Here is a 167,545-nt window from a genome sequence, read left to right on the forward strand (position 1 = left end):
CGGCGGTGCGCTGTTTCTGATCGACAAGCTGATCGGCGACCGCGTGGCGCGGTTCGCCAGCGTCAAGTACACGGTCAAGGGGCCGTGGAAAGAGCCGAAAATCACCTTCGACAAGCCCTTTTGAACAGCCAGGCCCGGCACCGATGGAGTAGCATGGCCGCAAACCTCTTGCGGAGTGCGCCATGTCTTTAGCGGTGATTCAAATGGTCAGCCAGAGCGATGTGCCGGCCAACCTGCGCGATGCCCGGCGCCTGCTTGAGCAGGCGGCCGAAGCGGGCGCGAAGCTGGCGGTGCTGCCGGAGAACTTCGCCGCCATGGGCCGTCGCGACATCGCCGACATCGGCCGTGCCGAAGCGCTGGGCGAGGGGCCGATCCTGCCGTGGTTGAAACAGACCGCGCGCGACCTCAGGTTATGGATCGTGGCCGGCACGTTGCCGCTGCCACCGGTGGGCCAGCCTGCGGCGAAGTCCCATGCCTGCTCGCTGTTGGTCGATGACCAGGGCGAAATCGTTGCGCGGTACGACAAGCTGCACCTGTTCGATGTCGATGTGGCGGACAATCGCGGCCGTTACCGCGAATCCGATGACTATGCTTATGGCAGCGGCGTGGTGGTGGCGGACACGCCGGTGGGCCGGCTGGGGCTGACGGTGTGCTACGACCTGCGCTTCCCGGAGCTCTACAGCGAACTGCGGGCCGCCGGCGCCGAGCTGATCACCGCGCCGTCGGCCTTCACGGCGGTGACCGGCGCCGCGCACTGGGATGTGCTGATCCGCGCACGGGCCATCGAGACCCAGTGCTATGTGCTGGCGGCGGCCCAGGGCGGGATGCATCCGGGCCCGCGCGAGACTTTCGGCCACGCAGCCATCATCGACCCGTGGGGCCGCGTGCTGGCGCAACAGGACACCGGCGAGGCCGTGCTGCTGGCCGAGCGCGACAGCAGCGAACAGGCGTCCATCCGGGCGCGGATGCCGGTGGCCACTCACCGGCGGTTTTTCTCGCAGGGCGCGCAGCGGCCTGCCTCAGAACACGAATTTAAGGCGTAGAACCTATGAGCGAGTTGTTGTCCTCAGTCAGTGACCACCTGTTGGCGCCCGGCGGCGTGACCATCGAGAGCCTGCAAGGCGTGCTCGGTGACCTGGCCGGCCCCGGCATCGATGCCGCCGACCTGTACTTCCAGGGGCAGATTTCCGAGTCCTGGTCGCTGGAAGACGGCATCGTCAAGGAAGGCAGCTTCAACCTCGACCAGGGCGTCGGCGTACGGGCGCAGTCCGGCGAGAAGACCGGCTTCGCCTACAGCAACGCCATCACCCTGGAAGCGCTGGGCGCGGCGGCCCGTGCGGCCCGCTCGATCTCCCGCGCCGGTCAGGACGGCAAGGTGCAGGCGTTCACCACCCAGGACGTCGCGCAGCTGTACGCGCCGGACAATCCGCTGGAAGTGCTGAGCCGCGCCGAGAAGGTCGACCTGCTCAAGCGCATCGACGTCGCCACCCGCGCCCTCGACCCGCGCATCCAGCAGGTCAGCGTGAGCATGGCCGGCGTCTGGGAGCGGATCATGGTGGCGTCCACCGACGGCGGGCTGGCGGCGGACGTGCGGCCGCTGGTGCGCTTCAACGTCAGCGTGATCGTCGAGCAGAACGGTCGCCGCGAACGGGGTGGCCATGGCGGCGGCGGGCGTACCGACTACCGCTATTTCCTCGCCGAAGACCGTGCCATGGGCTACGCCCGTGAGGCCCTGCGCCAGGCGCTGGTCAACCTGGAAGCGATTCCGGCGCCGGCCGGCACGTTGCCGGTGGTGTTGGGTTCGGGCTGGTCCGGCGTGCTGCTGCACGAAGCGGTCGGCCATGGCCTGGAAGGCGACTTCAACCGCAAGGGCAGTTCGGCCTACAGCGGCCGGATGGGCGAAATGGTCGCCTCCAAACTCTGCACCATCGTCGATGACGGCACCTTGAGCGGTCGCCGCGGTTCCCTGAGCGTCGACGACGAAGGCACCCCGACCGAGTGCACCACCCTGATCGAGAACGGCGTGCTCAAGGGCTACATGCAGGACAAGCTCAACGCCCGCCTGATGGGCGTGGCCCGTACCGGCAACGGCCGGCGCGAGTCCTACGCGCACCTGCCGATGCCGCGGATGACCAACACCTACATGCTGGGCGGCGAAAGCGATCCGGCGGAAATCATCGCCTCGGTGAAGAAGGGCATCTACTGCGCCAACCTCGGCGGCGGCCAGGTAGACATCACCAGCGGCAAGTTCGTGTTCTCCACCAGCGAGGCGTACCTGATCGAGGACGGCAAGATCACCGCACCGGTCAAGGGCGCCACCCTGATCGGCAACGGCCCGGAGGCCATGAGCCGGGTGTCGATGGTCGGCAACGACCTGGCGCTGGACAGCGGCGTGGGCACCTGCGGCAAGGACGGGCAATCGGTGCCGGTGGGCGTGGGCCAGCCGACGCTGAAGATCGACGCGATCACCGTGGGCGGCACAGGCGCATAAGAAGGGATGGAGCGACGGGTGGCGCCTTGGGCGGCCACCCGGTGACGATGATCAACGCAGGCCGCGTTGGGTCTCGTCGAGCTCTCGGATGTACTTGAAGATTTTACGGCTGGAGGCCGGCGGCTTGTTACGCGCCACCTCGTGCTGGGCCTGACGGATCAGGGAGCGCAGTTGCTGACGGTCGGTCTCCGGGTATTCGGCGACGAACTTCTCCAGCACCGCGTCGTCACCGCCGATCAGGCGGTCGCGCCAGCGTTCGAGGTTGTGGAAACGCTCGTTGTACTGGCGGGTGGAAGCGTCGAGCTGGTCGAGCAGCACCAGGATGGCGTCGGTGTCCTGGTCGCGCATCAGCTTGCCGATGAACTGCAGGTGCCGTTTGCGTGCGATGTGCGCCACGTGCTTGGGCGCATCGGCCAGGGCCCGGCGCAACGGGTCGGTCAACGGCAGCTTGGCCAGCAAGTCGGGCTTGAGGGTCGTGAGGCGCTCGCCGAGGTCAACCAGAGCATGCAGCTCGCGTTTGACCTGGGATTTGCTTTTTTCTCCCGTATCGAGGGAGTCGTCGTAAGAATCAACCATGGTGGCAGTCCGCAAAGAAACGCCGCCATGATAACCAGTCGGGGGCCGCTTGTCCGGCCCGGTCGCTCGATGGCCCCAGCCGAAAGCAGAATTTGAGTGGAGATGAGCATGAGTGCAGTTGAAAGCGTCGGCCCGCAGGCATTGCCGGCCCTGCAGGAACAGGTCGAGCAGATCATCGCCGAAGCCAAGCGCCAAGGGGCCAGCGCCTGCGAAGTGGCGGTGTCGCTTGAGCAGGGGCTGTCGACGTCGGTGCGTCAGCGCGAAGTCGAGACGGTCGAGTTCAACCGCGACCAGGGCTTCGGCATCACCTTGTATGTCGGCCAGCGCAAAGGTTCGGCCAGCACCTCGGCGACCGGGCCTGACGCGATCCGCGAAACCGTCGCCGCCGCGCTGGCCATCGCCAAGCACACCTCCGAGGACGAAGCCTCCGGCCTGGCCGACGCCGCGCTGATGGCCAGGGACGTCCAGGATTTCGACCTGTTCCACGCCTGGGACATCACCCCCGAGCAGGCCATCGAGAAAGCCTTGATCTGCGAGGCGGCGGCGTTCGACGCCGATGCGCGGATCAGGAACGCCGACGGCACGACGCTGAGCACCCATCAGGGCTGCCGCGTCTACGGCAACAGCCACGGCTTCGTCGGCGGCTACGCCTCGACCCGGCACAGCCTCAGCTGTGTGATGATCGCCGAGGCCGACGGCCAGATGCAGCGCGACTACTGGTATGACGTGAACCGTCAGGGCAACTTGCTGGCGGATCCGGTGAGCATCGGCCAGCGGGCCGCGCAGCGGGCGGCGAGCCGTCTGGGCGCACGTCCCGTGCCGACCTGCGAAGTGCCGGTGCTGTTTTCGGCAGAACTGGCTGGCGGCCTGTTCGGCAGTTTCCTGTCGGCGGTGTCCGGCGGCAGCCTGTACCGCAAGGCGTCGTTCCTTGAAGGCACGCTGGGGCAGCAGCTGTTTCCGGAATGGCTGACCATCGATGAGCGCCCGCACCTGATGCGCGCCATGGGCAGCGCGGCCTACGACGGCGACGGTCTGGCGACCTACGCCAAGCCGTTCGTCGAAAAGGGTGAGCTGGTGTCGTACATCCTCGGCACCTATTCCGGCCGCAAGCTCGGCATGCCGAGCACCGCCAACGCCGGCGGCGTGCACAACCTGTTCGTCACCCATGGCGACGAGGATCAGGCGGCGCTGCTGCGGCGCATGGGCCGGGGCCTGCTGGTCACCGAACTGATGGGCCACGGCCTGAACATGGTCACCGGCGACTACTCGCGCGGAGCGGCGGGGTACTGGGTCGAGAACGGCGAAATCCAGTTCGCGGTGCAGGAAGTGACCATCGCCGGCAACCTGCGCGACATGTTCAAGCAGATTGTCGCGGTGGGCAACGATCTGGAACTTCGCAGCAATATCCGCACAGGATCGGTGCTGATCGAGCGGATGACCGTCGCGGGCAGCTAAGCTCGACCGTTGCGCAAAAAGGCGCGTCACCCCAGCGGGTGGCGCGCCTTTTTTGTGTCCTGCAATACCGGGTCTCCGGGGAAGCGCCTGCATTGACGCCATCGCCAGCAGGGCTGGCTCCCACCGTTTTTGCCTGAATCAGCAAAATTTGGGCGCTCTTGTTTTGGTTCTCATTATCAACTAATAATAAATCTCATTATCGGATGAGCCAGGAATCATGAGTTCTGCCTTGCACGAGCAGCCTTACCTCGAAAGCTGGCGCTGGATGAGCCGCCAGATCCGCTGTGCGATGGATCCGGACGAGCCGCGCCTGATCGAACATTACCTCGCCGAGGGCCGCTACCTGGCCTGCTGCACGACGACGTCGCCCTGGACGATCGCCGAAACCGCTTTCCGTCTGCTGATGGACACCGCCAACGACATCGCCTTGCCGTGGCATTGGCGCAGCCTGTGCCTCGACCAGGCCTGGCGCCCCCTGCGTGAGATGGAGCGCCTCTCGCTGTGCAAATGCCGGCTCAAGCGCTGGCAAAGCTTCACCTGGCAACTGGCGACCTGCGAGTTGCTTCCCTCGATTCCCCTCATTGAACTAGTCCAAGGATTCACCGATGACCAAGACACGTATTGAGCGCGACAGCATGGGCGAACTGCAGGTGCCGGCGGACGCGCTCTACGGCGCGCAGACCCAGCGGGCGGTGGATAACTTCCCGATCAGCGGCAAGCCGATGCCCACCCAGTTCGTCCGTGCGCTGATCCTGGCCAAGGCCGCCGCCGCCCGGGCCAACGTCGAACTCAACCAGCTCAGCGCCGCTCAAGGCAAGGCCATCAGCGATGCCGCCCAAGGCTTGCTCGAAGGCGACTTCATGCAGCATTTCCCGGTGGATGTCTTCCAGACCGGCTCCGGCACCAGTTCCAACATGAACGCCAACGAAGTGATCGCAACCCTGGCCAGCCGTCTGCTGGGCGAGCCGGTCAACCCGAACGATCACGTCAATTGCGGCCAGAGCAGCAACGACATCATCCCGACCACCATCCACGTCAGCGCCGCCCTGGCCCTGCACGAGCAACTGCTGCCGGCGCTGCTGCACCTGGTGCAGGTGATCGAGCACAAGGCCGTTCAGGTCCATCACCACGTGAAAACCGGCCGCACGCACCTGATGGATGCCATGCCCGTGCGCATGAGTCAGGTGCTCAACGGCTGGGCGCAGCAGCTCAAGGCCAACGTCGGCCATCTGCAGAACCTGTTGCCGAGCCTGCAGTCCCTGGCCCAGGGCGGCACGGCGGTCGGCACCGGGATCAACGCGCATCCGGAGTTCGCCGGGCGTTTCAGCCGTCACCTGAGCCAGCTCACCCACGTGCAGTTCACGCCGGGCAAGGATCTGTTTGCGCTGATCGGCTCGCAGGACACCGCCGTCGCCGTCTCCGGCCAGTTGAAGGCCACCGCCGTGTCGCTGATGAAAATCGCCAACGACCTGCGTTGGATGAACTCGGGCCCCTTGGCCGGCCTGGGTGAGATCGAGCTGGAAGGCTTGCAGCCGGGCTCGTCGATCATGCCCGGCAAGGTCAACCCGGTGATTCCGGAAGCCACCGCCATGGTCGCCGCGCAAGTGATCGGCAATGACGCGGCCATCACCGTCGCCGGCCAGTCGGGCAATTTCGAGCTGAACGTGATGCTGCCGATCATCGCCCAGAACCTGCTCGGCAGCATCGAACTGCTGGCCAACGCCAGTCGGCTGCTGGGCGACAAAGCCATCGCCAGCTTCAAGGTCAACGAGTCGCGCCTCAAGGAAGCGCTCTCGCGCAACCCGATCCTGGTGACCGCGCTCAACCCGATCATCGGTTACCAGAAGGCCGCCGAAATCGCCAAGCAGGCCTACAAGCAGGGCCGCGCGGTGATCGACGTCGCGCTGGAGCACACCGACCTGTCGCGCAGCGAACTGGAAGCGTTGCTCAACCCCGAAAAACTCACCGCCGGCGGCGTGTAAGCGCCGCACCGCTTTGGAGGTTCACCATGGAGCACTGGAAACGCACGATCGAACGGGCCAATCGCTGCTTCATGCTGGGCGAACTGATCGATGCCCGCGAAGCCTACCTGCAAGCCCTGGCCCTGGCTCAGGTGCTGTTCGAGCGCTGGGCGGACGCCGACGAAGCGGTGGCGGCCTGTGTCATCTCGCACCACAACCTGGCGGATCTGCACCTGCGCCTGAACCAGCCGGAGGAGAGCGCCGAATACCTGTGCGCCATCCATCAGCGGCTGCTGCAGGCCATGCAGGACGAACGCCTGCGCCCGGCCCTGCGCGAAGCGGCGCTGCGCCAGAGCAGCAAGACCTATGTCGAGCTGCTCAATTTCATCAGCGAGCACGGCGAATACCCGCGCACCCAGCGTCTGCTGCATCCGGACGCCGGCAATGCGCGCCGGCCGTCGGTTTCACATCACCATGGAGTCCATTGAAATGGCTTTTACCCTGCCTGCCTTGCCTTACGCCTACGACGCGCTTGAGCCGCACATCGACGCGCAGACCATGGAGATCCACTACACCAAGCATCACCAGACCTACATCAACAACCTCAACGCCGCCGTCGAGGGCACGGAATACGCCGGGTGGCCGGTGGAACGGCTGGTCGCCAGCGTCCGGCAACTGCCGGAAAGCCTGCGGGCGGCGGTGATCAACCAGGGCGGCGGCCACGCCAACCATTCGCTGTTCTGGGAAGTGATGGTGCCCGACGGCGGCGGTGCGCCGGACGGCGCGCTGGCCGAGGCCATCGACGAGCAACTGGGCGGCCTCGACGCGTTCAAGGAAGCATTCACCAAAGCGGCGTTGACCCGTTTCGGCAGCGGCTGGGCCTGGCTCAGCGTCACCCCGGAGAAAAAACTGCTGGTGGAGAGCAGCGGCAACCAGGACAGCCCGTTGATGAACGGCAACACGCCGATCCTCGGCCTCGACGTCTGGGAACACGCCTACTACCTGCGCTACCAGAACCGCCGGCCGGAATACATCAGTGCGTTCTACAACGTGATCAATTGGCCGGAAGTCGCTGCGCGCTATCAGGCGGCGCTGGCTTGAGTCCCCGATAAAAACCATTCAAGGCTGACTATGGGCACTGGAACACTGGCGATCGGCGGCGGGCGGATGTTCCGTTACGCGTTCGGCTCGCTGCTGCTGTTGGCGGGCATGACCTTGCTGGTCGCCCACGGGCTGGAATGGCTGGATCTTGAGCCGAGACTGTCGCGGGCATTGCAGGGCGGTGCGGTCTGCGCCCTCGGCACGGCGCTGGGGGCCGTGCCGGTGCTGGTGATCCGGCGCATGCCGCAGGCGCTTAGCGATTCTTTGCTGGGGTTCGGCGCCGGCGTGATGCTGGCGGCGACGGCGTTTTCGCTGATCGTGCCGGGCATCGCCGCCGCCGAGGGCCTGGGCATGACGCCGTGGGGCGCCAGCGGCCTGATCTGCCTGGGCATCCTGTCCGGTGCGTTCGGGCTGTACCTGGTGGATCGCCGGGTTTCCGGCGCGACCCCGGAAATGCTCGTCGGCACCGTCGAACACCCGGTGATCCCGCCGCGCATCTGGCTGTTCGTGTTCGCCATCATCGCCCACAACATCCCGGAAGGCATGGCCGTGGGCGTGTCGGCCGGCGGCGGCATGCCGGATGCGGACAGCCTGGCCATGGGCATTGCCTTGCAGGATGTGCCGGAAGGGCTGGTGATCGCCTTGGTGCTCGCCGGGGCGGGGATGTCGCGCATGAAAGCGTTCCTGATCGGTGCCGCCTCAGGGCTGGTGGAGCCGGTGTTTGCGCTGCTGTGCGCGTGGCTGGTCAGCCTTGCGCAGGTGCTGTTGCCGTTGGGGCTGGCGTTGGCCGCAGGGGCGATGCTGCTGGTGGTGACCCACGAAGTGATTCCGGAGTCGCGGCGCAACGGCCATGACAAGCTGGCCAGCCTGGGATTGCTGGTGGGCTTCTGTCTGATGATGGTGATGGATACGGCGTTGGGGTGAATCTCAGGAGGGCGCCTTCGCTCCCTCCTGACGAATACGGTCTCAGCCGCCTTCGTCGAAATAGTTGTTGATCAGCGCCACCAGCGCATCCATGGCTTCTTTCTCTTGATGCCCTTCGGTGCTCAGGTGGATCTTGGTGCCCTTGCCGGCGGCCAGCATCATCATGGCCATGATGCTCTTGCCGTCCACCGTGGTTTCCGGCGTGCGGCCGACCCTGATCGTGCAATCCGGGAACTGGCCGGCGACACCGACGAACTTGGCCGATGCCCGGGCATGCAGACCCAGTTTGTTGATGATTTCGATTTCCAGAGCAGGCATCGCGGTGTGGATCCTTTAGGTGAGGTCGCGGTGGCGGACCTGGACGTTCTTCAGGGTTTTCTGCAGCGCCTGGCCCAGGCGCTCGGTCAGGTAGACGGAGCGGTGGTGCCCGCCGGTGCAGCCGATGGCAATGGTGACGTAGGCGCGGTTGCTGGCGGCAAAGCGTGGCAGCCACTTGAGCAGGTAGGCGTAGATGTCCTGGAACATCTCCTCGACCTCCGGCTGCGCCGCGAGGTATTCGGCCACCGGCTCGTCCAGGCCGGACTGTGCGCGCAGTTCGGGCTTCCAGTACGGATTGGGCAGGCAGCGTACATCGAACACCAGGTCGGCATCCACCGGCATGCCGCGTTTGAAACCGAACGACTCCACCAGGAACGCCGTACCGGGCTCCGGCTGGTTCAGCAGGCGCAGCTTGATGGTGTCACGCAGCTGGTACAGGTTCAGGCTGGTGGTGTTGACCTTAAGGTCCGCCAGGTCGGCGATGGGGCCGAGCAAGGCCGTTTCGTCTTCGATGGCTTCGGCCAGCGAACGGTTGGCGCTGCTCAGCGGGTGGCGCCGGCGGGTTTCCGAGAAGCGCTTGAGCAGGGTTTCCTCGTCGGCGTCCAGGTAGAGGACGTCGCACTGGATATGCCGGCTGCGGACTTCTTCGAGCAGTTCGGGAAAACGCGACAGGTGGCTCGGCAGGTTGCGCGCATCGATGGAGACGGCGACCAGCGGCTGCGACAGTTCGGTATGGATCAACGCACGCTCGGCCAGATCCGGCAGCAGGCCGGCCGGCAGGTTGTCGATGCAGTAGTAACCGTTGTCCTCCAGGACATCCAGTGCGGTGCTTTTACCCGAGCCGGAACGGCCGCTGACGATGATCAGACGCATGGTTACTGCCCGTTCTGCTCGTTCAGGACAACCTGATACAAGTCTTTGTTGCTGGCGGCGCGACGCAGTTTTTCGCGTACTTCCTTGCGGTCGAGCATGCTGGCGATCTGGCGCAGCAGCTCCAGGTGCGCATCGGTGGCGGCTTCCGGAACCAGCAGGACGAACAGCAGGTCGACCGGGGCGCCGTCGATGGCGTCGAAATCGATGGGGGCTTCAAGGTGCATCAGCGCGCTGATGGGCGACTCGCAACCCTTGAGGCGGCAGTGCGGAATGGCGATGCCGTTGCCGAAGCCGGTGGAACCGAGCTTCTCACGGGCGACCAGTGCCTCGAAGACATCTTGCATCTCCAGATCCGGCACTTCCCGGGCGATCAGGTTGGCAATTTGTTCGAGGGCTTTCTTTTTGCTGCCGCCCGGCACGTTCACGAGGGAACGGCCGGGGGTCAGGATACTTTCAAGTCGGATCATGGAGTGGGGGGTTATCGACCGGTAGCGCCCTGAAGGACTTTCTGGGTCTTTTCCTTATGCGTTTTGAGTTGGCGATCCAGTTTGTCGGTCAGGAGGTCAATGGCTGCGTACATGTCGTCATGTTCGGCATTGGCCACCACTTCCTTACCCGGCACATGCAGCGTGGCTTCGATTTTCTGTTTGAGCTTCTCGACGGTCATGATCACCTGAACGTTGGTGATCTTGTCGAAATGTCCCTCGATCTTCTTGAGCTTGGACTCGACGTACTCGCGCAGAGGGGCGGTCACTTCCAGTTGGTGTCCACTGATGTTGACTTGCATACAGCTTCTCCTTCGTTGCCAGTGCATAAAGCGGCAGGCGGGATAGCCTGCCACTGGAACGCTGTAACGTGGCTTACATCAACCGCTTGCGTTCGCTCGAAGGCGCGATCCCGAGGGATTCACGGTACTTGGCGACGGTGCGGCGAGCCACCTGAATGCCTTGTGCCTCCAGTAAACCAGCGATCTTGCTGTCGCTCAACGGCTTTTTCTGATTTTCCGCGGCAACCAGTTTCTTGATGATCGCGCGGATCGCCGTGGACGAGCATTCGCCGCCTTCGGAGGTGCTGACGTGGCTGGAGAAAAAGTATTTCAGCTCATAAATGCCCCGGGGGGTATGCATGAACTTTTGCGTGGTCACCCGGGAAATCGTCGACTCGTGCATGCCCACCGCTTCGGCGATGTCGTGCAGCACCAGGGGTTTCATGGCTTCGTCGCCGTACTCCAGGAAGCCGCGCTGATGCTCGACGATCTGGGTCGCCACTTTCATCAGGGTCTCGTTGCGGCTCTGCAGGCTCTTGATGAACCAGCGCGCCTCCTGCAACTGGTTGCGCATGAAAGTGTTGTCGGCGCTGGTGTCGGCGCGGCGCACGAAGCCGGCGTACTGGGCGTTGACCCGCAGGCGCGGCACGGATTCCTGGTTCAGCTCGACCAGCCAGCGTTCGTTGTCCTTGCGCACGATGACGTCCGGCACCACGTACTCGGCCTCGGACGACTCGATCTGCGAGCCCGGACGCGGATTGAGGCTCTGCACCAGCTCGATGACCTGGCGCAGTTCGTCTTCCTTGAGCTTCATGCGCCGCATCAGCTGGCTGTAGTCGCGGCTGCCGAGCAGGTCGATGAAGTCGGTGACCAGGCGCTTGGCCTCTGTCAGCCACGGGGTCTTGGCCGGCAGTTGGCGCAATTGCAGCAGCAGGCATTCGCCGAGGTTGCGGGCACCGATGCCCGCCGGTTCGAACTGCTGGATGCGGTGCAGGACGGCTTCGATCTCGTCGAGCTCGATGTCCAGCTCCGGATCGAACGCGTCGAGGATTTCTTCGAGGGATTCGTCGAGGTAGCCCTGATTGTTGATGCAGTCGATCAGGGTGACGGCGATCAGACGGTCGGTGTCCGACATCGGCGCCAGGTTGAGCTGCCACAGCAGGTGGCTTTGCAGGCTCTCGCCGGCGGAGGTGCGGGTGGTGAAGTCCCACTCGTCGTCATCGTTGCCGGGCAGGCTGCTGGCGCTGGTCTGGTAGACGTCTTCCCAGGCGGTGTCGACCGGCAGTTCGTTGGGGATGCGCTCGCTCCATTCGCCGTCCTCGAGGCTGTCCACCGTCGGCGCCGCCTCTTGGTAGGCCGGTTCCTGGATCTCGGTGTTGGGCTTCTGTTCGGCGTTGTCGGCCATGGGGTCGGAACTGTCGAAGTCGTCGCCGTCTTCCTGGCGTTCGAGCATCGGGTTGGATTCCAGGGCCTCCTGGATCTCCTGCTGCAGGTCCAGGGTCGACAATTGGAGCAGACGGATGGCCTGTTGCAGCTGCGGCGTCATCGTCAGCTGCTGGCCCATTCTCAAGACTAGCGATGGTTTCATGGCAGGGGCTTAACACCTTATTTGCCGGCGCACATGCGCCATCCACTACAGGGCGCCGAAGCGCCAAACTTAAGCAAATTATATGCCTGAAACTGAAGTGTTTGCCTAGAGCGCTGTAACAATTAAAGCGCATAAAACCGCGCTTGAATTGATGCAGCGCAGGGGCGGCAGGGCGGCGACCTCAGCGCTTACAGGCGGAACTCGTGGCCCAGGTACACTTCCTTCACCAGGTCGTTGGCGAGGATGGTGTCCGAGTCGCCTTCGGCGATCAGTTGGCCGTCGTTGACGATGTAGGCCGTTTCGCAGATGTCCAGGGTCTCGCGGACGTTGTGGTCGGTGATCAGCACGCCGATGCCCTTCGCCTTGAGGTGGTGGATGATCTGCTTGATGTCGCCCACCGAGATCGGGTCCACGCCGGCGAACGGTTCGTCGAGGAGGATGAATTTCGGTGCGGTGGCCAGGGCCCGGGCGATCTCCACGCGACGGCGCTCGCCGCCGGACAGGCTCATGCCGAGGTTGTCGCGGATGTGGCTGATGTGGAACTCCTGCAGCAGGCTTTCCAGTTCCTTGCGCCGGCCGGCCTTGTCGAGCTCCTTGCGGGTCTCGAGGATGGCCATGATGTTGTCGGCCACCGACAGTTTGCGGAAGATCGACGCTTCCTGCGGGAGATAGCCGATGCCGGCCTTGGCGCGGCCGTGCATCGGCTGGTGGCTGACGTCCAGGTCGTCGATCAGGACGCGGCCCTGGTCGGCCTGCACCAGGCCGACGATCATGTAGAAGCAGGTGGTCTTGCCGGCGCCGTTGGGGCCGAGCAGGCCCACGATCTGACCGCTGTCGATGGACAGGCTGACGTCGCGCACGACCTGGCGGCTCTTGTAGCTCTTGGCCAGATGCTGGGCTTTCAGGGTTGCCATTACTGGGCCTTCTGTCCGTCGGTTTTCTGTTTCGGCTGGATCACCATGTCGATCCGCGGACGCGACTCGGTCACCTTGTTGCCGGTGGCGCGACCGGCGCTGGCCAGCTTCTTCACCGTGTCGTAGACGATCTTCTCGCCCTGGGTGGTGTTGCCGTCCTTGTCGATGACCTTGGCGCGGTCGATCAGCACGACGCGGTTCTGCTGCGCGTGGTACTGGATGGTCACGCCGTAGCCCTGGACGGGCTTGGTGTCGCCCTGGGTCTGCAGCTGCTCGAAGTAGGCCAGGTTGCCCACCGAGGTCACGACGTCGATGTCGCCGCTGGTGGCGCGGGTGATGGTCACGGTGTTGCCTTTCACGATCATGGAGCCCTGGGTGATGATCACATCGCCCTTGTAGGTCGCCACGCCGTTCTTGTCGTCGATCTGGGCGTCGTCGGCCTGGATGCGGATCGGCTGCTGGCTATCGTTCGGCAGGGCCCAGGCGCTCGCGCTTCCCAGTGCTGCGCCCAGACTGAGCAAAATAGGGAGGGTTTTAACGAGCCTCATACTGTCCTCTTACGTTCGATAGCAGGTGGATCCTGCTGTCTTTCAGGTACGCTTTCATTCCTTTGCCGGTCGATACGCCGCCAGCGCCGTCAATTCTAACGGGTTGCTCGGTCTGCGCATATTGCTGCTGCGGGAACACTGTCATGCGGGTGGTGGTGATCAGGGTGTCGCGGTTCTTCTCGTCGGTACGCTTGATGCGCACCGAATCGATCAGTTCGACTTCGGTGCCGCCGGGGTTCACTTCGCCGCGTTCGCTGGTGACGTGCCACGGGTACTCTGTGCCGCGGAACATGTTCAGGTCGGGCTTGGTGACCAGGGTGATGTCGGTGGCCTTGACGTGCTCGGCCTTCTGCGACGTCATTTCGTACTGCACCTTGCCGTCTTCCAGGTACTGCAGCGTGTGGGTGTTGGTCGCGTACCAGTCGATCGGGCTTTCCTGGGCCGAGACCGCCGGCTTGTCGAGGAAGCGCTCCGGGCTGATGTTCCAGTAGCCGACTGCGCCGAAGATCGCCGCGATGCAGCAGAACAGCAAGATATTGCGAAACTTTTTGCTAAACATGGTCTGGCTCACAGATATGCGGCGTTGGCGGCATCGAGGCGGCCCTGGGCGCGCAGGATCAATTCGCAGAATTCCCGCGCAGCGCCTTCGCCGCCGCGGGCCTGGGTGACGCCATGGGCATGCTCGCGCACGAACGCGGCGGCGTTGGCCACGGCCATGCCGAGCCCGACGCGGCGGATCACCGGCAGGTCGGGCAGGTCGTCGCCCAGGTAGGCGACCTCTTCATAGCTTAGGCCCAGTTGCTCCAGAAGGCCGTCGAGCACCACGAGTTTGTCCTCGCGGCCCTGGAACAGGTGCGGGATGCCCAGGTTCTTGGCCCGGCGCTCGACCACCGGGGTCTTGCGGCCGCTGATGATCGCGGTCTGGACGCCGGCGTTCATCAGCATCTTGATGCCTTGGCCGTCCAGGGTGTTGAAGGTCTTGAATTCGCTGCCGTCTTCGAGGAAGTACAGGCGGCCGTCGGTGAGGACGCCGTCGACGTCGAACACTGCCAGCTTGATCGGTTTGCCGCGTTGCAGCAGGTCGTTGCTCATTTACATGACTCCTGCGCGCAGCAGGTCGGACAGGTTGAAGGCGCCGACCGGGCGATCCTCCGCGTCCACGACCACCAACGCGTTGATTCGGTTGTCTTCCATGATCTTCAGGGCCTCGGCGGCGAGCATCTCGGCGCGGGCGGTCTTACCGTGCACGGTCATCACCTGGTCGATGATGGCGCTGTGCACGTCGATGTTGCGGTCCAGGGTGCGGCGCAGGTCGCCGTCGGTGAAGATCCCGGCCAGCTTGCCGTCGGCCTCGAGGACGGCGGTCATGCCCAGCCCCTTGCGGCTCATTTCCAGCAGGGCATCCTTGAGCAGGGTGCCGCGCTGCACCTGCGGCAGTTCATTGCCGGCGTGCATGACGTTTTCCACCTTCAACAGCAGGCGACGGCCCAGGGCGCCGCCCGGGTGGGAGAACGCGAAGTCTTCGGCGGTGAAGCCGCGGGCCTCCAGCAGCGCCACCGCCAGGGCGTCGCCCATGACCAGCGCGGCGGTGGTCGAGGAGGTCGGCGCCAGGTTCAGCGGGCAGGCTTCGTGCTCCACCTGCACGTTCAGGTTGACTTCGGCGGCCTTGGCCAGCGGCGACTGAGGATTGCCGGTCACGCTGATCAGCTGGATGCCCAGGCGCTTGATCAACGGCAGCAGGGTGACGATCTCGTTGGTCGAGCCGGAGTTGGACAGGGCCAGGATCACGTCTTCGCGGGTGATCATGCCCATGTCGCCGTGGCTGGCTTCGGCCGGATGGACGAAAAAGGCCGGGGTGCCGGTGCTGGCGAGGGTCGCGGCGATCTTGTTGCCGATGTGCCCGGACTTGCCCATGCCGACCACGACCACACGGCCCTTGCTGGCCAGGATCATCTCGCAGGCGCGCACGAAATCGGCGTCGATGTGGGCCATCAGGCCTTGCACGGCCTGCGCTTCGAGGCGGACGGTGCGTTGTGCCGATTGGATCAGGTCGCTGGATTGGCTCATGTCAGAAATCGTATAGCCCGATGAAAAGGCGGCGATTATAGCGGTTCTGTCGAAAAGCCTCACGCAAGTTCGTCGCGCGTTGCCCTTCGCGGCGGCCGAAACCGTGTGGACGGTGAGGGCAGAGCCCTTCGGCGGGCAAAAAGCGGGGTGGTCGAGACCTTGGGCGCTTGCCCATTGCAATGATATAGTTCGCCGCCAGTTCGGCCTGCCCGGGACGCTTGTGCTTTATTCACCAAGCCTGGCGTCCGAGTGAGAGGCTGCATCGCAAGGAGTTTAGATGAGTGCCGATAACGCCTACGCGGTCGAGCTGAAGGGAGTCTCCTTCAAGCGCGGTGCGCGGAGCATTTTCAATAACGTCGATATCCGCATCCCCCGCGGCAAGGTCACCGGCATCATGGGACCTTCCGGGTGCGGCAAGACCACGCTGCTGCGCCTGATGGGCGCCCAGCTGCGCCCGTCCAAGGGCGAGGTGTGGGTCAACGGCCAGAACCTGCCGAAGCTTTCGCGCAGCGATCTGTTCGATGCCCGCAAGCACATGGGCGTGCTGTTCCAGAGCGGCGCGCTGTTCACCGACCTCGACGTGTTCGAGAACGTCGCCTTCCCGCTGCGCGTCCACACCGACCTTCCGGAAGAGATGATCCGCGACATCGTGCTGCTCAAGCTGCAGGCGGTGGGGCTGCGCGGGGCCATCGAGCTGATGCCTGACGAGCTGTCCGGCGGCATGAAGCGCCGGGTCGCCCTGGCGCGCGCAATCGCCCTGGATCCGCAGATCCTGATGTACGACGAGCCTTTCGTCGGCCAGGATCCGATCGCCATGGGCGTGCTGGTGCGCCTGATCCGCCTGCTCAACGACGCGCTCGGCATCACCAGCATCGTGGTTTCCCACGACCTGGCCGAGACCGCGAGCATCGCCGACTACATCTATGTGGTGGGCGACGGGCAGGTGCTGGGGCAGGGCACGCCGAAGGAGCTGATGGGCTCGGACGACCCGCGCATCCGTCAATTCATGACCGGCGAACCCGACGGCCCGGTTCCGTACCACTTTCCAGCGCCGGATTACCGCGCCGATCTTCTGGGGAAGCGACGCTGATGCGCAGAATTACATTGATGGAGCGCGTGCGCCGCTTCGGTCAGGCCGGCATCGACACCGTCGCGGTGTTCGGCCGTTCGACCCTGTTCCTGTTTCATGCCTTGCTGGGCCGCGGCGGCATCGGCAGCGGCTTCGGCCTGCTGGTCAAGCAGCTGCATTCGGTCGGCGTGATGTCGCTGGTGATCATCGTGGTCTCCGGCATCTTCATCGGCATGGTGCTGGCGCTGCAGGGGTTCAACATCCTGTCCAGCTACGGTTCGGAGCAGGCGGTGGGGCAGATGGTGGCCCTGACGCTGCTGCGCGAGCTGGGGCCGGTGGTGACCGCGCTGCTGTTCGCCGGGCGCGCCGGTTCGGCGCTGACGGCGGAGATCGGCAACATGAAGTCCACCGAACAGCTCTCAAGCCTTGAGATGATCGGCGTCGACCCGCTCAAGTACATCATCGCCCCGCGTCTGTGGGCCGGTTTCATTTCCCTGCCGGTGCTGGCGATGATCTTCAGCGTGGTGGGCATCTGGGGCGGCTCGTGGGTGGCGGTCGACTGGCTGGGGGTCTATGAAGGTTCCTACTGGTCGAACATGCAGAACAGCGTCAGCTTCGGCGACGACGTGCTCAACGGCATCATCAAGAGCGCGGTCTTCGCCTTCGTCGTGACCTGGATCGCCGTATTTCAAGGCTATGACTGCGAACCCACTTCCGAGGGGATCAGCCGTGCCACCACCAAGACCGTGGTATATGCCTCGCTGGCAGTGCTCGGCCTGGACTTTATTCTGACCGCTTTGATGTTTGGAGATTTCTGATGCAAAACCGCACCCTGGAAATCGGTGTCGGCCTGTTCCTGCTGGCAGGGATCCTGGCTTTGCTGCTGCTTGCGTTGCGGGTCAGCGGCCTGTCTCCGACCTCGTCCACCGATACCTACAAGCTTTATGCCTACTTCGACAACATCGCCGGCCTGACGGTCCGGGCGAAAGTGACCATGGCCGGCGTGACCATCGGCAAGGTCACTGCGATCGACCTGGACCGCGACAGCTTCACCGGCCGGGTGACCCTGCAGGTGGACAAAAGCGTCGACAACCTGCCGACCGACTCCACAGCATCTATCCTGACGGCTGGACTGCTGGGCGAGAAGTACATCGGCATCAGCGTGGGCGGGGAAGACACCCGGCTCAAGGATGGCGGGACCATTCACGACACCCAGTCGTCGCTGGTGCTGGAGGATCTGATCGGTAAATTCCTGCTCAATACCGTTAGCAAAGACGCCAAATGAGGAGCTTTCGAATGATCTCTACCTTGCGACGTGGCCTGTTGGTGTTGCTCGCAGCGCTGCCTCTGGCGGCCAACGCCGTGGCGGCGCCTTCGGCGCATGACCTGGTCCAGGACACCACCAACCGGATGCTGGCCGACCTTGCCGCCAACAAAGAGAAGTACAAGCAGGATCCGGCCGACTTCTATGCCGCGCTCAACAGCATCGTCGGCCCGGTCGTGGATGCCGAAGGCATCTCCAAGAGCATCATGACGGTCAAGTACTCGCGCAAGGCCACGCCGGCGCAGATGAAGACCTTCGAGGAGAACTTCAAGCGCGGCCTGTTCCAGTTCTACGGCAACGCCTTGCTGGAGTACAACAACCAGGGCATCACCGTCGATCCGGCCAAGGACGAATCGGGCGACCGCACCAGCGTCGGCATGACCGTCAAGGGCAGCAACGGCGCGATCTACCCGGTCTCCTACACGCTTGAGAAAATCAACGGCGAGTGGAAGCTGCGCAACGTGATCATCAACGGCATCAACATCGGCAAGCTGTTCCGCGACCAGTTCGCCGACGCCATGCAACGCAACGGCAACGACCTGGACAAGACCATCAACGGTTGGGCCGGCGAAGTGGCCAAGGCCAAGCAGAACGCCGAACAGCAAGAGAAGCCAGCGCAATGACCGAGTCGGCCGTTCGTCTGGACCAGGCCAGTGAGCTGCAGCTCAGCGGCGTGCTGGACTACCGCACCGGCCCCGCGCTGCGCGAGCAGGGCCGGGCGCTGATCAAGTCCTGCACGGCGCCGGCGCTGGTGATCGACTGCTCCGAAGTGGAGAAGTCCAGCAGCGTCGGCCTTTCGTTGCTGCTGTGCTTCATCCGCGATGCGAAGGCCGCCGGCAAGGCGGTCAGCATCCGGGCGATGCCCGAAGACATGCGCGAAATCGCCCAGGTCAGCGAGCTGACCGAGCTGTTGGCGCAACCCTGAACCCGCATCGACGAGAAAGCCCCCCGTCAGAGTCCTGCGCCGCGGGGTTCGCAGGCGCGGGGCTTTTTTGTATGATGTCCGACCCGCGCGCACAGGGCGCCGATTGAGGTTGAGCATGCAGGCCGTAGAAGTGAAGAGCTTCCTTGAAGGAAAGCTGCCAGGAACGCAGGTGGAAGTCGAAGGCGAAGGCTGCAACTTCCAGTTGAACGTGATTAGCGATGAACTGGCGGCATTGAGTCCGGTCAAGCGTCAGCAGAGCATCTATGCCCATTTGAACCCATGGATCGCCGATGGCAGCATCCACGCGGTCACTATGAAATTTTTCAGCAGCGCGGCCTGGGCCGAGCGCACCTGAGCCTTAGGGCGTCGAGATTCTTATGGATAAATTGATTATTACCGGCGGCGCACGCCTTGACGGCGAGATCCGGATCTCCGGGGCGAAGAACTCCGCCCTGCCGATCCTGGCCGCCACCCTGCTGTGCGACGGCCCGGTCACCGTGGGCAACCTGCCGCACCTGCACGACATCACCACCATGATCGAGCTGTTCGGCCGCATGGGCATCGAGCCTGTGATCGACGAAAAGCTGAGCGTGGAAATCGACCCGCGCACCATCAAGACCCTGATCGCCCCGTACGAGCTGGTCAAGACCATGCGTGCGTCGATCCTGGTGCTGGGCCCGATGGTCGCCCGTTTCGGTGAAGCCGAAGTCGCGCTGCCGGGCGGTTGCGCCATCGGTTCGCGTCCGGTCGACCTGCACATCCGCGGCCTGGAGGCCATGGGCGCGGTCATCGACGTCGAAGGCGGCTACATCAAGGCCAAGGCGCCTGAAGGCGGCCTGCGCGGCGCGCACTTCTTCTTCGACACCGTCAGCGTGACCGGCACCGAGAACATCATGATGGCCGCTGCCCTGGCCAAGGGCCGCAGCGTGCTGCAGAACGCCGCCCGCGAACCAGAAGTGGTGGACCTGGCGAACTTCCTGAACGCCATGGGCGCCAAGGTTTCCGGCGCCGGCACCGACACCATCACCATCGATGGCGTCGAGCGCCTGGCCCCGACCTTCTACAAGGTCATGCCTGACCGCATCGAGACCGGCACCTACCTGGTGGCCGCCGCCGTCACCGGCGGGCGCGTGAAGGTCAAGGACACCGATCCGACCATCCTCGAAGCCGTCCTGGAAAAACTGCGCGAGTCCGGCGCCGAGATCACCAGCGGCGAAGACTGGATCGAGCTGAACATGCACGGCAAGCGGCCGAAGGCGGTCAACGTGCGCACTGCGCCGTACCCGGCGTTCCCGACCGACATGCAGGCGCAGTTCATCTCGCTCAACGCCATCGCCGAAGGCACAGGCGCCGTGATCGAGACGATCTTCGAAAACCGTTTCATGCACGTGTACGAACTGCACCGCATGGGCGCCAAGATCCAGGTCGAAGGCAACACCGCCATCGTGACCGGCACCGAGATCCTCAAGGGCGCACCGGTCATGGCGACCGACCTGCGGGCCTCGGCCAGCCTGGTGATCTCGGCCCTGGTGGCCGACGGCGACACCCTGATCGACCGCATCTACCACATTGACCGTGGCTACGAGTGCATCGAAGAGAAACTGCAGATGCTGGGCGCCAAGATCCGCCGCGTTCCGGGCTAGTCCTGCATCCGGACACAGGGAGGTGTCCACCGAGTTCGTTTTTGGTCGAGGGCTGCCGTTCCGTTCGGGACAAGCCCTCGATGTGTGTCCGGCGCCGATCGCGTCCGGGCATGAGTACCTTGATAAGGACTGACGCTACCCATGTTGACCATCGCACTGTCCAAGGGCCGCATCCTTGACGACACCCTGCCGCTTCTGGCCGAAGCGGGCATCGTGCCGACCGAGAATCCGGACAAGAGCCGCAAGCTGATCATCCCCACGACCCAGGAAGACGTCCGTCTGCTGATCGTGCGCGCCACCGACGTGCCGACCTATGTCGAGCATGGCGCGGCCGACCTCGGTGTGGCCGGCAAGGACGTGCTGATGGAATACAGCGGCCAGGGCCTGTACGAGCCGCTGGACCTGCAGATCGCCCAATGCAAGCTGATGACCGCCGGCAAGGTCGGCGCCGCCGAACCCAAGGGCCGCCTGCGGGTGGCGACCAAGTTCGTCAACGTCGCCAAGCGCTACTACGCCGAGCAGGGCCGTCAGGTCGACATCATCAAGCTGTACGGCTCGATGGAGCTGGCGCCGCTGATCGGTCTGGCGGACAAGATCATCGACGTGGTCGACACCGGCAACACCCTGCGCGCCAACGGCCTGGAGCCCCAGGAACTGATCGCCACGATCAGCTCGCGCCTGGTGGTCAACAAGGCTTCGATGAAGATGCAACACGCCCGGATCCAGGCGTTGATCGATACCCTGCGCAAGGCAGTGGAATCGCGACACCGCGGCTGATGTACCCGCGCGGCCTCCGGCTGCGCCCGTCTATCCGCCTCATAGCCAGAATCTCAGGTGCCCAAGCGGAACGACTGCTAAGTTAGGGCGCCTGAGTTTTCGCCAATCCTATGAGGCTCTCGCTATGACCGCACCGACTGCAATTCGCCGACTCAACGCTGCTGACCCGGATTTCGCGCATCATCTGGATCATCTGCTGAGCTGGGAAAGCGTGTCCGACGACTCGGTCAATCAGCGGGTGCTGGACATCATCAAGGCCGTGCGCGAGCGCGGCGACGAGGCGCTGGTCGAGTTCACCCGCCAGTTCGACGGCGTGGACGCCGCCTCGATGGCGGACCTGATCCTGCCGCGCGAGCGCCTGGAACTGGCCCTGACCCGCATCACCCCGGTCCAGCGCGAGGCGCTGGAAAAAGCCGCGGCACGGGTGCGCAGCTACCACGAACGGCAGAAGCAGGATTCCTGGAGCTACACCGAGGCCGACGGCACCGTGCTCGGCCAGAAGGTCACGCCGTTGGACCGCGCCGGCCTGTACGTGCCGGGCGGCAAGGCGTCGTACCCGTCGTCGGTGCTGATGAACGCGATCCCGGCCAAGGTGGCCGGCGTCGGCGAAGTGGTCATGGTGGTGCCGACCCCGCGCGGCGAGGTCAATGAGTTGGTGCTGGCCGCCGCGTGCATCGCCGGGGTCGACCGGGTGTTCACCATCGGCGGCGCCCAGGCTGTCGCCGCACTGGCCTACGGCACCCAAAGCGTGCCGCAGGTGGACAAGGTGGTCGGCCCCGGCAACATCTACGTGGCCACCGCCAAGCGTCACGTGTTCGGCCAGGTCGGCATCGACATGATCGCCGGCCCTTCGGAAATCCTCGTGGTGTGCGACGGCCAGACCGATCCGGACTGGATCGCCATGGACCTGTTCTCCCAGGCTGAGCACGACGAAGACGCCCAGGCGATCCTGGTCAGCCCCGATGCACAGTTCCTCGACAAGGTGGCCGCCAGCATCGACAAGCTGCTGCCGACCATGGACCGCGCCGCCATCATCGAGACCTCGATCAACGGCCGCGGTGCGCTGATTCAGGTGCGCGACATGGCCCAGGCCATCGAAGTCGCCAACCGCATCGCGCCGGAGCACCTTGAGCTGTCGGTCGCCGACCCGCAGGCCTGGCTGCCGCAGATCCGCCACGCCGGCGCGATCTTCATGGGCCGCCACACCTCCGAAGCGCTGGGCGACTACTGCGCAGGCCCCAACCACGTTCTGCCGACCTCCGGCACGGCGCGGTTCTCCTCGCCGCTGGGCGTGTACGACTTCCAGAAACGCTCGTCGATCATCTTCTGCTCCGAGGCCGGCGCCTCCGAGCTGGGTAAGACCGCATCGGTGCTGGCCCGTGGCGAATCCCTGAGCGCCCACGCGCGCAGCGCCGAATACCGCATCCTCGATGAACAGCAGGGGAACTGAGACATGAGCAAATTCTGGAGCCCGTTCGTCAAGGATCTGGTGCCTTACGTGCCCGGCGAACAACCGAAGCTGGCCAAACTGGTCAAGCTCAACACCAACGAAAACCCGTACGGCCCGTCGCCCAAGGCGCTGGCCGCGATGCAGACCGAACTCAACGACAACCTGCGCCTGTACCCGGACCCCAACAGCGACCTGCTGAAAAACGCCGTGGCCGACTATTACGGCGTGCAAGCCAACCAGGTGTTCCTCGGCAACGGCTCGGACGAGGTGCTGGCGCACGTCTTCCACGGCTTGCTGCAGCACGACAAGCCGCTGCTGTTCCCGGACATCAGTTACAGCTTCTATCCGGTGTACGCCGGGCTGTACGGCATCGGGTTCGAGGCAGTGCCGCTGGACGCGCAGTTCCAGATCGACCCGGCGGACTACGCCAGGCCCAACGGCGGGATCATCTTCCCCAACCCGAACGCCCCGACCGGCTGCCTGCTGGCGCTGGACGCGGTCGAGCGGATCCTCAAGGCCAATCCGGATTCGGTGGTCGTGGTGGACGAGGCCTACATCGACTTCGGCGGCGAAACGGCCATCAGTCTGGTGAACCGTTATCCGAACCTGCTCGTCACCCAGACCCTCTCCAAGTCACGCTCGCTGGCGGGGCTGCGGGTCGGGCTGGCGGTGGGGCATCCGGAGCTGATCGAGGCGCTGGAGCGGATCAAGAACAGCTTCAACTCCTACCCGCTGGACCGGATGGCGAATGTCGGCGCTGCCGCGGCCTTCGAGGACCGCGAGTACTTCGACAAGACCTGCCGCCTGGTGATCGAGAGCCGGGAATGGGTGACCGCGCAGTTGCAGGCCAAGGGCTTTGAAGTGCTGCCGTCGGCGGCCAACTTCATCTTCGCCCGCCATCCGCAGCACGACGCGGCGGGGCTGGCGGCCAAGCTGCGGGAGCAGGGCGTGATCGTGCGCCACTTCAAGCAGGAGCGGATCGCCCAGTTCCTGCGCATCTCCATCGGCACGCCGGAGCAGAACCAGGCGCTGATCGAGGGTCTCGGCGAGCTGTGACAGCCTGCTGAGCCTATAAAAAGGCCGGCACCTCGGTTGAAGGTGCCGGCCTTTTTTCATCATGCCTTGCGGCGCTTCGGCTGACGCCATCGCCAGCAGGCTGGCTCCCACCGTGTTCTGCGGTGAACACAGCGGCTGGGACCTATCCAGATCCCCTGTGGGAGCCAGCCTGCTGGCGATTGGATGGGTCAGTTCTCTTCCTGTTCCTTGACCGGTGCCGGCGGCGGACGCAGGCCGATTTCCGCGGTCAGCTTCAGTTCCTTGCCGTTGCGCATCACCTGGATCGTGACTTTGTCGGTCGGTTTGATCCGCGCCACCTGGTTCATCGATTTGCGGCCGTCACCGGCCGGTTCGCCGTCGATGCTCAGGATCACGTCGCCCAGTTGCAGGCCGGCCTTCTGCGCCGGGCCGTCGCGGAAGATCCCCGCCACCACGATGCCCGGACGGCCGGACAGGCCGAACGACTCCGCCAGTTCCTGGGTCAGCGGCTGCACCTCGATGCCCAGCCAGCCACGGATGACCTGGCCGTGCTCGATGATCGACTTCATGACCTCCATCGCCAGCTTCACCGGGATCGCGAAGCCGATGCCCTGGGAGCCGCCGGACTTGGAGAAGATCGCCGTGTTGATGCCGGTGAGGTTGCCGTTGGCGTCCACCAGGGCGCCGCCGGAGTTGCCGGGGTTGATGGCCGCGTCGGTCTGGATGAAGTCTTCGTAGTTGTTCAGGCCCAGCTGATTGCGCCCGGTGGCGCTGATGATGCCCATGGTCACGGTCTGGCCGACGCCGAACGGGTTGCCGATGGCCAGGGCGACGTCGCCGATGCGGATGTTGTCGGAGCGGCCCACGGTGATCGCCGGCAGGTTCTTCAGGTCGATCTTGAGCACCGCCAGGTCAGTCTCGGGATCGCTGCCGATGACCCGGGCCAGGGTCTCGCGGCCGTCCTTGAGGGCCACGACGATCTGGTCGGCGCCGCTGGTGACGTGGTTGTTGGTCAGGATGAAGCCTTCCGGGCTCATGATCACGCCGGAGCCCAGGCTCGACTCCATGCGCTTCTGCTTGGGCGAGTTGTCGCCGAAGAAGCGGCGGAACTGCGGGTCGTCGAACAGCGGATGGGCCGGTTTGGCGATGACTTTGGTGGTGTACAGGTTGACCACCGACGGCGCGGCGATGGTCACGGCGTCGGCGTAGGTCACCGGCCCCTGCTGGATGCTGGTGGTCTGCGGGGCTTGCTGCAGGTTGACGTCGAGGCTCGGGAGCCCGACCCACTGCGGGTAACGCTGGATGATCAACAGAGCGATAAGCACGCCGGCCAACAGCGGCCAGCCGAAAAAACGCAGCGCCTTGAGCATTAAGCACGTCCTGGAAAAGTTGCAGGCGGGGTCGGACCGCCCATAATGTCGCGCATTATACGAGGCCGCGCGCGCCTCTGAACGGATATTTAGGAGTCTTTCATGGCCGTCGCCCTGAGCACCCTGGTCGAGGAAGCCGACCGTTACCTCGGCAGTTCGAAAATCGCCGATTACTGCCCCAACGGCCTGCAGGTCGAGGGCCGGCCGCAGGTGATGCGCATCGTCAGCGGCGTCACCGCCAGCCAGGCGCTGCTCGACGCCGCCGTCGAAGCCGAGGCGGACCTGGTGCTGGTGCACCACGGCTACTTCTGGAAGGGCGAGAACCCCTGCGTCACCGGCATGAAGCAGCGCCGCCTCAAGACCTTGCTCAAGCACGACATCAGCCTGCTGGCCTACCACCTGCCGCTGGACCTGCATCCGGACGTCGGCAACAACGTGCAGTTGGCCCGTCAGCTGGACATCACCGTCGAAGGGCCGCTGGATCCGGACAACCTGAAGGTCGTCGGCCTGGTCGGCTCGCTCAGCGAACCGGCGACGCCGCGGGATTTCGCCCGGCGGGTGCAGGAGGCCATGGGCCGCGAGCCGCTTTTGGTCGAAGGCAGCGCGATGATCCGGCGGGTCGGCTGGTGCACCGGCGGCGGCCAGGGCTACATCGACCAGGCCATCGCCGCCGGGGTCGACCTGTTCCTCAGCGGCGAAGCCTCGGAACAGACCTTCCACAGCGCCCGGGAGAACGGCATCAGCTTCATCGCCGCCGGCCACCACGCCACCGAACGCTACGGCGTGCAGGCGCTGGGCGAGTACCTGGCCAGGCGGTTCGCCCTGGAGCACATCTTCATCGATTGCCCGAACCCCATCTGAAACCGGCGGGGAGGCTGCGGGAGCGGGCTGCCTGACATGCCGATGCCGGATGTGCCGCCGTCATCGCCAGCAGGCTGGCTCCCACAATGTCATGCACGGCACGGAACATGTGGAACCGGCCTGCTGGCGACAGCGTCGCTGAAGGCGTCGTTCAGGCCGAACCGACGGGCATATTCATATGCCCTTTCGATCTAGTTGGCGCCCTGATTAGAAGCAGGGCGCTGTGCTAGGATTCGGCCCTCGAACACGGCCCGCTGGCCGTTCATAAGAAAGCTTTCGTGAGTAGCCATGGTCGACAAACTGACGCATCTGAAACAGCTGGAGGCGGAAAGCATCCACATCATCCGCGAGGTGGCCGCCGAGTTCGACAATCCGGTGATGCTGTACTCCATCGGCAAAGATTCCGCCGTGATGCTGCACCTGGCACGCAAGGCGTTCTTCCCGGGCAAGCTGCCGTTTCCGGTGATGCACGTCGACACCCAATGGAAGTTCCAGGAGATGTACAGGTTCCGCGACCGCATGGTCGAGGAAATGGGCCTGGACCTGATCACCCACGTCAACCCGGAAGGCGTGGCGCAGGGCATCAACCCGTTCACCCACGGCAGCGCCAAGCACACCGACATCATGAAGACCCAGGGCCTCAAGCAGGCGCTGGACAAGCACGGCTTCGACGCGGCCTTCGGCGGCGCCCGCCGCGATGAAGAGAAATCCCGCGCCAAGGAGCGCGTGTACTCGTTCCGCGACAGCAAGCACCGCTGGGATCCGAAGAACCAGCGTCCGGAGCTGTGGAACGTCTACAACGGCAAGGTCAACAAGGGCGAGTCGATCCGTGTCTTCCCGCTGTCGAACTGGACCGAGCTGGACATCTGGCAGTACATCTACCTCGAAGGCATCCCGATCGTGCCGCTGTATTTCGCCGCCGAGCGCGAAGTGATCGAGAAGAACGGCACGCTGATCATGATCGACGACGACCGTATCCTCGAACACCTGAGCGACGAGGAGAAGGCACGCATCGTCAAGAAGAAAGTGCGTTTCCGTACCCTTGGCTGCTACCCGTTGACGGGCGCGGTGGAGTCCGAGGCCGAAAGCCTGACGGACATCATTCAGGAAATGCTGCTGACGCGGACTTCCGAGCGCCAGGGCCGGGTCATCGACCACGATGGCGCAGGCTCGATGGAAGACAAGAAACGTCAGGGCTATTTCTAATTAGGGTCGAACCATGTCGCACCAATCCGATTTGATCAGCGAGGACATCCTCGCCTACCTGGGCCAGCACGAACGCAAAGAGCTGCTGCGCTTTCTGACCTGCGGCAATGTCGATGACGGCAAGAGCACCCTGATCGGGCGCCTGCTGCACGACTCCAAGATGATCTACGAAGATCACCTGGAAGCGATCACCCGCGACTCGAAGAAGGTCGGCACCACCGGTGACGACATCGACCTGGCGCTGCTGGTCGACGGCCTGCAGGCCGAGCGCGAGCAGGGCATCACCATCGATGTCGCCTACCGCTACTTCTCCACCGCCAAGCGCAAGTTCATCATCGCCGACACCCCGGGCCACGAGCAGTACACCCGCAACATGGCCACCGGCGCGTCCACCTGCGACCTGGCGATCATCCTGGTCGACGCCCGCTACGGCGTGCAGACCCAGACCCGCCGCCACAGCTTCATCGCGAACCTGTTGGGCATCAAGCACATCGTCGTCGCCGTCAACAAGATGGACCTGAAGGACTTCGACCAGGGCGTGTTCGAGTCGATCAAGGCCGACTACCTGCAGTTCGCCGAAGGCCTGAAGATGAAGCCGTCGAGCATGCACTTCGTGCCGATGTCCGCGCTCAAGGGCGACAACGTGGTGAACAAGTCCGAGCGTTCGCCGTGGTACACCGGCCAGTCGCTGATGGAAATCCTCGAGACCGTGGAAGTGGCGGGCGACCGCAACTTCACCGACCTGCGTTTCCCGGTGCAGTACGTCAACCGTCCGAACCTGAACTTCCGCGGTTTCGCCGGCACCCTGGCCAGCGGCATCGTGCACAAGGGCGACGAAGTCGTGGTGCTGCCGTCGGGCAAGAGCAGCCGCGTCAAATCCATCGTCACCTTCGAGGGCGAGCTGGAGCACGCAGGTCCAGGCCAGGCCGTGACCTTGACCATGGAAGACGAGATCGACATCTCCCGCGGCGACCTGCTGGTGCATGCCGACAACGTGCCGCCGGTCACCGACAGCTTCGAGGCGATGCTGGTGTGGATGGCCGAAGAGCCGATGCTGCCGGGCAAGAAGTACGACATCAAGCGCGCCACCAGCTACGTGCCGGGCTCGATCGCCAGCATCGTCCACAAGGTGGACGTGAACACGCTGGAGGAAGGTTCGGCGAGCGCGTTGCAGCTCAATGAGATCGGCAAGGTGAAGATCGCCCTCGATGCGCCGATCGCCCTGGACGGCTACGACAGCAACCGCACCACCGGCGCGTTCATCGTCATCGACCGCTTGACCAACGGCACCGTCGGCGCCGGCATGATCGTCGCCCAGCCGGTGAGCCACGGCACCGCCACGCAGCACGGCAAGTTGGCCCATGTAGCGACCGAGGAGCGCGCCCAGCGCTTCGGCCAGCAGCCGGCCACCGTGTTGTTCAGCGGCCTTTCCGGCGCGGGCAAGAGCACGCTGGCCTATGCGGTCGAGCGCAAGCTGTTCGACATGGGCCGTGCGGTGTTCGTGCTGGACGGCCAGAACCTGCGCCATGACCTGAACAAGGGCTTGCCGCAGGACCGTGCCGGCCGCACCGAGAATTGGCGCCGAGCCGCCCATGTGGCGCGTCAGTTCAACGAAGCCGGCCTGCTGACCCTGGCCGCGTTCGTCGCGCCGAGCGCCGAAGGGCGCGAGCAGGCGAAGGATCTGATCGGCAAGGAGCGTCTGCTGACGGTCTATGTCCAGGCATCGCCGACCGCCTGCGCCGAGCGTGATCCGCAGGGCCTGTACGCGGCGGGTGGCGACAACATTCCGGGCGAGTCCTTCCCGTATGACGTGCCGCTGGATGCCGACCTGGTGGTCGATACCCAGTCCGTGTCGCTGGAAGAGGGCGTCAAGCTCGTGCTGGATCTGCTGCGCAGCCGCGGCGCGATCTGAGCCTTGGCCTGAAACGCAAAGCCCGCCGATGAGCGATCATCGGCGGGCTTTTCGTTTGGGCTGTCCTGATCTCCTGATTCTGCGGGGCTTGGACCGACGTCATCGCCAGCAGGCTGGCTCCCATAGAGGATTCGGCTGAATGCAGAGCCTGCGGCCAACGCAATCCATGTGGGAGCCAGCCTGCTGGCGATGGCGCCGGTCAAGGCGCCGCAGGAACGGGATCCATGCATCGCACGGTCAGCGGCGCCCAGGAAACTCGCGGTTCAACTGCTCCAGCAACGCATCCTTGTCCAGCCACATCTGATTGATCCAGCCCTGGAACTGCAGGCGGTATTCGCCGTCCTGGTCGTAGTTGCGGCCGACGAACTGCGGCGGCACCTTCAGTTCCTCGACATGCACCACCACCTCCTTGACTCGGCCGCACAGCAGGTCGGCGAAGCCGGGGCGCCCGCCCGGGTAGTGGAGGGTCACGTTGACGATCGACTCCAGCTGTTCCCCCATCGCATCGAGCACGAAGGCGATGCCGCCGGCCTTGGGCTTGAGCAGGTGCCTGAACGGCGACTGCTGCTGGGCATGCTTGGCGGCGGTGAAGCGCGTGCCTTCGACGAAGTTGAAGATGCCCACCGGGTTGTCGCGGAACTTCGCGCAGGTCTTGCGGGTGGTCTCCAGATCCTTGCCTTTCTTTTCCGGATGCTTTTCCAGGTAGGCCTTGGAGTAACGCTTCATGAACGGAAAGCCCAGCGTCCACCAGGCCAGACCGATCACCGGCACCCAGATCAGCTCTTGCTTGAGAAAGAACTTCAGCGGCTGGATGCGCCGGTTGAACACGTACTGCAGCGCCAGGATGTCGACCCAGCTCTGATGGTTGCTGGTGATCAGGTACGAGTGCCGGTAGTCCAGGCCCTGCAGGCCGCTGACGTGCCAGCGGGTGCGGCAGACCAGGTTCATCCAGCCTTTATTGAGGCTGATCCAGGCTTCATGGGTGTGGCTCATCAGCCAGCGGGTCAGGCGTTGGGTGAAGGCGAACGGCAGCACCTTGAACAGCGCCACCACAAACAGGAACGAGCACAGCAGGATCGTGTTCAGCGCCAACAGCAGCGCGGCGATGACGCCGCGCAAGGGAGCGGGAAGAAAGGCCAGCATCGAGTCAGATATCCAGGGTTCGGTTGGCGGCTTGGATCGCGGTCAGGGCAATGGTGTAGACGATGTCGTCGACCTGGGCGCCGCGCGGCAGGTCGTTGACCGGCTTGCGCAGGCCCTGCAGCATCGGGCCGAGGCTGACGCAGTCGGCGCTGCGCTGCACGGCCTTGTGGGTGGTGTTGCCGGTGTTCAGGTCAGGGAACACGAACACCGTGGCGCGGCCGGCCACCTGGCTGTTCGGCGCCAGTTGCCGGGCCACGGTCTCGTTGGCGGCGGCGTCGTACTGCAACGGGCCGTCGATCAGCAGCGCGCGTTGCTGCTCGTGGGCGAGCAGGGTGGCTTCGCGCACCTTCTCGACTTCCTCGCCGCTGGCCGATTCGCCGCTGGAGTAGCTGATCATCGCCACCCGCGGCGTGATGCCGAAGGCCGCCGCCGAGTCGGCGCTCTGCAGGGCGATCTCGGCCAGTTCCGCCGCGCTCGGGTGCGGGTTCATCACGCAGTCGCCGTACACCAGCACCTCTTCGGGGAACAGCATGAAGAACACCGACGACACCAGGGTGCAGCCCGGCGCGGTCTTGATCAGTTGCAGGGCCGGGCGGATGGTGTTGGCGGTGGTGTTGATGACACCCGACACCAGGCCGTCCACCTCATCCAGCGCCAGCATCATGGTGCCGATGACCACGGTGTCTTCCAGCTGCTGCTCGGCCATCGGCGCGTTGAGGCTTTTGCTCTTGCGCAGGGCCACCATCGGTTCGACGTAGCGTTCGCGGATCAGGTCCGGGTCAAGGATCTCCAGGCCCGGCGGCAGTTCGATGCCTTGGGCGCGGGCCACGGCCTCGACGTCGGCGGGCTTGGCCAGCAGCACGCAACGGGCGATGCCGCGCTCCTGGCAGATCGCGGCGGCCTGTACGGTGAGCGGTTCGCTGCCTTCGGGCAGGACGATGCGCTTGTTGGCCACCTGGGCCCGCTGGATCAGCTGGTAGCGGAACACCGCCGGCGACAGGCGCATCTCCCGCGGGGTACCGCAGCGCTGGTGCAGCCAGTTGGCGTCGAGGTGGCTGGCGACGAAGTCGGTGATGATCTCGGCGCGCTCGCGGTCGTCGACGGGGATTTCCTTGTTCAGGCCGTTGAGCAGGTTGGCGGTGTCGTAGGAGCCGGTGCTCACTGACAGCACCGGCAGGCCGGCCTGCAAGGCGCCGCGGCACAGCTCCATGATGCGCGGGTCGGGCAGGGTGTCGCTGGTCAGCAGCAGGCCGGCCAGCGGCACGCCGTTGATGGCCGCGAGGCTGACGGCCAGGATGATGTCGTCGCGGTCGCCGGGGGTCACCACCAGCACGCCGGGCTTGAGCAGGTCCACGGTGTTGCGCATGGTGCGCGCGCAGATGATGGTCTTGGTCATGCGCCGGGTTTCGTAGTCGCCGGCGTTGAGCACCTGGGCGCCCATCAGGTCGGCGACGTCGCGGGTGCGCGGGGCGTTGAGCTCGGGCTGGAACGGGATGCAGCCCAGCAGGCGGAAATCGCCGCTGCGCAGCAACGGCGAATGTTCCTTCAGGCGCGCGGCGAAGGCGTCCATGCTCTCGTCGGTCTTGACCTTGTTGAGGATCACGCCGAGGACTTTCGGGTCCTTCGGCCCGCCGAACAGCTGCGCCTGCAGCTCCACCCGGCCGGACAGCTCGGTCAGCACTTCGTTTTCCGGCGCCGAGACCAGGATCACCTCGGCGTCCAGGCTCTTGGCCAGGTGCAGGTTGACCCGTGCGGCGTAGCTGGCGCTGCGGGTCGGCACCATGCCTTCGACGACCAGCACGTCCTTGCCGACGGCGGCCTGCTGATAAAGGGTGATGATCTCTTCCAGCAGCTCGTCGAGCTGACCGTCGCCGAGCATCCGCTCGACATGGGCCAGGCCCAGCGGCTGCGGCGGTTTCAGGCCGTGGGTGCGGGCCACCAGCTCCGTGGAGCGTTCAGGGCCGGTGTCGCCGGGGTGCGGCTGGGCGATCGGCTTGAAGAAGCCGACCTTCAGGCCGGCCCGTTCCAGCGTACGCACCAGCCCGAGGCTGATGGAGGTCAGGCCCACGCCGAAATCGGTGGGCGCGATAAAAAAAGTCTGCATGCGGATTCTCTAAGGGTGCATGGCAATGGCGATCAGCGGCTTTGGGCGATCTGCCTGAATTCAGTCGCCAAGGTTATCGCTAACCGAGCCCTGCGCGCACCAACCGCACGCGAAGGGCCGGCCTATTTTTTCAAGGCGTTGCGCCGGATCCAGCACCCACGCCCGCGACTGCCAGGGCGGCTGGTGGCGCAGGTGCTGGGTATGGCCGCAGGACAGCTCGGCGACCCAGTGGCCGTCCTCGTCCTGGTGGAAGCCGGTGACCGTCGCCGGGGGCGTTTGTTCCCGTCTGTCCGGGTTGTGTTCGCTTTCGGGCAAATCCTTGTTTAGACTTGTCCGTTCTTCATTCTTATGCAAAAGGTCCCGCCTCATGCTGATCGCCGCCAACAAGGCTGTCTCCATCGACTATACCCTGACCAACGACGCTGGTGAGGTCATCGACAGCTCCGCCGGCGGCGCACCGCTGGTTTACCTGCATGGCGCAGGCAACATCATTCCGGGCCTGGAAAAAGCCCTGGAAGGCAAAGGCGCCGGTGACGAACTGAGCGTTTCCGTCGAGCCGGAAGACGCCTACGGCGAATACTCGGCCGAACTGGTCAGCACCCTGAGCGCCAGCATGTTCGAAGGCGTCGACAAGCTGGAAGTCGGCATGCAGTTCCACGCTTCGGCGCCGGACGGTCAGATGCAGATCGTCACCATCCGCGACATCGACGGCGATGACGTCACCGTCGACGGCAACCACCCGCTGGCCGGTCAGCGCCTGAACTTCAAGGTCAAGGTCGTCGCCATCCGTGACGCCAGCCAGGAAGAGATCGCTCATGGCCACGTCCATGGCGAAGGTGGCCATCACCACTGATTTTCTGCGCTAAGCTTTCGAGTACTGGAGAGGCGCCCTGAGGGCGCCTTTTTAGTCTGCGGCTGTCCTTGGCGCGCTGCCAAGCGGCTGTTTCAAGGGGAACACGGGAATCTGGAGTCCGTCATGAGTGCTTTTCACGACCTTAAGTTGACAGCCCTGGATGGCCAGGAGCTACCGCTGGCGCCCTTCAAGGGCCAAGTCGTGCTGGTGGTCAACGTCGCCTCCAAATGCGGGTTGACGCCACAGTACGCGGCATTGGAAAACCTTCATCAGCAGTACAAAGGCAAGGGCTTCAGCGTGTTGGGCCTGCCGTGCAACCAGTTCGCCGGCCAGGAGCCTGGCTCCGAACAGGAGATCCAGGAGTTCTGCAGCCTGAACTACGGGGTCAGTTTCCCGTTGTCGAGCAAGCTTGAGGTCAACGGCCACGAACGGCATCAGCTCTACCGCTTGCTGGCGGGCGAGGGGGCCGAGTTCCCCGGCGACATTACCTGGAACTTCGAGAAGTTCCTGCTGGGCAAGGACGGCCGCGTACTGGCCAGGTTCTCGCCGCGCACGGCGCCGGACGATCCGGCCGTGATCACCGCGATCGAAAAGGCATTGAGCTGAAACACGAAAATCGCAGCCATCGGACTGCGATTTTTTTTGCCTGCCTTTTGACCCTAAATCATTCAGATCAATAATGCTTTCATGTGGGTGGCGTCACGCATATTATCGCCGTCATATGGCCTCGTGCCTGTCGACAACGTTTTCGTGGAGCTTCCCGATGCCCGTCCAAGCCCTGTTCAAACCGTTCCAGTTAGGTGCCCTCGAACTGCCGACCCGCGTGGTCATGGCCCCCATGACCCGCTCGTTCTCGCCGGGCGGCGTGCCGAACAGCAAGGTCATCGAGTACTACCGTCGCCGTGCGGCGGCCGGGGTCGGCCTGATCATCACCGAAGGCACCACCGTGGGCCACCAGGCCTCCAACGGCTATCCGAACGTGCCGCACTTCTATGGCGAGGCGGCGTTGGCCGGCTGGAAAAAGGTCGTGGACGCGGTGCACGCCGAAGGCGGCAAGATCGTTCCGCAGCTGTGGCACGTGGGCAATGTGCGGCGCCTGGGCACCGAGCCGGACGCCAGCGTGCCGGGCTATGGCCCGTCGGAAAAGCTCAAGGACGGCCAGGTCGTGGTGCACGGCATGAGCAAGCAGGACATCCAGGACGTGATCGGCGCCTTCGCCCAGGCCGCCAAGGATGCGCAAAGCATCGGCATGGATGGCGTGGAGATCCACGGCGCCCACGGCTACCTGATCGACCAGTTCTTCTGGGAAGGCAGCAACCAGCGCACCGATGAGTACGGCGGCGACCTGGCCAACCGTTCGCGGTTCGCCATCGAACTGATCCGCGCCGTGCGTGCGGCGGTCGGCGAAGGTTTCCCGATCATCTTCCGTTTCTCCCAGTGGAAGCAGCAGGACTACACCGCGCGCCTGGTGCAGACCCCCGAGGCGCTGGGCGAATTCCTCAAGCCGCTGGCCGACGCCGGCGTGGACATCTTCCACTGCTCGACCCGCCGTTTCTGGGAACCGGAGTTCGAAGGCTCCGAGCTGAACCTGGCCGGCTGGACCCGCCAGCTGACCGGCAAGCCGACCATCACCGTCGGCAGCGTCGGCCTGGACGGCGAGTTCCTGCAGTTCATGGTCAACACCGACAAGGTCGCGCAGCCCGCCAGCCTGGAGAAACTGCTGGAGCGCCTGAACAACGACGAGTTCGATCTGGTGGCGGTGGGGCGTGCGTTGCTGGTGGATCCGGACTGGGCGCAGAAAGTCCGCGAAGGCCGCGAACAAGAGATTCTGCCGTTCAGCCGCGAGGCGTTGATGACGCTGGTGTAGGCGGCGCCTTCACTGGCGCCATCGCCAGCAGGCTGGCTCCCACGAAGGGCTCGGTGGCCACCGGGCACCCGAGAAACCTGTGGGAGCGACCTGGCTTCGGGCGGCGATCCGACGAATAGGGCTGCCCGGATCAGGGCAATGTCTGCGCGTTCGGCATCGCCTGCTCCCCTGAGCACGCCCCGCGCAGATGCCCTTCGAACTGCTCGACGATCGTCGCCCAGCCCTGACGGCTGGCATGCTGGCGCGCATTCAGGCGCACGGAGCGCAGGGTTTCCCGCTCTTCCAGCAACCATGCCGCCGCCTCGCAGAACGCTTCCTCGTCGCCCGGCATCGCCAGCACGCCGTTGTAGCCATGGCGGATGTGCTGCGCCGCCGCAGCCTGGTCGTAGGCCACCACGCCCAGACCTGAGGCCAAGGCTTCGAGCACCACGTTGCCGAAGGTTTCGGTGAGGCTGGGGAACAGAAAGATGTCCCCCGACGCATAGTGCGCCGCCAACGCTTCGCCGCGTTGCGAGCCGCAGAAGATCGCCTCGGGCAGCTGCTTTTCCAGGGCGGTGCGCAGCGGACCGTCGCCGACCACGATCAGCTTCGCGCGGCGTTGTGGATAAGTGCTGCGCAGCCGTTCGAAGCTGCGTCCCAGCAAGCCGAGGTTTTTCTCGGCGGCCAGTCTTCCGACGTAAATCACCGCGATGTCCTGCTCGCTCAGACCCCACTGCGCACGCAAGGCGTCCAGGCGTTTGGCCGGGTGGAACAACTGGCTGTCCACCCCCCGCGACAACAGCGCCAGCCGGTCGAAGTGCCGGCGCTCCAGCTCCAGGCGTTGGCTGACGCTGGGCACCAGCGTCAGCGCCGAGCGGTTGTGGAACCAGCGCAGGTAATGGGTCAGCAACCGCGTCAGCAGGCTGAGCCCGTACTGGTGGGTGTACTGCTGGAAATTGGTGTGGAAGCCGCTCACCACCGCGATCCCCAGGCGCCGTGCCGCTCGCAGCGCCGACAGCCCGAGCGGGCCTTCGGTGGCGATGTACAGCACGTCCGGGCGCTGGCGTTTCCAGCGGCGCAGCAGCTTGTGCATCGACGATTGTCCCCATTGCAGCCCGGGATAACCCGGCAACGGCCAGCCCCGGCACAGCAGCACCCCGTCGTCTGCGCTGCGCTGGGGATCGTCGCCCTGGCGCGGGCGCACCAGTTCCACCCGGTGCCCGCGCGCGCGCAGGCCTTCGCACAGGCGACCCAGGGTATTGGCCACCCCGTTGATTTCGGGAGGGTAGGTTTCGCTGATCAGGGTGATGTGCAGAGCTGTCGTCATGGCCCCAGTGTCGGCTGGGGCCATGTCGCGGTTGTGACATCCGGATGATGGATTTGTGACCGGCCGCCGCCCGGGTCAGGCAGGGGTGGCCAGACGCTCGGCGCCGCGCTCGCGCACCCAGAACAGCGTCGCGCCGGCCACGGCCGCCGGCATCATTAGGATGTTCACCAGCGGGATCATCAGCGCCAGGTAGACGACCCCGCCGAAGCTCATGCTCTGCCAGCGCTTGTGCCGCAGCCAGGCGAGCATTTCGTTCCAGCCCAGCTTGTGGTTGTCCGCCGGGTAGTCGATGTACTGGATCGCCATCATCCACACCCCGAACAGCAGCCACAGGGGCGCTGCGACGATGTTCACCACCGGAATGAACGAAAGGATGAACAGCCCCACCGCCCGGGGCAGGAAGTAGCCGAGCTTGCGCATCTCCCGGGCCAGGGTGCGCGGCACCATGGCGATCAGTTCGCCCCAGCTGAAGGCCGGGAAGTCGTCGGTGCCGCGCACCACCACTTCGACCTTCTCCGCCAGGAAGCCGTTGAACGGCGCCGCGATGACGTTGGCCAGCATCGTGAAGGTGAAGAACACCATCAAGGCCACCAGCACCACGAACAGGGGCCACAGGATATAGCTGAGAAAGCCCAGCCAGTCGGGCAGCGACGGCATCAGGGCGTCGACCCACAGGCTGAACTGATGGCCGGCCAGGTAGATCAATCCGACGAACAGCACCAGGTTGATCGCCAGCGGCAGCAGCACGAACAGGCGCAGGCCGGGGCTGAGAACCAGCTTCAGGCCTTCGCGCAGGTATTGCGGTCCGGACAGGACAGGGGCGGGCATATCGGGCTCCGAGCAAGGGAAAACGCGCCGACCTTACCGGCTTTGCCCGGCAGGCGAAAGCGCGGCGGTGGGATCGACATTCACTGTAACAAAGACGGCCGGCTCGTCAGCGTGTCCGCATAGAGACCACCTATGAGCTGGATTGTTAAACCGTATTTCCTTAATCTTGCCCCCCTCGATACGCTGCACCCAACTTTTTGCAGGACTGTCGAGCCCATGCCTTCCCCAAGGTTATCCACAGTCCTTTTTTATTCCCGCCGGCAGTCCGGCGTCCGCGCCAGTGGTTCTGGCCGGTCAACAGGAGCAGGTTCATGTCTGAAGTCCGTCATTCGCGAGTGATCATCCTCGGTTCCGGCCCTGCCGGTTACAGCGCTGCGGTGTACGCGGCCCGTGCCAACCTCAAGCCGCTGCTGATCACCGGCATGCAGGCCGGCGGTCAGCTGACCACCACCACCGAGGTGGACAACTGGCCGGGCGACGTCCACGGCCTGACCGGTCCCGTGCTGATGGAGCGCATGCGCGAGCACGCCGAACGCTTCGAGACCGAGATCGTGTTCGACCACATCAACGCCGTGGACTTCGCCTCCAAGCCTTACAGCCTGACCGGTGACAGCGGCACCTACACCTGCGACGCCCTGATCATCGCCACCGGCGCCAGCGCCCGCTACCTGGGCCTGCCGTCGGAAGAGACCTTCATGGGCAAAGGCGTTTCCGCCTGCGCGACCTGCGACGGTTTCTTCTACCGCAACAAGCCGGTGGCCGTGGTCGGCGGCGGCAACACCGCTGTCGAAGAGGCGCTGTACCTGGCCAACATCGCCAGCAAGGTCACCCTGATCCACCGCCGCGACACCTTCCGCGCCGAGAAGATCCTGATCGACAAGCTGCACGCCCGTGTCGCTGAAGGCAAGATCGAGCTGAAACTGAACGCGACCCTGGACGAAGTGCTGGGCGACAACATGGGCGTGACCGGCGCCCGCCTGAAGAACAACGACGGCAGCTTCGACGAAGTGAAGGTCGACGGCGTGTTCATCGCCATCGGCCACACCCCGAACACCTCGCTGTTCGAAGGCCAGTTGGAGCTCAAGGACGGTTACCTGGTGGTGCAGGGCGGCCGTGACGGCAACGCCACCGCGACCAGCGTCGAAGGCGTCTTCGCCGCCGGCGACGTGGCCGACCACGTGTACCGCCAGGCCATCACCTCGGCCGGCGCCGGCTGCATGGCGGCCCTGGACACCGAGCGCTACCTGGACGGTCTGCAGAACGCTGCGCACTAACACCGCAGAAACGAAAAAACCGGCCTTGGCCGGTTTTTTTGTGCCCGCGATTGCTTGGGCGATGCAATCCCGATGTGGCGGATGTTGCTCTGCGGTGGCTTGACTGACGCCATCGCCAGCAGGCTGGCTTCCACAGGGATAGTGTCTTTCGGGACTCAGCGGCGGGTCAGGGGCTGGGCTTCGAACTTCACGCCGGCCAGGCCGTGCTTGATCAGCGCGCGGATGTTGCCGTGGTCGCTGCCTTCCGGAGTCGCGACCACCGAACGGTAGTGCTCGCCGAACGCCAGCAGCGCCTCTTCGTCGCTCAAGCCTTCCAGCAGCGCCAGTCCGAGGGTCTTGCAGGAACCTTCGTTCTGCCCGGCCGCGTTTTCCACGCCGCCGTTGTTGAAGGCCTGCTGGCGATAGTCGTAGCCGGCGTCGATGAACGCCAGGGTGTCGGCGAAGGCGTGTTCGCCGCTCTTGAAGCTGGCGCGCAGGGTGTTCAGGTCACTCATTGGGTTTTCCTTTGGCGAACGCCGCCTGTTGTTCGGCGCTGGCTTCTTGCTGATAGTGGGCTTTCCAGTCGGCGTACGGCATGCCGTAAACCACTTCGCGGGCGTCATCGAGGCTCACCTCGATCTGGCGCTCGTCGGCGGCGGCCTTGTACCACTTGGACAGGCAGTTGCGGCAGAACCCGGCGAGGTTCATCAGGTCGATGTTCTGCACGTCCTTGCGGCTGTCCAGGTGGGCGACCAGCCGGCGGAAGGCGGCGGCTTCGAGTTCGAGGCGTTGTTGCTCGGTCATGATGGGCTCTGTGCAGTCAAATCGTGGCGCGGATGATAAAAGCCTGGCGCCCGATGCGCCAGTTACGCTCAGCGGCTGGCCGCCAGGGTGATCGACACCGATTCGGCGAACCGCAGCGCATGGGGCTTGTCGACCTCGACCTCGGCGTACTGCACCGCCGTGTTGGCCATCACCAGATCGAGCAGCTCCTGGGTCAGGCGTTCGAGCAGGGCGAAGCGGTTGCCTTCCACGTGGGCGATGATGGCCTTGGTGATGGTGCGGTAGTTGAGCGCATGGTCGATGTCGTTGTCGCGCACCGCTTCCTGGGCGGCGTACAGGATGGTCAGGTTGATCAGCACGTCCTGCTTGTTGAGGATCTCGTCCTCGTTGATCCCGATGAAAGTGCGCAGGCGCAGATCCTTGACCCGGATGCGCGCCGTTCCCGGCTGAAGTTGTGGCATTTACGTGCTCCGTCCAATCAATTGCAGGAACTCCTGGCGGGTGTTGCTCGACTCGCGGAAGGCGCCGAGCATGACCGAGGTGTTCATGGTCGAATTCTGTTTTTCGACACCGCGCATCATCATGCACATGTGTCGGGCCTCGATGACCACCGCGACCCCTGCGGCAGCGGTGACCTGTTCGATGGCCTCGGCGATCTGCCGGGTGAGGTTCTCCTGGATCTGCAGGCGGCGGGCGAACATGTCCACCAGCCGTGCGACCTTCGACGGCTCCAGCACCCTGCCTGTCGGAATATAAGCCACATGGGCCTTGCCGATGAAGGGCAGCAGGTGATGTTCGCACAGCGAGTACAGCTCGATGCCGGGCACGATGACCATCTCGTCGGTGTCGGAGGCGACCAGCGCACCGTTGACGATGGCCTCGACGCTTTGCCCGTAGCCGTCGCACAGGTAGCGCATGGCCTTGGCCGCGCGCTCGGGCGTGTCGAGCAGGCCCTCGCGGTCGGGGTCTTCGCCGAGGCCGACGAGGATTTCGCGGTAATGGCCGGACAGGGAAGGCGTCATGGTGATCCTCGCGGGCGCTTATTTGACGTGCCGCCCGCCGTTGACGGTCAGGGTGGTGCCGGTGACGTAGGGGTTGTCGAGCAGGTAGCGCAGGCTCTGGTAGACCACCTCGCTGCCGGGCTCGATGCCCAGCGCGGATTTGGCCAGTGCCTTGGCGCGGTACGCCGCGTCGTCGTCCGGGTTGAACAATAGCAGGGCCGGCGCGATGCCGTTGACCTTGATCGCCGGCGCGTAGCGGGCGGCGAAGGACAGGGTCAGGCTGTCGAGGCCGGCCTTGGTGGCGCAGTAGCCGATGTGCTTGCTGCTGCCTCGGCGGGTCACGTCGTCGCTGATATGGACGATGTCGGCCGGGCCGGACCTGCGTAGCAGTTCCTCGCAGTGCAGGTTGATAAGGTACGGCGCGAGCATGTGCACGCCGAACATCCGCGTGAAGTCCTGGCCCTGGCGGGCGTCGCTTTCCTCCAGCCATTCGGAGGCGTTGTGCACGATGGCCCGCAGGCTGTCGGTGCGGGTCTTCAGGTCAGCGATGAAGCTCAGGATGGAGGCTTCGTCGCAGAAGTCCGCCTGCAGGCCGATGGCGCCCAGGTCGCGCAGCGCCTGCACGCCGGGGCGTTCGGTGCGGTAGGTGAACAGGACGCGGTGGCCGTCTTCGAGCAGGCGCTGCGCGCAATGCAGCCCGACACGCTGGCCGGCGCCGGTGATGAGGATCGGGGCGGAGGTGGAGGTCATGAACGGCTCGCGTCGGGGGGAGAGCAAAAACTATAACAGCGGCGCGGGCGCAGACCTACGCATGGATCGGCAGGGGCGGGCCGGCCCGCCCCTACGCCGGGGGTTACGGGTTCTGGGTGGAGGGGGCGGCGGGGGCACGGCGCGCCGGCGTGCCGTTCAGCCAGTTGGCCAGCAGCCTCGTCGACAGCGGAATGAAGAAATAGACCATCAATGGCGTCAGGCACAGCGTGCTGACGAACACCCGCGGCAGCAGGCTCATGTCGGCGAGCAACGGGCCCAGCACGAAATTGAACAGCAGCGACACCGGAAAGAACGCCAGCCAGATCGCCACCGCTTGCTTCCAGCGTGGCGGCCGTTGTCCGGCGGCGCCGAACCAGCCTTCGATGCCGCTGACCCGGTGCTCCTTCGGATGGGCGAACAGATCGCTGCCGCGGGCAAGCCAGGCGGTGCGCGACGCGGAGTGCTCCCAGGCGTGCAGCGTCTGTTCGTCGGCGAAGCGGAAGATGATCTGGAATTCGTTGTCGTCGGGCGGCGGGGCGAGCACGCCGGAACCCAGGTAGCCAGGAAAGTCGGTGGCCAGTTGTTCGCCTTCGCGCAGCCAGGCGATCAACTCCTGATAACGGCCTTCGGCGACGCGGCGGGCGACCATCAGCGTGACGGGTGAAGCAGACATTTTGTATCTCCGTATTACAGATGCGTCGCTCCGGATAGGGGCAACGCCTGAACGCGGCGCCGGGGTGGTGGGCCGCGTTTTTCGACAAGCAAGGATTATTCCGGATTTCCCCGATAAAACCAGCCACATTCGTCGCCGTTCACGGCTTGAACCGGCACCGGGCATCAGGGGTAGAATGGGATCCAACTTTGCAGCCAACGCCAACAAGGACGTGCGCCCGCCAATGCCTGTCATCAACGAGCTTCGCCTTGCCTCGCAGGCCTCTGCCGCGCTCGAGCGCGAAGAGCTGTTCCCCATACGCGAAGTGGCTCGGCTGACCGGCGTCAACCCGGTGACGTTGCGTGCGTGGGAGCGACGCTACGGCCTGATCCAGCCGACACGCACCGAAAGCGGGCACCGCCTGTACTCCGTGCACGATATCGAGCGCGTGCGCAGCATCGTCGATTGGATCGACCGCGGCGTGTCGGTGAGCAAGGTCGGCAAGATCCTGGCCAGGACCGAGCCGAGAAAGGCGTTGGCGCACATCATTCCCGACGAACTGGTGCAGACCGATTACCTTCAGTGGCAAGAACAGGTGCGCCGGGCGGTCAGCTCGTTCGACGATCAGGAGCTGGACCGTGTCTACGGCCAGATCTTCTCTTCCTATGCGTTGCCCGTGGTGTTCCAGGACATCCTGATGCCGCTGTGGCTGCAGATGCTGCAGCGTCAGGACGCGTTCGGGCAGACCAGCGAATGGCTGTTCCTCGATGGCTTCCTGCGCGCCCGGGTGCTGCAGCGTGTCGTCATGCTGCGTGGCTCGCAGCCGCGCAAGGTGATCGTCAGCGCCCTGGCCGGGCAGTGCCGCGAACTCGAACTGCTGGTGGCGGCGCTGTTCCTCAGCGACAGCGATGCGGGGGTGCGGGTGCTGACCACGGGGCAGCCGTTCGACGAACTCACCTTGGTCTGCGAAAAGATCAAGCCTCAGGCGCTGGTGCTGTTCTCCAACCACGCGCCGTCGCCGGAGCTGCCGCGGCGCCTGAACCGTCTGGCCTTGAGCCTGGATTGCCAATTGATGCTGGCCGGTGACGCCGCGGATCTGGCGCAGGACAGCCTGGCAGGGTCGTCCATCGGTTGCCTGGGCAACGAGGGCGCGACCATGCGTCAGCGGATGGTGCAGTTCCTGGCGGGGAACCTGGATACCTGAACCTCAGGTGTGCAGGGCGGGGTGCGACAGACGATGCTGCTGCAGGATGAACTGGCGCAGGCGCTCGGTCTCGTCGGCGTCGCTCTGATTCAGCGCGTAGGCGTAGAAGCCATGCTCGGTTTCCCGCTCGAAGGTGCCGCGCAGCGAGATCCGCTCATAACCCGACGGGCTGAACCACAGAGCGAAGTGCTTCGGCGGCTTGGTCTTGTTGCGCACTTCGAGCAGGACGCCCTTGTGCGAAACCTCGTGCACCCAGAGCATGCCCGGCTGCCCCTTGGCGTTCTCCAGCGCCACCGGCTCTTCGAGGGCCAGGCGCCACGGACGCACCATGGGGCCGTCCTCGTAGATGCTCGGCACGCCCAGGCGCAGGTGCAGGGCGTGGAACTCATCCTCGACCAGATGCAAAGGGAAGGTCATCTGCTGGTTTTCGAAGTTGGCCTGGATGGTCACCTGCTCATGGGCCGCCAGGCGCGTGAGCAGGTCGCGGATCTGCGAACCGCCGTTGACCATGAGACTCGACGTCGCATCCCGCACGTTCAATTGCGGGTTGTGTTGCATGGTCTGGATGAAATCCAGCTCATCCTGGGTCAGGAGGGCGTCGCGTTGCATGGCTAACTCGAAATAAATAATTACAAAGTCATTGGTGATTGTAGTTAATGACCATTAGTTCGCCGCTTTGTTTGAACCGTTCGTCGCTTTCAGGGCGGCGAGCTCGGCCTCCAGCGCGGCCACCTGGGCCTCCAGCTGGATCACCCGCTGCTGCGCCTTGACCTGAACGGTCACGTCCTTCTGCACGCCGACGAAATACGTCTGCCCGTCTTCGGCGCCCTTGACGGTCGACAGGGACAGCTCGTTGTAGAACGGCGTGCCGTCCTTGCGGTAGTTGCGCAGGATCTCGCGGCACGAACCGCCGTCCCTGAGCGCGTTGCGGATCAGCGTCAGGTTGTCCTGGTCACGGTCGCCGGACTGCAGGAAGCGGCAGTCCTGGTAGAGGATCTCTTCGCTGGTGTAACCGGTCAGGCGTTCGAAGGCCGGGTTCACGTAGATCAGGATGTTGTCCTGTTCACCTTCGCGTTCGGCCACCACGATGCCGTCGTTCGACGCGTTGATCACCATTTGCAGCAGGTTGGCATTGATCATGGTTGAATCCTTTCAGGGTTGTCGACCGCTCGCATTCTAGAAGATCGCCGGGCGCTGTCTACTGGCCATCAGCGCTTGTTGAGAACCAATCGCAGCGTTGTGCGTCCGGCTGTTACTATCGCCGCTCATTTTTCAGTTTCGGGATCAGATTGATGAAAGTCGCCATTCTCTCCGGTTCGGTCTACGGCACCGCCGAAGAAGTCGCCCGCCACGCCCAGAGCCTCATGAAGGCGGCAGGGTTTGAAACCTTCTACAACCCGCGCGCGAACCTGGCCGACCTCCAGGCGTTCGGCCCTGAAGCGCTCCTGGCGGTGACCTCGACCACCGGCATGGGCGAGCTGCCGGACAACCTGCAACATTTGCATTCGGCGCTGCGCGATCAATTGCCGGCGGCCTGGCGCGGTCTGCCCGGCGCGGTGATCGCCCTGGGCGACGCCAGCTACGGCGAGACTTTCTGCGGCGGCGGCGAGCAGATGCGCGAACTGTTCGCCGAGCTGGGCCTGCGGGAAGTGCAGGACATGCTGCGTCTGGACGCCAGCGAAAGCGTCACCCCGGAAACCGACGCCGAGCCGTGGCTTGAAGGGCTGATCGCCGCACTCAAGGGCTGACCGCCCGCTCGCGCAGCAGCGCCAGCCAGGCCTGCGCCGCTTTCGACAGGTAGGCGCCGCTGCGCCAGATGAACGCGATGTCCCAGCGCAGGGTGTCCGGCGCCCGCAAGGTCAGGCGCACCACGCCCGGGCGCTCCAGGGCGCGGGCCACTACGCTTGGCAGCAGCACCACGCCTTGGCCGGCGGCGACCAGTGCGGCGAGAAAATCCGCCTGGCCGCTGCGTCCGCCTTCCGTCGGGGTGAAGCCCAGTTGCTGGCAGGCCTGAAGCAGGCGGTCGTTGAGCACGAAGCTGCGCTGATACAACAGGAACGGCGTGTCCGCCAGTTCCTCCAGGCCGATGTCTCCCTTGCCGGCCAACGGATGGTCCACCGGCAGCAAGGCATCCAGCGGTTCGTCGCAGAACGGCTGGAAGTCGAACTGCGGATCTTTCGGCAGCAGGCTGCCCCCCAGCTCCAGTTCGCCGCTGAGCACCGCCTGCTCGACATGGCGGCTGCCGCCCTCCAGCAAGTGAATGGCGATGTTCGGATAGCGCCGCCGGTACTCGGCGAACAGCCCGGCGAACAACGCGTCGCTGCCCAGCAGGGGCAGGCCCAGGCGCAGCTCGCCGCGGGCCAGTTGGCTGAGGTCGTCCAGTTCGCTGAGCAACTCGTTGCGCAGGCGCAGCATGCCTTCGGCCCGTTGCAGCACCACGCTCCCGGCGGCGGTCAGGCGCAACTGCGAGCCGAGCCGTTCCAGCAGCGCCGTGCCCAGGCTCTGCTCCAGCTGGGCGACTTGCTTGCTCACCGCGGACTGGCTGATGTGCAAGGTCTTGGCGGCCTGGGTGAACCCGCCCTGATGCATCACTTCGACGAAACTGCGCAGCTGTTTGAATTCCATGGCCTGATTCCGAATTGGAATGGCTGTGAGTCTAACAATTCGCTTCGGAGATGGCAGGCCGCTTCGTAAAATGGGCGCCTGCGAGGAGCGAAACCATGATCAAGCGTCTTTCCCGTCTATTGGCCGAACTGGCCGTGCTGCTGGGCCTGTATCTGCTCGGCTGCCGGCTGGCCGCGTGGCTGGCTTGGCCGATTCCCGGCGGGGTGATCGGCATGGCGCTGTTGCTGCTGGCGTTCGCGTCCGGCCGGGTCAAGCCGGCGGCGTTGCAGCTGGGCGCCGGGCTGCTGATGGCCGAGATGCTGCTGTTCTTCATACCCGCGCTGATGAGCCTGCTGGATCACGGCGTCTTGCTGCGCGATGACGGCTGGCGGATCGCGCTGGTGATCGGCGCCAGCACGTTGATGGTGATGCTGGCGACGGCGTTCACCGTGGAGCTGGCCGTGCGCCTGAGGCCTTCCCATGACGTATGAACCGATGCCGATGTTCTGGCTGGCCTTCACGCTGCTCGCGTACCTGTTCAGCCGTTGGCTGTACCGGCGCACCGGGCGTTATGTGCTGTCGCCGCTGATCCTGGTGCCGGCGCTGCTGCTGGCCCTCGCGGTGCCGCTGCACACCGCCTATGCCGAGTACTCCCGCGACACCCGCTGGCTGATGCAGGTGCTGGGGCCGGTCACCGTCGCGTTCGCGGTGCCGATCTGGCAGCAGCGGCGCCTGTTGGTGCGGCATTGGCCGGCCCTGTTGCTGGGCATGCTGGCCGGCAGCGCGGCGTCGGTCGCGACGTCGTTCGGGCTGGCCCGGGCGCTGGCGCTGGACAGCTCGGTGACGCTGTCGCTGGTGCCGCGCTCGATCACCACGCCGTTCGCCATGCCGTTGGCGCAGGATCTGGGCGGCGTGCCGGAGCTGACGGCGGTGTTCGTGATGTTCACCGGGGTGTTCGGGGCCATGCTGGGTGGTGTGCTGCTCAAGTGGCTGCCGCTGCGCAGCGCCCTGGCGCGCGGTGCGCTGTTCGGGGTCGGCGCCCATGGCGCAGGCGTCAGCCGGGCCCGGGAAGTGGGGGGTGAAGAGGGCTCCGTGGCCGGGCTGGTGATGGTGCTGACCGGGCTGCTCAATCTGTTCGCCGCCCCTTTGCTGGCGTCGGTGCTTTGACATGGATCCAAGGCCCTGGCCTTTCTGACCCGCTCAGTCATCAAGCTGGCTACCAATGCAACTACACGATCTTCGGCGGCTGACTAGACTGCTGTCACGTGCAGAACAATAAGAACGCAGAGGTGCATACAGTGAGCGTAGCCCCCGTCCCGTCGTCCCAGAATGTCAAAGACCAGGTCAGTGCCGCGGAGTGGCAGACCCGGGTCGATCTTGCCGCCTGTTACCGTTTGGTCGCCCTGCATGGCTGGGATGACCTGATCTTCACCCACATCTCCGCCAAGGTGCCCGGCACCGAAGATTTCCTGATCAACCCCTTCGGCCTGATGTTCCATGAGATCACGGCGTCGAGCCTGGTGAAGGTCGACCTGGCCGGCCGCAAACTCATGGACAGCCCCTACGAGATCAATCCCGCCGGCTACACCATCCACAGCGCCGTGCACGAAGTGCGGCACGACGTGGCCTGCGTGCTGCACACCCACACCGCGTCCGGCGTGGCGGTGTCGGCGCAGCGGCAGGGGGTGCTGCCGATCAGCCAGCAGTCGCTGTTCGTGCTGTCCAGCCTGGGCTATCACGCCTACGAGGGCGTGGCGCTGAACCACGAGGAAAAGGCCCGGCTGCAGGCCGACCTGGGGGACAGCAGTTTCCTGATGCTGCACAACCACGGCCTGCTGACCTGCGGCGGCACCATCGCCGATACCTTCCTGATGATGTTCACCTTCCAGCGCGCCTGCGACATCCAGGTGATGGCCCAGGCCGGCGGCGCCGAGCTGATTCCCATCGAACCGCAGATCCTGGCCGGTGCCCGGGCGATGATCGCCGGCGTCACCAAGAGCGCCCAGGGCATGGGCGGCGCGCTGGCCTGGCCGGCGCTGCTGCGCAAACTCGATCAACACGACGCGGGATACCGACTCTGATGCCTCTGACCGAGATTCCGCTGAGCGTCTGGCGCAAGCGCAGCCGCACGTTTGTCTTCCGTGGCCAGCCGATCCGTTACTGGACGTGCGGGCAGGGCGAGCCGCTGCTGCTGATCCATGGCTTTCCGACCGCCAGCTGGGACTGGCATTACCTCTGGCAGCCGCTGGCCCAGCGCTACCGGGTGATCGCCTGCGACATGCTCGGTTTCGGCGATTCGGCCAAACCCCTGAACCACACCTACAGCCTGCTGGAGCAGGCCGACCTGCAACAGGCGCTGCTCGCGCACCTGAAGGTCGAACAGCCGATCCACGTGCTGGCCCACGACTACGGCGACAGCGTCGCCCAGGAATTGCTCGCCCGGCACGGCGACGGCCTGATCGAGGTGGCCAGTTGCGTGTTCCTCAACGGCGGCCTGTTCCCGGAGACCCACCGGCCGGTGCTGATGCAAAAGCTGCTGCTCAGCCCGTTGGGCTGGATGATCGGCCGTGCGTTCAGCCGCGAAGGCCTGGCGAAAAGCTTCCGGCAGATCTTCGGGCCGCAGAGCCGTCCCAGCGAAAGCGAGCTGGATGACTTCTGGAGCCTGATCGAGAGCAACCGCGGGCGGCGGATCATGCACAAGCTGATCGGCTACATCCCCGAGCGACGGCTGCAGCGCGACCGTTGGGTCGCGGCCATGCAGCGCGGCGACATCCCGTTGCGAGTGATCGACGGCGAAACCGATCCGATCTCCGGCGGGCACATGGTCGAGCGCTACCGCCAGCTGATTCCGGACGCGGACGCGGTGCTGTTGCCGGGCATCGGCCATTACCCCCAGACCGAAGCGCCGGCGCTGGTGCTCAAGCACTACCTGGCGTTTCGCGACCACCTCGCGCTGCCGCCCCTCAAGGCCGCGTGCTCCTGAACGCCGCGCAGCGGCGCGCGTGCTGCCGCTCGCTGCGCCGCAACGCAAACGCTCCCGTCTGATCATCCTTGCGCCTTATCGGCCGCCATTCAGCGCCAGCCGTGTTCGTTGTGACCGCAGCGCCTGTGCCTGACACTCGGGCTCTCTGTCCCTCAGGCCTGCTGGAGTCCCTGCCATGAATGAAGCTGTGCGTTTCGAAGACAAAGTCGTGATCGTCACCGGAGCCGGCGGCGGCCTGGGGCGGGCCCACGCGTTGCTGTTCGCCAAGCAGGGCGCCAAGGTGCTGGTCAACGACCTCGGCGGCTCGACCCAGGGCGAGGGCGCCAACGCGTCGGCGGCCGACCGCGTGGTTGCGGAGATCCGCGCGGCCGGCGGCATCGCCGAGGCCAACCACGATTCGGTCACCGACGGCGACAAGCTCGTGCAGAACGCGCTGGATGCGTTCGGCCGCGTCGATGTGGTGGTCAACAACGCCGGGATCCTGCGCGACAAGTCCTTCCACAAGATGGAGGACGCCGATTGGGACCTGGTCTACCGCGTCCATGTCGAAGGCGCCTACAAAGTCACCCGCGCTGCCTGGCCGCACCTGCGCGAGCAGAATTACGGACGGGTGATCTTCACCGCGTCCACCTCCGGCATCTACGGCAACTTCGGCCAGTCCAACTACGGCATGGCCAAGCTAGGCCTGTACGGCCTGACCCGCACCCTGGCCATCGAGGGCCGCAAGAACAACATCCTGGTCAACGCCATCGCCCCCACCGGCGGCACCCGCATGACCGAGGGCCTGATCCCGCCGCAGGTGTTCGACCAGCTCAAGCCCGAACTGGTCAGCCCGCTGGTGGTGTACCTGGCCAGCGAGAACTGCCAGGAGACCGCAGGCCTGTTCGAGGTCGGCGGCGGCTGGATGGGCAAGGTGCGCTGGGAGCGCAGCCTGGGCGCCGGGTTCGATCCGAACGCGGGCTTCTCGCCCGAGGATGTCGCGGCGCACTGGCAACAGATCTGCGACTTTGAAGGGGCGGCGCACCCGAAGGACAACATCGAGGCGCTGAAGGAAATGATGGGGAATCTGCAGAAGTATTCGTTGTGATCCAAGCCGGCCACCGGGGTGATCCCTGGTGGCCGTTTGCTGTTGCGCGTACCGGTCGTTCAACATGAATGTTGGCGTTGTCCGGTTCTGCCCCTCCCGCTGACCTGTGCACCCTTCTCAAAAGGCGTCGCGTAGGTTTTCAGCCGTTCACCGCTTGCATTGACCTCGTGCCGTTGGCGTCCGGACATTCTGTCCGGCGACGCCAAGGCGCAGCAGAGGGCAAGCCCCTCCCTGAACGCAACACCGATTCCTGCTGACGGGTACCGGGACCGAACGTGTCCGGTGTGGCAGGAGGACTGATCCGCAGACAAAAAAAAGGCCGCTGCATCAGCAGCGGCCAAGGTAAGACGTTGGATCAAGGAGCTACAAATCAACGTCAGTGAACAGCGGGTCGAGGGAGCGCAAGCGTTGCGCACCGTCTGAAAACGGTTGCCGATGGCCCTCAGGCTACGGACTTCTGGCTTCAAGGCTGTTCGCCGTGAAAGCCCGTTCAGAATAAGCGCACGGGCCTGTGGGAAAAATACCGATTCCGGACATGCACTGTTGCGGGGCATGCAACAGTCCGGTGCACCGCGATGAGCATCATGCCCGGCATTGATCGTAGACCATCCAGCCCGTTCATGATCGGCGAAGAGGCCTGCCCGGCAAGGGCATTCATCCTTTCGGGCGACAGCGTGAATACCTCCTTGGTGCGCTTATCGGGCGCGGCCGCCGGGCAGTAGGGTGGAGCCTCCTGTCACTCACCGGGGAAGACGCATGACAAAAACAACAATGCGCGCCATCTTCACACCGCAGGCGTTGGCCGTTGCGGTGGCCTTGGGATGCTGCGCCCAGGCGCAGGCGGTTTCGTTCAACATCGGGGAAATCGAGGGCACGTTCGACTCGTCGCTGTCGGTCGGTGCGAGCTGGGGCCTGCGCGATGCCGACAAGTCGCTGGTGGGGACGGTCAACGGCGGGACGGGGCAGTCCTCGACCGGGGATGACGGGCGCCTGAACTTCAAGAAAGGCGAAACCTTCTCCAAGATCTTCAAGGGCATCCACGACCTTGAGCTCAAGTACGGCGACACCGGTGTGTTCGTGCGCGGCAAGTACTGGTACGACTTCGAGCTCAAGGACGAGGACCGCGAGTTCAAGCCGATCAGCGACAAGGGCCGCAAGGAGGGCGCCAAGTCCTCGGGCGCCGAGATCCTCGACGCCTTCGTCTACCACAACTATTCCATCGCCGACCTGCCGGGCACCGTGCGCGCCGGCAAGCAGGTGGTGAGCTGGGGCGAGAGCACCTTCATCGGCAACTCGATCAACAGCATCAACCCCATCGACGTGTCGGCGTTCCGCCGCCCTGGTGCGGAGATCAAGGAAGGCCTGATCCCGGTGAACATGCTGTTCGCTTCCCAGGGCCTGACCGACAAGCTCACGGTCGAAGGCTTCTATCAGCTGGAGTGGGATCAGACGGTGCTGGACAACTGCGGCACATTCTTCGGCGTCGACGTGGCGGCGGACGGCTGCACCACCGGCTACACCGTCGGCAACCCGGCGATCGCGCCGCTGGCGCCGTTGGCGGCGGCGTTCGGGCAGCCGATCCAGGTGACCCGCGAAGGCGTGGTGATTCCCCGGGGCGGCGACCGCGACGCGCGGGACTCGGGGCAGTGGGGCACGGCGCTGCGCTGGCTCGGCGAAGACACCGAGTACGGCCTGTACTTCATGAACTACCACAGCCGCACGCCGACCGTCGGCACCACCACCGCCGGGCTCTCGACCCTGGCGGCGTTGCCGGGGATGGTCGGGATCGCCAACGGCATCGCGCCGGGCGCCGGCTCTGGCCTGGCCCAGAGCGTGATGCTCGGCCGCGGCCAGTACTACCTCGAATACCCGGAAGACATCCGCCTCTACGGCGCGAGCTTTTCCACCACGCTGCCCACCGGCACCGCCTGGACCGGCGAGATCAGCTACCGGCCCAACGCCCCGGTGCAGGTCAACACCAACGACCTGACCCTGGCGATGCTCAACCCCATCGCCGGCGGCGCGGCGTCGCCGCTGGCCACCCGCCCCGGCGCCGACAACAAAGGCTACCGGCGCAAGGAAGTGACCCAGGTGCAGAGCACCCTGACCCACTTCTTCGACCAGGTGCTGGGCGCCGAACGCCTGACCGTGGTCGGCGAGGCGGCGGTGGTGCGGGTCGGCGGGCTGGAGCCGCGCAGCAAGCTGCGTTACGGCCGCGACTCGGTGTACGGCCAGTACGGTTTCGGCGGCGACACCGGCGGCTTCGTCACGTCCACCTCGTGGGGCTACCGGGCCCGGGCGATCCTCGACTACGCCAACGTGATCGGCGGCATCAACCTCAAGCCCAACCTGTCCTGGTCCCACGACGTCGCCGGGTACGGCCCCAACGGGCTGTTCAACGAAGGGGCCAAGGCGGTCAGCGTCGGGGTCGATGCCGACTACCGCAACACCTACACCGCGAGCCTGAGCTACACCGACTTTTTCGGCGGCGACTACAACGTCCTCGAAGACCGTGACTTCGTGGCCCTGAGCTTCGGCGTGAACTTCTGACCTGCCCGAATAAGGATGAATCCGATGCGCAAGATGATTCTGCAGTGCGGCGCCCTGGCCTTGAGCCTCCTGGCGGCCAACGTGATCGCGGCGGTGTCGCCGGAAGAGGCGAACAAGCTCGGCACCAGCCTGACGCCGCTGGGGGCCGAGAAGGCCGGCAATGCCGACGGCTCGATTCCGGCGTGGACCGGCGGCATCCCGAAGAACGCCGGGGCGGTGGACAGCAAAGGGTTTTTGGCCGATCCGTTCGCCGGCGAGAAGCCGCTGTTCACCATCACCGCCGCCAACGTCGAGCAGTACGAGGGCAAACTGTCCGACGGCCAGGTGGCAATGTTCAAGCGCTACCCCGAAACCTACAAAATTCCGGTCTACCCGACCCACCGCACCGTCGCCGCGCCGCCGGAGATCTACGAGTCGGCCAAGCGCAGCGCGCTGAACGTGACCACCATCAACGACGGCAACGGCCTGGCCAACTTCACCGGCAACCGCTACTACGCCTTCCCGATCCCCAAGAACGGCGTCGAGGTGCTGTGGAACCACATCACCCGTTACCACGGCGGCAACCTGCGGCGGATTATCACCCAGGTGACGCCGCAGACCAACGGCAGCTACACGCCGATCCGCTTCGAGGAAGAGATTGCGGTGCCGCAGTTGATGAAGGATCTGGATCCGGAGAAGGCGGCCAACGTGCTGACCTTCTTCAAGCAGTCGGTGACCGCCCCGGCGCGGCTGGCGGGCAACGTGCTGCTGGTGCACGAGACCCTCGACCAAGTGAAGGAGCCGCGCCTGGCCTGGATCTACAACGCAGGCCAGCGCCGGGTGCGCCGCGCCCCGCAGGTGGCCTACGACGGGCCGGGCACGGCGGCGGACGGCCTGCGCACCTCGGACAACTTCGACATGTTCTCCGGGGCGCCGGACCGCTACGACTGGAAACTGATCGGCAAGAAGGAAATGTACATCCCCTACAACAGCTACAAGCTCGATTCGCCGAGCCTCAAGTACGACGACATCATCAAGGCCGGGCACATCAACCAGGACCTGACCCGCTATGAGCTGCACCGGGTCTGGGAGGTGGTCGGCACGGTCAAGCCGAGCGAGCGGCACATCTACGCCAAGCGCCACATGTACCTGGACGAGGACAGCTGGCAGGTGGCGCTGGTCGACCACTACGACGGCCGCGGCCAACTGTGGCGGGTGGCCGAGGGGCACGCCCAGTACTACTACGATCACCAGGCCCAGGCGTACACCCTCGAAGCGCTCTACGACATCATCGCCGGCCGCTACATCGCCCTGGGCATGAAGAACGAAGAGAAGCACAGTTTCGAGTTCGGCTTCGACGCCAAGGCCGCCGACTACACGCCGTCGGCCCTGCGTTCGGAGGGCGTCCGGTAACGGTCGCGATACACAAGGCGTACAAAAGGCGACCGGGCGGTCGCCTTTTTTATGGGGGCCGATCAGCCGCTTGAATACTTATCAACAAGCGCGCGGGACAGAGCTAGGGTGACGGCACAACGATAAGAAGGCTCGCACGATGACCGCCATGACGCCGTGTCTGGATCCGCCCCGTTTTCTGCCCAGGCTGTCTGCCCATCACCAGTTGCGCAGCCGTCTGAGCGGGCCGCTGCTGGAGACCACGGCACGCATCCGCTTGCTCTGCGCGCCGCCCGGCAGCGGCAAGACGGCGTTGATGAGCGAATGCCTGTTGCAGGTGCCGGCGGGCTGCACGGTGCATTGGCTGCCCTTGGCGGGCGCGGCGTTGTCCGTCGACGGGTTCTGCCGGCGGCTGGCCCAGGCGCTGGGCGCGCAGGGTTCGGACGAGGCTGCGCTCACCGAGGAACTGGCCCGCTGGCGGTCGCCGGCCTGGCTGATGATCGATGACTATTGCCGCCAGCCGGATCCGTTGCTGGACGCCTTGCTCGACCGTTTGCTGGCGGCCAGCGCCCCGACGCTGATCTGGTGGATCGGCACCCGCCGGCGTCCGTCCTGCAATTGGCCGCGCCTGCTGCTCGACGACGCGTTGCATGAGTGCGAGGCGGCGGCGCTGGCGCTCACGCCGCAGGAACTGGCCCCGGTGCTGCGGCACCTGCCGCCGGAGCAGGCGGGGCTGGCGGCCGAGCGCATCGTGCGGCGCACCGGCGGCTGGTGTGCCGGCGTGCGCATGGCGTTGCTGCAGAAATGCGACTGGTCGCAACGGGAACTGCCGCAGCAGCGTGCCGACACCTTGCTCGATTACCTGCAGCGCGAACTGTTCAGTGGCCTCACCCCCGAGCTGGCCGAAGCCTGGCGGGTGCTGGCGCATTTTCCACGGTTCAATGCCGGGCTCTGCGATCACTTGTTCGGCGCCGGGGAAGGCACTCAGTACCTGAGCGACTTGCAGGCGCTCGGTTGCTTCATCGAACCCTGGCAGGGCTCGGCCGACTGGCTGCAGGTGTTCCCGGCGCTGTCCCGGTTGATCATTGACGAGCACTGGCCCCAGGGGCGTTCGTGGCATCGGCGGGCCTGTCAGTGGTTCGCCGCCGAACAGGACTGGAAGTCGGCCTTCGAACAGGCGTTGCTCGCCGAGGAGTTCGAGGTGGCGGTCAGCCTGTTGCAGCATTTCACCTTCGAGCACCTGTTCGAGGACCGGGCCGTGGTGCTCCTGCTGAGCCTGCACGAGCGCCAGGGCGAGGCGCTGATGCTCGGCTCGCCGCAACTGATCGGCCTGATGACCGCCGCCTTGCTGTTTGCCGGGCGATTCAGCCAGGCGACGGCCTGGATCGGGCATCTGGGGCGCTTCCTTCCCCAACCGTCGGCGGTGCGCCAGCAGCAATTGATCGCCCGCTGGCAGGCGCAGCAAGGGTGGCTGCTGCACTTGCAGGGGCACATGGACGCCGCCCGCGAACATTTCGAGCAAGCGTTGGCGGCGTTGGCGGATGACGCCTGGCCGGCGCGCTTGCTGTGCCTGTCCGGGCAGACGCAACAGGCGCTGCTGTGCGCCGAGATGGACCGGGCGCAGGCGATCAACCGCGAGGCCCTGCGTCTGGCCCGGGCCTGCGGGTCACTGCTGTTCGAGGGCTTGCTTGAGCTCGATCACGCCCAATGGCTGGAGCAGCGCGGCGCGCCGGGACGTGCCGACAGCCTGTTGGCGCAGATGGAGCAATTGTTGAGCGCGCGGGACGAACGTCCGACGCCCTTGCTGGGGCGCATCGCCTTGCGGCGGGGGCGGTTGGCGCTGGGCATGGGGCAGCAGGCGCAGGCCGCCGAATGCTTCCGGCAAGGGCTGGACGATTGCCTGCGCAGCCACGACAAACGCGTGCTGTATGGCTTTCTCGGCCAGGCGCAACTGGCCGCCAACGGTGGGGACTATGCCCAGGCCTTCGAACGATTGCGCGACGCGGAACGGCTGATGCAGCAGCGGCAGATTCCGGACACGGTCTACCGCGGCGCGCTGCTGCAGGTCAGCAGCCATTTCTGGTTGCAGCAGGGGCGGGCGGAGCTGGCGTGCGAAGCCTTGAGCCGGGTGCTCAGGCACTATCGCGGCCCGCAGGCATTGCAGGCTCCGCCGGCGACGCTGGAGCTGATTGCGCGGATCGAGTATTTACTGATCCTCGCCATGGCCAGATCGCTGTCGGCACCGAGCGATGCGGCGGCGCAACTGGAAGGCCTGATGAACCGGGCGCAGGCGCGGGGCATGTGGGCGCTGTTCACCGAGCTGCAGCTGGCGACGGCCGAACTGTTGTGGCTGGAGGGTCGCCCGGCCGACGCGAAAGCGCGGCTGCACGAAGGGATGGACAGCGTGACCAAGTACCAGGGGCAGCAGGCGCTGAGCGAACTGCGCCTGCGCGTACCGGCATTGCTGCAGGCCTGCCACGAAGTGCGGGGTGAGGAAACCGACGCGCTGTCGGATCAGACAGGCACGTTGAGCCAACGGGAGCGGCAAGTCCTGAAGCTGATCGCGCTCGGCCATTCCAATCAACAGATTGCCGATGCGCTGTTCATTTCTCTGCACACCGTCAAGACCCATGCCCGGCGGATCAACGGCAAGTTGGGGGTTCAGCGCAGGACGCAAGCGGTGGCCAAGGCGAAGTCGACGGCGCTATGGCAATGAGCGGGCCAGCCTTTGCGGCGGCGGTGGCCGGATGCTGAAAGGCTGAGTCAACCCTTCAGGCCGTCGCCCTGATAGCCCATCCGCCAGCTCACGGCCCGCGCCGCCGCCAGCAACCGCCGGGCCGCCGGGCCGTTTTCGTCGGCGTGGAACAGCGAGGTCGGGCCGACGATGGTCAGCACGGCGGCGATCTGCCCGACCGCGTTGAACACCGGGGCCGACAGCGCGTCCACACCCGGCATCAGCAAGCCGTGCACGTGGTGCAGGCCCCGTGCGCGGATCTGCTGGCACAGGTCCGCATAAGCCTTCTCATCCGCCAGCGGATGCTCATCGACAGCGGTTTCCCGCTCGCGCAGTTCGTCGGTTTCGCGGTGCGGCAGGTAGGCGCTGAAGACCAGGCCGGTGGAGGAACTGAGCAGCGGCAGCACCGAGCCCAGTTGCGTCACCACCGTCACCGCCCGCACCGCCGGCTCGATGTGCACCACGGTTGCGCCCTGGTTGCCCCAGACCGCCAGAAAGCAGGTTTCGTTGAGTTCGTCGCGCAGTTCCGACAGCGGCAGGGCGGCGACCTTGAGCACGTCCATGCTGTTGAGGGCGGCCAGGCCCACGCGCAGCGCCTCGCGGCCCAGCCCGTAGTGGTTGGTGGCGGCATCCTGCTCGGCGAACCCCGAGGCGATCAACGCCTGCAGGTAGCGGTGCACCTTGCTCGCCGGCATCTGCACGTGCTCGGCCAGGCGCGACAGCGACGTGGCGGGCGACAGTTCGGCCAGCGCCTTGAGGATGTCGGTGCCGACCTCGGCGGAGCGCACTTTCTGTTTGCCGTTGCTGTCGCTGGTTTTTTCCATGGTGGCGCCGTGTCCCGGATCGAATGGGCGTCTTTATAGCTTGACGCTGGATAGCGAGCAAATTACGTTATGCGTAATCGAATTACGACAATAACAACCCCGGCGTGCCAGCACCTCTGATCCAGAGCGACGGGCCATGCCGACTCCCTGTTCAGGAGGCTCCATGAACCTCGATTCAGCCCTGGCGTACCAGTCGGGTTTCGGCAACGAATTCAGCAGCGAAGCGTTGCCGGGTGCTTTGCCCGTCGGCCAGAACTCCCCGCAGAAAGCCCCCTACGGCCTCTACGCCGAACTGTTTTCCGGCACCGCCTTCACCATGGCCCGCAGCGAAGCGCGGCGCACCTGGATGTACCGGATCAACCCGTCGGCCAATCACCCGGCGTTCGCCAAGCTGGAGCGGCAACTGGCCGGCGGCCCGTTGGGTGAGGTCACGCCCAACCGCCTGCGCTGGAACCCGCTGGACATTCCGTCCGCCCCCACCGATTTCATCGACGGCCTGGTGAGCATGGCCGCCAACGCCGGCGCCGAAAAACCGGCCGGCATCAGCATCTACAGCTATGCCGCCAACCGCTCGATGGAGCGGGTGTTCTTCAATGCCGACGGCGAGCTGCTGCTGGTGCCGCAACTGGGGCGCCTGCGCATCGCCACCGAACTGGGCGTGCTTGAGGTCGAGCCGCTGGAGATCGCCGTGCTGCCGCGGGGCCTGAAGTTCCGCGTCGAGCTGCTGGACGCCCAGGCCCGCGGCTACGTCGCCGAGAACCACGGCGCACCGCTGCGCCTGCCGGACCTGGGGCCGATCGGCAGCAACGGCCTGGCCAACCCTCGTGACTTCCTGACCCCGGTCGCGGCCTACGAGAACCTTCGGCAGCCGACCACCCTGGTGCAGAAGTTCCTCGGCCAGCTGTGGGGCGCCGAGCTCGGACACTCGCCGCTGGACGTGGTCGCCTGGCACGGCAACAACGTGCCGTACAAATATGACCTGCGCCGGTTCAACACCATCGGCACGGTCAGTTTCGATCACCCGGATCCGTCGATCTTCACCGTGCTGACCTCGCCGACCAGCGTGCACGGCCTGGCCAACCTCGACTTCGTGATCTTCCCGCCGCGCTGGATGGTGGCCGAGAAGACCTTCCGTCCGCCGTGGTTCCACCGCAACCTGATGAACGAGTTCATGGGCCTGATCCAGGGCGAGTACGACGCCAAGGCCGAAGGCTTCGTGCCCGGCGGCGCGTCCCTGCACAGCTGCATGAGCGCCCACGGCCCGGACGGCGAGACCTGCACCAAGGCCATCAACGCTGACCTCAAGCCTGCGAAGATCGACAACACCATGGCGTTCATGTTCGAGACCAGCCAGGTGCTGCGCCCGAGCCGTTTCGCCCTCGACTGTCCGCAACTGCAATCCAATTACGACGCCTGCTGGGCTACGCTGCCTGTCACGTTCGACCCGACCCGGAGATAACCCATGACTCAGACTTCCATCGCCCGCAGCTGGGTCGCCTCGGCCAACGGCCACGCGGACTTCCCGCTGCAGAACCTGCCGCTGGGCGTGTTCAGCGCCGACGGTTCGGCCCCGCGCAGCGGCGTGGCCATCGGCGACCGCATTTTCGACCTGGAGGCGGCGCTGGACGCCGGCCTGTTCGAAGGCGCCGCCCGCGCGGCGGCCGAAGCCACCCGCGGCGGCCAGTTGAACGCCTTCTTCGCCCTCGGCCGCGAGGCGCGGGTCGCCCTGCGCGCACGCCTGCTGGAGCTGTTCAGCGAAGGCAGCGCCCTGCAGGCGAAGATCGAAGCCCCGGGCGCCAAGCTGCTGCCGCTGGCTGCCGACTGCCAGATGCACCTGCCGGCGCGGATCAGCGACTACACCGACTTCTACGTCGGCATCGAGCACGCGCAGAACGTCGGCAAGCTGTTCCGCCCGGACAACCCGCTGCTGCCCAACTACAAGCACGTGCCGATCGGCTACCACGGCCGGGCGTCCACCGTCCGCGCCTCCGGCACCGATGTGCGCCGTCCGAAAGGGCAGACCCTGCCGGCCGGCGCCAGCGAGCCGACCTTCGGCCCTTGCGCCCGCCTGGACTACGAACTTGAGCTGGGCATCTGGATCGGCCAGGGCAACGAGATGGGCGAGCCGATCGCCATCGGCGACGCCGCCGAGCACATCGCCGGTTTCTGCCTGCTCAACGACTGGTCGGCCCGCGACATCCAGGCCTGGGAATATCAGCCGCTGGGGCCGTTCCTGTCCAAGAGCTTCATCACCAGCGTCTCGCCGTGGGTGGTGACCGCCGAAGCGCTGGAGCCGTTCCGCACCGCGCAGCCGGCGCGTCCGCAAGGTGACCCGCAGCCACTGCCGTACCTGCTCGACAATCGGGATCAGGCCGGCGGCGCGTTCGACATCGAACTGGAAGTGCTGCTGCTCACCGAGGCCATGCGCGAGCAGAACCTGCCGGCCCACCGCCTGACCCTGAGCAACACGAAATACATGTACTGGACCGTCGCACAGATGGTCGCCCACCACAGCGTCAACGGCTGCCAGCTGCAGGCCGGCGACCTGTTCGGTTCGGGCACCTTGTCGGGGCCGGAAAGCGGCCAGTTCGGCAGCCTGCTGGAGATCACCGAGGGCGGCAAGAAACCGGTCGAGCTGGCCACCGGCGAAGTGCGCAAGTTCCTTGAGGACGGTGACGAAATCATCCTGCGCGCCCGTTGCGCCCGTGACGGTTTCGCCTCCATCGGCTTCGGCGAGTGCCGGGGCAAAGTGCTGGCGGCACGCTGACAGGAGCGGCTCATGGATCTCTACACTTACTACCGTTCCACCTCGTCGTACCGGGTGCGCATCGCCCTGGCGCTCAAGGGGCTCGACTACCGGGCGCTGCCGGTCAACCTGATCGCGCCGCCGGGGGGCGAGCACCGGCAACCGGCGTACCTGGCGATCAATCCGCAGGGCCGTGTGCCGGCCTTGCGCACCGATGACGGCGAGCTGCTGATCCAGTCGCCGGCGATCATCGAGTACCTGGAGGAACGTTATCCACAGGTGCCGCTGCTGCCGGAAAACCTTGCCGCCCGCGCCCACGTGCGCGGCGTGGCGTCGGTGATCGGCTGCGACGTGCATCCGCTGCACAACGTCAGCGTGCTCAACCGGCTGCGTCAGTCGGGTCACGACGAATCCCAGGTGACGGAGTGGATCGGCCACTGGATCGGCCAGGGGCTGGCGACGGTGGAGCAACTGATCGGCGACGAAGGCTTCTGCTTCGGCGAATGGCCGTGCCTGGCTGACGTGTACCTGATCCCGCAGCTGTACGCCGCCGAGCGCTTCAACGTCGCGCTCGACGCTTACCCGCGCATCCGCCGGGTGGCGGCGTTGGCCGCTGCGCATCCGGCGTTCGTCAAGGCCCATCCGGCGAACCAGCCGGACACCCCTTGAGGCCTGGCGCCGCTCAGCCGTAGGCGCCGATCTGCTGGCAATCGCGACCTGTCGGATTCATCCGGGATGACTGACATGCCGCCATCGCCAGCAGGCTGGCTCCCACAAGTAACACCGGTTCTGTCGCAGCAAACAACCATAAGAACAAAACAGGTACCTTGCGATGCACAACCAGATTGCCAGCTTCCGGGCGGCGCTCGACGCCCGTCCTGTGTCCCGTTTCCAGTGGTCGCTCCTGATCCTGCTCGCCTTGCTGCTGGTCACCGACGGCTACGACGCCCAGGTGCTCGGCTATGTGGTGCCGGCGCTCGCCCAGGACTGGGGGCTTGAGAAAGCCGCGTTCGGCCCGGTGTTCAGCGCCAACCTGCTCGGCCTCACCCTGGGGTCGCTGGCCGTGACGCCTTTGGCCGACCGCTTCGGCGTGCGGCGGATCCTGCTGGCCTGCGTGCTGATCTACGCCAGCCTGACTGTGCTGATGATGTTCGCCGATTCCCTGGACACCCTGATGGTCGCGCGCTTCATCTGCGGGATCGGCATGGGCGGGGCGATGCCCAGCGCCATGGCGCTGATGTCCGAATATTCACCGCCGCGCCTGCGCACCTTGATGGTGACACTGGCCGCCTGCGGTTTTTCGTTCGGCGGCGCTGCGGGCGGGTTCGTCGCCGCCGGCTTCATCGACCGCTTCGGCTGGCAGGCGGTGTTCCTCGCCGGGGGCGTGACGCCATTGCTGCTGTTCCCGTTCCTGTGGTGGCTGTTGCCCGAATCGCTGCCGCGGCTGCTGCGCGATGCGCCGCCTTACGCACGCCTGCGCAAGGTCACTGCGCGGATGCTCCCGGACTGGCAACCGCCGGTGGCGTCCGTTGAACAGAACGAGCGCGAGCAGGGCAGCAAGCTGACCGTGGTCGAGCTGTTCCGCAACGGCTATGCACGGCCGACGCTGCTGATCTGGTCGACCTTTTTCGTCAGTCTGATCCTGCTGTATTTCATGATCAGCTGGCTGCCGTCGCTGCTGCTGGAAAGCGGGCTGGCGCTCAAGGAGGCGAACCTGGTGACGTCGATGTTCCTGTTCGCCGGCACCGTGGGGGCGATCTGCATGGCCTGGTTCGCCGACCGCCTCAAGCGCAAGGTGCGCCTGCTGTCCGGCGTGCTGGCCGGGGCGGCGTTGTGCACGGTGCTGCTGGGGCTCAACCACGACAATCCCCGCTATCTGGTGGCGTTCGTCTTTGCGGCCGGGTTCTGCATCATCGGCGGGCAACTGACGCTCAACGCCTTCGCCAGCAACTTCTACCCGGCGCACGTGCGCGCCACCGGCACCGGCTGGGCGCTGGGGGTCGGGCGCTTCGGTTCGATCCTAGGACCGCTGTTCGGCAGCCTGCTGTTGGCGATGCACATTCCGGTGCAGCAGATTTTCTTCTTCTGTGCGGTGCCGGCGGTGATCGCCGCACTGCTGATCATCCAGGTGCGCTCGCCCGCCGAGCCCACCCGATCAGATGTGGGAGCCCGCCTGCTGGCGAAGAACGATAACGCGGTTTGACTGACAGTCCGCGGCGCCTGGAATCGCCAGCAGGCTGGCTCCCACAAAGGCTTGCGCCTATAGGGTTCAGTGGACGATGGCGTTGGGCGGCAGGTGGCCCAGGCGTTCGGTCAGGCGCAGCCGCTGGATCGGGTCGTCGCTGAGCAGCAGCGCACGCTCCAGGTCGAAGCGCTCGGCGTTGGGGCAGTCGAGGCGCTGGTACAGGCTGGCGCGGGCCAAGTAGTCGGCGGCGTTGGCGTTGCCCAGTTCGAGCACGCGTTCGGCGTCGATCAGGGCGGCGATGAAGTCGTCGTGGGTCAGGTGCAGCTGGCGCAGGTTGCGCGACAGGCGCTGCAGCATCTGCAGCGGCTCGGCGGTCTGCAGGTGCTCGGCGTTCAGTTTCATCTCAGGCCCGTACTGGCGGTGCAGCAGGTCGCGGCAATCGTTGGGGTAGAGCCGACGTCCGCCGCAGGGGTCGAGCAAATGGTCGGCGCCAGGCACCCGCAGCAGGAAGTGCCCGGGAAAGTTGACGCCGGCCAACGGGATGCCCAGCCCGCGGGCCAGCTCCAGGGCGATCAACGCCAGGGCCAGCGGCTGGCCGCGACGGGTCTGCAGCACCTTGTGCAGCAACGCCGCCTGGGGGCGCAGCGGCGAGAAGTCGTCCTGGGCGAATCCCAGGTCGTTCATCCGCCGCAGCAGCGGCTGTGCCAGTTCGCCGGCCGGCAGCATCGGCAGGCCGGCGCCGACCTTTTGCTGCAGCTCTCTGAAGTCCCGCAGCAGTGCTTGGGGATCGACGCCGTTGTCGTGTTCGGCCGCGATCCACAGCGCGGCTTCGAACAGCGCGGGCGGCGAACGGTACAGGCAGTCGAAGAAACGTTGGCGCGGGTTCATCACAATCTCCGTCGGATGCCTCGTTGTAGCCCCGTCCTCGCCATTCGTCCAGTGCGCCGCCGCTCTGGCGCCGGGTTATGCCGCGAAGCATCGGCGCACGCCTGCGCTTATTCCGGCGCGCTTCAGCAATTTTCAGGCGCAAGCCTATACTGGCGACTACCGCAAGTGATTCGGGAGCCCGTCGATGTTCGCTCTCATGCAAAGCACTCGCCTGGAATCGCTGCACCTCAGCGTCGACCCGCAATCCGGGTTGAAGGCGGTGATTGCCATCCACAACAGCCGCCTGGGGCCTGCCTTGGGCGGGTGCCGTTACTTGGCCTACCCCAACGACGAGTCCGCGGTCGAGGACGCCGTGCGCCTGGCCCGGGGCATGAGTTACAAGGCCGCCCTGGCCGGCCTGGCCCAGGGCGGGGGCGTGGCCGTCATCGTGCGACCGGCCCATGTGGAAAACCGCGCCGCGCTGTTCGAGGCCTTCGGCCGCTGCATCGATCAGTTGGACGGCCGCTACATCACTGCCATCGACAGCGGCACGTCGGTGGCGGACATGGACTGCATCGCCCAGCACACCCAGCACGTCACCAGCACCACGTCCGCCGGCGACCCGGCGCCCCATGCCGCGATGGGCGTGTTCACCGGCATCCGCGCCACGGCCATGGCGCGGCTGGGCAGCGACAACCTCGAAGGCCTGCGTGTGGCGATCCAGGGGCTGGGCAATGTCGGCTTCGCCCTGGCCGAGCAACTGCACGCCGCCGGTGCGGAGCTGCTGGTCTGCGACATCGACCACGGCAAGGTGCAGTTGGCGATGGAGCAGCTCAACGCCCATCCGATCGCCAACGACGCGCTGCTCAGCACCCCGTGCGACATCCTCGCGCCGTGCGGCCTGGGCGGCGTGCTCAACAGCCACACCGTGCCGCAGCTGCGCTGTTCGGCGGTGGCGGGCTCGGCGAACAACCAGTTGTCGCACCTGGACATGGCCGACCAGCTGGAGCGGCGGGGCATCCTGTACGCGCCCGACTACGTGATCAACGCCGGCGGGCTGATCTACGTCTCGCTCAAGCACCGGGGCGAGGAATTGCCCACCATCACCGCGCACCTGTCGAAGATCAGTTCGCGGCTGACCGAAGTGTTCGCCCACGCCCAGGCGGAAAAGCGCTCCCCGGCGCGGGTGGCCGACGAACTGGCGGAAAGGGTGCTCTACCGTTGAAGCTTGGGTTTGCCCGGACATGAAAAGGCCCCCGGACCGTTCGGTCCGGGGGCCTTGTTCAATTCGGGCTGCGGTTACTTGGCGGCCTTCGCTGCCTTGACCGGCTTGGCCGGCGTCTCCACCGGTTCGGCCGCTTCGCTCGGTTCGGCCTCCGGGGCTTTCCCGGCGGGCGCCGCCGGCGCGTTGATCAGTTCCGACAGCGCATCGGGCTGGCTCTTGAACGCCTTGGCGAACACGTCGCGGTTCTTCGCCATGTAGATCCCGACTTCTTCCACTTGCTGCTCGTTCAACGACGGAACAGCCTTCTGCAACACTTCGGACAGCAGTTCCGCCAGTTCGAGCATCTTGTCATGACGGTCAGCTTCGGCTTTATCCATGAACAAGCGCTCCAGGTCTCGGCTGCTGCGGTATACCACTTCGACGGCCATTCACCACCTCACATGCCTTCACGTTGGTTGTACTGTATCTATATACAGCGAAAAGGATAGGCGAATCCCTTCGCTTTGGGTAGTGGCTTTTCAATGTAGACCGGATCCGGTGATTTTCCCGGGCGCAAACGCAACGACCCGCCGTGGGCGGGTCGTCGGGCAGGAAGGGGCCGGGTCAGAACTTGCCGCTGGCGTACCCTCCGTCGATGGGCATGATCACGCCGGTGACGTAGGACGACTGGTCGCTGAGCAGCCAGAGCACCGCGTTCGCCACTTCGTCGGCGGTGCCGAAGCGCTTCATGGAGGTGACGTTGATCTTGCGCTGGGTGTTCTCCGGCGCGGCCTGCAGGCGGGCCTCGCTGTTCATGCCGCCGAGGATCGGGCCGGGGGCCACCGCGTTGACGCGGATGCACCCGCCGTCCGCCAGCCGGGCGTTTTCGATGGACGCCACCTGCGTCATGCCGTTGATCGCCTGCTTGCTGGCGACATAGGCCACCTGGCCGCCGATCGGCACCACGCCGGCGCAGGACGACGTATTGACGATGGAGCCCCGGCCCTGGTCGAGCATCAGCCGCAGTTCATGGCGCAGGCTGTGGTAGGTGCCGTTGACGTTGATGCTCATCACTTTCGCCCAGTCGTCCGGGCACGACTCCGCCACGGCGCCGTAGCGGGCCGTCACGCCGGCGTTGTTGAAGGCGCAGTCGAGCCGGCCGTAGAGGGTGCGGATGCGCCCGAAGGCCTGTTCGACCTGCGCCGGGTCGGCGACGTCGCACGGGATGAAGCGGCAACGCTCGCCCAGCCGGTCCGCCACCTGCGCCCCCTTTTCCTCGTCCCGGCCGAACACGATCACTTCGGCTCCGGCCTTGATCAGGCGTTCGCTGACGGCTTCGCCGATCCCGCTGGTCCCGCCTGTCACCAGGCACACTTTTGCTGTGAAGTCGTACATGGTCACGTCCTTATGCCAACGAAGGCCTCAAGTATTTGGGGTTCACGCAGCAATACACCCGGTCCAGGCGCGGATTGCTCTTGTCGCTGAAGCACTGGCTGTCCCAGCGGCATTTGTGGATCTCGGCCGAACGGCCCTGCAGGGTCTTGTTGATCAGGTCGTTGTCGGCGAACAGCGCGCGGGACATCCCCACCCAGTCGCACACGCCTTCGCCCAGCAGGCGTTCGGCCTTGTCCAGGCCGTCGGTGAACCCGGCGTAGCCCACCGGCACCGTCGACACGGCCCTGATCGCCTTGACCCCGGCCTGCAGGTAGTCGTCCATGGCCGAGGAGTGATGGATCAACTGGCCGAAGGTCGCGCCGATGCACATCGAGCATTCCAGCGCCGCCACGCCGGCCTGGCAGAGGGCCTGGACGGTTTCTTTGATGTCCGGGTATTGCAGGCCCTCGTCACCCAACTGGTCGTCGATGCCCAGCCGGATGGTGACGATCAACTTGCCCTGGGTGCGCTCGCGGATGGCGCGGACCACGTCGAGCAGCAGGCGCGCGCGGTTTTCCTGGTTGCCGCCGTAGCGGTCCGTGCGCTTGTTGGTGTGGGGCGACAGGAAGCTGCTCAGCAGGTAGCCGTTGGACGCCTGCAACTGCACCAATTGCGCACCGTTGATCCAGGCCAGCCAGGCCGAGTGGGCGAACTGCTCGATCACCTGGGCGATGTCCGCTTCGTCCATGACCCGCACCCGGTAATCCGGATCGAGCTTGGACACCCGCGGACAAGGCACGCCGCTGGGCGTCAGCACGGGCACCCCGGTGTTGGTCGTGGTGCCCTGGCCGCCGTAGTGCTGGAGCTGGACGCCCACCGGAGTGCCGACGCGTTCGGCCATCTCGAACATGGCCTTGAGCGATTCGCCCTGGTGCGGCTCGAACAGGGCCAGGCCGGTGCTTTGCAGGCGCGACTGGGGCGACACCGTGGCGTTGCACAGGAACGCCATCGAGCAGCCGCCCTCCATGATGCCCTGGTAGAACTCGACCATGGCGGGCGTCACGCAGCCGCTGCGGTCGGCCAGGTCTACGCCCATCGAGGCGAAGAACAGCCGGTTGCGCAGCGTCAGCCCGCCCTTCAGGTGCAGCGGTTCGAGCACGTTGGGGTAGTGGACGGTCATGGCTCTGTCCTCTGCTCGGGCATCGCCGACGTCGGGTTCAGGTTCATCCACAGCGGTTGCCCGAACTCGGCGGGCGCCACGGTTTCCTCATGGGAGAAGTAGGTGAACTGCTTGAGCACCTCCCGCCACTTGAACCGCAGCTGGGAATCCAGCTCCGCCAGCTGCAGCCGCAGCAGTCCGTTCGTCGAGGCCGCGTGGGCCCTGACGGTCTGCACCGGCAGGCAGACCATGCCTTCGTTTTCCAGGTACAGGTACGCGTGGCCCTGTGCGGGAGCGTCGATCGGGCTGTCGCTGCGCACTTGCAGGCCGCCCATCGACAGCAGCTCCAGACGTCCGGTCAGGTGGCGGCCGGACTCCAGGCGCACCAGCACTTCCTGGCGGATGCCCTTGAGCGGCCGGAACCACAGGGACGGGTCGATTTGGATGTTCCGCATGCGCTTGAACACGGGCATCTTGATGACTTCGCCGTGGAGCCGGATGTCGGCCACCAGTTCGCCGCGCTGGTAGAACCGCGCGCGCTTGTCGACCTTGCGCGCCCGGGCCGGCGCGAGCCCGTCGTAGTCGCCCACCAGCACGTCGACCTGGAAGGACGACTCGGTGTAGCGGGGGAAGCTGGATATCAGGTCGACGATGGAGATCGACACCTCGCCCCGGGCATAGCCGCTGTGCTCGTAGAAGTGCGCGTACATGGCCTGCCGGGCGACTTCGATCAGCATCAGGCCGGGCACGTGCTCGTGGTGCTTGCGGTAGAAGAAGTAGTTGGCGGTGTCGTTGAACAGGGTGAAGCACTGCAAGCCTTGCTGCGGACAGCCGTCCAGCTGCTTGAGCACGTCATGCACCCGCCGCTTCTGGCCGACGTCCAGCGGCGCCTCGCAGCCCGGCAACTGCGCCAGTTTGGCTTCGGTGCTTTCCGGTATCCAGACGCCCGTCAGGATCAGGTGGTCGGTGGCCTTCTCGTAATGGAGCAGCAGCTCCGGGAGTTCCGCCGACAGGCCGGCCTGCTCCAGCTCGTCCAGGCCGACCACCGTCGGCAGCGAGCGCAGCACCAGCCGGTCGCTGTCGGCGCGGTACGCCAGGTCCACGGCCTCGCTCTGCGCCGGCCCCAGGTTCGCCCGTGCGACGATCCCGGCATCCAGCCAGGCCGGCAGCAGGTGGCGGGCGTCGTATATCAGCACGTCGTCATCGTGGCCCTTGTGCACGATGTCCTTTGCGACTTTCCTTTCCATGTCGATCATGATCATCCCTCAGTGTTGAACGTAGGTTTTCGGCAGTTGCTATCCATGTCGCAAGTTCGATCCACACCGACAGGAACCGTTGGGCTCGTTACAGCGGCTTGCTGGGTTTCTTGTTGACTCGGGGCCTCACTGCACCGTGATGCAGCAGGCGCCCAGGATCCGGTTGTCGACCGCCCGGGGCGGCGCCAGCCATTTGAAGTCGATGCCGCCGCGCCGCAGCAGGCGCCCGACGGCAAGCGGGGACACCGACACCAATTGGGAAACGCCGCAGGTGCGGGCGTAGTCCAAGGTGGCCATGAACAGGCCCACGGTGTTCTCGTCGGACATCATCTGTTCGTCCCGGCCGGTCTGGGTGTCCAGGTCCAGGGAGGTGAAGCGCGACAGCTCCCAGATGTCGTCCCGGCTCGGTGCGGGCACATCGTCCAGCAACGAGGTGAACACCTCGCTCAGCAGGTACGGCTGGGTGGTGGGCAACAGGCGGGCACAGCCCTTGATGTTGCCGTCCTCCTGTTCGGCGACGATGTAGTGGGTGCCGCTGTGGTCGAACTGGTCGAACTCGAAGTCGGCGGGCGTCGACAAGTCCCAGCCGAGCCGTTCCACAAACACCTGATACCGATAGTGCGCCAGGCGCTGACGCCCGGCGGGCGTCAATTGGTCGTAACGTCCGGACAAGTAATCCATCACAGTTTCCTTTTAGTGATTGGGCTGGAGTTAATTAGAAGGCACAGCGAGTTCACGAACTACCTGTCACCCTTGACAGCTATCGCAATATTTTGAAATATGTTATGGGCGCCGGCACGAAGCCGCTTGCAATAAGTATGAGAAAGGAATCTCTATGTCGCACTGGCAGGCTGAACTGTTGGAAAAGGCTATGTCCGCCACGGATGTCGAAGTATTGTTCGACAATCTAACCAGCGTGGCCAGACAGTTGGAATTCGATTATCTGGCGTATGGTTCCAGAAGACTTTTCCCGATCACCAAACCCCGTCTTTTTCTCGTCAACAACTATTCGCCCGCCTGGCAGGCTGCCTATTCGGACAATCGTTACCTGGAGATCGACCCGTACGTCATCCGCGCGCTCAGAAGCGTGAAGCCGGTGCTGTGGGACGCCGAACTCAAGGCCCGGGCGCCGGATTTCTGGCAGGAGGCGCACAGCCACGGGCTCTCGGAAGGGTGGGGGCAAACGCTGCTCAACAGCGAGGCCCAGGGGCTGGTGACATTCGCCCGGGGCAGCCAGCCGATCAGCGCGCTAGAGCTTCAGACCAAGCAGGCCGAGCTGTCCTGGCTGGCGCAGATCACCCACCTGGGCCTCACCCGGCTGCAGCTTTTGGGCGCCGAATCGGTGCAGCCGGTGCCCATCGAACTGTCGCAGCGGGAGAAGGAAATCCTGCAGTGGACCGCCGACGGCAAGTCGTCGGACGACGTGTCCATCATCCTCGGCATCTCCAAGCGAACGGTCAATTTCCACATCAACCACTGCCTCAAGAAGCTGGGTTGCCAGAACAAGATCGCGGCGGCGGTCAAGGCCTCGCTCATGGGATTGTTATGGAACTAATGTTAAGTGCCGCACAGTTTTATGGCAGCGCCGATAGTGTGATCTTCCCTCTGCGTCATATCGGTGCATGGCGAAACTAAGTATTGGACGCTTGATCAGTTTTTTATTGAATAAACTTATGCCGTAATCGTATTGGCTGTCGGATGTCATGTAACCGTAAGCCGGATGAAGTTACAGCTTCACAATTAATCAGGCCCGTTTCTCTGTAAATATTTGTAATGGAAACCGGTGTTGCGCCGAACGCCGGTTCAAGTTCGCTGCACATGTTTGCCGTGCGCGGCGCAATGTTCGGCCCTCCCGTTTGCCTCTTCCCGCCACGCCTTTCGCTTCGGCGTGGCCCGGTGCGACCAAACGCCACGGCGCGGGTTTGCCCGCCGCTCGCCATGATGCGTGGCCCTGTTTCTGCATGGCTGGGGCCGCGTGCAGAAAAACCGTCATGTCGACCCCGCATCATCCGCTCGTACCGGGCTAAGGAACCTTCACCGTGAAAATCAACTGGGCCGAAAAACTGCGGCAGAACGTGCATCAACTGGCCGAGTCCCTGGGCAACCTGTTCGTCGAGACGTTCCACTACCTGGCGCTGTTCGCCATCGGCGCGGTGACCGCCTGGGCGGCGGTGATGGAGTTTCTGACGATGGTCGAAGAGGGGCACATCAAGATCGACGACATCCTGCTGCTGTTCATCTACCTGGAACTGGGGGCGATGGTCGGGATTTACTTCAAGACCAACCACATGCCGGTGCGTTTCCTGATCTACGTGGCGATCACCGCGCTGACCCGGTTGCTGATCTCCAACGTCTCGCACCACAACCCGCCGGACATGGGCATCATCTACCTGTGCGGCGGGATCCTGCTGCTGGCGTTCTCGATCCTGGTGGTGCGCTACGCCTCTTCGCAGTTCCCGTCGGTGAAGATCGAGCACCCGCACCGCAAGACCGGCGCGGGTTCCGGCGAACATCCGGAAGTCGAGAAGGGCGAGCTCTAAAGCCGGCTCGCCGGCCGCGCCGGGCCATTGCTGCGGGGCGGCGGCGCAGGCAGGGCGTCGCCGTGGGTCATCGCTTCGAGGATGGCCAGGGCGCTGTGGCCCTGCTCGATGGCGATGCCGAACTGAATGCTCTGCACCAGACGCGCGAGGCGTTTGGGGTCGTTGCGCTGCTCGGCGCTGATCATGCGCTTGGCCGCGACCCGGCCGTTTTTGGAGAGGGTCAGCATGATGCTGCCGTCCAGGCCCTGAATGCTCAGGTTGATCTGATAGTCCGGCGCGAAGGCATCGGTAATGATCTGAAAAGGATTGTCCATGATGCGTCACCGCCTGATTGAACGTGCAGTTGTTGACCGGCCGGGGTCGGGTTGGTTCGCCCGGCCAGACCGTCGGCCTGTCGCTCGCTTGCGTTTGCAAAGTCCGTTTGCAGCGCAAGGGCGGTAGCAAGGGACATGCCGGAACGCGTGCCGAACGCGGTTTGCGGGCAAAAAGAAGGCGAGCCCGGGGCTCGCCTTCTTTTTGGGTGGCCCGTTTCAGGGCAGGAACGAAAAGATGATCGCCGACAGTGCAATCAGGCCGACCAGCACCACGAACACGTTCGAGGCCTGGCCCGAGTACGGGCGCAAGGCCGGCACGCGGCGGATGGCGTACATCGGCATCAGGAACAGCAGGCAGGCGATCACCGGCCCCCCGAGGGTTTCGATCATCCCCAGGATGCTCGGGTTGAACGTCGCCACGGCCCAGCAGCTGAGGATCATGAACAGTGCGGTCGCGCGGTTCAGCCAACCGGCCGACACCGCCCGGCCGCGTCCGCGCAGGCTCTTGACGATCATGCCCTGGAAGCCTTCGCTGGCGCCGATGTAGTGGCCGAGGAAGGACTTGGTGATCGCCACCAGCGCAATCAGCGGCGCGGCGTAAGCGATGACCGGGGTCTGGAAGTGGTTGGCCAGGTACGACAGGATCGAGATGTTCTGCGCCTTGGCCGCCGCCAGGTCCGCCGGCGACAGCGCCAGCACGCAGCTGAAGCAGAAGAACATCACCGTCACCACCATCATGCCGTGGGCCATGGCCAGGATGCCGCTGCTCTTGCGTTCGGCCTGGGCGCCGTAGCGCTGCTTCTGGTCGAGGGCGAAGGCGGAAATGATCGGCGAGTGGTTGAACGAGAACACCATCACCGGGATCGCCAGCCACAGGGTCTTGAGGAACACCGACATCGGCATGGCGTCCTGGGCGCTGGCGAAGAACGCGCCGTTCCAGTTCGGGATCAGGCTCAGGCCCAGCAGCAGCAACGCGGCGACGAACGGATAGACCAGCACGCTCATGGCCTTGACGATCACGCCCTGGCCGCAGCGCACGATGGCCATCAGGCCCAGGATCAACGCCAGCGACAGCACCGCGCGCGGTGGCGGGGCGATGTGCAGCTGGTGTTCGAGGAAGCTGCTCAGGGTGTTGGTCAGCGCCACGCTGTACACCAGCAGGATCGGGAAGATCGCGAAGAAGTACAGAAGGGTGATCAGTTTGCCGGCCCCGGTGCCGAAGTGTTCTTCCACCACTTCGGTGATGTCGCCGGAGCGTCCCGACAGCACGAAGCGGGTCAGGCCGCGGTGGGCGAAGAACGTCATCGGGAAGGCCAGCAACGCCAGGATCAGCATCGGCCAGAAACCGCCGACGCCGGCGTTGATCGGCAGGAACAGCGTGCCGGCGCCGATCGCCGTGCCGTACAGGCCCAGCATCCAGGTGGTGTCGGCCTTGCTCCAGCCCTGGCGGGTGGCGTCGTTGTCGCGGGTAAGGTCTGCGGAGGGGTTTTCGGCAGCGGGTGTACGTACATCGGTCATCGTTTTTGCCTCGTTATTATTCTTGCTCGGGCTCACGGTTGGCCGGCCGCGCGAGGCGGCCGGCCGGGGCGGTCAGGGAAGGCGCGTCAGCACTCCACCCAGCTCACGGCCAGGCCGCCCCGTGAAGTCTCTTTGTATTTGTCATGCATGTCGGCGCCGGTGTCGCGCATGGTGCGGATCACCCGGTCGAGGGAAATGAAGTGTTTGCCGTCACCGCGCAGGGCCATCTGCGTGGCGTTGATCGCCTTCACGGCGGCGATGGCGTTGCGCTCGATGCACGGCACCTGCACCAGGCCGCCGACCGGGTCGCAGGTCAGGCCGAGGTTGTGCTCCAGGCCGATTTCGGCGGCGTTCTCCAGTTGCTCCGGGGTGGCGCCGAGCACTTCGGCCAGGCCTGCGGCGGCCATGGCGCAGGCCGAGCCCACTTCGCCCTGGCAGCCGACTTCGGCGCCGGAGATCGAAGCGTTTTTCTTGCACAGGATGCCGACGGCGGCGGCCCCCAGGAAGAACGCGACCACGTCGTCGTCCGACGCCTGCGGATTGAATTTCATGAAATAGTGCAGGACCGCGGGAATGATCCCCGCCGCGCCGTTGGTGGGCGCGGTGACCATGCGCCCGCCGGCGGCGTTCTCTTCGTTGACGGCGAGGGCGAACAGGTTGACCCATTCCATCGCCGACAGCGTCGAGCTGATCACGTTGGGCTTGCCGATCTCCAGCAGGCTGCGGTGCAGTTTCGCCGCGCGGCGGGGCACGTTCAGGCCGCCGGGCAGCACGCCTTCGTGGCTCAGCCCTTGCTCGACGCATTCGCGCATCACCGACCAGATGTGCAGCAGGCCCTGGCGGATCTCGGCGTCGCTGCGCCAGGCCCGTTCGTTGGCCATCATCAGCTCGGACACCCGCAGGTTGTGCTGCTTGCACAGGGCCAGCAGTTCGACGGCGCTGGAAAAGTCGTAGGGCAGGGTCACCTCGCCGGCCGCCGCCGCGCCGGACTCGACTTCGGCTGCTTCGACGATGAAACCGCCGCCCACCGAATAGTACGTTTGGCTGAACAGCTCGCCCGTCGCGGCAAAGGCTGTCAGCGACATGGCGTTGGGGTGGTAGGGCAGGCTCTCGTCCAGCAGCAGGAGATCGTGTTGCCAGTTGAAGGCGATCGACCGTTGGCCGGCGAGGGGCAGTTGGCCGGTCTCGCGCAGCCGCTGGATGCGCGGTTCTATGGTGGTCGGGTCGATGCTGTCCGGCCATTCGCCCATCAGGCCCATGACGCTGGCGCGGTCGGTGGCGTGGCCGACGCCGGTGGCGGACAGCGAGCCGTAGAGGCGCACTTCCACACGCTCGACATCGTTGAGCAGACGGCGGTCGGTCAGGGCCTGGACGAAGGTCGCGGCGGCGCGCATCGGGCCGACGGTATGGGAACTGGACGGACCGATGCCGACTTTGAACAGATCGAAAACACTGATAGCCATGCTAAACCCTTACAAGCAATGGAGTAGGAATCGCTGCCATTTTTTGTAGGACAAGCGCAATGTCGGCGATACTGCCTACCTAGGTTCAACGTGACCAACGAAACTTCCTAAGAAAGCCTTTAGCAGGACTAAACCATGAGTCGTCAATTGCATGCCCAGACTTACGTCTGGCTGCAGGTGTTTTCCTGTGCCGCCCGGCACCTGTCGTTCACCCGTTGCGCCGAGGAACTGCACATCACCCCGGGGGCGGTGAGCCAGCAGATCCGCCAACTGGAGGAACGCCTGGGACTGCGCCTGTTCCATCGCCGGGCCCGGGGCGTGGAGCTCAGCGCCGAGGGCCAGCGGCTGGCGATGACGGTCAACGAGGCCTACGGCAGCATCGACGCGGAGCTGCGGCGGCTCGATGCGGGGATGATCAGCGGGATCCTGCGGGTGCGCTCGATTCCTTCGTTCCTCAGCAAATGGCTGACGCCGCGCCTGCCGCGCCTGCAGCAGCGCTACCCGGACATCCAGCTGCGGCTGGTGGCGGAGGACAGCAGCGTGCCGCTGCACGAGGGGGATTTTGACCTGGCCATCGACCTGAACGACGGCAGCTATCCGGGGCTGTTGTCCACAGCCCTGCTCGACGAGCAGATCTTTCCGGTGTGCGCGCCGGGCCTGCTGCGCGGGCGGCCGCCGCTGCACGGTCCGGCGGACCTGGTGCATTTTCCGCTGCTGCACGACATCACCGCCTGGCGCGGCAGCTACGAATACGCGGAATGGGAGTTCTACCTCGACGCGATCGGCTTCGAGGGCGCCGATGTGAGGCGGGGGCATACGTTCAACCGCAACCACCTGACCATCGAGGCGGCCATCGCCGGTATGGGGGTGGCCATCGCCCGGCGCACCTTGCTCAACGACGAGCTGGAGCGGGGCACGCTGATCGTGCCGTTCGGCCAGTCGGTGCCCAACCACAAACGTTATGTGCTGCTCTACGCGCCGGGGGCGCTGAGCCATCCGGGCGTGCGTGCGGTGCATGACTGGCTGGTGGAGGAGGCGGGCATTTTCCGGGGCCTGCACCCGTTGAGCGACGGGAGTTTGTGACCGGATTTTTCAGCAAGGCGGATCGAGGCAATTCCCGACCATACCAGTGCTTTTGCCCGTTGTCCGGCTTTTTTTGCGTACGGATATTTATCTTTTTCAGGGGGTTGAAATGTTCGGCGCACGGGCCGATTGTTGTCATCAAGAGGTCACGGAAATCCTGTTCCGGGCCTCTTGAGAGCAAGCTGAAATAAGGGATGAACTATGCAAATCCAAGTCAACAGCGACAACCATGTTCAAAGCAGCAAGCGACTGGAGGAGTGGGTACGTACAACCATTGAGAGCACGCTCGAACGTTATGAGGAAGACCTGACCCGCGTCGAAGTCCATCTGGGCGACGAGAACGGCGACAAGCCCGGTCCCCATGACATGCGCTGCCAACTGGAAGCGCGGCCAAAAGGCCATCAACCGATTTCCGTGACCCACAAAGCCGATACGCTGGAACAGGCGATCGAAGGGGCCAGCACCAAACTGGAACATGCACTGGAGCACCTGTACGGCAAGCTGCGGGCCAAACGCGCCAATGTGGTGAGGCTCGAACGCGGCACCCATGCCGACCGGCTGCTGGAGGAAGAATTCCTGGAGAACGAACAGGCAGCGATCAACGGCTGATCCGCTGATTCACCTATCCACCCAACGAAAACGGGCCTGCGATTGCAGGCCCGTTTTTTTTGCCCTGTCTGTCAGGGCAAACGGCTGCCTGGCCATGAACCGTGGCGAGGGCGTTTGCTGCGGCTGGGAAGCGCAGCAGCCCCGATCCCGTCCATGTGCAATCACCCTGTCGGACGACTGAAGTCCGCCACACGGAAATCGACCTCCTTTGCACATGAGAATATTTATCATTAATATTGCTCGCCATTGATCCGGCCTTTCGGTCGGACGTTTTCGTTTCAGGGTCGAAACATGAAAGGCAAATTCGCCGCACTTCCCATGTCCTATCGTCTGGCCGTCACCTCCAGGGTGTTGGCGGCGGTGTTGGGCGGCTATCTGGTCGCGGCGCTGGCCAGCGTCACGCTGACGTTGTGGCTGCCGCTGGAGCGCGGCGAAGCCGTGGTGACCGGCATGACCGTCTCGTTCCTCGTCTACCTGGTGGCCGTGCTTTGGTGCTTCGCCTGCCGCACGGCGTGGTCGGCATGGGTCGGGCTGCTGGCGCCGAGCGTGATCCTGGCGACCGTCACCGGCGTGGCCCGGGGCCTGGGCTACGTATGAAGGAAGGTTTCCGGCAGTCGATGGCCTGGCTGCACACTTGGAGCGGCCTGGTGTTCGGCTGGCTGCTGTTCGCGATTTTCCTGACCGGCACCCTGGCCTACTTCAAGGACGAGACCAGCCGCTGGATGCAGCCGGAAATCCCCGTGCGCGCGCTCAACGCCGAGGCGAGCCTGACCCAGGCCCAGCACTACCTGCAACGCCACGCCGCCGACGCCTCGCGCTGGGTGATCGATCTGCCCGACGCCCGGGATCCCGGCCTGACTGTGCGCTGGCAACAGGCGCCGGCGGCTCCCGGCGAGCGCGGCCGTTTCACCCGGGCGACCCTGGACGCGCAGACCGGTGCCGCCGTGCAGCCCCGGGAGAGCGCGGGCGGCGAGTTCTTCTACCGTTTCCACTTTCAGCTGCAGATGCCCTATCCCTGGGGCCGCTGGCTGGCGACCGCCGCAGCCATGGTGATGTTCATCGCCCTGATCACCGGCATCGTCACCCACAAGAAAATCTTCAAGGACTTCTTCACCTTCCGCCCGCGCAAGGGCCAGCGCTCGTGGCTCGACGGCCATAACGCGGTGGGCGTGCTGGTGCTGCCGTTCCATCTGATGATCACCTACAGCAGCCTGGTGATCTTCATGTCGATGGTGATGCCGGCCAGCATCCTGGCCACCTACGGCAAGGACGTCAGCGCGTTTTACCAACAGGTGTTTCCGCAGGTGCCGCTCCCCGAACACGCCGGCCAGCCGGCCACGCTGCCAGCGCTGGCGCCGCTGCTGGCCCGGGCCGGCGAATATTGGCCGGGCGGGCAGGTGGCGCGGGTGACGGTGGACAACCCCGGCGATGCGAACGCCGCCGTGGTGATGACGCGCTCCAGCGGCGACCGCGTGGTGTATGACTACGGGCGTGAGCTGAGCTTCAACGGCGTCACCGGGCAACTGCTCGGCCAGACGCCGGAGCAGTCGCTGCCGATGGCGGTCGCCGGCGGCTTCTACGGCCTGCACATGGGCCGGTTCGCCGGGGCGCCGCTGCGCTGGCTGTACTTTTTCTGCGGACTGGCGGGCACGGCGATGATCGGCACCGGGCTGATGATCTGGTTCGGCAAGCGCCAGCTCCAGCATGCCAAGAAGGGCACCGCGCCGTTCGGGCTGCGGCTGGTGGAGGTGCTGAACATCGCCGGCATGGCCGGTCTGGTGACGGCGGTGGCGGCGTTCTTCTGGGCCAACCGGACGTTGCCGCTGGATCTGCCCGCCAGGGCCGGCTGGGAAGTGAATGCCTTCTTCATCGTCTGGGGTTTGAGCGTGGCGCATGCGGCGCTGCGTTGCGGGCGCCAGGCCTGGGTCGAGCAATTGAGCGCGGCCGCCGTGCTGTTCGCCGCGCTGCCGCTGCTCGACTGGGGCACCGCCGGCCGTTACCAGATTGCCGCGCTGGAGCAGGGCGACTGGACGCTGGTCGGGTTCGACTTCACCTGCCTGGTCGCCGGCCTGTTCCTGGCCTGGGCCGCCAGGAAAACGCAACGCGCCGGGCTCGCCGCGAAGGCCGGCCGGCCCCGTCGCGAGACGGCGCGCCCGGCCGTCCTCGAACCGGGGGCGCACTGAATGCTGGCGACGTTCCTGCTGTGCTACGGCGGTTTCACGGCCCTGTGCCTGTCGATGGCGCGTCACCATGACGATCTGCTCGGCCGCAAACCGTCCTTGCGCCGCCGCCGGGGCCTGAAGCTCGCCGGCTGGGGGCTGCTGGGCCTGTCGCTCTGGTCGGCGGTGGCCGGCAAGGGCTGGGGCTTCGGCCTGGTGGACTGGTTCGCCGTGCTGATGGCCAGTGGGTTGGCGCTGGTGTTTCTTCTGCCTTATCGCCCGCGTTTGGCGTTGGCGCTGGCCGCCTTCGGCCTGCTCGCCAGCCCGGCCGCCGTCTGGGGGCTGAGCTGAGATGCTGGTCAGCCTGCCGCCGGAATCCCGCGACGATGAGCCGCGCGGGGCGCGTGCGCATTTTCTTCAGGTGTTCCTGTCCCAGCGTTCGCAGATGGAAGCGCTGGTGAACCGGCGCGTCGGCTGCCGGGCCACGGCGGCAGACCTGGTGCAGGATCTGTTCCTGCGGTTCTGGCGCCGGCCCCTGGTGCAGGTCGAGGAACTGAGCACCTACCTGCTGCGTTGCGCCGGCAACATCGCCATCGACCATCTGCGCAGCGAAGGCGCGCGGCTGCGGCACAGCGAAGGCTGGCAGCCGGAAGAGGCGACCGGCAGCGAGCCCCAGGCGGCGCTGGAGGCGGGCAACGACCTGCGCCATGTCGAGGCGGCGTTGCGCGCCTTGCCCGAGCGCACCCGGCAGATCTTCTTGCTCAACCGCATCCACGGGCGCAAGTACGCCGAGATCGCCAAAGCCATGGGCCTGTCCCAAAGCGCCGTGGAAAAACATATGATGCGCGCCCTCGAGGCCTGCAAGGCCAGCCTGCGCGAACCCGCGCCACGCACGCCAGGGAATGCACCGTGAACCCCAACGACCGCGTCACGCCGACGCCCGAGCAGGAACAGACGGCCCTTGCCTGGCTGAGCCTGTTGCACGACCGCCCCAGCACCGGCGACCCACTCACGTTCAGCCAGTGGCTGCGCGCCGACCCCGCCCACGCCGAGGCCTATGCCCGGGCGCAGGTGGTCTGGGAAATTAGCGAAGGGCCGGCGCGTACGCTGGCCGATGAGGAGGCGCTGGCGCTGCAGGGCTATCTCGACGCCATGGACCGCCCGCGCCGTGCGCCGCTGCGGCGTTGGGCCCCCGCGCTGGCGCTGGCCGCGTGCCTGGTGCTGATGATCGGCCTGGGCAGCGGTTGGCAGCCGCAGCGTTGGGTCGATGACCTGGGCGCGGATTATGTCTCGGCCCCCGGTGAGATCCGCACGGTGACGCTGGCCGATCAATCGCAAGTGACCCTGGACGCCGACAGCGCCATCGCCGTGGATTTCAGCCAGGGCGAACGGCATGTGCAACTGCGCCGGGGCGCCGGGTTCTTCAGCGTGACCCACACCGGAGAGCCGTTCGTGGTCGAGGCCGAAAAAGGCCAGGCGCGGGTGCTCGGCACCCAGTTCGAAGTGCGCCTGCAACCCCATGGCGCGCAGGTCACGGTGCTGTCCGGGCGGGTCGGCGTGACGGCAGGCGGGGAGGCGCCGCAGCAGATCCTCACCGCCGGCCAGCAAACGGCCTACGCCAACGGCACCGCCCAGCCCTTGCGGGCGGTGGACAGCGAAGCGCAATTGGCCTGGCGTCAGGGTTGGCTCAACTACTACAAGGCGAGCCTGGCTGACGTGGTGCAGGACCTGCGGCGCTACTACCCCGGGCGGATCCTGTTGCTCAACGACGGGCTGGCGGCGCGCAAGGTCAGCGGCAGCTTTCCCGGCAAGGATCCGCGGGCGGTGCTCGACTCCCTGCAAGGGGTGCTGGGGTTCGAGCAGCACCGGATCTTGGGGCAACTGATCATCCTGCGCTGAGGCCGGTAATGCCCGCATCTCTGTTGCCTGATCCACCGCCATCGCTGGCAAGCCAGCTCCCACAAGTATCTCGGGTGTTCACAAGATCTATGCACACCACCAAAAACGGTGGGAGCCAGCCTGCTGGCGATGGCGGCAGCACGGCCAACACCTTCTCAGAAAATATTTTCAAGAAACCGGTGAGGTAATTCCGGGCAGCAACCGTGTAGTGACAGAAACTGCGAGTCATTCGCATCCGTTGCGGTTCTACACAGGTCATGAGCAATGAAGTCCAGGGCAAAGTCGGGTTCGGTCAAACAGTGGTTCAGCGTGTCTGCATTGAGTCTTTCGGCATTGGCCTTGCTGCCTTCGGGTGTGGCGCTGGCCGCCGAGGCCGTCGGCAGCCAAGCGCAGCCGTTGTTCAGTTTCAACCTGGCGGCCAAGCCGCTGCCCCAGGCCTTGAGCGACTTCAGCCGCCTCACCGGGCAGAGCGTGGTCTACACCGATGAGGCGCCCTACGGCCTCACCGCGCCGGCGGTAAACGGCCGGATGAGCGCCGAACAGGCCCTGCAACGCCTGCTCAGCGGCTCCGGCATGACCTTGCGCCGCACCGACAGCCACACCCTGGCGCTGGAGCCTGCGCCCACCGAAGGCGCACTGAACCTCGGCGCCACCACCATCACCTCGGTGGCGGCCCAGCCGATGAGCTACCAGCCGCCGGCCACCAGCTCGGTGATGCGCTCGTCCGCGTCGCTGCAGGAGATTCCCCAGACCGTCAACGTGATCCCGGCCCAGGTCATCCGCGACCAGGCGCCGCGCAACCTCGACGACGCGCTGGCCAACGTCAGCGGCATCACCCAGGGCAATACCCTGGGCAGCACCCAGGATTCGGTGATGACCCGTGGCTTCGGCGACAACCGCAACGGCTCGATCATGCGCGACGGCATGCCGCTGGTGCAGGGCCGTGGGATGAACGCCACGGTGGACCGGGTCGAAGTGCTCAAGGGGCCGGCCTCGCTGCTGTACGGGATTCAGGATCCGGGCGGGGTGGTCAACCTGGTCAGCAAGAAACCGGAGCTGACGCCGTACAACGCCCTGACCCTGCGCGGCTCCACCTACGGCGACGGCAAGAACGGCAGCGGCGGCGGCTTCGACAGCACCGGCGCGCTGGGTGAGTCGGGCCTGGCCTACCGCATGGTGCTGGACCATGAGGACGAAGACTACTGGCGCAACTTCGGCGCCCACCGCGAAACCCTCATCGCGCCGTCGCTGGCTTGGTTCGGCGAGCGCACCAAGCTGCTGTTCGCCTACGAGCACCGGGAATTCCTCACCCCGTTCGACCGCGGCACGCTGATCGACCCGCGCACCAACCACCCGCTGGACATCTCGCGCAACGAGCGTCTGGACGAGCCGTTCAACAACATGGAAGGCCGCTCCGATCTCTACCACTTCGAGGCCGACCACGAGCTCAACGACGACTGGAAAGCCCACTTCGGCTACAGCTGGAACCGCGAGACCTACGACGCCAGCCAAGTGCGCGTGACCGCCATCGACACCAGGAAAGGCACGCTGACCCGCAGCATGGACGGCACCCAGAACGCGATCAGCACCGACCGCTTCGCCACCGCCAGCCTCGAAGGCAAGGTCAACGTGCTGGGCCTGCAGCACGACCTGGTGTTCGGCGTCGACGACGAGTACCGCAAGATCTACCGCGAAGACCTGATCCGCCAGAAAAGCCGGAGCACCTTCAGCTACGTCGACCCGGTGTACGGTCGCGAGGTCGCGGGCACCACCGTCAGCCCGGCGGACTCGGCCCAGACCGACCTGCTGCGCAGCGATTCGGCGTTCGTGCAGGACTCGATCCACCTCGACGACCAGTGGATCCTGGTGGCCGGCGGGCGTTTCCAGACCTACGACCAGTACGCCGGCAAAGGCGTGCCGTTCAAGGCCAACACCGACAGCAACGGCCAGAAATGGGTGCCGCGCGCCGGGCTGGTGTACCGCTACACCGACGCGCTGTCGTTCTACGGCAGCTACACCGAATCGTTCAAGCCCAACTCGACCATCGCCCCGTTGAGCGGCAGCAGCACCGTGCTCGACGGCAGCATCGCGCCGGAAGAGGCCAAGTCCTGGGAGCTGGGCGCGCGCCTCGACATGCCGGGCCGCATCACCGGCAACGTCGCGCTGTTCGACATCAAGAAACGCAACGTGCTGGTGGCCAACGCCGAAGGCCCGACCACGATCTACAGCGCCGCCGGCGAAGTGCGCTCCCGGGGGCTGGAAGTGGACCTGACCGGTCAGCTGAACGACCGCTGGAGCCTGATCGGCAGCTATGCCTACACCGACGCCGAGGTCACCAAGGACCCGGACTACCAGGGCAACCGCCTGCAGAATGTGGCGAAGAACACAGGGTCGCTGTCGGCGGTGTACGACTTCGGCAGCGTGATCGGCGGCGACCAGCTGCGGGTCGGCGCCGGGGCGCGGTACGTCGGGGAGCGGGCGGGCAACGCGGTGAACGACTTCGAACTGCCGAGCTACACCGTGGCCGATGCCTTCGCCACCTACGACACGCAACTGGACGGGCAGAAGGTCAAGTTCCAGCTCAACGTGAAGAACCTGTTCGATCGCACCTACTACACCTCGGCGGCGAGCCGGTTCTTTGTGTCGATGGGGGATTCGCGGCAGATCTCGCTGTCGAGCACCCTGGAGTTCTGATCCGCGACCGCGTCATCGTTCATCGCGAGCAGGCTCGCTCAGGCAACGGCCCTCCACCGCCTAACGCAAGAACGCCTGACGGTACTCACCCGGCGTTGCGCCGATCACCTGGCGGAACCGGTTGGTGAAGTGGCTGGCGCTGGCGAAACCGCACGCCAGCGCGATCTCGCCCAGCGGCAACCCTGTCCCCCGCAGCAGTTCCCGTGCCCGGCCCAGGCGCCGCGCCAGCACGTACTGGTGCGGCGGCAGGCCGAAGCTGGTGCGGAACATCCGCGCAAAGTGGTATTCGGACAAGGCGCACAGCCCCGCCAGTTGCCCGAGGCTGATGGGGTCGCCCAGGTGGCTGTCGATGAAGCCCACCAGCATCCGGCGCTGATGCGGCGCCAGCCCGCCCTTGAGCCGCAGCCCAGAACGCGCGCCGACCTGGCTGAGCAAGGTGTGGCTGATCAGTTCGTGGGCCAGGCTGCTGGTCAGCAGGCGCTCGCCGGGCTCGTCCCAGTCGAGGGTGAGCAATTGCCGAAAGCGCAGGGCCTGTTGCGGGTCGTCCAGGAAGGTCTGCTCGCGCAGTTGCATCTCCCGTGGCTCGCGGTCGAGCAGGGTGACGCAACCCAACGCGAACTGCTCGGCGCTGAAATACAGGTGGGCCAGGCGGATGTCGCCGTTGATCACCCAGCCGGACTCGTGGTCGGCGGGCAGGATGCACAGCTTGTCCGGTGCGCCCTTGTTGCCGGGCTGGCCGCGGCGGAAGGTGCCGGTGCCGCCGGCGATGTAGCAGGACAGGGTGTGGTGGCTGGGCGCCTCGTATTCCTGGGCGTCGTGGTGATTGCTCCACAGCGCGGCGGACAAGCCGTCCCCGAGCTCGGCGCTGTGCTCCAGGCGAGCGTTCGGCGAGCGGCTGAGGGCTTTGAAGACTTGCAGGGTATCGAGTGCGGCCATGTTCGGTTCTCTCCAACGCCTTGCATCCTACTCCGTGGCGCCGGCGCTGCCAGCCCGTCGCCGGACAAAAGCGCAAGTTTATGCAAGCGCCGGTCAAGGGCGGGGTGGACACTGAACGCCCACCGAGGAGAGTCCGTCATGAACCTTTCGCTGTACCTGCTCACCGTGCTGATCTGGGGCACCACCTGGATTGCCTTGAAATGGCAATTGGGCGTGGTGGCGATCCCGGTGTCGATCGTCTATCGCTTCGGCCTGGCGGCACTGGTGCTGTTCGTCCTGCTGCTGCTCAGCCGCCGCCTTCAACCGATGAACCGGCGCGGGCATCTGATCTGCGTGGCGCAGGGCCTGTGCCTGTTCTGCGTCAACTTCATGTGCTTTTTGACGGCCAGCCAATGGATCCCCAGCGGCCTGGTCGCCGTGGTGTTCTCCACCGCGACCCTGTGGAACGCCCTCAACGCCCGGGTGTTCTTCGGCCAGCGGATCGCCCGCAACGTGCTGATGGGCGGCGGGCTCGGCCTGTTCGGGCTGGGGCTGCTGTTCTGGCCGGAACTGGCCGGCCACCACGCCAGCCCGCAGACCTTGCTCGGGCTGGGGCTGGCCCTGTGCGGCACCTTGTGCTTCTCGGCGGGCAACATGCTGTCGAGCCTGCAGCAGAAGGCCGGCCTCAAGCCGCTGACCACCAACGCCTGGGGCATGGCCTATGGCGCGGCGATGCTGTCGCTGTGGTGTCTGGTCAAGGGCATCCCGTTCGACATGGAATGGACGCCGCGCTACATCGGCGCGCTGCTGTACCTGGTGATCCCGGGCTCGGTGATCGGCTTCACCGCTTACCTGACGCTGGTCGGCCGCATGGGCCCGGAACGCGCCGCCTATTGCACGGTGCTGTTCCCGGTGGTGGCGCTGAACGTCTCGGCGTTTGCCGAAGGCTACCAGTGGACGGCGCCGGCGCTGGCCGGCCTGGTGCTGGTGATGCTGGGCAACGTGCTGGTGTTTCGCAAACCCAAGCCTGTGAGTGTCGGGTTCGCCAAGCCTGCGCATTGAAACAGCCGCTTCAACTGTCGACTTTCAATACCAGATAGATCAACGCCGGTATCAGAAAGTCGACAATGCTTTGCGCCCACATCATGGCGTTCCAATCATTGGACTGATCCATGTCGAACCACTCGTTGCCAACTACCTGAAGGCAAAAGTAATAAACGAACAGTGCCACGAGGAAACCGAGCACGGCGTATTTCTTGGCTTCGTGAAACTGTTCCGGCGAGGCGTTCAACTGTCGGAAAAGTTGATAGCAGCCCAGCAGGCAGGACGACGTGAATATGGTCTCCAGCGTCATGATCATCCAGTAGATCCGGTGGTGCATCATGTCCGAGGTGATGGCCCGGTAGGTCAGGTGGCTGCCGGTGGTGTCCATGCTGAGGATATGGCCGAGGAAGATGTAGTTGGACTGGTAGTCGGTCAAGTTGCTGAAGACGATCAGCACGCCAAAGGCACCGACCATGAAGACAATGGCAACTTTGCTTCTTCTGATGATTTGCGAGGTTGTAAGGGTTCCCACTTTTTTATTCTCCGTTCATTGTGCCTTTCATAAGTAAGGCTGATGGGCGGAAGTCTATCGGGGCGCAAATCGCAAAGGGGAAGGAGTGATTTTCAAGTTGTGTGGGTCATTGTTCGGTTCAAATCGATAGTTGCCCATCCGATGAGCCGGTGATGCCAGGGCGTGACGCTTGCGCGCAGGCCCTGGCGGCGGCCGTCAGCCTTTCCAGACCTGCGGATTCACCAGATCCTGCGGTCGTTCGCCCATAAGCGCACTGCGCAGGTTGGCCAGCGCACGGTTGGCCATCGCCTCGCGGGTTTCGTGGGTGGCCGAGCCGATGTGCGGCAGTGTCACGGCGTTTTTCAGCTGGAACAGCGGGGATTCGGCCAGCGGTTCCTTTTCGTAGACGTCCAGCCCCGCACCGCGGATGCGGTTGTTCTGCAGCGCCTCGATCAGCGCCGGCTCGTCCACCACCGGGCCTCGGGAAATGTTGACCAGTATCGCGCCCGGCTTCATCAGCGCCAGTTCGCGGTGGCTGATCAAGTGGCGGGTCTGGTCGCTGAGCGGCACCACCAGGCAGACGAAATCGGCTTCGGCGAGCAGTTGATCCAGGCGGCGGAACTGCGCGCCCAGCTCTTGTTCCAGCGCGGTCTTGCGGCTGTTGCCGCTGTAGAGGATCGGCATGTTGAAGCCCAGGCGTGCGCGCCGGGCCACGGCGGCGCCGATGTTGCCCATGCCGACGATGCCCAGGGTCTTGCCGTGCACGTCGCAGCCGAACAGCGGGGCGCCGACGCTGGCCTGCCACTGGCCGGCCTTGGTCCAGGCGTCGAGTTCGGCGACGCGGCGGGCGCTGGCCATGATCAGGGCGAAGGCCAGGTCGGCGGTGCTTTCGGTGAGCACGTCCGGGGTGTTGGTGAGCATGATCCCGCGTTCGTTGAAGTAGGCCAGGTCATAGTTGTCGTAGCCGACCGACACGCTGGAGACCACTTCGAGCTTCGCCGCGTTTTCCAGTTGGGCCTTGCCGAGCTTGCGGCCGACGCCGATCAGGCCGTGGGCGTGGGGCAGGGCTTCGTTGAATTGGGCGGCGATCTCGCCGTTCTTCGGGTTGGGCACGATGACGTCGAAGTCCTGTTGCAGGCGTTCGATCATGGGCGGGGTGATGCGGCTGAAGGCCAGGACGGTTTTTTTCATTGCTTTGGGCTCGGCGGGGCGGGATTGCTGAGCACGCTAACATTTCTGTTTTGGGTTGTCTTGGAGGGCTCTGGGGGGTGGGCGTTTGGGGTTTTGGGTTTGGGTGAATATCCGTTTCTGCGGGTGTTGCCGCTGGCGGTTCCGCCCTTACGGCGGGTCACTTTTGGCAAACGCCCGGAATGCCGGCCCAGCCAAAAGTAACCAAAAGGTCTGGGCCCCGGCGTTCGGCCCCTCGCTGAGGCTCGGGGTTCCTTCGCTCCGGGATTCATCCGGGGGCATCGGCTACGGTTTGCTTCGCTGCACCTCCTTCCGATGTGTTTGGCTGCGCCAAACGGCGCTGCGCGCCCACCCCCGGATGAACCCCTCCGCTCAGCCTTCCGAAGGGGCCGGCAGATCAAGATCAAAAGCGAGGCGAGCTGACACTCGGCCTTTTGAGAGGCGCGTGATGGCGGCCTGACAGCCGACCTGTTTCTGACTGCCCAACCCAATTCCCTGTGGGAGCTGCGGTGCGACGACTCGACTTGCCAGCGATGGGGCCGGCACTGCCGACATCTGTGGTGACTGACCCACCGCCATCGCCGGCAAGCCGGCTCCCACAGGTTTTTGTGGTGTGCCTGGATTTTGTGGGCACCGGGATACTTGTGGGAGCCAGCCTGCTGGCGATGGCGGCCTGACAGCCGACCAATCCCTCCCAGCTCACCTCAATCCCTGTGGGAGCTGGCTTGCCAGCGATGGGGCCGGCACTGCCGGCATCTGTGGTGACTGACCCACCGCCATCGCCGGCAAGCCGGCTCCCACAGGTTTTTGTGGTGTGCCTGGATTTTGTGGGCACCGGGATATTTGTGGGAGCTGCGGTGCGACGATTCGACTTGCCAGCGATGGCGGCCTGACAGCCGTCCAATTCCTCCCAGACCACCTCAATCCCCTGTGGGAGCCTGCCTGCTGGCGATGACGGCCTGCCAACCAACCAATCTCTACCTGATGTGCACAGCCCGCTCCCACAAAGGGGAATCAACTGTGCCCCGGCTGAACCTTCACATTGTCCAGCACCCGGTTCACCGACAGCCCGGCCAGCATGATCACCTGCTGGATCGCCAGGATCGTGTCGCGCTGCGCCGTGCCCAGTTGCTCGGCCAGTTGGCTGGTCAGGGTGCCCGCCGAGGCCAGGGAGGCGCTGGCGTGCACCAGCAGGCTTTCGTCGTCCATGGCCGGGTCGACCATGAACATCCGGCCCGGACGGCGGGCGGAAGGCTGGGTGGGGTTGAGGTAGTGGTCGAGCGCACGTTCGGCGGCGTCGTGGAGTTTTCGCGAATCGGTGGATTCGTAGGGGGAGGTGCTGTCGGCGGCAGGTGGGTTCGGTGTGGGTTTGAACATGGTGAAGCTCCATTCGGGATGTGGAGTCCGCCACGCACCGCGACCAAGCAGTGGGGTGGCGAACCGTACGCGGGTTGGTCGACCAGGGAATGGAAACCCGGCAGGGCCGTTAGCCCTCCCACGCACAGCTCGCCATTAAGCAGGCTGAAAAGCGCGCCATTCTAAACCCGGACGACCAAGCCCGGTCACTGAATCTGTCAGCGACCCCCAAAGCCTATCCAGCGCATTTCCGACCGACAACCGTCAAAACCTGTCGGAAACATCCGCCAAAAACACCCCGTCTGTAGGACGCCGAACTCAGTTCGCCAACCGCACGCCGCCCAGGCTGCCGCTCATTTCATAGGCCGCCAGTTCCGCCTGGTGCGCCGAGAGGATTTCCGGCAGCGAGCCGCGCAGGTACTCGACCCAGGTCTTGATCTTCGCGTCCAGGTACTGGCGCGACGGGTAGATGGCGTAGAGGTTCAGCTCCTGGGAGCGGTAGTTGGGCATCACCCGCACCAGCGAGCCGTTGCGCAGCGCTTCGATGGCGGCGTACACCGGCAGCACGCCGATGCCCATGCCGCTGATGATCGCGGTTTTCATCGCGTCGGCCGAGTTCACCAGGAACGGCGAGCTGTTGATGGTCACCATCTCCTGGCCTTCCGGGCCGTCGAAGGCCCATTTCTCCAGGGGGATGACCGGGCTCACCAGGCGCAGGCAGGCGTGGTTGAGCAGGTCGCTGGGCTTCTGCGGGCAGCCGTTGGCTTTCACGTAGGCAGGCGAGGCGCAGACGATGCTGTAGGTGATGCCCAGGCGCTGGGAAACGAAGCCGGAGTCCGGCAGTTCGCTGGCCAGCACCAGGGACACGTCGTAGCCCTCGTCGAGCAGGTCCGGCACGCGGTTGGCCAGGGTCAGGTCGAAGGTCACGTCCGGGTGGGTCTTGCGGTAGCGGGCGATGGCGTCGATGACGAAGTGCTGGCCGATGCCGGTCATGGTGTGGACCTTGAGCTGCCCGGCCGGGCGCGAGTGGGCGTCGCTGGCCTCGGCTTCCGCCTCTTCCACGTAGGCCAGGATCTGCTCGCAGCGCAGCAGGTAGCGCTTGCCGGCCTCGGTCAGGGCGATGCGCCGGGTGGTGCGGTTGAGCAGGCGGGTTTGCAGGTGGGCCTCAAGGTTGGAGACCGCGCGCGAGACGTTGGCCGTGGTGGTGTCGAGCTGCACGGCGGCGGCGGTGAAACTGCCGGCCTCGGCCACGCAACTGAAGGCACGCATGTTTTGCAATGTGTCCATGGGGTGCTCTCAAGGGAGATGGCAAATTGTGACATGAAGTTTCAAAGGCGAGACCCCCGACTTAGGGATTATCTCGTTAACGGTAACAAAGATTCACAGGAATCCCAGCTTATCGCGGTCCGGGCGCCCTCATAGAATTGCGCCGAAGTGGGAATGGGGCGTGCTTGCGCATGCGCCAGGTCAACGGATCCGGCGCTCGGGTGTGCTACCGCACCGGCAGGCGACCGCTCCGTCGCCGCTCCCACAGGTTCCCCGCTTTTCCCCTCTTTCAGGAAGTCGCAGCAGTGCCGCGTCGCATCAACAGAGCGCTTTTGCCGCTCAGTGTTCTGGCTTTTACCCTGGGTCTTGGCGGCTGCATCGGAACCGGCGGGATCGCCCCGCAGGGCAAGGCGCTGGAGGCCAACGCACTGGCCACCGACGACGCCATCGCCCACGCCGCCCGTGACGCAAACTGGCCCGCCGCGCAATGGTGGCAAGCCTTCGGCGACCCGCAACTGAACCGCTGGATCGACCTCGCCGTGCAAGGCAGCCCGAGCCTGGCCATGGCCGCCGCGCGGGTGCGCCAGGCCAAGGCCATGGCCGGTGCGGCCGAAGCCGCCGAGTCGCTGCAGGTCAACGGCCAGTCCACGCTCAAGCGCCATAACTGGCCGACCGATCCGTTCTACGGCCCGGGCGATTTGGCCAACACCACCACCTGGGACAACAACGCCGCGCTGGGCTTCAGCTACGACCTGGACCTCTGGGGCCGCGACCGCAACAGCACGGAACGGGCGGTGGACTTGGCGCACATGACGGCGGCCGAGGCGCAGCAGGCCCGGCTCGAACTGCAGAACAACCTGGTGCTGGCCTACATCGAGCTGTCGCTGCACTACGCCCAGCGCGACATCGTCGCCGCGACGCTGGCCCAGCAACAGCAGATTCTGGACTTGGCGCAAAAACGCCTGAACGGCGGGATCGGCACCCATTTCGAAGTCAGCCAGGCCGAAACGCCGTTGCCGGAAACCCACCGGCAACTGGATGCGCTGGACGAAGCCATCGCCCTGAGCCGCAACCAGATCGCCGCGCTGGCCGGCAAGGGGCCGGGGGAGGGCGCGCAGTTGCAGCGGCCGACCCTGTCCCTGGGCACGGCGCTGAAGCTGCCGTCGGCGCTGCCCGCCGAACTGCTCGGCCAGCGTCCGGACGTGGTCGCCAGCCGCTGGCAGGTGGCGGCGCAGGCCCGGGGCATCGACGTGGCGCACGCCGGGTTCTATCCCAACGTCGACCTGGTCGGCAGCCTCGGCTACATGGCCACCGGCGGCGGGGCGCTGGAGTTCCTGACCGGCAAGAAGCTCAACTACACCGTGGGGCCGGCGATCTCGCTGCCGATCTTCGACGGCGGGCGGCTGCGGGCGGAACTGGGTGAGGCGTCCGCCGGCTACGACATCGCCGTGGCGCACTACAACCAGACCCTGGTCAACGCGCTGAAGAACCTCTCCGACCAGTTGATCCGCCGTGAGTCGATGGACAAGCAGCAGACCTTCGCCGCCGAGTCCGTGGCCGCCGCGCAGAAGACCTACGACATCGCGATGGTCGCCTATCGGCGGGGGCTCACCGACTACCTCAACGTGCTCAACGCCCAGACCCTGCTGTTCAAGCAGCAACAGGTGCAGCAGCAGGTGCAGGCGGCGCGCCTGAGCGCCCATGCGCAATTGGTGACGGCGTTGGGCGGCGGGCTCGGTGCGGGCAACGATGTGCCGACGGCTGCGCAGACCCAGGCCCCGAAAACCCCGGCGCTGCTGCGGTGAACACACCTCGGTGCGGGAGCGGGCTTGCCCGCGAAGGTGGTGGATCAGGCGACCTCACTGTTGAACGTGACGCCGTCTTCGCTGGCAAGCCAGCGCCCACAGGTTTTGAGTCCAGACTGATTTCTTGAGCGTATTCGAATGACTCCCATGCCCGCCCCCCTGCGCTGGCTGCATTCCCTGGAATGGCGCCGGGGCTTCTTCGACTGGGCACGCAGCGACGGCGTGACCTGGGTCTACATCTTCAAGGTGCTGATTGCCGCGTTCCTCACCCTGTGGCTGGCGATGCGCCTGGAACTGCCGCAGCCGCGCACGGCGATGATCACCGTGTTCATCGTCATGCAGCCGCAGAGCGGCCAGGTGTTCGCCAAGAGTTTCTACCGGTTCCTCGGCACGTTGGCCGGGTCGGCGATGATGGTCACGCTGATCGCGCTGTTCGCCCAGAACACCGAACTGTTCCTGGGTTCGCTGGCGATCTGGGTCGGCATCTGCTCGGCCGGCGCCGCCCGTTGCCGCAACTTCCGCGCCTACGGTTTCGTGCTGGCCGGGTACACGGCGGCGATGGTCGGCCTGCCGGCGCTGGCGCACCCGGACGGCGCGTTCATGGCGGCGGTGTGGCGGGTGCTGGAAATCTCCCTGGGGATTCTCTGCTCCACCCTGGTCAGCGCCGCGATCCTGCCGCAGACCGCCAGCGCCGCCATGCGCAACGCGCTGTACCAGCGCTTCGGCGTGTTCGCCCTGTTCGTCACCGACGGCCTGCGCGGGCGCAGCAAGCCTGAGTCGTTCGAGGCCAGCAACGTGCGCTTCATCGCCGAGGCCGTGGGCCTGGAAGGCCTGCGCAGCGTGACCGTGTTCGAAGACCCGCACATGCGCCGGCGCAACGGCCGGCTGAGCCGCCTGAACAGCGAATTCATGGGCATCACCACCCGCTTCAACGCCTTGCATCAGTTGCTTGAGCGCTTGCGCGGCAACGGCGAGGAACACGTCGTGGCGGCGATCAGGCCGGGCCTGCAGGACCTGGCCGAAGTGCTCGACGGCTTCAGCGGCAGGTCCCTGACCAGCCCCGATGCGGCGCGCCTGGCGACGGCGCTCGCAGCCTACAAGGAAGGCTTGCCGACACGGGTGCGCAGCCTGCGGGCGGCGTTCCAGAAGACCGGCCCGAGCGAGGCCGAGCTGCTGGATTTCCACACTGCGTACGAATTGCTCTACCGCTTCGTCGACGACCTGCACAGTTATGCACAGACCCACGCGTCCCTGGCCGACCACCGCCACGAACGCGAGCGCTGGGACGAGCCGTTCACCCCGCAGACCAGTTGGTGGGCGGCGGCCGCTTCGGGGATCCGCGCCTCGTTCATCCTGATCGTGCTGGGCAGCTACTGGGTGGCCACCGCGTGGCCGAGCGGCGCGACCATGACCCTGATCGCCGCCGCCACCGTGGGCTTGTCCGCCGCCACGCCGAACCCCAAGCGCATGGCGTTCCAGATGGCCTGCGGCACGTTCCTCGGGGCGCTGATCGGCTTCGTCGAGATGTTCTTCATCTTCCCGTGGATCGACGGTTTCCCGCTCTTGTGCGTGATGCTGGCGCCGGTGATCGTGCTCGGCTCGTTCCTGACCTCGCGCCCGCAGTACGCCGGGGTCGGCCTCGGGCTGCTGATCTTTTTCAGCACCGGTTCGGTGCCGGACAACCTGACCATCTACAACCCGTACACCTTCATCAACGATTACATCGCCATGGTCATGGGCATGCTGGTGTGCGCCGCTGCCGGGGCGATCATCCTGCCGCCCAACAGCCGTTGGCTGTGGAAGCGCCTGGAGCAGGACCTGCGCGGCCAAGTGGTGTACGCGATCAGCGGCAAGCTCAAGGGCCTGGCCTCGGGCTTCGAAAGCCGCACCCGCGACCTGATGCACCAGGCCTACGGCCTGGCGACCGGCCAGCCGCTGGTGCAGAAAAAACTGCTGCGCTGGATGTTCGTGGTGCTGGAGGTCGGCCACGCGATCATCGAGCTGCGCAAGGAGCAGGCGATCCTGCCGGTGCACCCGGCGTACGCCGAGTCCCAGCCGTGGCGCCAGTCGATCCGCGTGATGGGTCGGGCGCTGGTGCGGCTGTTCCTGCAACCCAACGCCAGTAACCTGGAGCGGGCGCTGGTGGCGGTCGATCACGCGATTGGCCGTGTCGCCGCCACCGACGAGCCGTTCGCGCCGCACTTCGACACCTCGGCGCTGCGCCGGGTGAAAAGCTACCTGCACTTCATCCGCACCTCGTTGCTCGACCCGCAATCACCGCTCGCCGCCTACGCGGCCGCCAAGCCCGAAGGACTTGCCCATGCCCCGTGAAATCGCCTTCCACGGCGTGTACATGCCGACCATGACCCTGATGTTCTTCGTCGCCGCGGCACTGGCCTGGGCGCTGGACCGCTTCCTGTCGGGGTTCGACCTGTACCGCTTCTTCTGGCACCCGGCGCTGCTGCGCCTGAGCCTGTTCACTTGTCTGTTCGGCGCGATGGCGCTGACCGTCTACCGCTGACTCTCCAACTCTGAAGAAGGTCTTGATGAAAAAGTTTTTCAGCCTGCTCGCGACCCTGCTGGTGCTGGCTCTGGCGCTGTGGATCGGCCGCACCTTGTGGGAGCACTACATGAACACCCCGTGGACCCGCGACGGCCGGGTGCGGGCGGACATCATCAACGTCGCCGCCGACGTCACGGGTGAGGTGGTCGATGTGCCGGTGCGCGACAACCAGTTGGTGAAGAAGGGCGACCTGCTGATGCAGATCGACCCCGAGCACTACCGGTTGGCGGTCAAGCAGGCGCAGGCCCTGGTGGCCTCGCGCAAGGCGACGTGGGAGATGCGCAAGGTCAACGCCCACCGCCGCGCCGACCTGGACAACCTGGTGATCTCCAAGGAAAACCGCGACGACGCCAGCAACATCGCCGACTCGGCCCTGGCCGACTACCAGCACGCCCAGGCGCAGCTGGAGGCCGCCGAGCTCAACCTCAAGCGCACCGAAGTGCGGGCGGCGGTGGACGGCTACGTGACCAACCTCAACGTTCACCGCGGCGACTACGCACGCATCGGCGAAGCGAAGATGGCCGTGGTCGACATGAACTCGTTCTGGGTCTACGGCTTCTTCGAAGAGACCAAGCTGCCCCACGTGCGCGTGGGCGACCGGGCCGACATGCAACTGATGAGCGGTGAAGTCCTCAAGGGCCATGTAGAGAGCATTTCCCGCGGCATCTACGACCGCGACAACCCGGAAAGCCGCGAGCTCATCGCCGACGTCAACCCGACGTTCAACTGGGTGCGCCTGGCCCAACGGGTGCCGGTGCGGATTCACATCGACGAGGTGCCGGAAGGGGTGCTGCTGGCGGCGGGCATTACCTGCACGGTGGTGGTGAAGCAGACCGACGGCCGTTGATCCGTTGTGTGGCGAGGGTGCTTGCTTCCGCTAGGGCGCGCAGCGGCCCTAAAAACGGGTCTGCTGCGCAGCCCGGCGGGAGCAAGCGCCCTCGCCACAGGGGACAGTAAGATGTGTTGATGAGCGCCAGGGCCGGGTCGACGGTCTGGGCCGGCCGGTTCGGCCATTTCGCCGGCCGCCGTCAGAGGCTTGCGCGCAACCCGAACCGCTTCATCAGCGTCGATTCCAGCAGACCCTTGGGCAGCCAGGTCGCCAGCAACGGCAACGCCCGGCTGCCGTTGCCGATGCGGATCAGCCGGGGCGGCTTGGCCTGCTGCACGGCCTTGAGCAGTTCGGCGGCGAAGTCCCGGGCCGGGGTCGGCTTGTCCTGGGATGCCTTGGCCCGCGCCCGGATCCCTTCGCGCAGCGGAAACCACGGCGACTGTTCGGTGATCAGTTGCTCGGCCTCATGCCCGGCGTTCTTGGCGAAGCTGGATTCGATGGCGCCCGGCTGAACCTCCATCACCCGCACGCCGAACGGCGCCAGCTCCATGCGCAGCGCGTCGCTCAGGGCGTGCACCGCTGCTTTCGAGGCGCAGTAGGCGCCGGCGAACGGCGTGACCAGCACACCCGACACGCTGCCGACGTTCACCACCAGCCCCTTGGCCCGGCGCAGCACCGGGAACAGTGCGCGGGTGACGCCGACGATGGAGAACACGTTGGTCTCGAACTGGCGCTGCATGGCCGCCACGCCGCCGTCGAGCAGCGGGCCCATGGCGCCGTAGCCGGCGTTGTTGATCAGCACGTCGAGGCCGCCGCGCTCGTGGTTGAGCCGCTCGCTCAACTGCTCCAGCGCCGCGCCGTCGTTGACGTCCAGCTGCACGGCGGTGAAGCCGGCGGCGCTCAGCGCGGCGACGTCCTCGGCCTTGCGCGCGCTGGCCCAGACGTCATAGCCGGCGGCCTTGAAGGCGTCGGCGAGGGCGCGGCCGATGCCGCTGGAACAACCGGTGATCAGTGCAACGGGCATGGCGCATTCCTTATGCAGAGGTGAAGGAGGCAGACGTGAAGGGGATCAGTCGGAGAAACTACCCTGCAACCGCTCGGCGCGAAACTCCAGGGTCTGCGGGCGGTAGCCGGGACGCAGCGGCGGCAGCGGCAGGCAGTCTTCCCAGTTGCCGCCGGGCTGCAGTTCGCCGGGGCCGCGGTAGCGCGGGGCGGTGTACTGGTTGTCGGCCAGGTTGACCGTGTCGCCCGGCGCATACGCGGCGATGCGCCAACGCAGCTCGGTCAGCGGCACGTCGTTGCCGTTGTTCATCTTGAGCTGCAACGGACGGTCGGCGGGACACTGTTCGGGGGCATAGGCGATGCGCAGCTCCAGGCGCGCCAGTTGCTTGACCTCGCGGTTGTCCAGCCACACCACCCACATCGCCACCAGCCCCAGGCCGACGGCCGCCGCCGCCGACACCGGCAAGGCCTTGGCGGGATAGCGCAGCAGCAGGATCAGCCAGGTGATGACCAGCAGGACGCCGATGAACATGTCGCGCAACCTCGCAGGGATGGAAGGCCATCCTACCTAAGCGTAGAGGGGGTTGGCGATTGGCAAGTGGTGTGCGGCGCCAGGTCCGGCCCCTTCGCGGGCAGGCCAAGGAGGCGGCATTCGGCCGAGATTCCCGGTGGGAGCCTGCCTGCTGGCGATGGCGCCGGTCAAGGCTGCGCAGGACCTGACCAGGAACGTTTCTCCGGGCATCGACCCGACGAAGAGGCTGGAACGACACCCCTTTCGGATCGACAACGGGAGCGCCACCGGTCGGGACTGTAATTTCTGACAGTGGCCGTCGCGGCGGAGCCGGTGTTGGATAGCGTACACGGCCGGTACCGGAGGACGTATGGGACGCTATCTTATCTGTTGGGCCTGTCTGCTGCTGGCAGCCTGCCAGTCCTCGACGCTCGACGGACTGTCTTCCGACCCTCGCTCGGCTTTCCAGAAGCAGGGCGAGGCCGTGGCAACGGCGCTGGCCGACCGGTACGCCGACACCCGAAAGGATTGCGGCAGCGCCTCGAAACCGGCGTTCCTGTGCGCCGGCATTCTGTTCCGGGGCACGATCCATTCCACCCAATACCACTTCTGGAACCCCAGCCCGATTGCCGTGGAGAAGGGGGGGCTGTCGTTTTCGTACCTGCGGCGCGACTCGCAGTACCGGCAGATCGATTCCACCTACGACCACGGTTTCGTTTTCCACCCGATCCTGGATACGCCGGTCGGCAAGCGTCACATCGAAGTGCTTTGCGTGTTTCCCATCGACGGCGCCACGTTCGACCGCGAAAACCCCGGCTGCGGTGCCCACCGCGCCTACCCGCAGCAGAGCCGGCGCTGCCAGTCGCAGGGCATCACCACCGCCGAGCAATGGATGGCCCACACGGTGCGGCCCGGCGTCGCGCAGGGCCACTACCAGTGCAGTTTCGATGTGCGCGACCAAATGAACGACGCGGCGGCGGACGCGTTCTACCAGGCCTTGCGCGTGATGACCCTGCACCAGGATGTGGCCTTCCACAGCCGCAACGAGCTGATGCTGGCGACCTGGCCGCAGGACATCCCCGGGGAGTTGCCGATCCAGGCGCTGTACTACACCGGCGGCGGCTTGACGTCGGCTCAGTACGACCAGCAGGACTTCTATGACCGCAGCGGACTGAGGCTGCCGATCATCCGCATCGAGCTGCCGCAGACGCCGGCGCACCAGGCGCGGTTCGTGTTCGATCCCGCCGATCAGGTGTTCGATCCGCAGAGCAAGGTCTTGCGGGTCGCTTCACTCACCGCCTCGCCTCAGGCCGATGCCTTCACCTTCGCGGCGGACAGCGGGTTTCCCCGCACCGGCTTCAGCGGTGCGCGCTACAGGCTGAACATGGCCGGCGGGACGCCCCCGTTCGCGTTCAGCAGCGCCGAGCCGGGCCGGGCCGAGATCGGCGCCGGCACCGGCGAGGTCACGCTCAGGGGGCATGGCCCGGTGACGTTCACCATCAAGGATGCCGGGGGCCAGAGCGTGCAGTACACGCAGCCCCAGGCGACGCTCTGGTTCACCGCGTTGGCGTGCCATATGGATTGGGCTTCGGCGGAGCGCTATGCGAACGGTCACGGCGTGGCGCTGCCCAGGCCGCCGGAACTCAACGGTGGCTACCTGCTGCGGTATCCGGGGGCGCTGTACCCGGAATGGGGCGACTTGGTGCGCGGGTACGGTTGGCCGACCGGGGCGTTCGACGCCGCCCACAACTACGACCGTTCGATCCCCGAGTACTGGACGGCTCAGGCTGCCTCGGCGGGAGACTACGCCACGGCGGCGGTCACCCTGGGCTACGCCCATCGGCGGCCTGCGGCCTGGCGGCTCTGTTCGGTGGCGGTGTCACGCAGCCCTTGAGCCCGCGGGGGGGCAGACGAAAAGCCCCCGCCTGGCCTGCCGCGGATAGGGGACGCAGCAGGTCGGACGGGGGCTTTTTGTCACAGGAAGGTCACTGTGCGATGGTCTTCACCGACACGCCGCGCTCGACCGGGGTGGAGCGGCCGTAGATGTCTTCGAAGCGTTCGATGTCGTCCTCGCCCAGGTACGAGCCCGATTGCACTTCGATGATCTCCAGCGGGATCTTGCCCGGGTTGCGCAGGCGGTGCACCGAGGCGATCGGGATGTAGGTGGACTGGTTCTCGGTGAGCAGGAACACGTTCTCGTCGCAGGTGACTTCGGCGGTGCCGCTGACCACGATCCAGTGCTCGGCGCGGTGGTGGTGCATCTGCAGCGACAGGCACGCGCCCGGCTTGACCGAGATGTGCTTGACCTGGAACCGGCCGCCCATGTCCACCGAGTCGTAGGAACCCCACGGACGGTAGACCTCGCAGTGGTTCTGGGTCTCGCTGCGGCCCTGTTCGTTGAGGGTGTTGACCATCTGCTTGACGCCTTGGACCTTGTCCTTGTGGGCGATCATCATGGCGTCCTTGGTTTCCACCACGACGATGTTCTCCAGGCCGATCACCGACACCAGCTTGCCGTTGCCGTGGATCATGCAGTTCTTGCTGTCCTGGATCACCACGTCGCCCTTGCTGACGTTGCCGTTGGCGTCCTTCTCGTTGACCTCCCACAGCGACGACCAGCAGCCGACGTCGCTCCAGCCGGCGGTCAGCGGCACCACGCAGGCGCGCTGGGTCTTTTCCATCACCGAGTAGTCGATGGAGTTGTCCGGGCAGCAGGCGAAGGTGGCTTCGTCGAAGGTGATGGTGTCCGGATCCTGGACGCTGCGCTCCAGGGTCAGCAGGCAGGTGTCGTAGATGTCCGGGTCGTGCTTTTTCAGCTCTTCGAGGAAGCGGCTGGCGCGGAACAGGAACATGCCGCTGTTCCAGTAGTAGCCGCCGGACTCGACGTATTCGGTGGCGCGCTTGACGTCGGGTTTCTCCACGAAGTGCGAGACGCGGCTGACGCCTTCGGGCAGCAGCGAATCGCTGACCGACTTGATGTAGCCGTAGCCGGTCTCCGGTTTGGTGGCCGGCACGCCGAACAGCACCATCTCACCGTTTTCCGCCGCCACCGTGGCCAGGGCCAGGGCGCGCTGCAGGGCTTTGCGGTCTTCCAGCACGTGGTCGGCGGGCAGCACCAGCATCAGCTCGTCGCGGCCCTCGTTGACCAGCATCATCGCGGTCAGCGCCACCGCCGGCGCGGTGTTGCGGCCGAACGGCTCCATCAGGATGCGCTGGGCCTCCAGGCTGCGGTTGGCCAACTGCTCGTTGACGATGAAACGGTGCTCCTTGTTGCAGACCACGATGGGGGTGTCCATGCCGTCGAACACCAGGCGCTCGACGGTCTGCTGGAACAGGGTGTGTTCGCCGGTCAGGGCGAGGAACTGCTTGGGGAACTGCTTGCGCGAAAGCGGCCAGAGACGGGAACCGCTACCACCTGACAAGATCACCGGAATCATAATGTTTACTCCATAAAATCAATTGGGTTAGAGCCACGAACCTGCGTCGTTTCACTCTTGTTGTTGTCTCGTGTCCGAATGCCCGCCTCGGTTCCTGTGGGAGCTGGCTCGCCAGCGATCGCATCACCTCGGTGTATCTGCGCAACCGAGTTGTCCGCATCGCCGGCAAGCCGGCTTCCACAGGGATTCGGGTCAGTTCGGGAAATGTGTCAGCGGGTCGACACCGGGCGCTTCACCCACACCGGCGACAGGCTGCTGCCCGTGCCGGTGACGTACAGCACCGCCGCTTCGCCGCGCTCCAGGGCGACCGGCTTCACGTCGCCGACCTTCTTGTCGCCTTCGTACAGCGCCAGGCTGACCTTCACCGGGTTGATCTCGCGTTCGCCGCGGCCCTTGGCGGCCACGTTCGGCACCACCTCGGTCTTGCCGTCGGCGGTTTTGAGGGTCAGCGGCTTGTCGCTGAGGTTCTGCACGCGCACCAGGGATTTCTGCTTGTTCTTGAACGGCGGCTCTTCGATCAGTTGCGGCGCACCGGAGGCGTTGTTGACCAGGGTGTAGTAGTGGTCGCCGGCCAGTTTCACCGGCAGGGTCTGGCTGCCGACCTTGGCGCTGTAGTCGCCGCCGGGCATGAAGCTGAAGTCGCTGCTGGCCAGCGGGGCGACGTCGCTCAGGCTGGTGCTGCCGACGGTGGCGCTGACTTCGGCGTTGCTGGCGTTGTAGACGCGCACGAAGGTCGAGCCTTTGGGCGCGGTCGGGCCGTAGAGCGCGGCGTCGCCGCCGGCGAATGCCTGCACCGACAGCACGCTCAGGCCGGCGACCAGGGCAAGGCGTTGGGCGAGACGACGCGGAGTTGGAGTGAAAGTCATGGTGTACCTCTCTTTCAGTTTTGCGCCCGGTCGGGCGTCTCGGATGAAGTGTTCACAGCTACGTTCTGTTGGCGCGCGCCGGCTTGTTTGAGCTCTGCGACCCACTGCGGGTCGGCGTCGCCGATTTCGTTGTTCACAGGCAGATATCGTTCAGGGAACTCCCAGATCAGCACCTGGGGCGGGCTGTTCTTGAAGTCGTCGCTTTTCAGGTAACTGAGCATCGGCAGGATCGGGCCGTGGCCGTCTTCGGCGTAACTGACCACGTCGCTGTTGAGCGCCTGCTTGAGCGCGCCGACGAAGTTCCAGTTGGGGTTGGCGCTGTAGCTGGTGCCGATCAGCGCCACCGGCACTTCGCGGCTGGCGAACAGGGCGTCGTCGCCGGCCGGCTGCGCGTCGGCGGCCACGGTGTTGCGCTTCTGCAGCGGCTCCTTGGCCGGCATCAGGTTCTCGAACAGCGGATCCAGCGGCAGGAACAGGCGCAGGTCGCCCTTGTGCGTGACCTGCTCGGCCGGCGTGGTGACGAAGCGCTGCGGCTCACCGCTGAGCGGGAACTTGTCGGCGATGGTCTTGGCCAGGGTGTCGGCGGCGATCTCGGCGCCTTCAGGGGTCCAGTGGGTGTCGGTGCGCAGGAACACTTGCTGACCGTTCTGCTTGGCCTTCTGCAGCGGGCCGAGCAGGTCGGGGGCGAGGATCTTGTCCGCGGCGACGCGGGCGTGGAAGTCCTGATACAGGTTGGCGTGGATGCTTGCCGGCTTCACTTCGCCCAGGTGTTCCGGGTACAGGCGCACCTTGGCCGGCACGATGGCCATCACCAGTTTCACGCCTTTGGCTTTCAGGGTCTGGCGCACGCCTTCGACCAGCGCGTAGTTGCCTTGCAGGTTCAGCTCTTCGTTGACGATCGGGTTGAATTCCTCGTCGCTGTACAGCCACTGGTCACGGCCGAGCACCACGCCCGGACGGCCTTCGTTGAACAGTTTGAAGTCCAGCGCGGCCCACAGGTTGGTGCCCAGGCGCTTGATCGGAAACGCGTCGTCGTAGTGGGTTTCCACGGCTTTGGTCCAGCGGCCGTTGAGCACCGTGGCGTCGGCGTTGGTGCTGAAGCCGAAGAAGCTGCGCAGCGACCACAGGCCGAGCACCAGCAGGGTCAGCAGAAACAGGGCGATGTAGAACATGCGTAATGAGCGGGTCATGGCAGATCCCTCAGAACTGGAAGTAAAGGAACGGCGAGAAGCTCTGCGCCGAGAGTTTGAGAATCGAGGCGATGAACAGCAGCAGCACCAGGGCGCGCATCGCGTAGCGTGGCCAGTCGGCGCTCCAGTAGGCCGGCTGCACTTGGGCGGGCGCGCCGACGGTGTAGCCGGGCTCGCGGATGGCCGCCGGGTTTTCGCCGGGGGCGGCCTTGATCAGGCCGGGCTGCGCGCCGGCCGGGCCGTCTTGCCCGGCGTCGGCGGCAGGTTTGGTCTTGACCGGTGGCGTGCTGGTGTACAGGTCGCGCAGGCCGAAGAACGCCAGGGTTGCGTACGCCACCACCAGGGTCGCCACTTGCAGGCCGGTGAGGCTGGCGCGGTTGAGTTCCGACAGCGACCAGTCGCCGAAGCTGAACATTGCGCCGTACATGCGCCCGGCCACGTGCAGGTTCTCGGCGCGGAAGATCACCCAGCCCATGACCACGAGCAGGAAGGTCAGGGCCCAGCGGACCGGATTGAGGCGGCGCGGCGAGGTGTTGATGCCGAGCATTTTCTCGATCGCCAGCCACATGCCGTGCCAGGCGCCCCAGACGATGTAGGTGATGTTCGCGCCGTGCCACAGGCCGCCCAGCAGCATGGTGAGGAACAGGTTGCGATAAGTCATCAGCGTGCCGCGGCGGTTGCCGCCCAGGGTGATGTACAGGTAGTCGCGCAGCCAGGTGGACAGGCTGATGTGCCAGCGCCGCCAGAACTCGGTGATCGACTGGCTGACGTAGGGCTGCTTGAAGTTCTCCATGAAGCGAAAGCCCATCATCAAGCCCAGGCCGATGGCCATGTCGCTGTAGCCGGAGAAGTCGAAGTACAGCTGCGCGGTGTAGGCCAGCGCACCGAGCCAGGCGTCGCCGGTGGTCGGGTGCTGCAGGGCGAAGCAATGGTCGGCGACCACCGCCAGGGTGTCGGCGATGAACACCTTCTTGATGAAGCCCTGCATGAACCGGGTGCAGCCCTCGGAGAACTTGTCGAGGGTGTGGGTGCGGTGGTTGAACTGGTCGGCCAGGTCACGGAAGCGCAGCACGGGGCCTGCGATCAGGTGCGGGAAGATCGCCACGAACGCCGCGAAGTCGATCAGGTTGCGGGTGGCCGGGGTGTCGCCGCGGTACACGTCGATGATGTAGCTGATGGACTCGAAGATGTAGAACGAGATGCCGATCGGCAACAGCACGTGGGTGAGGATGAACGGCTCCAGGCCGAACGACGTCATGATCGCGTTGAGGCTGTCGACGCCGAAGTTGGCGTACTTGAAGTAGCCCAGGATGCACAGGTCCACTGCCACGCCGAGCAGCAGCCAGCGCTGGGCCGGCTTGCTCCTCACGCCGGCGGCGCCGACCTTCAGGCCGATCCAGTAGTTCCACAGGGTGACACCGGCGAACAGCGCCAGGAAGTCCACCCGCCACCAGGCGTAGAACACGTAGCTGGCGATCAGCAGCAGCAGGTTGCGGTAGCGTTGCCCGCTCAGGTAGTACAGGCCGAGGAAGATCGGCAAGAACAGGAACAGGAACACGTTGGATGAAAAGACCATCCCGGTTTCTCCATGTTTGAAGCCACAGTCAAGGGCCAAGGCCCCCCCAAACCCCCCACGAAAAGTCCGGGGGATGTATTGCATCCAGATTCACCGCAACCCTTGTGGGCGCTGGCTTGTCGGGTCGCCGCACCGCAGCGATAGCGTCGGGTCAGTCGACATCAGTGTTGAATGTCAGATTGCAATCGCTGGCAAGCCAGCTCCCACAGGGGTTCGTGTTCTGCCTTACGAACCCTTGTTGCCCTTCTCGTGCGACGGGTCGTAGACCTTGGTCAGGTCGCCGCCCAGGCGGAAGGTCTTGAACGGCTGCATGCCGTGTTTCTTCTCCAGCACATCCGGCGCACAGGCGTAGAGGCTGCAGAACGGTTCGAGCCAGGCGAATTTCATGTCCTCCTTCAGGTCGGTCATGTCCTGCTTCTTGCCGTTCTTCGCCTCGAAGGCGTCGGGATCCTTCACGCCGGCCAGCACCCGGTCGCCCAGGCGCTTGAGGGCGCCGTTGTTCTCCTGGCGCAGATCCACGCCGTTGACCTGGGCGAAGCTGGCGATCATCGCCAGCGGCGGCAGGGCGTAGTTGTGGTACGCCAGGGCGCGCTGCTGGCGCTTGAGTTCGTTGGGCAGGTAGCCGTCGGCGTCGACTTGGCCGGCGCCGACCTTGTATTCCTTCACCGCCCAGTCGAACAGGTCGCGGCGGTCGGTGGCGATGGCCGTCGCCATCACCGACCACGCGGCCCAATAGGAGTGGTTGTTGGTCTGCGCCAGCGGCAGGTTGTCCCAGTCGCTCACCACCTGGTCGGCCAGTTTGCCGAACCAGGCCTCGATCTCCCGGGCCTCCTGCTGATGCTGGGCCAGCGGGTGCGAGTCGGAGAACTTCAGGCGGATGTACGAGGACGCCATGCTGCCCAGTGCCCATTTGCGCATCGACTTGCCGGTGTGGTTGAAGTCCTTGGACATCAACGCATCCGCCCGTGCCCAGGACGTCAGCCAGTTGAGCGTGCAGTCGAGCTGCTCCGGGCGACCGTCGCGCATGAACTGCATCACCCGCTTGGCGGTGCCGCGCTCAAGCTTGGTGATGTCGGCGGTGCTGTCGCGGAAGGCTTTCTCCGACTGCACGTTGAGGGTGGCGCGGGCCTTGTCCGAGCCTTCGTACTTGCTGCGAAACTGCAGCGGGCCGGTGTAGGGCGCCGGCATGGCGTCGCAGCCTTCGCTCTTGTCGCCGGTCTTGAACTTGTCCACAGGTGCGAAGTAGCCCTGGGGCGGACGCAGCGGCGCGGCGGCCTGGGTGGCCCCGGCGAACATCGCCAGGGTCAGCAGGGACGGCGCAAGCAGGTGTTTGATCGTTCGGTTTCGCATGGCAGACCTCATTGCCCGAGCTGGGCGGTTTGCGGCCCAGCGCCCGGGAATACGTTGCGTTTGCAGATTTTCGCTTCGACCTTCTGCGGCTCGGCGCCCGCGTCCGGGCCCTGGACTTCGACGGCCAGCAGGTTCTGCGTGGCCCAGTCCTCGTCCGTGCGCAATTCGAAGGCGAAGCGCCCGTCGGTGTCGGAGGTTTCCGGTTTCTCGATCTTGATGTCCTCGTGGCGGCCGTTCATGTACCAGAGGGTGGCGTGCAGGGTCTTCACCGAAGTGTCGGCGAATCGGATGTCGACCTGATGGCCGTTGTTCTGCAGGTTCAGGTTCTTGCTGTTGACCAGCAGTTCGTTCTTGCCCGGCTTGAGCGTCGCGCTGGCGCTCATCTGCGCGTCCTTGCCCTCGCAGCCGTTGTCCAGCAGCGCCATCATCTGGCGGTAGATGGTCTCCTGGTCGAGGCGGTACAGCGGCGAGAACTCCCAGATGAGGATCTTGGGCGGCGACTTCTGGAACTCGTCGCTGCCCAGGTACTGCAGCATCGAGCCTTCCAGGCCGCCGCCGGGGAACGCGACGTTGAGGATGTCGGCGCCGATGGCCTCTTCGAGGAAGCCGGCGAAGTTGTAGTTCTTGCCGCTGTGGGAGGTGCCCACCAGGGTGATCTGCGGGTTGCCGCTGTCGCCGAACAGGTCGCCGTCGCCGGCCTCGCCCTTGGGCTCGGTGGTGAACTGGTCCATGTACTGGATCGCGTAGCTGGTGCCGCACAGTTGCCCGGCCATGTTGTGCAGGGTGCCGGTCTTGCCCATGCGCCCGGAGCGCTTGGTCTCGAACTCGCGCTTGGGGATGTCGGCGAAGGCCGGGATCCGCTTGACCTGCTCGGCGACGATCTTCGCCGTGCGCTGGGCGCCGTAGGGCGTCCAGTGCTGGTCGCCGCGGAAGTAGAAGTCGTGGGCCGGCAGGGTCTCGGGCAGCGATTCGTTGGTGAGCGGCGACAGGTCCGGCACCACGTAGCCCATCTTGGCGAAGCGGCCGAGCATGGTCTTGTAGTTGCCCAGCGCCTTCTCGTAGTCGAAGGCGGCCTTGTCCTGCGGGTTGAGCTTGTTGCGGTTCACCAGGCCACGGGTCGGCTGGTAGACGATCACCAGTTCCACGCCCTTGCTCTTGAACGCATCGTGCAGTTGCTGCAGGCGGCGGTAGCCGGCGGGGGTGGTGTCGAACTCGGTGCGCAGGTCTTCCCGGGTGCGGAACAGCCAGTCGCCCTGGGCCTGCACCAGGGTGGTGAAGTTCTGCTGGTAGCGGGTGGTGTAGTTCTTCGGGTCGTGGGCGGCGGGGCACAGGCTGCAGCACGGCTCGGCGGTGAACGCGGGGGCTTGGGCCTGGTCCGCGCCGGCGCCGTCGCTGGCCGCCAGGATGCCCACGGTCAGGGCCGACAGGCTGAGCAGTTTGATCAGGTGTGGGTGCATAAAGAGGTCCTCAGTCCCGCAGTTCGGTCTGGCGTTCGACGGGGTCGATCAGCACGGCTTTCTGCTGGCGCACCAGCAGGTCGAGAATTTCGTCCTGGCGCTCGCCCAGGACGCCGTTGAAGCTGATGCCGCTGGATTTGGTCGGCGCCAGCATCGAGACGCGGTACAGCTCTACGCTCAGCGGCGAGTCGATGGCCATCGGGCCGCTGCCGTTGGCCGCCAGTTCGCCGCCGACCACGATCAGCGAGACCTGGGCGTCAAACGGGTCGAGCTTGATGTCGCGGTCGGTGTCGGTCAGATCCTTGATGTGGCCGTAGACGCCGGTCAGGCCGTTGGCCATGGCGACGTTCTCGTACAGGCGGATGTTCACGCTGTTGCGGATGCGGATGCCGTGGCGCTTGTTGCTGATGACCTTGTTGCCCCACAAAAGGTTGTCGGCGGACTCGTAGAGGGTGATGCCGTCGGTGTGGTTGCGGTAGATCTCGTTGTGGGCGATCACGTTGTTCACGCTGTTGCGGTCGATCACCAGCCCCGAGAGGTGGTTGTCGAAGCTCTTGTTGTTGAAGATGAAGCTGTCGTTCACCTCGCGGGAGATGATGATCCCGTGCTTCTTCTTCGTCCCGTGGACGGTGTTCTCGGCGATGACCAGGCCGTGGGAGCGGTCGTGGGGGTCGATGCCGTAGACGATGTTGTCCTTGTAGGTGTTGCCCTTGACCACGAAGTCGCGGGTCTCGTAGCAGTAGAAGCCGTACCACATGTCCGAGAACTCGGAGCCGACGATCCAGCCGGTCGGCTCGGGGCGCTTGAGCACCTTGGCCATGTTCGGCGTGTACTGGGAAATGCTCACGCCGTAGGACTTGCTGTTGGCGTAGCCGAAGCTGGCCATCTTGCTGTTGACGATGTAGGTCTCGGTGCCGCCCCAGGCGAGCAGGAACGGACGGAATTCCTTGGGCGAACGGAAGGTCGCCGGACCGTTGTCCTTCTCGCGCCAGCCGGTGACCTTGGTGTCACGCACGAACAGCTGGCCGTCGTTGACCAGGAACGAGCCGGCCTCCTGGGACAGGCGCAGCTCCTGGGTCTGGCCGTCGATCTCGAGGATGCCTTTGCGGCCGACGACGATCGGCAGCTTGGCCAGGTACACGCCGGGCGCGGTTTCGCTGAAGTACTGCTTGGGCAGCTTCTGCGCCAGCTCCTTGAGGTTCAGGTAGCCGTCGTCGACGAAGATCGCCTGGGGGATGCCGTGCTGGCGCACCACCCATTCGGCCATCTTGTTGTCGCCGCCGATGAAGTCCTTCAGGGCGTCTTCCTGCATCATCCGGCGCACGCTGACCTTGCCCGGCTTGCTGCGCACGATCTTCGCGGCGGCGGCCTCGGCGGTGTAGCCGGAGAGGTCGGGCAGCTTCGGTTCGGCCAGCTCCAGCGCCTCGGTCGGGGCGCTGCTGACGGTGTAGGTCTTGGCCTGCTGCAGCCCTTTGGCCAGGGTCACCGGCTTCGCCGGCTCGACCGTGGCGAAGGCGCCGGCGCTGGCCAGCAGCAGGGCGCCGGCCAACAGGCTGAGCGAGCCTTTCCTTGAGTTGTTCATGTCGGGCACTCCCTTGGCGGTCCGCATCAGAAGCGCCAGATCACGTCGATGAACGCGCGGTGCATGTACGAATCGACCTGGCTGCCGTAGGCATCGCCGGGCTTGAACACGCCGCCGCGAAAGCGCACCAGCGCCGACGGCTCGTCGATGGACTGGCTCAGCGCCGCCGGCAGCAGGCCTTGCTTGAAGTACTTGGTGACCACCAGATCCATCTCCTGGCCCATGTCCTTCTTGCCGTCGTCCAGCGGCAGGGAGGTGCTGGACAGGATCGCGCCGGTCACGTCGTCGGTGTTGTTCTCGACGGCGTTGATGCCGTTGCTGCCCACCGGCTTGTTGCCGTCCACGCGCCAGAACTTGTGGTAGATCAAGCTGGCGTCGTACTGGTCGTTGAGCATCCAGGAGCCGAACAGGGTGGCGGTCTGCAAGTTGTTCATCTCGCCGCGGAACGCTTCGCCGAAACGGTGCACCCGCGAGCGGGTGCCGGTGAAGTTCGAGCGGTTGCTTTCCAGGCCGTTCTGTTCGTAGTCGGCGCTGGCGCGGGCATAGGCGGCGCCGACCTGCCATTGCGGGTCGAGGCGCAGGCGCACGCCAAGGTCGGTGGCCCAGCCGTTGACGCTGTCGCTGCGCTTGGCCTCGGCCGGGCGGCTGCCGTCGGCGTTGAGCGGGTTGACCTTGTCGCGGTCACCGCTCATGCCGGTGATGCTGCCCCAGTAGTTGACCGTGTTGGTGTTGCGCCAGTTGTAGGCGTCGCTGTCGGCGGTCAGGCCGAGCCAGCTGATGTCGCCGTTCTCGGTCTTGTCCAGGGTGTCGCGGGGCACGCCCGGCTCGGCGTAGTCGAGCTTGCCGTTGTCGTGGGTGTGGTGGCCGCGGATGCCGACCCACTGGCCCGGCGTCCACTGGTAGGCGGCGTCGGCGTAGGCGTGCAGGCGGTCCTTGTCCTTGGGCGCCAGTTCCTTGAGGTCGGTGCGGTATTCGCTGAAGCGTTCGGCGACGCCGGCGTTGGCCCGCAGCAGGGTGGTGTCGAACGTCCAGTTCAGCGCCTCGATGTTGGTGTCGCGCCATTGGCCGTCGTCGTTGCGCAGGCGCTGGCGGCCGAACTTGAGGATCTCGCCGGGGTAGGGCGTGAAGCCGCTGTAGCCGACCCAGAACTCGCGCATGGCCAGGTAGTTCTTCTTGGTCTGGCGGTCGCCGCTGTCGGTGGCCTGGGCGCCGTCGGACTGCTGCAGGGTGTCGGTCTCGATGATGTCGGTGGAGGTCACGGCCTGGCCCATGGCGTAGGCGCTCCACGCGCCGCTCTCGCCGTAGACCCAGGGGCGCAGGTCGAGGCCGACGCCGTTGACGTCGCCGCCGCGGGCGGTGCCCAGGTCGCGGTCGTCCTCGGACTGGCCGGTGATCTTCACTTCCAGGCCGAAATTCTTGGTTTCGGTGATCGCGGCCAGCGTCGGGCACGACCAGATCAGGGCGAAGGACAGGCCGATGCCGGCCTTCACGAATGGATTCAACTTCATAGGGATTCCTCGCCTTCTTCTTCTGGCAGGGCATGCAGCGGCAGCGCGTTGCGGTTCAGGGCGCCGCGGCTGGCCTGTTCCTGTTGCAGCAGGCGTTGGGCCTGGGCCAGGCGTTCGGGGGGCAGCTGCGCGGCGAGGGTGGTCGCCAGCTCATCGGCCTGCGGGGTGTTCTGGGCCTTGGCCAACTGACTGAACACGTAGGCGTTGACCGGGTCGGGCCGGGTGCCCTTGCCTTGGGAGAACAGTTGGGCGATGGCGAAGTCGGCGCTGTTCTGGCCGTTGCGCGCGGCGGTCAGCAGGTGGTCGAGGGCCTTCTGCGGATAGACCTTGCCCAGGTAGCCGCGGCGGTAGATCTGGCCGAGGTAGTAGTCGGCGGCCACTTCGCGGCCGACGGCCTTCTCGAAGTGCTGCTCGGCGACCTTCGCGTCGGCCGGCACCAGCTTCCCTTCGTAGTAGAGCTTGCCCAGCAGCAGTTCGGCGCGGGGTTGGTCGGCGGCACGGCCGTTGTCCAGGTACTTCATCATCTGGTCGGTGTCGCCCAGTTCCGGGAAGTCGTAGAGCAATTGCGCCAACGTGACCCACGATGCCGGATAGCCCGGCGCGATGGGTTCGAGCAGCGCTTGCGCGGTCTTCTCGTCGGTCTTGCCCAGGGTCGGGTCGGCCAGCACCCGGGCGACAGAATCGACCCGTTGCGCGCTGACGGTGCCGCGGCCGTGGCCGGCCTGCAGTTGTTTGATCAGTTCGGCCTGTTGCTCTGGCTGTGCACGTTTCTGATAGACCGTGGCCAGTTCGACGTAGCAGATGTCGGTGGTGTGGAGCGCGGCCTTGCAGATCTTTTCCACGTCATCCAGGTGCTGGTCGTAGGTGCCTTGGGTGCGGTACAGCAGCACTTGGGCCAGGCCCGCTTCCGGGTAGCCGGACTGGCGCCATTGATCGATCTGCTGCTGGGCGTCGATGTTCGGGAAACTGTGTGGGTATTGCAGATACAGCATCGCCAGCGGGATCAAGGTATTGCCTTCGCCTTGGGCGGCGGCTTTCTTCAGCAGGCTTTCGGCCTCCTGGTGCTCGGCTTCGGTGGCGCCGGGCTTGGCCACCAGCAAGCGGCCGAGGCGCGCCTGGGCCCGCGGCGAAACGCTGGCCGCGGCGCGGTAGGTGGCTTCGGCCTGTTTCATCTGCTCGGGGTCGCGGCTGTCGACCTGAATGTCGGCAAGGCCCACTTGCGCCTCGCTGTAGCCCAGGTCCGCCAGCGCCCGGTAGTTCTGCGCGGCGGTCGCGGTGTCACCGCGCTTGAGGGCTTCGTTGGCCAGGCGCTGGTCGGGCAGGCCGGCGCAACCGGCCAGGGAGACCGCCAGCGCCAGCGAGCACACCATCAGGCCCTTGTGGGAGCCAGCCTGCTGGCGATGCGGGCGGCTCGGTGCATCAGGCAGACCGCGTTGATGCAATCGCTGGCAAGCCAGCTCCCACAGGGACTGCGGCGTGTTCGGGAGAGTTGGAGTGGTCACAGGCGTGTCCTCGACTTAAAGGCCGTGGGCCATGGCTTTGTCGATCAGCCAGTTCAGGTTCGGGCCGCGGTCGCTGTTCACTTCCACCGGGCGGCCGGCGAAGGTGCTGTCCAGCGGCTCGTCCGGCTGGATCTGCACGCGGATGTCCGAGGACAGGTCTTCGCTCTTGAGGCTGGCGCTGCGCACGATCTTGCCGCTGCGGACCTTGTCGTCGCCGGCGATCTGGAAGCTCACCGGGGTGCCCGGACGCACGTCGCCGAACTGGCGGTAGGAGAAGCGCGCATCGACGGTGGCCTGGGTGTTGCGCGGCACCAGTTCGAAGATCACGTCGCCTTTGCTGGCGTACTGACCGTCGGCCACCAGTTGCCGCGCCACGGTGCAGTCGCACGGCGAGGTGAGGGTGCCGGTCATCTGCTTGCCGAACAGTTCTTCCACCTTGGCCGGCTGCAGTTGGTCTTCGTCCAGGTGGCCTTTGAGCACGTCGAGCATGCTGGTGCTGAAGGTCGCCAGCGGCGCGCCCTTGGCGGCGACGCCGTCGGATTTCACCAGGCTCTGCACGGTGCCGTCGCGGGGCATGGTGATGTTCATGGCCGGCACGCTGACCAGGCCGGCCTGGGCGTGGCTGACGAAGTACATGCCGTACACTGATTTGGCGACGAAGCCGAACGCGGCCAGGCCGACGACGAACACGCCGAGGCTGAAGGTCACCGCCTTCAGGCGCCCGAACGGGGTCATGCCGTGGCCGCCGTCCTTGGTCTTGCGCGCCTTGGTGAAGTTGTCGCGCTGCAGGGTCGCCAGCACTTCGCCGATGCTGACGATGTCGCCGGCCAGGTGCGAGGTGATCAGGTGGCGCAGGGTGGCGATGTCCCGCGGCTCCAGGTTCTGGAACTGGCAGCCGGTGCGGCCGGTCTGGCGGTCGTGGGAGCGCACCTGCATCTCGACGTCCATCGCCAGGCCGAGGTTGTCGATGACGAACTGCAGGCGCGCCTTGTGCACGTCGCCGACCTTGAGCGGCAACTGACCGGCGTTGAACGCCAGGCCGCCGGCCGACAGGTCGATGACCCGCGCCTCGACCGGTGTGCGGTCGGGGCCGAAGAAGCGCAGCTTGGCCGGGATCTTCACCCGCGCATGCTGGCGCTGGGCTTCGGATTCATGGACTACGTTGACGTTGACGGCAGTATTCATGGGAGCGGTTTCCTTGTTAATCCAAGAGAGGCGGGTCAGACCATCATCAGCAGCACGGCGACGAAAATGCTGCCGGCGGAGAAGGTCATGGTCCGAGACGACCAGGTGTTGAACCAACGTTGAAAGCTGGCGAGGTCACGGGACAGCGAAGTGGGTTGGCGGGTCCAGGACTGTTGGTCGAGGCGGAAGAACACGTAGATCTTCACCAGCGCGCCGACGATCTGGTTGTAATAGAGGATCGCGGGGTAGGCCGGGCCGATCCGGTGGCCGGAGCACGACAGCAGCAGGGTCAGGATCAGGCGGGTGATGCCGATCCACAGCAGGTACACGAGGATGAACGCGGTGCCGTACTTGACGCTGGCGATGACCGCCACGGTCAGGCCCAGCAGGGATGTCCACATCGACACGCGCTGGTCGAACAGCACCACCGAGGTGAACAGCCCGAGGCGGCGGATGCCCAGGCCGAGGGCGCGGGAGTTCTGCCGCAGGTTGTTGCCGTACCAGCGGAACATCAGTTTGCGGCTGGCCTTGATGAAGCTCTTCTCCGGCGGATGCTCGACGGTGTTGATCGCCGCGTCCGGCACGTAGAAGGTGTCGTAGCCCAGGCGCATCAGGCTGAACCAGCTCGACTTGTCGTCGCCGGTGAGGAACTTGAAGCGGCCCAGGCGCCAGTGCTGCAGCGAGTCGCTCTCGACGTCGGCGATGAACTCCGGGTTGGTGACCACGCTGGCGCGGAACACCGACATGCGCCCGGTCATGGTCAGCACGCGCTTGGACAGGGCCATCGAGCACATGTTGATGTGGCGTTGGGCGAAGCGCAGCTTGTGCCATTCGCTCATGATGTAGCCGCCGCGCACTTCGCAGAATTCGTTGGTGGTCAGGCCGCCGACGTTGCCGAACAGCTGGAACCACGGCACGGTCTTGCGCACCACGCCTTCGCCCAGCACGGTGTCGCCGTCGATCACGGCCACCACGGCGCGGTCGTCCGGCAGGTGGCGGGAGATCGCACGGAAACCGTAGGCCAGGCCGTCGCGCTTGCCGGTGCCGGGGATACGCACGAAGTCGAGCTTGACCCGCTCCGGCGGGTTCATCCGCGCCCACAGGCTCTTGACCAGCAGTTCATCGGACATCTCGACGATGGAGCAGACCACGGTGGTCGGCAGGCCGCAGTCGATGGCCTCGCGGATCACCGAGCCGTAGACCTGGGCGGTGGTCAGCGCGTCGATGCGGAAGCTGGTGACCATCAGGAACACGTGGGACGGATCGGCCGCCTCGCCCAGCTTGCGCACCTTGCGCCGCAGGTGCGGGTAGACGATGTACAGGAAAATCATGCCGCGCACGAAGTGGGTGGCGCCCATCGAATAGCGCCAGATGCCCACGGCGCCGATCAGGAAAATGAAGTCCTTCGACTCGGCGTCGAACGTGGACACGGGCAGCATCAGGGCCAGGCCCATCAGCAGGCCCAGAAACAAAAGCCAACCGGCCGCTTGCAGAAAAAAATGATTGAGCTTGGACATGACCGTCATTCATCCGAAGGTGAAGGAGGCTCCGGGCCGCAGGCGGCCCGGAGCTTGGGGCTGCCTTACCAGCAGATGCCTTCGGTGCGGCTGCCGGCGCGGGTGGCCCGGGACATGAAGCCCACCAGGTCGATGACCTGCTTGCCGTCCGGCACCTGTTGGGCCAGGGAACGGAATTTCTCGTCGCGGTTGCCCAGGATGATCACGTCGGAGTTGTCGATCACCGAGTCGAAGTCCGCGTTGAGCAGGGACGACACATGGGGGATCTTCGACTCGATGTAGTCCTTGTTCGCGCCGTGGACGCGGGCGTACTCGACGTTGCTGTCGTAGATGCTCAGGTCGTAGCCCTTGCCGATCAGCATCTCGGCCAGCTCCACCAGCGGGCTTTCGCGCAGGTCGTCGGTGCCGGCCTTGAAGCTCAGGCCGAGCAGGGCGACCTTGCGCTTGTCGTGGCTTTCGACGATGTCGAAGGCGTTCTGCACCTGGGATTCGTTGCTGCGCATCAGCGAGTTGAGCAGCGGCGCCTCCACGTCCAGGGAGCCGGCGCGGTAGGTCAGGGCGCGCACGTCCTTGGGCAGGCACGAGCCGCCGAAGGCGAAGCCCGGACGCATGTAGTACTGGGACAGGTTGAGGGTCTTGTCCTGGCAGACCACGTCCATCACCTCACGGCCGTCGACGCCGACGGCCTTGGCGATGTTGCCGATCTCGTTGGCGAAGGTCACCTTGGTGGCGTGCCAGACGTTGCAGGTGTACTTGATCATCTCGGCGACGGCGATGTCCTTGCGGATGATCGGCGCGTCGAGCTCTTCGTACAACGATTGCAGGACGTCGCCCGACGCGGCGTCGAACTCGCCGATGACGGTCATCGGCGGGAAGTCGTAGTCCTTGATCGCGGTGCTCTCGCGCAGGAACTCGGGGTTGACCGCCACGCCGAAATCGACGCCGGCCTTCTTGCCGGAGCAGTCTTCGAGGATCGGGATCACCACGTTGGCGACGGTGCCCGGCAGCACGGTGCTGCGCACCACGATGGTGTGGCGGGTGGACTTCTCGCGCAGCACGAAACCGATTTCGCGGCACACCGCCTCGATGTAGTTCAGTTCCAGGTCGCCGTTCTTCTTGCTCGGCGTGCCGACGCAGATCATCGACAGGTCGGTGGCGCGGATCGCCTCGGCGAAGTCGGTGGTGCCGCGCAGGCGGCCGGTCTGGATGCCCTGCGCCAGCAGTTCGCCCAGGCCCGGTTCGACGATGGGGGATTTGCCGGCGTTGATCATGTCGATCTTGTCTTTGGCGACATCGACGCCCACCACGTCGTGGCCCCGTGCAGACAGGCAACCGGCACATACGGCGCCGACGTAACCCAAACCAAAAATGCTGATGCGCATCGCAATTACCTCTGTGTTTTATCAAGCCATTAGATGGCCGGAGTTAATGGTTCCAGCGGTCATGGTGCACTCGAAAGTGCGTCTTGCAGGCACGACAATGCCGTGTTCCGGCAATGTAAGTTTCGAGTGGCTAAATAAGTGCACTCAAGTTGTGCGCAACTAGGCCTTATTGTTGTGACTTGCCCCGACAGGCGGCATGACCTTCGTCCGAAGGAGGGCCGCTCAGTCGACATGCCTGCACGATGTCAGGCCAACTGCCCGCAATCCGGGCGGTTCAGCGCTCTGGTGAGCGCGGTGGCAGGGGCGCAGCCTCGGCCTTGCAGGGAATGTTCAGGGTGCGTATTTCCCGTCTTTGATCTTTGCCTAAACAAGTGAAGTCGCTGTGAAAGTTACTGTGGCAACTTGGTTACAGCGATCGTTCATCTGCGTAAGTTATCTCGTACAGAATCGGCGAGAATCGTTACCGGTGGTATGAGCTACGCATCAGGACGAAGTTCCGGCCCGTTCATCCCGAAATCTGAAATTTCTTGAAATATTGAAAAAGATGGCACTGCTTTCATATTGATAGCACTTTCCATTTCGCCCTTTATATATAGGCGGATAATCGCGGGGGATGGTTTTGTGCCATTACTTTGAAAAAAAGTGCGTGCCACTACTGAAAAAAATGACACCTGTCGAGTGAAACAAACGTTAGGGAGAGGGGCGATGTTTTTATGGCGCCAATGAAATGGCGAAAAAGGGCGGGGGATTTTTGACGTCGTGCGCGGTGCACGACGTCTTCAATAAAGAGTCGTGCACCGCGCATGCTTCATTCGGGGGCGTGGTCGCGCAGGAACACCAGATTGTCCGGTTTCGACTGTTCGGCGCTGTAGCGGTAACCCTGGACATCGAACTGCTTCAGGGCACCGGGATCGTTGATGCGTTCCTGGATCACGAAGCGGCTCATCAGGCCTCGGGCCTTCTTGGCGTAGAAGCTGATGATCTTGTACTGGCCGTTCTTCAGGTCCTTGAACTCGGTGTTGATGATCCGCGCGTTCAGGGCAGAGCGCTTGACCGCCGAGAAGTACTCGTTGGACGCCAGGTTGAGCAGCACGTCGTCGCCCTGGTCGGCCAGCGCTTCGTTGAGCCACTCGCTGATGCGCGTGCCCCAGAAGGCGTAAAGGTCCTTGCCCCGGGCGTTGGCCAGCTTGGTGCCCATCTCCAGCCGGTACGGCTGCATAAGGTCCAGCGGGCGCAGCAGGCCGTAGAGGCCGGACAGCATGCGCAGGTGCCGTTGCGCATAGTCGAAATCGGCTTCGCTGAAGGTCTGGGCGTCGAGCCCGGTGTAGACGTCACCCTTGAACGCCAGCAGCGCCTGCTTGGCGTTGTCCGGGGTGAAGGCCGGCGTCCAGCTGCCGAAGCGCGCGGCGTTGAGGCCGCCGATCTTGTCGGAGACGTGCATCAGCTCGCTGATCTGCGCCGGACTGAGTTCGCGCAGTTGCTGGATCAGCGCCTGGGAATGGTCGAGGTATTGCGGCTGGGTGAAGCGCGAGGTCGCCGGCGGCGTTTCGTAGTCGAGGGTCTTGGCGGGGGAAATCACCATCAGCATGCAGTCGTCTCCTTTGATCGTGGCGGCGATTCTAGGGGGTTGGCCGGGTTGACTCCAGCTATGAGTCCGATAGTTGATCGATGGTTGCCCGCCATCCCACGGGGAACCGCCGCTACCGCCTTATCGGCTATAGTGCCGCGCGGGTTTTGTTATGGAGACATCCCTTTGCGTATCGTTCTATTCCTTTGGGCGTGGCTGTTGAGCCTCGGGGCCCTGGCGGCGCCCGGCGATCCGGCGACACTGGACCGCAGCACCTGGCCGGAGCAACTGAAGAATCCGACCCTGTTCGACGTGGCCTCGCGGGCGGAGATCCTGACCTTCGCCCGGGGCCTTTTGGCCAGCGAAGCGCTGGACGAGGCCGCGCTGGCCCAGCGCCTGGGGCTGCGCACGGTCAACATGGACGCCGTCAACCGCCTGCGCGAGCGGCTCTGGCAACGGTTGTTCAACGGCTACGACCACGCCCAGCAGAGCTGCGACCAGGACGCCTCGTTCTGCTTCCTGGTCGAAGACGTGCCGACCCTGCGCGAGCAGGCCGGCAAGTTCCAGCTCGGCGAGGAGAGCTACTACATCAAGTGGGCCGAGCCGAGCCGCGCTTTCCATGCCCAGTACCTGGACGAGCTGCTGCGCAAAGCTGCGCTGTTTCCGCAGACCGGCAGCGAGATCGACCGTTTCGGCGACTACGAACGCAACGGCGACGAGATGAACGACCGGCTGTTCCTGCTGAGCTTCGACAGCGCCGCCAACCTGCAGCCGGACAACACCGACTGGCTGGCCGAATACCTGCGCAAGTCGAACCTGAGCGGCACGTTCTTCGTGCTGGGCAAGGATGTCCAGGCGCGGCTGGCGGAGCGTTCGGTCGCCAGCCTGCAAGCGACGTTCTCGCAGCAGTGCGTCGGCGTGCAGGGCTGGGAGTTCCGCTCCCACAGCCACTGGCAGGACTGGCAGGACTCGGTGCGCCGCAGCGCCGACCTGGTCAAAGGCAAGCTGCCGGAAAACTACGTGCCGCTGTTCCGCCCGCCGGACGGTCAGCGGCGCAGCGATGCGCAGGCGTTCTTCAACGCCCAGGGCCTGCAAGTGGCGCTGTGGGACATCGACGCCCAGGACGGCGCCGGCAAGCTCAAGGGCAGCCAGAGCGCGCAGCGGGTGCTGACCCTGATGCTGCTGTGGCGTCACGGGGTGATCAATTTCAACATGAAGCAGGATGCGGTGAAGACGGCGTTGCCGTGGCTCATCACCCAGACCGCGCAAAGTGGCATCGGCTGGGAAGACTGTCAGGACGCGTTTCGCTGACAAGGCACGAAAGCCCCGTAAACATTGGGCGCGGGGAAGAAATTCGAAGGATTTTGCAGCAGGCGGACTTCCGACTCTAACGGGGGCAGGGCGGTCCGCCAAGGGCTTTTCGTCACTTTGCAAAATAAACTTCAAAAAATCGTCAAAGTGCTTTTTTCTGTCACAGGTTTTGGAGTATTACGAACTCAGACCGCCGAAACCTGCGACACAGGTGGCGTCTCCCAAGACCCATTTGTGTGCAGTTCGTCCGGCCTTCCGATCAAGGGGCGCGCGGACGGGCTCGGCAGTCACTTCGAGGCGCAGCACCGCCCAGGTATTGCGTCGAATGGCTCCCACAAAGGTGACCGAGTATGGATGATCACGGACGTAGCCCTTCTTCCAACCAGCCAATCCTTTATGTACTCGATACCAACGTATTGATTCACGATCCAAACGCCCTCCTGAATTTCGAAGAACACCACGTCGCGATCCCGATGACCGTGCTTGAAGAGCTGGACAAGCTCAAGAGCGGGCATCACAGCGTGGCCGCCGAATGCCGTCAGGCCATCCGGCTGATCGACAAGACCCTGGGGGACGCTTCACCGGAGGACGTTGAACAGGGAGTGCCGATCCAGCGCGGCAAGAGCGGACCCAAGGGCTTGCTGTCGATTCTGATGAGCAAACATGCCGAGCCGAACCTGATTCTGCCGGAGCACCTGAACGACAACAAAATCATCAACCAGTTGATCGACCTGCACACCCGCGACCCGAAGAAACCGGTCGTGCTGGTCACCAAGGACATCAACATGCGCCTCAAGGCGCGGGCCTGCGGGATCGCGGCCGAAGACTACAGCACCGACCAGCTGGTCGACGACGTGTCGCTGCTGCCCAACGGCTACCACAACATGACCGGCTCCTTCTGGGACCGCGTGAGCAAGGTCGAGACCCGCCAGGACCACGGCCGCACCTGGCATCAGGTGCAACTGATCGACAACCTGCCGGCGGTGCACGTCAACGAGTTCATCATCGACGAGCAGGGGTTCGTCGGCTGGATCAAGGAGATCGACGAGGACAAGCTGCTGATCCTCGACCTGCACCAGGAACCGCTGCTGCATCAGGAAGCCTGGGGCCTCAAGCCACGGGACATCTACCAGAGCCTGGCGCTGTACGCGTTGCTCGATCCGGACATCCACCTGGTCAACCTGTCCGGCGCCGCCGGTTCCGGCAAGACCATCCTGGCGCTGGCGGCCGCCATCGAGCAGACCATGGTCAGCAAGCGCTACCGGCGCATCATCGCCACCCGCAGCGTGCAGGGGCTGGACCAGGAGATCGGCTTTCTGCCGGGCACCGAAGCGGAAAAGATGGAGCCTTGGCTGGGCGCCATCACCGACAACCTCGAAGCCTTGCACATGGATGACGAAAGCACCCACGGCAGCGTCGACTACATCCTCAGCAAGGTGCCGCTGCAGTTCAAGTCGCTCAACTACATCCGGGGGCGCAGCTTCCAGCAGAGCCTGATCCTGATCGACGAATGCCAGAACCTCACGCCGCACCAGATGAAGACCATCATCACCCGGGCCGGCGCCGGCTCCAAAGTGGTGTGCCTGGGCAACCTGGCGCAGATCGACACCCCTTACCTGTCCGCGACCAGCTCCGGGCTGACCTACCTGACCGAACGCTTCAAGGACTTCCCCAACGGTGTGCACATCACCCTGCAAGGGGTGCCTCGCTCGATACTGGCCGAATACGCCGAATCGCATCTGTAACCTTCCCCCGCAGCGGGCGGCCTCCGGGCCGTCCGCTTCTTCATGGCTCGGCGGGGTCTTCGCGAAGGCCATCGCCAGCAGGCTGGCTCCCACAGTGTTTGCCCGCTGGAATGCCGTCTCGTCGACCGCTGCAGAACCCTGTGGGAGCGGGCTTGCCCGCGAAGGCGTCAGGTCAGGCGACATCGAGTTTGACTGAGCCGGCGTCTTCGCAGGCAAATCGCACCGCCGCTCCCACAGTGATTTGTGCGAGGGCTGTCATCGCGCTCGCGGAAAATTGACCCTCAGGTTTACAATCGACGCTCCTGATCAGGAGTATTCCCGTGCTGACCCATCTCGATTCCCAAGGCCGCGCCAACATGGTCGACGTCACCGACAAGGCCGTGACGTTCCGCGAGGCGACGGCCCAAGCGCTGGTGCGCATGCTGCCCGACACGCTGCGGATGATCGTCAGCGGCGGCCACCCCAAGGGCGACGTGTTCGCCGTGGCGCGCATCGCCGGCATCCAGGCGGCGAAGAAGACCAGCGATCTGATCCCGCTGTGCCATCCGCTGATGCTGACCGGCGTGAAGGTCGAACTCAGCGCCGAAGGCGACGATACCGTGCGCATCGAAGCCCGCTGCAAGCTGTCGGGCCAGACCGGCGTCGAGATGGAGGCGCTGACCGCCGCCAGCGTCGCCGCGCTGACGATCTACGACATGTGCAAGGCCGTGGACCGCGGCATGACCATCGAAAGCGTGCGCCTGCTGGAAAAGCTCGGCGGCAAGAGCGGCCACTACCGGGCGGAGCAGCCATGAACCTGACCGTGAAGTTTTTTGCCCGCTACCGCGAAGCGGTCGGCGAGGACTCGATCAGGGTCGAGGGCGACTTCGGCACCGTCGATGACGTGCGGGCACTGCTGGCCCGGCGCGACGGCTTCGAGGTGCTGGGCGAACAGAACCTGATGTGCGCGCGCAACGAAGACCTCTGCCAGCTCGACGAGCCGGTGGCCGAGGGCGACGAAGTGGCGTTCTTCCCTACCGTGACCGGAGGCTGAGCCATGGGCATCCGTGTGCAGTGCGAACCGTTCGACCCGGGCGCCGAAGTCAACGCGATGCATGCAGCCAACGTCGGCGTCGGTGCGGTGGTGAGCTTCGTCGGCTACGTGCGTGACTTCAACGACGGGCTCGACGTGGCCGGGATGTTCCTGGAGCACTATCCGGGCATGACCGAAAAGGCCCTGGCCAAGATCGCCGACGAGGCCGCGCAGCGCTGGCCGCTGCTGAAGCTTGAGGTGCTGCACCGCATCGGCGCGCTGGAGCCGGGCGAGCCGATCGTGTTCGTCGGCGCCGCCAGCGCCCATCGCCAGGCGGCGTTCGACGCCTGCGCCTTCGTCATGGACTACCTCAAGACCCGCGCCCCGTTCTGGAAGAAGGAAAACACCGCCGAAGGCCCGCGCTGGGTCGAAGGTCGCGCCAGCGACCATGCGGCGGCCGAGCGCTGGAAAAAGTAGCTCCGGCGCCGCTTGTCCCTCCGCCCTCGCCAGCAGGCTCTGGAATGTGTTCCCCCTGTGGGAGTCAGCCTGCTGGCGATGGCGCCCTGTGCAGCACCGCCATCCCCCCTGATTCATCACCCGACCGCCGGCCGGATGCGACCCCTTCTGCCCGATTGACGCTCTGTACATAAAAGTCCAGTATGGATTCATAAGTACAAAAAAGGCGTTCCCCCTGTTTCAGCTCTTTCTCCTGTCTTGCCAAACCAACAACAACCGCGAGAGAACGAACATGAAGAAACTCCCCCTCATCACCGGTCTGGCGCTGAGCCTGTTGGCGTGCACCAGCGCGTTCGCCGCCGAGAAGACCTTGCGCATCGGCATCGAGGCCGCCTACCCGCCGTTCGCCTCCAAGACCGACAAGGGCGAGATCGTCGGTTTCGACTACGACATCGGCAATGCGCTGTGCGCGCAGATGCAGGTCAAGTGCGTGTGGGTCGAGGGCGAATTCGACGGCCTGATCCCTTCGCTGAAAGTGAAGAAGATCGACATGGCGCTGTCGTCCATGACCATCAACGAAGACCGCAAGAAGTCGGTGGACTTCACCCACAAGTACTACTTCACCTCCTCGCGGCTGGTGATGAAGGAAGGCGCGGTCGTCGATGACCAGTACGCCAGCCTCAAGGGCAAGACCGTCGGCGTGCAGCGCGCGACCACCACCGACCGCTACGCCACCGAGGTGTTCGAGCCCAAGGGCATCACCGTCAAGCGCTACGGCAACAACGAAGAGATCTACATGGACCTGGCGGCCGGACGCCTCGACGCGATCTTCGCCGACACCATCCCGCTGACCGACTTCCTGTCGATGCCGCGCGGCAAGGGCTATGCGTTCGTCGGGCCGGAGCTCAAGGATCCGAAATACGTGGGCGAGGGCGCGGGGATCGCGGTGCGCAAGGGCAATGCCGAACTGGTCAGTCAGCTGAACAGCGCCATCGACGGCATCCGCGCCAGCGGCGAGTACCAGAAGATTTCCGAGAAGTACTTCAAGTCCGACATCTACGGCGACTGACCGTCCACCATCGCCAGCAGGCTGGCTCCCACAGGGGATCTGCGGTGTTCGCAGAATCTGGGCTCACCGCAAAACCCTGTGGGAGCTTGCCCGCAAGCGATGAGGCGGCACAGCCGCCGCAGGTCTTCAGCCCTTCAGTTCCTTCAGGTGCTTGTACACCGTCGCCCGCCCCATGTTCAGCACATTGGCCACGTAGTTCGAGGCGCTCTTGCCCTTGAACGCGCCTTCGGCGTGCAGGGCCAGCACCAGCTCGCGCTTGTGGTCGCGGGTCAGCACGTTCAGGCTCAGTTGCCGCTCGCGCAGCCAGCTGTGCAGGAAAGTGTTGATCCGCTCCTGCCAGTCGTCGCGAAACAGCGAGTCCGGCTGCGGGATCAGCTTGCTCGGCGACAGGAACAGGTCCAGCGCCGCCTTGGCGTTCTCGAACAGGGAAATGTTCAGGTTGATGCACAGCACCGCCAGCGGCTGGCCCTGGCCGTCCCGCAGCACCGTGCTCAGGCTGCGGATCTTCTGGCCGTCCCAGTTGAGCTTCTCGTACGGGCCGATGTTCCGCTCGCCGGCGTCGTCGCCGAGCATGTCCTCCAGCGCCGAATCGTCGCCGATGTCCCGCTTCGACAGGTTGTTGGCGATGTAGTCGACCTTCTGCGTGCGCAGGTCGTGCAGCACCACTTCGGCGTGGGGGAAGAACAGCGTGGCGATGGCGTCGGCGATGGCGCGGTAGTTGTCCATCGCGGCGTCGTTCGGCACAGGTGAAGGTTCGGGGGCGGTCATGTCAGTGGAGCTCCAGGCAACGTCAACGCCCCCGTGGGCAGGGGGCGCTGCGAGTGTGCCGCAATCCGTCGGGCGCGTCATCCGCACGGCCGGTCAGGCGAGGCGGGCGGGGGACAGCATGGCGGCGGTCAGGCCGAACCGGCCCAGTTGCTCAGGCAACGGCAGGCCGCGCACCAGCGCCGCGCTGGCCTGGCCCATGGCCGGCGAGGTCTGGATGCCGTAGCCGCCCTGGGCCGCGACCCAGAACAACCCCGGCACCTGCGGGTCGAAACCGGCCAGCAGGTCGCCGTCGGCCACGAAGCTGCGCAGGCCGGCCCAGGTGCGGGTCGGGCGGCGGATGGTCAGGGTGGTGGCTTCCTCGATCTGGTAGATGCCCATGGCGATGTCCAGCTCTTCGGGCTGCACGTCGTGGGGTTCGACGGGGTCGGCGTTGGCCGGCGAGCCGAGGAACATGCCGGCGTCGGGCTTCATGTAGAACGACTCGTCGAGGCTGACCAGCATCGGCCAGTGGTGGATGTCCACGCCTTCGGGGCCGGCGAAGATGAACGCGGCCCGGCGTTTGGGCTGCAGGCCCAGCGGCGCGGCGCCGGCCAGAGCGCCGATCTTGTCGGCCCAGGCCCCGGCGGCGTTGATCACCACGGGGGCGCTGAAGGTTTCGCCTGGGGTCTGCACCTGCCACAGGCCGTCGGCGCCACGGGTGAGGCCCAGCACCTCGCAGTCTGTGTGCACCTGGCCGTTGTTGCGGCGGATGCCGCGCAGGTAGCCCTGGTGCAGGGCGTCGGTGTCGATGTCGCTGGCGGTGGGGTCGTAGAGCGCGCCGTGGACTTTCTCCCGGCGCAGGATCGGCAGCCGCGTGCAGGCCTCGTCGGCGCTGAGCAGTTGCATCTGCGGCACCGTGGCCTTGGCGCTGAGGTATTGGTTGTTCAGTTCGGCGGGGTCGCCGGTGAAGTCCACGGTCATTTCGCCGCGCGGGGTCAGCAGCGGATGCTCGCAGAAGCCGCTTGGCGGGGTGTCGAAGAAGTCACGGCTGGCCAGGGTCAGCGCCCGCACCTGCGGAGTGCCATAGGCGGCGGTGAACAGGGCGGCGGAGCGGCCGGTGGAGTGATAGGCCGGATGCGACTCACGCTCCAGCACGACCACCTTGGCGTGGGGCGACAGCCAGAAACCGGTGGACGCGCCGGCGATGCCGCCGCCGATGATGATGAAGTCTGCCTGGCTCATGAAAGTCTCCAGTATTGACGCAATTATTGAAGGATGCCGAGAGCCCTGTGGGAGCCAGCCTGCTGGCGATGGCGGCGCAACCGCCGCATCGAAGCACAGGGATTGCGGTGTCAGGGATGCAGGCGATAAATCGCATTGGCCACGGCGATGTCCTCCAGCCCCAGGCCGATGGAGCGGAAGAACACGTGGCGCCCATAGTCGGGACGCTGCGCCTGGCCGCTGAGCAGGTCGGCCAGGTCGCCGACGATCCGGGTGCGGTCCCAGCCGTGCCGTTCGGCGGCGATCAGCATTTCGCCCGCCGAACCCGGTGTGGTCTGGCGATAGTCGCAGAACACCTGCATGTCGTTGAGGCTGTGCGGCGGCACCTCGTGGGCGCGGGGCGCGTTGGTGCTGATCGAGGTGATCAGCGCCGGCTTGCTCAGGCTGGCCGGATCGATCACAGGTCCCGCAGACGAGGTGCAGAGCAGGATCACGTCGGCCCCGGCGACGGCGGCTTCGCGGCTGTCGGCCACGGTCAGGCGCGGTTCCAGGGCCTTGAAGCGGGCGACGGTGTCTGGCTCTTCGGCGAGGCTCGGCGCGTACAGGCTGATGTGCTGCCAGTCGCGCAGCGCCTTGACGTATTCCAGATGCGCCTGGGCCACCTTGCCGCTGCCGATGATCGCCAGGCGCCGGGCGTCCACCGGGGCCAGGGCGTCGACCGCCACGGCGGTGGTGGCGGCGGTGCGGGCGGTGGTCAGCTCACCGGCGTCGCACAGCAGCAGGGGCTGGCCGGTCTGCATCGACATCAGCAACGTCCAGGCCGTCACCAGCGGGCCTTGTTCGCGGACGATGTACGGCGAGGTCTTGACCCCGTACACGCCGTCCTCGGCCAATACGCCCAGGTAGTTGATGAAATCCCCCGCGCCCTGGGGAAACTCCACCAGTTGCTGGGCCGGCTGCACCGCCTGCCCGGCGGCGAGGTCGCGGAACAGCTTGCGCATGATCTGCGGCACGTCGAGCCGGGCCAGCAGCGCGCGGGCCTGGGTTTGGTCGATCACATGGGGCGTGCAGGTCATGTCGGGCTCCGGGGATTGTTATTAAACTAATTTGTCCATTATGGACTTTTATATCTTGTCGGCAATCTCCGGGCGAAAAAAAAGGCGCAGTCCGTCGCCGGCTGCGCCTTTCTCATGGGGTCGCTCAGTGCGGCCGCTTGCGCTCGACCGCCCGCAGCAGGTGGGTCGGCGGCATTTCGCAGCTGATCTTGCGGCCCAGCAGCGCCTCGATGGACGGCAACTGGTAGGAGTCGTCCTCGCCGGCGAAGCTGATCGACACGCCGTCGGCGCCGGCCCGGCCGGTGCGGCCGATGCGGTGCACGTAGTCGTCCGGCACTTCCGGCAGGGTGAAGTTGATCACGTGGCTGATGCCGTCGATGTGGATGCCGCGGCCGGCCACGTCGGTGGCCACCAGCACGCGGATCTTGCCTTCGCGAAAGCCTTCCAGGGTCTTGATGCGCTTGTGCTGCGGCACGTCGCCGGACAGCTGGGCGGCGTTGACGCCGTCGCGCACCAGGCGTTCCTCGATGCGTCGCACTTCGTCCTTGCGGTTGGCGAACACCATCACCCGCTCCCAGCCGTTGTCGTTGACCAGGTTGTACAGCAGCTTGTACTTGTCGGCGCTGGCGACCGCATAGATGTGCTGTTCGACGTTGGCGTTGGCCACGTTCTCGGCTTCGATCTCGACGATGGCCGGGTCGGTGGTCCACTGCTTGGCCAGGTTCATCACGTCGTCGGTGAAGGTGGCGGAGAACAGCAGGGTCTGGCGCTCGCTCTTGGGCGGGGTCTGGCGGATGATCTGGCGCACCTGCGGGATGAAGCCCATGTCGAGCATGCGGTCGGCCTCGTCCAGCACCAGCACTTCGACCATGTCCAGGTGCACGTCGCCGCGCTGGTTGAAGTCCAGCAGGCGGCCCGGCGTGGCGACCAGGATGTCGCAGTGGCGCGCCTCGAGCTGCTTGAGCTGCTTGTCGAAGTCCATGCCGCCGACGAAGCTCATCACGTTCAGGCCGGTGTACTTGGTCAGGTCCTGGGCGTCCTTGGCGATCTGCACCACCAGTTCGCGGGTCGGGGCGATGATCAGCGCCCGCGGCTCGCCCATGTAGCGCTCTTTCGGCGGCGGGGTCTGCAGCAGCTGGGTGATGGTCGAGATCAGGAACGCGGCGGTCTTGCCGGTGCCGGTCTGGGCGCGGCCGATGGCGTCCTTGCCGGCGAGGGTGAAACCCAGCACCTGGGCCTGGATCGGCGTGCAGTAAGGGAAGCCCAGGTCCTGGATGGCGTGCATCAGTTCCGGGGCGAGCCTGAAGTCGTGGAAGCGGGTCTTGCCTTCCTGGGGTTCGACGACGAAGTCCTCGAGTTTCCAGGGGATCACCGGCGCCTTGGGCTTGGGTTCGCGGCGGGGCCTGGCCGGTTTAGGCTCAGGGCTTGGGGCCGGTTCGCCGGCCTTGGCCGCAGGGGCCTCAGGTTTCGGTTCGGGTTTGGCGGCCGCGGCGGGAGCGGGGCGGTCGGCCGGGCGGAGGTCGCCGCGGGGGCCGGAGGCGGGCGACGGTGCGCCGGCGGCAGGCGCGAGCTGCTCAGCCTCGCTTTTGCCGAACATTTTCTTGAGTGCTTTGAGCACGGTCGTCTCATCAATTGGTTAAGGAATGTACGCCGGCCAGTGTAATGCAAGAATCGGGCGCGGCGTAGTGGGGCGATCAAAGGGCCGCGGCGTGCGGCCGAAGTCGCGGAATCGATCAGCGCAGGCGTTCGCCCAGCCAGGTGCCGATGTCGCGGATTTCCTCGGGTAACACTTCGTGCTCCATTGGGTATTCCTGCCATGTCACGGTGACACCATGGGCCTTCAGGTACTCGTACGCCGTGCGTCCCATCGCGTTCTGCACCACGTTGTCGAACTGGCCGTGCAGCGCCAGCACGGGCACGCGCTGCTGGCTGGCGGACAGCTCCAGTTCACCGCTGAAGGTCGGTGCGTACGTCGAAAGCGCCAGCACGCCGCCCAACGGTCCCTGCCATTTCAGGAACGCGGTGTGATAGACCACCGCGCCCCCTTGGGAAAACCCGGCGAGGAAGATCCGCGAGGCGTCTATTCCGGAGGCCTTCTGCGATTCGATCAGTTCGATGACATGGTCGGCGGACGCTTCCAGCTGGTCGCGGTCGATGGCCCGGGCCGGGGTCATTGCCTTGATGTCGTACCAGCTGGGCATGGCATATCCGCCATTGATCGTCACGGCGCGGGTGGGCGCCTGGGGCAGGACGAAACGGGTGGTCAGCAGGGTTTCCTGCAGGGCCTCGGCCACCGGCAGGAAGTCGTAGCGGTCGGCGCCCAGGCCGTGCAGCCAGATCACGCAGGCGTCCGCGGTCTTTTCGGGCTGAAGAATCAAGGGCTCGGTCATGGCTGCTCCAATTGGGTGCGGGCGCGCTCATCGGGTGCGTGATCCGTGTGCGCGCCAGGGTTATCCGTTAAGAAGATGTCGCAAGGTTACAAGTTTTGCTATTGACCTGTCGCTCCATCGCCTCAATGGGCGGTGTGGTACGGGCTTTGCTATGAGCTAGACGTGCAATCGTTCTCGGGCCCGGCGGTAACACTATCAGTGAACGCAAGGGGACGGGGACAGTAAAGAATCCGGTGATGGATGTTCGCCAGAGGCCGCTACGGGCTTAGCGAACGTGAAAGGGCTACAGCCCGTTCGGCCGACTGGTGAGACGTGAGGTTGTCCATTATGTGGATTTTCTCCTACTAGACTCATAGCTAAGGTCCTACGTCGGTTGACCCCACAAAAAGCCAACACGGGTCAACAACGCCTCAAAAGGGTGCGACAAGACTCAAGCTCCGACACAACAAGAGCAAAACTGGAGGTTTGAATGAAGATGTTGAAAACCACTCTGGCGGTCGTGACTGCTGCGACAGTCCTCGGCGTCAGCGGGTTCGCTCAGGCGGGTGCAACCCTGGATGCGGTGCAGAAGAAAGGCTTCGTGCAGTGCGGCGTCAGCGACGGCCTGCCGGGCTTCTCCGTACCGGACTCCACCGGCAAGATCATCGGCATCGACGCCGACGTCTGCCGCGCGGTGGCCGCGGCCGTGTTCGGCGATGCGAACAAGGTCAAGTTCAGCCAGTTGAACGCCAAGGAACGCTTCACTGCGCTGCAGTCTGGCGAAATCGACATCCTGTCGCGCAACACCACCATGACCAGCTCCCGTGACGCGGGCATGGGCCTGAAATTCCCGGGCTTCATCACCTACTACGACGGCGTGGGCTTCCTGGCCAACAACAAGCTGGGCGTGAAGAGCGCCAAGGAACTGGACGGCGCCACCATCTGCATCCAGGCGGGCACCACCACCGAGCTGAACGTGTCCGACTACTTCCGCGCCAACGGCCTGAAGTACACCCCGATCACCTTCGACACCTCCGACGAAAGCGCCAAGTCGCTGGAATCCGGCCGTTGCGACGTGCTGACCTCCGACAAGTCCCAGCTGTTCGCCCAGCGCAGCAAGCTGGCTTCGCCGAAGGACTACGTGGTGCTGCCGGAAACCATCTCCAAGGAGCCTCTGGGCCCGGTCGTGCGCAACGGCGACGACGAGTGGCTGGCGATCGTGCGTTGGGTCGGCTATGCGCTGCTCAACACCGAAGAGGCCGGCGTCACTTCGAAAAACGTGCTGGAAGAAGCCAAGTCCACCAAGAACCCGGACGTCGCCCGCCTGCTGGGTGCCGACGGCGAGTACGGCAAGGACCTGAAGCTGCCTAAGGATTGGGTCGTCAAGATCGTTTCCCAGGTCGGCAACTACGGTGAGATCTTCGAGAAAAACCTCGGCAAGAGCACCCCGCTGGAAATCGACCGTGGCCTGAATGCGCTGTGGAACGCCGGCGGCATTCAGTACGCACCACCGGTGCGCTAATGGTTCTGTCACCCGGCGGGCCAAACGCCGGGTGACGTTCTGTTTCAGTTTTTTCCGGGGCACTTCATGCAAAATTCAATCGGCGCACCAAAGCAGAGGCTCAGCCTCAGCGATCCACGAGTGCGTGCGTGGCTGTTTCAGATCATCACCGTAGTGGCGGTGGTCTCGATGGGCTGGTACCTGTTCGACAACACCCAGACCAACCTTCAACACCGGGGCATCACCTCCGGTTTCGACTTTCTCGAGCGCAGCGCCGGTTTCGGCATCGCTCAGCACCTGATCTCCTACACCGAAGCGGACAGTTACGCACGGGTGTTCGTGATCGGCCTGCTCAACACCCTGCTGGTGACCTTCATCGGCGTGATCCTGGCGACGCTGCTGGGCTTCATCATCGGTGTGGCGCGGCTGTCGCCGAACTGGATCATCAGCAAACTGGCGACCGTGTATGTGGAAACCTTCCGCAACATCCCGCCGCTGCTGCAGATCCTGTTCTGGTACTTCGCGGTGTTCCTGACCATGCCGGGGCCGCGCAACAGCCACAACTTCGGCGACACCTTCTTCGTCAGCAGCCGGGGCCTGAACATGCCGGCGGCGCAGATCGCCGACGGATTCTGGCCGTTCGCGGTCAGCATCGTGGTGGCCATCGTCGCCATCGTGTTCATGAGCCGCTGGGCCACCAAGCGCTTCGAGGAAACCGGCGAGCCGTTCCACAAGTTCTGGGTCGGCCTGGCCCTGTTCCTGGTGATCCCTGCGCTGTGCACGCTGGTCTTCGGCGCTCCGCTGCACTGGGAGATGCCGCAGCTCAAGGGCTTCAACTTCGTCGGCGGCTGGGTGCTGATCCCTGAACTGCTGGCGCTGACCCTGGCCCTGACCGTGTACACCGCGGCGTTCATCGCCGAGATCGTGCGCTCGGGGATCAAGTCGGTCAGCCACGGCCAGACCGAAGCGGCCCGTTCGCTGGGCCTGCGCAACGGCCCGACCCTGCGCAAGGTGATCATTCCCCAGGCGCTGCGGGTGATCATCCCGCCGCTGACCAGCCAATACCTGAACCTGGCGAAGAACTCGTCCCTGGCGGCCGGCATCGGCTACCCGGAAATGGTTTCGCTGTTCGCCGGCACCGTCCTCAACCAGACCGGCCAGGCCATCGAGGTGATCGCCATCACCATGAGCGTGTACCTGGCGATCAGCATCAGCATTTCCCTGCTGATGAACTGGTACAACAAGCGCATTGCGCTGATCGAGCGGTAAGGAAAAGCGCATGAGCACTCATACCTTCAAACCTGACATGCCCCCGCCGAGCAGCAGCATCGGCGTGGTGGCGTGGATGCGCGCCAACATGTTCTCCAGCTGGCTCAACACCCTGCTGACCCTGTTCGCGTTCTACCTGATCTACCTCGTGGTGCCGCCGCTGATCAACTGGGCGATCCTGGACGCCAACTGGGTCGGCACCACCCGCGCCGACTGCACCAAGGAAGGCGCCTGCTGGGTGTTCATCCAGCAGCGCTTCGGCCAGTTCATGTACGGCTACTACCCGGCCGACCTGCGCTGGCGCGTGGACCTGACCGTGTGGCTGGCGGTCATCGGCGTGGCGCCGCTGTTCATCTCGCGCTTCCCGCGCAAGGCGATCTACGGCCTGAGCTTCCTGGTCGTCTACCCGATCATCGCCTGGTGCCTGCTGCACGGCGGCGTGTTCGGCCTGACCACCGTCGCCACCAGCCAGTGGGGCGGCCTGATGCTGACCCTGGTGATCGCCACCGTCGGCATCGCCGGCGCGCTGCCGCTGGGGATCCTCCTGGCGCTGGGCCGGCGTTCCAACTTGCCGGCGATCCGTGTGGTCTGCGTGACCTTCATCGAGTTCTGGCGCGGCGTGCCGCTGATCACGGTGCTGTTCATGTCCTCGGTGATGCTGCCGCTGTTCCTGCCTGAAGGCATGAACTTCGACAAGCTGCTGCGGGCGCTGATCGGCGTGATCCTGTTCCAGTCGGCCTACGTGGCCGAGGTGGTGCGGGGCGGCCTGCAGGCGATCCCCAAGGGCCAGTACGAAGCCGCGGCCGCGATGGGCCTGGGCTACTGGCGCGCGATGGGCCTGGTGATCCTGCCGCAGGCCCTGAAGCTGGTGATCCCCGGCATCGTCAACACCTTCATCGCTTTGTTCAAGGACACCAGCCTTGTGATCATCATCGGCCTCTTCGACCTGCTCAACAGCGTCAAGCAGGCCGCCGCCGATCCGAAATGGCTGGGCATGGCCACCGAAGGCTACGTGTTCGCCGCCCTGGTGTTCTGGATTTTCTGTTTTGGCATGTCGCGCTATTCCATGCATTTGGAACGCAAGCTCGACACCGGCCACAAGCGTTAGGAGTTCTGTGTAAATGAGCGAAGCAATCAAGAAGCCTGCGGGCGCCGAAGGCATCATCCAGATGCAGGGCGTGAACAAGTGGTACGGCCAGTTCCACGTGCTCAAGGACATCAACCTCAACGTGCGGCAGGGCGAGCGCATCGTGCTGTGCGGCCCGTCCGGTTCGGGCAAGTCCACCACCATCCGCTGCCTCAACCGTCTGGAAGAGCACCAGCAGGGCCGCATCGTCGTCGACGGCACGGAACTGACCAACGACCTCAAGCAGATCGAAGCGATCCGCCGCGAAGTCGGCATGGTGTTCCAGCACTTCAACCTGTTCCCGCACCTGACCATCCTGCAGAACTGCACGCTGGCGCCGATGTGGGTGCGCAAGATGCCCAAGCGCAAGGCCGAGGAAATCGCCATGCACTACCTGGAGCGCGTGCGCATTCCGGAGCAGGCGAACAAGTACCCGGGGCAGCTGTCCGGCGGCCAGCAGCAGCGTGTGGCGATCGCCCGCGCCCTGTGCATGAAGCCGAAGATCATGCTGTTCGACGAACCGACCTCGGCCCTCGACCCGGAAATGGTCAAGGAAGTGCTCGACACCATGATCGGCCTGGCCGAAGACGGCATGACCATGCTCTGCGTGACCCACGAAATGGGCTTCGCCCGCACCGTGGCCAACCGGGTGATCTTCATGGACAAGGGCGAAATCGTCGAACAGGCCGCGCCGAACGACTTCTTCGACAACCCGCAGAATGACCGCACCAAGCTGTTCCTCAGCCAGATCCTGCACTGATCGACGGCTGGCGGTGAAATGAACCCGGACATGTTCCGGGTTTATTTTTGCCCGGTGTTTGTGGAAGCCAGCCTGCTGGCGATGGCAGTGGGGCAGGCGCCGGGGTGTCGGATGTACCGGCCTCATTGTGGGCAAGCCCGCTCCCACAGGGAATTGCGGTGCTGGCAGACTCTCTGTTCACCGTAAAAAACTGTGGGAGCCAGCCTGCTGGCGATGGCGTCGGTGAGGGCACCACCGGGCTGGATCAAGGGTTGTCCTCTCGGAGACGGTTCATTACCATGTCCGAAAAATTCATCCGATGATTGGATGACAGGGCGAATTCCATGTCAGACACCTCTCCATTGATCAAGCGTTCCCTGGTCGACCAGGCCGTGGATCAATTGCGCCAGCGCATCAACGACGGCGTGTGGACGGTGGGCCAGCGCCTGCCGACCGAACCTGAGCTGTGCGCCGAGCTGGGCATCAGCCGCAACACGGTGCGCGAGGCCATGCGCGTGCTGGCGTTCTCCGGGCTGATCGAGATCCGCCAAGGCGACGGCAGCTACCTGCGGGCGGCGGTCGATCCGCTGGACGCGCTCAAGGCGCTGTCGCGCTGCTCCCTGGATCAGGCCCGGGAAACCCGGCACATCCTGGAAGTCGAGGCCATCGGCCTGGCGGCCCTGCGCCGCACCGACGAAGACCTCACGGCCCTGCGCGAGGCGCTCGGCGTCAGCGGCTGCCACTACCACGGCGACCTGGACACCTACATCGCCTGCGACCTGGTGTTCCACCGCCGTCTGGTGGACGCCGCGCACAACCCCACCCTCAGCGAGCTGTACCGCTATTTCTCCAGCATTGTCGGCGCGCAGCTGCGCCAGACCCTGAACATCGTCCCGCGCCGCCAGGAAGTGTTCGACCTGCACATCGCCTTGCTCGATGCCGTCGAACAGCGCGACCCGGAACGGGCCAAAGCCTTGTCGAGGCAGTTGATCAATGAACCTTGAAACCGAGAAGCCCATGTCCCGCAGCGAGTTGTCCACACCCTCCAAACGCACGGCCGAGCTCGAAGAGCTGCTGATCGACGCCGAAGCCGATGACGCGCAGGTGCAGCAGAGCCATCCGCTGGTGCGTCGTCCGTGGCTGTTGCTGCTGGGGCTGATCCTGGTGGCGCTGAACCTGCGCCCGGCGCTGTCGAGCATGGCGCCGCTGCTGGGCGAGGTGTCGAAAAGCCTCGGCCTGTCAGCGGCCCAGGCCGGGCTGCTGACCACCTTGCCGGTGCTGTGCCTGGGGCTGTTCGCCCCGCTGGCGCCGGTGCTGGCCCGGAGGTTCGGCGCCGAGCGGGTGGTGCTGGGGATCCTGCTGACCCTGGCCTGCGGCATCATCCTGCGGAGCAACTTCGGTGCCGTCGGCCTGTTCACCGGCAGCGTGCTGGGCGGCGCCAGCATCGGCATCATCGGCGTGCTGCTGCCGGGCATCGTCAAGCGCGACTTCGCCAAGCACGCCGGCACCATGACCGGCGTGTACACCATGGCGCTGTGCCTGGGGGCGGCGATGGCGGCGGGCTCGACCGTGCCGCTGAGCCAGCACTTCGGCGACAGCTGGGCGCTGGGGCTGGGCATCTGGGTGGTGCCGGCGCTGGCGGCGGCGCTGTTCTGGCTGCCGCAGGTGGGGCAGAAGCAGGGGGCGCACCACGTCGCCTACCGGGTGCGCGGCCTGCTGCGCGATCCGCTGGCCTGGCAGGTGACCCTCTACATGGGCCTGCAATCGTCGCTGGCCTACATCGTGTTCGGCTGGCTGCCGTCGATCCTGATCGGCCGCGGCCTGACGCCGACCCAGGCCGGCCTGGTGCTGTCCGGTTCGGTGATCATCCAGCTCGCCAGCTCCCTGGCCGCGCCGTGGCTGGCCACCCGCGGCAAGGATCAGCGCCTGGCGATCGTGGTGGTGATGGCGCTGACCCTCGGCGGCCTGTTCGGCTGCCTCTATGCGCCGATCGAAGGCCTGTGGGGCTGGGCGATCCTGCTGGGCCTGGGGCAGGGCGGCACGTTCAGCCTGGCGTTGACGCTGATCGTGCTGCGCTCGCGCGATTCCCACGTGGCGGCCAACCTGTCGAGCATGTCCCAGGGCTTCGGCTACACCCTGGCGTCGATGGGGCCGTTCGCGGTCGGCGTGGTGCATGACTGGACCGGTGGCTGGAACGCGGTGGGCTGGATCTTCGGCATCGTCGGCGCGGGCGCCATCCTCGCCGGCCTCGGTGCCGGGCGGGCGCTGTATGTGCAGGTGCAGAGCGAGAAGGTCTGAACCCTGGGGCCGGCGGCGTCTTCACGGACGCCATCGCCAGCAGGCTGGCTCCCACCGTTCCCGCCGCGCCGCAAGTCCATGTGGAAGGGCGTCAGCAGGTGTTTTGCCGGTATTCGGCGTGCGAATGCCGATAGTGTTTCGACCGTTTGCGGATTATCGTGCTGGCATTGTGTCCTTAAGCATGGAGTTTGCCCGTGAGTGAAGCCAACAGCGCCGTGATCACCCGTTTCTACCAGGCCTTCCAGCGCCTCGACGCCGAGGCCATGGCCGCCTGCTACACCGACGACGTGGTGTTCAGCGATCCGGCCTTCGGCGAACTGCGCGGGCGCGACGCCGGCGACATGTGGCGCATGCTCACCACCCGCGCCAAGGATTTCTCCCTGACCTTCGACAACGTCCGCGCCGACGAGCGCAGCGGCGGCGCCCACTGGGTGGCGACCTACCTGTTCAGCCAGACCGGCAACACGGTGGTCAACGACATCCAGGCGCGTTTCGTGTTCCGCGACGGCAAGATCTGCGAGCACCACGACCGTTTCGACCTGTGGCGCTGGTCGCGCCAGGCCTTGGGCTTCAAGGGCCTGCTGCTGGGCTGGACGCCGCTGGTGGCCAACGCCGTGCGCGCGCAGGCGCTCAAAGGGCTGAAGGCATTCCAGGCCGGCCGCTGATAAGATCGCGGGCTGTTTCCCACACGCCTGCGACCGCCCCGTGACCACCTTGAGCGAAAACCCTGTCGACACCGATGCGCCTGCGGCCAAGGCCTGGTTCGTCTACCTCGTCCGCGCGGCCAACGGTTCGCTGTACTGCGGGATCAGCGACGATCCCGTGCGCCGCTTCGCCAAGCACCAGAGCGGCAAGGGCGCGCGGTTCTTCCTGTCCAGCCCGGCGATGGCGCTGGTCTACACCGAGCGCTGCCGGGACAAGGGCGATGCGCTGCGCCAGGAGCGGCTGATCAAGAAACTCAGGAAAAGCGCCAAGGAATGCCTGGTGGCGTCTTATCAATCTGACTGATCGGTTCCCGTCGCCCGCATCCGTAGGCTGCCATCCAAATGCAGGCTAAGCTGCGGATTCACCTACTGTGCGGCGGAGCCGAGCATGTCCGAGTTGATCCTTCACCATTACCCCGCGTCCCCATTCGCCGAAAAGGCCCGGCTGCTCTTGGGTTTCAAGGGATTGTCCTGGCGTTCGGTGCACATCTCGCCGGTGATGCCCAAGCCGGACCTGACCGCGCTCACCGGCGGCTACCGCAAGACGCCGGTGCTGCAGGTCGGTGCGGACATCTATTGCGACACCGCCCTGATCGCCCGGCGCCTGGAGCAGGAAAAGGCCTTGCCGGCGTTTTTCCCCGAGGGGCAGGAAATGGTCGTCGCCGGGTTCGCCGCGTGGGCCGATTCGGTGGTGTTTCCGCATGCGGTCAGCCTGGTGTTCCAGCCGGAGTCGGTGGCGGCGCGCTTCGGCAAGTTGCCGCCGGAGGCGATCAAGGCGTTCATGGCCGACCGGGCCGGGCTGTTCAGCGGCGGCAGCGCGGCGAGGCTGCCTGCCGAGCAGGCCAAGCATCAGTGGCCGACCCTCATGGCGCGCCTGGAGCAGCAATTGCAGCGCGAGCAGGGCGACTTCCTGTTCGGCGAACCGTCGGTAGCGGACTTCGCCCTGGCGCATCCGCTGTGGTTCCTCAAGGCTACGCATGTGACGGCGCCGCTGGTGGACGCCTATCCGGCTGTGGCCGCATGGTTGGGGCGGGTGCTGGGCTTCGGTCACGGCGCGGCGAGCGAGATGAGCGCCGACGAGGCGCTGGAGGTCGCGCGCAATGCGACGCCGGCTGCGTTGCCGGATGAGGCGTTCGCCGATCCGAACGGATTCGTGGCCGGACAGCGGGTGGCGATTGCCGCGACGGATTACGGGGTGGATCCGGTGGAAGGGGAGTTGGTGTCCGCCGGCCTCGAAGAACTGATCCTGCGCCGCGAAGACGCACGGGCCGGGGTGGTGCATGTGCACTTTCCGCGGTTGGGGTTCCGCATCGAGGCCCGCTGAGGTTCCCGGTGCGGGAGCGGCTGCCTTGACCGCCCTGAGGCGCCTCGGCTGACGTCATCGCCAGCAGGCTGGCTCCCACCTGTCTGTCTACTTCAGGGCGGCGAGGATTTCGTCCGGGTCGAAGCCGCGGATCAGCGTGCCGTTGACGTCGATCAGCGGAATCCCGCGCCCGCCCAAGGCTTCATAGGCCTTGCGCGCCTCGGCGTCCTTCTCGATGTCGAACTCCGTGAACGCAATGCCCTTGCCGTCGAGAAAACGTTTGGTCTGCTTGCAGTAGCCGCACCAGTCGGTGGAATAGAGCACGACCCGGGCGTTGGCGCGAACCTGCTCCGGGAGCATCTGCGACGGGTTGAACACCCGCTCGATCTTGCCCCAGTTCTGGTAGGCCACGACCACCAGCAGCACCAGCAGGACTTTCTTCAGCACATTGCCGAGCATCAGTTGCGCCGCTTCAACTGATCGGTGAGCGAGGTCGGCAGGCCCTTGATCACCAGGGTGCCCGCTTCTTCGTCGTACTCGATCTTGGAGCCCAGCAGGTGAGCCTCGAAGCTGATCGACAGGCCTTCGGCGCGGCCGGTGAAGCGGCGGAACTGGTTGAGGGTGCGCTTGTCCGCCGGGATCTCCGGCGACAGGCCGTAGTCCTTGTTGCGGATGTGGTCGTAGAACGCCTTCGGACGGTCTTCGTCGATCAGCTCCGAGAGTTCCTCAAGGCCCACCGGCTCGCCGAGCTTGGCCTGGCTGCTGGCGTAGTCCACCAGGGCCTTGGTCTTCTCGCGGGCGGAGTCTTCGGGCAGGTCTTCGCTTTCGACGAAGTCGCTGAAGGCCTTGAGCAGGGTGCGGGTCTCGCCCGGACCGTCGACGCCTTCCTGGCAGCCGATGAAGTCGCGGAAGTATTCCGACACCTTCTTGCCGTTCTTGCCCTTGATGAACGAGATGTACTGCTTGGACTGCTTGTTGTTTTGCCACTCGGAGACGTTGATCCGCGCCGCCAGGTGCAATTGGCCCAGGTCGAGGTGGCGCGAGGGGGTCACGTCCAGCTCGTCGGTCACCGCCACGCCTTCGCTGTGGTGCAGCAGGGCGATGGCCAGGTAGTCGGTCATGCCTTGCTGGTAGTGGGCGAACAGCACGTGGCCGCCCATCGACAGGTTGGATTCTTCCATCAGCTTCTGCAGGTGCTCCACCGCCACCCGGCTGAATGCGGTGAAGTCCTGGCCGCCGTCGAGGTACTCCTTCAGCCAGCCGCTGAACGGAAACGCCCCGGACTCCGGATGGAACAGACCCCAGGCCTTGCCTTGCTTGGCGTTGTAGCTTTCGTTGAGGTCGGCGAGCATGTTCTCGATGGCCGCGGACTCCGCCAGTTCGGAGTCGCGGGCATGCAGGACCGCGGGGGGGCCGTCGGGTTTTTTGTCGATCAGGTGGACGATGCAGTGACGGATCGGCATGGGCTTCTCGGCTGTTGGAGGGGAGGCGGGCGGGCGCCCCCGAAAAAGCGCCCAGTGTACCCCAACCGCCGCTTTTGGCGCGGGGTGCAGGGTAAATCCGGGCCATCGGACGGCCCTTATGCATTTTTTTACCGATTTAGCGCAATAAACCTGACCATTTGGCTAGCTAGAGGCGGATATTTCCTTGTCTCTGTGCTAGTTTTGCCCGGTCTTTCGCGAAGTCACCGCGACAAGCATGCATTCAGCTTTTGTCAGGTCGAACCAAACCTTGATTTCGGCATCTATAACCCCGACTCGTCGTGGTTATCGCCGAGGGTGCCGGATCCAGAAGATCGGGCTCGATGGCTGACACTGCACTCTGCAATCCATATGAATTTGATAGGGAAGGAACACCAAATGGCTCTTACTAAAGACCAACTGATCGCCGACATCGCCGAAGCTATCGACGCGCCGAAAACCACCGCGCGCAACGCTCTGGACCAGCTGGGCCAAATCGTTGCCGATCAGCTGGAAAACGGCGGCGAAATCACCTTGCCAGGCATCGGCAAGCTGAAAGTGACCGAGCGTCCTGCCCGTACCGGCCGTAACCCGTCGACTGGCGCAGCCATCGAAATCCCTGCCAAGAAAGTGATCAAGCTGGTTGTGGCCAAAGGCCTGACCGACGCTGTGAACAAGTAAGACGCAGCGATAAAAAAAACCGTGCGCCGGAGCGATCCGGGCACGGTTTTTTTGTGGGCGGCGCAAAAGCGCTAGTGCGCCGGGGCCTGGCTCCAGCGCGCCCGGCGCCAGGCCTGATGCTGCTCATGGGTCAGGAACGTCCAGGCGACGAAGCGGCTCTGCTTCTGCCCCTGGCCCATTTCCACCACCCGGCTTTGCAGGGCGCCGGCCTTGTTCAGCGCCGCTTGCACCGCCGGCAGGTTCGACGCCTTCGACACCAGCGTGCTGAACCACAGGACCTGCTGCGCCACCTGGGCGCTCTCGCTGATCAGTTGGGTGACGAAACGCGCCTCACCGCCCTCGCACCACAGTTCCGCCGCCTGGCCGCCGAAGTTCAGCACCGGCAGTTTGCGCTTCGGATCGGCCTTGCCCAGCGCCCGCCATTTGCGCGAGCTGCCGCGGGTGGCTTCCTCGATGGAGGCGTGGAAGGGCGGGTTGCACATCGTCAGCTCGAAGCGTTCGTCGGCCGCCAGCAGGCCCGCCAGGATGTGCTTCGCGTTGGCCTGCGGGCGGACCTGGATCGCCTTGGCCAGGCCATTGGCCTGGATGATCGCCCGGGCAGCGCCGAGGGCGGTGGCGTTGATGTCCGAGCCGGTGAAGTGCCAGCGATAGTCGCTGTGGCCGATCAGCGGATAAATGCAGTTGGCGCCCACGCCCACGTCCAGCACCTTCACCGAGGCGCCGCGGGGGATGGTGCCGTCATTGCCTTCGGCCAGCAGGTCGGCGAGGAAATGCACGTAGTCGGCGCGCCCCGGCACCGGCGGGCAGAGGAAATCGGCGGGAATGTCCCAATGGGCGATGCCGTAGAACGACTTGAGCAGCGCCCGGTTGAACACCCGCACCGCGTCGGGGCTGGCGAAGTCGATGCTTTCCTTGCCGTACGGGTTGATGATCACGAACTTCGCCAGCTCCGGCGTGCTTTTGATCAGCGCCGGAAAGTCGTAGCGGCCCTGATGGCGGTTGCGCGGGTGCAGGCTGGCCTTTTCCTTGGGCGCGCCGTTGGCGGCCGGTGGCTTGGCTTCAGGCTTCTTGCGCGCTGGCTTGGGTGGACGTGGAGCGGTCATGGGCGAAATCGATTCGGATAAGGCTGAAAGTGGTGGGCATTGTCCCATATCCGGAGGGTGTGAACCCAATCCCGAGGCAACACAAATCCTCTGTGGGAGCGGGCTTGCCCGCGAAGAGGGAGTGTCAGTCACGCAGTTGATGGCTGACACACCGCATTCGCGGGCAAGCCCGCTCCCACAGGGATATTCATTGGCAGTCAGATAACGAGCAGGCGAAAAAAAGGGAGGCCGTTGCGGGCCTCCCTTTTTCGGTGCGGTCTGCCGTTACAGGCTGGCGATCCGCGCGTGCTGCTCGGCCAGCTTGCCCAGGGCCTGTTCGGCCTCGGCCAGCTTGGCGCGTTCCTTCTCGATGACTTCGGCCGGGGCCTTGTCGACGAAACCGGCGTTGGACAGCTTGCCGCCCACGCGCTGGACTTCGCCTTGCAGGCGCAGGATTTCCTTGTCCAGGCGCGCCAGTTCAGCGTCCTTGTCGATCAGGCCGGCCATCGGCACCAGCACTTCCATCTCGCCCACCAGCGCGGTGGCGGACAGCGGCGCCTCTTCGCCTTCGGCCAGCACGGTGATCGATTCCAGGCGCGCCAGCTTCTTGAGCAGCGCTTCGTTCTCGATCAGGCGGCGCCGGTCTTCGGCGCTGACGTTCTTCAGGTAGATCGGCAGCGGCTTGCCCGGGCCGATGTTCATCTCGCCGCGGATGTTGCGGGTGCCGAGCATCAGGCCCTTGAGCCATTCGATGTCGTCTTCGGCCGCCGCATCGATGCGCGCTTCGTTGGCCACCGGCCAAGCCTGCAGCATGATGGTCTTGCCCTGGATGCCGGCCAGCGGCGCGATGCGCTGCCAGATCTCTTCAGTGATGAACGGCATGAACGGGTGGGCCAGGCGCAGGGCCACTTCCAGCACGCGCACCAGGGTGCGACGGGTGCCGCGCTGACGCTCGACCGGCGCGTTCTCGTCCCACAGCACAGGCTTGGACAGCTCCAGGTACCAGTCGCAGTACTGGTTCCAGATGAACTCGTACAGCGCTTGCGCCGCGAGGTCGAAACGGAACTGGTCCAGCTGGCGGGTCACTTCGGCTTCGGTGCGCTGCAGCTGCGAGATGATCCAGCGGTCGGCCAGCGACAGTTCGTAGGCTTCGCCGTTCTGGCCGCAGTCTTCGCCCTTGTCCAGCACGTAGCGTGCGGCGTTCCAGATCTTGTTGCAGAAGTTGCGGTAGCCTTCGACGCGGCCCATGTCGAACTTGATGTCGCGGCCGGTGGAGGCCAGCGAGCAGAAGGTGAAGCGCAGGGCGTCGGTGCCGTAGCTGGCGATGCCGTCGGCGAACTCGTCGCGGGTCTGCTTCTCGATCTTCTTGGCGAGCTTGGGCTGCATCATGCCGGAGGTGCGCTTCTGCACCAGGGCTTCGAGCTCGATGCCGTCGATGATGTCCAGAGGATCCAGGACGTTGCCCTTGGACTTGGACATCTTCTGGCCCTGGCCGTCACGCACCAGGCCGTGCACGTACACGGTCTTGAACGGGACCTGCGGCGTGCCGTCCTCGTTCTTGATCAGGTGCATCGTCAGCATGATCATCCGGGCGACCCAGAAGAAGATGATGTCGAAGCCGGTGACCAGCACGTCGGTGGAGTGGAATTTCTTCAGGAACTCGGTCTTCTCCGGCCAGCCCAGGGTGGAGAACGTCCACAGGCCCGAGCTGAACCAGGTGTCCAGCACGTCGTTGTCCTGCTGCAGCGCGACGTCGGCGCCCAGGTTGTGCTTGGCGCGGACCTCGGCTTCGTCGCGGCCCACGTAGACCTTGCCCGACTCGTCGTACCAGGCCGGGATCCGGTGGCCCCACCACAGCTGACGGCTGATGCACCAGTCCTGGATGTCGCGCATCCACGAGAAGTACATGTTTTCGTACTGCTTGGGCACGAACTGGATGCGGCCGTCTTCCACGGCGGCGATCGCCGGCTCGGCCAGAGGCTTGGTGGAGACGTACCACTGGTCGGTCAGCCACGGCTCGATGACGGTGCCGGAGCGGTCGCCCTTCGGCACTTTCAGGTTGTGGTCGTCGACGCTGACCAGCAGGCCGGCGGCGTCGAACGCGGCGACGATCTGCTTGCGCGCCTCGAAGCGCTCGAGGCCGGCGTATTCGGCCGGGATCTTGCCGTCGACGGTCTCGTTCAGGGTGCCGTCGAGGTTGAACGCCTGGGCTGCCGGCAGCACGTGGGCGTTCTTGTCGAAGATGTTGAGCAGCGGCAGGTTGTGGCGCTTGCCGACTTCGTAGTCGTTGAAGTCGTGGGCCGGGGTGATCTTCACGCAGCCGGTGCCGAACTCGGGGTCGCAGTAGTCGTCGGCGATGATCGGGATGCGGCGGCCGACCAGCGGCAGCTCGACGAACTTGCCGATCAGGGCCTTGTAGCGCTCGTCGTTCGGGTTCACGGCCACGGCGGAGTCGCCGAGCATGGTTTCCGGACGGGTGGTGGCGACGATCAGGAAGTCATTGCCTTCAGCGGTCTTCGCGCCGTCGGCCAGCGGGTATTTCAGGTTCCACAGGAAGCCTTTCTCGTCGTGGTTCTCCACTTCGAGGTCGGAGATCGCCGTGTGCAGCTTGGTGTCCCAGTTGACCAGGCGCTTGCCGCGGTAGATCAGGCCGTCTTCGTGCAGGCGCACGAACGCTTCCTTGACCGCTTCCGAGAGGCCGTCGTCCATGGTGAAGCGCTCGCGGCTCCAGTCCACGGACGAGCCCAGGCGGCGGATCTGCCGGCTGATGTTGCCGCCGGACTGCTCCTTCCATTCCCAGACCTTCTCCAGGAATTTCTCGCGGCCCAGGTCGTGGCGGTTCTGGCCGGTGGCTTCGAGCTGGCGCTCCACCAGCATCTGGGTGGCGATGCCGGCGTGGTCGGTGCCCGGTTGCCACAGGGTGTTGCGGCCCTGCATGCGGCGGAAACGGATCAGGGCGTCCATGATCGCGTTGTTGAAGCCATGACCCATGTGCAGGCTGCCGGTGACGTTCGGCGGCGGGATCATGATGGTGTAGGAGTCGCCCGCGCCTTGCGGGGCGAAGTAGTTCTCGGACTCCCAGGTGTTGTACCAGGAAGTTTCAATGGCGTGCGGCTGGTAGGTCTTATCCATGCGCGGCGGGACCCTATTGGCATTTATTCAGGAAAAGCCGGGAAGTATAGCGGGGCGAGGGGCGCAGGGCGAGCGGGGCCGGGGAGCGGCGGGGCAAAATGTAGGAGCGGGTCTGCCGGCGATGCTGGCGCCGAGGTTTCGCGGGAGGCCCGAGGCGATGCTATCGCCAGCAGGCTGGCTCCCACAGGGTGGCGGTCATTCGTACTGGTTGAGCAGCCGTTCCATCCGCGCCTCGAGGCGGCGCTTGATTTCGGTTTCGATGTGCGGGGCGAAGTCGTCGATCACGTCCTGCATGATCAGTTGCGCGGCGGCGCGCAGTTCGCTGTCCAGGTGCAGCAGGGCGTCCGGCCCCTTGGCGGCGGGGGCGGCCGGAGCAGCGGGCGCTGGGGTTGGCGCCGGAGCCGGCGTTGGAGCGGGTGGCGGCTCGATGGCTTCAGGCGCAGGGGCCACGGCCTCGAACAGCATCGGAATCTGTTCCTGTGCGCTTTCGGTGACCGTCTCGGTCAGCAGCGGCGGCTGCAGGTTGTCGTCGCCGAGCAACTGACGGATCGACTCCAGGTCGTCCAGCAGGTGCGCAGGCTTTTGCAGCGGTTTTGGAGTGTCCATCGGCGTACTCAGAGTCGCTGTAAACGGTGGTCTTGCAGAGGATAGCCCTGTTCGCGGTAGAAGCGGAAACTCTCCCGCGCGGCCTGGCGGATCGCCGGATCCTCCACCACCACTTCCGCCACGCGGGCGAAGCGGGCGGCGAAGGCCGGGACTTTCAGGTCCAGGTTGACGAGCAAGTCCTGGTGCTGGCCGCAGTCTTCGCCCAGCCCCAGCACGATCGCGCCGTCCGGTTCGCTGTCGGCGGGGCCGTGGGGCACGAAGGTTTCGCCCTTGAACGCCCAGAGGCGCGCGTCGAGGTCATCGCGCTGGGCGGCATCGCTGCAATGCAGGTAGATGCGGTGGCCCATGCGCCAGGCCTTTTCGGTGAGCTTGCAGGCGAAGTCCAGGCGGGCCGAGGGGTCGGCGCTGGGCAGGATATAGAAGTCGACTTTGGTCATTGCGGTTCCTGAGCGCAGGGCGGCGTCCCGGTGCAGGGACGCCGCTTTGCGTCATCGGTTTCAGGCCTTGGCGCGGTCCAGCAGGTACTGGGTCAGCAGAGGCACCGGACGGCCGGTGGCGCCCTTGTCCTTGCCGCCGCTGGTCCAGGCGGTGCCGGCAATGTCCAGGTGCGCCCAGTTCAGGTTCTTGGTGAAGCGCGACAGGAAGCACGCGGCGGTGATGGTGCCGGCCTTCGGCCCGCCGATGTTGGCGATGTCGGCGAACGGGCTGTCCAACTGCTCCTGGTACTCGTCGAACAGCGGCAGTTGCCAGGCGCGGTCGTCGGCGGCCTGGCCGGCGCTCAGCAGTTGCCCGATCAGCTCGTCGTTGTTGCCCAAGAGGCCCGAGGTGTGGGCGCCGAGGGCGACCACGCAGGCGCCGGTCAGGGTGGCGATGTCGATCACCGCCTGCGGCTTGAAGCGCTCGGCGTAGGTGAGGGCGTCGCACAGCACCAGGCGGCCTTCGGCGTCGGTGTTGAGGATCTCCACGGTCTGGCCGCTCATGGTGGTGACGATGTCGCCCGGACGCGAGGCGGTGCCGCTCGGCATGTTCTCGGCGCAGGCCAGGATGCACACCAGGTTGATCGGCAGCTTGAGCTCAAGCACGGCGCGCAGGGTGCCGAACACGCTGGCGGCGCCGCCCATGTCGAACTTCATCTCGTCCATGCCGGCGCCCGGCTTCAGGCTGATGCCGCCGGTGTCGAAGGTGATGCCCTTGCCCACCAGCGCATACGGCTTCTCGGACTTCTTGCCGCCGTTGTACTGCATGACGATCAGGCGCGGCGGCTGGGCGCTGCCCTGGCCGACGGCGTAGAACGAGCCCATGCCCAGCGCCTTGATCTTCTTCTCGTCGAGGACTTCGACTTTCAGGTCCTTGAACTCCTTGCCCAGGCTCTTGGCCTGTTCGCCCATGTACACCGGGTGGCAGACGTTCGGCGGCAGGTTGCCCAGGGTGCGGGTGAACGCCATGCCGTTGGCGATCGCGGTGGCGTGGGTCACGGCGCGCTGCACTTCGGCCTGGGCGGCCTTGATGGTCAGCAGGGTGATTTTCTTGAGTGCGCGCGGCTCGGCCTTCTGGCTCTTGAACTGGTCGAAGGTGTAGCCGCCGTCGATCAGGGTCTCGGCCAGCAGGCGGGTCTTGCCGTAGCTGTCACGGCCCTTGACGATGATTTCGTCCAGCGCCAGCGCGGCGTCGCTGCCGCCCAGGCCCTTGAGGGTGTTGAGGATGCCGGCGACGGTCTTGCGGAACGGGCGGTCGCCCAGTTCTTCGTCCTTGCCCACGCCCACCAGCAGCACGCGCTCGGCCTTCAGGTTCGGCAGGCTGTGCAGCAGCAGGCTCTGGCCGACCTTGCCGGCCAGGTCGCCGCGCTTGAGGACGGCGCTGATGGCGCCGCCGCTCAGTTCGTCGACCTGCCGGGCGGCGACGCCGAGTTTGCGGCCTTCGCCGACGGCAACCACCAGGGTGGCGGTTTTCAACGTTTCCGGGCTAACGCTTTTTACAACCAGTTCCATGTCTGGATCCCTGAATGAATGGTCAACATGCAGGCGTCCGGCGATGTCCGCAGCCGCCTGCCTTTCGGATAGAAAGGGCGCAGGCCTGTGCCTGCGGCGAAGGCGGCAGTTTGAACCTCGCTCCCTTCGCCTGACAACCCTCGGCGGACGCAATCTTCAACCGATTGCGCGCTTGCGTGAGTGCGCGCAGTGACAGGCGCGCCCAATCACAGGATAATGCCGCATCTTTTTTCGGCGGCTCTGCCTGGCGGGCCGCCCGATACGTTCGCTTGTTCGGCCGCCTTAGCCTGACAACCCTGGAGTGTCTGGTTTGATCGTCTTCCGTTATCTGTCCCGCGAAGTCCTGTTGACCCTGAGTGCGGTGAGCGCCGTGCTGCTGGTCATCATCATGAGCGGGCGCTTCATCAAATACCTTGCCCAGGCCGCCGCCGGCCAGCTCGATCCGGGATCGCTGTTCCTGATCATGGGCTTCCGTCTGCCGGGCTTTTTGCAGCTGATCCTGCCGCTGGGCCTGTTCCTGGGGATCCTGCTGGCCTACGGCCGGCTGTACCTGGAAAGCGAAATGACCGTGCTGTCGGCCACCGGCATGAGCCAGCAGCGCCTGCTGCGCATGACCCTGTTCCCGGCGGCGCTGGTGGCGCTGGTGGTCGCATGGCTGAGCCTGAGCCTGGCTCCCCAGGGCGCCAACCAGTTCCAGCTGCTGCTGAACAAGCAGGACGCCCTGACCGAGTTCGACACCCTTGAGCCGGGCCGCTTCCAGGCGCTGCGCGACGGCACCCGGGTGACCTACACCGAAACCCTGAGCGACGACCGGGTCAACCTCGGCAGCGTGTTCATCTCGCAGAAGAACCTCGGCGCCAACCAGAAGGACCGCGGGATTTCCGTGCTGGTGGCCGAAAAGGGCCGTCAGGAAATCCGCCCGGACGGCAACCGCTACCTGATTCTCGACAACGGCTACCGCTACGACGGCAGCCCGGGCCAGGCCGACTACCGCGCCATCCACTACGAAACCTACGGCGTGCTGCTGCCCAAGCCCGACGTCAGCGAAGAGGTCACCGACCGTGACGCGATGCCGACCTCGAGCCTGCTGGGCAGCGACGACATCCGTTCGCGCACCGAACTGCAATGGCGCCTGTCGCTGCCGCTGCTGGTGTTCATCGTCACCCTGATGGCGGTGCCGCTGTCGCGGGTCAACCCGCGTCAAGGGCGTTTCCTCAAGCTGCTGCCGGCGATCCTCCTTTATATGGCTTACCTGACCATCCTGATCGCCGCCCGCGGCGCCCTCGAAAAAGGCAAGATCCCGCCGGCCCTCGGCCTGTGGTGGGTGCATGCCATCTTCCTGATCATCGGCCTCGGCCTGCTGTACTGGGAGCCGCTGCGCCTGAAGCTGGCCAGCCGCCGCGCCGCTGCGCTGGAGGTGGCCCGTGGTTAAGCTCGACCGCTACATCGGCAGCAGCGTGTTCATCGCGATCATCGCGGTGCTGGCGATCATCCTCGGCCTGGCCACCCTGTTCGCGTTCATCGATGAGATGAGCGACGTCACCGACACCTACACCTTGGTCGACGTGCTCAGCTTCGTGCTGCTGACCGCACCGCGCCGGCTCTACGACATGCTGCCGATGGCGGCGCTGATCGGCTGCCTGATCGGTCTGGGCAGCCTGGCCAGCAGCAGCGAGCTGACCGTGATGCGGGCGGCGGGCGTGTCCATCGGGCGCATCGTCTGGGCGGTCATGAAGCCGATGCTGGTGCTGATGCTGGCCGGCGTGCTGATCGGCGAGTACGTCGCGCCGGCCACCGAAAGCATGGCCCAGGCCAACCGTTCCCTGGCCCAGGGCAGCGGCGACGCGCAGAGCGCCAAGCACGGCATGTGGCACCGTCAGGGGGATGAGTTCATCCACATCAACGCCGTGCAGCCGAACGGTCTGCTGTATGGCGTGACGCGCTACCACTTCGACAAGGAGCGCCACCTGCTCAGCTCCAGCTTCGCCAAGCGTGCGGATTTCGACGGCGACCACTGGCAGCTCACCGACGTGACCACCACGCTGTTCCACGAGCGCAGCACCGAAGTCGTCAACACGCCGACCGAACGCTGGGACGTGTCCCTGAGCCCGCAACTGCTGAGCACCGTGGTCATGGCGCCGGAATCGCTGTCGATCTCCGGCCTGTGGGGCTACATCCACTACCTGGCCGAGCAGGGGCTGAGCAACGGCCGTTACTGGCTGGCGTTCTGGGTCAAGGTCTTGCAGCCGCTGGTCACCGCCGCGCTGGTGCTGATGGCGATCTCGTTCATTTTCGGCCCGCTGCGTTCGGTGACCCTCGGTCAGCGGGTGTTCACCGGCGTGCTGGTGGGCTTCACCTTCCGCATCGTGCAGGACCTGCTGGGCCCGTCGAGCCTGGTGTTCGGTTTCTCGCCGCTGTTCGCGGTGCTGGTGCCGGCGGGCGTGTGTGCCCTGGCGGGCGTCTGGCTGCTGCGTCGGGCCGGTTGATGAACGAGGTTTCATCCGCGCTTTAGCCAAGAGGACGCCCCGGTCGACAGACCGGGGCGTTTTTGCATGCAATCGGGGTGACAGGCGAACGTGACGCTTGCGCCGTGTATCAGGTACAATTCCCGGCTATTTTTCGGCGGGCCAAGCCTGCAGCCTTTTTGAGTGTTGATCCGTGAGTGATTTGAGTCATATCCGCAATTTCTCCATCATCGCCCACATTGACCATGGCAAGTCGACGCTGGCCGATCGTTTCATCCAGATGTGCGGCGGCCTGGCCGACCGCGAAATGGAAGCCCAGGTGCTGGATTCCATGGATCTGGAGCGTGAGCGCGGGATCACCATCAAGGCCCACAGCGTCACCCTGTACTACAAGGCCAAAGACGGCGTCACCTATCAGCTGAACTTCATCGACACCCCGGGCCACGTCGACTTCACCTACGAAGTCAGCCGTTCCCTGGCGGCCTGCGAAGGCGCGCTGCTGGTGGTCGACGCCGGCCAAGGCGTCGAGGCCCAGTCCGTGGCCAACTGCTACACCGCCATCGAGCAGGGCCTGGAGGTCATGCCGGTCCTGAACAAGATCGACCTGCCGCAGGCCGAGCCTGAGCGCGTGAAGGACGAGATCGAGAAGATCATCGGCATCGACGCCACCGACGCCGTCACCTGCAGCGCCAAGACCGGCCTGGGCGTCGACGACGTGCTCGAACGCCTGGTGAACACCATCCCTGCGCCGACCGGTGAGATCGACGCGCCGCTGCAGGCGCTGATCATCGACTCCTGGTTCGACAACTACCTGGGCGTCGTCTCCCTGGTGCGCGTGCGTCACGGCCGCGTGAAGAAGGGCGACAAGATCCTGGTGAAATCCACCGGCAAGGTGCACCTGGTCGACAGCGTCGGCGTGTTCAACCCGAAACACACCGCCACCGCGGACCTGAAGGCCGGCGAAGTGGGCTTCATCATCGCCAGCATCAAGGACATCCACGGTGCCCCGGTCGGCGACACCCTGACCCTCAGCTCGACCCCGGACGTCGAAGTGCTGCCGGGCTTCAAGCGCATCCAGCCGCAGGTCTACGCCGGTCTGTTCCCGGTCAGCTCCGACGATTTCGAGGATTTCCGCGAAGCGCTGCAGAAGCTGACCCTCAACGACTCGTCGCTGCAGTACACCCCGGAAAGCTCCGACGCCCTGGGCTTCGGCTTCCGTTGCGGCTTCCTCGGCATGCTGCACATGGAGATCATCCAGGAGCGCCTGGAGCGCGAATACGACCTGGACCTGATCACCACGGCGCCGACGGTGATCTTCGAGCTGGTGCTCAAGACCGGCGAAACGATCTACGTCGACAACCCGTCGAAGCTGCCGGACGTCTCGGCCATCGAAGACATGCGCGAGCCGATCGTGCGGGCCAACATCCTGGTGCCGCAGGAGCACCTGGGCAACGTCATCACCCTGTGCATCGAAAAGCGCGGCGTGCAGGTCGACATGCTGTTCCTCGGCAACCAGGTGCAAGTGACCTACGACCTGCCGATGAACGAAGTGGTGCTCGACTTCTTCGACCGCCTGAAATCCACCAGCCGCGGCTATGCTTCGCTGGACTACCATTTCGATCGTTACCAATCGGCTAATCTGGTGAAGCTGGACGTGCTGATCAACGGCGACAAGGTCGACGCCCTGGCGCTGATCGTGCACCGTGACAATTCGCACTTCAAAGGTCGCCAGTTGACCGAGAAGATGAAAGAGCTGATCCCGCGGCAGATGTTCGACGTGGCCATCCAGGCCGCCATTGGCGGCCAGATCGTTGCCCGGACAACCGTCAAGGCACTCAGGAAGAACGTATTGGCCAAATGCTACGGCGGTGACGTGAGCCGTAAGAAGAAGCTGCTGGAGAAGCAGAAGGCCGGTAAGAAACGCATGAAACAGGTCGGCAACGTGGAGATTCCGCAGGATGCCTTCCTCGCCGTGCTCAGGTTGGAATAATCAGGTCCTATGTCACTAAATTTCCCGCTGTTGCTGGTCATCGCCGTGTTCGTCTGCGGCCTGTTGGCGTTGCTCGATCTGTTGATCCTGGCACCGCGTCGGCGTGCTGCCATCGCTTCCTACCAGGGCAGCGTCAGCCAGCCTGACGGTGTGGTGCTGGAGAAGCTGAACAAGGAGCCGCTGCTGGTCGAGTACGGCAAGTCGTTCTTTCCGGTGCTGTTCATCGTGCTGGTGCTGCGTTCGTTCCTGGTGGAACCGTTCCAGATCCCGTCCGGCTCGATGAAACCGACCCTGGACGTCGGCGACTTCATCCTGGTGAACAAGTTCTCCTACGGCATCCGCCTGCCGGTGATCGACAAGAAGGTCATCGAGGTCGGCGACCCGCAGCGGGGCGATGTGATGGTGTTCCGCTACCCGAGCGACCCGAACGTCAACTACATCAAGCGTGTGGTCGGCCTGCCGGGCGACACGGTGCGCTACACCGCCGACAAGCGCCTGTTCGTCAACGGCGAGTCGGTGGCCGAGCAACTGGTCGGCTCCGAGCCGGGCACCCTGGGCAGCGCCGAGCTGTACAAGGAAAAGCTCGGTGCCGCCGAGCACCTGATCCGCAAGGAAATGAGCCGTTACCGCGCCACGCCGGACCGTTCGTGGACCGTGCCGGCCGGGCACTACTTCATGATGGGCGACAACCGCGACAACTCCAACGACAGCCGCTACTGGGACGATCCGAGCATTCCGAAGGATCTCCTGGGCATGGTCCCCGACCGCAACATCGTCGGCAAGGCCTTCGCGGTCTGGATGAGCTGGCCGGAACCGAAACTCAGCCACCTGCCGAACTTCTCGCGGGTCGGCCTGATCAAGTAATCACACACGGCGCTGTTGACCACAGCGCCGAATGCATTTCTGGCGCCGGCACAATCGGCCCGGGGCATGAAGCCAACGATAGTCAGGACGTTATATTTGAACACAGCGTTAATTGTTCCAGGCCTGCGCCGCAATCCGGCGATGGCGGTGGAGTCCAGCCACGAACTCAGCGTGGGTAAACCGTGAGCGTTTCTTTGAGCCGTCTGGAGCGCAAGCTCGGATACACCTTCAAGGACCAGGAACTGATGGTCCTGGCCCTCACGCACCGCAGCTTTGCCGGACGCAACAACGAGCGTCTGGAATTCCTCGGCGATGCGATCCTCAACTTCGTCGCAGGCGAGGCGCTGTTCGAGCGCTTCCCGCTGGCCCGTGAAGGCCAGCTGTCGCGTCTTCGCGCCCGGCTGGTGAAGGGCGAGACCCTGGCCGTGCTGGCCCGTGGCTTCGACCTGGGCGACTACCTGCGCCTGGGCTCCGGCGAGCTGAAGAGCGGCGGGTTCCGCCGCGAATCGATCCTGGCCGACGCCCTCGAAGCCCTGATCGGCGCGATCTACCTCGACGCCGGCATGGAAACGGCCCGCGAGCGCGTGCTGGCCTGGCTGGCCGGCGAGTTCGAGGGCCTGACGCTGGTGGACACCAACAAGGATCCCAAGACCCGTCTGCAGGAATTCCTGCAGTCGCGCAGCTGCGAACTGCCGCGCTACGAGGTGGTGGACATCCAGGGCGAGCCGCACTGCCGAACCTTCTTCGTCGAGTGCGAAGTTGTCCTGTTGAACGAAAAGAGCCGCGGGCAAGGCGTGAGCCGCCGGATCGCCGAACAGGTGGCCGCCGCCGCCGCACTGATCGCCCTGGGCGTGGAGAATGGCAATGACTGAATCAACCGCAACACGCTGTGGCTATGTCGCCATCGTCGGCCGCCCCAACGTGGGCAAGTCCACGCTGCTCAACCACATCCTCGGCCAGAAGCTGGCGATCACCTCGCGCAAGCCGCAGACCACCCGCCACAACATGCTCGGCATCAAGACCGAGGGTGACGTGCAGGCGATCTACGTCGACACCCCCGGCATGCACAAGGGCGGCGAAAAGGCCCTGAACCGCTACATGAACAAGACCGCCTCGGCGGCGCTGAAAGACGTCGACGTGGTGATCTTCGTGGTCGACCGCACCAAGTGGACCGAAGAGGACCAGATGGTGCTCGAACGCGTGCAGTTCGTGACCGGCCCCCTGATCGTCGCGCTGAACAAGACCGACCGCATCGAGGACAAGGCCGAGCTGATGCCGCACCTGTCCTGGCTGCAGGAACAGCTGCCGAATGCGCAGATCATCCCGATCTCGGCGCAGCACGGGCACAACCTCGACGCGCTGGAAAAGGTCATCGCCGACCACCTGCCGGAAAACGATCACTTCTTCCCGGAAGACCAGATCACCGACCGCAGCAGCCGTTTCCTCGCCGCCGAGCTGATCCGCGAGAAAATCATGCGTCAGCTGGGCGCCGAACTGCCGTACCAGATCACCGTGGAGATCGAAGAGTTCAAGCAGCAGGGCAAGACCCTGCACATCCACGGCCTGATCCTGGTCGAGCGCGACGGCCAGAAGAAAATCATCATCGGCGACAAGGGCGAGCGCATCAAACGCATCGGCACCGAGGCGCGCAAGGACATGGAGCTGCTGTTCGACTCCAAGGTCATGCTCAACCTGTGGGTCAAGGTGAAGGGCGGCTGGTCCGACGACGAGCGCGCACTGCGTTCGCTGGGCTACGGCGACCTGTAAGCCCTGGGCTTGCGCTGCGCCGCAACCCCTTCTGTGGGAGCGGGCTTGCCCGCGGATGCGATGGATCAGTCAAAGCGTCGGTCGACTGATACGCTGCATTTGCGGGCAAGTTCGCTCCCACAGTGATTTTGGCCATGTGAACAACCGCGTTTTCGCATAAGGTCCCCATGTCGCACACTCCGCCTCCCGCCCAGCCTGCCTACGTCCTGCATTCGCGCGCCTACCGCGAAACCAGCGCGCTGGTGGATTTCCTCACGCCGCAAGGCCGGCTGCGGGCGGTGCTGCGCGGTGCGCGGGGCAAGGCCGGCACGCTGGCGCGGCCGTTCGTGCCGCTGGAGGTCGAGTTCCGCGGGCGCGGTGAGCTGAAGAACGTCGGACGCATGGAGAGCGCCGGCACCGCCGTCTGGCTCAACGGCGAGGCGCTGTTCAGCGGCCTCTATCTCAACGAGCTGCTGATCCGTCTGCTGCCCGCCGAAGACCCGCATCCGTCGGTATTCGATCACTACGCCGCCACGCTGCTGGCCCTGGCCGAAGGCCGGCCGCTGGAGCCGCTGCTGCGTTCGTTCGAGTGGCGCCTGCTGGATGACCTGGGCTACGGCTTCGCGCTGAACACCGACATCCACGGCGAGCCTATCGCCCCGGACGGGCTCTACCGCCTGCAGGTGGACGCCGGTCTCGAACAGGTGCACCTGCTGCAGCCGGGGCTGTTCAACGGCACCGAACTGCTGGCCATGGCCGACGCCGACTGGTCGGCGCCTGGTGCGCTGTCGGCCGCCAAGCGCCTGATGCGCCAGGCCCTGGCCGTTCACCTGGGCGGCCGTCCCCTGGTCAGCCGCGAGCTGTTTCGCAAGTCCTGATCAGCCCGTATGCTGTGCGCCGAATCCCTCAATTCAGGAGCGCATCCGTGACCACCAGCAATCGCATTCTTCTCGGCGTGAACATCGACCACGTCGCCACCCTGCGCCAGGCCCGCGGCACGCGTTACCCGGATCCGGTCAAGGCGGCGCTGGACGCGGAAGAGGCGGGCGCCGACGGGATCACCGTGCACCTGCGCGAAGACCGCCGGCACATCCAGGAGCGCGACGTGCTGCTGCTCAAGGACGTGCTGCAGACCCGCATGAACTTCGAAATGGGCGTCACCGAGGAAATGATGGCGTTCGCCGAGCGCATCCGTCCGGCGCACATCTGCCTGGTGCCGGAAACCCGCCAGGAACTGACCACCGAAGGCGGCCTCGATGTGGCCGGGCAAGAGGCGCGGATCAAGGCGGCGGTGGAGCGCCTGTCGAAGATCGGCAGCGAAGTGTCGCTGTTCATCGACGCCGACGAGCGGCAGATCGCCGCCTCCAAGCGGGTGGGCGCACCGGCCATCGAACTGCACACCGGGCGCTATGCCGACGCCGAAACCCCGGCGGATGTGGCCGAGGAGCTCAAGCGCGTGGCCGACGGCGTGGCGTTCGGTCTGGCCCAGGGGCTGATCGTCAACGCCGGCCACGGCCTGCACTACCACAACGTCGAGGCGGTCGCGGCGATCAAGGGCATCAACGAGCTGAACATCGGCCATGCGCTGGTGGCCCATGCGCTGTTCGTCGGCTTCAAGTCCGCCGTGTCCGAAATGAAGGCGCTGATCCTGGCTGCCGCCAAGGCCTGAGCACCGCCGTTCCTGCCTTGTCTTGCGCTGGCCGCAATCGCCAGCAGGCTGGCTCCCACAGGGGGCTAGGGTGGAGGCAGAGTCTGCGGTAGCCGCAAGACAAGGTGGCTGCAATCGCCAGCAGGCTGGCTCCTACAGGGGGGCTAGGGTGGATGCAGAGTCTGCGGTGACAGCAAGACAAGGTGGGAGCCAGCCTGCAGGCGATTGCGTCAGTCGAGGCGCCGCTGTCGCATCAGATTGGGGTCAGAGCGGCGCAGGTTCCTGCGCCGGCTTGGACTTGTCGATGCCCGGCACGTGCAGGTTGCCCTCGGCCACTTGCGTGCCTTCAAGCTGCGGCTGGGTCACCCAGGTGAGGATGTCGTAGTAGCGGCGGATGTTCGCCACGAAGTGCACCGGCTCGCCGCCCCGGGCGTAGCCGTAGCGGGTCTTGCTGTACCACTGCTTCTGCGACAGGCGCGGCAGCATCTTCTTCACGTCCAGCCATTTGTCCGGGCTCAGGCCCTCGCGGGAGGCCAGCTTACGCGCGTCGTCGAGGTGGCCGATGCCGACGTTGTAGGCCGCCAGGGCGAACCAGGTGCGGTCCGGTTCCTGGATCGATTCGTCGAGCTGGTCCTTCATGTAGGCCAGGTACTTGGCGCCGCCCATGATGCTTTGCTTGGGATCCAGGCGGTTGGACACGCCCATGGCCTGGGCCGTGTTCTGGGTCAGCATCATCAGGCCGCGCACGCCGGTCTTGGAGGTGACCGCCGGTTGCCACAGCGATTCCTGATAGCCGATGGCGGCCAGCAGGCGCCAGTCGACCTTCTCTTTCTTGGCGTAGGTCTTGAAGTGCTGTTCGTATTTGGGCAGGCGCTGCTGCAGGTGCTGGGCGAAGGTGGTGGCGCCCATGTAGCCGAGGACGTCGACGTGGCCGTAGTAGCGGTCCTTGAGGCGCTGCAGGGTACCGTTCTTCTGGGCCTTGTCGAGGTAGGCGTTGATCTCGTTGAGCAGGCTGTTGTCTTCGCCGGCCGCCACCGCCCAGCTCTGGCTGCGGGCGTCGCCCAGGTCGAAGGCCACGCGCACGTTGGTGAAGTACACCTGGTTCATCGCCACTTCGTTGGAGTCGACCAGGGTCAGGTCGATCTGGCCTTCGTCGACCATGCGCAGCAGGTCGACCACCTCGACGGCGTCCGACTCTTCGTATTCGATGCCGGGGTACTTGCGCTTCAGCTCGGCCAATTGCTCGGCGTGGGTGCTGCCCTTGAGCACCATGATCTTCCTGCCGACCAGGTCGCCCGGTTCGGTGGGGCGCGACTGGCCGTTGCGGTAGATGACCTGCGGGGTGACTTCGAGATAGGGATGGGAGAACCGCACCTGCTTGGTGCGCTGTTCGCTGCTGACCAGGCCGGCGGCGGCCAGTACCGGCCCGTTGGGCTTGCCGACCTGGTCGAACAGGTCGTCGAGGTTGTCGGCGGTCTCGATCTTCAGCTCGACCCCCAAATCGTCGGCGAAGCGCTTCACCAGCTCGTATTCGAAGCCGGTTTCACCGCTGCGATCCTGAAAGTAGGTGGCGGGGCTGTTACGGGTGATGACCCGCAGCACGCCGTCCTCCTTTACGCGCTCCAGGGTGTTGGGTTTGTCAACACAGCCACTGAGCATCAGGAAGAGTCCGGTGGCGATCAGCCATTTGGCGTATCGCGGACGCAAAGCCGTTGGGAAAAACATGTGCGCAGTATACGCAAAGGACCGTGAGCGCCATATCTCGACAGTCGAAGGGTTGTCTGATAGAGCCCTGAAAACCGCCCGCAGCCCCACGGGAACGGGCTCTTGCGGCAATTTGTTACAGCATGGGTGGGGGCGTGTCCCGCCATGCCGGAATTTGACCTCGAAGGCAGGAACGGCGGGCTTTTCACGGGTGCTACCGTGTGTAGCGTTTCGGGTGATGTTGGAGGCGGTTTTAGGCTAGAATGCACGGCCTCAAAGCACACCCCTTCCCGAGGCTGTCCCGAAGATGTTGATCCTGCGCGGCGCTCCTGCCCTTTCTGCCTTTCGCCACAGCAAACTCCTTGAGCAACTGAGCCAGAAGGTTCCGGCTGTCAGTGGCCTGTATGCTGAATTCGCTCACTTCGCCGAAGTCACCGGCGTCCTGACCGGCGACGAACAGCAGGTGCTTGCGCGCCTTCTGAAATACGGCCCTAGCGTTCCGGTACAAGAGCCGACCGGCCGTCTGTTCCTGGTGCTGCCGCGTTTCGGCACCATCTCGCCCTGGTCGAGCAAGGCCAGCGACATCGCCCGCAACTGCGGCCTGGGCAAGGTCCAGCGCCTGGAGCGCGGCATCGCGTTCTACGTGGCCGGCCAGTTCAACGACGCCGAGGCGCAGCTGATCTCGGACGCCCTGCACGACCGCATGACCCAGATCGTCCTGGGCAACCTGGAGCAGGCTGCCGGTCTGTTCAGCCACGCCGAGCCCAAGCCGCTGAGCGCCGTCGACATCCTCGGCGGCGGCCGCGCCGCGCTGGAGAAAGCCAACACCGAGCTGGGCCTGGCCCTGGCCGAAGACGAGATCGACTACCTGGTCAACGCCTTCGTCGGCCTCAAGCGCAACCCGCACGACATCGAACTGATGATGTTCGCCCAGGCCAACTCCGAGCACTGCCGTCACAAGATCTTCAACGCCAGTTGGGACATCGACGGCGAGAGCCAGGAAAAAAGCCTGTTCGGCATGATCAAGAACACCTACCAGATGCACAGCGAAGGCGTCCTGTCGGCCTACAAGGACAACGCCTCGGTGATCGTCGGCAGCGTGGCCGGCCGCTTCTTCCCCGATCCTGAGACCCGCCGCTACGGCGCGGTGCAGGAGCCGGTGCACATCCTGATGAAGGTCGAGACCCACAACCACCCGACCGCGATCGCCCCGTTCCCGGGCGCGTCCACCGGCTCCGGCGGCGAGATCCGCGACGAAGGCGCCACCGGCCGCGGCGCCAAGCCGAAGGCGGGCCTGACCGGCTTCACCGTGTCGAACCTGCAGATCCCGGGCTTCGAACAGCCGTGGGAAGTGCCGTACGGCAAGCCTGAGCGCATCGTCAACGCCCTGGACATCATGATCGAAGGCCCGCTGGGCGGCGCCGCGTTCAACAACGAATTCGGCCGTCCGGCCCTGACCGGCTACTTCCGTACCTTCGAACAGTCGATCGCCACGCCTCACGGCGACGAAGTGCGCGGCTACCACAAGCCGATCATGCTGGCCGGCGGCATGGGCAACATCCGCGAGCAGCACGTGCAGAAGGGCGAGATCGTGGTCGGCTCCAAGCTGATCGTGCTCGGCGGCCCGGCGATGCTGATCGGCCTGGGCGGCGGCGCGGCCTCTTCCATGGCCACCGGCACCAGCTCGGCGGACCTGGACTTCGCTTCCGTGCAGCGGGAAAACCCGGAAATGGAGCGCCGTTGCCAAGAGGTCATCGACCGCTGCTGGCAGCTGGGCGACAAGAACCCGATCAGCTTCATCCACGACGTCGGCGCGGGCGGCCTGTCGAACGCCTTCCCTGAGCTGGTCAACGACGGCGGCCGCGGCGGCCGCTTCGAACTGCGCAACATCCCGAACGACGAGCCGGGCATGGCCCCGCACGAAATCTGGAGCAACGAGTCCCAGGAGCGTTACGTGCTGGCCGTAGGCCCTGCCGACTTCGATCGCTTCCAGGCGATCTGCGAGCGCGAGCGCTGCCCGTTCGCCGTGGTCGGCGAAGCCACCGCCGAACCGCAACTGACCGTCACCGACAGCCACTTCGGCAACAGCCCTGTGGACATGCCGCTGGAAGTGCTGCTGGGCAAGCCGCCGCGCATGCACCGTTCGGTGGCCCGCGAGGCTGAGCTGGGCGATGACTTCGATCCGTCGACCCTCGACGTCGCCGAGTCCATCGAGCGCGTCCTGCATCACCCGGCCGTGGCCAGCAAGAGCTTCCTGATCACCATCGGCGACCGCACCATCACCGGCCTCGTGGCCCGCGACCAGATGGTCGGCCCATGGCAGGTGCCGGTGGCCGACGTGGCCGTCACCGCCACCAGCTTCGACGTCTACACCGGCGAAGCCATGGCGATGGGCGAGCGCACTCCGCTGGCCCTGCTGGACGCTCCGGCGTCGGGCCGCATGGCCATCGGCGAAACCCTGACCAACCTCGCGGCCTCGCGCATCGGCAAGCTGTCCGACATCAAGCTGTCGGCGAACTGGATGTCCGCCGCCGGCCATCCGGGCGAAGACGCCCGCCTGTACGACACCGTGAAGGCGGTCGGCATGGAGCTGTGCCCTGAGCTGGGCATCACCATCCCGGTGGGCAAGGACTCCATGTCCATGGCCACCCGCTGGAAGGACAACGGCGAAGACAAGACCGTCACCTCGCCGATGTCGCTGATCGTGACCGGTTTCGCCCCGGTGCTCGACGTCCGCCAGACCCTGACCCCGGTGCTGCGTATGGACAAGGGCACCACCGACCTGATCCTGATCGACCTCGGCCGCGGCCAGAACCGCATGGGCGCCTCGATCCTCGCCCAGGTGCACGCCAAGCTCGGCAAGCAGGCGCCGGACGTCGACGACGCCGAAGACCTCAAGGCCTTCTTCGCGGTGATCCAGGGCCTCAACGCCGACGGTCACCTGCTGGCCTACCATGACCGCTCCGACGGCGGCCTGCTGACCACCGTGATGGAAATGGCCTTCGCCGGCCACTGCGGCCTGAACCTGAACCTGGACAGCGTCGCCGAATCCGCGGCGGAAATCCCGGCGATCCTGTTCAACGAAGAGCTGGGCGCCGTGATCCAGGTGCGCCAGGACGCCACCGCCGACATCCTCGCCCAGTTCAGCGCCGCTGGCCTTGGCGACTGCGTGTCGGTGATCGGCCAGCCGATCAACAACGGCCAGGTCAACATCGTGTTCAACGGCCAGACCGTGTTCGAAGGCCAGCGCCGCCTGCTGCAGCGCCAGTGGGCCGAGACCAGCCACCGGATCCAGCGCCTGCGCGACAACGCCGACTGCGCCGACCAGGAATTCGACGCGCTGCTGGAAGAGGACAACCCGGGCCTGAGCGTCAAGCTGAGCTTCGACGTCAACCAGGACATCGCCGCGCCTTACATCAAGAAAGGCATCCGCCCGCAAGTCGCCGTGCTGCGTGAGCAGGGCGTCAACGGTCAGGTGGAGATGGCGGCGGCGTTCGACCGTGCCGGCTTCAGCGCGATCGACGTGCACATGAGCGACATCCTCGCCGGCCGCGTCGACCTGAACGAGTTCAAGGGCCTGGTGGCCTGCGGCGGCTTCTCCTACGGTGACGTGCTGGGCGCCGGCGAAGGCTGGGCCAAGTCGGCGCTGTTCAACAGCCGCGCCCGCGACGCGTTCCAGGGCTTCTTCGAGCGCAACGACAGCTTCACCCTCGGCGTGTGCAACGGTTGCCAGATGATGTCCAACCTGCACGAGCTGATTCCGGGCAGCGAGTTCTGGCCGCACTTCGTGCGCAACCGTTCCGAGCAGTTCGAGGCGCGGGTGGCCATGGTCCAGGTCCAGGAGTCGAACTCGATCTTCCTGCAGGGCATGGCCGGTTCGCGCATGCCGATCGCCATCGCCCACGGCGAAGGCCATGCCGAATTCGAAAGCGAAGAGGCGTTGCTCGAAGCCGACCTGTCCGGTTGCGTGGCCATGCGTTTCGTCGACAACCACGGCAAGGTCACCGAAGCCTACCCGGCCAACCCGAACGGCTCGCCGCGCGGGATCACCGGCCTGACCAGCCGCGACGGCCGCGTGACGATCATGATGCCGCACCCGGAACGCGTGTTCCGCGCCGTGCAGAACTCGTGGCGTTCGGACGACTGGAACGAAGACGCGCCATGGATGCGCATGTTCCGCAACGCCCGCGTCTGGGTGAACTGAGGCCGTGCACAAGCTCGCCTTCTTTGTGCCCGACAGCCATGTGGAAACGGTGAAAACCGCCGTTTTCGCAGCCGGCGGCGGGCGCATCGGCCAGTACGACAGCTGCGCCTGGCAAGTGCTGGGCCGGGGCCAGTTCCGTGCGCTGGACGGCAGCCGGCCGTTCATCGGGCAGGTGGGCCAGGTTGAAACGGTCGAGGAATGGAAAGTCGAGCTGGTGGTGGCGGATGACCTGATCCACGCCGCCGTCGCGGCGCTCAAGGGCAGCCATCCCTACGAGACACCGGCCTATGAGGTGTGGCGGCTGGAGGATTTCTGATCCTCTGGCGGTCGAAACGAAAAACCCGCTGAACGTCCGTTCAGCGGGTTTTTGTTGCTGCGGCAAAGGTCGGATCCCCATGGAGGCTGGCGTAAGGCTGTCAGGCCTCTCGGGTTCAGGTTGCGGGCGCATCGGGCCCTCATGGATCTGTCTGGCGAAGGCGATGTCCAGATTGAAATCGCGACGCGGCGGCCGGCTTCAGCCGGCGACCTGTAATTTCTGACAGTGGCGCATTCGCCGGTTAGCGTGTCTGATGGACGTTCCTCTACGTCGGCCAGAAGGAGCTCTGTGATGGCTTCACATCATTCGGCACCCACCATCACGTCGGTGAAGGACGTCAACGGCAATGAGATCGGGCACGGGGACGCAGTCCTGCGCTCGGTGGTGACCGTCCATGGCACCGGCGCCAGAAGCGAACTCATCAGAATCTTCGACAACCAGGTGCTGGCCGGGAAAGCCTTTGCCGGCATCAACGGGCTGTGGTCGTGCCGTCTGTCCGGGCTCGATGCGGGGCGGCACAGCGTGACCGCGAAAAGCGCGACGGGCGCCTCGCCGGCCAGGCCGTTCGTCGTCAAGGCTTCCCCGTGATGCACCGCACCTGAGCGCCGCCGGTTCAGACCCTTGCGCTGACCTCGCTGCGGCTGACCAGCGCTTCGATCGCCTTGCTCAAGCCCGGCGCCCGTTCCCCGGCCAGCAAATGCCAGACGCCGTCCTCCAACTGGCTGACCCCGAGGCACCCCAGTTCCTTCAGGCGGATCTCGGACAAGCCTTTGCCGTCGGCCAGTTGCAGGCGGATCCGGGTCAGGGCGATGCAGTCCAGCTGCAGCACATTGTCACTGCCGCCCACGGCATCCAGCCATTGCAGGGCTTCAGCGGGGGCCACGGCCACGGGCCTGGGGGCCTCGACGGCCGCTGCCGCAGCGGCCATCCGGCCAGAGCCGGAGGCCGGCATCGCCAGGCGGATCTCATCGGCAATGCTGTCGGCCAGCGGCCCGACCACCACCTGCAGACTGCCGCCCTTGCCCGGACGCACCACGGCCATGGCGCCCAGCGCCTTCAGGTCAGCGTCCGAGGCCTTGTCGCGATCGACCATCTCCAGGCGCAGGCGGGTGGTGCAGGCGCCGACGGTCAGCAGGTTGGCAGCGCCGCCGAGCGCCTTGATGTAGGCCCCGGCCCGCTCGTTCTCGCCGATCGCCGCCTTGTCCGTGGCGACCGCGTCCTCACGGCCCGGCGTCTTCAGGTTGAAGCGGCGGATGCAGAAATCGAACACGGCGTAGTACACCACCGCATACGCCAGCCCTACCGGCACCACGAGCCAGCCGTTGGTTGACTTGCCCCAGCCCAGCACCATGTCGATGAAGCCGCCGGAGAAGGTGAAGCCCAGATGGATGTTCAGCGCGTTGGTGATCGCCATCGACAGCCCGGTCAGCAGCGCATGCAGCAGGTACAGCAGCGGGGCGAGGAACATGAAGGCGAATTCGATGGGCTCGGTGACGCCGGTCAGGAACGAGGTCAGGGCCATCGACAGGAAGATCCCGCCCATCACCTTGCGCCGCTCCGGCAGGGCGTTGCGGTACATGGCCAGGCACGCGGCGGGCAGGCCGAAGATCATCATCGGGAACATGCCGGTCATGAACTGGCCGCCCTTCGGGTCGCCGGCGAAGTAGCGCGACAGGTCGCCCGTGACCAGCGCCCCGGTGGCCGGGTCGGTGAAGTTGCCGAACACGAACCACGCCATGTTGTTGAGGATGTGGTGCAGGCCGGTGACGATCAGCAGGCGGTTGAACACGCCGAACACAAACGCGCCGAAGCTGCCGCTTTCCATCATCAGGCTGCCGAAGGCGTTGATGCCGTGCTGGATCGGCGGCCAGATATAGCCGAACAGCACGCCCAGGCCCACCGCCGCGAACCCGGTGACGATCGGCACGAAGCGCCGTCCGCCGAAGAACGCCAGGTACTCCGGCAGCTTGATGTCCTTGAAGCGGTTGTACAGCGCGCCGGCCATCAGGCCGCTGACGATCCCGGCAAGCATGCCCATGTTGATGCTCGGGTCGAGCACCTTGAGGGTCGAGACCATCACCAGATAGCCGATGACCCCGGCCAGCCCCGCCGTGCCGTTGTTGTCGCGGGCGAAGCCGACGGCGATGCCGATGGCGAAGATCATCGCCAGGTTGGCGAAGATCACTTGGCCGGCGTCGTGGATGATCGCGATGTTCAGCAGGTCAGTGTCGCCCAGGCGCAGCAGCAGGCCGGCGATCGGCAGGATCGCGATCGGCAGCATCAGGGCGCGGCCCAGGCGTTGCAGGCCTTCGATGAAGAGTTGGTACATGGCGTTTGTCCTTTTTGTTGTTGTCAGCGCAGCGGCCAATGTTGATGACAGGCATGGCGCACCGCCGCGGCGCTGCTCAGCTTGAGCAGGTCGTGGGCGAGGCGTCGGCATTCGGTTTCTTGCACCTGACGCACGCGGTCCTTGATCTCGCCGATCTGCACCGGGCTCACCGACAGCTCGCGCACGCCCAGCCCGACCAGCACCGGCGTCGCCAGCGGATCCGACGCCAGCGCGCCGCAGACCCCGACCCAGCGCTTGTGCACCGCCGCGCCTGCGCAGGTCATGGCGACCAGCCGCAGCAGCGCCGGGTGCAGCGCATCGACCCGCGCGGCGAGGCCCGCGTGGTCGCGGTCCATGGCCAGGGTGTACTGCGACAGGTCGTTGGTGCCGATGGAGAGGAAGTCCGCGTGCTCGGCCAGTTGTTCCGCTTGCAGCGCAGCGGCGGGGACTTCGATCATCACGCCGATCTCCGGGCGCCGGGCGATGCCCAGTTCGCCGCACAGGGCATCGACGCGCCGGCGAATGTGCAGCAGCTCGTCGACCTCGGTGACCATCGGCAACAGGATCCGGCAGCGCTCCAGCGGGCGGGTCTGCAGCAGGGCGCGCAATTGCTGGTCGAGGATCTCGGGGCGGGCCTGGGCCAGGCGGATGCCGCGCAGGCCGAGCACCGGGTTGGCTTCCGGCGGCAACGGCAGGTAATCGAGCTGTTTGTCGCCGCCGACGTCGATGGTGCGGATGATCACCGGCTTGTCGCCCATGGCGTCGAGCACGGCTTGATAGGCGGCGCGCTGTTCCTCTTCGGTCGGCGCGGTGTGGCGGTCGACGAACAGGAACTCGGTGCGCAGCAGGCCGACGCCGTCGGCGCCGTTGGCCAGGGCGTCCGCCGCCTCGGCGCTGGAGGCGACATTGGCCGCCACGTCGATGGACACGCCGTCGAAGGTCGCGGCGGGTTGGTGGGCGCGCAGCTGTTGGGCGGCACGGCGCTCTTGGCGCTCCTGGCGGATCTGCCCGACCTGCGCCAGACGCTCAGCGCCCGGCACCAACTCCAGACGGCCGCCGTCGGCATCCAGCACCACCGCTTGGCCTTGCTCCTGATCCAACAGCGCAGCGCCCAGGGCGACGAGGCAGGGCAGGCCTTTGCCCCGGGCAAGGATCGCCACGTGGGAGGTGGCGCCGCCCTCGGCCATGCACAGCCCGGCCACGCCTTGGCCGCTCAGTTGCAGCAGGTCTGAAGGCGTCAGTTCGTGGGCGGCGACGATGGCGCCGGCGGGCACGTCGTAATGCCACGCCTCGCCGAGCAGGGCGCGCAGCACCCGCTGCCGGAGGTCGCGCAGGTCGTTGGCGCGTTCGGCCAGCAGCGCGCTGCCGGTCTGTTGCAGCACCTGGCACTGCGCGTCGATGGACTGGCTCCAGGCATGGGTCGCGGCGCTGCCGCCGTCGATGGCCTGCGCAGCGGCGTCGAGCAGGGCCGGGTCTTCCAGCAGCGCCAGGTGGGCGGCGAAGATCGCTTCTTCGTCGGTGTTGCCGAGCCTTTTGGCCTGGGCGAGGGTGACGTCGATCTCCTGGCGCACCTGGTTCAGGGACGCATCGAAGGCTTGCCGTTGGCCGGCGGGATCATGGCCGCCGGCGTCGGGCGGCAGGCTGATGGCATTGAGTTTGAACAGGGGGCCGTCGACCAGCCCCGGGGCGGCGCATACGCCTTGCAGCACGCCGGCTTCGGCCGGGCGCTTGGGGGCGGAGTGGCTGGCCGGTGCCACGGCGGCGTGTCGGTCCTCCGGCAAGGCAGTGGCCAGCGCGGCGATCAAGGCTTGCAGCGCCGCGTCGGCGTCCGGCCCCTGACAGCTCACCTGCACCTCATCCTGTTCGCCGACGGCCAGCCCCATCAGGCCGATGAGGCTGTTGCACGGCGCCGACTTGCCGGCGAAGTGCAGTTGCGAGCGGCTCTGGAACCCTTGCGCGGTCTGGCGCACCAGCGCCGCCGGGCGCGCATGCAGACCGCCGCGGTGGGCGACCCGCACCTGTGCGCGCACCTCGGGGCCCTCACGCTCCTCGGTGTTCGCCGCCTGAGGCGTGCGGGCGATGATGTGCAGCAGCGGCTCGCCCACCTTCACGTGCTTGAGGGTGATCGGCCGGGCCTGGAAATCCTCGCTGTTGGTCAGGATCAGCAGGCTCACCAGGCTCTTGCAGCGGCGTGCGACCTTGTCCACGTCATAGCGCAACAGCGGCTGGCCTTTGCTCACCCGGGCGCCTTCCTTGACCAGCACGGAAAAACCTTCGCCCTGCAGCTCGACCGTGTCCAGGCCCAGGTGCAGCAGCAGTTCGGCGCCGTTGTCGGCGCGCACGGTGAGCGCATGGCCGGTGCGGGCGACATGGATCACCACGCCTGCGCACGGTGAGTGCAAGGTGTCGTTCAGCGGATCGATGGCGATGCCGTCGCCCATCGCGCCGCCGGCGAACACCGCGTCCGGGACTTTGGCGAGCGTGAGCACCGGGCCGCTGAGCGGGGCGCTTAAGGTCAGCTCTTTATTGTTGTTGTGCATGGCTCGGTCTCATCAGGAAAACGTTCGGTTCGGACTCAGTGGGTGCGCGTGACTTTGCTCAGGTGACGCGGCTGGTCCGGATCCATGCCCCGGGCCACGGCCAGGCCGGCGGCCATCACGTAGAAGCTCTGGATGGCCAGGATCGGGTCCAGGGCCGGGTGCTCGGCGCGGGTCAGGGTCAGGTCGCGTTCGAGCACGTCGTCCGGCGCGGCCAGCAGCACGCGGGCGCCGCGCTGGCGCATGTCGGCGGCCAGGCTCAGCAGGCCGGCCTGCTCGGCGCCGCGGGGGGCGAACACCAGCAACGGGTAGTTCTCGTCGATCAGGGCCATCGGGCCGTGGCGCACTTCGGCGCTGCTGAAGGCTTCGGCCTGGATCGCCGAGGTTTCCTTGAACTTCAGCGCAGCTTCCTGGGCGATGGCGAAACCGGCGCCGCGGCCGATCACCATCAGGCGCTCGCAGTCGCGCAGGGCGTCGACGGCCACGGTCCAATCTTGTTTCGCCGCCTCACGCAGGCCGGCGGGCAGCGCATTGTGGGCGTCCAGCAGTTCCGGATCCTCTTTCCAGTGGCCGATCAGCCGGGCGCTGGCGCTGAGGGTGGCGATGAAGCTCTTGGTGGCGGCGACGCTGCTTTCGGTGCCCGCCAGCAACGGCAGGCTGAACTCGCACGCGGCCTCCAGGGGCGAGGCTTCGGCGTTGACCATGGCGATGCTCAGGGCGCCGCGCTTGCGCAGCAGGCGCAGGCTGTTGACCAGGTCCGGGCTCTGGCCCGACTGGGAAAACGCGAACGCCACCTGGCCGCTGACCTTGAGCGGCGCCTGCTGCATGGTCACCACCGACATCGGCAGCGAGGCCACCGGAATGCCCAGCTGCTGCATGGTCAGGTAGGCGAAGTAGCTGGCCGCATGATCGGAACTGCCGCGGGCCACGGTCATCGCCACCTGCGGCGGCTGACGGCGCAGGCGTCCGGCGATCTCGGTCATCGCTGCGTCGAGCTGATTGAGTTGCGCCTGCACGGCTTCATGCGAGGACAGCGCCTCTTCAAGCATTTTTGAAGTCAATGTCTTCTCCTTCGACCATGACGGCGGTCAGTGTGAGCGAGCGGTCCAGCCGCACGCAGTCGGCCCAGGCCCCCGGTTGCAGGCGCCCGCGTTCGGTGATGCCGAGGTAGTCGGCGGGAAATTGCGACAGGCGCTGCGAGGCTTCGGCGATCGGCAGGCCGATCTTCACCAGGTTGCGCAGGGCCTGATCCATGGTCAGGGTGCTGCCGGCCAGGGTGCCGTCCGGCAGGCGCACGCCGCCCAGGCACTTGGTCACGGTGTGGCTGCCCAGCTTGTACTCGCCGTCGGGCATGCCGGCGGCGGCGGTGGAGTCGGTGACGCAGTACAGGCACGGGATCGAGCGCAGGGCCACGCGGATCGCACCGGGGTGCACGTGCAGCAGATCCGGGATCAGCTCGGCGAACTTCGCGTGGGCCAGCGCCGCGCCGACGATCCCCGGTTCGCGGTGATGCAGCGGGCTCATGGCGTTGTACAAGTGGGTGAAACTGGTGGCGCCGGCCTCCAGCGCCGCCACGCCTTCCTCGTAGCTGCCCAGGGTATGGCCGATCTGCAGGCGGATGCCCCGGGCGCTCAAGGCGCGGATCAGCGCATCGTGCCCGGCGATCTCCGGGGCGATGGTGATCACCCGGATTGGCGCCAGCGCCAGGTATTGCTCCACCTCGGCCATCAGCGCGGTGTGGGCGAAGTTCGGCTGGGCGCCGAGTTTGCCGGGGTTGATGTAAGGGCCTTCCAGGTGCACGCCAAGCACCCGGGCGGCGTTGTTTGGCCGCTGTTCGCAGAACGTGCCGAGCGCTTTCAGCACGCTGGCGATCTCGGCGCTCGGTGCGGTCATGGTGGTGGCCAGCAGCGACGTGGTGCCGAAGCGCACGTGGGTCTTGGTGATGGTCTCGAAGGCCACGGCGCCTTCCATGATGTCCTTGCCGCCGCCGCCGTGGACGTGCAGGTCGATGAAGCCCGGCAGCAGGTAAGGCAGGTCGTTGTCGGCCGGATCGCAGGGCACGCCCTCGATGGACACGACCTTGCCGTGTGCGTGGATCAGCCGGCCGCGGACCCAGCCGTGGGCGGTGAGGATGTTGTCTTCGGACATGTTCGGATCTCTCGTTTTGCAGCTTTTTATCGACGAAGCTCTGCAACAAAGTCGTAGTAGTCGTTGCGGCAATAGGTGTCGGTGACTTCGATGGGCGTGTTGTCTTCGAGGTAGCCGACCCGGGTCATCAGCAGCATGGCGGTGCCGGGGGCGATGCCGACCAGCGCGGCGAACTCGTCAGAGGCGTTGATCGCCTGGATGTGCTGCAGCGCCCGGACAATCGGCTTGCCGATGCCGTCGAGGTATTCGTAGAGCGAATCGCCCACGGCCTGGGGCTTGGGCATGATCGAGGCGGGCAGGGTGCTCATCTCGATGGCCATCACCGTGTCGTCGGCTTTGCGCAGGCGCTTGAGCCGCGCCACCTTGTCGTTGGGCGACAGGCCGAGGCGGATCAGTTCTTCGTGGGTCGGCAGGGTGATGTCCCGCTCCAGCCACTGCGAGCTGGGCACGAAACCCTTGAGCCTGAGCATTTCGCTGAAGCCCGACAGGCGTGACAGGGGTTGTTCGAGGCGCGGGGTGATGAAAGTGCCGGAGCCTTGCAGCCGGCGGATCAGTCCTTGGTCGAGCAGGACTTCCAGGGCCTTGCGCGCGGTCACCCGGGAAATCCCCAAGGACTCGCTTAAGTTGCGCTCCGACGGCATCGCCTGCTCGGCTTTCCACTGGCCGGCATGGATGGCCGCTTCCAGGTTGCGCGCCAGTTGCAGGTACAGCGGCGTCGGCTGGGCCTCGTCGGGGCGCAGGGCGTGGAGGTCGTTCATGGCGGTGGTTTCCGGCGCGGGTTGGGGTTGTTGTGGTGCGCTTGTGGGGCGGAAGCTAATACCACTTGAATACCATGTCAACGCACCGGATCGGCCATAAATCCAGTGGATTCGGGGTGTTTGGGCGGGGTGGTTTCAAGTGGTATTAGAGGTGGGCTTGCCGGCGCAAAAAATCGCCGTCTGCGGCCGTGTTGCGCCGGCGAGTGGTATCACCCCGGCAGGCGTTGTCGCGAAAGGTGATCGATCAAAAATATTTTTGAAGACGACCAGCGGTGGCAGGACTGAGTCTTTGTGGGAGCCAGCAGGCTGGCGATACCGGTGGGTCAGTCGAATGTGATACCGGCTGATACGTCACCATCGCCAGCAGGCTGGCTCCCACAGGGTTTTGCGTCTGGTCAAAGGGCCGCGTCGGCCTTCAGCTCCAGGCTGTCCAGCACCCGGTTCACCGCCAGTTCGCCGAGCATGATCAGCTGTGCGATGCCTTGCGCCGTATGCCGGTGCTGACCGTCCAGCAGCCCCGCAAAGTTGTTGGCCATGACCTTGGCCGAGGTCAGGGTCTCGCAGGCGTCGGCCAGCAGTTCCTCGTTGTCGGCGGCGGGTGCGATGGCGTAGAGCTTGCTGATCTTCAGCGTAGAGCCGGGGACGGCAATCGGGTTGAGGTAATGGTCGAGGGCGCGCTCGGCGGCTTCGTTGAGCTTGCGCGAGTCGGGGGATTCGTAGGGGGAGGTGGGG

The 167,545-nt window shown here is 65.4% G+C and carries 158 protein-coding genes and 1 pseudogene (1 of these 159 only partly in view); 84 read left to right on the forward strand and 75 right to left on the reverse strand.

Going from position 1 to position 167,545, the window contains the following annotated elements; genetic code table 11:
- The 3 genes in view from CAG33_RS11210 to tldD are tightly spaced (at most 58 nt apart) and all read left to right on the forward strand, a layout consistent with a single transcriptional unit that may run on beyond the window.
- On the forward strand, positions 1-124 hold the end of the coding sequence (locus CAG33_RS11210; protein ID WP_085638411.1) for a YhdP family protein. The gene continues 3,680 nt to the left of window position 1, outside the view; the window shows 124 of its 3,804 coding nt (coding positions 3,681-3,804); its start codon lies off the left edge, out of view; it ends in the stop codon at positions 122-124.
- 58 nt (positions 125-182) lie between these two features.
- Entirely contained in the window at positions 183-1,043 is an 861-nt protein-coding gene (locus tag CAG33_RS11215) for a carbon-nitrogen hydrolase family protein (protein WP_085578574.1), read from the forward strand.
- 5 nt (positions 1,044-1,048) lie between these two features.
- The gene (tldD, locus tag CAG33_RS11220; protein WP_085638414.1) at positions 1,049-2,491 is read left to right on the forward strand and encodes a metalloprotease TldD; all 1,443 of its coding nucleotides are present in this window, start codon (positions 1,049-1,051) and stop codon (positions 2,489-2,491) included.
- A gap of 51 nt (positions 2,492-2,542) precedes the next feature.
- Here the strand turns inward: tldD and yjgA are convergent, their stop codons facing one another.
- Positions 2,543-3,067: a ribosome biogenesis factor YjgA gene (gene yjgA / locus CAG33_RS11225; protein WP_085578578.1), complete on the reverse strand. Its 525-nt coding sequence runs from the start codon at positions 3,065-3,067 to the stop codon at positions 2,543-2,545.
- A 108-nt stretch (positions 3,068-3,175) separates the two neighbouring features.
- Here yjgA and pmbA point away from each other — a divergent pair, with 108 nt between their 5' ends.
- From pmbA to CAG33_RS11255, 6 genes are all read left to right on the forward strand, one after another.
- Positions 3,176-4,522: a metalloprotease PmbA gene (gene pmbA, locus CAG33_RS11230; protein WP_085578892.1), complete on the forward strand. Its 1,347-nt coding sequence runs from the start codon at positions 3,176-3,178 to the stop codon at positions 4,520-4,522.
- Positions 4,523-4,739: 217 nt separating this feature from the next.
- On the forward strand, positions 4,740-5,147 hold the full coding sequence (locus tag CAG33_RS11235) for a FagA protein (RefSeq protein ID WP_085578580.1): 408 nt from the start codon (positions 4,740-4,742) through the stop codon (positions 5,145-5,147).
- Complete coding sequence (locus CAG33_RS11240; RefSeq protein WP_085638417.1) at positions 5,128-6,504, forward strand: aspartate ammonia-lyase; 1,377 nt, start codon at positions 5,128-5,130, stop codon at positions 6,502-6,504. The genes CAG33_RS11235 and CAG33_RS11240 overlap by 20 nt, the downstream gene beginning before the upstream one ends.
- 26 nt (positions 6,505-6,530) lie before the next feature.
- On the forward strand, positions 6,531-6,971 hold the full coding sequence (locus tag CAG33_RS11245; protein ID WP_085578584.1) for a hypothetical protein: 441 nt from the start codon (positions 6,531-6,533) through the stop codon (positions 6,969-6,971).
- 1 nt (position 6,972) lies between these two features.
- A complete protein-coding gene (locus tag CAG33_RS11250) occupies positions 6,973-7,584 on the forward strand; it encodes a superoxide dismutase (RefSeq protein WP_085631698.1) in 612 nt (203 codons plus the stop codon).
- A gap of 30 nt (positions 7,585-7,614) precedes the next feature.
- Positions 7,615-8,508 (forward strand): ZIP family metal transporter, encoded by an 894-nt coding sequence (locus CAG33_RS11255; RefSeq protein ID WP_085638420.1) that lies wholly within the window; start codon positions 7,615-7,617, stop codon positions 8,506-8,508.
- A 42-nt stretch (positions 8,509-8,550) separates the two neighbouring features.
- Here CAG33_RS11255 and CAG33_RS11260 read toward each other — a convergent pair whose 3' ends face one another.
- The 10 genes from CAG33_RS11260 to CAG33_RS11305 form a co-directional block, all read right to left on the reverse strand.
- Complete coding sequence (locus tag CAG33_RS11260; RefSeq protein WP_085578591.1) at positions 8,551-8,826, reverse strand: HPr family phosphocarrier protein; 276 nt, start codon at positions 8,824-8,826, stop codon at positions 8,551-8,553.
- Positions 8,827-8,841: 15 nt separating this feature from the next.
- Complete coding sequence (gene rapZ, locus CAG33_RS11265) at positions 8,842-9,699, reverse strand: RNase adapter RapZ (RefSeq protein ID WP_085578593.1); 858 nt, start codon at positions 9,697-9,699, stop codon at positions 8,842-8,844.
- Positions 9,700-9,701: 2 nt separating this feature from the next.
- Complete coding sequence (gene ptsN / locus CAG33_RS11270) at positions 9,702-10,166, reverse strand: PTS IIA-like nitrogen regulatory protein PtsN (RefSeq protein ID WP_085578595.1); 465 nt, start codon at positions 10,164-10,166, stop codon at positions 9,702-9,704.
- Between the two features lie 11 nt (positions 10,167-10,177).
- Positions 10,178-10,486 carry a ribosome hibernation-promoting factor, HPF/YfiA family gene (gene hpf, locus CAG33_RS11275; protein ID WP_085578597.1) on the reverse strand — a complete coding sequence of 103 codons (309 nt, stop codon included), beginning with the start codon at positions 10,484-10,486 and terminating at the stop codon, positions 10,178-10,180.
- A gap of 73 nt (positions 10,487-10,559) precedes the next feature.
- Positions 10,560-12,053 (reverse strand): RNA polymerase factor sigma-54, encoded by a 1,494-nt coding sequence (locus CAG33_RS11280; protein WP_085578599.1) that lies wholly within the window; start codon positions 12,051-12,053, stop codon positions 10,560-10,562.
- Between the two features lie 188 nt (positions 12,054-12,241).
- Positions 12,242-12,967 carry an LPS export ABC transporter ATP-binding protein gene (gene lptB, locus CAG33_RS11285; RefSeq protein ID WP_085578601.1) on the reverse strand — a complete coding sequence of 242 codons (726 nt, stop codon included), beginning with the start codon at positions 12,965-12,967 and terminating at the stop codon, positions 12,242-12,244.
- Entirely contained in the window at positions 12,967-13,515 is a 549-nt protein-coding gene (lptA, locus tag CAG33_RS11290) for a lipopolysaccharide transport periplasmic protein LptA (RefSeq protein WP_085578603.1), read from the reverse strand. Before lptA ends, lptB begins: the two co-directional genes overlap by 1 nt.
- Positions 13,502-14,074: an LPS export ABC transporter periplasmic protein LptC gene (lptC, locus tag CAG33_RS11295; protein ID WP_085578605.1), complete on the reverse strand. Its 573-nt coding sequence runs from the start codon at positions 14,072-14,074 to the stop codon at positions 13,502-13,504. Before lptC ends, lptA begins: the two co-directional genes overlap by 14 nt.
- Before the next feature lie 8 nt (positions 14,075-14,082).
- Positions 14,083-14,607: an HAD family hydrolase gene (locus CAG33_RS11300; protein WP_085578607.1), complete on the reverse strand. Its 525-nt coding sequence runs from the start codon at positions 14,605-14,607 to the stop codon at positions 14,083-14,085.
- Positions 14,608-15,582, reverse strand: coding sequence for a KpsF/GutQ family sugar-phosphate isomerase (locus CAG33_RS11305; protein ID WP_085631690.1), 975 nt, complete (start codon positions 15,580-15,582; stop codon positions 14,608-14,610). It lies immediately after the preceding gene.
- Positions 15,583-15,859: 277 nt separating this feature from the next.
- Here CAG33_RS11305 and CAG33_RS11310 point away from each other — a divergent pair, with 277 nt between their 5' ends.
- The 10 genes from CAG33_RS11310 (at position 15,860) to hisC (ending at position 23,826) form a co-directional block, all read left to right on the forward strand.
- Positions 15,860-16,672 (forward strand): ATP-binding cassette domain-containing protein, encoded by an 813-nt coding sequence (locus CAG33_RS11310; protein ID WP_085578611.1) that lies wholly within the window; start codon positions 15,860-15,862, stop codon positions 16,670-16,672.
- Positions 16,672-17,469, forward strand: a complete 798-nt coding sequence (mlaE, locus tag CAG33_RS11315) for a lipid asymmetry maintenance ABC transporter permease subunit MlaE (protein ID WP_085578613.1) — start codon at positions 16,672-16,674, stop codon at positions 17,467-17,469. The genes CAG33_RS11310 and mlaE overlap by 1 nt, the downstream gene beginning before the upstream one ends.
- Entirely contained in the window at positions 17,469-17,936 is a 468-nt protein-coding gene (gene mlaD / locus CAG33_RS11320; protein ID WP_085578615.1) for an outer membrane lipid asymmetry maintenance protein MlaD, read from the forward strand. The genes mlaE and mlaD overlap by 1 nt, the downstream gene beginning before the upstream one ends.
- A gap of 11 nt (positions 17,937-17,947) precedes the next feature.
- Complete coding sequence (locus CAG33_RS11325) at positions 17,948-18,598, forward strand: phospholipid-binding protein MlaC (protein WP_085631688.1); 651 nt, start codon at positions 17,948-17,950, stop codon at positions 18,596-18,598.
- Entirely contained in the window at positions 18,595-18,900 is a 306-nt protein-coding gene (locus CAG33_RS11330; protein WP_085578619.1) for a lipid asymmetry maintenance protein MlaB, read from the forward strand. Before CAG33_RS11325 ends, CAG33_RS11330 begins: the two co-directional genes overlap by 4 nt.
- A gap of 115 nt (positions 18,901-19,015) precedes the next feature.
- Positions 19,016-19,255 carry a BolA family protein gene (locus CAG33_RS11335; RefSeq protein WP_007953556.1) on the forward strand — a complete coding sequence of 80 codons (240 nt, stop codon included), beginning with the start codon at positions 19,016-19,018 and terminating at the stop codon, positions 19,253-19,255.
- Positions 19,256-19,277: 22 nt separating this feature from the next.
- Positions 19,278-20,543: a UDP-N-acetylglucosamine 1-carboxyvinyltransferase gene (murA, locus tag CAG33_RS11340; protein ID WP_085578621.1), complete on the forward strand. Its 1,266-nt coding sequence runs from the start codon at positions 19,278-19,280 to the stop codon at positions 20,541-20,543.
- 141 nt (positions 20,544-20,684) lie between these two features.
- Positions 20,685-21,320 (forward strand): ATP phosphoribosyltransferase, encoded by a 636-nt coding sequence (gene hisG / locus CAG33_RS11345; protein WP_085578623.1) that lies wholly within the window; start codon positions 20,685-20,687, stop codon positions 21,318-21,320.
- A gap of 124 nt (positions 21,321-21,444) precedes the next feature.
- Positions 21,445-22,770, forward strand: a complete 1,326-nt coding sequence (hisD, locus tag CAG33_RS11350; protein WP_085638423.1) for a histidinol dehydrogenase — start codon at positions 21,445-21,447, stop codon at positions 22,768-22,770.
- A 3-nt stretch (positions 22,771-22,773) separates the two neighbouring features.
- Positions 22,774-23,826: a histidinol-phosphate transaminase gene (gene hisC / locus CAG33_RS11355; protein WP_085638426.1), complete on the forward strand. Its 1,053-nt coding sequence runs from the start codon at positions 22,774-22,776 to the stop codon at positions 23,824-23,826.
- A gap of 188 nt (positions 23,827-24,014) precedes the next feature.
- Here the strand turns inward: hisC and algW are convergent, their stop codons facing one another.
- The gene (algW, locus tag CAG33_RS11360) at positions 24,015-25,175 is read right to left on the reverse strand and encodes a Do family serine endopeptidase AlgW (protein WP_085578629.1); all 1,161 of its coding nucleotides are present in this window, start codon (positions 25,173-25,175) and stop codon (positions 24,015-24,017) included.
- Positions 25,176-25,277: 102 nt separating this feature from the next.
- Between algW and CAG33_RS11365 the strand changes: the two genes are divergently transcribed.
- The 3 genes from CAG33_RS11365 to cysN all read left to right on the forward strand — a co-directional run bounded on the left by CAG33_RS11365 (position 25,278) and on the right by cysN (position 29,154).
- Positions 25,278-26,036 carry a Nif3-like dinuclear metal center hexameric protein gene (locus CAG33_RS11365; protein WP_085578631.1) on the forward strand — a complete coding sequence of 253 codons (759 nt, stop codon included), beginning with the start codon at positions 25,278-25,280 and terminating at the stop codon, positions 26,034-26,036.
- A gap of 288 nt (positions 26,037-26,324) precedes the next feature.
- Positions 26,325-27,242: a sulfate adenylyltransferase subunit CysD gene (gene cysD, locus CAG33_RS11370; protein WP_085578633.1), complete on the forward strand. Its 918-nt coding sequence runs from the start codon at positions 26,325-26,327 to the stop codon at positions 27,240-27,242.
- A 13-nt stretch (positions 27,243-27,255) separates the two neighbouring features.
- Positions 27,256-29,154, forward strand: a complete 1,899-nt coding sequence (gene cysN, locus CAG33_RS11375) for a sulfate adenylyltransferase subunit CysN (protein ID WP_085578635.1) — start codon at positions 27,256-27,258, stop codon at positions 29,152-29,154.
- Positions 29,155-29,391: 237 nt separating this feature from the next.
- On the opposite strand, the gene CAG33_RS11380 is transcribed toward cysN, so the two are convergent.
- Genes CAG33_RS11380 through CAG33_RS11390 form a run of 3 tightly spaced genes read right to left on the reverse strand, consistent with a single transcriptional unit; the run spans position 29,392 to position 32,770 of the window.
- Positions 29,392-30,297, reverse strand: a complete 906-nt coding sequence (locus tag CAG33_RS11380) for an acyltransferase (RefSeq protein WP_085631682.1) — start codon at positions 30,295-30,297, stop codon at positions 29,392-29,394.
- A gap of 4 nt (positions 30,298-30,301) precedes the next feature.
- Positions 30,302-32,401 carry a phosphate acetyltransferase gene (gene pta, locus CAG33_RS11385; RefSeq protein ID WP_085578638.1) on the reverse strand — a complete coding sequence of 700 codons (2,100 nt, stop codon included), beginning with the start codon at positions 32,399-32,401 and terminating at the stop codon, positions 30,302-30,304.
- Between the two features lie 60 nt (positions 32,402-32,461).
- On the reverse strand, positions 32,462-32,770 hold the full coding sequence (locus CAG33_RS11390) for a DUF3565 domain-containing protein (RefSeq protein ID WP_085631680.1): 309 nt from the start codon (positions 32,768-32,770) through the stop codon (positions 32,462-32,464).
- On the opposite strand from CAG33_RS11390, the gene CAG33_RS11395 reads away from it, so the two are divergent.
- The 3 genes from CAG33_RS11395 (at position 32,769) to CAG33_RS11405 (ending at position 35,121) form a co-directional block, all read left to right on the forward strand.
- Positions 32,769-33,254: a peptidylprolyl isomerase gene (locus CAG33_RS11395; RefSeq protein ID WP_085638429.1), complete on the forward strand. Its 486-nt coding sequence runs from the start codon at positions 32,769-32,771 to the stop codon at positions 33,252-33,254. The two genes, CAG33_RS11390 and CAG33_RS11395, sit on opposite strands and share 2 nt — an antisense overlap.
- Before the next feature lie 123 nt (positions 33,255-33,377).
- Entirely contained in the window at positions 33,378-33,860 is a 483-nt protein-coding gene (locus CAG33_RS11400) for a glutathione peroxidase (protein WP_085578642.1), read from the forward strand.
- A 157-nt stretch (positions 33,861-34,017) separates the two neighbouring features.
- Positions 34,018-35,121, forward strand: coding sequence for an NADH:flavin oxidoreductase (locus CAG33_RS11405; protein WP_085638432.1), 1,104 nt, complete (start codon positions 34,018-34,020; stop codon positions 35,119-35,121).
- 130 nt (positions 35,122-35,251) lie between these two features.
- On the opposite strand, the gene CAG33_RS11410 is transcribed toward CAG33_RS11405, so the two are convergent.
- Both CAG33_RS11410 and cysZ read right to left on the reverse strand, forming a co-directional pair.
- Complete coding sequence (locus CAG33_RS11410) at positions 35,252-36,451, reverse strand: glycosyltransferase family 1 protein (protein WP_085638435.1); 1,200 nt, start codon at positions 36,449-36,451, stop codon at positions 35,252-35,254.
- A 51-nt stretch (positions 36,452-36,502) separates the two neighbouring features.
- Positions 36,503-37,255 (reverse strand): sulfate transporter CysZ, encoded by a 753-nt coding sequence (cysZ, locus tag CAG33_RS11415; RefSeq protein WP_085631674.1) that lies wholly within the window; start codon positions 37,253-37,255, stop codon positions 36,503-36,505.
- A gap of 311 nt (positions 37,256-37,566) precedes the next feature.
- Here cysZ and trxB point away from each other — a divergent pair, with 311 nt between their 5' ends.
- Complete coding sequence (trxB, locus tag CAG33_RS11425; protein WP_085578650.1) at positions 37,567-38,529, forward strand: thioredoxin-disulfide reductase; 963 nt, start codon at positions 37,567-37,569, stop codon at positions 38,527-38,529.
- A 155-nt stretch (positions 38,530-38,684) separates the two neighbouring features.
- Here trxB and CAG33_RS11430 read toward each other — a convergent pair whose 3' ends face one another.
- The 6 genes from CAG33_RS11430 to CAG33_RS11455 form a co-directional block, all read right to left on the reverse strand.
- On the reverse strand, positions 38,685-39,023 hold the full coding sequence (locus tag CAG33_RS11430; protein WP_085578652.1) for a HopJ type III effector protein: 339 nt from the start codon (positions 39,021-39,023) through the stop codon (positions 38,685-38,687).
- Entirely contained in the window at positions 39,016-39,312 is a 297-nt protein-coding gene (locus tag CAG33_RS11435) for a DUF1244 domain-containing protein (protein ID WP_085578654.1), read from the reverse strand. The genes CAG33_RS11430 and CAG33_RS11435 overlap by 8 nt, the downstream gene beginning before the upstream one ends.
- 68 nt (positions 39,313-39,380) lie before the next feature.
- Positions 39,381-39,752, reverse strand: coding sequence for a dihydroneopterin triphosphate 2'-epimerase (gene folX, locus CAG33_RS11440; RefSeq protein WP_085578656.1), 372 nt, complete (start codon positions 39,750-39,752; stop codon positions 39,381-39,383).
- Positions 39,753-40,313 (reverse strand): GTP cyclohydrolase I FolE, encoded by a 561-nt coding sequence (gene folE / locus CAG33_RS11445; RefSeq protein ID WP_085578658.1) that lies wholly within the window; start codon positions 40,311-40,313, stop codon positions 39,753-39,755.
- 18 nt (positions 40,314-40,331) lie between these two features.
- Positions 40,332-41,042, reverse strand: a complete 711-nt coding sequence (gene folM / locus CAG33_RS11450; RefSeq protein ID WP_085631672.1) for a dihydromonapterin reductase — start codon at positions 41,040-41,042, stop codon at positions 40,332-40,334.
- Positions 41,043-41,145: 103 nt separating this feature from the next.
- The gene (locus CAG33_RS11455; protein ID WP_085638438.1) at positions 41,146-41,715 is read right to left on the reverse strand and encodes an antibiotic biosynthesis monooxygenase; all 570 of its coding nucleotides are present in this window, start codon (positions 41,713-41,715) and stop codon (positions 41,146-41,148) included.
- A 223-nt stretch (positions 41,716-41,938) separates the two neighbouring features.
- Between CAG33_RS11455 and CAG33_RS11460 the strand changes: the two genes are divergently transcribed.
- Positions 41,939-42,898, forward strand: a complete 960-nt coding sequence (locus tag CAG33_RS11460; RefSeq protein WP_085638441.1) for a MerR family transcriptional regulator — start codon at positions 41,939-41,941, stop codon at positions 42,896-42,898.
- A 3-nt stretch (positions 42,899-42,901) separates the two neighbouring features.
- Here CAG33_RS11460 and CAG33_RS11465 read toward each other — a convergent pair whose 3' ends face one another.
- On the reverse strand, positions 42,902-43,507 hold the full coding sequence (locus tag CAG33_RS11465; RefSeq protein ID WP_085638444.1) for a hypothetical protein: 606 nt from the start codon (positions 43,505-43,507) through the stop codon (positions 42,902-42,904).
- A gap of 54 nt (positions 43,508-43,561) precedes the next feature.
- Positions 43,562-44,038 (reverse strand): PAS domain-containing protein, encoded by a 477-nt coding sequence (locus tag CAG33_RS11470; protein WP_085578668.1) that lies wholly within the window; start codon positions 44,036-44,038, stop codon positions 43,562-43,564.
- A 152-nt stretch (positions 44,039-44,190) separates the two neighbouring features.
- On the opposite strand from CAG33_RS11470, the gene CAG33_RS11475 reads away from it, so the two are divergent.
- Positions 44,191-44,646 (forward strand): flavodoxin, encoded by a 456-nt coding sequence (locus CAG33_RS11475; protein WP_085638447.1) that lies wholly within the window; start codon positions 44,191-44,193, stop codon positions 44,644-44,646.
- Here the strand turns inward: CAG33_RS11475 and CAG33_RS11480 are convergent.
- Entirely contained in the window at positions 44,636-45,523 is an 888-nt protein-coding gene (locus CAG33_RS11480; RefSeq protein ID WP_085638450.1) for a LysR family transcriptional regulator, read from the reverse strand. The two genes, CAG33_RS11475 and CAG33_RS11480, sit on opposite strands and share 11 nt — an antisense overlap.
- Before the next feature lie 95 nt (positions 45,524-45,618).
- Here CAG33_RS11480 and CAG33_RS11485 point away from each other — a divergent pair, with 95 nt between their 5' ends.
- The 8 genes from CAG33_RS11485 (at position 45,619) to CAG33_RS11520 (ending at position 56,209) form a co-directional block, all read left to right on the forward strand.
- Positions 45,619-45,993: a CidA/LrgA family protein gene (locus CAG33_RS11485; protein ID WP_085638454.1), complete on the forward strand. Its 375-nt coding sequence runs from the start codon at positions 45,619-45,621 to the stop codon at positions 45,991-45,993.
- A complete protein-coding gene (locus CAG33_RS11490) occupies positions 45,983-46,669 on the forward strand; it encodes an LrgB family protein (protein WP_085631666.1) in 687 nt (228 codons plus the stop codon). The genes CAG33_RS11485 and CAG33_RS11490 overlap by 11 nt, the downstream gene beginning before the upstream one ends.
- A gap of 131 nt (positions 46,670-46,800) precedes the next feature.
- Positions 46,801-47,583 (forward strand): class II aldolase/adducin family protein, encoded by a 783-nt coding sequence (locus CAG33_RS11495; RefSeq protein WP_085578678.1) that lies wholly within the window; start codon positions 46,801-46,803, stop codon positions 47,581-47,583.
- A complete protein-coding gene (locus CAG33_RS11500; protein WP_085578680.1) occupies positions 47,583-48,485 on the forward strand; it encodes an alpha/beta fold hydrolase in 903 nt (300 codons plus the stop codon). The genes CAG33_RS11495 and CAG33_RS11500 overlap by 1 nt, the downstream gene beginning before the upstream one ends.
- 175 nt (positions 48,486-48,660) lie before the next feature.
- Entirely contained in the window at positions 48,661-49,572 is a 912-nt protein-coding gene (locus CAG33_RS11505) for an SDR family oxidoreductase (protein WP_085578682.1), read from the forward strand.
- 756 nt (positions 49,573-50,328) lie between these two features.
- Positions 50,329-52,122, forward strand: a complete 1,794-nt coding sequence (locus tag CAG33_RS11510) for a DUF1302 domain-containing protein (protein ID WP_085631664.1) — start codon at positions 50,329-50,331, stop codon at positions 52,120-52,122.
- A 24-nt stretch (positions 52,123-52,146) separates the two neighbouring features.
- A complete protein-coding gene (locus tag CAG33_RS11515) occupies positions 52,147-53,514 on the forward strand; it encodes a DUF1329 domain-containing protein (protein WP_085631662.1) in 1,368 nt (455 codons plus the stop codon).
- A 139-nt stretch (positions 53,515-53,653) separates the two neighbouring features.
- Positions 53,654-56,209 carry a LuxR C-terminal-related transcriptional regulator gene (locus CAG33_RS11520; protein WP_085638457.1) on the forward strand — a complete coding sequence of 852 codons (2,556 nt, stop codon included), beginning with the start codon at positions 53,654-53,656 and terminating at the stop codon, positions 56,207-56,209.
- Positions 56,210-56,256: 47 nt separating this feature from the next.
- Here the strand turns inward: CAG33_RS11520 and CAG33_RS11525 are convergent, their stop codons facing one another.
- Positions 56,257-57,051, reverse strand: coding sequence for an IclR family transcriptional regulator (locus tag CAG33_RS11525; RefSeq protein ID WP_085578690.1), 795 nt, complete (start codon positions 57,049-57,051; stop codon positions 56,257-56,259).
- Positions 57,052-57,214: 163 nt separating this feature from the next.
- Between CAG33_RS11525 and hmgA the strand changes: the two genes are divergently transcribed.
- The 4 genes from hmgA (at position 57,215) to CAG33_RS11545 (ending at position 62,000) form a co-directional block, all read left to right on the forward strand.
- Entirely contained in the window at positions 57,215-58,510 is a 1,296-nt protein-coding gene (hmgA, locus tag CAG33_RS11530) for a homogentisate 1,2-dioxygenase (RefSeq protein ID WP_085578692.1), read from the forward strand.
- Between the two features lie 3 nt (positions 58,511-58,513).
- Positions 58,514-59,818, forward strand: a complete 1,305-nt coding sequence (gene fahA / locus CAG33_RS11535) for a fumarylacetoacetase (protein WP_085578694.1) — start codon at positions 58,514-58,516, stop codon at positions 59,816-59,818.
- A gap of 12 nt (positions 59,819-59,830) precedes the next feature.
- The gene (gene maiA / locus CAG33_RS11540; RefSeq protein WP_085578696.1) at positions 59,831-60,466 is read left to right on the forward strand and encodes a maleylacetoacetate isomerase; all 636 of its coding nucleotides are present in this window, start codon (positions 59,831-59,833) and stop codon (positions 60,464-60,466) included.
- Positions 60,467-60,629: 163 nt separating this feature from the next.
- Positions 60,630-62,000: an aromatic acid/H+ symport family MFS transporter gene (locus CAG33_RS11545; protein ID WP_085638460.1), complete on the forward strand. Its 1,371-nt coding sequence runs from the start codon at positions 60,630-60,632 to the stop codon at positions 61,998-62,000.
- Between the two features lie 66 nt (positions 62,001-62,066).
- On the opposite strand, the gene CAG33_RS11550 is transcribed toward CAG33_RS11545, so the two are convergent.
- Positions 62,067-62,870, reverse strand: a complete 804-nt coding sequence (locus tag CAG33_RS11550; RefSeq protein ID WP_085578700.1) for a SirB1 family protein — start codon at positions 62,868-62,870, stop codon at positions 62,067-62,069.
- 184 nt (positions 62,871-63,054) lie between these two features.
- On the opposite strand from CAG33_RS11550, the gene CAG33_RS11555 reads away from it, so the two are divergent.
- Entirely contained in the window at positions 63,055-64,074 is a 1,020-nt protein-coding gene (locus CAG33_RS11555; RefSeq protein WP_085638463.1) for a Glu/Leu/Phe/Val dehydrogenase dimerization domain-containing protein, read from the forward strand.
- A gap of 170 nt (positions 64,075-64,244) precedes the next feature.
- Here CAG33_RS11555 and CAG33_RS11560 read toward each other — a convergent pair.
- The 5 genes and pseudogenes from CAG33_RS11560 to CAG33_RS11580 form a co-directional block, all read right to left on the reverse strand.
- A pseudogene (locus CAG33_RS11560) lies at positions 64,245-64,502 on the reverse strand (YebG family protein); the annotation flags it as partial.
- 175 nt (positions 64,503-64,677) lie between these two features.
- On the reverse strand, positions 64,678-65,448 hold the full coding sequence (locus CAG33_RS11565) for an SDR family NAD(P)-dependent oxidoreductase (RefSeq protein ID WP_085578706.1): 771 nt from the start codon (positions 65,446-65,448) through the stop codon (positions 64,678-64,680).
- Positions 65,449-65,458: 10 nt separating this feature from the next.
- Positions 65,459-66,607: an NADH:flavin oxidoreductase gene (locus CAG33_RS11570; protein WP_085638466.1), complete on the reverse strand. Its 1,149-nt coding sequence runs from the start codon at positions 66,605-66,607 to the stop codon at positions 65,459-65,461.
- On the reverse strand, positions 66,604-67,842 hold the full coding sequence (locus tag CAG33_RS11575; RefSeq protein ID WP_085638539.1) for an AfsA-related hotdog domain-containing protein: 1,239 nt from the start codon (positions 67,840-67,842) through the stop codon (positions 66,604-66,606). The genes CAG33_RS11570 and CAG33_RS11575 overlap by 4 nt, the downstream gene beginning before the upstream one ends.
- 126 nt (positions 67,843-67,968) lie before the next feature.
- Positions 67,969-68,523 (reverse strand): acyl-homoserine-lactone synthase, encoded by a 555-nt coding sequence (locus CAG33_RS11580; RefSeq protein ID WP_085638471.1) that lies wholly within the window; start codon positions 68,521-68,523, stop codon positions 67,969-67,971.
- 190 nt (positions 68,524-68,713) lie between these two features.
- Between CAG33_RS11580 and CAG33_RS11585 the strand changes: the two genes are divergently transcribed.
- Positions 68,714-69,397 carry an autoinducer binding domain-containing protein gene (locus CAG33_RS11585; RefSeq protein WP_256575505.1) on the forward strand — a complete coding sequence of 228 codons (684 nt, stop codon included), beginning with the start codon at positions 68,714-68,716 and terminating at the stop codon, positions 69,395-69,397.
- Between the two features lie 484 nt (positions 69,398-69,881).
- On the forward strand, positions 69,882-70,382 hold the full coding sequence (locus CAG33_RS11590; protein WP_085578714.1) for a phosphate-starvation-inducible protein PsiE: 501 nt from the start codon (positions 69,882-69,884) through the stop codon (positions 70,380-70,382).
- On the opposite strand, the gene CAG33_RS11595 is transcribed toward CAG33_RS11590, so the two are convergent.
- From CAG33_RS11595 to CAG33_RS11605, 3 genes are all read right to left on the reverse strand, one after another.
- Positions 70,379-70,696, reverse strand: a complete 318-nt coding sequence (locus CAG33_RS11595; RefSeq protein ID WP_085578717.1) for a DUF3509 domain-containing protein — start codon at positions 70,694-70,696, stop codon at positions 70,379-70,381. The genes CAG33_RS11590 and CAG33_RS11595 overlap by 4 nt on opposite strands.
- A gap of 216 nt (positions 70,697-70,912) precedes the next feature.
- The gene (locus tag CAG33_RS11600; protein ID WP_085638474.1) at positions 70,913-72,214 is read right to left on the reverse strand and encodes an HAAAP family serine/threonine permease; all 1,302 of its coding nucleotides are present in this window, start codon (positions 72,212-72,214) and stop codon (positions 70,913-70,915) included.
- An 86-nt stretch (positions 72,215-72,300) separates the two neighbouring features.
- Positions 72,301-73,677 carry an L-serine ammonia-lyase gene (locus CAG33_RS11605; RefSeq protein WP_085578721.1) on the reverse strand — a complete coding sequence of 459 codons (1,377 nt, stop codon included), beginning with the start codon at positions 73,675-73,677 and terminating at the stop codon, positions 72,301-72,303.
- Between the two features lie 135 nt (positions 73,678-73,812).
- Between CAG33_RS11605 and CAG33_RS11610 the strand changes: the two genes are divergently transcribed.
- The 8 genes from CAG33_RS11610 to CAG33_RS11645 all read left to right on the forward strand — a co-directional run bounded on the left by CAG33_RS11610 (position 73,813) and on the right by CAG33_RS11645 (position 82,121).
- Positions 73,813-74,760, forward strand: coding sequence for a LysR substrate-binding domain-containing protein (locus tag CAG33_RS11610; RefSeq protein ID WP_085578723.1), 948 nt, complete (start codon positions 73,813-73,815; stop codon positions 74,758-74,760).
- A 201-nt stretch (positions 74,761-74,961) separates the two neighbouring features.
- Positions 74,962-75,369 (forward strand): HPF/RaiA family ribosome-associated protein, encoded by a 408-nt coding sequence (locus tag CAG33_RS11615; protein ID WP_085578725.1) that lies wholly within the window; start codon positions 74,962-74,964, stop codon positions 75,367-75,369.
- A 291-nt stretch (positions 75,370-75,660) separates the two neighbouring features.
- A complete protein-coding gene (locus tag CAG33_RS11620) occupies positions 75,661-75,966 on the forward strand; it encodes a DUF3649 domain-containing protein (RefSeq protein ID WP_085578727.1) in 306 nt (101 codons plus the stop codon).
- The gene (locus CAG33_RS11625; protein ID WP_085638477.1) at positions 75,963-77,552 is read left to right on the forward strand and encodes a PepSY domain-containing protein; all 1,590 of its coding nucleotides are present in this window, start codon (positions 75,963-75,965) and stop codon (positions 77,550-77,552) included. The genes CAG33_RS11620 and CAG33_RS11625 overlap by 4 nt, the downstream gene beginning before the upstream one ends.
- A complete protein-coding gene (locus CAG33_RS11630; protein WP_085578731.1) occupies positions 77,553-77,879 on the forward strand; it encodes a DUF3325 domain-containing protein in 327 nt (108 codons plus the stop codon).
- A gap of 1 nt (position 77,880) precedes the next feature.
- Positions 77,881-78,441, forward strand: a complete 561-nt coding sequence (locus CAG33_RS11635; RefSeq protein WP_085578733.1) for an RNA polymerase sigma factor — start codon at positions 77,881-77,883, stop codon at positions 78,439-78,441.
- Complete coding sequence (locus CAG33_RS11640) at positions 78,438-79,427, forward strand: FecR family protein (RefSeq protein WP_085638480.1); 990 nt, start codon at positions 78,438-78,440, stop codon at positions 79,425-79,427. The genes CAG33_RS11635 and CAG33_RS11640 overlap by 4 nt, the downstream gene beginning before the upstream one ends.
- A gap of 264 nt (positions 79,428-79,691) precedes the next feature.
- Positions 79,692-82,121: a TonB-dependent receptor gene (locus tag CAG33_RS11645; protein WP_085638483.1), complete on the forward strand. Its 2,430-nt coding sequence runs from the start codon at positions 79,692-79,694 to the stop codon at positions 82,119-82,121.
- Positions 82,122-82,181: 60 nt separating this feature from the next.
- Here CAG33_RS11645 and CAG33_RS11650 read toward each other — a convergent pair whose 3' ends face one another.
- Positions 82,182-83,057, reverse strand: coding sequence for an AraC family transcriptional regulator (locus tag CAG33_RS11650; protein ID WP_085638486.1), 876 nt, complete (start codon positions 83,055-83,057; stop codon positions 82,182-82,184).
- A gap of 138 nt (positions 83,058-83,195) precedes the next feature.
- Between CAG33_RS11650 and CAG33_RS11655 the strand changes: the two genes are divergently transcribed.
- A complete protein-coding gene (locus CAG33_RS11655; RefSeq protein ID WP_085578741.1) occupies positions 83,196-84,098 on the forward strand; it encodes a DMT family transporter in 903 nt (300 codons plus the stop codon).
- 10 nt (positions 84,099-84,108) lie between these two features.
- Here the strand turns inward: CAG33_RS11655 and CAG33_RS11660 are convergent, their stop codons facing one another.
- The 4 genes from CAG33_RS11660 to CAG33_RS11675 form a co-directional block, all read right to left on the reverse strand.
- Positions 84,109-84,612, reverse strand: coding sequence for a DUF2165 domain-containing protein (locus tag CAG33_RS11660; protein ID WP_085578743.1), 504 nt, complete (start codon positions 84,610-84,612; stop codon positions 84,109-84,111).
- Between the two features lie 195 nt (positions 84,613-84,807).
- Positions 84,808-85,782, reverse strand: a complete 975-nt coding sequence (locus CAG33_RS11665) for a D-glycerate dehydrogenase (protein ID WP_085638489.1) — start codon at positions 85,780-85,782, stop codon at positions 84,808-84,810.
- A gap of 1,011 nt (positions 85,783-86,793) precedes the next feature.
- Positions 86,794-87,156: a DUF6124 family protein gene (locus CAG33_RS11670; protein ID WP_085578747.1), complete on the reverse strand. Its 363-nt coding sequence runs from the start codon at positions 87,154-87,156 to the stop codon at positions 86,794-86,796.
- Positions 87,157-87,453: 297 nt separating this feature from the next.
- The gene (locus CAG33_RS11675; protein WP_085578749.1) at positions 87,454-88,422 is read right to left on the reverse strand and encodes a LysR family transcriptional regulator; all 969 of its coding nucleotides are present in this window, start codon (positions 88,420-88,422) and stop codon (positions 87,454-87,456) included.
- A 284-nt stretch (positions 88,423-88,706) separates the two neighbouring features.
- Here CAG33_RS11675 and CAG33_RS11680 point away from each other — a divergent pair, with 284 nt between their 5' ends.
- The 4 genes from CAG33_RS11680 (at position 88,707) to CAG33_RS11695 (ending at position 93,616) form a co-directional block, all read left to right on the forward strand.
- Positions 88,707-90,206 carry an efflux transporter outer membrane subunit gene (locus CAG33_RS11680; RefSeq protein WP_085638492.1) on the forward strand — a complete coding sequence of 500 codons (1,500 nt, stop codon included), beginning with the start codon at positions 88,707-88,709 and terminating at the stop codon, positions 90,204-90,206.
- Positions 90,207-90,344: 138 nt separating this feature from the next.
- Positions 90,345-92,537: an FUSC family protein gene (locus tag CAG33_RS11685; RefSeq protein WP_085638494.1), complete on the forward strand. Its 2,193-nt coding sequence runs from the start codon at positions 90,345-90,347 to the stop codon at positions 92,535-92,537.
- Positions 92,527-92,727: a DUF1656 domain-containing protein gene (locus tag CAG33_RS11690; protein ID WP_003221811.1), complete on the forward strand. Its 201-nt coding sequence runs from the start codon at positions 92,527-92,529 to the stop codon at positions 92,725-92,727. Before CAG33_RS11685 ends, CAG33_RS11690 begins: the two co-directional genes overlap by 11 nt.
- Before the next feature lie 25 nt (positions 92,728-92,752).
- On the forward strand, positions 92,753-93,616 hold the full coding sequence (locus CAG33_RS11695; RefSeq protein ID WP_085638497.1) for an HlyD family secretion protein: 864 nt from the start codon (positions 92,753-92,755) through the stop codon (positions 93,614-93,616).
- A 181-nt stretch (positions 93,617-93,797) separates the two neighbouring features.
- On the opposite strand, the gene CAG33_RS11700 is transcribed toward CAG33_RS11695, so the two are convergent.
- Complete coding sequence (locus tag CAG33_RS11700; protein ID WP_085578757.1) at positions 93,798-94,622, reverse strand: SDR family oxidoreductase; 825 nt, start codon at positions 94,620-94,622, stop codon at positions 93,798-93,800.
- 45 nt (positions 94,623-94,667) lie between these two features.
- Positions 94,668-95,132 carry a multidrug transporter gene (locus CAG33_RS11705; RefSeq protein WP_085578759.1) on the reverse strand — a complete coding sequence of 155 codons (465 nt, stop codon included), beginning with the start codon at positions 95,130-95,132 and terminating at the stop codon, positions 94,668-94,670.
- A gap of 349 nt (positions 95,133-95,481) precedes the next feature.
- On the opposite strand from CAG33_RS11705, the gene CAG33_RS28250 reads away from it, so the two are divergent.
- Positions 95,482-97,005, forward strand: a complete 1,524-nt coding sequence (locus CAG33_RS28250) for a hypothetical protein (RefSeq protein ID WP_139831350.1) — start codon at positions 95,482-95,484, stop codon at positions 97,003-97,005.
- 91 nt (positions 97,006-97,096) lie between these two features.
- Here the strand turns inward: CAG33_RS28250 and CAG33_RS11715 are convergent, their stop codons facing one another.
- The 13 genes from CAG33_RS11715 to yaaA form a co-directional block, all read right to left on the reverse strand.
- Positions 97,097-98,548, reverse strand: a complete 1,452-nt coding sequence (locus tag CAG33_RS11715; protein WP_085578761.1) for a mannose-1-phosphate guanylyltransferase/mannose-6-phosphate isomerase — start codon at positions 98,546-98,548, stop codon at positions 97,097-97,099.
- Positions 98,549-98,757: 209 nt separating this feature from the next.
- A complete protein-coding gene (locus tag CAG33_RS11720; RefSeq protein ID WP_085578763.1) occupies positions 98,758-99,414 on the reverse strand; it encodes an alginate O-acetyltransferase AlgF in 657 nt (218 codons plus the stop codon).
- 14 nt (positions 99,415-99,428) lie between these two features.
- The gene (locus tag CAG33_RS11725) at positions 99,429-100,604 is read right to left on the reverse strand and encodes an alginate O-acetyltransferase (protein WP_085638500.1); all 1,176 of its coding nucleotides are present in this window, start codon (positions 100,602-100,604) and stop codon (positions 99,429-99,431) included.
- A gap of 10 nt (positions 100,605-100,614) precedes the next feature.
- Positions 100,615-102,180, reverse strand: coding sequence for an MBOAT family protein (locus CAG33_RS11730; protein WP_085638503.1), 1,566 nt, complete (start codon positions 102,178-102,180; stop codon positions 100,615-100,617).
- 225 nt (positions 102,181-102,405) lie between these two features.
- Entirely contained in the window at positions 102,406-103,530 is a 1,125-nt protein-coding gene (locus CAG33_RS11735; protein ID WP_085578769.1) for a mannuronate-specific alginate lyase, read from the reverse strand.
- Between the two features lie 8 nt (positions 103,531-103,538).
- Positions 103,539-104,987 carry an alginate O-acetyltransferase gene (locus CAG33_RS11740; protein ID WP_085578771.1) on the reverse strand — a complete coding sequence of 483 codons (1,449 nt, stop codon included), beginning with the start codon at positions 104,985-104,987 and terminating at the stop codon, positions 103,539-103,541.
- 10 nt (positions 104,988-104,997) lie between these two features.
- Positions 104,998-106,569, reverse strand: coding sequence for a mannuronan 5-epimerase AlgG (gene algG / locus CAG33_RS11745; RefSeq protein WP_085578773.1), 1,572 nt, complete (start codon positions 106,567-106,569; stop codon positions 104,998-105,000).
- A 26-nt stretch (positions 106,570-106,595) separates the two neighbouring features.
- Complete coding sequence (locus CAG33_RS11750; RefSeq protein ID WP_085578775.1) at positions 106,596-108,077, reverse strand: alginate export family protein; 1,482 nt, start codon at positions 108,075-108,077, stop codon at positions 106,596-106,598.
- Positions 108,074-109,579, reverse strand: coding sequence for an alginate biosynthesis TPR repeat lipoprotein AlgK (gene algK, locus CAG33_RS11755; protein WP_085638506.1), 1,506 nt, complete (start codon positions 109,577-109,579; stop codon positions 108,074-108,076). The genes CAG33_RS11750 and algK overlap by 4 nt, the downstream gene beginning before the upstream one ends.
- 15 nt (positions 109,580-109,594) lie before the next feature.
- On the reverse strand, positions 109,595-110,764 hold the full coding sequence (locus CAG33_RS11760; protein WP_085578780.1) for an alginate biosynthesis protein Alg44: 1,170 nt from the start codon (positions 110,762-110,764) through the stop codon (positions 109,595-109,597).
- Between the two features lie 35 nt (positions 110,765-110,799).
- Positions 110,800-112,281, reverse strand: coding sequence for a mannuronan synthase (gene alg8 / locus CAG33_RS11770; RefSeq protein WP_170929985.1), 1,482 nt, complete (start codon positions 112,279-112,281; stop codon positions 110,800-110,802).
- Positions 112,282-112,346: 65 nt separating this feature from the next.
- Positions 112,347-113,663, reverse strand: a complete 1,317-nt coding sequence (locus CAG33_RS11775; RefSeq protein ID WP_085578784.1) for a nucleotide sugar dehydrogenase — start codon at positions 113,661-113,663, stop codon at positions 112,347-112,349.
- Positions 113,664-114,471: 808 nt separating this feature from the next.
- On the reverse strand, positions 114,472-115,251 hold the full coding sequence (gene yaaA / locus CAG33_RS11780; protein WP_085578786.1) for a peroxide stress protein YaaA: 780 nt from the start codon (positions 115,249-115,251) through the stop codon (positions 114,472-114,474).
- A 165-nt stretch (positions 115,252-115,416) separates the two neighbouring features.
- On the opposite strand from yaaA, the gene CAG33_RS11785 reads away from it, so the two are divergent.
- From CAG33_RS11785 to CAG33_RS11810, 6 genes are all read left to right on the forward strand, one after another.
- Positions 115,417-116,541, forward strand: a complete 1,125-nt coding sequence (locus CAG33_RS11785) for a polysaccharide deacetylase family protein (protein ID WP_085578788.1) — start codon at positions 115,417-115,419, stop codon at positions 116,539-116,541.
- Positions 116,542-116,891: 350 nt separating this feature from the next.
- Positions 116,892-118,286 (forward strand): PhoH family protein, encoded by a 1,395-nt coding sequence (locus CAG33_RS11790; protein ID WP_085578790.1) that lies wholly within the window; start codon positions 116,892-116,894, stop codon positions 118,284-118,286.
- A gap of 320 nt (positions 118,287-118,606) precedes the next feature.
- Complete coding sequence (gene moaC, locus CAG33_RS11795) at positions 118,607-119,080, forward strand: cyclic pyranopterin monophosphate synthase MoaC (protein ID WP_085578792.1); 474 nt, start codon at positions 118,607-118,609, stop codon at positions 119,078-119,080.
- Positions 119,077-119,319, forward strand: coding sequence for a MoaD/ThiS family protein (locus CAG33_RS11800; protein WP_085578794.1), 243 nt, complete (start codon positions 119,077-119,079; stop codon positions 119,317-119,319). Before moaC ends, CAG33_RS11800 begins: the two co-directional genes overlap by 4 nt.
- 3 nt (positions 119,320-119,322) lie before the next feature.
- Complete coding sequence (moaE, locus tag CAG33_RS11805) at positions 119,323-119,775, forward strand: molybdopterin synthase catalytic subunit MoaE (protein WP_085638509.1); 453 nt, start codon at positions 119,323-119,325, stop codon at positions 119,773-119,775.
- Positions 119,776-120,046: 271 nt separating this feature from the next.
- Positions 120,047-120,823: an ABC transporter substrate-binding protein gene (locus tag CAG33_RS11810; RefSeq protein ID WP_085578798.1), complete on the forward strand. Its 777-nt coding sequence runs from the start codon at positions 120,047-120,049 to the stop codon at positions 120,821-120,823.
- Positions 120,824-120,949: 126 nt separating this feature from the next.
- Here the strand turns inward: CAG33_RS11810 and CAG33_RS11815 are convergent, their stop codons facing one another.
- The 5 genes from CAG33_RS11815 to CAG33_RS11835 all read right to left on the reverse strand — a co-directional run bounded on the left by CAG33_RS11815 (position 120,950) and on the right by CAG33_RS11835 (position 126,236).
- Positions 120,950-121,591, reverse strand: coding sequence for a transcriptional regulator (locus tag CAG33_RS11815; protein WP_085578800.1), 642 nt, complete (start codon positions 121,589-121,591; stop codon positions 120,950-120,952).
- A 93-nt stretch (positions 121,592-121,684) separates the two neighbouring features.
- Positions 121,685-122,812 carry an FAD-binding oxidoreductase gene (locus tag CAG33_RS11820; protein WP_085638512.1) on the reverse strand — a complete coding sequence of 376 codons (1,128 nt, stop codon included), beginning with the start codon at positions 122,810-122,812 and terminating at the stop codon, positions 121,685-121,687.
- A 110-nt stretch (positions 122,813-122,922) separates the two neighbouring features.
- Positions 122,923-123,867 (reverse strand): ornithine cyclodeaminase family protein, encoded by a 945-nt coding sequence (locus CAG33_RS11825; protein WP_085638515.1) that lies wholly within the window; start codon positions 123,865-123,867, stop codon positions 122,923-122,925.
- Positions 123,868-123,991: 124 nt separating this feature from the next.
- Positions 123,992-125,443 (reverse strand): ATP-dependent RNA helicase RhlB, encoded by a 1,452-nt coding sequence (gene rhlB, locus CAG33_RS11830; protein ID WP_085578900.1) that lies wholly within the window; start codon positions 125,441-125,443, stop codon positions 123,992-123,994.
- Positions 125,444-125,579: 136 nt separating this feature from the next.
- Positions 125,580-126,236, reverse strand: coding sequence for an alpha/beta hydrolase (locus CAG33_RS11835; protein WP_085578806.1), 657 nt, complete (start codon positions 126,234-126,236; stop codon positions 125,580-125,582).
- Positions 126,237-126,705: 469 nt separating this feature from the next.
- Here CAG33_RS11835 and CAG33_RS11840 point away from each other — a divergent pair, with 469 nt between their 5' ends.
- From CAG33_RS11840 to CAG33_RS11880, 9 genes are all read left to right on the forward strand, one after another.
- Positions 126,706-127,737, forward strand: a complete 1,032-nt coding sequence (locus tag CAG33_RS11840; protein WP_085578808.1) for an amino acid ABC transporter substrate-binding protein — start codon at positions 126,706-126,708, stop codon at positions 127,735-127,737.
- 66 nt (positions 127,738-127,803) lie between these two features.
- Positions 127,804-128,985 carry an amino acid ABC transporter permease gene (locus CAG33_RS11845; RefSeq protein WP_085578810.1) on the forward strand — a complete coding sequence of 394 codons (1,182 nt, stop codon included), beginning with the start codon at positions 127,804-127,806 and terminating at the stop codon, positions 128,983-128,985.
- 10 nt (positions 128,986-128,995) lie between these two features.
- Positions 128,996-130,093: an amino acid ABC transporter permease gene (locus CAG33_RS11850; protein ID WP_085631625.1), complete on the forward strand. Its 1,098-nt coding sequence runs from the start codon at positions 128,996-128,998 to the stop codon at positions 130,091-130,093.
- A 13-nt stretch (positions 130,094-130,106) separates the two neighbouring features.
- Positions 130,107-130,871, forward strand: a complete 765-nt coding sequence (locus tag CAG33_RS11855; RefSeq protein ID WP_085578814.1) for an amino acid ABC transporter ATP-binding protein — start codon at positions 130,107-130,109, stop codon at positions 130,869-130,871.
- A gap of 323 nt (positions 130,872-131,194) precedes the next feature.
- Complete coding sequence (locus CAG33_RS11860; protein ID WP_085578816.1) at positions 131,195-131,854, forward strand: FadR/GntR family transcriptional regulator; 660 nt, start codon at positions 131,195-131,197, stop codon at positions 131,852-131,854.
- Complete coding sequence (locus tag CAG33_RS11865) at positions 131,844-133,148, forward strand: CynX/NimT family MFS transporter (protein ID WP_085578818.1); 1,305 nt, start codon at positions 131,844-131,846, stop codon at positions 133,146-133,148. Before CAG33_RS11860 ends, CAG33_RS11865 begins: the two co-directional genes overlap by 11 nt.
- Before the next feature lie 194 nt (positions 133,149-133,342).
- Positions 133,343-133,813 carry a nuclear transport factor 2 family protein gene (locus CAG33_RS11870; protein ID WP_085578820.1) on the forward strand — a complete coding sequence of 157 codons (471 nt, stop codon included), beginning with the start codon at positions 133,343-133,345 and terminating at the stop codon, positions 133,811-133,813.
- A gap of 40 nt (positions 133,814-133,853) precedes the next feature.
- Positions 133,854-134,156 carry a GIY-YIG nuclease family protein gene (locus tag CAG33_RS11875; RefSeq protein WP_085631621.1) on the forward strand — a complete coding sequence of 101 codons (303 nt, stop codon included), beginning with the start codon at positions 133,854-133,856 and terminating at the stop codon, positions 134,154-134,156.
- Between the two features lie 84 nt (positions 134,157-134,240).
- The gene (locus CAG33_RS11880; protein ID WP_085638518.1) at positions 134,241-135,176 is read left to right on the forward strand and encodes a glutathione S-transferase family protein; all 936 of its coding nucleotides are present in this window, start codon (positions 134,241-134,243) and stop codon (positions 135,174-135,176) included.
- 87 nt (positions 135,177-135,263) lie between these two features.
- Here CAG33_RS11880 and CAG33_RS11885 read toward each other — a convergent pair whose 3' ends face one another.
- Positions 135,264-135,614: a glutaredoxin family protein gene (locus tag CAG33_RS11885; RefSeq protein ID WP_085578826.1), complete on the reverse strand. Its 351-nt coding sequence runs from the start codon at positions 135,612-135,614 to the stop codon at positions 135,264-135,266.
- Positions 135,614-136,618 (reverse strand): nucleoid-associated protein YejK, encoded by a 1,005-nt coding sequence (gene yejK, locus CAG33_RS11890; protein WP_085638521.1) that lies wholly within the window; start codon positions 136,616-136,618, stop codon positions 135,614-135,616. The genes CAG33_RS11885 and yejK overlap by 1 nt, the downstream gene beginning before the upstream one ends.
- A 396-nt stretch (positions 136,619-137,014) precedes the next feature.
- On the opposite strand from yejK, the gene CAG33_RS11895 reads away from it, so the two are divergent.
- Entirely contained in the window at positions 137,015-137,296 is a 282-nt protein-coding gene (locus tag CAG33_RS11895) for an HU family DNA-binding protein (RefSeq protein WP_003221909.1), read from the forward strand.
- Between the two features lie 71 nt (positions 137,297-137,367).
- On the opposite strand, the gene rlmF is transcribed toward CAG33_RS11895, so the two are convergent.
- From rlmF to CAG33_RS11920, 5 genes are all read right to left on the reverse strand, one after another.
- On the reverse strand, positions 137,368-138,399 hold the full coding sequence (gene rlmF, locus CAG33_RS11900) for a 23S rRNA (adenine(1618)-N(6))-methyltransferase RlmF (protein WP_085638524.1): 1,032 nt from the start codon (positions 138,397-138,399) through the stop codon (positions 137,368-137,370).
- A gap of 264 nt (positions 138,400-138,663) precedes the next feature.
- A complete protein-coding gene (locus tag CAG33_RS11905; RefSeq protein ID WP_085578833.1) occupies positions 138,664-141,510 on the reverse strand; it encodes a valine--tRNA ligase in 2,847 nt (948 codons plus the stop codon).
- 195 nt (positions 141,511-141,705) lie between these two features.
- A complete protein-coding gene (locus CAG33_RS11910) occupies positions 141,706-142,116 on the reverse strand; it encodes a DNA polymerase III subunit chi (protein WP_085578835.1) in 411 nt (136 codons plus the stop codon).
- An 8-nt stretch (positions 142,117-142,124) separates the two neighbouring features.
- Positions 142,125-142,553, reverse strand: coding sequence for a DNA polymerase III subunit chi (locus CAG33_RS11915; RefSeq protein WP_085631615.1), 429 nt, complete (start codon positions 142,551-142,553; stop codon positions 142,125-142,127).
- Positions 142,554-142,613: 60 nt separating this feature from the next.
- The gene (locus CAG33_RS11920) at positions 142,614-144,104 is read right to left on the reverse strand and encodes a leucyl aminopeptidase (RefSeq protein WP_085578839.1); all 1,491 of its coding nucleotides are present in this window, start codon (positions 144,102-144,104) and stop codon (positions 142,614-142,616) included.
- A gap of 310 nt (positions 144,105-144,414) precedes the next feature.
- Here CAG33_RS11920 and lptF point away from each other — a divergent pair, with 310 nt between their 5' ends.
- The 8 genes from lptF (at position 144,415) to pdxJ (ending at position 152,838) form a co-directional block, all read left to right on the forward strand.
- Complete coding sequence (lptF, locus tag CAG33_RS11925) at positions 144,415-145,536, forward strand: LPS export ABC transporter permease LptF (RefSeq protein ID WP_085631613.1); 1,122 nt, start codon at positions 144,415-144,417, stop codon at positions 145,534-145,536.
- Positions 145,529-146,590 carry an LPS export ABC transporter permease LptG gene (gene lptG, locus CAG33_RS11930; protein ID WP_085578843.1) on the forward strand — a complete coding sequence of 354 codons (1,062 nt, stop codon included), beginning with the start codon at positions 145,529-145,531 and terminating at the stop codon, positions 146,588-146,590. The genes lptF and lptG overlap by 8 nt, the downstream gene beginning before the upstream one ends.
- A gap of 172 nt (positions 146,591-146,762) precedes the next feature.
- On the forward strand, positions 146,763-148,559 hold the full coding sequence (gene lepA / locus CAG33_RS11935) for a translation elongation factor 4 (protein WP_085578845.1): 1,797 nt from the start codon (positions 146,763-146,765) through the stop codon (positions 148,557-148,559).
- Positions 148,560-148,568: 9 nt separating this feature from the next.
- Complete coding sequence (gene lepB, locus CAG33_RS11940; protein WP_085578847.1) at positions 148,569-149,423, forward strand: signal peptidase I; 855 nt, start codon at positions 148,569-148,571, stop codon at positions 149,421-149,423.
- Positions 149,424-149,605: 182 nt separating this feature from the next.
- Positions 149,606-150,295: a ribonuclease III gene (gene rnc / locus CAG33_RS11945; protein WP_085578849.1), complete on the forward strand. Its 690-nt coding sequence runs from the start codon at positions 149,606-149,608 to the stop codon at positions 150,293-150,295.
- The gene (gene era, locus CAG33_RS11950; protein WP_085578852.1) at positions 150,288-151,190 is read left to right on the forward strand and encodes a GTPase Era; all 903 of its coding nucleotides are present in this window, start codon (positions 150,288-150,290) and stop codon (positions 151,188-151,190) included. The genes rnc and era overlap by 8 nt, the downstream gene beginning before the upstream one ends.
- Positions 151,191-151,357: 167 nt before the next feature.
- On the forward strand, positions 151,358-152,047 hold the full coding sequence (gene recO / locus CAG33_RS11955; protein ID WP_085578854.1) for a DNA repair protein RecO: 690 nt from the start codon (positions 151,358-151,360) through the stop codon (positions 152,045-152,047).
- A 47-nt stretch (positions 152,048-152,094) separates the two neighbouring features.
- Positions 152,095-152,838 (forward strand): pyridoxine 5'-phosphate synthase, encoded by a 744-nt coding sequence (pdxJ, locus tag CAG33_RS11960; RefSeq protein ID WP_085631611.1) that lies wholly within the window; start codon positions 152,095-152,097, stop codon positions 152,836-152,838.
- Positions 152,839-153,081: 243 nt separating this feature from the next.
- Here the strand turns inward: pdxJ and mltF are convergent, their stop codons facing one another.
- Positions 153,082-154,542, reverse strand: coding sequence for a membrane-bound lytic murein transglycosylase MltF (mltF, locus tag CAG33_RS11965; RefSeq protein ID WP_085578858.1), 1,461 nt, complete (start codon positions 154,540-154,542; stop codon positions 153,082-153,084).
- 286 nt (positions 154,543-154,828) lie between these two features.
- Between mltF and purL the strand changes: the two genes are divergently transcribed.
- The 3 genes from purL to CAG33_RS11980 all read left to right on the forward strand — a co-directional run bounded on the left by purL (position 154,829) and on the right by CAG33_RS11980 (position 159,629).
- Positions 154,829-158,725: a phosphoribosylformylglycinamidine synthase gene (purL, locus tag CAG33_RS11970; RefSeq protein WP_085578860.1), complete on the forward strand. Its 3,897-nt coding sequence runs from the start codon at positions 154,829-154,831 to the stop codon at positions 158,723-158,725.
- A gap of 4 nt (positions 158,726-158,729) precedes the next feature.
- Positions 158,730-159,041, forward strand: coding sequence for a YqfO family protein (locus CAG33_RS11975; RefSeq protein WP_085578862.1), 312 nt, complete (start codon positions 158,730-158,732; stop codon positions 159,039-159,041).
- Between the two features lie 291 nt (positions 159,042-159,332).
- Positions 159,333-159,629 (forward strand): hypothetical protein, encoded by a 297-nt coding sequence (locus tag CAG33_RS11980; protein WP_085578864.1) that lies wholly within the window; start codon positions 159,333-159,335, stop codon positions 159,627-159,629.
- Positions 159,630-159,654: 25 nt separating this feature from the next.
- On the opposite strand, the gene nagE is transcribed toward CAG33_RS11980, so the two are convergent.
- The 6 genes from nagE to CAG33_RS12010 form a co-directional block, all read right to left on the reverse strand.
- Positions 159,655-161,370 carry an N-acetylglucosamine-specific PTS transporter subunit IIBC gene (gene nagE / locus CAG33_RS11985; protein ID WP_085578866.1) on the reverse strand — a complete coding sequence of 572 codons (1,716 nt, stop codon included), beginning with the start codon at positions 161,368-161,370 and terminating at the stop codon, positions 159,655-159,657.
- 23 nt (positions 161,371-161,393) lie between these two features.
- The gene (gene ptsP, locus CAG33_RS11990) at positions 161,394-163,910 is read right to left on the reverse strand and encodes a phosphoenolpyruvate--protein phosphotransferase (RefSeq protein WP_085638527.1); all 2,517 of its coding nucleotides are present in this window, start codon (positions 163,908-163,910) and stop codon (positions 161,394-161,396) included.
- Positions 163,911-163,945: 35 nt separating this feature from the next.
- The gene (locus CAG33_RS11995; protein ID WP_139831430.1) at positions 163,946-164,968 is read right to left on the reverse strand and encodes an SIS domain-containing protein; all 1,023 of its coding nucleotides are present in this window, start codon (positions 164,966-164,968) and stop codon (positions 163,946-163,948) included.
- Positions 164,949-166,055, reverse strand: coding sequence for an N-acetylglucosamine-6-phosphate deacetylase (gene nagA, locus CAG33_RS12000; protein WP_085578872.1), 1,107 nt, complete (start codon positions 166,053-166,055; stop codon positions 164,949-164,951). Before nagA ends, CAG33_RS11995 begins: the two co-directional genes overlap by 20 nt.
- 26 nt (positions 166,056-166,081) lie before the next feature.
- Positions 166,082-166,813 carry a GntR family transcriptional regulator gene (locus CAG33_RS12005; protein WP_085578874.1) on the reverse strand — a complete coding sequence of 244 codons (732 nt, stop codon included), beginning with the start codon at positions 166,811-166,813 and terminating at the stop codon, positions 166,082-166,084.
- Between the two features lie 395 nt (positions 166,814-167,208).
- Positions 167,209-167,545, reverse strand: a 337-nt coding sequence (locus tag CAG33_RS12010) for a DUF6124 family protein (RefSeq protein WP_085589448.1), incomplete at its 5' end; no start/stop codon positions are given.

The sequence above is a fragment of the Pseudomonas sp. B3(2017) genome, from assembly GCF_002113595.1.
Lineage (GTDB): Bacteria > Pseudomonadota > Gammaproteobacteria > Pseudomonadales > Pseudomonadaceae > Aquipseudomonas > Aquipseudomonas ekonensis.

What these genes read in the sequence shown, in the direction of transcription:
- CAG33_RS11215 (WP_085578574.1), top strand. Translation starts at nt 183, where the DNA reads ATGTCTTTAGCGGTGATTCAAATGGTCAGCCAGAGCGATGTGCCGGCC.
- tldD (WP_085638414.1), top strand. Translation starts at nt 1,049, where the DNA reads ATGAGCGAGTTGTTGTCCTCAGTCAGTGACCACCTGTTGGCGCCCGGC.
- yjgA (WP_085578578.1), bottom strand. Translation starts at nt 3,067, where the DNA reads ATGGTTGATTCTTACGACGACTCCCTCGATACGGGAGAAAAAAGCAAA.
- pmbA (WP_085578892.1), top strand. Translation starts at nt 3,176, where the DNA reads ATGAGTGCAGTTGAAAGCGTCGGCCCGCAGGCATTGCCGGCCCTGCAG.
- CAG33_RS11235 (WP_085578580.1), top strand. Translation starts at nt 4,740, where the DNA reads ATGAGTTCTGCCTTGCACGAGCAGCCTTACCTCGAAAGCTGGCGCTGG.
- CAG33_RS11240 (WP_085638417.1), top strand. Translation starts at nt 5,128, where the DNA reads ATGACCAAGACACGTATTGAGCGCGACAGCATGGGCGAACTGCAGGTG.
- CAG33_RS11245 (WP_085578584.1), top strand. Translation starts at nt 6,531, where the DNA reads ATGGAGCACTGGAAACGCACGATCGAACGGGCCAATCGCTGCTTCATG.
- CAG33_RS11250 (WP_085631698.1), top strand. Translation starts at nt 6,973, where the DNA reads ATGGCTTTTACCCTGCCTGCCTTGCCTTACGCCTACGACGCGCTTGAG.
- CAG33_RS11255 (WP_085638420.1), top strand. Translation starts at nt 7,615, where the DNA reads ATGGGCACTGGAACACTGGCGATCGGCGGCGGGCGGATGTTCCGTTAC.
- CAG33_RS11260 (WP_085578591.1), bottom strand. Translation starts at nt 8,826, where the DNA reads ATGCCTGCTCTGGAAATCGAAATCATCAACAAACTGGGTCTGCATGCC.
- rapZ (WP_085578593.1), bottom strand. Translation starts at nt 9,699, where the DNA reads ATGCGTCTGATCATCGTCAGCGGCCGTTCCGGCTCGGGTAAAAGCACC.
- ptsN (WP_085578595.1), bottom strand. Translation starts at nt 10,166, where the DNA reads ATGATCCGACTTGAAAGTATCCTGACCCCCGGCCGTTCCCTCGTGAAC.
- hpf (WP_085578597.1), bottom strand. Translation starts at nt 10,486, where the DNA reads ATGCAAGTCAACATCAGTGGACACCAACTGGAAGTGACCGCCCCTCTG.
- CAG33_RS11280 (WP_085578599.1), bottom strand. Translation starts at nt 12,053, where the DNA reads ATGAAACCATCGCTAGTCTTGAGAATGGGCCAGCAGCTGACGATGACG.
- lptB (WP_085578601.1), bottom strand. Translation starts at nt 12,967, where the DNA reads ATGGCAACCCTGAAAGCCCAGCATCTGGCCAAGAGCTACAAGAGCCGC.
- lptA (WP_085578603.1), bottom strand. Translation starts at nt 13,515, where the DNA reads ATGAGGCTCGTTAAAACCCTCCCTATTTTGCTCAGTCTGGGCGCAGCA.
- lptC (WP_085578605.1), bottom strand. Translation starts at nt 14,074, where the DNA reads ATGTTTAGCAAAAAGTTTCGCAATATCTTGCTGTTCTGCTGCATCGCG.
- CAG33_RS11300 (WP_085578607.1), bottom strand. Translation starts at nt 14,607, where the DNA reads ATGAGCAACGACCTGCTGCAACGCGGCAAACCGATCAAGCTGGCAGTG.
- CAG33_RS11305 (WP_085631690.1), bottom strand. Translation starts at nt 15,582, where the DNA reads ATGAGCCAATCCAGCGACCTGATCCAATCGGCACAACGCACCGTCCGC.
- CAG33_RS11310 (WP_085578611.1), top strand. Translation starts at nt 15,860, where the DNA reads ATGAGTGCCGATAACGCCTACGCGGTCGAGCTGAAGGGAGTCTCCTTC.
- mlaE (WP_085578613.1), top strand. Translation starts at nt 16,672, where the DNA reads ATGCGCAGAATTACATTGATGGAGCGCGTGCGCCGCTTCGGTCAGGCC.
- mlaD (WP_085578615.1), top strand. Translation starts at nt 17,469, where the DNA reads ATGCAAAACCGCACCCTGGAAATCGGTGTCGGCCTGTTCCTGCTGGCA.
- CAG33_RS11325 (WP_085631688.1), top strand. Translation starts at nt 17,948, where the DNA reads ATGATCTCTACCTTGCGACGTGGCCTGTTGGTGTTGCTCGCAGCGCTG.
- CAG33_RS11330 (WP_085578619.1), top strand. Translation starts at nt 18,595, where the DNA reads ATGACCGAGTCGGCCGTTCGTCTGGACCAGGCCAGTGAGCTGCAGCTC.
- CAG33_RS11335 (WP_007953556.1), top strand. Translation starts at nt 19,016, where the DNA reads ATGCAGGCCGTAGAAGTGAAGAGCTTCCTTGAAGGAAAGCTGCCAGGA.
- murA (WP_085578621.1), top strand. Translation starts at nt 19,278, where the DNA reads ATGGATAAATTGATTATTACCGGCGGCGCACGCCTTGACGGCGAGATC.
- hisG (WP_085578623.1), top strand. Translation starts at nt 20,685, where the DNA reads ATGTTGACCATCGCACTGTCCAAGGGCCGCATCCTTGACGACACCCTG.
- hisD (WP_085638423.1), top strand. Translation starts at nt 21,445, where the DNA reads ATGACCGCACCGACTGCAATTCGCCGACTCAACGCTGCTGACCCGGAT.
- hisC (WP_085638426.1), top strand. Translation starts at nt 22,774, where the DNA reads ATGAGCAAATTCTGGAGCCCGTTCGTCAAGGATCTGGTGCCTTACGTG.
- algW (WP_085578629.1), bottom strand. Translation starts at nt 25,175, where the DNA reads ATGCTCAAGGCGCTGCGTTTTTTCGGCTGGCCGCTGTTGGCCGGCGTG.
- CAG33_RS11365 (WP_085578631.1), top strand. Translation starts at nt 25,278, where the DNA reads ATGGCCGTCGCCCTGAGCACCCTGGTCGAGGAAGCCGACCGTTACCTC.
- cysD (WP_085578633.1), top strand. Translation starts at nt 26,325, where the DNA reads ATGGTCGACAAACTGACGCATCTGAAACAGCTGGAGGCGGAAAGCATC.
- cysN (WP_085578635.1), top strand. Translation starts at nt 27,256, where the DNA reads ATGTCGCACCAATCCGATTTGATCAGCGAGGACATCCTCGCCTACCTG.
- CAG33_RS11380 (WP_085631682.1), bottom strand. Translation starts at nt 30,297, where the DNA reads ATGCTGGCCTTTCTTCCCGCTCCCTTGCGCGGCGTCATCGCCGCGCTG.
- pta (WP_085578638.1), bottom strand. Translation starts at nt 32,401, where the DNA reads ATGCAGACTTTTTTTATCGCGCCCACCGATTTCGGCGTGGGCCTGACC.
- CAG33_RS11395 (WP_085638429.1), top strand. Translation starts at nt 32,769, where the DNA reads ATGCTGATCGCCGCCAACAAGGCTGTCTCCATCGACTATACCCTGACC.
- CAG33_RS11390 (WP_085631680.1), bottom strand. Translation starts at nt 32,770, where the DNA reads ATGAGGCGGGACCTTTTGCATAAGAATGAAGAACGGACAAGTCTAAAC.
- CAG33_RS11400 (WP_085578642.1), top strand. Translation starts at nt 33,378, where the DNA reads ATGAGTGCTTTTCACGACCTTAAGTTGACAGCCCTGGATGGCCAGGAG.
- CAG33_RS11405 (WP_085638432.1), top strand. Translation starts at nt 34,018, where the DNA reads ATGCCCGTCCAAGCCCTGTTCAAACCGTTCCAGTTAGGTGCCCTCGAA.
- CAG33_RS11410 (WP_085638435.1), bottom strand. Translation starts at nt 36,451, where the DNA reads ATGGCCCCAGCCGACACTGGGGCCATGACGACAGCTCTGCACATCACC.
- cysZ (WP_085631674.1), bottom strand. Translation starts at nt 37,255, where the DNA reads ATGCCCGCCCCTGTCCTGTCCGGACCGCAATACCTGCGCGAAGGCCTG.
- trxB (WP_085578650.1), top strand. Translation starts at nt 37,567, where the DNA reads ATGTCTGAAGTCCGTCATTCGCGAGTGATCATCCTCGGTTCCGGCCCT.
- CAG33_RS11430 (WP_085578652.1), bottom strand. Translation starts at nt 39,023, where the DNA reads ATGAGTGACCTGAACACCCTGCGCGCCAGCTTCAAGAGCGGCGAACAC.
- CAG33_RS11435 (WP_085578654.1), bottom strand. Translation starts at nt 39,312, where the DNA reads ATGACCGAGCAACAACGCCTCGAACTCGAAGCCGCCGCCTTCCGCCGG.
- folX (WP_085578656.1), bottom strand. Translation starts at nt 39,752, where the DNA reads ATGCCACAACTTCAGCCGGGAACGGCGCGCATCCGGGTCAAGGATCTG.
- folE (WP_085578658.1), bottom strand. Translation starts at nt 40,313, where the DNA reads ATGACGCCTTCCCTGTCCGGCCATTACCGCGAAATCCTCGTCGGCCTC.
- folM (WP_085631672.1), bottom strand. Translation starts at nt 41,042, where the DNA reads ATGACCTCCACCTCCGCCCCGATCCTCATCACCGGCGCCGGCCAGCGT.
- CAG33_RS11455 (WP_085638438.1), bottom strand. Translation starts at nt 41,715, where the DNA reads ATGTCTGCTTCACCCGTCACGCTGATGGTCGCCCGCCGCGTCGCCGAA.
- CAG33_RS11460 (WP_085638441.1), top strand. Translation starts at nt 41,939, where the DNA reads ATGCCTGTCATCAACGAGCTTCGCCTTGCCTCGCAGGCCTCTGCCGCG.
- CAG33_RS11465 (WP_085638444.1), bottom strand. Translation starts at nt 43,507, where the DNA reads ATGCAACGCGACGCCCTCCTGACCCAGGATGAGCTGGATTTCATCCAG.
- CAG33_RS11470 (WP_085578668.1), bottom strand. Translation starts at nt 44,038, where the DNA reads ATGATCAATGCCAACCTGCTGCAAATGGTGATCAACGCGTCGAACGAC.
- CAG33_RS11475 (WP_085638447.1), top strand. Translation starts at nt 44,191, where the DNA reads ATGAAAGTCGCCATTCTCTCCGGTTCGGTCTACGGCACCGCCGAAGAA.
- CAG33_RS11480 (WP_085638450.1), bottom strand. Translation starts at nt 45,523, where the DNA reads ATGGAATTCAAACAGCTGCGCAGTTTCGTCGAAGTGATGCATCAGGGC.
- CAG33_RS11485 (WP_085638454.1), top strand. Translation starts at nt 45,619, where the DNA reads ATGATCAAGCGTCTTTCCCGTCTATTGGCCGAACTGGCCGTGCTGCTG.
- CAG33_RS11490 (WP_085631666.1), top strand. Translation starts at nt 45,983, where the DNA reads ATGACGTATGAACCGATGCCGATGTTCTGGCTGGCCTTCACGCTGCTC.
- CAG33_RS11500 (WP_085578680.1), top strand. Translation starts at nt 47,583, where the DNA reads ATGCCTCTGACCGAGATTCCGCTGAGCGTCTGGCGCAAGCGCAGCCGC.
- CAG33_RS11505 (WP_085578682.1), top strand. Translation starts at nt 48,661, where the DNA reads ATGAATGAAGCTGTGCGTTTCGAAGACAAAGTCGTGATCGTCACCGGA.
- CAG33_RS11510 (WP_085631664.1), top strand. Translation starts at nt 50,329, where the DNA reads ATGACAAAAACAACAATGCGCGCCATCTTCACACCGCAGGCGTTGGCC.
- CAG33_RS11515 (WP_085631662.1), top strand. Translation starts at nt 52,147, where the DNA reads ATGCGCAAGATGATTCTGCAGTGCGGCGCCCTGGCCTTGAGCCTCCTG.
- CAG33_RS11520 (WP_085638457.1), top strand. Translation starts at nt 53,654, where the DNA reads ATGACCGCCATGACGCCGTGTCTGGATCCGCCCCGTTTTCTGCCCAGG.
- CAG33_RS11525 (WP_085578690.1), bottom strand. Translation starts at nt 57,051, where the DNA reads ATGGAAAAAACCAGCGACAGCAACGGCAAACAGAAAGTGCGCTCCGCC.
- hmgA (WP_085578692.1), top strand. Translation starts at nt 57,215, where the DNA reads ATGAACCTCGATTCAGCCCTGGCGTACCAGTCGGGTTTCGGCAACGAA.
- fahA (WP_085578694.1), top strand. Translation starts at nt 58,514, where the DNA reads ATGACTCAGACTTCCATCGCCCGCAGCTGGGTCGCCTCGGCCAACGGC.
- maiA (WP_085578696.1), top strand. Translation starts at nt 59,831, where the DNA reads ATGGATCTCTACACTTACTACCGTTCCACCTCGTCGTACCGGGTGCGC.
- CAG33_RS11545 (WP_085638460.1), top strand. Translation starts at nt 60,630, where the DNA reads ATGCACAACCAGATTGCCAGCTTCCGGGCGGCGCTCGACGCCCGTCCT.
- CAG33_RS11550 (WP_085578700.1), bottom strand. Translation starts at nt 62,870, where the DNA reads ATGAACCCGCGCCAACGTTTCTTCGACTGCCTGTACCGTTCGCCGCCC.
- CAG33_RS11555 (WP_085638463.1), top strand. Translation starts at nt 63,055, where the DNA reads ATGTTCGCTCTCATGCAAAGCACTCGCCTGGAATCGCTGCACCTCAGC.
- CAG33_RS11565 (WP_085578706.1), bottom strand. Translation starts at nt 65,448, where the DNA reads ATGTACGACTTCACAGCAAAAGTGTGCCTGGTGACAGGCGGGACCAGC.
- CAG33_RS11570 (WP_085638466.1), bottom strand. Translation starts at nt 66,607, where the DNA reads ATGACCGTCCACTACCCCAACGTGCTCGAACCGCTGCACCTGAAGGGC.
- CAG33_RS11575 (WP_085638539.1), bottom strand. Translation starts at nt 67,842, where the DNA reads ATGATCGACATGGAAAGGAAAGTCGCAAAGGACATCGTGCACAAGGGC.
- CAG33_RS11580 (WP_085638471.1), bottom strand. Translation starts at nt 68,523, where the DNA reads ATGGATTACTTGTCCGGACGTTACGACCAATTGACGCCCGCCGGGCGT.
- CAG33_RS11585 (WP_256575505.1), top strand. Translation starts at nt 68,714, where the DNA reads ATGTCCGCCACGGATGTCGAAGTATTGTTCGACAATCTAACCAGCGTG.
- CAG33_RS11595 (WP_085578717.1), bottom strand. Translation starts at nt 70,696, where the DNA reads ATGGACAATCCTTTTCAGATCATTACCGATGCCTTCGCGCCGGACTAT.
- CAG33_RS11600 (WP_085638474.1), bottom strand. Translation starts at nt 72,214, where the DNA reads ATGACCGATGTACGTACACCCGCTGCCGAAAACCCCTCCGCAGACCTT.
- CAG33_RS11605 (WP_085578721.1), bottom strand. Translation starts at nt 73,677, where the DNA reads ATGGCTATCAGTGTTTTCGATCTGTTCAAAGTCGGCATCGGTCCGTCC.
- CAG33_RS11610 (WP_085578723.1), top strand. Translation starts at nt 73,813, where the DNA reads ATGAGTCGTCAATTGCATGCCCAGACTTACGTCTGGCTGCAGGTGTTT.
- CAG33_RS11615 (WP_085578725.1), top strand. Translation starts at nt 74,962, where the DNA reads ATGCAAATCCAAGTCAACAGCGACAACCATGTTCAAAGCAGCAAGCGA.
- CAG33_RS11620 (WP_085578727.1), top strand. Translation starts at nt 75,661, where the DNA reads ATGAAAGGCAAATTCGCCGCACTTCCCATGTCCTATCGTCTGGCCGTC.
- CAG33_RS11625 (WP_085638477.1), top strand. Translation starts at nt 75,963, where the DNA reads ATGAAGGAAGGTTTCCGGCAGTCGATGGCCTGGCTGCACACTTGGAGC.
- CAG33_RS11630 (WP_085578731.1), top strand. Translation starts at nt 77,553, where the DNA reads ATGCTGGCGACGTTCCTGCTGTGCTACGGCGGTTTCACGGCCCTGTGC.
- CAG33_RS11635 (WP_085578733.1), top strand. Translation starts at nt 77,881, where the DNA reads ATGCTGGTCAGCCTGCCGCCGGAATCCCGCGACGATGAGCCGCGCGGG.
- CAG33_RS11645 (WP_085638483.1), top strand. Translation starts at nt 79,692, where the DNA reads ATGAAGTCCAGGGCAAAGTCGGGTTCGGTCAAACAGTGGTTCAGCGTG.
- CAG33_RS11650 (WP_085638486.1), bottom strand. Translation starts at nt 83,057, where the DNA reads ATGGCCGCACTCGATACCCTGCAAGTCTTCAAAGCCCTCAGCCGCTCG.
- CAG33_RS11655 (WP_085578741.1), top strand. Translation starts at nt 83,196, where the DNA reads ATGAACCTTTCGCTGTACCTGCTCACCGTGCTGATCTGGGGCACCACC.
- CAG33_RS11665 (WP_085638489.1), bottom strand. Translation starts at nt 85,782, where the DNA reads ATGAAAAAAACCGTCCTGGCCTTCAGCCGCATCACCCCGCCCATGATC.
- CAG33_RS11670 (WP_085578747.1), bottom strand. Translation starts at nt 87,156, where the DNA reads ATGTTCAAACCCACACCGAACCCACCTGCCGCCGACAGCACCTCCCCC.
- CAG33_RS11675 (WP_085578749.1), bottom strand. Translation starts at nt 88,422, where the DNA reads ATGGACACATTGCAAAACATGCGTGCCTTCAGTTGCGTGGCCGAGGCC.
- CAG33_RS11685 (WP_085638494.1), top strand. Translation starts at nt 90,345, where the DNA reads ATGACTCCCATGCCCGCCCCCCTGCGCTGGCTGCATTCCCTGGAATGG.
- CAG33_RS11690 (WP_003221811.1), top strand. Translation starts at nt 92,527, where the DNA reads ATGCCCCGTGAAATCGCCTTCCACGGCGTGTACATGCCGACCATGACC.
- CAG33_RS11695 (WP_085638497.1), top strand. Translation starts at nt 92,753, where the DNA reads ATGAAAAAGTTTTTCAGCCTGCTCGCGACCCTGCTGGTGCTGGCTCTG.
- CAG33_RS11700 (WP_085578757.1), bottom strand. Translation starts at nt 94,622, where the DNA reads ATGCCCGTTGCACTGATCACCGGTTGTTCCAGCGGCATCGGCCGCGCC.
- CAG33_RS11705 (WP_085578759.1), bottom strand. Translation starts at nt 95,132, where the DNA reads ATGTTCATCGGCGTCCTGCTGGTCATCACCTGGCTGATCCTGCTGCTG.
- CAG33_RS28250 (WP_139831350.1), top strand. Translation starts at nt 95,482, where the DNA reads ATGGGACGCTATCTTATCTGTTGGGCCTGTCTGCTGCTGGCAGCCTGC.
- CAG33_RS11715 (WP_085578761.1), bottom strand. Translation starts at nt 98,548, where the DNA reads ATGATTCCGGTGATCTTGTCAGGTGGTAGCGGTTCCCGTCTCTGGCCG.
- CAG33_RS11720 (WP_085578763.1), bottom strand. Translation starts at nt 99,414, where the DNA reads ATGACTTTCACTCCAACTCCGCGTCGTCTCGCCCAACGCCTTGCCCTG.
- CAG33_RS11725 (WP_085638500.1), bottom strand. Translation starts at nt 100,604, where the DNA reads ATGACCCGCTCATTACGCATGTTCTACATCGCCCTGTTTCTGCTGACC.
- CAG33_RS11730 (WP_085638503.1), bottom strand. Translation starts at nt 102,180, where the DNA reads ATGGTCTTTTCATCCAACGTGTTCCTGTTCCTGTTCTTGCCGATCTTC.
- CAG33_RS11735 (WP_085578769.1), bottom strand. Translation starts at nt 103,530, where the DNA reads ATGCGAAACCGAACGATCAAACACCTGCTTGCGCCGTCCCTGCTGACC.
- CAG33_RS11740 (WP_085578771.1), bottom strand. Translation starts at nt 104,987, where the DNA reads ATGCACCCACACCTGATCAAACTGCTCAGCCTGTCGGCCCTGACCGTG.
- algG (WP_085578773.1), bottom strand. Translation starts at nt 106,569, where the DNA reads ATGAACAACTCAAGGAAAGGCTCGCTCAGCCTGTTGGCCGGCGCCCTG.
- CAG33_RS11750 (WP_085578775.1), bottom strand. Translation starts at nt 108,077, where the DNA reads ATGAAGTTGAATCCATTCGTGAAGGCCGGCATCGGCCTGTCCTTCGCC.
- CAG33_RS11760 (WP_085578780.1), bottom strand. Translation starts at nt 110,764, where the DNA reads ATGAATACTGCCGTCAACGTCAACGTAGTCCATGAATCCGAAGCCCAG.
- alg8 (WP_170929985.1), bottom strand. Translation starts at nt 112,281, where the DNA reads ATGTCCAAGCTCAATCATTTTTTTCTGCAAGCGGCCGGTTGGCTTTTG.
- CAG33_RS11775 (WP_085578784.1), bottom strand. Translation starts at nt 113,663, where the DNA reads ATGCGCATCAGCATTTTTGGTTTGGGTTACGTCGGCGCCGTATGTGCC.
- yaaA (WP_085578786.1), bottom strand. Translation starts at nt 115,251, where the DNA reads ATGCTGATGGTGATTTCCCCCGCCAAGACCCTCGACTACGAAACGCCG.
- CAG33_RS11790 (WP_085578790.1), top strand. Translation starts at nt 116,892, where the DNA reads ATGGATGATCACGGACGTAGCCCTTCTTCCAACCAGCCAATCCTTTAT.
- CAG33_RS11800 (WP_085578794.1), top strand. Translation starts at nt 119,077, where the DNA reads ATGAACCTGACCGTGAAGTTTTTTGCCCGCTACCGCGAAGCGGTCGGC.
- moaE (WP_085638509.1), top strand. Translation starts at nt 119,323, where the DNA reads ATGGGCATCCGTGTGCAGTGCGAACCGTTCGACCCGGGCGCCGAAGTC.
- CAG33_RS11810 (WP_085578798.1), top strand. Translation starts at nt 120,047, where the DNA reads ATGAAGAAACTCCCCCTCATCACCGGTCTGGCGCTGAGCCTGTTGGCG.
- CAG33_RS11815 (WP_085578800.1), bottom strand. Translation starts at nt 121,591, where the DNA reads ATGACCGCCCCCGAACCTTCACCTGTGCCGAACGACGCCGCGATGGAC.
- CAG33_RS11820 (WP_085638512.1), bottom strand. Translation starts at nt 122,812, where the DNA reads ATGAGCCAGGCAGACTTCATCATCATCGGCGGCGGCATCGCCGGCGCG.
- CAG33_RS11825 (WP_085638515.1), bottom strand. Translation starts at nt 123,867, where the DNA reads ATGACCTGCACGCCCCATGTGATCGACCAAACCCAGGCCCGCGCGCTG.
- rhlB (WP_085578900.1), bottom strand. Translation starts at nt 125,443, where the DNA reads ATGTTCGGCAAAAGCGAGGCTGAGCAGCTCGCGCCTGCCGCCGGCGCA.
- CAG33_RS11835 (WP_085578806.1), bottom strand. Translation starts at nt 126,236, where the DNA reads ATGACCGAGCCCTTGATTCTTCAGCCCGAAAAGACCGCGGACGCCTGC.
- CAG33_RS11840 (WP_085578808.1), top strand. Translation starts at nt 126,706, where the DNA reads ATGAAGATGTTGAAAACCACTCTGGCGGTCGTGACTGCTGCGACAGTC.
- CAG33_RS11845 (WP_085578810.1), top strand. Translation starts at nt 127,804, where the DNA reads ATGCAAAATTCAATCGGCGCACCAAAGCAGAGGCTCAGCCTCAGCGAT.
- CAG33_RS11850 (WP_085631625.1), top strand. Translation starts at nt 128,996, where the DNA reads ATGAGCACTCATACCTTCAAACCTGACATGCCCCCGCCGAGCAGCAGC.
- CAG33_RS11855 (WP_085578814.1), top strand. Translation starts at nt 130,107, where the DNA reads ATGAGCGAAGCAATCAAGAAGCCTGCGGGCGCCGAAGGCATCATCCAG.
- CAG33_RS11860 (WP_085578816.1), top strand. Translation starts at nt 131,195, where the DNA reads ATGTCAGACACCTCTCCATTGATCAAGCGTTCCCTGGTCGACCAGGCC.
- CAG33_RS11865 (WP_085578818.1), top strand. Translation starts at nt 131,844, where the DNA reads ATGAACCTTGAAACCGAGAAGCCCATGTCCCGCAGCGAGTTGTCCACA.
- CAG33_RS11880 (WP_085638518.1), top strand. Translation starts at nt 134,241, where the DNA reads ATGTCCGAGTTGATCCTTCACCATTACCCCGCGTCCCCATTCGCCGAA.
- CAG33_RS11885 (WP_085578826.1), bottom strand. Translation starts at nt 135,614, where the DNA reads ATGCTCGGCAATGTGCTGAAGAAAGTCCTGCTGGTGCTGCTGGTGGTC.
- yejK (WP_085638521.1), bottom strand. Translation starts at nt 136,618, where the DNA reads ATGCCGATCCGTCACTGCATCGTCCACCTGATCGACAAAAAACCCGAC.
- CAG33_RS11895 (WP_003221909.1), top strand. Translation starts at nt 137,015, where the DNA reads ATGGCTCTTACTAAAGACCAACTGATCGCCGACATCGCCGAAGCTATC.
- rlmF (WP_085638524.1), bottom strand. Translation starts at nt 138,399, where the DNA reads ATGACCGCTCCACGTCCACCCAAGCCAGCGCGCAAGAAGCCTGAAGCC.
- CAG33_RS11905 (WP_085578833.1), bottom strand. Translation starts at nt 141,510, where the DNA reads ATGGATAAGACCTACCAGCCGCACGCCATTGAAACTTCCTGGTACAAC.
- CAG33_RS11910 (WP_085578835.1), bottom strand. Translation starts at nt 142,116, where the DNA reads ATGGACACTCCAAAACCGCTGCAAAAGCCTGCGCACCTGCTGGACGAC.
- CAG33_RS11915 (WP_085631615.1), bottom strand. Translation starts at nt 142,553, where the DNA reads ATGACCAAAGTCGACTTCTATATCCTGCCCAGCGCCGACCCCTCGGCC.
- CAG33_RS11920 (WP_085578839.1), bottom strand. Translation starts at nt 144,104, where the DNA reads ATGGAACTGGTTGTAAAAAGCGTTAGCCCGGAAACGTTGAAAACCGCC.
- lepB (WP_085578847.1), top strand. Translation starts at nt 148,569, where the DNA reads ATGTCACTAAATTTCCCGCTGTTGCTGGTCATCGCCGTGTTCGTCTGC.
- era (WP_085578852.1), top strand. Translation starts at nt 150,288, where the DNA reads ATGACTGAATCAACCGCAACACGCTGTGGCTATGTCGCCATCGTCGGC.
- recO (WP_085578854.1), top strand. Translation starts at nt 151,358, where the DNA reads ATGTCGCACACTCCGCCTCCCGCCCAGCCTGCCTACGTCCTGCATTCG.
- mltF (WP_085578858.1), bottom strand. Translation starts at nt 154,542, where the DNA reads ATGTTTTTCCCAACGGCTTTGCGTCCGCGATACGCCAAATGGCTGATC.
- purL (WP_085578860.1), top strand. Translation starts at nt 154,829, where the DNA reads ATGTTGATCCTGCGCGGCGCTCCTGCCCTTTCTGCCTTTCGCCACAGC.
- CAG33_RS11980 (WP_085578864.1), top strand. Translation starts at nt 159,333, where the DNA reads ATGGCTTCACATCATTCGGCACCCACCATCACGTCGGTGAAGGACGTC.
- nagE (WP_085578866.1), bottom strand. Translation starts at nt 161,370, where the DNA reads ATGTACCAACTCTTCATCGAAGGCCTGCAACGCCTGGGCCGCGCCCTG.
- ptsP (WP_085638527.1), bottom strand. Translation starts at nt 163,910, where the DNA reads ATGCACAACAACAATAAAGAGCTGACCTTAAGCGCCCCGCTCAGCGGC.
- nagA (WP_085578872.1), bottom strand. Translation starts at nt 166,055, where the DNA reads ATGTCCGAAGACAACATCCTCACCGCCCACGGCTGGGTCCGCGGCCGG.
- CAG33_RS12005 (WP_085578874.1), bottom strand. Translation starts at nt 166,813, where the DNA reads ATGAACGACCTCCACGCCCTGCGCCCCGACGAGGCCCAGCCGACGCCG.